Origin of the sequence: Sorangium sp. So ce281 (assembly GCF_051527395.1) — a bacterium.
Lineage (GTDB): Bacteria > Myxococcota_A > Polyangia > Polyangiales > Polyangiaceae > Sorangium > Sorangium cellulosum_B.
This window is the reverse complement of record NZ_CP150322.1, coordinates 1,960,329-2,191,014: the sequence shown is the minus strand read 5'-3', so window position 1 is coordinate 2,191,014 and position 230,686 is coordinate 1,960,329. Positions and strand designations below refer to the sequence as shown.

The following is a 230,686-nucleotide window of genomic DNA, read 5'->3' as shown; positions in this document are numbered from 1 at the left end:
TCGCCCTCGGCAGCGCCGAGCTCGAGGTACTCCGCGAGATCCTCGATCTCGCGGCCGAGCCGCTGCGCCACCTCGAGCTTCGACTCGACCAGGGCGCGCTTGCGGAGGACGGCTTGGGCCTTTTCCTGATCGTTCCAGAACCCCGACGACAGCGTCGTCTGGGTCAGATCCTGGAGCATCCGTTCGAGCTTGGGGACGTCAAAGATGCCCCCTTAGCGCCTCAAAGCGCCGTTTGATGTCGAGGACTTTCTCGCGGGTCTCGGAGAGCATGGCCGGGGATCTATTCGATCTGGACGGCGATCGCCAGGAGAGACGCCAGGCGGGACCGCCGCGCGCGGGCGGACCGAGGCGGCTCCACGCCGGCTCCACGTCGGCTCCGCGTCGGGCGCGCCGGCGACGCGCTCGTCAACGCGGCGCGCAGGCGGGAGAGGGTGCGGCGGATGACCCGGCGCCGCGGATTCCCTGGCCGTGGACCGCGTCACGAGCGCCGGGCGCCCCGAGGCCGCGCGAGCTCCGGGCTTCCCGTCCAGCGGGACAGGGCGCCTCAACCAGGAGTCGGCGCAGGGACGGATTCCCGGACGGCGCGGCGGATCCTGAACCACAACCGCTGAGCGCTCCGCGCTCGCCTTGGGCTCCGCAGGGCATCCCTGATCGCCCTGATGGAGACCGCGGGAGGCGGCGCCTCGCTGCTCAGCGCGGCGTCGAGGTAGCGGCCCAGGAACTCCGTCAAGGCGACGGCGGTGACCGCATTGGAGAAGAGACCGGCGACCGGGACGAGGCCGAGCGTGAAGTTGGCGAAGAGCCTTACGGCCGCACCACCCCAGATGATCTTGCTCACCTGCAGCCACGGAGCCCTGCGGAGCGGCACGCCCCGGCGCCGGGTCAGCGACACGGAGAAGGAGTAATGAATGGGAACCACGATCAACTCATCTGCGCCGGGAATGGGCTGAGTGACGAAGCTGATCACTGCAGCGATGGCAGAATACTTGTTGGTCATCCGGCGGATCGTCGGTTCCATGGGTCGTATATACGGCCTGGAGCCTGCCTCCGGGAGGCCGAGACAAGCACGTTGACGAGGGCGCGGCGCGCGCAGCCGAGGGCGGATCACGCTCGGCCTGGACGAAGCATGGGAGCCTCAGCGCCCGTCGGTGTCCTGGGGGCCCTGGAGATCTTTGCAGGACAGAGAGGGGGAGATCTCCAAAGCACGGTGGAGCGCCCCGCGAATTGGACCCCGGGCATGGGAAAGACCATTACCCACGCTCCGCGGCCCTCGCGAGGCGCCGGCGCTACGGATCGAGCCCTTCCCTGCACGCGACCCGGAGCTCACCGAGCGCGGCGACGAGCGCGCCGCGCTCGCCCTGCCACGCCGGCGACGGGTCCTCGGCGTCGCGCCGGCGGAGGTGCTCGCGGGCCTCGTCCCAGAGCGGACGCGGCGGCACGAGCGGCGGCACCCGCGCGCGCACGTCGTCCGTCAGGCGCAGCACGCGCTCGACGCGGGCCAGCGCCTCGCCGAGCGGCACCTCGCCCGCCTTGCAGCGCCGGAGCAGGCCGCACTCGTAGCTGCTGCACACGGAGAAGCGCATCTCGTAGACGGTGCACTTCCGGTCGAGGTGGCAGGGGCACGGCAGGCTGAAGGCGTCGTGGTACCGATTGCAAGCGAGCGGCAGGCGCAGCTTCTCGGCCCGCGGGAGCTCGTGCTCCTCGAGCGGCGCGACGTCGAAGAGCAGCCCCGTGCAGCAGAGGCCGCACGCGGTGCAGAGGTCCGAGCCATCCGGCCGCGCCTCGGGGGCTTCGTTCGCAGGGGGAGCGCTCACCCGCGTCGATTGGCACGCGCGTGGCCGCGCGTCGAGGCGCGAAGCGGGTGGGCGACGCGCGCGTGCCTGACGAGCGCGTGCCTGACGAGCGCTCAGGGCGCGGCGTCGTCGAGCACGATCTCGCGCAGGTGGTCGAGCCCGACGGACCCGGAGCCGATCACCCTGGCGTGAAACGCCTTCAGATCGAAGGCCTCGCCCTGGCGGCGCCGCAGCGTGTCGCGCAGCTCCAGGACGACGCGCTCGCCGACCTTGTAGGAGATCGCCTGCCCCGGCCAGCCCAGATAGCGCGTCGCCTCGCTGTGCGCGTGATCCAGCGGGAGGAAGGCCCGGCGCTGGAGGTACTCGACGGCGATCTCGTAGCGCCAGGGCTCGCCGGCGTGGAGCGGCGCGTCCCGGGGGATCGGCAGCTCCAGGTGCATGCCGATGTCGAGGACGACGCGGTAGGCGCGCGTCAGCTTGCCCGCGAGCATCCCGAGCACGTAATCGGGGCGCTCGAAATAACCGAGCTCGTACATGAGCTGCTCGGCGTAAAGGGCCCACCCCTCGGCGTGGCCGGAGTTCGTCACCAGGAAGCGGTGGAGCCGGCTCAGCCGGTCATCGAGGTGCACCTGGAGCGCGCACTGCAGGTGATGGCCAGGAAAGCCCTCGTGGTACGCCGTGGTGATCTCCTCGTAGAGCGGGAACGCCTGCTTCGCGCCGGGCGCATACCAGACGGTGCCGGGCCGCTTGAAGCCGTCGCTCGGGGGCACGTAGTAGGCGCCGAGCGCGCCGCCCGGCGGAGCGAGCTTCACCTCGATGTGACGGATGGGCGCCGGGATGTCGAAATGGACGCCGTCGAGATCGGCGAGCGCCTTTCGCTGGCGCTCGGACATGATGCGGAGGAACTCGTCGGCGCCCTGCGCGCACCGGGCGGGGTCGGTCATGAGCAGATCGATCACCTCGGGCAGCGACGCGCCGGGGAGGATCTCGGCGGCGAGGCGCGCCATCTGGGCCTCGATGGCGTGCACCTCGGACCACCCCCAGGCGTAGGTCTCGATCGGGTCGATGCTCGCGCCGAGGAAGCGGCGCGCGAGGCGCAGGTAGCGCTCCTCTCCCACGGCGTCCGCGGCGCGCGCGCTCGGCAGGTACGTCTGCTCCAGGTAGCCGGCGAGCGCGCCGAACGCGGCGCGCGCGCGCTCGACGCCGTCGGCGACGCGCGCGCGGCCGGCGCCCGCGCCGCAACCCGACGCCTCGTGAGCGGCCGGCAGGGTGAGGAAGAACGACGCGTCGCCCGCCTGGTAGCGCGCCTGCTCGATCACGGCGAACACCTGGCGACGCGCGACGACCTGGCCCGTCCGGCGCCCCTCCTCGAGCGAAGCGCGGTAGCTGTCGCACGCGCGCGGCAGGCCCTCCAGACGCGACGCGATGGCCTCCCAGCCGGCGGCGCTGTGGACATCCATGAGGTCGAAGACCATCCGGAGGTGCTGGAACGCCGACTCGATGTTGTTGAGATCGCGCAGGTGCTCGCCGTGACGGAAATCGTCGAGCCGCTCATCCAGGTGATCCGCCATGACACGGCGTGCGAGGCGACCCCACCGCGCCTCCGCCCCGGGGCGCGGCGGCGGCAGCGAGCGGAGCCGCTCCTGGAAAGACGCGACCGTGGAGGCCCAGGACGCGGCGCCGCTCGGGCTCCAGTCGTTCCAGGCGCCTTCGTCGCAGGGGATGCCCGCGAGGGTGGCATGGGCAGGACAGCGGGCAGCGAAGGCTTCGACGAACTCGTCGCTGAGGGCGAAGATAGGATCGCGCGCGTCGTGGTCTTGGCTCACCGCGACAGCATATGCGGCCACGACCGGATTTTCTCCGGGCGCGCGAGACGATCCGTCGGGTCTTCGTTACGCTTGCTGGAGGGAGGTCGCTCACGCGGCGGCCTCGGGGAGCGACATGAACCACCGCAGCCTGCCAGGCGAGCTCCATGACGACGACCGGCCCTCCTGCGCCGCTCCTCCATCGCGCCCCCGACCCCCGCAGCAGCCCGGCTGGCCGCTCGTCTCGGCGCTCGTCGCCGCGGCGGCGATCGCGGCGCTCGGCTGCACCGCGAGCTCGGCAAGCCAGCCGGCGATCTCCGCGTCACAGCCCGCGGCGATGACGCCAGCGCAGATCGCGGCGCGCGCCATGCCGGCGGTCGTCACGATCCGCGGCGACGGCTCGCTCGGGGCGGGCTTCCTCGTCCGCGAGGACGGCTGGATCGCGACGAATTTCCACGTCGTCGCCGGGATGCCGGACCTCAAGGTGGTCCTCTCCGATCAGAGCGAGCACCCGGTGCTCGAGGTGCTCGCGTTCGACGAGGCTCGGGATCTCGCGATCGTCCGGATCCACGCGCCTCGGAGGCTCCCGCTGCTCTCCCTCGGCAACAGCGGCGCGGTCCGCCCCGGCGATCCGGTCGTCGCGATCGGCCATCCGCTCGGCCTCGCGGACACCGTGTCGAACGGCCTCGTGAGCGCGGTCCGCGTCGTGGATCCGGAGCTGACGCTGCTGCAGATCTCCGCGCCGATCGCGCCTGGCTCCTCGGGCGGCCCGCTGTTCAACGAGCACGGCGAGGTGATCGGCGTCGCCGCGGCGGTCTCGACGCAGGGGCAGAACCTCAACTTCGGCGTGCCCGCCGACTACCTCAAGCGGCTGCTCGTGCGCCCCGATCCCGTCCCGCTCTCGACGTTCGCGGCCGAGACGGCCGACGAAGAGCAAGGGCTGCCGGCGGTCAAGCGATCGGTGCCTCACCACGCGCTCGCGATCCTCCGCGGCTGCACCGAGGGCGACCTGCTCGTGCTGGCGCGCACGATGGACGGCGCGATCCAGGTCGGCTCGCCCCTCTACAACCAGGGGGATTTCGCGTCCTGCTATCACGTCTACGCGGGCGCCTCGCTCGACATGGAGCGCCGGCTCGGCCCCGCGTGCAGGGGCCCGCGGAACGCGCTCGTCGAGGGGCGGCGCAAGGCGGCTGGCCTCGACGACGAGGCCGCCCAGGCCTGGGCGATGCGCGACGCGTTCGACGGGCTGCTCGAGGTGATCTTGCGCAAGGTCCACGGCGAAGCGCGGTGAGCGGCGCCGCGCCGCGGTGGCGAAGGGGCCGGGCGCGGCGCGCCGCGGCCCCGGAGCGCGGTCGGGGTGCTGCTAGTCGAGCTGCGCCGGCGCCGGCCGGCCCGCGTCGTGCGCGACGGCGGTGCGCGCCGCGGCGCCGCGGTGCCCCGCCGCGACGACCCCATCCCCCGCCGGAGCGACGCCGTCCTCCCCCGCCCCGCGCGGCTCGCCCTGGTCGTCGCTGCCCCGCATGAAGGGCAGGATCCGCTTGAGCCACGAGGAGACGTCGTCGAACAGCGAGTAGGCGACCGGGGTCGCGAGCAGCGTCAGGAGGAGCGCCAGCGTCTGCCCGCCGATGATCACGAAGCCGGTCGCGCGGTTCGTGCCCGAGCCCGCGCCGCTCGAGACGACGAGCGGGATCATGCCGGCGACGAACGCGAGCGTGGTCATCAGGATCGGCCGGAGCCTGTCGCGGTTCGCCTCCAGGATGGCCTGCGCCCGCGGCAAGCCGTGCTCGCGCAGCTTGATCGTATGATCGATCTGGAGGATCGAGTTCTTCTTCACGACGCCGAACAGCACGACGATGCCGAGCAGCGAGAAGATGTTGAGCGACTGCCGGAAGAGGATGACCGCGATGAACGCGAACGGCACCGTCAGCGGCAACGACAGCAGGATCGTGATCGGGTGCAGCCACGACTCGAACTGCGCCGCGAGCACGAGGTACATGAAGACCAGCGACAGGAGGAGGGCGACGAGGAAGCTCTTCATCATCTTGACGAGCTCCTTCGACGCGCCGACGGGGCCCGCGGAGTAGCCGGACGCGAGGTTCATCTCCGACACGGCCTTGTCGAGCTCCTGGATGACCGTCTGCTGCGAGTACCCCGCCTCGAGGTTGGCGGTCAGCATGACCTGCCGCTGGCGGTTGTACCGCTCGATGCGCGACGGGCCCGTCCCCTCGGAGAACGACACCACGTTGTCGAGCGTCACGGCGCCGAGCTTGGTCGACGGCACCGTGATCTTCGCGAGGCCTTCCTTGTCGGAGCGGAAGCTCGGCAGCGCGCGCGCGCGCACCTCGTACTGCTCCCCGCCTTCGTTGTAGGTCGACACCTTGTACCCGCCGACCAGGAGGCGCAGGGTGCTGGCGACGTCGCCGACCTGCACGCCGAGATCGGCGGCCTTCTTGCGGTCGATGACCACGCGGAGCTCCGGCTTGCCGACGAGCAGCGAGGTGTCCGGATCGACGACGCCCGGGATCGCCTTGAGCTTCTGCAGCAGCGCATCGGAGTACTGGCCGATCTTCTGGAGGTCGGGGCCCTGCACCTGATAGGCGATCTGGGCGCTCTGACCGCCGGAGAAGGCGGGCACGACGCCGATGTTCGCCCGGAGCTTCTCCGCATCGAACATCGGCTTGAGCTCGCGCCGGGCGCGATCGATGAGGTCCTGCTGCGACAGCGCGCGCTCCGCCGCCGGCTTCAGCTTCACGTAGATGGTGGCGAGGTTCGGCGTCTTCTGCGGATCGTCGCCGATCGTCGTCAGCGTGTAGGCCACGCCGGGGAGCTTCTCGATCTGCGACGCGACCCGCGTGGCGATGACGCGCGTCCCGTCGAGGCTCACGCCCTCGGGCGAGCGCATGCCGACCTGGAACTGCGACTCGTCCTCGACCGGGAGGAAGTTGAACTTGGCCATGCGCCCGAGCACCGGGATCGAAACCAGCGCCAGGAGCGAGGCGAGCACGATCACCCAGCGGTGCGCCATCGACCAGCGGAGGAGCGCCATGTAGCCGCGCTCGATCGGCCCGTAGAAGCGCGACTCCTTGGAGCTGGCGGCGTGGCTCTTCTCCGGCTTCTTCAGCCATCGCGCCGACAGCATGGGCGTCAGCGTGAAGCTCACGATCAGCGACACGAGGATCGAGAACGCCATGGTGAGGCCGAACGAGTTCAGGAAGCGGCCGACGATGCCGCTCATGAACGCGACAGGGAGGAACACGGCGATCAGCGAGAGCGTCGTCGCGAGCACCGCGGGCCCGATCTCCTTCGTGCCCTGGAGCGCCGCCTCCCACGGGCTGGCGCCCTTCTCCTCGATCCAGCGGTAGCAGTTCTCGAGGACGACGATCGCGTCGTCGATCACGATGCCGACCGCGAGCGTCAGCGCGAGGAGCGTGATCCCGTTGAGCGTGAAGCCCGCCACCCTCATCAGGGCGAACGTGGAGATGATGCTCGTCGGGATGGCGATCGCCGAGATGAGCGTGCTGCGGGCGTTCGCGAGGAAGATCGCGACGATGATCGCGGCGAGCAGCGCGCCGAGCACGAGGTGCTCCTTGACGGCGTGGACCGAGTTCTTGATGAACTCCGACTGATCGCGGGCGACGGCGATGGCGTACCCCTCGGGGAGGCGCTTCTCCACCTCGCTGATCCGCGCCTTCAGCCCCTCGATGACCTCGACGGTGTTCGTCCCGCTCTGCTTGCGGATGCTGAGGAGCACGGCAGGATCGGGGCCGCGGAAGCCGGCGGACTCCGGCTCCGCCATGCCGTCCTGGACCTCCGCGACGTCGCCGAGCCGGACGGAGTAGCCGTCGCGGTTCGCGAGCACGATGTCCGCCATCTGCTGGACCGACTGCACGCGGCCGCGCGTCCGCAGGGTGAGCGCCCTGCCCCCTTGCTCGATCCGGCCGGCCGGGATCTCGACGTTCTGGCTCGCCAGCGCCTGGGCCACCACGCCGCCGGTCAGGGCGTACTTCTCGAGCTTCTCCGGATCGATCCAGATGTTGATCTGCCGGCTCCGGCCGCCGATGAGCAGCACCTGTCCGACGCCGGCGAGCGACTCCAGCTCGCGCCGGAGCGTCTTGTCGGCGAACTCCGTCACCGCGCGGACGTCCGCCTTCGGAGACGAGACGGCGAGGGTGAGGATCGGCGCGGCGTCCGGATCCAGCTTGCCGACCACCGGCGGGTCGATCCCTTCCGGCAGATCCGCGAGGATGCCTTCGACCTTGTCGCGCACCTCCTGCGCGGCGACGTCGACGTCCTTCTCGAGCTGGAAGGAGATCATGACCTGGCTGAGCCCCTCGACCGAGGCCGAGCGCAGCTCGTCGATGCCGCTGATCGTGTTGACCGCCGACTCGATCTTGTCGGAGAGCTCCGTCTCTACTTCCTCGGGCGCGGCGCCGGGGAGGACGGTCGTCACGACGATGAACGGGAACTCGACCTTGGGAAACCGGTCCACGCCGAGGCCGAAGTAGGAGAACGCCCCGAGCACCGTCAGGAGCAGGACGATCACCGAGGCGAAAACCGGCCTACGGATGCAGATTGCCGCGAGCCATTGCATGGTCGCTACCTTTCTTCAGTAATGAGGCGCGCGGTGCGCTCGGCTCACTGCGCCGCCGCGACCTCGATGCCGTCCGCCAGCTCGCTCACCTTGTCGATCGCGACCTCCTCCCCCTCGGCAAGGGGACCGACGACCTCGATGAAGCCTTCGATCTTGCGGCCGGGCTTGACGAGCCGCTCCGTCACGCGATCGCCCGACTTCACGAACACGCGCGCGCTCGTCCCGGAGGTGCCGACCGCCGACTCGGGGACGAGGATCGCCGTTCTTGACTCGCCGGTCAGCGTCAGCTGCCCCTGCGCGAAGAGGCCGGGGCGGAGCTTGCCCTCGCTGTTGTCGAACTCGGCCTCCACGGGCAGGGTGCGCGACGTGGCCTTCAGGCTCGCGCCGATCCGCTTCACGACGCCCGGGAACAGGCGATCGGGGAAGGCGGCGACCGAGACGCTGACCGGCTTGCCCACATCGATGTGCGCGATGTCCGCCTCGGGCACGTCGATGCGCAGCCGCAGCGGGTTGTCGCGGACCACGACCGCCACGACGCGGCCCGGGCTGGCGTACTCGCCGACGCTGATCCGCTTCTCGGCGATCGCGCCGTCGAAGGGCGCCCGCACCGTCGTGTCGGACACCGCCTTCGAGGCGAGCCCCGCCTGCGCCTGCGCGGACGTGAGCGCCGCGACGGTCGCGCGGATGCCGTTGACCGCGGCCTCGTACTGCGCGGTCGCGTTCTGGGCCTGCGTGCGCGCCGCGTCCCAGGTCGACTGGGGGACGGCGCCCTGGTCGTAGAGCTGCTTCACGCGCTCGGCCTCGGACTTCGCGAGCTCCATGCTCTGCTTCGCGGCCCGGACCTCCGGCACCTGGTCGGGATCGATGCCCTTCGGCGACGCGCCGTCTTGCAGCGCGAGCTTGGCCCGCGCCTGCGCGACGGCCGCGGACGCGGCCTGCGACTGGAGCGCGACGTTGCGCGCGTCGAGCACGACGAGCGGATCGCCCTTCTTGACCCGTGAGCCCACGTCGACCGCGACGCTCACGACCAAGCCGCCGATCTGCGTCGCCGCCTCGCTCGTCTCGTCGGCGACCAGGGTGCCGCTGATGTCCAGCGTCTGCGCGAGCGGGCGCGCGGTCACCTTCCCGAAGTGCACCGCGGGCTTCTGGCGTGGCGCGGCGGTGTCGCGCGCCGGCGACGGCTGCGCGTCCGCCTCGGGGCGGCGACACCCGGTCAACGTGGGCACCGCGAGCGCAGCGAGCAGCGCCGCGACGACGGCGGCGCGGGAGTGATTCGATGTGGCGCTACGAGCGCCGAGAGCCCATCGAGCGAAACGGCGCTCGGGTCCGCAAGGAGGATGTGTCATGGGGAGTCCGACCGGTTCTTTGCCAGCGCCTGCCGGTGCGGTCCAGGAGCAAAGCTGGCGGGCAACACACTAGGGCGCTGACCGGCCGGTCATCAAGGGGGTGTTCCGGGCAAGGTCTCCGTCCCTCTCGCACTTCATGCCGCGATGACCGCGAAAAAACGTGCTGGGACATGGGCGCCGGGTCGCGCGGCCGGCGGCCGGCGATGAAAAGGGCGGGTGAATCGCGGGTCACCTTCCCGAAAAGAAGCGCCGAGGGCACCGCCGCGGGGCGCACACGCCCTCCCACGGAGTCGACCACCGCGACGCGGAGGGTAGGCGACCATGTGAATACCGTCGTAGAAATTTTTAACTTAATTTAATACTCCGTTGCCGGAAATTGATCTGCCCCCTGGAGCACGGGAGATCCGGAGGCGAGGGGCGCGGACGAACGCCGGCTCAGCGCCATGGGTCGAAGGCGCCTCGGAGCGCAGGACCCGAGAGCTCGACGAGGAACGGGTCGAGCGCGCACAGCGCATCGAGCCACGCCACGTCGGAGGGCGAAGCCGTGGGTTGCTGGGCCAGGGACGCGAGGCGGCGGGCGCGGGTCGCGTGGGCGTGGGCGCGCGCCTCGGCATAGGGAGCCATCTCCCCGGCCGACATCATGAAGGCCCAGTCGCTGGATTGAAGGAGGAGGAGCTCGCGGATCGCCTGGTCCAGCGCGCGGCCGGGCAGGCCGCCCGCGTGGCGGCGACTCGAGAGCGCGCCCAGCACGGCGCGCTCGGCGTGGTGCGCGTGGCGCCACAGGAAGGACGCGCTCGGGCCCGTCCAGAATGCGCCGAACCCGCCTTCACCCCACGTCGAGGCGGCAGGCTCCACGACCTCGACGGGCGGATGGCGCTCCAGGTACGCGCCGAGCGCGATCGGAACGGCGCGATCCGAGGCCGCGAGGCGGCGCAGGGCGTGCTCGAGGAACTCGGGCCCTTCGAGCCACCAGTGGCCAAAGAGCTCGGCGTCGTAGGGGGCCACCAGGATGGGCGGGGCGCTCACGCCGCGGATCGACGCGAGCGCGGCCTCGCGGCGGGCCACGAAGTCCGCGGCGTGCGCGCGCGCCTGCGCGGCGGCGCGGGCCGGGTCGTACGGGGCCTTGTCGGGGCCGGGCCCGGTCACGCGATGGAGCTTGAGGCCGGTCATGAGCCGGGTGCCGTCGGGACCGACCTCCCCTTCGAGCTCGCGCTCGGGCAGGTCGAGCCCGACGTCGCGGTAGAACTCGCGGTAAACCGGGTGACCCGGATAGCCGGCGTCGCGCGACCAGACCTCGCGCGCGCTGTCGCGATCGCGCCCGAAGCACGCGAGGCCGGCAGGCGAGAGCACCGGGACGGACGCGCCGGCGGACGCGGGCGGCGCGGCGAGCGTGAGCGCGTGGGCGTCGAGCACGGTGAAGCGGACGCCCGCCGCCGCGAGATCGGCGTCGAGGCCGGGCGCGTAAGCGCACTCGGGCAGCCAGAGGCCGCGAGGCTCGGGCGCGCCGGTGAAGGCGGTGAAGGCGCGGCGGCCGAGCCGCAGCTGCGCCCGGATCGACGCCGGCGTGGCGAGCAGCCCGGGCAGGTACGCGTGCGTCGCGGCCGTGGTGAGCAGCTCGACGCGGCCCGCCCCGGCGTGGCGCACCAGGGCGCCCGGGACATCGCCGCCGAGCGCCTCCCACGAGCTCGCCGCGTCCGCGAGCCGCGCGCGGTAGAACGCGGCGGCCTCGGCGAAGCCGCTCCCGGCGAAGCGGGCTTCGACCCGGGCCGCCAGCGCGGTGAGCCGGCGGAGGTGGTCCTCGAACCGGCGAAGGAGCAGCTCGTCGCGCAGCATCGCGAGGAGCGACGGCGAGACGGAGAGGGTCAGCGGGGCGACGACGCGGTCGGCGGCGAGGCGATCGAGGACCCCGAGCAGGGGGAGATAACACTCCCAGAGCGCCTCGAAGAGCCAGCGCTCCTCCAGGGAGCGGACGTGCTCGGGGTGACGCACGTACGGCAGGTGAGCGTGGAGGACGAGGGCGACGTAGCCCGGCATGGAGCGCTGGGGGAGCGCTGGGGGCGGGAAACCGCCGTTCATCCCGGCGTGGTACGGAGAGCCCTTGTCGATTCCATTCTAGATGTTCTGGACGTGGCAGCCTTCCAGTCGAGTTACCCGCCTCAACCCTTCTTGAGCTCGGCCCCGAGGTCCGCTCCGAGGCGCTCGGCTTCGTGCGTGTTTGCGGGCCACGACAGGCGCCTTTCCGCCCTTCGCAACCGGGAGCCGTCGGGCTCGGCGAGGAGCGCCCGAAGCCACAGCGCGTCGCCGTCCCGCACCGCATAGGCGGCCACCGGCGTCCGGCAACTGCCTTCCACCGCGGCCATCACGGCTCGCTCGGCAGAGACGCAGATCGTGATCTCGGCGTCCGCGAGCGTCGCCAGGACGCCACGCACGCCGTCGTCCGCCGTGCGGCACTCGATGCCGAGCGCGCCCTGTCCGATTGCGGGCAACGACACCTCGGGCGACAGCACCTCCGTGGCGCGGCCTTCGAGGCCGAGCCGCTTCAGGCCGGCGAGCGCCAGCACCACGGCGTCGAACACGCCGTCGAACACCTTGCGGAGCCGGGTGTCGACGTTGCCACGGACCGGCTCGATCACGAGATCCGGGCGCGCCTCGCGCAGCGCGACCGCCCGGCGGAGGCTCGAGGTCCCGACCCGGGCGCCCGCCGGCAGCTCCGCGAGCAAGGCGCCGCTCCGGGTGACGAGCGCGTCGCGAGGGTCCTCCCGCGCGGGGATGCAGGCGAGGCACAGCGCCGGGGCGATCTCGGCGGGGACGTCCTTGATCGAGTGGACCGCGAAGTCGGCGCGCCGGTCCAGGAGCGCCTCCTCGAGCTCCTTGATGAACAACCCTTTGCCGCCGATGTCCTGGAGCGAGCGATCCTGCGTCTTGTCGCCCGAGGTCACCACCTCGAGCTCGCGCAGGGAGAGATCGGGCACCGCCGCTTCGAGGGAACGAGCGAAGGCGCGGGACTGGGCGAGGGCGAGCGCCGAGCGGCGCGTGGCGAGGGTGAGCTCCGTGGGCATCACGCTCCCTTTAGCCCAGCTGCGCTCACGACCGCGGCTGGATTCGCGACGGCCATGACGCCCGCCTCGGCGGGGCGCCCGCTGGGCTGCCGCGCGTAAACGCCGTTGTCCTCTGCAGCCTGGGGGCGCGGATCGACGTGCCGGGGCGAGGCGCTGCCTCGATTGCCGGAGGCGGGAGGCGCCGCCCCGCGGGCGGAGCGAGGCGTGGGAGGCCCGTCCACCGCGCCGCGCAGCTCCCCCTCGGCGAGCGCCGAGGCGGCGGCGTTGTCGGACGGCGCGCCGTCGATGTCGAACAGCTCCCGGAGCGAGTCGACGTGCTCGGCGACGCGGGGATCGCTGGCCATCGCGCGGAGCCGGGTGGTGGGCACGTGGAGCAGCTTGTTCGTGGCGGCGTCGATCATCATCGCGAGGGCCTGGCGCTCGGCCACGCCGAGGTGCCGGAGCTTGCCAGAGAGGCTGCGCTCGACCTCGGCCACGAGGATGGATCGCGTGCGGGACCGCAAGCCGACGATCGTGGGCGTCAGGGCGCGCTCGAGCGTCCACGCCTCGAAGGCCTGCGCCTCGTCCGCGACGATCGCCTCGGCCCGCGCCGCCTCGGCGGCGCGCCCCTGGACGGACTCCGCCACGATCTGCGAGAGGTCGTCGACATCGTAGAGGTACACGCTGTCGAGCTTGTTGACGGCGGGGTCGATGTCACGCGGGACCGCGATGTCGATGAGAAACAGGCTCCTGCCCTTCCTGGCCTTGCGGGCTCGGCGGACGAGGTCGGGCGTGACCACGTAATTGGGGCTCGAGGTCGACGAGATCACGATGTCGGCGTCGATGACGGAGCGCTCGAGGTCGGCCCAGGGGCGAGGCTCGCCGCCGACATCGCGGGCGAGCGCGGCGGCGCGGTCCGGGCTCCGGTTGACCACGATGAGGCGGGTGCCGGCGCGGACGAGGAGCTTCGAGGCGGCCTCGGCCATGTCGCCGGCGCCGATGAGCAGCGCGGTGTGACCGGCGAGATCCGCGAAGATCTGGCGGGCGAGGTCGATGGCGACGCTGGAGACCGAGACCTGCCCGGCGCCTATCGCCGTCTCCGTGCGCACCCGCTTGCCGACCTTGATGGCGCGGTGAGCCGCGCGGCCGAGCCTCGCGCCGAGGGTCTTCGCCCCGCGGGCCACCTCGATGGCCGCCTTCATCTGTCCGAGGATCTGCGGCTCGCCGACGACCATCGAGTCGAGCGACGCGGCGACGCGGAAGAGGTGGAGGACGGCATCGCTCCCGACGCGGCCCGCGAGGTGGCCCCGGACGGCCTCTCCGCCGAGGCCGACGAGGATCGCGACGGCGGCGCGCAGCGCCTCGTCGTTGCGCGAGAGCGCCTCGTCCGACGGCGGCGGAGCGCTCCCGGGGCGGTACAGCGCGGGCGCCTGCTGCCGGGGTGAGGCGTAGATCTCGACGCGGTTGCAGGTGGAGAGGACGAGCGCCTCGCCGATGGCAGGGTGGGCCGTGAGGCGCGCGAGGACCTCGGGCAGCCGATCCCGCCCGATCGCGAGCCGCTCGCGCACGTCGATGGGCGCGGTCTTGTGGGAGAGCCCGACGAAGATCACCTGCGCTAGCCTCCGAGCCCCGCAGCGGGACGGACGAGATAGATGATGAGCACCGCCCCGGCGCAGGCGAGCCCCGCGATGGTGCCGTACGCCGCGCGGCGGCCGCGCCAGCCAGCGGCGGCGCGCAAGAGCAGCACGAGCGCGATGAGGAGCCATGTGGCGTAGCCGAAGATGGCGCGCATCACCTCCTCGGCGTTGCCCATCTCGAGCTGGTGCGCCCAGTACGTCCCCGTGACGATGCCGAGCGTCAGCAAGGGGAAGCCGGCGCTCAGGAAGCGATGGACGGCGCGGTCGAGCGTGTCGAGCGCCGGGAGGTTGCCCATACGCTCGAGATGCCGCTTCCGCTTGAGCCGCTTCTCCTGGACGAGGTAAAGCGCGGCAGAGGCGCCGGCGAGCAGAAAGAGGGCGATCCCGAGCAGGTTCGCCATGACATGCGCCGCGATGAACAGCGGGCTGAGCTTCGGCTCGGGGTGCGGCTTTCCGAGGAAGAACGTGCCGAGCAGGAAGGCGAGCCCGAGCGGCCCGATGAGGAGCCCGAGCGCGTCGATGCGAAAGCGATGGCGGGCGACGAGGTAAACGGCGATCGCGAGGAGGGACGCGACCGAGAGCATGAAATGAACGGAGTGCACCGGGCAGACCCGCGCGACGAAGCTGGCGAGCGTGACGTAGGTCGCGTGCCCGAGGGCGCCCAGGCCGAGCAGCAAGGGCGCGTGCCGCGAGGCGGACGCGGCGACCCCGGCGCTCGGCCGAGCGCCGGGGTCGTGGACGCGCGCCCTCGCGCCGAAGAGGCCCCCGAGGTCGCCCGCGGAGGGGAGCCGGGCGCGGCTGCGGGCGACGTCGAGGAAGAAGAGCGCGCTGGCAGCGCTGTAAAACAGCAGGGCGAGCGCGAAGCTGATCCCGGAGATGACCTCGGGCATGGCCCCGTTATAGCCTGCCTCACCGGGGATGGCCCGCCGGCCGCAGAGGCGGGAGCGTACTCTCGTAGGCCGAGGCCTGACAGCGCGGATCCGCCGGGAGAGGCGGGCGCGAGAGACCGTGTCGGCAGCGCCTCGCCGCCGCGGGTGTGGCGCGCCGGCGGGGGCGTCGAAGCAGCCGGGCGCGGCGCCCAAGCAACCGGGCGCGGCGCGCTACATCTTGCTGGTGAGGAACGCGGCCAGGAGTTCTTCGTCGCTCGTCGGGCTGCTGCTGGTCGCGGTCCCCGCCGGGGCGGCCTTGCGGTGCTCGGCGAACGTGCCCACCGGGGCGCCGATGAACCCCGGGATCACGTCGTAGGCGTTGTCGCCGATGATCATGGACCCCTCGAGGATCTCCGCCCCGAGCTCCCGCAGGAACGCCCGCGTCTTGACCCTGCCGAGGACCTCGTGGATGTCCGCCGAGCCTGTCACCTCGCGGAGCACGCGGATCGCCTCGATGATCTTGTAGCGGCGGCCCTCGGTCTTGATCAGAAGCTCGTCGTTGTTCAGATCGACGCGGTCGCTCGCGATCCAGTCGTCGAGCGCGGCCTGCGGAAAGAACACGCGGTTCTTCATCGCACGCAGTCTACTCAAAAATGAGCCGGAGCGGTTGGGTCGCGATGCCAGCCACCAGGGGTGAGCCCGAGCCGACGCGCCCCAGGCCGCAGGCGCCCCAGGCCGCAGGCGCCCCAGGCCGCAGGCGCCTCAGGCCGCAGGGGGCACCACCGGGGGCGGAGGCACCGAGTCCCGACGCAGGCCGCGGAGCCGCGCAGGCAGGTGCCAGAGCGACTCGAAGATCCCGAGCAGCACGTAGAAGCCGAGCAACCACACGAGCACGAACGCGGGCTGAAGCTGCGTCGAGATCACCGCGCTCGACCCGACAGCGAACGCCACGAAGAGCACCGTCCGGACGTTGAGCCGGAGATCCTTGAAAGAGCGGAACCGGATGGTCGAGACCATCAGCAGCGACAGGAGCGTCGTGGTGGCGAGGATCGCCGACGCGTAGCGCTCGCCGCCGATCTCGCCGGCGGCCGCGTGGTTCGCGACCACGATCGAGACGAGGATGCCCGCCGCGCCCGGGATGGGGAGGCCGACGATGTACTTCGAAGGCTTCGTGGGCTTGCCCGCCTCCCCCATGGAGAGGACGTTGAAGCGCGCCAGCCGGACCGCGCCGCAGGCCGTGAAGATGAACGACACGAGCAGCCCCGCGAGATCGAAGCGGTGCAGCGTCCACTGATACACGAGCATCGACGGCGCCACGCCGAACGAGACGATATCGGCCAGCGAGTCGATCTGCAGGCCGAAGGCGCTCTGGGTCTTCGTCATCCGCGCGACACGCCCGTCGAGGGTGTCGAAGAACATCGCGAAGACGATCAGCAGCGCGGCGCGGTAGAAATCATCTTCCGATTGCGCGGTCGCGGAGCGCCGGATCGAGTCGAAGCCACAGAAGATCGATGAGAGCGTGATCAGGTTCGGAAGCAGGAACAGCGTCTTCCTGAGCTCGAACCGCCGTCGCTTCCGGATCATGCCGCCTCCCGTTTAGGCAGGCCAGGCTATCGCCGCAGGGACCGCGAACGCAAGCGCCGAAGCGCACACGCGAGTCGCTAGAAGGTTACCGCGAGCCAGGATCCGGGATCGTTTCATCTCACCGTCAGCTTCGTTTCATTCGTCGTTTTTGCTTTTCCTCCGTCGCTCAACGCGCGGGCTGCGCCATGCCCGGCTCACCCCATACCGCCTCCGGGACCTCCGCGCCGGGCGCGAAGCGGCACACCATCGGGCGGAGCTCGACGGCCGGGCCGCTCGATCCGCCCGCAGCGACCGCCGGGCCCGCCGCGGCCCGGAACAACCACGCCTGGGCGAGATCGCCGGGGATGATCGCAGTGCGGGGCGCCCGCCCGATCGCTCGCGCCTCCCAGCCCGCAACACACGGCGCGGCAGGCGTACCGTGGAGCACCGTGGTGGAGGTCAGGAGCACCGTGACCTCGGGCGGGCTGGAGGGACCAGCGGCGTCCACGACGAGCACGGGGTGGCGTGTGCCCGGGAACAAGGCCGTGCTGCCGAGGAAGAGCGGCGCCTCCTGGCGCGCGGTCGCCGCGCGTTCGGCGGCAGAGCACGGGCGCGGCGCGTCTCCGAGGTCGAACGGCGTCGGCAGCGGCTGAGCGGGGCCGAGCGTGCCATCCCCGCGGAACGGCTGGAAGATCGACCACGCCGCCGCGTGCCCGGGGTGAGCGACCAGCGTCGCCACGCCGATCGACCGTCCAGCGTAGGTCCAGTCGGTGTGCACGATCCGATCGCGGTCCGCCGGCGGAGCGACCGAGACGGCGTCGATCGCCCATGCGGCGCCCGGGCCCGGCGCGGCGGACGCGCCGGCGGGAGGCGCCGGGCGGTGGGCGAGCAGCATCCCGATCATCGGGCCGTTCGACGCCTGCCGGACCATCCCCACGCCGACGGGCTGGCCGTCCGCCAGGACCGCATCGGTGCGCACGTCGAGGCTGCCGTGAAGGCCCGACGCGGGCCAGGACGGGAAGTCGAAGCGCTGGAGCTTCCCCGGCGGCTCGTAGAAGAACGTGAGCGCCGAGTGAGCGCTGCCGGAGTGCGGCCTGATGAAGAGCCCGCGCAGCGAGACCGACAGGAGCGCGGGATCGAAGAAGTCGTCGGGGGGCGGCGCGCGGCGCGAGGCCGCGCCTCCCGGGCCGGCCTGCGGCCGGGCGCCCGCGCGCGGCTTTCGCGCGGCGTCGGGGACGACCTTCACGTCGCCGAGCTCGAACGGGCCGGCGTCGGGGATCGTGCCGCGGCCCGAGGTGCCATCCATCCAGTTCTCCCAGGCGACCTCGACGTTGCGCATCGGGGCCCCCGGCGCCGCCGCGCCGCCCGGGATCCGCAGGCGCGCCACGGCGTAGCCCTCCATCTGGAAGGTGACGTTGGTCGCGACCCGCGCTCGCCCGAGCCCCGCCGGCACCGCGGGCAGCAGCGATCGCGTGACGACCCGCGCCTCCCCGGCGCCGGACTCGGGGAGCATCGCGGAGACGACGTCGACGGCGCCGCTCGGAGCGCGCGTGAGCAACGACCACACCGACCGGCCGCGCAGGAGCTCGTCGCCGTCGGGCAGGCCGAGGCCGCTCGAGTCGACATGGTCGACGCGCGTCCACTTCGAGGACGGCAGCGTCTCGCAGAGGATGGGCGTGCGCGCGGACGGCTGCGCGCGCGGGGCCGGCTCCGGCGCGCGCGGCAACGCGCCGCCGGCCTGGCCGCCCCAGCCGGCGCGGGTCGCCACGTCGCCGAAGAGGCAGCCGCTCCCACCGCATGCGATGGTGAGCTGGGCCTGGGAGGCCTCGCGCGAGAGCGCCGGCATCTCCGGGAGCTCCGCCCAGCTCACGCCGCCGTCGAGCGACTCCCAGAGCGCCGCGGCGTCATCGCCGCTGTCTCGCGCGCCCGGCGCGAGCGCGAGCACGCGCCGCCCGAAGCCGGCGAGCGCCGTGCTCTCCGCCGGCGGGGTCGTCGCCGTGAGCACCCGGCCGTCCTCGTCGGCGGTCAGGTACGTGAGCGAGCCGCGCTCCGAGAGCAGCAGGCCGACGGTGCCGTCTTCCGCCGGGCGCAGCGCGCTCTCCTCGACGACGTCGAACCCCTCCGGCGAGCGACCGTCGCCCGGCCCGCCTTCCTCGTCCTCGTCCTCGGCGCCGTCAGCCTGCGGGGCGGGCAGCGCGGCGGTCACGTCGAGCGGCCGCGGCGCGAAGGTCTCGCCCCCGTCGTGCGAGACGAACAGCGCGAGGCGGTCGTCCTTGCCGCGGAAGCCGAGGAAATACGCGGAGCGCCCGTCCGCCGAGAACGCGGGCAGCACGGCGGGCGTGCCGAGCGTGGGGGCCGCCGCGAGGGCGACCGCGGCGCGATCCTCGTCGTGGGCGCCGTCGTGGGACAGGAGGAGCGGCGCGGTCAGCTTGCAGCTGTCCGCGCCGCCGCTCGGCTTGCAGACGCCGGTCAGGAGCGCCGCGCCGTCGGGCGCCACCGCGACGCCGACCTGGTCGATGTCGGGCGTCTCCAGCGTGGCGGCCGGCGACCACGCGCCGCCGCCGTCGTCGCTGCGGAGCACCCGCGCCACGACGCGATCGCCGTCCGGCTCGGCGCACACCGCGACGACGCGCCGGCCGTTCGCGCCGAGCTTGATGCTCCCGCAGTCGCCCGTGCCCGGAATGGCCGCCTCCTTGAGCGGCCCCTCGATGGGGCCGCTCGCGAGGAGCCACGGCGCGCCGGCGTCTTCCGGGCGGACCGCCTCGACGTAGCGATCGCCGCTCATCGCGGCCCGTCCAACCGACACGGCGGAGGCGGACGGGGCGCGCGGGGTCGTCACGTCGAGCTCGACGTCGGCCGGCGGGAGCGTCGCCGCGCTGCGGGAGAACGCGGGCGTGCGCCGAGGATCCCAGGTCGCCGACGCGAGGAGCCCCTCGGCGAGGAGCTCGCCCCCGAGGGCGCCGACCCGCGAGAGGCCCATCGTCGGGAGCGGCGCGCGCGACCAGGTGGCCCCGCCGTCCTCGCTGGCGAACAGCGCCTCCGGCAGCGCGAGCACGAGCGCGCGGCCGCCGTCGACCATGGCGACACCGAAGGCGCGCGGCGGGGCCCCGCCCTGCCCCGCGGCGCCGTCGAGCAGCACCGGCTTCCAGCCGAGCTCCTCGCGCCACCGGAGCACCCCGCCGCCCCGGGTCACCCCGATCAGCGAGCCGCCGGCGCCCGCGACCTGCTGGAGCGGCTCGGGCGGAGAGAGCGCCCGCGTGAGCTGGCCGAGCGGCGAGGAGGCCTCGTAGATCGCGCCGCTCGCGCCGACGAACATCCAGGAGGCCGGCGAGCGCCGCACGATCGCGGTGAGCTCCTCGGGCGCAGGCGAGGCGCTCGTCCTACCCTGGCCGGCGCAGCGCGCGGCCTGCGCGGCGGGCCCGGCGGCGCTCGGCGGCGGCGCGGACGTCCGTGGATCGGGCGTCACCGTCCATCGCTGCCCTCCCTGGGCGACGACGACGCAGCCGGCGCCGGCGAACGGCGCCCACGCGACCGCGGCGTCGGGCGCCGCTGGATGGTAGCTCCAGCGCGCGGGCGAGGTGTAGGCCGCGCCCGCGACGTCCGCCGCCGGGAGGGTGGCCTCGGCGGGGCGGGGCGGCTGCGCCGGGGCGCCCGAGCAGCCCGCGAGCGCGCACGCCGACGCGAGCGCGATCGGCGCGCGGGTCCGCGACGGCGGCGCGGTCATTCGACCCAGCGGGCGACGAACAGGTTGGTCTCGCCAGGCTTCGCGCCGTACCGGTTCGAGGCGAAGACGACGTGCTCGCCGGTCGGAGAGAACATCGGGAAGCTGTCGAAGCCCTCGTAGAAGGTCACGCGCTCGACGGGCGGCACGCCGTCCGCCGCCAGGGGCGCGTCGGAGTCGACGAGGTAGAGGTCGAAGTTGGGCATGCCGCGGGCGCCCAGCGGGGTGCTGAAATCGGAGGCGAAGAGGATCCGCCGCGAGTCCGGGAGGAAGTAGGGCGCGAAGTTGGCGCGGCCGTTTTTCGTCACCGGGCGCGGGTTCTGCCCGTCGGCGCCCGCGACGAAGATCTCGAGCGCGCTGGGGCGCACGAGCCCCTTGGTGAGCAACGCGCGGTAGTCGTCGAGCGCCGGTCCGGTGGGGCGGCTCGCCCGCCAGACCAGCCTGGTCGCGTCGGGGGAGAAGAAGGCGCCGCCGTCGTAGCCGGGCGTGCTCGTGATGCGCTTGACGTCCGAGCCGTCGAGCTTCGCCGTGTAAAGGTCGATGTCCCCGTCCCGCGTGCTCGTGAACACGAGGCGCGAGCCGTCGAACGCGACGGTCGCCTCGGCGTCGTAGCCCTTGCCCTGGATGAGGGGGCGGAGCTCCGAGCCGTCGGCGTTCGCGGTGTAGATGTCGAACTCGTCGAGCGGCCAGACGTACCCCTGCGCGTGGTCGGGCTTCGGGGGGCACGCCTCGCCGGCGGCGTGCGTGGAGGCGAAGAGGACGCGCGCCTGGGCTGGGGCCGCGGGCGCGGGGAAGAGGAAGTAGCCGCAGGTGGTCTTGCCCTGGCCGTTCGAGACCCGGCGGACCTCGCCGCTCTCCAGGTCCATGATGTACTGCTGGTCGCACTTGTTCTCGTCGCGGGTCGACTGGAACACGAGCTTCCTGCCGTCGGGCGACCAGTAGGCCTCGGCGTTCTCGCCGCCGAAGGTGAGCTGCCGGAGCTCGGCGAAGTGCTTCTCGCGCGGATCGGCGGCGACGCTCTTGCCGGCGCGGATGCGGAAGGGAAGCCACTCCGGCTTCGCCGTGGTCGTCGCCTCCGGGATCTGACCGAGCGGCTCCTTCGGTCGGGGCTCCGAGGAGGCGCAGGCGGCGAGCAGCAGGCAGGCGAGCGGGGCGGGCAGCCTTCGTTTCATGGCGGCGCGACCATAGTACGAAAGCGGCGAGCCGTCGCGGGGAGGCGCACGCGACGGAAACCCGGCCCCGCTACTCCCGGAAGACGGTCACCGTCGTCGGCGTCGTATGGCCACCGCCAACGCAGTTGGGGAAGCTGCCGTCCGACGTCGGAGCGCCGCAGACATCGTCGCAGTCGCCGAGGACGTCGACGATGCAGCCCTGCGTGTCGACGCCCGTCCCGCCGCACACGCGGCTGATGAGCGTCGAGCCGGGCGACTTGCACGCGAACCGGCGCTGCTCCGGCGCGAAGAGGTCGCCGAAATAGGCCGCCTCCCGCCGAGGGAAGGCCTCCTGCTCCGCTTGATCCGAGTCAAGGGCATTGTGCTTGCCACGCATCGAGAGCGGCACGCTCTCCCCGACATGGTTGATCCTGGCCAGCATGCAGGCAGAGAGCCAACCCTGACAGCGCGCGTTGCACTGACCATGAGCTCGGCCCCACTCGGGGGAAAGACCGATGCTCCCCCCGAAGGTATAGGTCTCGCCGTCCAGCGAGACCTGCACGGATTGCCCCTCCGGGAGCGCGCAGCTCGCCACGTACGTCAAGAACTCGCGAGCCAGAGGATCGCGCAGCGCCCTCATGACATCGCTGCTGCTCGCGACTGCGTCGCTCGTCAGCGGGTTGCCCGTGAGCGCTTCCGTAGCAAGCGGGTCTGTCGCGAACGCACTCTCCACGAGCGCTTCCTTCGTGAACGCATTCCGCGTCACCATCTCTTGCTCCGCCGTGCCGCCGGCTGCCTCCAGGGGGTCAGCCTCGCCGCTACAGGCCGGGAGACCGACGCACGACAGGCCCAGGAACGAGATTGCGAGTTTGAAACGATGCTGCATAGCCCCCTCCTCACAAATGAAACACGCATCAGGAGTTTCCTCAACGACTTTTCCGGAGGAACCCTAAAATTCCGCGCCTGCGGTGACGTCGTGAGAACGGCGAGAAACCGGTCGTTCAGGCGCGCGCGTGGGCAACGCACGGCTCCTGGAAGAGCCGCGAGCAGGGAATCCCACGCGCGACGAAGCGCGAGTTCATGGAGCGTCTCTGTCGCCGAGCCAGCGCGCCGCGAGCGCGAGCGTCTCGCCGTTGTCGAGCGCAGACAGAAACCGATCCCGGTAGCGAGGATTCGAGATCTGCCCGGCACGGGACATCACGCTGCGGCGCGCCCGCGCGAGCGCGTCGAGCGCCTCGGCCTGCCGGCCGCTCGCGAAGAGCGCCTCGGCCCGCACGAGCCGGATCAGCGACTCGCCCTCCTCGACCGCGCCGAGCGACTCCAGGAGGGAGAGCGCGTCGCCGGAGAGGGCGAGCGCCTCCTCGGCGCAGCCCTTCCGGAGCAGGACCCGCGCGGAGAGCGCCCACGCCGCCGCGCGCATCGGCGGCGCGCTCCGCAGGAGCTCCGCGGCCGCGCGGGCCTCGGCCTCGGCGGCGCCGAGATCGCCGCCGAGCAGCGCCGCCTTCCCCAGGTAGGCGCGGGCGATCCCCTCGGCCCGCGGATCGCCCAGCCGCTGGAACGTCGCGATCGCCTCGGCCTGGACCCGCCGGGCCTCGTCGAGATTGCCGCGGGCGCTCATCACGTTGCCCAGGTTGGTGCGGGCGACCGCGGCCAGATCCGTGAGCTCCATCTGCTCCGCCGCGCGGAGCGCGGCGCGCAGCGCGGCCTCGGCCCCCTCGTAGTCCCCGAGCTCCATGGTGATGGCGCCCAGGTTCACCCGCAGCGAGCACGCGTTGCGGCGGTCGCCGCTCCGCTCGAACACCGCGAGCGCCTCCTCGATGCCGTCGAGGCAGGCGCCGAGATCGCCGGAGGTCATGGTGCGGATGGCGCGCGCCTCGTAGAGCCTGGCGAGCACCTCGACGTCGAGCGGCCGCTCCTCCTCCCCGCTGCGCTCGAGGGCCTCGATGATCCCGTCCGCCACCGCGTAGCGGCCGCCGAAGGCGAGCCAGTTGGCCCCCTCGACGAGGCAGATGTCCCTCCCGGTCAGCGCGCCCTCGCGGGGCGATGCGCCCCGCGCCGTCGCTACCCAGGACTCCACGCGATCGAAGGCCCCCTGCTTGCCAGCGGCCGTGACCACCCAGGTCACGGCGGAGTACCAGGACGGCGAGCCCGGCTCGAACAGCGCGACGGCGTCGAGCGCGCGCTGCTCGGCGACGGCGAAATCGCCACGCCACACGCGGGCCTCCGCGTCGACGAGGAGCAGCCCGCCCGCCCCTGCCTCGGTCGCGCCGCACGCGAGGCCGCGCTCGGCGTGGCGGATCGCGGCGAGGAGATCGTTGCCGCGCAGCGCCTGCTCCGCCGCGCGCCGGTACCACGCCGCCGCGCGCCCCGGCTCGGCGCCGCGCTCGAAGTGCTCCGCGAGCTCCGCCGCGTCGCCCTTCCCCTCCCCTTCGAGCCACTCGCCCACCAGCCGGTGGCCGAGCCGCCGGTCGTACTCCGTCAGCGCCCCGTACGCCGCCTCCCGCACAAGGCCGTGCCGGAAGCTGTACTCGGCGTCGTCCGCGCCCGCCTCGATCGGCGGGCCAGGCTCGGGCGCCCCGGCACGGCACGCCGGCGGGGCCTCGCGCCCGGGCCCGTCCCCGGGCCCCCCGCGCGCGGACGACATGGAGGAGAGGCTTTCACCAGGCGCGCCGCCCCGGCCAGGCGGCCGCCTCGGGACGATCACCTCGCGCTCGACGAGCTCGGCGAGCCGGACCGCCACCTCGGCGTCGGCGCCGCCGAGCAGCGCGGCGACGCCGGCGGGCCGGAAGCTCTGGCCGAAGACGCTCGCCGCCCGGAGGACGCGCCGCGCCTCGGGATCGAGCGCCTCCAGCCGCGCCTGCACCATCGCCAGCACCGTCTCCGGCAGCGCGGCCCCTCGCCCCTCGGCGGCAGCGCGGATCTGCTCCTCCAGGAAGAAGGCGTTGCCGTCGGCCCGCTCGACCAGCGTGCCGATGATCTCCTCCGTGACGGCGCCGCCGAGCGCCTGGCGCGCGAGCCGCTCGCTGGCGCGGCGCGAGAGCCCCGTGAGCTCGATCTCCTGGACGCCGCGGCCGGCCCACAGCTTCGGGAACACCTCGCGCACCTCGGGCCGGCCGAGCGCCAGCACCATGAGGGGCGCGTCGCGCAGGTTGCGGAGGGCGCTGTTGATCATGCCGACGGTGGGCAGGTCGCCCCAGTGCATGTCCTCGAGGACGAGCAGCACCGGCTGCGCCGCGCACTCGGCGCGCAGGAACTCCTCCCACGCGAGGTGCAGCTGATCGCCCATGAGCACGGAGCTCCGCCGCGCCGCCCTGAGCGCCTCGCTGGCCTCGTCCGGGAAGGGTGTCCCCACGAGCTCGCCGAGGAAGGGCGCGACGTGGGCGCCGCGCTCGCCGTGGCGATCGACGCGCTCGCGGATCCTGCGCTGCACCGCCGCGGCCGGCGCGCCGTCGGCGACGCCGAGCGCGCGGCGGAGCACCTGCGCCAGGAGGCCGAAGGCAGAGCCGGCGCTCATGGGGTCGCCGCGCGCGACCCAGACCGCCATGGGCTCGTCCCGCGCTCGGAGGCGCCGGAGCAGCTCGACGCGCAAGCGCGACTTGCCCATGCCGGCGGGGGCCGTCACCAGCACCGCGGACGGGGTCTGCTCCTCGATGCACTGGACGAACGTCGCCTCCAGGAGCGACAGCTCGCGGTCACGGCCCACGCATGGCGTCGGCTTGCCGAGGAGGCGCGGCACCGCCTCGAGGTCGTCGCACTCGCCGCGCAGGAGATGGCCCGCGTGATCCGACCCGACATCGAACCGCGCGCCGAGCAGGCCGGCCGTGACCTCGTCGATGCGGACCACGCCGAGCCGCGCCTCGTCGCCGGCGAGCAGCGCGGCGGCCTGATCGATGAGCTTGCCGATGGGCGAGCGGGCGGTGATCTCGGCGCGCCCCGAGACGAGCGCGACGGGCGCGCCGCCGAGCAGCACCTGCATCGCGAGCGCGCACCGCGCCGCCCGGGCGGCGAGATCGGTCGGCGCGACGAGGCCGGACAGCACCACGACGGGAGAGCGCGCCTCGATGATCTCGAGGCGGCCCTGGTGGCGCTCGGCCAGGGCGCTGAGCGCGCGCACGCGGAGCGCGTCCTCGCCCTCGGACCGGGTAGCGTCGCTGTCGAGCGCGCCGTCGCGGGCGACGAGGAGGCAGATCATCCGGCGCTCGCCGGTCGTCAGCTCGGGCGTGGGGCCGCCCATGGGCAGGGGGAGGCCGCGCCGCGAGGCCGGCGCGAGATCGCCGAGCGACCCGAGCTCGGCGGCCACGGCCGCGCCGTCGCGGGGGCGGTCGCGCGGGGCCTTGGCGAGCATGCGCGTCACGAGGTCGTCGAGCGCTGCCGGGACCTCGCCGCGGAGCTCCCGGAGCCGCGGCGGATCCTCGAGGAGGACCTTCACGAGCACGGAGAGGCCGTCGTTGCCGACGAACGGGGGCCGGCCGGTGAGGCAGCGGTAGAGGATGCAGCCGAGGGCGAAGACGTCGGCGCGGGCGTCGATGGCGACCTCGCCGCGCGCCTGCTCGGGGGCCATGTAGCCGGGGGTGCCGAGCATCACGCCGGGCATGGTGAGCTCCTGGCCTGCCTCCGCGACGCGCACGACGCCGAAGTCGAGCAGGGTGACCTCGTCGACGGAGCCGCCGACGAGCAGGAGGTTGCTCGGCTTGAGGTCGCGGTGGACGACGCCGAGCCGGTGGAGGGCGCCGAGCGTGGAGGCGACGCGCACGCCCAGCGAGAGGCTCTCGGGGACGGCGAGCGGCTCGCGGAGCAGGCGCTCGGCGAGGGTCTCGCCGGAGAGCCACTGCATGGCGAGGTAGAGCTCGCCCCCCTCGGTCGTGCCGTGGGCGACGTACCCGACGACCCCGGGGTGGCGGAGCGCGGCGAGCGCGTGAGCCTCCCGGCGGAAGCGGTGCGACTCCTGCGGGCCCGTGCGCTGGAGGATCTTCAGCGCGACCGGCTCGCCCGTGAGCCGATCACGGGCGCGGAAGATCTGCGCCATGCCGCCGGAGGTCGCGTGCCCTTCGATCTCGAAGCGGTCGGCGACGAGGTCACCAGCGCGCATCAGCGGTACCCCTGAGACGACTCAGAGAGCCGCAGCGCTCGCCTGTGGGGTGCTTCGGACGAGCTCATCGCAGTGACCGAGGATATCCAGAACTGCAGCGCTCCCCGTCAGCAAATTGTGCGGTAAGCAAGGCAACGTCAGGGACCGCGGCGCGGTGAGTTCGCGGCGAGGGCGGATCCGGGGTTGTGCGCCTCACCACATACGAACAGCGATGTGCCCGACGTCTGCCCGAGTCGATTGGCCCGACGCGTGTCCTCCGTCCTCGGCGCCGAGTCAACAGCGTCACCTCGTCGAGAAATCCATTCGAGTCACCGGACCGGATGGGGGTGTCCTCGTCGTCGTTCAGGAGGACCACCTTGCGGCCGTGATGGCGCGCGACGTGCTCGGACGGCTCTCTCGGTGAGCCACGGCAGTCTTCCTCCGAGATCTCTCCGAGGAGCATGTGCTCGTCGTGTCGCCGCTCATCCGGGAAGAGCGGTCGCTCTTCAGCAGCCGTTGATGCTGGCTGTCGAGGCGCTGCACCTCCGAAGCCCCGATCGCGCCCGTTCCCGGCGCCGCCGCAGCTCCGCGTGGCCCGCCGCGCACCGTCGATCTACCCTACCCGGGTGCGATCCCACGTTCTGGCCGGCTGCCTCGCGGTCCTGATCCCCGCGGCCGCGACGCTCGCGATCCCGCGCGCCGAGGCAGCGGACTTCGATCCGTCCGGCCGCGGCAAGCGGCCCAGGCCGAAGGCCCCGAAGCCCGGCGGCGGCAAGCCTGGCCCCGCGCGGCCGAAGCCCGCGAAGCCGCCGCAGGCCAAGCCGGAGCCGGCCGCGACCGGCGACGGGAAGCGGGGCGGCCCGTCGAGCGACGCGCTGATCGCGCGCTACACGGCCATCGTCATGAGCCAGCCGAGCGCGCCCTTCCCGCTCCAGCGCCTCGCCCAGCTCTACCGCGAGCGCGACGGGAACCTGAAGAAGCTCGTCGAGGAGTTCGAGCGCCGCGCCGCGCAGCCCGGGGCCGACGCCTGGGCCTCCAAGGTCGTGCTCGCCGGCGTCTACAAGCAGGACGGGCGCTACGACGACGCGATCAAGACCTACGAGGCCGCCATCGCGGACCGGCCCGGGGACCCGGCGGCGATGATGGCGCTCGCCCAGCTCGAGGCGGATCGCGGCGACAAGGCCCGCGCGCGCGCGCACTACGAGAAGGCGCTGCCGCTGCTCAAGGTCCCCGCGGACGTCGAGCAGACCCGGCGCACGCTGCTCGCGCTCTGCCTCGACCTCTCCGACTTCGAGGCGGCCAAGGCGCAGCACGACGCGCTCGTGAAGAACGCGCAGGGCTCGCTCTTCGTGAAGGCCGAGCTCGGGCGCGAGCTCTCGGCGCGCGGGCACCACGCGCGCGCCGAGGCCGAGTTCCGCGAGCTCGTGAAGGCCGCGGCCGGCGACAACCGGGCGCTCGCGCCGGCGCTGCGCGATCTCGGGCAGGCGCTCGCCAAGCAGAAGAAGATGGACGAGGCGCTCGCCGTGCTGAAGCGGGCGCTCGCCATCGCCGGCAGCGCCGCCGGGGTGCGGGCCGAGATCCTGCTCATCATGACCGACGCGTTCCGCGCCGAGGGCAAGCTCGCGGAGCTCATCGCGATCCTCGAGGCCGAGAAGGGGCAGGACTCCCAGCGGCTCGCGACCCTGGGCGCCCTGTACGAGGAGACCGGCGACGTCGACAAGGCGATCGGGATCTACAGGAAGGCCCTCGCGCTCGACGGCAAGCACATCGACACGCGGCTCCGGCTCGTCCACCTGCTCCAGACCGCCGGCGAGCTCGACGCCGCGATCCGCGAGTACGAGCTCCTGATCAAGGCGGCCCCGGGCAACGCGGACTTCGTCTTCGAGCTGTGCGAGACGCTCATCCAGCGGGGCGACCGGCCCAAGGCGCTCGCGCTGCTCACGCAGCTCGAGGGGCGCGTCGCGGACGAGGCCGAGACGCTCGCGGCCGTCGCCGATTTCTACGAGCGGGTGGAGGAGAAGGACCGGGCCCTCAAGGTGCTCCAGCGGCTCGCCGGGGCCGCGGGCGGCGATCCGAGCCACCTCGTCGACCTGGGGGACCGGTACTTCCAGGCCGGCGACAAGAAGAAGGCGCTGGAGACGTGGGCGCGCATCAAGCAGGTCGTGCCGAGCCGGGCGCGCGCCGCGGCCACACTCGGGGAGGTGTACCTCGACCACGACATGGTGGCGGAGGCGCTCGCCGCGCTCCGGGAGGCGGCGCAGCTCGAGCCCGCGAACAGCCGCTACAAGAAGGCGCTCGCGATCGCGCTGGAGCGCACCGCGAGCGCGCTCGGCAACGCGGGGCCGCGCTACGCGGAGGCGCGCGAGCTCTGGGAGCAGCTGCTCGCCGGGGCGGGCAACGACAAGCTGCTCGCGCGCGAGGCGCGCACCCACATCGTCAGCCTCTGGTCGCTCACCCACGAGCTGCCGAGCCGCGTCGCGCCGCTCGCCGCGCGCTTCAACGCGACCCCGCCCGACCTGGAGGCGGGGCGGCTGCTCGCGGAGGTGCAGCGCAAGCTGCACCGGCTGCCCGACGCCGAGGCCACGCTCCGGAGGCTGGTCCAGGCCGCGCCGGGCGACGAGGACTCGCTCCTCGCGCTGGAGCGCGTGCTCGTGCTCCAGCAGAACCTCCTCGGCGCGATCGACGTGCTGGCCAAGCTCGTCGAGGTGAACCCGAAGCGGGCCCGCGAGTTCTACCAGCGCATGGCGCAGTACGCCGCGGAGCTGTACCGCGACGACGACGCGATCCGGTACGCCGCGCGGGCCGTCGAGCTGTCGCCCGAGGACGCGAGCGGCCACCAGAAGCTCGGCGACATGTACCGCCGGCGGCAGGACTTCCCGCGCGCGATCGCCGAGTACCGGCAGGCGCTCGCGAAGAACGACCGGCTGTTCCCCGTGTACTTCGACCTCGCCGAGCTGCTGCTCACCGCGGGGCAGGCCGAGGAGGCCGACCGGCTCTTCCGCCGGGTGGTGCGGGCGTCGAACGACGAGGAGCTCGTCGCGCGCGCGGCGCGGATGTCGATGCAGGTGAACCTCGGCCGGGGCTCGCTCGAGGTGCTCGAGCGCGAGCTCCTGCCGGTCGCGGTCGGCAACCCGCAGAAGCCGCTCTACCGGCGGCTGCTCGTGGAGCTCTACGGCGCGATGACCTTCCCGCTGATGCAGAAGGTCCGCGGCGAGGGCCGCGCGGCGAGCGCGGCGGCGCGCGCGGAGCTGGCGAAGATCGGCGCCCGCGCCGTGAAGCCGCTGCTCGATGCGCTCGCGGACGAGAAGGAGTCGCAGCAGAAGGTCGCGATCGAGGTGCTGGCCTACGTCGAGAACAAGGGCGCCGGGCCGGCGCTCTACAACTTCGCGGTCGGCCAGGCCGACAAGGGCCTGCGCGCCCGCGCGATGATCGCGTGCGGCGCGCTGCGCGACCCGGCCATGCTGGAGCGCTACGAGCAGATGCTCGCGCCGCGCGACGCGGCGGCGAGCGTGCTGCCGAACGACGCGGTCGCGGTCGCCGCGACGTGGAGCGTGGCGCGGCTCGCCGCGGGCGGCGGTCGGCCGGCGGCGAAGGCGGTGGCGCTGCTCGCGCGGCTCCTGTCGTCGCCGGCGCCGGAGGTGCGGGCGCTCGCGGCGGTCGGCCTCGGGCTGACGCACGACCGCAAGCACGCCGCGGCCCTGTCCGCGGTCGCGAGGGCGCCCGAGGCCGGCTCCGTGCCGCGCGCCGCCGCGGTCCGCGCGCTGGGCGAGCTCGCGGGCGGCGGCGAGGGGCCCGCGCTGTTCATGTCGCTCGCCGACTCGAGCGAGCCGGAGCTCCGCCGCGCGGCGCTGTTCACGCTCGCGCGGCTCGACGGCGGCGGCAGCGCGGGACCCGGGGGCGCCGGCGAGGCCGAGGCGGTCGCCGCGGGCGGGGCCGCCCAGGCGATCGCGGCCGGCGCGTTCTCGTCGGACGAGGGGCTGCGCGCCGCGGCGGTGTCCGCGGCGGTCGCGCTCACGCGGCGCGCGTACCCGCGCACGCGCGAGCCGCTCCCGGTGCCGGACGGCGCGCTGACGGTGAAGGGCGTGCTCGCGGGGCTCGACCCCGATCCGCCGGGCCCGGAGGATCGCGCGGCCGCGCTCGTGGCGCTCGGCCCGGCGCTGCAGAAGGCCGCGGTCGCCGCGGTCGCGACGTCGCCCGAGCGGGCCCTGGTCGTCGCGGACGCGATCCTGTCGCGCGGCGCGGCCGTGTCGGGCGGGGCAGGCGGCGATCGCGGCGCCGGCGGGGGCGTCGCGGCGCTCGGGCTCGCGCCGTTCACGGACGGGCGCGCGGCGCTCGCACCGGAGCCGAGGCGGCAGGTGGAGGCCGCCGTCGAGGGGATCGCGGCGGCGGTCGTGAGCGGGTTCGTGGCGCTCGTGCGGCACCCGGCGATCGAGGTGCGCACGCGCGCGGTCGAGCTGCTCGCGACCCGGCCCGAGCCGGAGGCGCAGGCCGCGGTGGTCGACGCGCTCGGCGATCCCGAGGAGAGCGTGCGGCGCGCGGCGCTCTCGGCGCTCGGCGCGGTCCGGCACGGGCCGACGATCGCGGCCGTCTCGGAGCTCCTGCGGACCTCGTCGAGCTGGCCGCTGCGCGTGCGCGCGGCGGAGGCGCTGGGCCGGCTCGGCGCGCCGGGCGGGGGCGCGGGCGGCGGCAGGCCCGGTCAGGTCGCCGAGACGCTCGGCGAGGCGGCCCGCGCCGACGCGTACGCCCTGGTGCGCGAGGCGGCGGCCCGCGCCCTGGCCTCCGCGGACCGCGCGGCGGCGGCGCCGGTGCTCCGGCAGCTCGCGGCGAGCGATCCCGAGCCGCGCGTCCGCCAGACCGCGGCCGAGCTGATGCGGAGCGCCGCGCCTTGAGCCGCGCCGCTCCGCCCGGGCCGCGGCGCCGCGCGCTGCGGCTCGCGCCGCTCGCCCTCGCCGGCGCGATGAGCGCCGGCGGGGCGGCCGGCTGCGACGACCTGAGCCGGTTCTCGACGGTCGACGGGGAGGCGTACTGCGGCGCGATCACGCTGGGCGGCGCGTTCCGCGCCGGCCTGAGCCCGCGGGTGCAGATGCGGCTCACGCTCGACGCCGACGCGCTCGACGGGGCGGAGCCGCCGGGCGCGCTGTGGACCTACGAGGCGCCCGACGGGGCCTCGGCCGAGCGGCGCCTCCTCGACGGCGCGCCGCTGCGGCCGATCGGCGCGCTCGCCCACGATCCGCTGTCGCGGCTGGAGTTCGGGGAGGGCCGGGAGCGCAACGCGATCTACGCGGTCGACGCGTCGGAGCCGGGGGCGGAGCCGCTGCTCGCGGTGCTGTCGCTGCGCACGGACGCGTCGGTCGAGGTCCGCCTGCTCCGGCCTGGCCGGGCGCCGCTCGCGTCGGGCGAGGCGGCGGCGGCGGGGCAGCGGCAGGTGTTTGGCAATTTCAGGCTGACGCGACAGACAGGGACATGCGGGTTCTAGGGATCGAGACATCGTGTGATGAGACGGCGGCGGCGGTGGTCACCGAGGGCGGCGACGTCCTCTCCGACGTCGTGCGCAGCCAGGTGGCGCTGCACGCGCCTTACGGGGGCGTCGTGCCCGAGGTCGCGGCGCGCGATCACGCGCGCGCGGTGGTCCCGGTGGTGCGCGAGGCGCTCTCGCGCGCGGGCGTCTCGGCGGCGGATCTCGACGGCATCGCGGTGACGTCGCGGCCGGGGCTCGCCGGGGCGCTGCTCGTCGGCCTGCAGGCCGCGAAGGGGCTCGCGTGGGCCGCGGGCAAGCCGCTCGTGGGCGTCGATCACCTCGTGGGGCACCTGCTCGCGGTGTTCCTGCGGCGGGGCGGCGCGCCGCCCTCCGACGAGCGCGAGCGGCCGTCGTTCCCGTACGTGGCGCTGCTCGCCTCGGGCGGGCACACGGCGATCTACCGGGTGGATGGCCCGGCGATCGGCGCGATCCGGGAGCTCGGCGCGACGCGCGACGACGCGGCGGGCGAGGCGTTCGACAAGGTGGCGAAGCTGCTCGGCCTCGGCTATCCGGGCGGGCCGGTGGTCGATCGGCTCGCGGCCGGGGGCGACGCGGCGGCCGCGGCGGACGCGGTGCCGGCGCTGATGGCGCGCAAGGAGTCGCTGGAGTTCAGCTTCTCGGGCATCAAGAGCTCGGTCGCGCGGCACGTGGCGAAGCGGGGGCGGCCGGAGGGGCAGGCGCTCCGCGACCTGTGCGCGGCGTTCCAGGGGGCGGTGGTCGACGCGCTCGTGCAGAAGACCGTGCGGGCCGCGCGGGCCGAGGGGATCGGGCGGGTGGTCCTCGGCGGTGGGGTCGCGGCGAACCAGGGGCTCCGCGCGACGATGGCCGCGGCGTGCGAGCGGCGGGGCCTCGCGCTGTTCGTGCCGCCCCTCGCGAGCTGCACGGACAACGGGGCGATGATCGCGTATGCGGGCGCGCTGCGGCTCGCGGCCGGGGAGCGGGACACGCTGGATCTCGCGCCGGAGACGAGGACGGCGCTGCCGCGGGTGACCCGCAAGGGCGGTGGCGCGAGGTGATCGGGACAGGCCGGTAGCGTGAGCGCTGCGGGGAGCGGAGGGGGCGCGGGGCGCCTGTGTGTGGGGACATGGTGCCCGATGGCGGAGGATGAAGTAATGGCTCGTGCTAGGGATTACCTCGGACTTGTACGCTGCGGCGAGCCGTGGTCTGATGCGTTCTCAGGATTCAGGCCGGCCCGCGCTCGCCGTTCTTCCGGCCGCGCGGGACAGGACAGGGCGGGATAGCCTGCCCGGCGGGGCGCGAGGATTGTAAGCCATGCAGGTTGTTCTACCGATAGTGCTCGGGTTGATCGCGGTGGCGTGCGGCGCGGGCGCCGTGTTCCTGTTGATGCAGGCCACGCAGCTGAAGCGGCAGCTCCAGGACGCGAACCAGCATATCGAGGCGCTCCGGCAGGCCAAGGGCCAGCTGGATCAGCTGCGGGCGCAGTACGGGCAGCTCCAGCAGGCGCTCGAGATCTCGCGGGGCGAGGACCGGCAGAAGGTCGACTGGCTCGACGCCCAGCAGAAGGAGATCGACTGGTACAAGAGCGAGCTCGAGAGCCGGCCGAAGATCACGCAGAAGCGGTACAAGATCCTGACGCTCGGCATCAAGTGGACCGGCAAGACGTCGCTCACGCTCAAGTGGGCGAATCCCCTCGTGGATCTGGGCACGCTGCAGGGGACGAAGATCGAGCGTTACGAGCGGACCGTCAGCCACGTCCTCACGAAAGAGGTGTTGACGGAGCACGTGTTCGAGATCGGCGACTGGGGCGGCGAGCACATCGTGGATGCGCAGCAGGAGCTCATCATGGAGGAGATCCATGGGCTCTTGATGGTCGTGGATCTGGCGGGCAAGGACGGTCAGAAGATCGAGCCGTCGCGGATCCAGGAGCAGCTCCGGGAGTTTCAGCCCCAGTCGCTGCAGTTCTTCTTCAGCCCGAAGACGCTGGCCTCGTGCAAGGCGGTCGTGCTCTTCATCAACAAGTCCGATGTCCTGTCCGGGACGCCGGCCGATGTGGAGCGGGAGGCGCGCGGGTATTACAAGACGCTCATCGACAGCCTGGAGCGGTACAAGAACAACATCGACATTCGCGTGCTCGTCGGGTCGGCGAGCTACGGGCACAGCACGCATCACCTGTTCTCGCACTTCGTGGAGAAGATCCTCCCGAAGAACGCGTATGATCCGCAGCTCTTGCAGCGGATGAAGCAGGACATCAGCGGGCATTCGGCGCTGTCGCGGACCGCGGCGCTCCCTGCCCCGCCGGTGCCGCAGCAGGTCAGGCCCAATGTACGGTAGCGAGGGCGCGTCGGGGTATGTGATCCCGCGGTACCGCGCGCCGGCGGACGCGGCGTGGTATCACGTGCTGCACGGGAACATCCCGGGGCACCAGATCGACTTCATGTACTGCCCGGAGGTGCCGCAAGGGCCCCTCACGACGACGCAGTTCAGCCACCTTGCGCGGCTGATGAAGTACATCGAGCCTGCGACGGGGTCGACGCACGCGTTCGCGATTGGCAATCTGTCGAGGGATGACACGCAGCACGAGCCTGGCCACGGGGCGGTGGGGCTCATCTTCGGCTTCCGGATCGGCGGGGCGGTCGACCACGCCGGGCGGGGGAACCCGCCGTTCGCGCACGGCATCGTCGCGGTGGATCGGGACCTCGGGTATGCGACGCTGCTGGAGGCGTCGGCGACGTTTTACCGGCACGTGATGAACGCGACGGAGCTGAACTCGTCGGCGGGCATGTTCTACCGCGAGTACGTGAGTGCGGTGCGGGAGGCGCCGGAGCGGGTGGCGCACGTGCTGGAGCGGTATGTCGAGGAGTTCGGCGATCTGCCGTATCTCCGGCGGAGCGGCGCGACGTGGGACTGGGTGGCCGACGAGGGGGCGCAGCCGAAGCGGGTGGTGATCGTCCACAAGCCGGATGAGCCCTTCGGGTCGATCGCGCTCGCGGCGGCGAAGATCGCGACGGTGCTGTACCGGTCGAACATCAAGTGGACGTCGATCACGAGCGGGCGGGAGGCGGATATCCCGGGCGGGGTATCGGTGCGGTTCGTGCGGGAGCGGGACGTCACGATGGAGGACCGGCACGGGGTGCTGCTCCGGATCGAGGAGGTCTCGGAGGACGAGGGGGAGATCGCGCGGGGGATGTTCGGGGCGCGGCCGCTGGCCGAGGTGGAGGAGAAGCCGCAGTTCGGCGGCGGATGGCGCGAGCGGTTCGCGGCGCAGCAGGGCGGGACGGCGCCGGTGGGCGTGGCGGGCGCGATGCCGGGGGTGGCGCTGCAGGAGCGACGGGTGCCGGGGTCGATGCCGCCGTCGCAGAAGGGTGTGGGGGCGGGGCCGGCGGGGCCGGCGTCGCAGCAGGTTGGGCCGAAGGGGACGCTGGTCATCGACTCGGAGAAGCTGCTGGGGAGCGCGGCGCTGGCGGCGGGGGTCGAGGCCGGAGGCACGGGGCCCGTGCGGATGGGACAGGCGGCGGCGGGGAATGCCGTGCCGGCGCAGGCGGCGGGCGGCGTTGCGGGGCGGGCGGCGAGCGGCGGGGCGTGGAGCGCGCCGGCGGGGCCGATGCCGGCCGCCGGCTTGGAAGAGCGCGACGAGATCCCGGTCATTGTGGAGAAGCCGGCGTCGTCGCGGACGTGGATCTGGGCGGTCGCGGGGCTCGGCTTCGTTGCCGTGGCGGGCATGGTCGCGGTGCTGGTATCGCAGGGGACGCCCGGGGGCGGGACGGCGACGCCGGAAGCGACGGGGCCGGGCGTGGCGGCGCCCGCGGGGAGCGCGGCGGCGCCAAGGCCGAGCGCCGAGGCCGGCGCGACGTCGACGGCGGCGACAGGCTCGCCCGCCACGACCGCGCTGCCATCGCCGTGGGCGCCGCCGGATGTAACGGCGAAGCCGCAGGCGGATGTGCCTCCGCCGAAGACGCAGCCATCCGGGCGGACAAGGAACACCAAGGCAGGTGGGGCCGCGCCGGGGCGCTTGGACCCGAAGCCCAGAGGGGGTAAGGTGCCGCCGTCGAACGCTGCTGTGCCGCCTCTCCCCGAAGGGAAGCCCGAGTTTTGATGACTCCGACGATGAGGAAGCGACCGCTGCTGTGGAGCTTTGGCGTGGCCGTGGCGTTGATGACGCAGGCGGCGGGCGCGCAGCAGCCAGCCACCGCGGCCGCCGCCGGCGAGACCGACGCGCTGACGGACAAGGCGCGACAGCTCTACGAAGAGGGGAGACAGGCGGCGGCGGCGGGGAAATGGGCCGATGCGCACGCGTCGTTCCTCGCGGCGTGGGCGATCAAGCCACATTACCAGATCGCGTCGAATCTGGGGGTCGCGTGCCTCAAGCTGGGCAAGCACCGCGACGCAGCAGAGTACCTGACGCGGTATCTGCGCGAGGCGCCGGCCACCAAGGTGAACGAGCGGCAGAACGCCGAGGCGTCGCTGAAGGAGGCGCTCGCGAAGGTCGCCTCCGTGACGGTGCAGGTGACGCCGGCAGGGGCGGAGGTGACGGTCGACGGGGCGGTGGTGGGCAAGGCGCCGCTTCCGGATCGGGTGTTCTTGGCACCGGGCGAGCACGAGATCGGGGCGAAGCTCGATGGGTACGCGCCTGCGACGCGTCCCGTCGCGGCGGTGGCGGGCCGTGCGGAGACGGTGACGGTGCAGCTGGAGCGGGCGCCGGTCGCTGGCGTGGGAGCGCGTCCTTTCGTGGTGGAGCCGGTGGCGCCGGTGGCGCCGCGCAATGAACTGCGGACGCCGTTGCTCGTTGCGGGCGGGGTCGTGGCGGGCGCCGGCATCGTCACGGGCGTGGTCTTCGCGGTGCTCGCCGGCAATCGAGCCGATCACGCGGAAGAGGTCAGGAACGAGCTGAAAACCCGATGGGGCGACGAGAAGAGATGCCCCGAGGGGGACGTTCCCAGGTGTAGCGACCTCAAAGACGCAGTGTACGACGAGATCGACCTGGGCAACGTCGCATTCTGGAGTCTCGTGGCGGGGGGAACGGTCGGGGTGGGCACGCTGGTCTACGGGCTGGTGACGATGAACGCTGAGCCGCAGAAGACGGTCCCGGGCACACACGTGGCGCCGCTCCTCGGACCGGGCACTGCCGGGCTTTCGTTCAGCGGAAGGTTTTGAGCTTACGTACTTCGAAGGGAGAAGGCCGTACTATGCGTCGTCGCGCCCATCTTGCTGCTGCGATCTTCCTGGGGACGATGGCCATGGGAGCGATAGGGCCTCAATGCGGCCACCCCCCGTGCCTTGACTTGAGTGGTGAGCTGCTGGATGACTGCCAGTCGGACGGAACGGCAGGAGGGCCGCCGGATCCGCCGCCGCAGTGTGTGCCAGGAGAGGGCGAAGGGTGGAAGGCCGACGCGTTGTGTGGTGGGATCTTCGTGAGGCTCGACGGAGACGATGACAACGCCGGGACGCCGGACGCGCCGGTGAAGTCGCTGGGGAGAGCCATCGCCCTCGCGACCGCCCTCCCCGATGCCACGAAGAAGAACGTGTATGCGTGCGCCGAGACGTTCGAAGAGAAGGTCGAGATCCAGGCAGCTGTGACGCTGTTTGGTGGACTCGACTGCGCGAACGGCTGGGGATGGATAGGCGATCAGAAGCGGACGACGCTGACGGCCGAGGCCGGGACCATCCCTCTCACGATGCATGGGGGCGGATCAGTTCGGATGGAGGACGTGCATGTCCTTGCTGAATCGGTTCTGACATCCGGAGCGTCGTCGATCGCGGCCGTGGCCGATGGTGTCACGGTCTCGCTGGCGCGCTGCACGATTGAGGCAAGTGATGCTGCACCTGGCGCCGATCAACGCCAGGACACGAACAGCGCGACGCGCGGTGGCGATGGGAACCCAGGTGAAGGTGGGTGTACGGCTGCTGTTATCCCCGGCGGCGCCGAGCCGGTCAACAACTGCGAAGATGGGGGCGAGGTCTCCATCGGGGGCGCCGGCGGAGTAGGACAGCCGAACAACGGTGTCATCGGCAGTGATGGCACACCGGGTGGCTCGGCCAATGGCGGAGCCGGGCAGACGGCAGGAGGAACACTCTGCCGCCCCGGCGACGCTGGCGCAAATGGCACGCCCGGCGAGCCAGGCACCGGGGCCACGGCTCTCGGTACCCTCACACAAGGTGGCTACACCGGCCTATCCGGCGTTTCCGGCATGCCCGGAATCACGGCGCAAGGTGGCGGCGGCGGTGGCGGCGCTCGCGGTGTTCCCAACACTCCCAACCCCGGGCGTTCCTGTCCTGACCCCGACGCCAAAGGAGTTGGCGGCGCCAGCGGCGGCTCGGGCGGCGCGGGCGGCTGCGGTGGCAAGGGCGGCCTCGGGGGTTCCGCCGGCGGCGCGAGCATCGCGCTCATCAGCCTCGACGCCACCCTCCAGTTCCACGATGTCACCCTGAAGACAGGCCGCGGAGGCAAGGGCGGCGACGGCGCTCCAGGGCAGCGCGGCGGCGATGGCGGCGCCGGCGGCCCGGGCGGCAAGGCACTATCGGACTCCTCCGGCCTTAACGACGCCTGCGACGGGGGCCGCGGCGGTCAGGGTGGTCCGGGCGGTCGCGGCGGCGGCGGCCGCGGCGGTCACTCCATCGGCATCGCCTTTCGCGGCACACCGCCGCCCATGGACGCGAACGACCTCCATTTCGAGCTCGGCGAGCCCGGCCTCGGCGGCGAGGGAGACGGGAGCAACGGCGACGGCGCCTCCGGAGCCAAGGAGTCGACGCTCGATTTCGCCTCCCCGTGACGCCACCGTGCCCCGCGGTTGCCTGGTCTCGTGAACTCGCCGGCTCGCGTTCTTTCCCCGAGGACAATCCGTGAGTAAGAGTGCGGCGATGAACCACCGTTCTGCAGCGGCCAGCCTGCTCCTCGTCGGCCTGCTCTGCACGTCGCCTGCGGCGGCGCAGGACGGTCCTGTGTCGGCGCAGAGCAAAGCAGCCGCTGTCGCGCTCGCTGAGCTGGGATGGGCTCACTACGAGGCTGACCGGTACACCGAGGCGCTTCAGGCGTTTCGTGACGCGGAGGCGAAAGCGCACGCGCCCCCGTTCCTGCTCATGGTGGCGCGCTGTTACGTCAAGCTCGGCCGCTTTCTCGAGGCGCGCGATGTATATCGGCTCGTCGTGGACGAAAAGCTTGCGCGCGCCGCTCCACCCGCATTCGCCGACGCGAAAGCCAGCGCAACGCAGGACCTGGCCGAGCTAGAAGCGCGCACCCCGACCGTGGAAGTCAACGTCACGGGTACCGTTCCTGCCGGGCTGGAGATAACGCTCGATGGCCTGCCCATCCAGGGTTCTACCCCGGTGCAGCGCGATCCAGGCGCTCACACCTTGGTCGTTCGCTCGCCTGGGCGCCGCCCCTTGACCCGGGCCGTCCAGCTGGCCGAGGGATCGAGAGAACGCGTCAAGCTTGATCAGGCCGCGATCGATGCGCTGCCGGCCGTTGAGCAACCGGCAGCCGAACGCATGCCATCCTCAAGCGTGACTGAGCGCGCTGCCCCATCGATCTCCTCGGCACTGATAACGCCGCGAGATGACGTCCGGACGGCGGTGCTCGTCGGAGGCGGGATTGCGGCTGGCGCTGGCGTCGCGGCGGGCGCGATACTCACGGTGATGGCCAACGCGCGGGCGAGCGAGGCAGAGCACAAGAAGGATGCGTTGCTGGCCAACGGGTACAGCGAATCTTCCTGTCGTGGCATGAGCCAGACCGGCTGCAATGGCCTCAGGGATACGGTATATGCCAAGGTTGATCTCAGCAACGCGGCGTTCTGGAGCTTCGTGGCAGGCGGGGCGTTCGGGGCTGGCACGCTTGTGTATGGGCTCGTGACGAGGAAGCCGATTGAGGTGGCGCCAGGCGTGCGGGCAGCGCCGCTCCTGGGGCCGAGCGTCGCCGGACTCTCGCTCACCGGACAGCTCTGATCTCGCATTCCTGGACAGGAGGAGTTTGCACTATGCGTCGCCGCGCTCGTGTCGCCTCGGTGCTCTTTCTAGCGACGATGGCCGTGGCCGCCGGCGAGGCCGGGTGCGACTGGCCGTTCTCTCGTCCTCAGGAGGCCGACGAAGCGGGCTCCCAAGGAGAGGACACCACCGGCTGCGCGGACATCCTCGGCTGCCACGGGAGCGAGGGAGAAGGCGGAGCCGGAGGACAGCCGCGACCGCCGCCGCAGTGCGTGCCAGAAGAGGGCGAAGGGTGGAAGGCCGACGCGTTGTGTGGTGGTATCTTCGTGAGGCTCGACGGAGACGATGAGAACGCCGGGACGCCGGACGCGCCGGTGAAGTCGCTGAGGAAAGCCATCGCCCTCGCGACCGCCCTCCCCGATGCCACGAAGAAGAACGTGTATGCGTGCGCCGAGACGTTCGAAGAGAAGGTCGAGATCCGGACAGCTGTGACGCTGTTTGGTGGACTCGACTGCGAGAACGGCTGGGGATGGATAGGCGAGCAGACTCGAACGACGCTGACGGCCGATCCTGGAGCCATCCCGCTCACCATGCATGGGGGAGGAGAAGTTCGGATGGAGGACGTCGATGTCGTTGCGGCCCCCATTCCCCCGGAGGATCCGGCGATGTTCGGAGCGTCGTCCATCGCGGCGATGGCCGATGGTGTCACGGTCTCGCTGGCGCGCTGCACGATTGAGGCAAGTGATGCTGCGCCTGGCGCCGATCAACGCCAGGACACGAACAGCGCGACGCGCGGTGACGATGGGAACCCAGGTGAAGGTGGGTGTACGGCTGCTGTTATCTCCGGCGGCGCCGAGCCGGTCAACAACTGCGAAGATGGGGGCGAGGTCTCCATCGGCGGCGCCGGCGGAGTAGGACAGCCGAACAGCGGTGGCTACGGCGGAGATGGCACACCGGGTGACTCGGCCAATGGCGGAGCCGGGCAGCCGGCAGGGGGAACTCTCTGCGCCCCCGGCAAGGCCGGCGCAGATGGCATGCCCGGCGAGCCAGGCCGCGGGGCCACGGCTCTCGGCACCCTCTTACGAGGTGGCTACGACGGCGCAGGCGGCCTGCCCGGCCTGCCCGGAACCAAGGCGCAGGGTGGCGGCGGCGGTGGCGGCGCCCGCGGTGTTCCCAACACTCCCAGCCCCGGGCGTTCCTGCCCTGACCCCAGTGCCAAGGGAGTCGGCGGCGCCAGCGGCGGCTCGGGCGGCGCGGGCGGCTGCGGTGGCAAGGGCGGCCTCGGGGGCGGCGCGGGCGGCGCGAGCATCGCGCTCATCAGCCTCGACGCCACCCTCCAGTTCCACGATGTCACCCTGAAGACAGGCCGCGGAGGCAAGGGCGGCGACGGCGCTCCAGGGCAGCGCGGCGGCGATGGCGGCGCCGGCGGCCCGGGCGGCAAGGCACTATCGGACTCCTCCGGCCTTAACGACGCCTGCGACGGGGGCCGCGGCGGTCAGGGCGGTCAGGGCGGCCGCGGCGGCGGCGGCCGCGGCGGTCACTCCATCGGCATCGCCTTTCGCGGCACGCCGCCGCCCATGGACGCGAACGACCTCCATTTCGAGCTCGGCGAGCCCGGCCTCGGCGGCGAGGGAGACGGGAACGACGGCGACGGCGCCCCCGGAGCCAAGGCGCCGACGCTCGATTTCGCCTCCCCGTGACGCCATGGCCCCATCGATGGCCCCTCGTGCGTCTCGCGCTCCCCCGATGGCCCCGCGGTCACGCCAGCGGCGTCGCTCGGCGCGGCCCGCTTCCCGAGGTGTCATCGCTCCACTGAGAGGAGCACAGACACGCTGTCAGCACCCCTGACCTCAGCATCAGCCGCGCGCCGGAGCTTCCGTCCGCCATGCCCGCATCGGGAGAATCCCGGTCGCCACCGCATCGCCGCCTGCCCCGCGCCTCCCTCCGCCAGCCGCCGCCACCCGATCCTCCCTCGCTCGCCTTCATCCTCTTCCTCCCTCGCGTCCGGATCCGCTACCCTCTTCCCTCCTCCCGAACTCCCGCCCATGCACCTCGGCGCCGGCTCCGTCCTCATCGACAAGTACCGCCTCGAGCGCCCGCTCTCCCGCGGCGGCATGGGCTCGGTCTGGGTCGCGCACCACCTCCAGCTCGGCACGCCGGTCGCCGTCAAGTTCATGGACCCGGCCTACGCCAACTCGCCCGCGTTCCGCACCCGCTTCGAGCGCGAGGCGCGCGCGGCCGCCCAGCTCAGGACCCCGCACGTCGTGAAGGTGCAGGACTTCGGCATTCACGAGGGCGTCCCGTACCTCGTCATGGAGCTCCTCCAGGGCGAGGACCTCAACGCGCGCCTCCTGCGGCGCGGCCGCCTCCCGCTGCTGGAGGCGCATCGCATCCTCGCCCAGACCGGCAAGGCCCTGCGCAGCGCGCACGACGCCGGCCTCGTCCATCGCGACCTCAAGCCCGCCAACCTCTTCCTCGCGCGCGTCGACGGCGAGGACGAGGACATGGTGAAGCTCCTCGACTTCGGCATCGCCAAGGAGACCACCTCGAAGCTCGTCGCCGACGCCTCCACGACGGGCGAGGTCATGGGCTCGCCCCACTACATGAGCCCGGAGCAGCTCCGCGCCGAGCGCGACGTCGACGCGCGCAGCGACCTCTGGGCGCTCGGGGTCATCCTGTTCCGCATGGTCACGGGATACCTCCCCTTCCCCGGCGACGTGCTCGCGCAGGTCATGACCAGGATCCTCGTCGACCCGATCCCCTCCGCGACCCAGCTCGCTCCCGGCCTGCCCCCGGCCATCGACGCCTTCTTCCACCGGGCGCTGGCGCGCGATCGGGCCCACCGGTTCCAGACCGTCCGCGAGCTGGTCGACGAGTTCGCGCGCATCGCGGGCGCGCCGCGGTTCGCGTCGTCCGTCTCCGACGCGCACGGACCGTTCCCCCTGGCCCCCACCGGCTTCGTTCCAGGGGCGGCGACGCCCCTGCCCGGAATGATGCCACTGGGGCCAGGCGGCACGACCCCCGGCGGGCCGCTCGCTCCATCACCGGCACCGGCGCCGCTGGCGGGCGCTGTCTCGGCGGGCACGCTGACTGGCACGATCGATCCCGCCAGGCCGTCCGGTGGACGCCGCTCCGTCGCGTGGACGACGTGGCTCATCGCCGCGGGCGCCGCGGCTGCCGTCAGCGGGCTCGGCGTGATGCTCGGAGCGTACTATGGCGGGCAGGCCGAGCCTCCCTCTCCCGCAGACGCCCCGGCGACCGCCGAGCTCACGGCCTCCGGCCCGGAGATCACCCCCCGCGACGCCCCGCCCGCGCCCCCTGCGAGTCGCCTTGCTGCAGAGACGTCGACCGCTGCACCTCTCGTCGTGCCGTCTGTGCCGGCGACGGATGCGGGTTCGGACACCGCCTCCGAGCCATCAGCGCAAGATCCCACGCCGCCCAGCGAGCCGGCGGCCGTTCGCGCCGGCGCGCCGGCAGCGGGTCGCACGGGCGCGCCGAGCGACGATCGCGGCCCTGTTGCGCCAGCCGCCGGCACACAGGCCCCGAGCGGCCCCGCCCCCCACAGCACATCCCCTCGGCGACCGTCTCCGCCGACAACCCCCAGCCCGCCGCAGACGTCGAAGCAAGCGAAGCCGCGCTGGGGGATCTGAGGGAAGTCGAAGGGCGGGGAGCAGCGGTCTCCAGGGCTCCGAGAGCACGCTTTTCCTTCCGGGAAGCCCCTGGGCCGAGGCCGTCGCTGCGCAGCACGGCGGCAGGGCGGCGTGCTGCGGAGCCGCTGCACCGTCACGCCCTGCGTGGAACGGGTGGACAAAAGCTTCCGTCACGGCGCGGAAGAAGTACGGTTTGCGCTCCAGGGTGGGTAAAGTACGGCTGTACGCGTCTTCCGAACCGCAGCTCCCTGGAACACCGCTGGACTCATCATGACGACGAACCGCCCGCTGCTGTGGACCTTGAGCATCGCCGTCGCCTTGCTGGCACCTGCCGCCGGAGCACAGCAAGCGGCCCCTCGGGCCGAGGCGCAGGAGAGCGACGCGCTGACGGACAGGGCGCGCCAGCTCTTCGAAGACGGGGTGAAGGCGGCCAACGCGGGGAAGTGGGCCGACGCGCACGCTGCGTTCCTGGCGGCGTGGGGGCTCAAGCCGCACTACCAGATCGCCTCGAACCTGGGCGTGGCCTGCCTCCGGGTGGGCAAGCCCCGCGACGCGGCCGAGTACCTCACGCGCTACCTCCGCGAGGCCCCCGCGACGAAGGTCCAGGAGCGGCAGCGCGCGGAGGCGTCGCTGCAGGAGGCGCGGGCGCAGGTCGCGGAGGTCACGGTCCGCGTCGCGCCGGACGGGGCCGAGGTGACCGTCGACGGGGCGATCGTCGGGCGAGCGCCGCTCGCGGATCCCGTGTTCCTCGACCCGGGGCCGCATGAGGTCGGAGCGAAGCTCGACGGGTATGTCCTGCAGACGCGCTCGGTCGAGGCGACCGCGGGCGGGACGGAGGCGGTGGTCCTCGATCTGCAGCGCACCCCGGCGCCCGACGCGACGCGCGCCGGCGCGGAACAGATCGGCTTGCCGGCTCCCGAGGTGCCGCGGGGCAGCGGGAGGACGGCGGCGCTCGTCACGGGTGGGGTCGCGACCGGCGTTGGCGCCGCGGCGGGCGTGCTCTTCATGGTGCTCGCGAACAACAGGGCCGGAGATGCCGAGACGCAGAAGACCGCGCTGCTCGCCGGAGAACGGAACCCGTGCACCGCCCGGCCCGCTCCAGCGGCGTGTACAAAGCAAAGCCAAACGGTCGACGAGAGCGCGCTCTACAGCAACGTGGCGTTCTGGAGCTTCGCGGGGGCCGGCACGGTCGGCCTCGGAACGCTGATCTATGCCCTCGTGAGCGGCCCCGAGGCGCGCGTGCAGGTGACGCCCAGGGTGGGAATCAACGACGTGGGTCTCTCGGTGGGTGGGGCGTTCTGACGACCGGGACCTGAACTCAAGACGATGGAGAATGGCTGATGCCTCGGACTGCCCGTACCGCCGCGCTGCTCGTCCTCGGAACGACGGCCGCCGGCCTTGATCTGGCTGGCTGCTTCCCGTACTCGAACCACGACGATTGCAAGCACAAGCCCATGTTCTGCAGCGACAACGGGGGTGACGCAGGAGGAGCGGGAGGCGTGGGCGCCGGAGGGACCGGGGGCGCCGCGGGGAGCGGCGGCGCGGGCGCGGGCGGGAGCGGAGGAGCTGGGGGGAGCGGAGGAGCCGGGGGAGGGCCGCCGCCCCTGGTGTGCGTGCCCAGCGAGCAGGGCTGGACCGCGGATGCAAGCTGCGGCGTGTTCGTGTCGGCCACGGCGAGCGACGGCGGGAACGGGACGCCCGAGGCACCGGTGAAGACGCTCGCCGAGGCCATCGCGCTCGCCGCGCAGCTCGAGGACGAGCAGGCGCGACGCGTGTACGCGTGCGCCCAGGAGTTCGAGGAAACGCTCACCGTGACTTCGAGCGTGACCGTCTTTGGCGCGCTCGATTGCACCGCGAACTGGCGGTGGGGGGATCAACCGAAGACCACGCTGACGGCGACGCCCGGAGCCGTGCCGCTGACGATGCGCGTCGTCGGCGGGGCGGTGCACCTGGAGGATCTCCATATCATCGCTCCGCCGATCGTCGAGGAAGACGCGGGGACCTCCGCCATCGCAGCGATCGCCGATCACTCCAAGGTCGACCTGGTCCGGTGTGTGCTCGAGGCAGGGGATGCGGCGCCCGGAGCCTCGGGGGCCGCGCCTCCTGCTCCGCGCGAACAGGCACCCGACGGCACCGACGGCAATCCCGCTTGCTCGGCAGCTGCGGTGGCAACAGCGCCGCCGGAGACGAATGATTGCGGCACCGCCCTGGATACCACCGACGACTCGCGCGGCGGTCGGGGAGGAAATGGTCGGGATGATCGCGGGACGTCCGGTGACATTGGCTATCCAGACGAAAAGAGCAACGACAATGCCGGGGGATACAATAGTTCAACCGCGACGTGCAGCGCGGGCAGGAGGGGTAGCGACGGCGACCTTGGCATAGCTGGCGCAGGAGCACGCGGCGTCGGCCAGCTCTCCAGCACCGGCTACGCCGGTAAACCCGGCGGTGATGGCCAACGCGGGAAGACCGCCCAGGGCGGTGGAGGCGGCGGAGGCTCCCGCGGGAGCACCGAATGCCCTGATACCAACGATGGCGGCGCCAGCGGCGGCAACGGCGGCGCAGGCGGCTGCGGCGGTGCAGGCGGCAAGGGCGGCGCTCCAGGGGGGTCCAGCATCGCCCTGGTGAGCCTCAGCTCAAAACTCACGTTCCATGAGGTTCACCTGATCGCTGGCGATGGCGGCCGAGGCGGCAACGGCAACACCGGCCAGATCGGCGGGTTGGGTGGGAACGGCGGGGCGGGCGGGGTGGGCCAGTATTTTGGCCCCAACAATTCCATTCGTAATGCCTGCGCCGGCGAGAAGGGAGGCCAGGGAGGCACCGGCGGCAAGGGCGGCGGCGGTCAGGGCGGCCATTCCCTCGGCATCGCCTTCCTGGGCACGTCGGACACCATCCCGTCGCTCGACGGCGCCACAATCGAGTTCGGCGCGGCCGGCGCCGGCGGCGAAGGCAGCGCCGTCGCGCAGGACGGCGCCCCGGGGCTAGCGCTCCCGCTCCTGGACTTCGCGTCTCCACCGCCTGCGCCAGAGCCGTAAGGGCCCCTCAGCCTCTCCGCCTCGGTCTGCTCCTCACCCGCGCAGAGCTCCGGCGGCCCTCTGCGACACGCTGAAATTCAACTCGACCGCCCACGGCTCCCATACGCCACCCCGCCATGAGATTCCGCCGACGACTCAGCCTGGGTCTGCTCCTCGTGCTCGCGCTCCCGGCCGTGCCGGCTACTGCGGTTTCCCAGCCAGCCCCGTCGACCGCGCAGACCAGGGCGGCGGCCCGAGCTCTCGCCGACAAGGCCTGGGAGCACTTCGACGCCAGCCGCTACGAGGAGGCGCTCACAGCCTTCCGCGAGGCGGACGCGCAGGTCCACGCGCCGCCGTTCCTGCTCTTCGCGGCGCGCTCCTGTGAGCGGCTCGGCCGCCTGCTCGAGGCGCGCTCGCTCTACCAGCGTGTCGTGGACGAGCCGCTCGCGGCCAGCGCTCCACAGGAGTTCCAGCAGGCCCAGGCGGACGCCCGGGTCGAGCTCACCGCGCTCGCATCCCGCATCCCGACCCTGGAGATCGCGGTCGCGGGCGTGGCGCCGGGCGCGGTGGAAGTGACGCTGGACGGCGAGCGCGTCGTCCAGACCGGGCCGGTGGAGCGCGACCCCGGCGAGCACGCGGTGACCGCGACCGTGCGGGGCCAGCGCCCGGTGACGAAGACGATCCGGTTGAGCGAGGGGGGGAGAGAGCGCGTCACCTTCGATCTGGCGCCGCCCCCCGCGCCGGCGGTCGCGACGCCAGCCCCCTCGCGCCACGCGCGCGAAGACGCAGGGATGGATGTGCGCGGCGCCGCGCTCGTCGGCGGCGGGGTCGCGACGGGCGCGGGGGTGGTCGCGGGCGTCGTGTTCACGCTCGTCGCCAACGCCAAGGCGAGCGACGCGAAGCGGCAGTGGCGCGTGGTCGATGCCATGGAGGGCGAAGCCGTCGACTGCAGGTACCCCGCTGGCTTCAACCAGACGCAGGAGTGCGGCGAGCTGCGCTCGCTGGTCGACGATCAATATCTCTTCAGCAACCTGGCCCTGTGGAGCATCATCGGCGCAGGCGCCAGCGCGATCGGGACGCTCGGCTACGTCTGGCTCGCTGCGGCGCCGAGCGAGCCGGAGCACCAGGTGCGCCTCGCACCGCTCGTGCTGCCGGGCGGCGGCGGGCTCGTCGCCGGCGGCGCCTTCTGAGTCGAGGAATCCATGAATCGACCGTTCAAGAGGGGGATACGGCTGGCCGCACGCGGGGCCTCGACGCTGGTCCTGGCGTCGTTCGCGGTGGCGAGCCAGACAACGAGCTGCCTCGGCCCCGACTGCAGCGAGCTGCATCGATGTGGAGACGAAGGCGGGAGGGGTGGCGAGGCAGGCGACGGCGCAGGGGCGGGCGGCGCCGCTGGAACCGGCGGCGCAGGGGCGGGCGGCACCGCTGGAACCGGGGGTGCCGCAGGCGCAGGGGGGGCAGGGGGAGAGCCGATACCCGTGGGGTGCGTGCCCAGCGACCAGGGCTGGACCGCGGATGCGAGCTGCGGCGTGTTCGTGTCGGCCACGGCGAGCGACGGCGGGAACGGGACGCCCGAGGCACCGGTGAAGACGCTCGCCGAGGCCCTCGCGCTCGCCGCGCAGATCGAGGACGAGAGCGCGCGACGCGTGTACGCATGCGCCGAGGAGTTCGAGGAAACGCTCACGGTGACTTCGAGCGTGACCGTCTTTGGCGCGCTCGATTGCACCGCGAACTGGCGGTGGGGGGATCAACCGAAGACCACGCTGAGGGCGACGCCCGGAGCCGTGCCGCTGACGATGCGCGTCGTCGGCGGCGGGACGGTACACCTGGAGGATCTCCATATCATCGCGCCGACGATCGCCGAGAACGACGCGGGAACCTCCGCCATCGCAGCGATCGCCGATCACTCCAAGGTCGACCTGGTCCGGTGTGTGCTCCAGGCAGGGGATGCATCCTCCGGGGCCTCGGGGGCCGCACCTCCCCCTCCGCGCGAACAGGCGCCCGACGGCAGCGACGGCAATCCCGCTTGCTCCGCGACTACAGTGACAACACCACTGCCGGAGACGAATGATTGCGGCACCACCCTGGATACCACCGACGACTCGCGCGGCGGTCGGGGTGGAATTGGCCTGCAAAATCGCGGGACCTCCGGCGACATAGGCTATCCGGACCAGAAGAACAACGACAACGCCGGGGGATACAATAGTTCAACCGTGATGTGTGGCGCGGGCAAGAGGGGTAGCGACGGTGACCCTGGCGCACCTGGCGCAGGGGGAGACGCCGTCGGCCAGCTCTCAAGCACCGGCTACGCCGGTAAACCCGGCGGTGATGGCCAACGCGGGAAGACTGCACAGGGCGGCGGGGGTGGCGGAGGCTCCCGCGGGAACACCGAATGCCCTGGAACCAACGATGGTGGCGCCAGCGGCGGCAACGGCGGCGCTGGCGGCTGCGGCGGTGCAGGCGGCAAGGGCGGCTCTCCAGGTGGCTCCAGCATCGCCCTGGTGAGCCTCGACGCAAAGCTCACGTTCCATGAGGTCCGCCTGATCGCCGGCAAGGGGGGCCAAGGCGGCAACGGCAACGCCGGCCAGATCGGCGGGTTGGGTGGGAACGGCGGGTCAGGAGGGTTGGGTTCGAGCGCTACTTTCGTGAGTGATGCGTGTGCCGGTGGGGATGGAGGCAAGGGCGGCACCGGCGGCAAGGGTGGCGGCGGTCAGGGCGGCCATTCCCTCGGCATCGCCTTCCTGGGCACACCGGACAATATCCCGTCGCTCGACGGCGTCATGTACGAACTCGGCAACGGTGGCCCCGGCGGCGCAGGTAGCGACGTCGCTCACAATGGTGCCCCGGGGCTGGCGCTCCCACTGCTGGACTTCGCGTCTCCACCGCCTGCGCCAGAGCCGTGATGCCCCGCCGGCATCTCCGCCTCGGTCTGCTCCGGCAGACGTTCGACGGCCTCGCAGGGACATCGCACATCGTTCGACCGAAACCCGACCTCGTTCCAGGATGCACGCCATCGATAACTTCCGTCCGCTATCCCGCCTCGATTTCTGGCTGCGGGACCGCGATGGTTGGACGCCTCGCACCGGTCGTTCGAAGCCTCCGACCCACTTCCGAGGCCTTCCACTGATTTTTGAACGCTCGCACCGATCGTCCGAAGCCTTCGACCGCTTTTTCGAAGCCTAAGATGGCCGGCCAATAGCCAGGGATCGCCAAGCTCAGGTCTGCTGTCCTGCCGAAGGCGACATGCGCCCTCAGTTCCTCGGATGCCTGGCTCCCCCGCGCCCAACACCGCTCAGGGAGCGTAGGGGTCCTTCTTCTTCGCCTGGTCCCGCAGGCAGTTCGTCCGCATGAACCCTGTCTTGCCCGCACAGGGATCCACGGGTTGCCGCCGGACCGCCGGTGGCTGCGCAGACCTCGACGGCGCGGGCGCAGGCTGCACCGGAGGCTGGATCCTGGGCTGCGCCGCAACCACCGACCGCACCGGCGCGGGCGCCGCAGCAGCCGGCGGCGCCGTGACCACCGGCGCCGCCGCCGCTGGAGTCGGCGCCTCCACCGCCGGCAGGCTCCGCTCCACCGGCTCCGTGCCCGCCGGCCCCGCGTCCGGCGCGCTGTTCGCCCCGCCGGCATCCACCGGCTCATCCACCCTGGGCGGCTCAGCCGCCACCGAAGCCTGAGGCGCAGCGGTCGCAGGCGGGGGCGGCGGGTCCGGCGGCCTTGCAACGCTCGCCGCGCTCTCGATCCCGGCCTCCGGCAGCGCCTCGATCCCGGCTGCGCTCTCCGCGGGCGCTGGCGAGCGCAGCGCGACGAAGAGCGCTGCGCCCACCAGGCCAGCTGCGCCGGCGGCGAGCGCCGCGATAGCCGGGCCCGGAAGGCGCTTCCATCCTGCCTGCCGCCGCGGAGGCGTCCGCGGCGCCTGCAGAGGCACCGGCGTTGCGCGCGCTGCCCAGGGCGACGGCTGCGCGCCTCGGCCTGCCTCCGGGCCCGGCACGAGCGGCGCGGTCGTCGATTTCCCCGGCTCACCGTGGCCCCATGCGGGCGGCGCGCTCAGCGCCGCCTCGGCGCTCGCCATGGCCTCCGGCTCGAGTCTCTGGGTCAGCTCGGCGTTCCACTCCGGCGCAGACGCCCCGCTCGCCATCGGCGACACCGGCGCCCCACTCGCCGTCGGCGACACCACCGCCCCGCTCGCCATCGGCGACACCACCGCCCCGCTCGCCATCGGCGACACCACCGCCCCGCTCGCCGTCGGCGGCACCGCCGCCCCGCTCGCCATCGGCGACACCGCCGCCCCGCTCGCCGTCGGCGACACCGCCGCCCCTGCCGGCGCCCCGCCGGGAAACGCGGGCGCCTCCATCGCCGCCACCTGCCCGCCGCCCCCACCGCCCCCGCCCCCGACAGCGAAGCTCGCCCTCGCCCTCGCCCCCGCGGCCGTGTACCCATCGAGGAGGTCCGCCACCTCCGCCGCCGACCCGATCCGCTCGTCCCTGTGGCGCGCCATGCACCGCGCCACGAGCTCCACGAGCCCCGGGTCCACCCGCCGCACGTACCGGGAGACCTTCGGTATCTCGCCCGTCAGGATGCCGGTGAAGACCGCCCTCGCGTCCCCCTGGAACGGCCGCATGCCCGTCAGCATCTCGAACAGCACCACGCCGAGCGACCAGATATCGGCCCGGTGGTCGACGTTCGGCTCGGCTCTCACCTGCTCCGGGCTCATGTAGAGCGGCGATCCCACCGCGCCGCCCGTCGCCGTGCGGATGCCGTCGTTCACGGCGAGGTTCTTCGCGACCCCGAAATCGAGCACCTTCACCACCGGCTCGTCCATGTCCGGCTCGCGGTGCAGGAAGATGTTCGCCGGCTTCAGATCGCGGTGGACGATGTGCAGCGCGTGCACCGCCGCGAGCCCCCTCGCCACGTCGCGCCCGATCGACGCCGCCACATCCGCGTCGAGCCGCCGCCTGCGCACGAGCAGGTCCGCGAGCGTCTCTCCGGTGAGCAGCTGCATCACCAGGAAGGGCTCGCCGAACTCGGTCTCCCCCATGTCATACATGTCGATGACGTTGCGGTGCCGCAGCGCCCCGCCATTGCGCCCTTCGCGCTGCAGCCGCCTCCGGAGCTCGGCATCCGGGCGGTGAATCAGCTTCAGCGCCACCTCGCGCGACGTGGACAGGTTGAGCGCCGCCCACACGACGCCCATGGATCCCTCGCCCAGCCGCCGCACCAGCTTGTATTTCTCGGCGATCACCAGGCCGGCAGCTATCTGCGTGAAGGATGTCGACATCGAGCTCAGCTAGGGTGGGTCGAGGCGCGTCGCCGCGATGGGCGAGGTCGCTTTACCTATCGCAAACGAGAGGGCGGCGCGGAAGGTAGCACGCTCTCCGCCGGGGTCCCTCGGGCGCTCCACCTCGCCGCGCCGCAAGAGATACCCCGCGGCCATGCCGATCCCCAGGAGGAGCGCCGCCGCGACCACGGCCATCGCGATCCACACGACAGGCGAGCGGGCGGGCACAGGAGGCGGCCTCTTCGGCTCGGAGAGCGGATCGAGCGGCACCGTGCCGCCGAGCGACAGCGCCTGTCCGAGGGGAGCGGCCGGACGCGCCAGCGACGGGCTGGACGCGCTGGCCGCTGATCGATAGGCGGCCGCCTGCTCCGGTGACATCTTGATCGTCCCGCGGTCCCCCAGCAGGGGATGGCTCGCCATCCGCTCCCGATGCCCCGGTGCCGCCGCCCCGCCCGCCGCCGGCTGCTCCGGCCATGCGCCCGCCGCCGGCTGCCCCGGCCATGCGCCCGCCGCCGGCTGCCCCGGCCATGCGCCCGCCGCCGGCTGCCCCGGCGACGCGACCGCCCCGCGCGGCCCCGACACCGGCGTGTTCGGGTGTCCCTGCGGGGCCTGCAGATGCGCCACGGACGCCGGGAGCGGCGTCCCGGTCGCCGGCGTCGGCGTCCGCCCGGGAGCGGCCCCACCCCACGACCCGCGCCCGAGCTGCTGCGGGATCTCGTGCCGCAGCTCCGGCGACGACCCCGGCCTCGAGGGCACGCGCTGCGGCGCCGGCGGCGTGACGAACGGCTCGAGCGCCGCCGCGACCTCGGCCGCCGAGCGCGGTCGCTTCTCGCGATCGCGCTGGAGACACTGCGTCACCAGGGCATCGAGGCCGGGATCGATCTGCCAGACGGACTGGGACACCGCCGGGATGTCGCCGTGCAGCACGCTTCTCAGGAGCTCATGCGCATTGCCCTGGATCGGCCGCCTGCTCGTGAGCATCTCGAACATCACCACGCCGAGCGCCCAGAGGTCCGCGCGCGTGTCGATATCGCTCTGCGCCAGCACCTGCTCAGGGCTCATGTACGCCGGCGAGCCGATGAGGATGCCTGTCGCGGTCTTCACCTGTTGAGGACCCGCGAGGAACTTGCTCACGCCGAAGTCGAGTATCTTGACGATGGCGTCGCCCTCGCCAGGCTCGGTGTGGAGAAAGATGTTGGACGGCTTCAGGTCGCGGTGGATGATGCCCCGCTCGTGCGCGGCGGAGAGGCCGCGCGCGATGTCCCGAGCGATGCGCGAGGCATCGTGGATCTCCAGCTTGCGCTTGCGCTTGAGCAAGGACGCGAGCGTCTCGCCGGAGAGCAGCGGCATGACGAGGAACGGGTCGCCGTTCTCCGCCTCGGCCGCATCGTAGATGTCGACGATGTTCCGGTGGCTCACGGCGCCGCAAGCGCGCGCCTCCCGCAGCAGCCGGACGCGGAGCTCCGGGTCGGGCCGCACCAGCAGCTTGAGCGCGACCTCCCGAGAGGTAGCCTCGTTGTGCGCCGCCCAGACGACGCCCATCGCCCCTTCGCCGATCCGCCGGAGAAGGCGGTATTTGCCGCAAATGAGCGCACCCGGCGGCGGCGCGGCAGGAGCCGAAGGGGACTGCATGGGGTAGTCTCGCTGGAAGACGGACGTGGCAGCAGGTCGACGGTGCTTCGGAGAAGTGTCGCAGGTGAGGCAACGCACCGTCAAGAAAAGCTGCTGGCCGGGCTCGCGGAGCGCGAAGCCGGCTCCGGCGCTCCCGGTGCGGGCACGCGCTCAACGCGCGTGATCGTCGCCGCCGCCTCGCCGCTACCCAGGAGTCGCGTCGCGACCGTGGCGACATCTCCGAAGAAGCAGCGCGGGCCGCGGAGAGGCCGAGTCTATTTCTTGCGCTTCGCCTCGCACTTCTTCCTGTCCAAGAACCTGAGGTGCTCGCACGAGGCGGCGGATGGAGCAGCCTTCGCGGTCTGCGAGGTCGCCGGCTGCGAGGTCGCGGGAGGCACAGCGAGCGCCGACTTGCCCGGCTTCACGTCGCTCGCCGTCCGCGGCGCCGAGCCCGCGCCGCCGTCAGGCGCCGACGCACCTGCGCCGTCGCCCGCCGGCGACGCCCCCGCCGTGTTGCTCGCCGGAGGGGCGCTCGGCGCAGGCGGCACGGGCGGCGTCAACGCCGAGGAGCCCGGCGGCGCGTCCGCGGACGGCGCCGGGGGCTCCGCGTTCGGCGGCGGCGCTCCCCCGCGCTCCGGCGCGGCGACCGTGTCTCCTCCGGCGCGGTCCACCGACGGCATCGCGCTCCCGGACACTTCCGGCGCGGCCGACGACGTCTCCGGCGACCTCAGCGAGATGAGCATCCCCACGAGGATCAGCGACAGCGCGGCAGCCACGATCGCGAGCGTCGCGGCCGTACGCTTGCGCCTCGGTTCGCCGCCGTGCGGGGCCCGCTCCTGAGCGTCCTGGGCCTGGTGCACCCCGACCTGATGGACCGACGGATGGTTGGAGACGAGCGGGGTCGTCGACGAGCTCCCGGCCTGGCGCGGCGCGCCCGTCGCCGTGGTCGCGCCCGACCTGGAGTCCGAGGCGCTCGCGCCCGCTTCCGGGCCGGGCCACGCGGCCGGCGCCGAGTTCCAGCTCGGCTGCGCGGCGATGCCTCCCGGCGGCAGCGCGCCGGCAGGGCCGAGGCCACCTGGCCCCGCCCCTGCCTCGGGCATCGGCGGCGCGTTCATGCGCACCGTCATCGCCCAGGAGCCCTGCTGCGGCGCCGCCACGGGCGCAGGCTGCGCCGGAGCGGCTTGCACCGCGCTCGCCTGGGACGGCTCCGGCGCTGCAAACGCCGCCACCGACGACGACGGGGGCCGGGGCGCAGCGGCGGCAGGCCCCGCCGCCGGATAGGTCCCCGACCCGGCGCGCGGCCCAGCGGCCCCGGCCGCCTCCGCGTTCCGCCGCGTGAGGGGCAAGGTCGCCACGTCCTCGTCCCGCAGCGCGCGCACCACGGACGCCGCGGCCAGGTGCTGGCCCGAGCTGCCCGGACGCCGAGGAACCGCGCCCGCCGCATGGCCGGCGCCCGACGCTGGCCCCCCATCCGCCGCGCGGCTCATGCCCGACGCCGGCCCCGCAGCCCCCTGTCCCGGCCCCGGCGACCTGTGCGCCTCAGGCGACTCCTGCACCGGCACCGGGGCCCGCGGCCCCCCACCGAGCAGCGCCAGCGGCAGCGCTCCCGCGCCCCCCTCGACGCTCCCCGACCGGTTCGCCACCGACGCGGGGTACGCCACCGACGCAGGCTGCGCCGCGAACGCCGACCCGGGTTGCGCCATCGACCCAGGTTGCGCCGCGAGCGCCACCGTGCCGCCTTGCGACTCCTCCCAGCCGCCGTCCACGTCCTCGTCCGGGAGCGCCCCCCGCCCCTCCGGCGACGACTGCCGCTGCGCCGCGTCCCTGCCCGGACCCGCGCCGCGCTCCGCGTACCGATCGAGCAGCGCCGCGACCTCCGCCGCCGATCCGATCCGCTCCGCGCGATCCCTGCGCATGCAGCGGGCGATCAGGTCGACGAGCCCCTGGTCCACCCGCCTCAGGTACTTGGACACGGTGGGGATCTCGCCCGTCAAGATCCCCATGAACACCGCCTGCGCGTCCCCCTGGAACGGGCGCATGCCCGTCAACATCTCGAAGAGCACGACGCCGAGCGCCCAGATGTCGGCCCGGTGATCGACGTTCGGCTCGGCCCTCACCTGCTCCGGGCTCATGTAGAGCGGCGACCCGACCGCGCCGCCCTGCACCGTGTGCAGGCCGTCGTTGACCGAGAGGTTCTTGGCGACCCCGAAATCGAGCACCTTCACCACCGGCTCGTCCATGTCCGGCTCGCGGTGCAGGAAGATGTTCGCAGGCTTCAGATCGCGGTGGATGATGTGCATCGCGTGCGCCGCCGCGAGCCCCCTCGCCACGTCTCGCCCGATCGACGCCGCCATGGGCGGGTCGAGCCGGCGCCGCCGCGCGAGCAGCTCGGCCACGGTCTCCCCCGTGAGCAGCTGCATCACCAGGAACGGCTCCCCGGCCTCGGTCTCCCCCATGTCGTAGATGTCGATGACGTTCCGGTGCCGCAGCGCCCCGCAGTTGCGCGCCTCGCGCTGCAGCCGCAGCCGGAACTCGGTCTCGGGCCGGTGGATCAGCTTCAGCGCCACCTCGCGGGCCGTCGCCACGTTCACCGCCGCCCAGACCACGCCCATCGCCCCCTCGCCGATCTGGCGCAGGAGCCGGTACTTCTTGTCGATCAGCACACCGGACGCGAGCAGTGTCGAGCTCTTCGGCGAGGGCATCATCGGCTTTCCGGAAGCGCGGCGCGCCCCGCCGCCACGGAGCGCGCACCGACGGCCGCGACCAGCAGAGCGAGGCGAGCCACGGCGCCCCCACGGCGCCCCCGCCGCCCGGCGCTCACGCCGCGCGATCCGTCAACCACCTGCGCCCGCGCGACATGACATCCGGTCCCCAGGTCCACGGGACAGCCTCCTGTGCGGGCATCCTACAGCAGATCTCCCTGGCGCGATACGTTCCCAGCGAGGACGAACGCACGAAGAAAACCGACGAGGAAAGAGGGAGAAGCCCGATTCGCTCCAGCCAGGCGCGGACCCACGCTCGTCGCCAAACCCGGCAAATCACTCGTGGAGGAAAGCGAGGCGCGCATGAGCGACACAACCGTCATGAAGGTCTCCTCCGGCCGCTCTCCGACAGGCCAGATGGGACAAAAATACCTGGCCTCCGGGATCCAGGTCTCGATGCGGCTCTGGGAACGCGAGCCGCCAGGCGACGCCAAACAGCCGACCGCGCGGGATTACGAGACCGTAGGGTTCGTCATCGCTGGACGGGCCGAGCTGCTCATCGAGGGGCAGATGGTGCGCCTCGAGCCAGGCGACTCCTGGACGGTCCCCAGGGGGGCGTCGCACGCCTACAAGATCATCGAGCCGTTCACCGCCGTGGAGGCGACCAGCCCGCCCGCCGGCGTCCACGGGCGGGACGAGACCGGGGCGACGCCCTCTGGCAAGACCTGAGACCACGACGCGGCGGTCTCGCCCCCGGGAAGCCCGAGCTCACCCGGACCTCACAGCGCGGTGCCAGCGCCGGACGCGGACTTCTCCCTGTCCTGCGCCCCCTTGGCGCGCCCCGCCGGCTGCGGCTCGGCGGCGCTGCGCCCCGCGGACTTCTTGTCGTCCGCTCCGCCCGCCGCCGGCCTCTTCTCGCCCTCGGCGGCCTTCTTCTCCTCCCGCCTCGCTCCGGCCAGGTCGCCCGCGCCCGCCTCCCGCGCGCCGCCGGGCTTCCCCTCGCCCGCGCCCGCCTCGACGGGCGCCACGGGCGTCAGCAGCACCGCCGGCTTCACCGGCTCGGCCACCGCCTTGTCGCCGTCGTCCACCGCGCCCGCGGCCTGAGCCGACGCCACGCGGACCTCATCCTCGCGCGGCTCGACCGGCGCCGGTTCGTCCGGCCGCGAGGCCGGCACGTACACCACCAGCCGATCCCCGGGCATCAGCGGGCTCCGCCGCGAGCGCTGGTTGATCCGCTCCAGGCTGCCGACGCTGAGGCCGTACCGGCTCGCGATCTTGCTGAACGAATCCCCCTCTCGCACCGCGATCTCGATGCGCTTCCGCCCCTTCAGCCCCTCGAAGTGCGTGAAGAACTCCTCCGAGCCGACCTCGATGACGCGCGCGCCGCCCTCGTCGAGCAAGAACACGCCGTCGTGGCGCTGCGACCTCGGGACGAACAGCTGGAGCGTCATCCCCTCGTGGAGCGACGCCCCAGGCGCCAGCGTGTTCCAGCGGCAGATCTCGTCGGGCGTCACCGAGAGCACCGCCGCCAGATCCCGCAGCGCGTCGCCCGCGACCACCCGATAGAACACCCGCCGGCGCCCCTCGTAGGAGAAGCGCTGCGCCGGGACCACCACGACCGGCTTCCCCTCCGACGACAGCGGCGCGCCGCGCGCGAGCAGGTGCTCGGCCGCCGCCGCCCCGACGCCCTCCGCCGCCGGGACGAACAGCAGCGCCCCGGGGCGCACCGGCTCGCCGGCCCGCAGGCCGTTCAACGTCTGCAGCGTCCACCGCGTCGTCCGCCGGAACGTCGCGATGTCGTCGAGCGACTCGCCCCAGCGGACCAGGTAACGCTCGAGCTTCGGCTCGCGCTCCAGGAGCTTCGGCATCGACTTCGCCGCGCGCGCCCCCGCGCCCGCCGGCACCCGGACCTCCCAGCGCGCCTGCTCCTTCGCGTCCACCGGCGACGGCGGCGTGCGCTTCGCCACGAGCTGCGGGTTGAGCGCCTCGATCTCCGGCGCCGCCGCGCCCGAGGCCGCCGCCACCGCCTGCAGCGACACCCCGGAGCCCAGCGAGATCTTGTCGAACGTCACCGCCGGATCGAGCTCCACGTCGTCGCAGCCGAACACCGCCAGGTTCCGCGCCACGATCGCGATCGCGAGGATCTTCGGCACATAGAGCGCCGTCTCGAGCGGCATCCCCGCCTCGAGCCGCGACAGCTCCCAGAAGTCGTTCGTGTTGTACTTCCGGATCGACGCGAGCAGCCCCCCGTACCCCATGTTGTACGCCGCGAACGCGAGCTCCCAGCCGCCGAAACGCCGCCGCAGATCCGAGAGGTACCGCGCCGCCGCCAAGGTGGATCGTTCTGGATCCAGGCGCTCGTCGACCCAGCGGTCGACGGTGAGGCCATAGATGCGCGCGCCCTCCGGCATGAACTGCCAGAGGCCTGCCGCGCCGGCCGGGGAGTGGATGGTCGGGTCGAAGCCGCTCTCGACGAGCGAGAGCCAGAGCAGATCCTCCGGCAGCCCCTGCTCGCGGAGGACGCGGCGGATGGCGGCGCCGTAGCGGCCGCTCTTCCTGATCCACGTGACCACGGCGGAGCGGCCGCGCGGGTCGTCCTTGTAGTACTCGAGGTAGCGCACCACCCGGCCGTCCCAGCGGACCGGGATCTCGGGCAGCTCGAGCTGGCGCAGCCAGGAGATGTCGCGGGTCTCCTCCGCTTCCGCCGGCGGTGCGGGCAGGCCCGCGGGCGGCAGGCCGGAGACCTCGAGGCGCGGCTCGCCCGCGCCGAGCAGGAGCGTGCCGTCGACAGGCCACGCGGGCCCGGCGCTCGGGGCCGCGCCGGGAAACAGCGCCAGGTCGATCGCGCGCAGCGTGCGGAGCTCGGGCGACTCGCCGGTGCTCGCCCCCGCCGGCGTCGCTGTGCCCGCGATGACCCGCCGCGCCGCCTCGTCCGGCGCGCCGGGCTGCCCCGCCTTGCGCGTGATCTTCGCCGCGCCCTTCTTCGACGGCTTCGATCGCGCAGCGGCCTTCGCCGGCGCCTTGGCCGCGCTCTTCGCGCCGCCCTTCCCGACGGACACGGCCGCCACCCTGACCGGCGCCGGCTTCTCCGCCTTGCCCTCGGCCGACCCGTCCTTCTTCGCGTCGGCCTTCGCGGCCTCAGCCTTCGCGGGCTCCGCCTTCGCGGGCTCAGCCTTCGCGGGCTCGGCCTTCGCCGCGTCGGCCTTCGCCGATTCAGCTTTCGCCGGCTCCGCCTTCGCCGATTCAGCTTTCGCCGGCTCCGCCTTCGCCGCGTCGGCCTTCGCCGCACCGGCCGCAGGCGCCGCTGCCTCCGGAGGAGGCGCCGCAAGGCCGTCGAAAGCGACGCCCGAGAGGGCGGCCAACCAGCCAAGACATACAAGCCTGCGTGCGGCGCGTCGGATCCGCATGTCAGGGACCGACCTGTCTCACGATGCGCCCGAGGGGTCAACTTTGGCAGCCCGCCGGAACCCGGCCCACCGTGGAGCGCCGATCCCGTGGATCAACCGAGAAATGAACCGCCAAGGGCGCCAAGAGCGCCAAGGACGCCAAGATTTTGTGCTCTCTCTTGGCGTGCTCGGCGCTCTTGGCGGTTCAAAATTCTGCCCTGCGCAGGAGGTTTCAATCCGCCTGTTGCTCTGGAGCGGCGGTCACCCGCACAGGAGACGGGCCCAGATCGGCGTTTTCGGCGCGGAAGCGCACTCCTGTGCGCTGAGCACCGAAAACGCCGAGGTGGGCCCGTATCCGAAGCGGGTGACCGCCGCTAGGAGAGTAGCGCGATGAAATCGCCGATCGCCGTGAAGGGCAGGCTCTCGTTCACGACCCCGGCCCGCACCGCAGCCCCGGGCATGCCGTAGACCACCGCCGAGTCCTCGCTCTCGGCCACCACCGTGCCCCCGGCCGCGCGGACCGCCCGCGCGCCGTTCACCCCGTCGTCGCCCATCCCCGTCAGGATGATGCCCACCGCGCGGCTCCCGCCCACCTGCGCCACGCTCCGGAGCAGCCGGTCCGCGCTCGGAACGTACCGATCCCCAGGCGCCGGCGCCCCCACCCGGATCCGGATGTCGCCGCTCAACCCGACCCCGCTGCCCGGCGTCACCGCGATCTCCATGCACATCCTACCCGGGCACACATAGGCCTTGCGGGCCACCACCTGCTCGCCGTTCTGCGCCTCGACCACGCGGAGGCCGCCCTTCCGATCGAGCCGCTCCGCGAACGTGCGGGTGAACTTGTCCGGCATGTGCTGCGCGATGAAGATCGCGCCGGGGAAACGATCCGGGATCCGGTTGAAGATCTCGAGCAGCGCCGTGGGCCCGCCCGTCGACGAGCCGACCGCCACGAGGTGGCGCAGCGAGACGCCGAGCCGCGACGACTCCTGCACCACGCGCGGCGACGCAGGCTGCGCCGGCCGCGCCGGGGCCGGCGCGGCCGGCATCGGAGACCGGGGGCGGAGGTAGCGCACCAGCAGGACCTTCTGGATGATCTCCCGCCGGATCTGCGCGTCCGCCGTGAACTGCCGGTCCGGCTTCGCCACGAAGTCGACGGCGCCCAGCTCGAGCGCCTTGAAGACGTTCTCCTTGTGGCTGTAGCTCGAGACGATGATGACGGGCGTCGGCTGCCTCGCCATCAGGATGCGGAGGAAGGTGAAGCCGTCCATGCGCGGCATCTCGAGATCCAGCGTGATCGCGTCCGGCCGGAGCTGCGCGGCCTGACGGAGCGCGTCGTCGCCGTCACCGGCCTTGCCCACGACCTCGATCTCGTCGCTTCCGCTCAAGATCTCGGCGATGTTGCGCCGGTTGTACGCGGAGTCGTCGACGACGAGCACGCGCAGGGGAGCGAATGTCATGAGCGCAAAACCTTCCGCCGGAGGTTCATTCTACCCCACCCGGAGCGCCATGGGACCAACCGTCGCCTGCGCAGCCTCGACTTCGTTGGCAACTCATCCGCCCTCCTCCCCGCCGCCCCGCTCCGGGCCGCCCCGATCGGGCGAGATCTCCGGGATCCCCAGACGCAGCGTGGCCGCCGGCTTGCGGTACACGAGATCCTCCCGAAGGTGCACGAGCTCGAACGCGGTCGTGACGTTCAGGAGCGACTCGGAGTGGCCCAGCAGGAGGAACCCGCCGGACGAGAGGCGCTCGTAGAAGATGTCGATCACGCGGCGCCGCGACTCCTCGTCCAGGTAGATGAGGACGTTGCGGCAAAAGATGACGTCCACGCGCCCGACCACCGCCGCGCGCGACGAGTCGAGCAGGTTCAGGTGGCCGAACTGGCAGAGCGTCCGCAGCTCGTCCGACACGTGGAACCCGTCCGGGCGCTCCACGAAGTAGCGCCGCTTGAGCTCGGGCGGCGTCACGCGGAACGACGAGGCGCCGTACACCCCCCTGCGCGCCGCGATCACGCAGCGGCGGGAGATGTCGCTGCCGAAGATGCGGACCTCGCGGCGCTCCGCGGCGCCCGACTCCCGCGCGGCGATCGCGATCGAGTAGACCTCCTCGCCCGTCGAGCAGCCCGCGCTCCAGATGGACAGCCGGCCCCTGGCGCCCCCCGCCTTGACGATCATGGGCACGAGCTCGGTCATGAGCGCGCGCAGCTGGTAGTCCTCGCGGAAGAAGTACGTCTCGTTGACGGTGATGAGCTCGATCGCCTCGTCGAGCTCGGCGCGCCCGCGGCTGTGGAAGCGCAGGTACTCGTGGTACTGCGCGAACGACGAGAGCCCGAGCTCGACGACCCGCTCGCGCAGCCGGCGCTCCATCGACGTGCGCGCCTCGGGCCCGAACTGGAGCCCGCAGTGCTTGTTGAACAGGTCACGCAGCCTCTGGAACTCGTCAGGCAAGAGGCGGATCTCGTCGTCCCGCCGCCGGTTCACAGCACCTTCCCCGACGGCGGCCCCCCGGTCACCCCCGAGGGGGACGCCGGGCCCTCACCGCCGTCGATCGCCACGGGCGCGCTGTGCCGCTCCGCGGCGTCGCTCCAGGGAGGATCCGAGCGGAACGGCGCGCCCCCCTGCGCCGCGGCCGCGATGAGATCGGGCTCCCCCGACGCGCGCACCAGCCCGAGCAGCTCGCGCGCGCGCGCCCGCTCGTCGCTCGCGCGGTCCGAGAGCGACGCGTACAGGCGGCCCAGCGCGCGCGCCGCGGCGAGCCGGACCTCGCGCTCCTCGTCGGCCAGGGACAGGCTCAGCACGTCGAGCGCAGAGACGCCCGCCGCCGCCGCGATCGCGGTCACGGCCGCGCGGCGCGCGCGCACGTCCCCCGCCGACGCGGCGCTCGTGAGGAACGCGATCTCCTCCGGCTCCGCGTCGCCGAGCGCCTCGATCACGATCGCCGCCGCGAGCTGGGTGTCCTCCGCCAGCGCGAGCCCGCGCGCGAGCTCGCGCGCCGTCCCGGGGTAGCGCTCCGTGAGCCCCGCGAGCGCGCTCTCCGCCGCGCGCGCCACCGGCAGCGAGATCGCGCGCGTCTGCGACACGATGAGCGGGAAGTCGACCGCGGCCCCGATCTTCGCGAGCCCGTAGAGCGCGCTGGTCGCCACGAGCGTCGAGGGGCTCCGGACCGACCGCCGCACCGCGCCGAGCAGCTCGGCGAGCGTCGCGTCGATGGCGGGCCGCTCGCCCCCCAGCGCGCCCTCGCGCCCGCCCTGCTCCGCGATCGCCACGGCGCCGTCGAGGAGCGCGGCCGTCGCGTCGTCGACGCCCTCCCAGAGATCCGGGTCGGGATCGATGTGGCGCTCGAGGTAGGACAGCACCGAGGGCAGCGCCTCCGCGCCGAGCAGCCCCAGCGCGCGCTGCGCCGTCTCGACGAGCGCGGGCTCGATCATCGCCTGCACCGCGGCGTCGGCCGCGCCCGGGGCGCGCGCCATCGCCGCGAGCAAGAGCGCCTGGGCGCGCCCGCTCACCGGATCCGCGCCGAAGCCGCGCCACGACGGGGGCTCCGCGCCGCCCGAGCCCGGCGCGGCGGAGGCGGCCTGCACGAGGCGGGCGCCCACCTCGGGCGGCGCCGCCCGGAGCGCGTCCACCGCGTGCGACGCGAGCGGCCCCTCGGCGAGCCGCGCGAGCGCCCGGACGAGCTGCGCGAACGCGCCGCCCCGCGCCGTCGCGAGCGCCGCGCAGAGCGCCCGCGGCGCCTCCGGGCTCTCCGCGAGCGCCGCGGCGACCAGCGCCGCCGGCCGGAGGATCGGGTCGTCGATGAGCGACGAGAGCACCCGCCACGGCACCGGCGCCTCGAGCCCGTTCAGCCCGTTCAGCGAGGTCAGCCGCACGAAGCGATCCCGGTCGGCGAGCCGCTCGTACAGGATGTCCGTCACCCGCTCGCGCGCGATGAGCCCCATCCCGGCGATCGCCTCGATCGCGCTCTGGCGCAGGTTGTCGTCCTGCTCGGCGAGCGCCGCGTAGAGCGGGTCGAGCGCCGCCGGGTCGCGCGTGCGGCCGAGCGCGTCGACGACGAGCTTGCGCTCGTCCCCCGCGAGCGCGCCGAGCGCGTCGACGAGCGCCGGCGTGGCGTCGCGGCCGCAGTAGCCGAGCACCTCGATGGCCGCGTTCCTGAGGCCGACGTCCTCGCTCTTCTGAAGCGCGTCGAGCAGCGCCGCGACGAGGAGCTGCGGGGCGGACGGCCGCTCGCCCTCCGCGCCGGCGCCGGGTGAGGCCGGCCGCTCCCCCTCGCCGGCCTGCGCCGCCGCGGAGGCGGGCGCGGCCTGGATCAGCCGGTGGCAGGCGTAGGTCGCCTCCTTGCGGACGCGCCAGTCGGGATCCCCGAGCGCGCGGAGCAGGAGCGGCAACGCCTCGACGACGTCGGCCCTGCCGAGCCGCGCGGCCGCCTGGCGGCGCTCCTCGGCGTCGTCCGCCGAGAGCGCCGCGGCGATCGCCGCGATCGGCATCGGCGAGCTCCGCACGCTGGGCGAGATGGACTCGGGCTCGGCCGGCCAGGAGCCCGCGTCGCCCGCGCGCGAGGCCTCGAACGGACCCAGATCGTCGAACGCGCGGCTCACGGCGCCTCCAGGAGGGCGCCCGACGCGGCGAGCGCGAGGGCGAGCTCGATGAAGCGCCCGACGTCGAGCACGAAGATCATCCGCTCGTCGTGGGTCGTCACCCCCGTGATGCCGCGCAGATCGCTGCTGCCGCCCACCGGCGGCGTCGGCCGGTAATCGCCGCTCGTCCCGAAGACCTCCGTCACCGCGTCGACCACGAGCCCCACCGTGTGCGTCCCCACGTCGACAAGGATCCACTTGGTGGTGCGGGTCGGCTCGACCGGAGGCAGCCCGAAGCGCACGCGGAGCTCGATGACCGGCACCACCTCGCCGCGGTGGTTCGCGACGCCGGCGACCTCGGGGGGCGTGTGCGGCAGCGTGGTCACTTCGAGCGGATTCACGATTTCGCGGACCCGCGTGATGTCGATCGCGTAGTGGACGTCGCCGACCACAAAGCCGACGAGGCTCTTCTGCGGGTCGGGACGGCTGCGCTCTCCAGTCAACGGCATCTGAGCCTCCGAGCGCCCGGGCTCTACGAGCCGCCCGGGCGCGGACGAAATCGTCCGTTAGGACGCGAGTATGGCCTGCAGGTCGAGCAGGATGATGACGCGCGGCTGCGCCTCGCCCTGGGTGCCATCCGACGCGCTCGCCCCGTGCATGGGCCGGGCGATGCCGGCGATGTAGCCCGCCACGTCCCCCCCGAGCGCCGTCGCGGCGTGCTCGATCTCGGCGTCGGCGAGCCGGTAGACCTGCTGGACCTCGTCGACGAAGAGGCCGAGCGTCTCGCCGTTCGCCGCGTCGACGAGCAGGATGCGCGCCCGCCGCTGCGCCGCGCTCTCGTGCAGCCGCATCCGCCGCCGCAGATCGATGACGGTGACGAGCTGCCCGCGCACGCTGACGATGCCCATCGTCGAGTCCGGCGCGCGCGGCACCGGGGTGAGCGGGGGCGGCTTCAGGATCTCGCGCACGAGCGAGACGGGCGCGGCGTAGGTGTCGCCCGCGAGGGTGAACGCGAGGTACTCGGTCCGCGGGCCGCTCGCCTGCGCGCGCGAGTTCCGCTTCGAGACCGGTATCCGGGCGGGCCTTCGGGTGAGGTTAGCCATGGGTGCTCCGCGGATCGCTGCGCTGCCGGTCCCCGCCGTGGAGGATCTCCTCGATGAGCGCGGGAGCGTCGAGGACGAGCGCGATGCGCTGGTCGCCGAGCTCGGTGGCGCCGGAGAAGCCGCGCACCGAGGAGAGCGACGGGCCGAGCGCCTTGATCACGACGTCCTGCTGCCCGATGAGCGTGCTCACGACGAGGCCCAGCCTGCGCGCGCCGACCGACGCCACGACGATGTACTTGCGCTTGCTGCCCCCCTGGAGCCCGAGCGTCGCGCGGCCGTCGCCCCGGCGCCCGCCGCCGACCGCGGCGCGCGCCGCCGAGCCGCCGCGCGCGCCGCCGAGCAGGCCGGCGATGCGCGCGCTGAGCTCCTCCTCCTCGTTCAGGCCGAAGAGCCGCGCCAGGTAGCAGAGCTGGAGCGTGCTGTTGCGCAGCGTGATCATCTCGCGGCCGTCGATCTGGCGCACCGTGGCCTCGTCGAGCGCGACCGCCTCCTGCACGTTGGTCAGCGGGATCGCGAACAGCCGGTCGGCGACCCGGACGATGAGCGCGCTGATGATCGCGAGCGTGATCGGCAGCGTGACCGTCATCTTGGTGCCGATGCCGGGCTCGCTGTGCACGTCGATGACGCCGCCGAGCTTGCTGATGTTCGTCTTCACGACGTCCATCCCGACGCCGCGCCCCGAGATCTCGCTGACGTCGGTCTTGGTCGAGATGCCCGGCTGGAAGATGAGGTTCAGCACCTCGCGGTAGCTCGTGGTCCGCGCGTCCTCCTGGGTCATGACGCCGCGGCGCAGGGCGGCGTCGAGCAGCTTGTCGACGTCGATGCCCTTGCCGTCGTCCTCGATCTCGATGACGACGTGGTTGCCCTTCTGGAAGGCGTTCAGCGCGATCGTGCCGACCGCCGGCTTGCCCACCGCCTCGCGCATGCTCTTCGACTCGATGCCGTGGTCGATGGCGTTGCGCATCATGTGCATGAGCGGGTCGCTGAGCTCCTCGACGATGAGCTTGTCGACCTCGGTCTCGGCGCCCGTGATGACGAGGTTCACGAGCTTGTCGGCGTCGCGGCTGATCTGGCGGACGACGCGCGCGAGCTTGTCGAAGACCTGCCCGAGCGGGACCATCCGGACCTCGAGGATGCCCGCCTGCATCTGGGCGAGGTGCCGGTCGAACGTGCGCTGGAGCCTGTGGAGGTCGAGCGAGAGCTCGCGCTCGGTGGGCGCCGCGCGGAGCCGCTCGACGAGGCGGCCGAGCGCGGAGCGGACGAGGGCGAGCTCGCCGACGATGTTCATCAGCCGGTCGAGCTTGTGGATGTCGACCCGCACCGTCTGCGCGACGGAGCGGATGGAGCTGAGCTCCCCCTTGCGGTTGCCGCGCGCGCTCGACGGCGGGCTCGCCGCCGATATCGAGCCGGTCAGGTCGACGGCCCGCGACACGCCGGTCGGCGCGCCGCCCCGGAGCGCCGCGGACATCGACGGCATGCCCGGCGGGGCGACCCGCCCGTGGCCGTTGTTGTTGCGCCGCGGGATCTCCTCGACGGCGGCGCCGGCCTGGTGCAGCGCGCGCTGGAGCTCCTCGAGCGGCGCGCGCGAGGCCATCAGGATGTCGAGCTCGATCGAGTCCTGGTCCGCGCCCGCGCCGGTCGGCAGGTAGGTGATGATCTCGCCGTACGGCTTCGCGGTGATCTTCAGGTCGTCGAGGGCCTGATCGATCGTGGCGAGGTGGAACTGCACGCGGAGCCGGAACAGGGTCATCCCGCTCGCGATGTTCGTGCGCAGCCGGTGCTCCTCGTACTCGGTGAGCACGGAGAGCAGCCCCGGATCGAGGTCGTAGTTGTCGTCGGGGAGGCCTGCCGCGCTCGGGCCCGCGTCCTGGTGCAGCTGGCGCAGGAGGTCGTCGACCTCGGGCATCGGCGCGTCGCGCCCGTCCTTCTCGTTCTGGAGGATGCGCCCGTAGAGCTCGACGCTGCGGAACAGGAGATCGAGGACCGACGCGCTGACCTCGATGCGCCCGAGGCGGAGGTTGTCGAGCAGCTCCTCGAGCTCGTGCGAGAGGGTGGCCATCCGGGTCGCGCCGAAGAGCCCGGCGAGCCCCTTCAGGGTGTGCACGGCGCGGAAGACGTCGTTGATGACGTCGGGGTCGACCTTGTTGGTCCGCACCGCCTCGTCGAGCGCGAGGAGGTCGCGCCCGAGCCCCTCGACGATCTCCTGCGCCTCCGAGAAGAACTCTTCGCGCGCCCGATCGCCGCTGTCGACCATCAGCCGCCGCCTCCCTCGCCGGAGCCGGGCTGCTTGGTGCGGGCCGCGGGCTCCTCCGCGCGCGGGGAGGCAGCGGAAGCGCGATCGTCGGCGCCGGCGGCGCCGTCAGCGGACGGGGAGGCGCCGGCCTGCGGCGCCCCGGCCCGCGCCTCGAGGCTCGCGACCACCGCGTCGCGCAGGGCCTCGGGCGTGAACGGCTTCGGGAGGAAGCGGTCGGCGCCGAGGCGGAGCCCGCGCTGGATGTCTCGCTCGGTCGCCTGCGTGGAGATGATGAGGATCGCGACGTGCCGGTAGCGGTCGCTCTGCCGGACGAAGCGGATCACCTCGAGCCCGTTGATGTCGGGCATGTTGATGTCGGTGATCACGAGATCGAACGCGCCGCGCGGCAGGAGCCGGAGCGCGTCGAAGCCGTTCACGGCCTCCACGATGTCGACGTCGCCCGCGAGCCCCAGCACGCGGTCCTCCAGCGTCGAGCGGATGTACGCTCGCATTGCCGGCGAGTCCTCGACGATCAGGATGCGTGCCATGCGGCGACAGGGTAACGGAAATCGGCCCGGGGAGACCAACTCGCTGAGCGTCCGGAGGCGACGCGCGGGGTCTTCGAGGCGCGCGGGCCTATGTACGGCGGTCTCCCTCCCGGAGTAAACCAGCGCGAGCGCCTCCCTGCACGATCGGCGAGGCGGCCGCGCGGGCGGCGCTTCGTCCGGAGCCGCGCGCGGCGCGGCCAGCCACCAGGTGGGGGGGGCCGCCCCCCGGCCGGCGCGGCCGTGCCCGCCCGGCGGGGCGGCCGCGGGGAGGGGCCGCCTGCGGCAGCGAATTGACATCGCGGCGTCCGATGCGCGCTAATCGCGCGCGTGAAAATCCTCCTTTGTTCTCCAGCGTTCCGGATCCTGCTCGCTGCCCTGTTCGCTCTGTCGAGCGTGGCGTGCGGCGGCGGGCTGCGGGTGACCCGGATCAACTCCGCCCAGAAGAAGCCGAACAACGTCTGGGTGTTCTTCAGCGTCGACGCCGGCGAGGACGAGCCGGTGGGCGGCCTCACGGCCGAGGACTTCGAGATCTACGAGGACGACGAGATCGTCTCGAAGTTCGAGAGCAAGCAGACCATCCAGAACCCCGAGGTCGCGGCGGTCATGTACACGATGCTGCTCGTCGACATGAGCGGCAGCATCACCGAGTCGGGTCAGGCCGACGCCCTCGTCGACGCCGCGCAGTCGTTCAGCGATCGGGTGGGCAAGAGCCAGAAGGTCGGCGTCTACGCGTTCGACGGCGAGGTAAAAATCCACTCGGTGGTGCCGTTCACCGAGGCGCAGGGCTCGGTCGAGGGCGGGCTCGAGGGGCTCCGGAGCTACAAGCCGAAGGACACGTCGACGAACCTCCACGGCGGCGTGATGGAGGGCATCCGGGAGCTCAAGAAGCAGCTCGACAAGGACCGGCGTCCCCTCAAGTTCGGCACGCTCGTCGTCTTCTCGGACGGCACCGATCGCGCGAACCGCGTGAGCCGGGAGGACATGCTGAACGAGCTCAAGAAGGAAGAGTACGAGAACTACCAGATCTTCGTCGTCGGCGTCGGCGCCGAGATCGAGAAGGCGCGGCTCGACGAGATCGGGCGCGACGGGACCGAGCTCGCGGCGGACCAGGCGAAGGTCAAGGAGTCGTTCGACAAGATCGCGGCGAAGATCGAGGCGCACATGAAGCGCTTCTACCTGCTCTCGTACTGCACCCCGGCGCGCGCGGGGGAGCACGAGGTGGAGATCAAGGCGATCCGGAAGGATCCCTCGGCCTCGGGGTCGCTGTCGTGGAAGTTCAACGCCGACGGGTTCGGGCCGCCGCCGGAGTGCGATCCCAACACCCCGCCGTCGTTCGAGCTGAAGGCGACCGTGCCCGCGGACGACGACGGCGGCGGAGCGGGCGGGAAGGCGAGCTTCAAGGCGAACGCCAACGTGAAGGTCGAAGCGAAGTGAGGCGCGCCGCGGCCGCTCGAGGCGGCCGCGACGCCGTCCCAGCGGCTCGCCGCGCCCCGCGGCGGGCCTGCTCGAGTGGCTGATGCGCAGCAAAGCATTCCCCTGCTCCGCGATGCCGCCCCTCCGCCCCGCGCGGCTCCTCTCGCTCGCCGTGGCGGCGCTCGTCTCGGCGGCCGGGCCCGCGCCGATCGCGGCGCAGCCGAGCCCCGCCGAGCAGGCGAGCGAGGACCTCTCCGCGGCCCACGAGCGCTGGAGAGCGGCCGTGGAGAGGGACGATCTGGCCGGGGGCGCCGCCCTCGCCGACAGGTACTTTGCGCTGCTGGAGGGCACCTCCGAGGTCGACGACGAGCTCGCGCATTTCTACCTCGGCTACGGCGACTACGCGCGCGCCGAAGCGCTGCTGGTGCGGGGGCTGACGCGCGAGCAGCCCTCCTTCAACGACGAAGGGATGCTCTATACCCGGCTCGCCAACGTCTACCTGGACCTCGGGGACCTCCAGAGCGCCGAGGAGCTCCTGAAGCGAGCCCAGCCGCTCCTCCAGGGCTGGGGCGAGTTCTATGCCGTCGATTCGCTCGCGCGGCTGTACCTGGAGCAACGCGCGCTGCGCTCCTTCGCGGAGACGCTCGACACGATGCGCTCGTTCCTCCGCAAGGCCGGCGACGGCGCGCCGTGGGTCTACTCGCTCCCGGATCTGCGCGCCGCGCAGCTCTGCCTGCGGCGCGGGCAGGTCGAGGAGGCCGAGCGGCGCCTCCTCGACCTGCGCCCGCGGATCGAGCCCGGGCTCCCGGCGCAGAGCGCGGTGCGCGCCGATCTGCTGGAGGAGCTCGGCGTGCTCTTCACGCGCAAAGGCGATCCCGCGGCGGAGGCGCTGCTCCTCCAGGCGCTGGTGATCCGCGAGCGGGTCTTCGCGCCGGATCACCCGGCCATCGTCCGCGTGCTGGGGCACCTCGCGAACCTGTACGTCGCGCAGGGCCGGACCGCCGTCGCCGTGCGGACGCGCGAGCGGGCCGCCGGCCTCCAGGACCGGAGCGCCCGGGCCAACCTGGCGAGGGGCTCCGAGCGGCAGAAGCGCCTGTACATGGGCCTCGTCCAGCGCGACACCGACGCGACCCTCTCGCTGCACCTCCGGGATGCCCCGCGCGACCAGGCCGCGGCGCGGCTCGCCCTGCGGTCGATCCTCCGGCGCAAGGGGCTCGCGCTCGACGCCATCGCCGAGAGCTTCGCGGCGCTGCGGCAGAGCCTCGACGCCGAGGGCCGGGCGCTCCTCGGCGCCCTCACGCAGCTCGACGCCAGGCTGTCCACCGCGATCACCCGCGGCCCGATCGACGTCCCCGCCGAGGAGCACCAGCGCGAGGTGCAGCAGCTCGAGTCCGAGCGCCAGCGGCTCGAGTTCCAGCTCGCCGCGCGGACGCGCGCCGCGCGCCCGGCGGACGCGACGCGGCCGCCGATCACCGTCGAGGGCGTGCAGGCGGCGATCCCCGACGGGGCGGCGCTCGTCGAGATCGTCCAGTACCGGCCCCACGACCCGTTCGGGCCGCCGGTGAGGCCCACGTGGGGCAAGCCTCGCTACGCGGCCTATGTCGTCGGGCGGCGCGGGGACGTCACGGGGGTCGATCTCGGCGACGCCGCCGCCATCGACGCGGCCGCCGCGGAGCTCTCGCGGGACCTCTCGAACCCGGAGCGAGACCCCCGGGCGCGCGCGCGTCACCTGGATGCGCTCGTGATGCAGCCGATCCGGGGCGCCCTCGGCCCCGCGCGCTGGCTCCTCCTCAGCCCGGACGGCGCGCTGAACCTCGTGCCGTTCGCCGCCCTCGTCGACGAGGAGGGCCGCTATCTCATCGAGGGCGCGTCGTTCACCTACCTGACGAGCGGGCGCGATCTGCTGCGCGCCGCCGGCGCCGCGGCGCCGCGTGGAGGCGTGCTGGTCATCGCCGATCCCGCGTTCGGCAGCCTCTCGGAGCTCGCGCCGGACGACGGCGCCACGCGCGGCCTGCGCTCCGCCGAGCTGGCCGGGGCGCGCTTCCCGCCCCTGCCGGGCACGGAGCGCGAGGCGGAGGCGGTGCGCAGCGCGCTGGCCAGCGCGACGGTCCTGACCGGCCCGTCGGCCACCGAGGAGGCCCTCAAGCGGGCGCAGCGGCCGCGCGTGCTGCACATCGCGACGCACGGCTTCTTCCTGCCGGACCAGGGCTCCCTGGCCGATCCGGCGAACACCCGCGGCGCCGCGCTCGAGGGCCCCGCCTTTCGCGAGAACCCGCTCCTGCGCTCGGGCCTGGCGCTGGCCGGGGCCAACGCGCGGCGGAGCAGCTCGGACGAGGACGACGGCATCCTGACCGCGCTCGAGATCTCCTCGCTGGACCTCCACGGGACCCAGCTCGTCGTGCTCTCGGCCTGCGAGACCGGCCTCGGCGAGGTGCCGCGCGGCGACGGGGTCTACGGGCTCCGCCGCGCGCTGCTCCTCGCCGGGGCGGAGACGCAGGTGATGAGCCTGTGGAAGGTCGGCGATCTGGCGACGCGGGATCTCATGACGTCGTACTACGCGGCGCTCGCGCGCGGCGGAGGGCGCAGCGAGGCGCTGCGGTCGGCGCAGCTCCAGATCCGGCGCGAGCGCCCGCACCCGCACGCGTGGGCCGGCTTCATCACCTCCGGCGAGGGCGCCGCGCTCGACGGCAGGCAGGTCGCGCCGGCCTTTCCGCGCGCGGCGGCGAGCCCGCGCGGGTGCGCCTGCGTGGCCGGCGCGGGCGGCCCGGGCGCTCCGCCCGCGCTCGCCGCGCTCGCCGCGGCGCTCGTCCTGGCCGCGCGGAAGCGCTGGCCCCGCAGGGCTGGGAATTGGTAGACGTGTCGGCGCTGGAGCCCACCCATCGCGGGCTCGTGGAGGTCTGCATGCGTCGATCGGCGATCGTTCTGGTGCTCCCCGTCCTGACCTGGATGCTCTCTGCCTGCGGAGGCGCGCAGGCGCCCGAGCAGCCCGCCGCCAAGGAAGGCGAGGCCGAGATCTGCCCCACGGGCGATCCCAGCGCGCAGCCCTGCCCGGAGGGCTGCGTGTGGGACGAGAAGGTCCAGAAGTGCAACAAGGACCGCGGCATCATCGTGCACTACAACCCCGGCGCGGCGGCCCCCAAGCCGGCGAAGTGATCATCCCCCGTCGAGCCGCGCCGAGAGCTCCGGCAGGAGGCCTCGCAAGAGGCCGATGACGCGCGGGCTCGACGCGCGCACCTCCCCGACGAGCCGCCGGCGCGCCTGCGCGGCTCCGGCGCCCTCCTTCGCGGCCCCCGCAGCCCTGGTACGGACCGGTGGCCTGGGTAACGGTTCAGACCGGGAGCCTGGGTAGCACCCGGACGGACCGGGGGCTTCGGTGACACATGTCGTAGAGGACCGGCGACGGAGGAGCGCCGGTGCCCTGGAAAGAGACATGTTCAGTGGACGAGAGACTTCAGTTCATCGCGCAGGTCAACGAGTCGGACGAGACGTTTGCGGAGCTGTGCCGGCGGTTCGGCATCAGCCGGAAGACGGGGTACAAGTGGGTGGAGCGCTACGAGCAGGCCGGACCTCGCGGCCTGGAAGAGCGGCGGCCCGTGGCGCACACGTTCCCGCATGCGACGCCAGCGGCGCTCGTCAACGCGCTGATCGAGCTGCGGAAGGAGCGCCCCACGTGGGGGCCGAAGAAGCTGCGTGCACGGCTGGAGAGCCTGGGCGTCGAGGGGCTGCCAGCGACGAGCACCATCGGCGAGCTGCTCAAGAAGCACGGATTGATCCGGCCCCGTCGCCGCCGCGTGGTGACGCCGCCGTCAGCGATGCCGTCGACGCTGGCTCCGGCCGAGCAGCCTAATGACACGTGGTGCGCCGATTTCAAGGGCCACTTCGCGCTCGGCGACAAGACGCGCTGCCACCCGCTGACGTTGACGGACCAGGCATCGCGGTACTTGCTCAAGTGCGAGGGCGTGGCGAAGCCGGACGACGCCTCGGTGCGGCCGCACTTCGAGCGCGCGTTCCACGAGTTCGGGCTGCCGAACCGTATCCGCTCGGACAACGGCCCGCCGTTCGCCACGCTGGGTATCGGAGGGCTCTCGGCGCTGTCGGTGAGCTGGATCAAGCTCGGCGTGGTTCCCGAGCGCATCGAGCCCGGCAAACCGCAGCAGAACGGCCGTCACGAGCGCATGCACAAGACGCTGAAGGCGGAGGCGACCTCGCCGCCCGAAGCGACGCTTGCGGCGCAGCAGCGCGTCTTCGACCGCTTCCGGCACGAGTACAACGACCAGCGGCCCCACGAGGCACTCGGGCAGAGAACGCCGGCTTCGCGCTACACGCCCTCGCGACGGACGATGCCAAGCAAGCCCTCCTCGCCGGAGTATCCGGACACGATGGCCGTGCGACGTATCGGCGACACGGGACAGCTGCAGTTCGGGGGCGGGCAGAGCTTCGTTTCCAAGCTGATCGCGCGCGAGCCGGTAGGGCTGCTTCCGCTCGCAGACGATGTCTGGGAGCTGTACTACGGCCCGGTTCTGCTCGCGCAGGTCACCCTGAAGAACAAGGAGCTGCAGCTCGTCAAGGCACGGTGACCTGCGCGCTCGCACGCCAGACCGTGAGGAGAGGCTCGCGTGCACCGAGACCGCGGGGAGCGGTTCGTGTATAGATCCTGGCGATCCGAGAGAGCGAGGCAAGCCTGTCGCGTCGATGAGGATCCGGTCCCTGTTTCCAGCCCTCCCGGAGCAGGGGCCTGTAGCTCAGGAAAGTGTCACCGCGGCTCCCGGTCAGAAGTGTTACCAGGGCTCCGCTCGTACACCTCCTGCGCGGCCACGGCGGCCCTCCTGCGCGGCTCCGGCGCCCTCCTGCGCGGCCAAGGCGACCCTCCTGCGCGGCTCCGCTCGTACACTGCGCGGCCAAGGCGACCCTCCTGCACGGCCACGGCGACCCTCCTGCGCGGCTCCGGCGCCCTCCTGCGCGACCCCCGCGGCGCTCCTGCGCACCCACGGCGACCCTCCTGCGCGGCTCCGGCGCCCTCCTGCACGGCCGCGGCGGCCCTCCTGCGCGGCTCCGACGCCCTCCTGCGCGGCCGCGGCGGCCCTCCTTCGCACCCACATTGGCGTTCCATCGTACAATTTTTCAGCTCCTGTGCTTCTCCGCCGCCCTCCTGCGCAACTCAATTCGTGTCCCATCGTACAATCGCGCGACTCCTGCTCGGTGGGCGGCTGGAGCGAACGCGCGACGGTGATGTCTTTGTCCACGCTCTCAAGCCGCCTTGACGGAGGCGACCCGTTGATCTCTTCTGCTGTGTCAGCGAGATCTGCCACGAGAGTGCATGTATGCAACAACCGATGACCCGGGGCTCTCTGATTCTCAATGCGGCAGCCTACTCGGACGTGCTGTGTGACGAGGCTGGGGTCAGCCGGGTTCGTCACGGGCTCTCTCAGGAGCTCAGGAGGGCGCTGGCCACGATGTCCAGCAGCGCGTGGTACCCTCGCGCCTACTACGTCGAGGTGCTGCGCGGCATCGTCCAGGTCCACAACGAGCCATCGCAGAGCTACCTGGACGTCGTGAGGTGCGGCCGGACGGTCTTCGAGAAGGAAGCGAACACCTTGATGAAGCTGCTTCTCAGGGTGATGAACGCTCGGCTCTTCCTCCGAAAGTTCCCCGACTTCTGGGCGCAGGATATGGTCGGCGGGACGCTGCGGGTGGATTGCTCGCAGCTCGAGCGAAACGAGGCGACGCTGCTCGTCACCGAGGTCGCAGGGTTCGAGCACCTCGGACCGCTGTGCGTCGGCTTCGCCGGCCGCGCGCTGGAGCAGGTGACCGGCAAGCAGGTCGACGCGACCCAGACGGGCTGGTCGTTCGACGAGCCAGACGCGGATGAGGTCACGTTGCGCTTCTCGTGGTGAGCGCGCCGAGGCGCCGGAATGAGTTGGATGGCGTCGTCCAGCTCTCGTCGGAAGACGGCGCCAAGCCCAGACCGCTGCTCCTCGTATCAGCGGAAGGTCCCGAGGGCTTCGGCGCGGAGGACAACGCGGCTCACGGCTCGTCGGTGGTCATCTCGGCACGGACGTCGTCCCAGGGGACACCGATGGGGCCTTCGAGTTCGAGGCGATCAAGGCGGCGGCCAAGCTCAGCACGGAGCTCGGAGCTCAGAGGCAGGTCGTCCGAAGAAAGGCTTCGCCAGAGGTCATCGATCAAATCCAGCTTCTCGTCTGCGGTGAGCTTGGAGAGGTCGAGCGCGGGCTTGCCCATGGGCGTATCCTGCATCCGAAAGGGCTGGCAACGCCAGCACACGCGAGCATGGGCGGGCGTCGAGGGCTCCGCCGTCCGTCTTCCCGTTCCCGCGCGTGGCGCCGGCCCCTGAGCTCGGCGGGTGCGGGCCGCCGCTGCGGCCCAACGGCTATGCGATGTGCTGCTGGGCGCGGTGCCGAGGTACGAGGCACCGGGCACGGTCAGCACCATTGCATTGATGGGTCGCACGGTCTTGGCTCTTCGCCCGGCGTCTGCCCTGCACGGGCTTCGCTTTCAGTCCTGCCTGGCCGGGGCACCGTGCCGAGCGCCGCGAGGCACAGGCGCACCGTCGCACTACGCTCCAATGACGGCCCCACGGGCGCTCTGCGAAGGGTCCAGGACGCTCGATCATTCGATGAGAAGGAACTGCTGCCGCACCGACGCCATGTCGGGTTTGTCAAGGATCGCGGTAATCCTCTCCAGGTGATAGAGGTCGACGGGGACCGGAACTGCGCTCTGCCGGAGTTCCGCCTTCTCGGCGTTTGACAGTTCCTGGTTGGTGACAAACGCAAACCCGGCCGCGCCATTCTTGGCAACGCCGCCCAAGTCGTCCAAGAACTTCTTCTTGATGGTCGTGAACTTCTGCTGTCCCCTGGGAAAGTATACAGCCATAATCCAGCTCTCGCCATCCTTGGTGCAGGACGCGTCCATGCCGCCGTCCGGACCACCGAGCGGGTGGCTCGGATCGAGGTCGCGGTAGCCCTCGCTGAGAAGAATCTGCGCCGCAAGTCGCTCCGACGGCGCCTGCCCGTTCGTCCATTCTCTCAAGCGGTGCCAGGTCTCATCCCATCGCGCACGCGTCACCGCGGGAGGTGGAAACAGCTTCCTGCAGTGGTCCCGCATCCGCTTCTCGTACGCCGCAGCCCGTTCAATGGCGGTTGTTACGTGGCCGCGAAACAGTTCCACAAAGACCCAGCCCGCAGAGGCATTCTCCGGCTCATAAACTCCCTTAGAATGAACGTATCGCTGAACTGTGCTCAGGAACCGCTCAGCGTGGGGACGCACCATGTCATCCCATTCACTGTCGGCAACGGTTGAAGGATAAAGATCGGCAAAGAGCGGCTCAAACACATCTGGAAAATCTGCGAGATCCGGATGGTTCTTAAGTAAGTTTTCCAGGTTCTTTACGATTGAGATGTATGATGCATTCAGCTCCACGTCGAGCGCCGAGACCCAATTCGCCATGGAGACCACGGATTCGAGCATCTTGTAGTACGCTTGGGCGAACAACATGAGAACTATGAGACCGGAATTTCTCCGATCTCCTTCCGGCATCTGCGTGTAGCCGTCGGCCGTCATCTCTGGTTCGGGGGTCGTTGCTTCGGACTTCATCTCGCCGTCTTGGATCTGTTCAGTACGACGTAGGTTGATTGCAGGCTACAGGATCGCGCCCTCGGGTGCAAAGCAGAGCCAGCTCTATCAGCGCCCGCCGGCCGCAGCAGGGGCCACGGAGGAGGCCACGGTCGCGGCGCTCCCTTATGATCAGGCACGGGCACGGGCACCGTTGAAGCCATCCTCATGCAGCGACGTCTCTCGCCCGTGCCCAGGCCCCGCGGGCACGCGAAGGGGGCGCACGGGCGGCCTCAACCCCGAGGCCACGACGCCCGCGGACCCGCCGAGGGACTCGCGATTGGCCGGGTGCCCCTGGCTGGCATGACGGCTCGCGGGATCGGCGAGCGGCTTGCGGATAGCAGGGCGCCCCCTTCCACGACGCCGCGCCGGCCCAACGATCTGGGCTTGTGCTGCGGGGCGCCGTGCCGACGCGAGGAGGCTCGGCGTAGCGTCAGCACCAAGCCCTTGTTGGGCAGCAACAGCTCGGCTCGATCGCTGCGTCACGAGAGCGCCTTTCGGATGGCGTCCATCTGCCCCTGGTTGTAGAGCGCTCGAAGAGTCCGCTTTTTGTAGGCGTTGGGGTGTGGCAACCAGATCACCAGCCTGCGTCGTCCGCACCATTCTTTGGGGGTGACTGCCGGCGCTCGCGCTACGCGGAGCGCGTTCGCCGCCGTGTCGCCCAGTACCACGACTACGTCGGCGCGGGAGAGCCTCAGAATCGGCTCGAAGTGCCGCGTGATGCACTCTGTGGCGGCGTCGGGAACGCCGTACTCGCTATTCGATTTGCAGTGGACGACTTCGGTCAACGCGAAGGAGCGCCCCGGCACGATGGTGGGGGGCGCGACGCCGTAGCATTCGGCAGCCCTGTTGCGAATCTGCGACCAGAACTGCACTCGCTTGCCGCTGGTGCCGTCGCGGAGCAGATTCTTCGGAAATGCCGATGGAAACCCCTGGACGTAGTAGTCGATCACCTTCGCACCAGGCGCCGTGGCCGTAGGACAGTCGTCTGCGGGATTCAGCGCGGGGTTCGATGATACGAATAGCAGCCGGGCACTCTCGATGTCCCCTCTCCACGGCTCCGGAACTTGGAAGTCGGCAGAGGGGACGCCGCCTTGCGCAGACACGATCTTCGCGCACGTTGGGGCCGGAGCGCTCGGTGGATTGCCGACAGGACACCGAGCGACTTGCAGGAGAACCAGGTTTCTGCTGCTCATGATTTTTCGACGCCGCCTCGGCTTGGGCCCAGTTCAACTACGTTACGCTGCCCAACGCCCTGCGGCTCAACCGCCGCGCGGAGCGCGGTCGGTTGCAGCTGCTTGTTAGGCGCCTTGGCCATGCTCACTGGAAACCTACTACAAGCCCATACGCGCCTTCAATTGGTTCGCTAGCCGGAGGAACAATTCATCCGCCTCGGCGATCTTCTCGTAGTAGCCGGAGTTCACTCCCTGGCAATTTCGTAGGCCACCTATGGGCATACCGTAATCCTGCGCAAGCGGAGCCAGGCCATGAAATGCCGGAACTTCACCGAGCTTATTGGAAGGATAATTCGGTGCCAATGCCGGGTTGTCCACCCTCAAAGGACTGATCAAATCTCTCGTTACTCGCGGGGCAATACGAGCCTCCCATTCCGCAAAAGGCTTCGTAGATCTTCCGCGATAGATGTTAAAATGTTGCGTAACATACCCCACAAACGCGGGCGTTCCAGGAAGTAGTGTCACGTCATCAACATCCGTGACCAATCCGGCAATGGTGCTCCAGTCGCGAACCCACGACGATACCGTGCGTCCGACGGTCTTAAGCGCACGCAGCGAAAACAGATCGCAGCCGACGGGCACACAATAGTGATCACAGCCGAGCAAAACGGAGCGATTCAAGCTTCCAACGCTCGGCCCCACGTCGTACATGATGAGCTGTGCATCCACCGATTCAGCAGTCGCCTGAGCCGAGCGAAAGATCGCCGACATCAGATCAATGGCAGTAGCGTCGCGTGAAAAGGACTCTCTCCAAGCAGTCGAGAGCCGATCCTCAAAGCCACCGAGAAGGACATCGCCCGGCAGCAGCGCAACGTTAGGTCCGACGTCGTAGGTCGCAACAGCGCGCACTTCGCCACGTCCACGAACATACTTCGCGATCCCCGACCAGATGGTTCCACCTTCTTCCGGATCGACAGATTCATCAAGCAGGCTGTCCACGGCATCTTCCGGTAGATAGAATGCCGTTGCGTTGCACTGTGGATCCGCGTCTACTAGTAGTGTCTTTACGCCAAGCTGACCGAAAGCGCGAGCGATGTTGACGGTGAGGGTCGTCTTGCCGACTCCACCCTTGTGATTAAACAGCGCGATTGACGTCACCATGCCATATTCCTCCGTGCGTCGTGAGCCCTATTCGCCTACGCGAACCGTGTCACGATGTCAACGACTGGGGCGAATTCGTTGCGTGCTTATAGGAACGGATCGTGAACGACGTGGTCTTTCCGTCTTCCGAGACCACGGTCGGCCCAATCGATTGCGCAGCGGACGTAAATGAACTCACGTCAAAGCACGCGCCTAACGTCGCAATCAGCTGTGATGCGCGACATATCTACGCATTTCCCCATGTAGGCCGCGAACCATGGCACCCTATCTCCATATTCCCGAGGATACGTCGCGGCTCGTCATGGCCTATCTCCATGATCCTGCAGATAGGCTGTGACCTTCCGCGGCCTATCCCCGTCATCCCGCAGATCGGCCGCCGCTGCGTAACTACGTATTCCCGTTGCTAGATCTCGGACGGCGACGGCGCGTCGTCGCGCAAGATTCGCGCCGACGGCCGCGTACCCCGGGCGACCAGAGCCCGGTCGACCGTGGCGCGGCGGCACGAGAAGGAGCTCGCGGCTGGTCGCGGCGAGGTCGACCTGCCCCACGCTCTCCGAGCGAAAATGCCAGGAGCAGCCACCAGCCTCGCCTGGCGATACCTCTTCCCCGCCTCTCGCCCTTGCACCGATCCAGCGACCGGCCGACAGGTCCTCTACCACCTGCACGAATCGGCCGTGCAAAGGACCGTGCACGATGCCGGACGCGGACCGCCGCCTCAGCGTGGAGCGCCTTGAGCTCCGACCCCGCCCTGTCGTGCCGCCCCCACGCATCGTGGAAAGGTAGCGTACCTGACGGTTGCCCCGCCTTGTCAAGGAGGCCAACGGGAGATCGTGCGAGCTCCGCACCGGACGACGACGCTCGAGATCACCGCAGCGCTTGCGCTCCCAAGGCCGACGGTGGCCACGCGGATCCCCCTCACCGGCCGCCTCGTCGCCCGCTCCCTCCCCCGCCGGCGGAGGTGGCCGCGATGATCCGCGCCGAGCAGAGCGCCTCCGCGAAGGCGCTCGCGGAGCTCCCCGCCGGGGCGGCGGCGCGCCGCCCCGGGACGACACCACGGGGCTCGCGTCGAATCTGGACTACCGGCCCTCCGGGCCTCCGCGCTCTTCACCGAACGCGGCGAGTTCCTGCAGGGCGGCCGGATCGGCGCCGGACACGAAGAGCACCATCACGACGTCGAGCCGGAGGTCCGCGCCGTCCGCGTAGAACGGGACGGCGGCGAGCGCCGCAGGCGAGCCCCTGTCGCACGGGCATGACACCCGGCGTCGCGCCTCCATGACAGCGTCACGACGCCGTTCCACGCCGCTCGCTCCTGATGGGCTGAAATCCGGGCGATCCGCGCCGTTCGCGCGCAGGTACGGCCAATGCACTGCTCGGAATGCGCAGGGGACCTCACCAGAGATGGAGGCGAGTATGTCGAACGATAGGCGCGTTCCGGGTGTTTTCGTCGCAGCTACGCTGCTCGCGGCAGGCTGCGCGGTCGAGGCGGGCGATACGGGGCAGGCCTCCGAGGAGGCGTCCGCGAGCCAGGCCTCGCATGGCTTCGGGCGGGAGACGTCCGAGGAGAGCGCCGGCAACCAGCCCGCTCGGGCCATCCAGAGGATCGACAGCAAGGTGCTGAATCGATTCGTGGTTCCGCGTGTCGGGACGGTATCGCTGATCGACGAGGATCCGAGCAGCGCGGCGCCCCAGATCGGCGTCCTCGTCGTCTCTTCGCCCGAGGACGACAAGCTCATGCCGCTCGTCCACGAAGACGGGACCGAGATCACGCCGCTCGAGTATTTGCTGAGCGCCGACGCCGCGGCCGACGTCGCGCCGCGGCTCTTCGAACAGCACGTCTCGATCACCGGCGGGACACGGATGCTCTCCGTGGTCTACGACGCGGGGCCGGTGGTGACCGCCGGGAACTGCGCAGCGGCGTCGTGGCAGAGCTACTTCGACAATGCGGCGCTCTCGTTCGGCGGCGTGGACGATTCCGAGCACCTCTCGAGCATCACCACGTCGTTGCCGAGCTGGACGGCGAGCGGCTACCTGGGCAAATATTCGCGCATCGTCGCGGGGGCGTGCTTCGTCAGCCAGGGCGACGGCAACGACGACCTGACAGTGAAGATGGAAAGGCGCGTCAGCGGAAGCTGGCAGACCGTGAGTGGAACGCAGGTCACGCTCAATACGACGATCAACGGCGGCAAGGATCGCTATCTTTACCTGAGCGGCTCGTCTTGTTATGACCACGAACGCCGCATCACCGTCGCGGGCCGCCCCCCGGGTGGCATCTACGCGCCGGACAAGTTCCACCTCTCGGGCGCGTGGGGAGGGCAGGCGAACGGCTGCTGGATCGAGTCGGGCGGCTGACGCGCGCCCGCCCCGATGCCTTCCGCGGTCACCTCGCCCAGAGCACCGAGAGGTCGAGCTCGACGGCGTCGAACGGCTCGACGCGGACGCAGGCGGCATCGCGGTGGACCACCGCGGGTCCCCAGCGGCGATCCGCGCCGAGCACGTACACCTCCAGCCTCCGCTGGATGGGGTCGACCAGCCACGCGTGCCGCACGCCCTCGCGCGCGTAGATCGGCATCTTCTCGTCGCGGTCGACGTCCTCGGTGGAGGCGCTCAGGACCTCGCAGATCCAGTCCGGGGCGAGCGCGAAGTACGCCGTCTCGGGCAGCTCGGGCATGCGCTCGCGGCGCCAGCCGGCGATGTCCGGCACGAGCGCGTCGATCTCACCAGGCGCGTGCGGGTCGGGGAAGTGCAGCTCGGGCTCGTCCAGGATCCACCAGCCGCCGGGGCCCCCTCGCCCGCGCTGGAAGGCGCCGTGCAGGTCGGCCCCCAGCGACGACGCGGCGTTCGCATGTCGCGGCGCCGGCCGGGGCATGACGTGGAGCACGCCCCGGATGAGCTCCGCCACCTTGTGCGGCGGGACGGCCTCGAGGTCGGCGTACGTGGCGCGGCGCGGCTTCTCGGCGGGCTGACCCATGGCGGAAGCCTGCCCGTGCGCGGGCGGCGGGGCAAGGCGTCCAGGTCCGCCCGTCGCTCACCCTCGCCGCGGCCGCAGCGCCCTGATCAGCGCCTCGATCCCGCGGGAGCGCCACCTGTAAGCCGTGCTGACCGGCGCGTCTTGCTGCTCGGCCGCGTCCTCGATCGACATCTCGAAGATGTCGTGGGCAATGATCACGTCGCCCTCGTGCACGGGTAGCTGGTGCAGCGCCTCGAGGAAGGCGAGGCGCCGCTCCTCGCGCTCGATGGCCTGATCAGGAGTCGGCGCCTCGTGCTCGGCGCTCGGCGGGGTCGCGACGATCTCCTCGCGTCGCACCCGGGCACTTTCGAGGTGATGGCGGACGCGGTGATAGGCCAGCGCCCGTATCCAGACACGAAGCGCTTCTGCGGGCTGCACGTCCGGGTCGGGGCGGTAGCGGTCCTCTTCGCTGGCCTCCCACGCGGCGAGGAGCACGTCTTGCGCGAGGTCTTTGACGTCCTCGCGTGTCGCCCGGCGACCTCGGAGGTAGCGCGCGACGAGGGCGCTGACGACGCCTGCTTGCGCGACAAGCTCGGCAGACGTGAGGCGCCTTGGCGCGAAGCGCCGGTTGTGAACGACGATTGCGAGAAGGAAAACGACGAGCTGAGCGAGGGTAAACGCTACTGCGTCCGTCGCCATACCGCTACCCCCTGAACAGGAACGATCGTGACGTACAGCGCGATCAGCATCGACTGCGCGAGATCCCAAGCAGTGAAGACGCCGAAGCGGTAGGGGCCCGCGAGCATCGACAGCTCGGTGATGAGGATCAGGCCTGTCGCGACGTGGTGAACCTTCGCCCGCTCCCTCCCGGCGAACCACAGCAGCAGACAGCCGACGGACGTGCAAAGCGCCGCGAGCTGCAAGGCGAGGTAGGCCTTGCCGAGGAGCTCACCCCGGAAGGTGGGGTATCCGGCAGCGAGGCCCGCGACCGCCACGACGTACACCGCGAGCACACCCCACGGGCGCCGCCGTCTGAAGATCCACACCGCGAGCGCCGCCACCCCGGCCATCCAGCCGACGAACAAGGCGCTCTCGACGTGCCCGGCGACGCGAACCCAACCCGTGAAGGGGGCTCCCCCGAGCTCGGCCCGCGCCGGCTGCAAGACGTAGAGCCGGATGACCCGGCGCACGACGTCGGAGACCACCCCGTACCCGAGGAGCCATGCGATGGGGCAGTGCTCGGGGCGATACCGCGCGACGACCAAGGCCAGGGCCGCCGCCAGGACGGCGAGCCCGTACAGCGAGGGGATCACCCCGCCGACGGTACGCGGGGCTTCGTTTCGGGCCAAAAACGGCGCTCCTCCGGTGCAGGAGCACGGGAGGTGTCCGGGGCGAGCTCGCGCCTCCTACGGCTTCCGGTGGCGCCGGCGCGGTCGCTGGAGCGCTCGGGGGAGCACGGCGGTCCCGAGGCCGATGAAAACGAGGAAGTGCTGGAAGAAGCGGGCGAGATTCAGCGGGTCGGGCGGTTCGATCGGCATGGCCGGAAGGCTACCAGCGCCGGCTCGTGGACGTCGTCCGCTTTCTTGGCCCGGCGAGTCGACCTGTGGCACGCGCGTGCGCGCGCGATGAGCCCGTGCAGGGTCAAGGGGAAAGTCGCGCCCGAGCGCCGCCCTCGCCGCACGATCGCCTCGACGTCGCTGCAGGACGAGCAGCGCGCGGGAGGCTACCAGGGCTTCCGGCCGGTGGGTGTCGATTTCGTGAGAGAAGATCCGTGGCATCCGTAAGTGGCATCGGCGCGTCACGCGGGCCTTCCGATTTTTTTCTGTAACTCCGGGGCGGGTCCGGCCACATGGGGCTCGTGGCATCGCTCTCGGAGGTCTGGATGGCGGCCCCGGCGCTCGCGGTCCAGGAGGGGGAGGATCCGGTGAGCACGCCGGTGGAGGGGGCGGAGCCCGCCGCGCGGAGGCGCGCGCTGGAGGCGCTGTACGCGGCGCACGCGCGGGCCATCCACCGCTTCCTCTGCGATCTGCTCGGGGACACGGCGGCGGCGGCCGACGCGACGCAGGAGACGTTCGTGCGGGCCATGCACCGGCTGCACACGCTGGAGACGCCAGAGCGGCCCGCGCCGTGGCTGTTCGGCATCGCCCGGCACGTGTCGCTGGAGCACCGGAGGGCGCGGCGGCGGCGGCGGCAGGTGCTCGACGACGGGCCGCTCGACGCCTGGGAGGAGCGCCCGGCCGCGTGCGCGGCGCGGGCGCCGGGGGCGCCGCGCACGCCGGAGGACGAGCTGATGGGGCGCGAGGCGCTCACGGTGCTGGCCGGGGCGCTGGATCAGCTCGGCGAGGACCGGCGCGCGGCGCTCTTGCTCCGGCTGGATCACGGCCTCAGCTACGAGGAGATCGCGCGGCTCATGGAGTGGAGCCTGCCCAAGGTGAAGGTGGAGATCCACCGCGCGCGGCAGGAGCTGCGCGCGGAGCTCGTGCGGTACGACGGAGGTGGGCGATGAGCGGGTGCCGTCCCGAGGTGGTGGAGGCGTACGCGCTCGGCGAGCTTTCGGCGGCGGAGGCGGCCGAGGTGGAGGCGCACCTCGCCGGCTGCAGCGCGTGCGCCGAGGAGCTCGCGTGGGTGCGCCGCGAGCAGGCCCTGTTCGCGGCCCGCGGGGCGGAGATCCCGGAGCCGCCGCCCTTCGAATCCATCCTGGTGCGCGTGCTCGACGAGGGGCGCGAGGCGCGCGCCGAGGAGGCCGCGCCCGCGCGCGCGGCCGCGCCGACGGTCGACCACGCAGCAGCCCCGGCGCGCTGGCGCCGGCGCGCTGCGGGGCCCTCGGGGAGGCGGGGCGGCCGAGCGCACGCCATGAGCGCGCCGAGCACCCTGAAGAGGTGGCTCCCGCGCGCCGCGGCCGCCGTCGCGCTGGCGCTCGGGGCCGCGCTGCTCGGGCTGCCGCGCGACGCAGCGACGCCGCTCGCGCCGGAGCCGCGCGTGGCCGCGCCGAGCATCGCCCCGAGCGCGCCGCCTGCCCCGCCGGAGATCGTCTTCGAGGAAGAGCACGGCGCGGCCTGCGGGGAGGTCTGCGATGACACGCCCGGGGGGCACGACGTCGACGTCGATCCGTCCGAGCACCCGGGCAGTGATAGCCCGGGCGCCGGGGAGGCCTGCGACGACGAAATGGCGTGCGCTGATATGTCGTGTGTAACTCCCGAGCCGTAGCGGCAACAGGGGGAGTGAGGCCCGACGAAACGGCGACGCCGCAATGGCGACGCGAATCCCGCGCGCCGCGGGCCGAGGAGGAACAGACCATGCGCACTTCGACCCGCTCCCCGCTCGCCTTCCCTCTCCGCGCTGCCGCCACAGCCCTCGCCCTCGTGCTCACCGCCGCGTGCAGCAATGCGCCGGACGACACGGCCCCGATCGAGGAGGTCGCGCCGGCGGCCGCCGCGCTCCGCGCTGTATCCCAGAAGCCCGAGGCCCGGAAGCCCGAGGCCCGGAAGCCCGAGGCCCGGAAGCCCGCGGCCGCGAAGGCGACGGCACAGAAGCCCGCGGCCGCAAATGCGGCGGAGGTGCCCGCGATCCACGGGCCCGGGGGGGCCTGCGATTCCGATCCGGGCGGCGACTGCGGCTCGTGCGACGGGGCCGGGGATCACGGGCCGGAGCACCTGATCGGCGAGGAAGTCGAGCGGGTCGACATCCGCAATGCGCCGACCCGCGGCCCGGCCAATGCGCCGGTGACGCTGGTGGTCTTCTCCGATTTCCAGTGCCCGTTCTCCAGCAAGTTCGCGGGCGTGCTCGACCAGCTCGAGCAGGAGTACCCCGGCAAGCTCCGCCTCACCTTCAAGCACCGTCCCCTGCCCATCCACAAGCAGGCGCGCGTCGCGGCGAGGGCGTCCCTGGCGGCGCACGCGCAGGGCAAGTTCTGGGAGTACCAGGCGGCGCTGTTCGACAAGGCGCAGGGCGCGCTCGACCAGGCGGGCCTGGAGGAGCGCGCGGCGGATCTCGGGCTGGACGTGGCGCGGTTCGCGCGGGACATGCGGTCCCCCGGGCTGGAGGCCCAGGTGGCCGCCGACTTCGAGGAGGGCGAGCGGCTCGCGATCGAGGGCACGCCCACGCTGTTCGTGAATGGCCACCGCGTCATGGGTGCGCAGCCCATCGGCGTGCTGCGCACCGCCATCGCCCGCTCCCTGGCGGGGAAGTAGCTTCCTCCCGCCCGGAATAGCTCTGCCAGACCTGGATCTCCGCGCCTTCCCCGCGGTGACCGCCCGCGCGGTCGCCGGAGCTTCGTTCTCCGTCTGCTTTGGCGCCCTGGTGTGCTCGCGCTCCGGCGCTTTCTCGTCCGCCTTTGCGTCGTCACGCGCCTTTTCAAGCCGGCCGTGGCGCCCAGGCCGGCGACGCGCTCACCCCTCCTCGAGCCACGCCGCCATCTCCGGCAGCAGGCCCCGCAACAGGCCGATGACGCGCGGGCTCGACGCGCGCACCTCGCCGACGAGCCGCCGGCGCTCCGCCTCGAGCCTGCCGAGCTGCGCGCGGCGCAGCGCCGCCCAGACGCGCGCGCCGGCGGCGATGCTGTCGTCGCCGTGCTCCTCGGCCACGCGCCGGGCCTCCACCGCGTCCTCGAGGGCCTCCCCCACCCGCTCCTGCTCCCAGTGGATCTCGGCGCGCCGTAGCAGCGTCAGCGCGTGGTACCGGTCCCCCCGCGCCCGCTGGAGCTGCTCGGCCTGATCCGCGCTCTCCAGCGCGGCGGCGGGGTGGCCCGCCCGCGTGAGCGCCGCCGAAAGGAGCGAGAGCGCCGCCGCGCGGAGCGCGGGGTCCCCGTCCTGCGCCGCGAGCTCCGCGGTCCGCCGCGCGACCTCCGCCGCCTCCGCAAAGCGCCCCTCGCGCATCAGGAAGGCCGAGAGGTTCTGCAGGAGCAGCCGGAGCTGGCCCCGCATCCCCTGCTGCTCGGCCTCGGCGACGAGCCTGCGCAGCCGATCGATCGCCACGCCGGTCCGCCCGAGCTCGGCCTCGAGCACCGCGAGATCGCCCCCGATGTGGACCCTGTGCCACGCCGACGCCAGCGGCGCCGCGATGGCGAGCGCGCGCTGGAGATCGCGCTCCAGCAGCGCGTGATCGCGGCGGTTCTGCGCGTAGTTCAGCTCGCACCGGAGCACGCGGGCCGCGAGCTCGGCCGCGGGGCCCGCGCCCGCCGCGAGCTCCACCGCCTCGCCCGCGAGCGCCATCGCGCGATCCCCGGCGGCGACCCCCGCGAGCGCCATCCGCGCCTCGCAGCGGAGCGCGGCCTCGCCGAGCGCGTCCGCGTCGGCGAGCAGCCCCGGATCGTCGGCCCCCGCCTCGCTGAGCCCGCGCGCCACCTCGAGCCGCTGGATGCGCCGGCGCACGTCGAGCGGCCCGCCGCGCGCCACGACGGCGTGCTCCGAGAGGCGCGCGAGCCGCCGGCTCGCCTCCTCGAGCTTCCGCCCCTGGATGAGCGCCCGGACCGCGTCGATCTCGAGGCCGGCGCGCGCCTCGGGATCCGCCGCGAGCGCGGCGAGCCGATCCGCGAGCGCCGCCGCCTCCTCGAAGAGCCCCGCGGCGGCCGCCTCGGCCATCGCGCGGCCGAGCCAGCGGCGCGCCTCGGCCGCGGCGCCGAGCCGCTCGTAGCCCGCGCCGAGGAGCCCCGCGTCCACGCGCCCCTGCGCGCCCTCCGCGAGCGCGTCGAGCAGCGCCCGGTGCAGCCGCTGGAACCACGGCCGCCGCTGCGTCAGGCGGAGCGCCGCCTGCCGCAGCATCTCCTGCGGGAAGCTGTACTCCTGCGCGTCGCCGGAGGCCGCCAGCACGCCCGCCCCGCCGAGCGCCTCGAGCGCCGCCTCGGCGCGCTCGTCGTCCCCCACGACGCGCAGGAGCACGTCGACGCCGAGCCCGCCGCCGCAGAGCGCCACCGCGGCGAGGGTCCGCAGGGCGCTGCGCTCGGCGGCGCTGTCGGCGGCGAACGAGGCCACCCGGGCCTCGAGCAGATCGGCCACGCCGGGGACCTCCCCTCGCAGGGCCCGGTCGTCCGCGGCGCAGAGGATCCCGTCGCGGAGCGCCAGGGCGCCGCTCTCGTGCCACGCCATGAGCGCGTGCACGATGTAAAAGGGCACGCCTCCGGACGTCGCGACAACGGCCCGCTCCAGCGCGGGCGCGAGCGGGGCGAGCGGGGCGAGCGGGGCGAGCGCCGCGGCCCCGCCCTGCGCGGCCTCCGGATGCAGGCCGCGGCCCACCGCCTGCGCGAGCTCGGCGGCGGCCTCGGGATCGAGCGGCGCGAGGCCGAGGTAGGTCACGCCGGGGCACACCCGCGCGCGCACCTCGCCCAGCAGGGCGCGCAGGGGCGCCGGCCGGCTCGGCTCGCTGCGCGCGGCCGCCATCACGAGCAGCCGGCCCTGCCCCTCCGCGGCGGCGCGCCGCAGGAGCAGCTTGATCAGCTCCAGCGTCGCCGCGTCGGCCCACTGCAGATCGTCGACGAGGAGCAGCAGCGGCTCGCGGGCGCTCGCCCGCAGCAGCGCGTCCTCGATGGCCTCGACCGTGTGCGCGACCTCGTCCGCGGAGGGGAACAGCGCCGGAGACAGCGCCCGCTCCAGCGCCGCGGGGAGCGCGCGGAGCTCGGGGAGGTCGCTCTCGCCGAGCTCCTCGGCGGCGCGGCGCAGCGGATAGAACGGGCTCCGTCGCTCCGGCAGGCACCGGAGCCGGACGGTGTGGCGCAGGTCCCATCCGGTGCGCTCGACCGCGGCGTCGAGGAGCCGGCTGCGCCCGATCCCCTGGTGGCCGCCCACCACGATCCCGCGCACGCGGCCCTCCTGCGCGGCCTGCGCAGCGCGCGCGATCGCGTCGAGCTCGGCTCGCCGCCCGAGGAGCGGCGGCCGGCCGTCGGGCGGCGGCCGCGCGGGGCGGTCCTCCGGCAGCGGCCGCGCGGGGCGATCCTCCGGCGACGGCCGCGCGGGGCGATCCTCAAGCGGCGGCGGCGGCCGCGCGGATCGGTCGGACCCGCGAACTGGCGGCTGCGACCCTTCCTTGCTCCCTGGCGGGGCGAGCTCGGGATCGAGCGCGGCGAGGATGCGATCGAGCTCGCGCGCGACCTGATCGGCGTGCCGCGGGCGGCTCTGAGGGTCCAGGGCGACCAGCGTCGCCGTGAGGCGAGAGAGGAGGCCGGTCGCCGTCGTCGGATCGGGCACGAGCGCCTCGAGCGGGGGAGCCGGTCGCCGCGGCACGAGGAGCCAGGACGCGGGCTCCCCGCTGCGCTGCTCGAGCTCGGCGGGGAGGCTGCCGGTCCTCAGGCGGAAGATCAGGACGCCGAGCGCGTAGAGATCGCTGGCCGGCGTGGCGGACTGGCCGGCGACGGCGCACTCCGGCGCGATGTAGCCGGGCGTCCCCGCGAGCACGGAGCCCAGCTCCCGGACGGCGCCGGCGACCGCGGGCACGCTCAAGGTCACGGTCGCGCCCGCCGGCTCCTCGGCCAGCACCGTGCCGGAGTATCCGTCGACCGCCACGGTGGGCGGCGGCCCGGCGGGGGCGGCGAGCCCCCGCTCGACCCAGCTCCGCGCGTTTCCCCCGGAGATCCCGAAATCGATCAGCTTGTAGACGCCCGAGCCGCGGACGACGTTGGCGGGCTTGACGTCCCGATGGACGAGCCCGGCGGTGTGCACCGCGGAGAGCGCCCAGGCGACGGCGGACGCCGCTTCGAGGACGGCGCGCTCGGGGAGGCGGCCTGCCCCGCGAGCGAGCTCATCGAGGCTCGTGCCGGCCACGTACTCCATCACGAGGCCGACCACGCCGAGGGCGTCGTCGCGCTGGAACGAATAGAACCGCACGACGTTCGGGTGCTCGACCCGGCAGAGCGCCTGCGCCTCGTCGAGAATCGTGTCTCGCCACGCCGCCGTCGCGTCGGGGGAGCCCGCGAGCTGCTCGGGTACGAAGAAGAGCTTGATGGCGACGTCGCGGAGCTTCCTGCCTTCGTAGATCTCCTCGGCGAGCCAGACCGGCGCGAACCCGCCGCTGCCGAGCTGCCGGACGAGCCGGAAGGGACCGAGGCGGGCGCCCTGCCCGAGCGGGGTTCCGGAGGGATTTGGCGGCGAGCTGGGCATCCGCCGCCGAGCATATCCCAGCCACCCCGGCGCTCCCGCAGGAACCGGTCGCTCGCGCTCTCCATCCTCTCCATCGCGCGCTCGTGCGCGCATGCGTTCGTGCGCGGGCGCCGTCAGGGCACGATCTCGCGGACGCTGCCCTTCTTGTACAGGAGCCCGTCGGGGCCTACCCCGTCGCTCCGGAAATAGACGCTGATGTTGGGCTTGCCGGTCTCCGAGCCCTCCCGTGTCGGCTCCCGCGTGAGCTTCATTGCGGGATCGATGCCCGGCCGACAGGGCTCGCCTCCCACGCCGAAGTCGGTCCCCTGGTCGACGTGCTCGTGGATCTTCACCCAGGTGCCTCCGCTCGCGCCGTCGGTCTCGTCGATCCAGAGCTCCTGCTTCACATCACCGTTCGGCAGGTCGTAGACGAGCTGCTTGTACCCGATCCATACCTGCTCCGGCATGCCGCCTTCCCAGTACGTCTTGCGGAGGATGGCCGAGGAGGCGGGGTGATTCGTCTCCTTCTCGAAATCGACCTTGCCGTCGTAGCGCATGCGGGCGGCGATCCCGCGCGTGTCGCATTTGTTGACGTCCTCGTCGCCGATCGTGCCGTGGTTGGTGCGCGTCATGGCGACGAGGCCGCCATAAGGTGTCCCGTCGTCGGCTGCCCGCAGGAAGTACATCGTCACCTCGACGTCGCGCCACGGGTCGGCGAGCGCGGGGTCGTGCACGTACATCCGCGGGACGCGGCCGCTGATCTTGAGAATGCCCTGGCCGTCGGTGTCATAGGACGCATCGCCGTGGTCGGCGTCGAACCAGGCATCGGCCGGGTCGATCCCCGAAAAGGTGCGCGCGACGCCGTTGTCCCAGGTCGAGAACCACGTTTTGCCCGAAGGCAGCGTGGGCCGCAGCATCGCTATCCCGAACCTGTCGAGCCGTCCCTCCTCCCCTCCCCCGGCGCCGGCCGAGCTGGACGCCTCTGCGCTGCTTGCTGCGGACGACGCCTCCGCGCCGCCGCCGGGGCCGTTGCCACCGGGGCCGTTGCCACCGGGGCCGTTGCCGCCGGGGCCGTTGCCGCCGAGGCCGTTGCCACCGGAGCCGCTGCCACCGAGACCGTTGCCGCCGCCGGATTGACTTCCTGACGCAGGTACGTGTTTCTCCGCGCAACCGGCGCTGCTCAAGCTGACGGCAGCCGAGGTGACGGACATCGCGATCATGAAGAAGGCGCGCACGCCCATCTTCATAACATGATCTCAACAGTTCTGCGAGGCCCTTGAAGGCGAGATACTGGCGGCGACGCACCGACGAGGCGCATTACGGAAACAGCTCCGTTTCAGCTCGACAATTGGACCTTTCATCGTGCTTCGAGCGGGCAGCCGCTCGACGAGTTCGCCCGCTGGGTGGCGCCACGCCGGCCGCTTGAATGGGTGCTATCCATGCTACAGTACCTGCCCATGTCGACGACGGCCCGTGAGGAGCTCCTGTGGCGGTTCGCCAGGACCGGCGATCCCGAGATCGACGCGCGCCAGGACCGCATCCTGGAAGTCCTGCTCACGGCCAATCCCAAGATGAAGCAGCGTCTGGTCGACGAGGGCCGCCATGAAGGCCGCCTCGAGGGTCGCCTCGACGAGGCGCGCGCGGCCCTGCGCCGCGTGCTCGCGCACCGGCAGCTCGCGCTCGCCCCGGAGGATGCGGCGCGCATCGAGACGTGCACCGACCTCGCGACCTTGGAGAGGTGGCTCGGTCAGGCGCTCGCGGCGTCCAGCGCAGAGCAGGCCCTGCGCTGAGCGCCGCCGCCGGCGCTCCTCAGCACCGGAACGGCCGCGGCAGCATCAGCGGCCCTTCCGGAAAGGGCCCGCGCACCATCAGCCGCACCGCCCCCGCACCGCCCCCGGCGTCGTCCCCGTCCATGGAGACGTGCGGCTCCGCCGTCCCCACCATGCCGAGCGCATCCGGGCACGCGAAGAGCTCCACGCGCCGCACCGGCGCCGGCAGCCTGCGGAGGATCTCGTCGAGCGGCGGCAGCTCCGCAGCCACGACATCGTAAAGGCACAGGACGTCGCCGACGCTCTCCAGGGAGACGATGGCGTCGAGATCCTCGGCGTAGAACAGCGGCCGATCCAGCTCGTCGACCACGAACACCGCGGCCGGCCCGGTGACCCCCAGCTTCGTCGAGGCAGGCGCGTGGCGCGACCCTTGCCCCCTTCCATCCATCTCCACAGCGCGGCTCCATGATTCGAGGCAGCTCGACTCTCGCGGAAGACGACAGAGATTGAGCCACAGAGGACACAGAAGACAGAAAACAAAGGTTCGAGAAACACGGGACCGAGAAATACAGCCCTGATTCTCTCCATCCCTCTCTCCCCTCTGTGCCCCCTGTGGTCCGATTCTTCTCGTTACATCTCATCCCCTCGGAGTTCCAGCAGGATTGCGCCCCCGGTGTCCCCGCCCCATGACAACAGCAACGCATCGCCCCGCGAGGCGCTGCGCCAACGTGGAGGGAACCATGAAAAGCACGCTCGTTGCGATGATCCTCGGCGCGCTCTCGCTGTCCACCGTGATGTCCAGCAGCGGTCCCGCGCGAGCCCAGCACGGGGACCGGGACCACGCGCCACGCGGCTCCTATCTCAGGACGTGCAGGAACATCCGGATGGATCGCGGCACGCTGTACGCGCGCTGCGAGGACCGAAGGGGAAACTGGCACCCGACGCGCCTGGTGGACGCGAGGCGGTGCCGAGGAGACATCGAGAACAGGAACGGCCAGCTCCGCTGCGACCGCGGCCGCTGACGCGCGCCGCGGCGATGAGCAGGCGCGCATCGGCCTGCTACGTGCCCCAGCGGCGGCGCTCGTCCTCTTCGTCCGCCGCGTGCCGCTCATGGCTGCGCGTCAGGGACTCGATGAGTCGCTCGGCGAAGGCGTGGACGAGCGGGTCGGGGTCGGCGAGCCACGCGCGCGCGCGTTCGAGCTGCTCAGCGTCGTGCTCGGCCAGGCTCGCGACCAATCCATCCGTGCTGTGGGCACGGGCGATGATCTCGTCGGCGACCGAGCTCCGCGGCCCGAACCGCTGCACAAGGGCGCGCCAGATGGGATCGAGCTCGGGCGCGCTGGGGCGCACGATCGCTGCCGCCGTGCGACCACGGCGCGCGTCGTGCCCGACCCATGCGAGGACATCCTCCGCGGGCCAGGCGAACGAGGAGCGATGAAACATGAACGCCATCTGCAGGTGCCCCGCCGCGGCGTCGCGCCGGTCCAGGGCCGTCGCGACGGCCCGCCACGCTGTTCGGGCATCGCGCGCGGCGGCCGCATGCAATGCCTTCCATGCATGGTCCTTGGCGCCGCGAGGCTGCGATAGCGCGACGAGCGCGAGGTCCGCGACGCGCGCCGCCTCCCCCTGCTCGACGAGGAGCCGCGCCCCCAGCTCCCAGAAGTGGTCGGTCATGCCGTGCACGCGGTGGGGCGCCAGGCGTTCCAGCGCCCGGAGCAGGAGTGCTCTCAAGGGCGCCGCGCGCTCGGGTCGGTCCTGGATGCGCTCGACGAGTAGCTCCAGTGCCGCCGCGGCGTGCTCGATCGGCGTCCCTTCGACGAGCGCCCCCGCGAAGGCGGCGAACGCCGCCTCGCTCACCTGGAGCAGCCAGCGCCGGCGCCGGCCCAGCTCCAGCACACAGGCCTCGTCGAGGAGGCCACCCTGCACCGCCCGCTGAACCCAGGCGAGGCGCTCGTCCGTCGCGCCCAGCTCTATGACGGCCAGCGCGAACAGCGGCGCCTCGGCCGCGTCCAGCTTCAGATCGCTCAGGACCGCTTCCGCCGCGGCGCCTCGGCCCGCCTGCGCCCAGCCGCCCAGGTAGCGCGCGAAGACGGCTCGCTTCCTCCACGCCCGCACCCCGTGGCACGCCCTCGCCCGCTCGCGGAGCCCCGCGAGCAGGATCCCACGCTCGTCGCACCGACCTAGCGCGTAAGCGAACACATGCGCGCGTACGGCCTCATCGGACACAAGCAAGTCCATCTCGTTCAGCATGGGGACGTCACCCGCGAGCCCCTCGCGCACGAGCGCATCGTCGAGCGCGTCGTCGTCCTCGCGGAGCGCGGCCGGTCCCCACGCCCCGACGCGCTGGCGAAGGCGCTCCCTGAACGAGGACGGCGCGAGCAGCGCCTCGAGCCGCCCGGGGTACGCGCTGTCGGGCGCGAGCCAGTCCGCGTCGTAGGTTCGCACGGCCTCGAGAATATCGCGGAGCTGGACGCGCTCGGATTCCGTGAAATCGTCCAGGTGCGCGGCGAGGGTCGCCATGGCGTGGTCGCCCATCCCGGCCCGGACTGCGCCGCGCAGCTCATCGGCGACCGCTCGCTTCGCCTTGGCCGCCACGTACGGATGGGGATCACCGAAGCGCGCGCCGAGGAGCGTCCAGGCCTGGGCTCGGGCGAGGCGGGCCTCCTCGCCCGTGGGCGCCGTCCAGGCGCCGTCGGTCGCCTCGTGCGCGACGCGGAGCGCCCTCGTCGCCAGGACCGCCTGGACGCCCTTGAGGGCGACCGTGCGGACGGCGGGCTCGGGATCGTTCAGCCGATGTTCCAGGAGGGCCACGCGCTCGGCGAGCGACCGACGCGAGGCGTTCAGCTCGACGAGGAACAGGCCCGCCCAGGTCGCCGTGGCGTTGTTGGCGTACGACTCGTTCTCGGCCTGAGCGAGGCGGAGCAGCGCGGCCTCCGCATCCTCGAAGGCGTCCGCGCGGGTCGCGAGCTCCTCCAGGGCGAACACGATCCCGCGGCGCTCCTCGACGCGCGCGCGCAATTCGTCGATGCTCGACGCCTCGATCCGCCGGCGGAGCTCGCGCGCGGTCGCGCCGGGCGCATGCCGGGCGACGAACCGGAGGCGCGGCCCGAGCAGGCCGAGCGACCTGAGCTCCCCCCAGTCCGCCGGCGCCCGCTCGAGATCCTCGACGCCGGCCCGAGCCATACCGACCAGGAGCTCGCGGGAGAGCCCGAGCCGCAACAGGGTCTCGAAGAAGTCGTCCAGGTAGAGCTGGCCGTACCGAACCAGCGTCCGGCCTCCCGGATCGTGCCCTCCGTCCGGGTCGAGGAGCCACGCGATCACCTCCCGCTCGAGCACGAGCGGCGTCACGTACTTGTACTTCCAGCCCTGGTTGCGCCGGAGGATGCCGCGCTTCACGCACTGATCCGCGACATCGAACAGGTCCTGGCCACGCTCGAGACCCACGGCGCGGGCCACCTCCTCCCGCTGCGCCGGCGAGAGCTCGCCCCAGTCGATCCGTCGCGTGACGGACGCGGCGAGCAGACAGCGCGCGCGGCGGAGGCGGAGCGCCTCGAGCTCCGGACCTCGATCCGCCTCCCAGGACGCCGCGAGCGCCCACTGCGCCGCCTCGCGCACGTCGCGGGGCGGGCGCTCCTCGGCGAGGGACTCGCGCGCGAGCAGGTCGACGAACCACGGATAGCCCTCGCTCAACCGGGCGACGTCATGGACCCTCTCCGCGTCGGTCGGCCCTCCGAGCACGCGGGCTGCGAGCGTCCGGGTGGCGGTCGGGTCGAGCGGTTCGAGATACCAGCGCGGGGAGAGCCTCGGCTTGTCCAGCACCTGCCTGGGCGCCGGCGTCACGATCAGGAGCCGCGCCGACGTGTGTGTCCTCGTGGCGGCGAGGAAGCGCGCGGCGAGCGACTCCACCTGGTTCGGCGGGCAATCGTCGATGATCAAGACGACCGCGGGGTGGCGAACCAGCAGCCGTCCGCGGTCGAGCGCATCGAGCGCATCCTCGGGGGTCCGGGCGACCCGCACGCGCTGCTCGATGGCCGGGTCGCTCGCGAGCGCCTCCAGCACCAGGCGCGTCTTGCCGACGCCCGGGGGGCCAACGAGCCACGCCGCCAGCTCGCGGGGCGTGGACGGGGCGCATCGGATGAACCCGAGCAACGCGTCGCGCAACGCCCCTCGCGCCGCATCGTCGGTGAACTCCGGCTCGCTCCTGTCTTCCTGGTGGTGAGCGCGCCATGCGTCGAGGCCGTGCAGCAGCGGGACGAGACCAAAGCGGTCGACCCACGCGGCGATGCTCCCGCCCTCGGGTTGGCGCGCGCGCAGGAAACCGGTGAGCGCGTGGGCGTCCAGGATCTCGATGCGCGCGCTTGGATCCTCAGCGTCCGGCCGTTCCCGTTTCATGCGCTCCCAGAGCGCTGCGGCGAGATGCTTGTGGGGGGTTCGCTTGACGCCGCCCCTCTCGACCTCGTAATCACACTTTCCGATGGTGTTGATGAGCAGCTTGAAGTAGCCGCCCTCCAGGAGCACCTGGATCACCCGGCCAGGGCCCTTGCGATCGTTCACGTCCCGAAGCGCGAGGTTGAGCCATTTCTCTCCGCTCTTGCAGCCATAGGCCGTGCGAACCTGCCCGTCCTCCGTGAGCGGGGTCAGGAGGTGCTTTCGCTGATAATCGATCTTGGGGGTGACGGGCGACCGCCTCACGGTAAGCAGGATGTCGCGTCCGCCATCCGCAATGCTCCGTCCCGCTGGACCGTCGAGCTCCGGACCGTCGTGCCGCTCATAGGCCTCGAACCGGATCAGATCGAAGCAAAACTGCTCGAACTGGTCGGGTTCGAGTGCCTCCAGATGGTCGACCTTGAGGTCCGTCCAGCCGAGCGGGTCGCGGGTCACACTGGGACTATGGGCCGGCAGCGCCTCACGGGTCAACGAAGGCCCCCGCCGTCAGGAGGATAGCAACAGCGAACGCCGGACGTCGCCCGCTCAGGCGAGCGAGCCAGGCGGACGTCGGTTCCTCCCCCCATCGAGGCAGTCGCGCTCGGCACGCGCTCATCCGACCTCCCTGGCCCCTGCCTCTCCCAGCAGACGCGATCCGTCGCGCCCCCCCTCCGCCACCCCCTCGCGGCTCACTCGATCCGTCGCGCCACCCCCTCCGCCACCCCCTCGCGGCTCACTCGATCCGTCGCGCCCCCCCCTCCGCCACCCCCTCGCGGCTCACTCGATCCGTCGCGCCCCCCCCTCCGCCACCCCCTCGCGGCTCACTCGATCCGTCGCGCACCCCCTCCGCCACCCCCTCGCGGCTCACTCGATCCGTCGCGCACCCCCTCCGCCACCCCCCTCGCGACGGTTCGAGTCCGTCGCGCACCCCCTCCGCCACCCCCCTCGCGACGGATCGAGTCCGTCGCGCACCCTCCCGGGGCCGGGCGTCTCGGCACGACCTCTCTCTCGCAGCCAGGGAGGAGCTCCGTCAGGCGACGCGGTACCCGACCAGGTCCGGCGTCCGCGCGTGGATGCGCCTTCGCCGCTACCCCTTCCGCTCCTTCCACGGATCGTCCTGATACAGGTAGTTCGGCTTCAGGATCTTGTTCTCCATGTTGGTGTGGAACACCGCCATGGTCGACGCCGACATCGGCGGGACGATCCACGTCCAGTCCGCATACACCGGGCGCTCGCACTGACGCTCCTGCTGCTCGAATCTCTTGAAGTACTCCGAGAGCGTGTGGTGGTCCATCATCCGCACCTTGGCCTGCCGGAACGAGTGCAGCACCGCGACGTTCAGCTCGACCAGCGCGGCGTCCTGCCACAGCGTGTCGCTGCGCGTCCGGTCCAGCCCGAGGCGATCCGCGATGAGCGGCAGCTGGTCGTACCGCGTCACGTCGCTCAGGTTGCGCGCGCCGATCTCGGTGCCCATGTAAAAGCCGTTGAACGGCGCCGCCGTGTACTGGATCCCGCCGAGATCGAGGGCCAGGTTGGAGACCGCAGGCAGCGCGTGCCACTTCAGCCCGAGCTCGGCGAACCACGCATACCGCGGGTGCTCGATCGGCACCTCGAGCACCTTCTCCCGCGGCAGCTCGAACCACCTCGGCCGGCCGTCGCCGATCTGGAGGATCAGCGGCAGCAGATCGAAGCGCGTCCGCTCCCCGCCCGGCCAGCCCAGCGCGAGCGCCTGGTCCGTCAGCTCCACGTTCCCAGGATCGCCGAGGACGCCGCCCTCCGGCAGCCGGTAGCCCGCATAGCGGACCAGCTGGCCGTTCCAGATGCGGATCCGCGGCTCACCCGGCCTGAACACCGTCATGGTCGCCCGGATGTCGCCCCCGTTGGTCGCCAGATCGAGGTGCTCGACGAGCGCCTGGAAGATCTCCTCCTCCGTCTTCAGGTGCCGCAGATCGCGCACGTGGAGCGTCGACCAGAAGAAGCGCCCGATGCAGCGCGAGCTGTTGCGCCACGCGAGCCGGGCGCCGTAGGCGAGCTCGTCGGGCAGGTGCGTGTACGTCCCGTGCTTCTCCAGGCTCGCCCGCACCTCCTGCCAGCGCTCTTCCACCGCCGAGGGCACCCCGAGCTCCGCGTAGCACTGGCGCAGGAACGCCTCGGCCTCGGTCGGCACCGCCTCGGGCGCGGTGGGGGTCACGTGAAACGACCCGTGCTCGACCGGACACACGCCGCCAGCCGCCCGCGCCGCCCGCGCCGCGCCGGCGCGCCGGAGCGGCGTCGGGCGGACCTCGCCGGCGGTGTCGACGTTCGAGCTGAACAGCTCCCGCTGGATGGCGTCCGGCGGCCAGCCCACCGCGCGCAGGTGCTCCTGCGCGTCGCGCATGAAGGCATCGGGACCGCACACGAGCGCCCGCGATCCCGGCCGGTAAGGGTACAGCTCGGCCACCTGCTCCCTGGACAGCCGCCCCTCCGCCTTCGTCGCGCGCAGGCGGAACGCGACGCCGGGCGTACGGCCGGCGATCGCGCGCAGATCCTCCTCGAAATAGGCGAAATCCGCGGCGCGCGACGCCGACCAGTCGAGGAGGAAGGCCCGCGCGTCGGGGGGGCCGGCCCTGCCGTCGAGCGCCCGCAGCATCGCCATCGCCGGCGTGACGCCGATCCCGCCCGCGAGGAACACCACCCGCTCCACGGGCGGCGCCGGAAGGACGAAGCTGCCCTTCGGCGCCGACGCGCGCAGCAGCGAGGCCGCGGCGCGCTCGCACAGCCACCGCGAGAACACCCCGAGCTCCTCGCGCTTCACCGTGATCTCGTAGTCGCCGCCGGCGCGCGCCGGCGCCGAGAGCGTGTACGCGCGCGCCACCCAGCGCCGATCGAGGTAGCCCTGCACGAGCACGTGCTGCCCGGGCACCGACGCCGCCGGCGCGCCGCCGACCGGCGAGAGCGTGATCTGGAAGATCCCGGGGCAGAGCTCCCGCGCGGCCTTCACCTCGGCCTGCTGGAGGCTCGATCCGCCGAACATCTCGGCGAGCGCCGGGGCGCAGCCGCCGCAGATCTGGCCCGCCCGCGTCCGCTCCGACAGCTCGGCGGGCGTCGCGCACCCGGCCTCGATGAGGCTCGTGATCTGCCCGCGCTTGACCCCGGCGCAGTTGCACACGATCTCGTTCGGCTCGAACAGCGCCGCGGGCTGATCGATCTTCAGCTCGCCGAGCTCCCGGAACGTCGTGAGCTGCCAGCCGGGCAGCGGGCCGCGCGCCATGAGCAGCCGCATCGCCGAGGGGAGGTCGTTCCATTCCCCCTCGACGTGCAGCCCCGCGAGCTGCCCGCTCGACACGAGCAGCGCGCGGCGCTTGTCGCGATCCCCGCACGGCACCCACCGGAGGCCCTCCGTGGGCGCGTCGAGCCACCGCGCCGAGACGCCGCTCCCGTCGAGCGCGCGGGAGAGCGACAGGATGCGGCCGGCGCCGTCCACGATCTTCGAGATCGCGGCCTCCTTGCCGGCCAGCGCGCCCATCGCGGCGCCGCGCTCGACGACCCCCTCGCGCCGGGAGAGCAGCCCCTGCCCGGGCAGCAGATGGACGTTGACGAAATCGAGCGCGTGCCGCTCGGCCCAGGCATCGACGCTCGCGGGCGGCAACTCGAGCCAGGCCTCGTCGGACCCGCGGACGTCCGCGGGGATCCCCTCCCCGGCCAGGCTCGCCCAGCCCTCGACCAGCGCCTCGGCCGCCGCCTTCCGCAGGCCCGCCTGGACGAGCGCCGCCACGGCCTGCTCGGCCGGCGCGTCCACGTACCGGAGCTCGAACGAGTCCTCGCGCAGCAGCTGCTGGACCAGGTTGCCGAGCCGCCCCCGCAGCCCGGCGGTGAACTCCTCGAAGTCGACGGTCCCGTCCCCGGTCGTGTCCGCGGCCACGAGCAGCGCCTTCGCCTCGTCGGCCCGCATCCCGAGGCCGGTGAGGTACGGCAGGAGCTCGTCCTCGCTGAGCTTGCGGTTGTGGTCGCGATCGATCTCCTCGAACCGGCGCCAGGCGAAGCGCTCGCTCGTCAGGCCGGCGCGGAGACCGCGGGAGAGCGCGGCCGCCACCTCGACACCCGAGCACGCTGCGGGGCCGCAGACGACGGGCGCCGGCGCGCCGGGCTGCTCCAGCGCGCGGATCGCCCTGCGGGCCACGTCCGCGGGCGCCACCCAGGGCAACGCGCCGCCGCCCAGCGGCAGCGGCAGCGTGCGGCGGAGCCGGATGTCCTCGCGCCAGAGGTCGAGCGCGCTCAGCAGAGGTCCGTGCCAGACCGTGGTCACCGCCTGGCCGGAGGCGCGCACGGACGCCTCGGCGTCGCGGATCTGCTGCCCCACCCGGCTCGAGGGAGGAAAGTACGGCGCCACCCAGAGGAGGTGCGACGCGCCCACCTCCCGCGCCGACGCGAGGAAGGTCCGCGCGGCCACGAGCGGATAGGCGAGATCCGCGGTGCCCATCACGAGCGCGATGGCCGGCTTCGCGGGCTCGATCGGCAGCGACTGGAGGAAGGAGGCGAGGTCGTTTCTGGGCTCGGAACAGACGATCTTGAGGAAGCTCATGGTGCTCGACACGGGCAGCCGCGGAGGAGCGCAACCGCCCTCACGGCCGCCAGGCGGCGTCGAGGGCTGCGCGCAGGCGCGGAGCGCCCCGCGCCAGGATACGGCGCATCCCCCGGCCGGCCGAAACCCGAAAACGCCAGCGCGCCCCGGCACACACCGCCGCACCCGGATGACCAAGGTGTGCACGGCGTCGGGGGATTCCTTGTTTTGCCTCGAGGGGACCCGTCCGCGCGTCACAATCTGCCTCATGGGGCACTTTGGTGCGCCGGCCCGCGCTCTCGTCGCGCCGGGACACGACGTTGACGCGGGCACCGCTCGACGACGCCGCTGCTGGCAGCCGCGTGGCGCCACCGAAACCTCGCCCGCTCGCTCGGGGTGACGGGCGAGCGCCCTCCGCTTTATCCGCGGGAAATTCGGCGTGGAGGGGGACCGGGCGCACGAGCGTGCAACCCCCGCCGCGCGCGCTCGAGCCCCGCCCTGCGCGCGCGCCGTACAGCCTGTGGCTGTGTACGACTGCGGACCGGACATACAGGCACGATCCTTGAATTCGCTCGCTCAGCGCAGCCATGAAGACCCTTACTTCGGATCAACCCCTGGCGATGAGGAGCAAGCAGACGCGGTCAATGGCTGCGTCCCGTCCCGCGGCGTCCACCGCGCGTCATCCCGTCCTGCAGGGCGTGACGATGACGCCAGCGAACGTCTCCGAGGCGCTGATCGCGCTGGAGACGGTCGCCGCGCGGCTGCGCGAGAGGAACGACCCGCGGGCGGTGTTCCCCGACGTCTACGCCGTGATCACGCGCCGCGTGAAAGAGGCGGTCGTCGACGGACCGGACGGACGGTTCCTCGAGCCGGCGTGGATCTCGCGCCTGGCGGGGATCTTCTGCGAGTACTACCTGGCGGCCCTCGCGGCGTCGCTGGAAGCGCGGTCGACGGGCATCGCGGCGTGGGACGTCGCGTTCCAGTGCGCCAGCGCGGGCGGGCCGGCGGCGGCGGTGCACGGGCTGCTCGGCATCAACGCGCACATCAACTACGACCTGGCCCTCGGGCTCTACCGGAACATCGTCCAGCACGGCGCGGCGCAGGACGCCCGGCTTCTCGACCGCTACCGTCACGACCACGACCTTGTGAATGAAATTCTCGCGGCGGCGATGCCGGAAATTTTCGCGATCCTGCGCGCTCGTTATCGCTGCCCGCTCGCCCGGATCGCGACCTTCAGCCGGGGCGTCGAGCGCGCCGTCTCGAGCGTCGTGATGTTCCTGCTGAGGTGCTGGCGCGACCGGGTATGGACCGACCTGCTCTCCTTGCTCGCGACGCTCGGGGACACCGACGAGGCGGGCAAGCGCGCGGTGCTCGTCCGGATGGACCAGCGCTCGGGCAAGATCGCCCGTACGTTCGCGGCGGGCCATGGGGCGCTCCGCGTCGGGGCCCCGCTCGCCCGCGGCGCCGCCCTCACGCTGGCGCTGGCTGCCTGACGCGGGCCATCCCCGCGAGCTGACCGCAGGCGCCGCCCACGTCGCGCCCCCGCGGCCGTCGCACCAGCGTGGTCACGCCGTGGCCGGACAGCCGCGCCACGAAGGCGTCGAGCCGCGCGGCGGACGGCGGGCGCAGCGCCGGATCCGGGCCGGGGTTGCAGGGGATGACGTTCACCCTGCACCGGAGCCCGGCGACGTAGGCCGCGAGCAGATCCGCGTCCTCCGGGGCGTCGTTGACCCGATCGAAGAGCACGTACTCGAAGAGCACGCGCCGCCCCTGCGGCAGCGCCCGCGCGATCGCGTCCTTCAGCGCCGCCATCGAGAAGCGCGCGTTCACGGGCATGATCGCTCGCCTGCGGGCGTCGTCCGGGGCGTTGAGGCTGACGGCGAGCTCGGCGCGCGCCTCGCGGAAGAACGGCTCGATCTTGTCCGCCACCCCGACGGTGCTCACGGTGACGTGCGACGGCGCGAACCGGAAGGCCCGCGGATCGGTGAGCAGCCGGATGGCCTTCAGCACCTCGCCGAGGTTATCGAACGGCTCCCCCATCCCCATGAAGACGAGGTTCCTGAGGGGCGCGCCGCCGCGCTCGGCAGCGAGCGCCCTGGCGATCCGGACCTGGTCGACGATCTCGCCGGCGGCGAGCTGGCGCTCGAGCCCGAGGCGCCCCGTCTCGCAGAACGAGCAGGCCCGGGCGCAGCCGACCTGGCTCGAGACGCAGAGCGTCGTGCGGGCAGGCCCCGGGATGAGCACCGACTCGATGAGCGCGCCGTCGCGCGCGCGCAGGACGAGCCGGAGCGTGTCGTCCTGCGCCGGCGCCCGCTCGGCGATCTCGAGCGACGGCGCCGGATCGAGCGCGAGCAGCGCCTCGTGCGCCCAGGCCCCGACGCCCAGGGCGGCGAGCGCGCGCGCGTCCCAGGCCGGCGCAGGCGCGCCCGGCTCGGCGCCGAAGGCGTGGCGCACCACCTTGCCGGAGACCGCGCGCGCCGCCGACGCCGTGCCGCCGGCCCGGCGGAGCAGCTCCGCGAGCGAGGCCGCGTCGTGGTCGGCGAGCCGCGCGCGCCAACCCGGGACGCGCGCGCTCCTCCGGATCAGCGGGCGCCCTGCGACCTGCGCCGGCGGGTCGCCGGCGCGCGGGGGCGACGCCATCTCTTCGGGGATCTCCGGAACGCGCATGCGCACCCGCTAGCACGCCGGGCGCGGCGCCGCGCGGCCCAGCGACGCCGCGCGCAGCGAGCCGAGCCGTCCACCTCGCCCGGACGGCCGCCGGATGGACCGCTCGCCGGGCGCTCCGGCCGGCCCGGCCCCGGCGCCGGCGCGTCCGCCGGATGGACGCTCGCCGGGCGCTCCGGCCGAGGCCCCGGCGCCCGCTGCCTCCCCACCCAGGTCATCGCGAGCTTGTCAATCGCATGTCGATCGCCACCCGAAAGACAAGCGAGAACTCACCCGGCGCCCCCCATCCGACACGAAACCTGCGCGCCGTCTGGGGCCATCAGGTGGCCAATCTGTGGACAAGCATGTGGACTGTCAAACCGGGCTCGGGAGCGTGATTTTTGGGTTGCAGATTGGCTTCGAAGGAGGGAGTTTAGCGCCCGGAAGTTGGGAGGCGCGCCGGGGCACGGAGCGCCAGAAATCGCAGAAAAATCAGTTGCATCGGTGTGGGCGGCGCGTCCATGCCCGGGCTGGCTTCGGCTGGCACCGGGGCTTGGAGGGGCTGCCGCCCCGCGATCGGCGCAGGACCGGCACCTCCGCGGAGTTGCCAGGGTCCCACGGGATTTCCACAACCTGGGAACAACCTGTGGATTATTTGTCCCTCCTGCGCGTGGCGTGTTCCAGGATCGGGTGAGCGGGCTTCCCGTCCCCGAGCTTTTCTGGCGCTCGCGGACACACCGGTGGGCTACGTTGCGCGCCGATGTCCGCACGCAACGGCCCTGTTTCCTGCGCGCCGCGCGCGTCCCTCGCGATCGCGGGGGGCCTCGCCGGGTGGCTCGCTGCGGGCGCCGCGGCCGCGCAGGCTCCGCAGCGGAACGCGCAGGCGGAGGCGGCCCTCAAGGAGGCGATGGAGATCGACTACCTCGAGACGCGGTTCGCCGAGGCGGAGCGCAAGCTCCGGGCCGCGCTCGACGCCTGCGGCGAGTCGGGCTGCTCGCCCGCTGTCAAGGCGAGGCTGCTTGTCGCGCTGGGCACCGTGCTCGCTCAGAGCAGAGAGGGGCTGGAGGACGCGCGGGGCGCCTTCGCGGACGCCCTCCGCGCCGACCCCTCGGCGAAGCTGGACCCGGATCTGACGACCCAGGAGGTCTCCTCCGCGTTCGAGCAGGCGCGCGCGGCCACCGGCGCCGGGGCGGCCGGGTCGCCCGCGGCGGCCGGGGCGGCCGGGTCGCCCGCCGCGGCTGGAGCGGCCGGGTCGCCCGCCGCGGCTGGAGCGGACGGGTCGCCGGGGTCGCCCGGGGCGCACGAGGGGCCCGAGGCGGCAAAAGCGCAGCTCCAGATCGAGCAGTGCCTCGACGACCGGCAGTGCGACCGCGGGCTCGCGTGTGTCGGCGGCGCGTGCGTCGCGCGAGCCGCAACGGAGGCTGCGCCGGAGGTCCGGAGGAGCTGGGTCGCCCTCACCTTCTCGCCCGACGTCGCGCTGCTCTCCGGCCGGGACGTGTGCACGGTCGCGTCGCAGCGGAGCGACCATTTCGTGTGCCTGCGCGGCGACGGGACCCGGTACGACGGCACGCCGACGCCGGGCGTCGCGAACGACGTGAACCTCGGCTTCGCGCTCGCGACGTTGCGGGTGGCGATCGCCTACGATCGGCTGGTCCTCGACAACCTCACGGTCGGCGGCCGCGTCGGCTTCGCGGCCGGCGGCACGACGGAGGGCGGCGCCTCGTTCCTGCCGCTCCACCTCGAGGCGCGCGCGCAGTACTTCCTCGGCGCGCGGCCCTTCGAGCAGCTCGGCGCGCGCCCGTTCGTGCTCGCCGCGGCCGGGGTCGCGCAGGTCGACGCCGAGGTCGACGTGGAGGTCCTCGAGGACGCGACCGCTTGCGGGGCCGACCTTGCCGACAGGACGAGCCCCTGCACGAGGCCGGGAGCGAGCGGGAGGGTCGAGGCTCGGCGACAGACGCTCACCGCGACCCGGCAAGCGGGCCAGGGGTTCGCGTCGGTCGGCGCGGGCGTTGCGTATGCGCCGATCGAGGCCCTCTCGCTGAACCTCGCGCTCCGCGCGAGCCTCACCTTTCCTGCCATGACCACCGTCCTCTCCCCGGAGGTCGGTCTTTCCCTGGGGTTCTGAATGGCTGACACCTCGGATATGCGCCGGGGGGCGACTCCCCCAGGCGCGCTGCGCAACCCGAAGATCGACGCGGCGATCGAGCGCGCCGTGCAGCTCGGCGATCCGGCCGAGCTGCTCGCGCTGCTCGATCGGAGCTCCGGGCTGCCCGCCCGGCGCGGCGGGGTGCGCGCGCCCGGCCCCGACCTCGGGCCGAACGCCCCCTTGCCGCGCGTGAACCTGGATCTCGCGCGGGCGGTCGGCGCGGCGATCGCGGACCGCGGCGCGCCGGCCGAGCGGCTCGTGCGGGCGCTCTGCGCGACCACGGAGGAGTACGCGCTCATCGTGGCGGCGCAGGCGCTCGCGTCGCTCGCGGTGCAGGGCGCGGCGCGGGCGGGCGGAGCGGGGCAGGCGCCGCGCGCGGGCGGCGCGCGCCGCGGGAAGGGCGGGCTCGATCCGCTCGAGGCGCTCGAGGAGCTGGCCGAGGACCCGCGGCGCGTCGTGCGCGACGGGGTGGTGGCGGCGCTCCGCGCCGTCATCGCGGCGCGCGGCGACGCGGCGGTCGGCGAGCTCTCGTCGTGGACCGACGGCTACCTGCAGGCGTACGTCGCGCTCGAGGCGCTCGCCGAGCGCACGCTGCTCGCCAGGCTCTCGGCGGGCGCGGAGGTGGTCGAGCGCCTCGAGGAGGCGTTCGTGCTGTCGGATCGCTCCCCGCGCGCGGACGAGCGACTGCAGGGCCTGCGCGTCCTCCGGCAGGGGATGCCCGCGCAGATCGCGGCCCTCGCCGGCCGCTTCCCCGAGGTCGTGCGCTGGCTCGAGGAGAAGACGGGGGCGGAGCGCCCCGAGTCGCGCGACGTCGTGGCGGACGCGATCGCGGCGCTCCGGAAGGCGTCGTTCTCGGACGCGGAGGTCAGCCGCCTGTCCGCGGCGCTCGGCGCGACCGCCCCGACGCCGCGCTACGCGGCGCGCATCGTCCAGGGGACGCGCAAGCGGAGCAAGGGGCGGCGGTAGGGCGAGACCTGGGCCGCCGGTGTGAAGAGCGCCGAAACGCAGCAGATCAGGCGGCCTGCTGCGACCCCTCCGGCGCTCCGACGCCGCCCTGCTGCTCCCTGGCGGCCCCGGTGAACAGGAACTGCAGCGCTCCCGGCGCGCGCCAGCGCCACGCGTCCTCGGAGTGGGTCCCGTCCTCGTCCAGGCAGAACAGCAGGTTGTCCTCCCTGTAGCCCTGCTGGCGAAGTTGCTCGACCAGCCGCGCGGCGTCGCGCAGCACCGAGCCCCCGTCCTCCTGAGCGCCGGCGTCGACGTACAGCCTCGAGCTCGCCGGGACGGCCAGAGACGCGAGGACGTCGAAGATCTTGCGCTCGGCGAACCAGAGCGATGGCGACATGCAGAGCGCGGCCCCGAACACGCCGGGGCAACGCCAATGAGCATAGAGCGCCCCGAGGCCCCCCATGGATGAGCCGCCGATCGCCGTGCCGGCCGGGTCGCGGTCGGGCAGGTAGACACGCACGTTGCGCTCCCCGTGGAAGCCGGGAATTCGGCGCGGGCCGAGGAGATAGATGACATGTGTTTGCGCGGAGGTCTGCTGTTCCACCGTGCCGGTGTGAAGCAATCACCAGGCCGCCACCCGGCTGCTGCTCTCCGCTGCGGAGCGCGGCGCGGCCCAGGCCACCTCGGCTCCCGGGTCGCGCCGCGCCGCCATGGCAGAACGCCTCACGCGTGACAGGCTGCTGCGAACAGGCGGCCGCCGCCGCGGGTGCCTGGCCTAATTGCAGCTCGCCTCGGACTTGCCGCCGAACACCGTGGTCCAGTAGGACCCGTAGGTCCCGCCTCCCGTCGCCCGCCCGATGCCGATGACCTTGTAGGCGGAGCCGAGCATGTTCTTGTTGTGGCCGTCCGAGTTCTTCCACTGGGTGAACGTCGCCTGCGCCGTCGAGTTGCCAGCGGCGATGTTCTCGGCCATGGCCGTGCCCCCGCACCCGAGCTCGTAGCAGGCGTTGCACATGCGGGTCCAGGGCGTCCGGCCGTCGAGGCTCGTGTGCGAGAAATAGTTCTGATCGCGCATGTCCTCGCTGTGCCCCTGAGCAGCGCGGCTCATCGAGGTGCAGGCCGAGAGCGCCCCGAGGCCGTTCTGCGCGCGATACTGGTTGATGATGGTGAGGAACGCCTGCTCCTCGGTGTCGAGCGGAGTCGTGCTGGGCCCGGCGCCGCTGCACATCTGGCATGCGCCGCAGTCGCTCGAGCAGCTCGAGCAGTCCTCGCCCGCGCCGCAAACCCCATTGCCGCAGACCTCACCGCTCGTCGAGCCTCCCTCACCGCTCGTCGAGCCTCCCTCACCGCTCGTCGAGCCTCCCTCGCCGCCCGCGCCTCCGTTGCCGCCCGCCCCGCCCGCCCCGCCCGCGCCGCTCGTCGAGCCGCCCGCGCCGCTGCCCGGCGCCGCGGGGCCGCACGCCGCCTGCACGTAGAGCCGCTTCGCGGTCCTCCTGCACGGATCGCCGGAGAAGGTCGCGTTGCTCGCCCGCACGGTACAGCTCGCCTTTCCGAGGCACGCGCGCTCCACGACGGCCTTCGACGTCGGCGCGTTGCACGAGGTGGCCGCGTAGCCGCCGCAGAAGCCGCGCGGCCTGCCATAACTCGCGAACTGGATCGCCGTGATGACCTCGCCGGCAGGACAGGAGAGCTCCACATCCGAGCCCTCCGACGCGGTATCGCAGACCGCCCCCGCGAGCGGCGAGGACTGGTCCTCCGACAGCTCCGCCGGCGGCTCCTCGCCGACCTCGGTCGAGGCGAGGCAGCCGACTGCAGAACAGCCAGCGATGAAGGCGAGGACAAGCGTCCTGTGCAAAGCGCTCATATGCATGCTCCTTGGTTCTCTGAGCCCGTCCGAGCTCGGCCCGCCCCTGCGTCGCGGCTCGCGCCAGCACGTACGCCGGGGCACACGACACCTCGACGGGCCACCCCAGTACAGCGTTGTTCAGGGGGCGGAGTAGCGCACAGCGCGATCCCACGCAGCGCAGCGCCTCCCTTCGATTCGCTCACGACACGGTGTCACCTGGCCGCTGGCATGTCCAGATACGAAACACGCTGACACGCATGATTTGCCGCCGGATCACTGGATCTTTCCAAAACCCATGAAACCGAGCTTCCCGGAGCTCGACGACACAGGATTTCTTCACGCAAGGACGGTGTGAGATATGGAGCCACACAGGACACAACACCTCCCCTGGCCCGAAGGGTGGGTGTCCGTTTCCGACGACAGACCGCGATCAGAAGCCCGTGGGGGCGACGACTCCCTGCGAGCCTCCGCCTCCGCCCGCCGTGGATCGCGCGTCGATGCGCGTCGATGCGCGTCGATGCGCGTCGATGCGCGCCACGGGCCGCATGTCAGCAGCAGGTCAGTCGAGCGCCCATGAAATTCCGCGCGACTCCCCCGCTCATCGCCACGCCGCGCAGCTCGCCTGAGGGCCCTCGCCCGCTGACGTCCGCGGCAGAGCTCGCCCCTGCGCCACGCGCGAGGTGGTGGAGGTGGTGGTAGATGTGGCCTCCTGCCGCACGCGCGCGCCATCTCATCCTCATCCGCGCGGCACGCCGGCTGCCGCGCTCGTGGAAAGGTGGAAAGGCGGCCCGACGGCCTGACGGCCGACGCCCCGATGACCGCGCCGCGCGGCGGCCCCGCAGCACGGCCGCTCTCGACGATGAGCCGCGAGGCCGCCCCCGCGGCGGCTCCTGTGCTATGACCGCCGACCATGCGCCTCAAGGACCGCGTTGTCTTCATCACAGGAGCTTCCCGCGGGATCGGACGGGCCGTCGCCCTCGCCTGCGCGCGAGAAGGCGCGGATATCGTCGTCGCCGCGAAGACGGAGGTCGCCGAGAACCCGCGCCTTCCGGGCACGATCCACGACGTCGCCCGCGAGGTCGAGCAGCTCGGCCGCCGCGCGCTGCCCATCAAGCTCGACGTCCGCGACGACGAGGCCTGCAGGGGCGCCGTCGCCACGGCCGTCGAGCGCCTCGGGCGCATCGACGCGCTCATCAACAACGCGGGCGCGCTCTGGTGGGCCGACGTCGTGGACACACCCATGAAGAAGTTCGACCTCATCATGGGCATCAACGTGCGCGCGTCGTTCGCCCTCTCGCAGGCCGTCCTCCCCCAGATGATCGCGCAAAAATACGGCCACATCATCATGATGTCGCCCCCCGTCGACGCCGAGGCCTGCGCCCACCACGGGGCCTATGCGGTCTCCAAGTTCGGCATGACGATGATCGCCAACGCCATCGCCGGCGAGTACGCGGAGCACAACATCACGGCCCACGCCCTCTGGCCCGCGACCGCGATCGAGAGCTTCGCCACGATCAACTTCGGCCTCGGCGGCCCGGAGCTCTGGCGCAAGGCGGATATCCTCGCCGACGCGACGCTCGCGCTGCTCTCGCGCGAGCCGTCGGCCCGGCGCGGCAAGGCGTGGATCGACGAGGCCCTGCTCCGCGAGGAGGGCGTCACCGACTTCTCGAAGTACCAGTGCGTGCCCGGCGTGGAGCCGCCGCACTTCCCCTTCACCGCGATCCCCAAGGCGACGACCACCAAACACCCATGAGGCGCGACCCGTGACCCGCGAGGACGACAAGAAGACGCGCCCCGCCGCCGGCGGCGGCGTCGATCCCGGGCCAGAGCTCGCCGCGGTCTTCGACGACCTGGAGACGCTGCTCAAGAACGGCGACGTGATCGAGGCGCTCACGGCGCGCGGGATCAACGCGAGCCTCGCGCTGCTCGCCGCCGACGCGCTCCGCGCCTACCTTGCGGGCCGCAAGGCCGAGGCGGCGGAGGACTTCGCGACCGTCGCGGAGGAGATCCGCGGCCGGCTCGCCGCGAGCGCCGAGGCGCGGGGGCCGGACGACGGATCGCCAGGGGAGCCGTCACGCTCGAACGGGAGGCGCTGAATGGGCACGAGCTTCGAAGCAGAGCAGACACCGAGGCCAGGCGAGGGCGCGCGGCCGGCGCCGCCCTGGGAGCCGGCCGCGGCCCTCTCCGGGGCCGACTACTCGGCCGTCGAGCTGGCGCAGGGCGACGACCGCGTGTTCCTCCTCGAGCAGCGCGAGCTGCCCGAGCGCGAGCGCTACCTCACCGTGACCGACTCCGCCGGCGTCGCCGAGGCCATCCGGACCATGGTGGTCCGGGGCGCCCCGGCCATCGGCATCGCCGCAGCGTACGGGATGGCGCTCGCCGCGCGCGCCGCCCGTGACGAGGGCGCCTCCAGCTACGTCGCCGCCATGCGGGCGGCGGGGGAGCACCTCGCCTCCGCCCGGCCCACCGCCGTGAACCTCGGGTGGGCGGTGCGGCGCGCGATCGCCGCGGCCCTGCAGAACGCCGGGCGCCGCGGCGAGGAGCGCGCGCGGGAGCTCGCCGAGCTCGCCCGCGAGATCCACCGGGAAGACGTCGCCGCCTGCCGCCAGATGGGCCGCGCCGGCGCCGCGCGCCTGCCGGAGTCGGGCACGGTCCTCACCCACTGCAACGCGGGCGCGCTCGCGACCGGCGGCTACGGCACGGCGCTCGGCGTGATCCGCGCCGCCGTCGAGGAGGGCAAGGCGCTCCGCGTGCTCGCGTGCGAGACCCGCCCGTACCTCCAGGGCGCCCGCCTCACCGCCTGGGAGCTCCAGCGGGACGGCATCCCCGTCGAGGTGATCTCCGACTCGATGGCCGCGTGGTTCATGCAGAAGGGCGAGATCGGCGCCGTCGTCGTCGGGGCCGACCGCATCGCGCGGAACGGCGACGTCGCGAACAAGATCGGGACCTACGGCCTCGCCTGCCTCGCGCGCCACCACGGCATCCCGTTCTACGTGGCCGCCCCGTGGAGCACGATCGACCTCGCCACCGACAGCGGCGCGTCGATCCCGATCGAGGAGCGGAGCCGCGACGAGCTCGCCGTCGTCGGCGGCCGCCGCGTCGTCCCGCCCGGCGTGCCCGTCCGGCACCCGGCCTTCGACGTCACCCCCGCGGAGCTCGTCACGGCCGTCTTCACCGAGCGCGGCAAGCTGACGACGCGCGAGATCAGCCGCTCCGTGCCGCCGGCGCCGCCGGCCGGCTAGCGCACCTCCCCCCTCGCGCTCCCCCGCCGCATGGGCTAAGGACACCCCTGATGGCGCAGTTCTCGCCCAAACCTGAATGGCTCAAGGTCCGCGCTCCCGGGGGGGACACCTACCACCACCTCAAGGAGACGTTCCGCAAGCTCGATCTCCACACGGTCTGCGAGGAGGCGCGCTGCCCGAACGTCGGCGAGTGCTGGCGCGAGGGGACCGCGACGGTGATGCTCCTCGGTGACGTGTGCACGCGCGGCTGCCGCTTCTGCGCGGTCACGACGGGCGATCCGCGCGGCGCGGTCGACGTCCGCGAGCCGGAGCACGTGGCCCGCGCCATCGCCCGGCTCTCGCTCCAGTACGTCGTGATGACGATGGTCAACCGCGACGACCTGCTCGACGGCGGCGCCGAGCACGTCGCCCGCACGGTGAGCCGCCTGCACGCGCTCCGGCCCGACCTGCTCATCGAGACGCTGGTCGGCGACTTCCAGGGCCACATGAGCGCCGTCGACATGGTGGTCGACGCCGGGCCCGACGTCTTCGCCCACAACGTGGAGGTCGTCCGCCGCATCACGCGCGTCATCCGCGACGTCCGGTCGAGCTACGACCAGTCGCTCGCCGTGCTCCGGCGCGCGAAGGAGCGCCAGCGGCGCCTCGCCGCCGACGCCGCGGAGGCCGGCGCGCCCGCGCCGCGGCGGCTCACCAAGAGCTCGATCATGGTCGGCATCGGCGAGACCGACGACGAGGTCCTGGAGGCGCTCCGCGACCTGCGCGCGGCCGGGGTCGACATCGTGACGCTCGGCCAGTACCTCCGCCCCTCCTCGAAGCACGCGCCCGTGCAGCGCTTCGTCGAGCCCGAGACCTTCGCGGCGTTCGAGCGCGCGGCGCTCGAGATGGGCTTCCTCTACGCCGCCAGCGCGCCGCTCGTGCGGTCGAGCTACAAGGCGGCCGAGGTCTTCGTCCGCAGCCTGATGGACCGGGGCGGCGCGGCGCAGCCCGCCGGCGCCTCCCCGGCCGGGGAGGATCCCGCAGGCGCGGCAGCCATCGAGGCGCTCCTCGAGGAGCGCCTCGCCGTGGCGCGCCGCGAGGCCGCCCGCCTCACCGCAGAGCTCGACCCGGACGAGCCCCAGCCGCTCGACGGCCCGGCGGCCGCGTCGGCCAGCGCCGCGCGGCTCGTCCCGGCCGCCTCCCTCGTTCGCCGCTAGCGCGGCGCCCACCCGAGCGGCTTGACGCTCCCTGGCGTTTGGCCGAGCGTGTTGCTCGGCAGGAGGGTCCAACACCACGATGTCCGCTCCCATCAACAGGCGCCCCGGCGGCATCGCGCCAGGCGCCTCGCGCCTCGGCTCGGAGGCGCCCCGCGTGCGCGTGGCGTCGATCCTGGCCCAGGCAGCGAGGGCCTACAGCGCGCGCCCTCCCATCGAAGACATCACGATGCCCACCGGCTTCGATCCCGCCGCGGTGGCGCTCTTCGAGACGATCATCGAGGCCGCGTTCCTCGTCGCGAACGCCGACGGCCACTTCGACGACGAGGAGCGCGGACGCTTCCAGGCGATCGTCGCCGGCGCCTGCCAGAACCTCGTCCACGAGAAGCAGCTCGAGGCGCTCCTCGCCGACCTCGGCGAGATGCTGGCCGAGGACGGGCTGGAGAAGCGCATCAGCATGGTCGCCCGCACGATCGCGCGGACCGAGCACCAGCGCGAGGTGCTCCGCGTGGCGGCGTCCATGGCGCACGCCTCCGGCGGCGTGAGCGCGCATGAGCACGGCGTGCTCGAGCAGCTCGCGCGCGGCTTCAAGCTCGACGTGGCCGCCGTCGACGAGGCCCTCGCGCAGGCAGCCGAGCCCGTGAACGTCTAGCGTGGACATCCGCGCCGCCGCGTACGGCGGGAGACGCGCATCAGGGCGCGCGCGGGTTCGAGCTCGCCGCGGCGAGTCAAACCCCGAGCGCGATCGCTGCGACGAGTCAACGTCACGCGTAAAGCGAATGAGCGTACGCCGCGTCTGGGCACTGGTCTCGGGCAGCGCCTTTGGTTAGTGTCCCGCGAACCGATGAGCACCGCGACGTACTCCACCGACCGCCCGCCGAACGTCTCAGGGGCAAGCCTCGAGCCGCAGGCTGCCGTCGCGCGGCACCCGCTCGATACGTGTGCCGACGACGTGATCAAGGTCCTGCGCGACGACGGCTCGCTCGACCCCGCGCACGATCCGAAGCTCGAGCCATCGGAGGTGATCGCCCTCTACAAGGCCATGATGCGCACGCGCCTGCTCGACGAGCGGCTCGTGGCGCTGCAGCGCCAGGGGCGCATCGGGTTCCACATCGGCTCGCTCGGCGAGGAGGCGACGGTCCTCGGCAGCGTGTTTGCGACGCGGCCCCAGGACTGGGTGTTCCCCTGCTACCGCGAGTTCGGGGCGGCGCTCTGGCGAGGGCTGCCGCTCCAGCGGTACATCGACAACATGTTCGGCAACGCGAACGACACGGTGAAGGGGCGGCAGATGCCGGACCACTACACCTACCGCGAGGGCCACTTCGGCTCGGTGAGCTCGCCCATCGGCACGCAGATCACCCAGGCCGTGGGCTTCGCGTGGGCCGCCAGGCTGAAGCGCGACGAGCTCGTCACGCTGGCCTACTTCGGCGACGGCGCGACGAGCTCGTCGGATTTCCACAGCGGCCTGAACTTCGCCGGCGTGTTCAAGGTGCCGGTCATCTTCCTCTGCCGGAACAACGGCTGGGCGATCAGCGTGCCGACCGAGCGCCAGACGTCGAGCAACACGTTTGCGGGCAAGGGCGTCGCGTACGGCGTCCCCGGGGTGCGGGTCGACGGCAACGACGTGTTCGCCGTCGTGAAGGTGACGCGCGACGCGATCGCGCGCGCCTCGCGCGGCGAGGGCGCGACGCTCATCGAGGCGATGACGTACCGCCTGTCGGGCCACTCGACGAGCGACGACCCGAAGGCGTACCGCCCCGACGCGTGGCTCGACCCGTGGCGCCGGCTCGATCCGATCGCGCGGCTCCGGCGGCACGTCGAGCGCACCCAGGGCTGGACCGAGGCGCAGGATCGCGAGATCGAGGCGGCGGTCGACGCGGAGGTCAAGGCCTGCATCGCGGTCTCGGAGAAGGTCCCGCCGCCGCCGCTCGACTCGATGTTCGAGGACGTCTATGCGGAGCCGCCCTGGCACCTCGTGGAGCAGCGGGAGCAGCTCAAGGCGGGCCCGAGGCCCAAGGGCCACGGCGGCCACTAGGCCGCGCGGACGGCGGCGTCGGCGTGGCGGCTCGCCGGGCGGCGACGCGGTGGGGGTGGCGCCGCTGCCCGCGATCGGCGGGGACCCCCGGGGGGGCCGGGGCGCCGGTGAGGTTGTACCCCCACCTGTTGGCCGAGAGACGGAGACGAAGAGCATGCCTCAGATGAACATGGTCCAGGCGATCAACGACGCGCTACGCCACGAGATGCGGCGGGACTCGCGGGTCGTCGTGCTCGGCGAGGATGTCGGCAAGGTCGGCGGCGTGTTCCGCGTGACCCAGGGCCTGTTCGACGAGTTCGGGGACGACCGGGTGATCGACACGCCGCTCTCGGAGAACGGGATCGTGGGGACGGCCATCGGGATGGCGCTCTACGGGCTCGTGCCGATCCCGGAGATCCAGTTCGCCGATTTCATCTATCCCGCGTACGACCAGATCGTGTCCGAGCTGGCGAAGTACCGCTACCGCTCGGGGGGAGAGTACCCGTCCAAGCTGGTCATCCGGACGCCGTTCGGCGGCGGCATCCGCGGCGGGCACTACCACTCGCAGTCGCCCGAGGCGCAGTTCATCCACGTCGCGGGCCTGAAGGTCGTGTGCCCGTCGAACCCGGCCGACGCGAAGGGGCTCCTGCTCTCGTCGATCCGGGACCCGGATCCGGTGCTGTTCTTCGAGCCGAAGCGCATCTACCGCGCCGCCAAGGGCGACGTCCCCGAGGGCGAGTACACGGTCCCGCTCGGCCAGGCGAAGGTCGTCCGGCCGGGCTGGCACGTGACGCTCGTGGTCTGGGGCGCGATGCTCTACGAGGCGCTCGACGCGGCGAACCAGGCGGCCGCGCAGGGCGTCGAGTGCGAGGTGATCGACCTGCGCACGCTGTGGCCGCTCGACATCGACACGGTGATCGAATCGGTGAAGCGGACGGGCCGGTTCATCGTCGTGCACGAGGCGCCGAAGACCTGCGGCCTCGGGGGCGAGCTCGTCGCGCTGGTCAACGAGAAGGCGTTCCTCCACCTGGAGGCGCCGCCGCTCCGGGTCACGGGCTTCGACACCCCGTTCCCGTACACCCTCGAGAACGAGTATCTCCCTCTGTCCCATCGTATCCTTCCGGCGATCCTGGAGACGGCGAGGTACTGACGCATGGGCAAGTACGAGTTCAGGCTTCCGGACATCGGCGAGGGCGTCACCGAGGGCGAGATCGTGACCTGGCTGGTGTCGCCGGGCGACATGGTCGCCGAGGACCAGCCGATGGTCGAGGTGATGACCGACAAGGCGACGGTGACGATCACGTCGCCGCGCACCGGCCGGATCGTGGAGACGCGGGGCAAGGTGGGCGGGGTCGTCCCCGTCCACTCGGTGCTCGTCGTGTTCGACCTCGACGACCGGCCTGCGGCGGCGCCGCCCGCGTCGGGGGCGGGGGTGCGAAAGGACGCCGCGAAGGCCGGCCCGGCCGAGCCCGCGGCGGCGGCCGCGAAGTCCGGGGCCGCGGAGCCCGCGGCGACGGCGGTCGGCGACATCCGGGAGGACCTCCCGGGGATGAACCTGGTGGCGCCGGCGCGGTCGGCGTGGGCGAACGGCAGCATCGGCGCGGGCGCGCGCGCGGCGGCCTACTTCAACGAGAAGCCGCTCGCGACGCCCGCGACGCGCAAGCTGGCGCGCGACCTCGGGGTCGACCTGCGGCGCGTGCCGCCGACCGGCCCGGCGGGCCGCGTGACGAAGGACGACGTGCGGGCGCTCGAGGCGCCCGAGGAGGCGGCCACGGCGCTGCCCGAGCCGGCGCCCAGGCGGACGGCCCCGGCGCTGCCCGAGCCGGCGCCGAGGCCGGCGGCGGCGGGGCCCGGCCAGCTGGACGAGGAGCCGGAGCACGCGGCGGCGCGGCCCGAGGGGGAGCGCGGACGGGGGTTGCCCTCGGCGCCGGGCGACGAGCGCATCCCGCTGCGGGGCGTGCGCAAGCGGATCTTCGAGGCGATGTCGCGGTCGAAGCACACGGCGGCGCACTTCACCTTCGTCGAGGAGTGCGACGTCTCCGCGCTGAAGGAGCGCCGCGCGCGCCTGCGCCCGCTGGCCGAGAAGGCGGGCGTGAAGCTCACGTTCCTGCCCTTCTTCGTGAAGGCCGTCGTCGCGGCGCTGAAGAAGCACCCGACGCTGAACAGCACGTTCGACGAGGCGGCGCAGGAGCTCGTCGTCAAGAAGAGCTATCATATCGGCATCGCGTCCGCGACCGAGGCCGGGCTCATCGTGCCAGTCGTGCGCGACGCGGATCGGCGGAGCGTGCTGGAGATCGCGCAAAAGATCGCGCGGCTCGGCGAGGACACGAAGTCGGGGCGGGTGAAGCCGGAGGATCTCGGCGGCTCGACGTTCACGATCACGTCGCTCGGCCAGCAAGGGGGGCTGTTCGCGACGCCGATACTGAACTTCCCGGAGGTCGCGATCCTCGGGATCCACCAGATGAAGCAGAAGCCGGTGGTGCGCGACGGGCAGATCGTGATCGGCGAGGTGATGCTGGTGTCGCTGTCGTTCGACCACCGGATCATCGATGGTCACGTGGGGGCGGCGTTCGCCTACGAGATCATCGGGTATCTGGAGGATCCCGATCGGCTGTTCCTCGAAATGAGCTGAGCGGCGGCTGCGCGCGGCAGTCGCCTCTGTCGAGCCCGCTCCCTCCGAGCGTCAACGGGATCGTTGATGCGCGGGACCGGAGCGGTCCGGGGTCAGATTGAACGCGGAGCCGACGAGCGCAAGGTGGCTGAACGCCTGGGGGAAGTTGCCGAGCAGCCGCCCGCTCCCTGGGTCGTACTCCTCCGAGAGCAGGCCGACGTCGTTGCGCAGCGCGAGCAGCCGCTCGAACAGCGCCCGCGCCTCGCCGGCGCGGCCCATGAGGGCATAGCAGTCCGCGAGCCAGAAGCTGCACGCGAGGAACACCCCCTCGGCGCCGGGCAGGCCGTCGGGCGTCCTCCCGGGCGCGGTCGAGTAGCGGAGCACGAAGCCCCCGCGCACGAGCTCGCGCTCGACGGCGCGCACCGTGCCCGCGACGCGCGGGTCGCCGGGCGGCAAGAAGCCCACGAGCGGGATGAGCAGCGTGCTCGCGTCGAGCTCCTGGCTGCCGTACGACTGCGTGAACGTGCCGCGGCCCGGGTCGAACCCCTTCTCGCAGACCTCCGCGTGCACCGCGTCGCGCAGCGCGCGCCAGCGATCGACCGGGCCGTCCAGCCCGAGCTGCTCCACGGTCTTCACGGCGCGATCGAACGCGACCCAGGCCATCACCCGCGAGTAGGTGAAGGGGCGCGGCCCGCCCCGCACCTCCCAGATGCCCTCGTCGGGCCGGCGCCAGCTCGATTCGAGGAAGTCCATCAGCTTGCGCTGGAGGCGCCAGGCCTCCGGCTCCGGGGCGAGGCCGGATCGGCGCGCCTGGTACATCGTGTCCATCACCTCGCCGTAAACATCGAGCTGGAGCTGCTCGACCGCGGCGTTGCCGGCGCGCACCGGCCGCGAGCCCTCGTAACCCGGCAGCCAGGGGAGCTCGATCTCGCTGAGCCGCCGCTCGCCCGCGATGCCGTAGAGGATCTGGAGCTTCGAGGGGTCGCCCGCGATGGCGCGCAGGAGCCAGTCGCGCCAGGCCGCGGCCTCCTCGCTGTAGCCGCCGAGCAGCAGCGCGTAGAGCGTCAGGGTCGCGTCGCGCAGCCAGCAGTAGCGGTAGTCCCAGTTGCGCACGCCGCCGATCCACTCGGGGAGCGAGGTCGTCGGCGCCGCGACGAGCCCGCCCGTGGGGGCGTGGGTGAGCGCCTTGAGCGCGACGAGCGACGTGACGACCGCCTCCTTCCAGGGTCCGGCGTGGGCGCAGCGGCTCGACCAGGCGCGCCACCACCCCTCGGCGTGCTCCACCGCGCGCTCGGCGTCGATCGCCTCGGGCGGCGGCTCGTTCGACGGGTGCCACGTGAGCACGAAGGGGATGCGCTGGCCCTCGTGGACGTCGAACTCGGCGACCGTGGTGAGCCCTGCGCCGTGGACCGGCACCCCCGCGCGCAGGATCAGCGCGTCGGGCCCGGCCACCGCGCGCAGCGCGCCGCCGCTCGACCGCACCCAGGGCACGATCGAGCCGTAGTCGAAGCGAATGATGAGCTCCAGGGAGACCGGGACCCGGCCGCGCACGCCCTCGACGATGCGCACGACGTCCGGCGCCCTCCCGCGCAGCGGCATGCAGTCCACGAGCCGCACCGCGCCCTCGGCCGTGGTGAACTCGGTCTCGAGCACGAGCGTTCCCTCGCGGTAGCGGCGTGCGACGCGGGGCGACGGGTCCTTCGGCCCGATCCGGAAGCGGCCGTGCTCCGGCGTGCCGATCAGGGCGGCGAAGCAGGCGGCCGAGTCGAAGCGCGGCAGGCACAGCCAGTCGATGGAGCCATCGCGCCCGACCAGCGCCGCTGTCTGTGTGTCCCCCAGCAACGCATAGTCCTCGATCCGCAGCGGCATGCGAGCTCCTGGCCGACGCGGCGACGCGCCGGCGCCTCGGCGGCGGCGAAAGCACGAAGGATGCCACGCGCCGCGCCGCGGGTTCAGGCCGTGGCCCACGAGGGCGTGGACCTGCTCCGAGCGGTTGTTTCGAGAGACGAGCGCCGCCGCGCGGGGCCGACTGCGGAAGACCGGCCGGCGGGTGGAGCTCAGCGCACCATGGTGAAGAAGTTGAGCTTGTTGCCGTCCAGGTCGCGGAAATATCCCCCGTAGAAGCCCTGTCCGCGCGGCCCCGGCGCGCCCTCGTCCTTGCCGCCCAGCTCCAGGGCCTTGTTATGGAGCGCGTCCACCTTGGCCGGGCTATCGACGGCGAGCGCGACCATCACCCCGTTGCCGACCGTGGCCGGCTGGCGGTCAAAGGGCAGGGCGACGGCGAGCGCGGGCGCGTTCGGCTTCACCGCCCAGATGATCAACCGCTCGAGCTGCAAGAGCCGCGTCGCGCCCAGCTCGCCCAGCAAGGCATCGTAGAAACGGGCGGCGCGCTCCAGATCGTCCGTGCCCAGCGTGACATATCCGATCATCGAATTCTCCGTTCATTGGAATGGTTCGTCATCGTTGGCCCGCCGTACTCCTCCGCGCTCCAGTGACCGGAGCGGGTCTCGCTTCCAGGCGACCCACGACACTGCGCGCGGGCCGCTCTGGCCGGTGGGAAAGGCCGATCTCCTACGACCACGTCGGGCGGAGACGTCCCGGCCTGGACGCAAACGTAAGAGCACCACGAGCGTATCCTGGCCCAGGCGGCGTGGGAAGGCGTGCCTAGGGGCCAGGGAGCGGCAGGGGAACGGCCGGCCGGGGAGAGGCGGCGGCGGTGCGCCGGGCGGCCGGAGGCGCCTGCGGCGACGCTGCGCTGGGCGGTGCGTCAGGTCGCTCGGCGCCGGCGACGAGGGCTCCGGCGAGCGCCGGAGCGCCCCCCTCCCGCTGCCCGATCGGGAGCAGGGTAGCGCCGCGCTCCTCAGCGCGCGAGGAAGAGCTGTTCAGGGAGCGCGGTGTTGCAGGGTGCCTGAACGATGTGCGCATAGCCCCCGGTGCTGGCCCCCTCGACGCTCAGGCACTTCTGGCTGTTCACGTTCATGATCGACCGATACGCGCCCACCGGCCGCAGGATGAACTTCTGGTTGGGGTTGCCCGTGCAGGTGTATTGAATGAGCCCGACGCCGTCCTCGAGGCTCGAGTAAGGGATGTCGAAGCAGAGCCCGCTGTGCTTCGGCTTGATGAACACGCTCCCATCGGCGTCTCCCGTCGGGATGAGCTCGAAGCTCTGGTTGGGACCGCCGGTCGCAGGCCATTGAATGATCGGCGAGAGCGGCGTCGTCTCCGAGTAATAGACGTCCATGTTGAGGCCGCTGTTCTGGTTGGTGAAGGTCACCGCCGGGTTGGTGCTGCTCACGCTCCCGAAGTCCACGGTCGTGGCGAGCTCGGCGGCGACAGAGTAGCCTTGAGGATGCGCCTCTGCGTAAAAGAAGTACCAATCGACGTAGATCCCTTGGAGCACCTGGGTGTGCGTGACGGAGAGGGGCACCTTGCCGTTGAACGCGCTCGGCGCGGAATAGACGGTCTGATACGTCGGCTGGAGGGTCGAGACCGCGAGGAACGGCAGCGTGTGGAGCGTTCCGGTCCAATCGTCGACGAGGTCGACGGGGTTCCAGTACGGATAGCCCTGCGCCGAGGTCATCCGGTAGCTCCAGGCGGACGTCCGCCCCGTGCTCTGATCGATCGCGGTGAAGTCGGACAAGGACACGGTGGCGCTGTCCTGGAAGCTGCACGAGAAGCTGGCGCTGGCCGCGTCGGTGCCCCCCTGCGCGCCGACGCTGCAGCCGACGGAGCGCGTGAACGAGTTTTGCCCGTTCGGGGAGTTGGGCACGTGGGCGTACGGGCTCAGCGCCGTGCTGCCAGGCACGACCCGGACGTCCAGCTGCTGCTGGTAATAGCCCCGGTTGAACTGGTCGTTCGTGTTCAGCGGCCCCGGGTTCGCGCCCGCGCCCACGCCGGTGACGACCATGAATTTGTTGTCGGGCGTGGCCGAAGCGACGAGCTCGACCTCGTAGCTCAGATCCAGGGTCGCGCGTTGCGAGGTGCCGGGGACGGTCCACCCCGCGGAGCCGTTGACGATGAACTGGCGGTAGGTGCCCGGGGGGGCCGCGCTCGCGACGGAGAGAGCGAACGGCTGCACGACGGGCGCAGCGGCGAGCGTGCGGATGCGCGCCGCCACCTGCGTCGCGACGTCCTCTCGTGACGGAGCGGCCGTGGGCGCGGCGCCCTCCGCGGCCTCCCCGGCGTGCTCGCGGTCCGACGCGCGCGCCGCCAGCTCCTCGGCGGGCAAGGTAGCAGCCTCGTGGCTCACCTTGATCGTGGCGGAGGGGGACTTCACCGCCGTCGTCTCGATGTTCCCGTAGAGCTTGATGTCGAACTTCGTTCCCCCGCGCGATGGCTCCACGATCGCCACGTCGCCCGCGACGCCATAGCCGAACACCGCGGCCATGCGCGCCGAGTCGCGGACATTCTCGAAGACGAACGGGACCCCGGCCTCGCTCGCGGCCTCGACCAGCGACCGGTACGTCGCGAGGTCCGCCTCACCGAGCTCGTCCATGTCGGCGATCACCGCGCCCGTTCGGCGAAGGAGGTCGCTGCGCTCGGCGTCGCCGGAGCGGAGTGAATCCAGAGCGCGCTGCGCCGACGTCGCCTGGAGCTCGCCGGCGAGGTGATGGAGGACCGGTGTCCTGTCCGCGGAGATCCGGGTCAGGGCGATGAACCCGGTACGCGCGGCGGGCGCCTCGGACGTCGACGAAATGTCATCGAGCGGCTCGACGTCGGGGCTCCCGCAACCTGTTTGCACAGCTGCGAAGGCGAGCGTCGAGAGCGAGAACACCAGGCCGAATCTGGAACGGATCATGGATTCCTCCCTTGCGGCTTCCTTCGCCCAGGCGAGCGATCGCGCCGTCAGGTCCAGCTACGGCCGACACCGGCATCGGTTTCGCAACCTACTCGCGGCGGCTGCGGCCGGCGCGCGCCGGGTCGGTCGCCGGCAGCTCCCCGAGGAGGTGGTCGATGCATGTCCGGACGGCGGCCGTCAGGGCGCGATGCGCGCGATAGAGGAGGCTGACGCCGCCGGCCTCGGCCTCGTAGCCCTTGAGGACGCGGACGAGGCGCTTCGCGGCCACGTCCTCGGCGCAGAACACCTCCGGGAGCATCGCGATGCCGATGCCCGCGAGCGTCGCGCGGTAGGCGGCGGAGGACTCGCTCACATAGAAGCGGGGCTCGAAGGCGACGCGTCGCCTCCGGCGCCCCTGCCCGAGCGTCCATGTGGCCATTCCGTCCGTCGCGTGCACCGCGATGCAATCGTGACGCGCGAGGTCCTCGATCCGCTGGGGAACGCCCCGCGCCTCGAGGTAGCGAGGGCTCGCATACAGCAGCTTCCGCGTCGCCCGCCAGAGCTCTCGCGCCACGAAGTCGGTGGTGTCTTCCACGTGGCCCGGGACGATCGCGATGTCAAAGCCCCCGGCGAGCAGGTCGACCCGCCGTGAATCGATCTCGAGGTCGACCGACACGCGGGGATGCTTCGCGAGATAGGTGCAGACGACGCTCGCCACCGCGGCGCCGAGGGCGATCGGCGCCACGATCCGCACGCGTCCGCGCGGCTCACTCTGGAGCTCGCGGACGAGATGCGTGCCTTGCGTGAGGTCGTCGATCGCCCGCTCGGCGTGGCCGAAGTACGCGCGCCCGGCCTCGGTCAGGTCCAGCCGCCGCGTGGTTCGCTCGAGGAGCCGGACACCGAGCGCGGACTCGAGCCGCGCGATGCGCCGGCTCACCGTGGAGACCGGCACGCCGCGCTCGCGGGCGGCGGCCGAGAAGCTGCGCGTCCGGACGACGCGCACGAGGAGCGCGGCGTCGTTCAGATCCAGATCGATTCGTGCGTCCACGGCAACAGTCCCTTCCCTCCAGGCACACTAATGCGCTCCGGCGGCCGCCGCTAGGCTCGACGACGTGAAGAAGCCCATCGTCACCGGGCCACGCGGGGCACGGAGCGCCGCGCCCGCGTGATCTTTGGGATGACCGCGCAGGGTCGCTGCGCCGAACGCAGGAGGAGATTGTCATGATCATCGTCACTGGAGCCAACGGTCACCTCGGCCGAGCCATCATGGAGCGGCTCCTTCAGCGCGTGCCCGCCGCTCGGCTCGGCGTCAGCGTCCGCGACCCGGAGCAGGCCAGCGCGCTCGCCGAGCGCAGCGTCCGCGTGCGCCGGGGGGCCTTCGACGACGCCGCGAGCCTGCGCCACGCCTTCGAGGGCGCCTCGCATGTCCTGATCGTCTCCATCGACAGCGCGGGCGAGGCCGCGGTGCGCCAGCATGAAGCCGCGCTCGAAGCGGCGCGCGCGGCGGGCGCCCGCCGCGTGCTCTACACGAGCCACATGGGCTCGAGCCCGGCGTCCCGCTTCGAACCCATGCGCGACCACGCGGCCACCGAGGCCTCGCTGCAAAGGTCGGGGGTCGCTTTCACCTCGCTCCGCAACGGGTTCTATGCGGCGTCCGCGCTCATGCTCCTCGAGCGGGCGCTCGAGACGGGCAAGCTCGTCGCGCCAGAAGACGGCCCGGTCTCGTGGACAGAGCACGGCGACCTGGCCGACGCGGCGGTGATCGCGCTGACCGACGAGGCGCGCCTCGACGGGGTGACACCGCCGCTCACCGCCTCCGCGGCCCTCGATCTCGCGGACATCGCGGTGATCGCCTCGGAGCTCCTCGGGCGCTCGATCACGCGGGTGACCGTCAGCGATCAAGCGTTCAGGGCAGAGATGGTGTCTCACGGCACCCCCGAACACCGGGCGGACCTCTTCCTGGGCATGTTCGCCGCGAGCCGAGAGCGCGAGTTCGCCGCGGTGGATCCGACCCTGGAGCGCCTGCTCGGCCGAGCGCCGATGTCCATGCGTCACTACCTGGCGGCGCGCCTGTCACGCTGAGGCAGGGGGGCGCAATGCAGCGGGGCGCTCACGACCGCAATGGGTCCGGCGGATGGGGGAACACCGAGCACCGGCTCGCACACAGGGCTCCATCGGTCACCCGTAGATCACGGCGATCTTCGCCGGGAGATCTTTTGGTACCGTGGTCGCAGGCGCCTCGCCTGCTCGATGCGCGTTCGCTCGATCGAGCAGGGCGCACCGTGTCGGGCTTCGCGCGCCGGATGGGGTTCGAGGGAGGGGCATGCGAACAAAAGCCTTCATCGAGAGAGCGATCCTCCGTGCTGTCGCGCTGCTGGCGCTCCCGGCGCTCGGCGCGTGCGGCGCGGAGACACCGCCGTACGACGACCTGCCGCTGCGCGACGCGCTGAGCGCCGCGCCGGAGGTCCTCGCCGCCTTGCCGGACGAGGTCCTGCACGACCTCGCGGCGCGGCTGGAGGAGGCGCACGGCGAGCCGGGGGACGAGACGGCGATCGACGGCGCGGAGATCGCGAGCGTCCCCGCGCTGGTCCGCAGCGCGGACGCGGCGCGGGACGAGGCGGGGAAGGACGCGATCGTCCTCGGCGCGCTCGAGCCGTCCGAGGACGGGTTCGTGCTCCGCGCGGTGACGTCCGTTGCGGGAGGGCGCGGGCCCCAGGGGGCGCTCGATCGACCTGTGCCCACCCTCGCGGGGCCACCGGCGTCGCCGGAGTCCGCGCCGCTGGAGGACGCGGCGCTCGGCGGCCGGGCGGGCGAGATCCTGGCGGAGCTCGCGCGGCGCGCGGACGCGCAGGACCTCGTCCGCGTCACCGGCCTGCCCGCGGGCGTCATCGCCCAGGATCACACGGTGTACGTCAACGCCGCGTGGCTCGTCGCGCTGAGCGCCCTCTCGCCCAAGGACGCGCCCGCGCTCCCCGCCCCGTCGGATGGCGCCGCGATGCCCGCGTGGCCCCGGAGCGAGCCGCGATCCGTGCGCTTCAACCCCTATCACCTCCCCTCGTCCGTCGCGGAGTGCGCCGCCGAGGTGCGGGACGTCTGCACCTGCGCCGTGGCCGGGCAGTGCGAGCACGACCGCACCGACCCGACGTTCGCGGACGCCCAGGCGGAGTGTTCCTGGGTCAACGGCGGGGCGCTGAACGCCGAGGCGCTCTGCGTCCTCGCGCTGCTGAGCATCAACGGGGTCAAGGAGTGCGTCCTCTCCGCGGGCAGCGGCGCGTGCGCCGCGCTGCCGATCGCGGGGCGCGACGGCGCGCTGGCGTTCGCCGGGGACGAGGGCTGCATGGCCGTGCTCGACCGCTGCCTCCAGTACGGCAGCCCGACGGTCCCGGCCGTCACCCCGAGCGCGCCGAGCGGCACGTCGGGCGGGGACGACTGCGGCAGCTGCGGAGGCGGCTGCGACAGCTGCAACGAGGACGTCGCGGGTTGCAACCAGAACTGCAGCGAGTGCAACCAGAACTGCCACGACTGCAACCAGAACTGCCGCGACTGCGACCAGAACTGCAAGGACGGCGATCCATCCACCGGCAGCAACTCGAGCTGCAAGCTGAGCGCCGGCCGGCGCGATCCCGGAGGAGGCCGCCCGGGCGCGCCCGTGCCCCTCGGCGCCGCGTTCTGGCTGCTCCTGCCCGCGGGTTACATGCTGCTGCACATCCGGAGGCGGCCGTGAACCGGGCGGTGATGCTCTGGCTCGAGCGCCACGGCCTGCCGCCGTGGCTCGCGCCGTCCTACGCGGTGATGGTCGCCCTCGCGGGGCTCCTCGGGGCGACGGCGTTCTTCTGGCTCGTGCGCCGGGATCGGGGCGACGTGGCCGTGGAGGGCCGGGCGCTCCTCTCGGGCTACGTCGCGGCGCTCCTCGGCGGCTACGTCTTCGAGGCGCTGCGCGCCGCGCCCGAGGCGCTGGCGAGGGGCTCGTGGGGTCCGATGCTCCACGCCGGCCGCGCCGCCTACGGGGGCCTCATCGCCGGCGTCGCCGTGGCCGGCCTGGTCCTCTGCCGCCGCGGCGCGGCCGTGCTCCCGTTCCTCGACCGGCTCGTGCCGGGGCTCGGGATCACCTACGCCTGCGTGCGCACCGGGTGCTTCCTCGCGGGGTGCGACTACGGCCGCGTCACCGGGGGCGCGCTGGGCGTCCGGTTCCCCGCCGGCAGCCCCGCGGCGGCGGACCACGCGGCGGCCGGCTGGGTGCCCCTCGGCGCGCCGAGCCTGCCCGTGCACCCCACGCAGCTCTACGAGGCCGCGCTCGGGGCGATGGCGAGCGCGATCGCCGCCCTCTGGCTCGTCCGGGGGCACCGGGACGGGCGCGCGTTCGGGACATGGCTCGCGCTCTACGCGGCGGGCCGGTTCTTCATCGAGCTCCTCCGCGGGGACGCCGGGCGCGGCGTGTACGGGGGGCTCAGCACCGGCCAGCTCGTCTCGCTGGCGCTCCTGCTGGGGCTCGCGGCGGCCGTCGTGCTGGCGCGCCGGGCGCGCAGCGCGCGGCGCGCCGCCGCCGTGGCGCCCGCGCTGGTGGCGCTCGTCTTCCTGAGCCTCGCCGCGGGCGAGGCCGCGGCCCAGCCGGCTCGCCCCGCGCCGTCCGCGCCAGCAAGGCCCGAGGCAACGACGCCCGCGGCCACGAGCTCCGCGCCGGCTCCGAGGCCGTCGCCGACCCCGGCGCCCCCCCCGTACGCGCCGCCCCCCGCGGGCGGGCCCCCCGCGCCCTACCCGTACCCGCCGCCTTCGGGCGGATACCCCGCGCCCTACCCGTACCCGCCGCCCGCGGGCGGGTATCCCGCGCCCTACCCGTACCCGCCGCCTTCGGGCGGATACCCCGCGCCCTACCCGTACCCGCCGCCCGCGGGCGGGTATCCCGCGCCCTACCCGTACCCGCCGCCTTCGGGCGGATACCCCGCGCCCTACCCGTACCCGCCGCCCGCGGGCGGATACTCCGCGGCCCCCCCTCCCTCGCCCGCGGCTGCCGCACAGCCGCAGAGGCGCACCCCGGAGACGTCGCCGGGGCCCGCCGCGGAGCAGGGTCATCAGGCGGAGGCCAACGCGCGGCGGATGGCGCTCTCGCTCGGGATCTCCGGCTACTTCGTGCCGGGGCGCTTCGCGGTGAAGGACGGGACGTCCGTGGATCTCGACGTCCTCGCGCGCCTCCGCCTGAGCGAGACGCGCCGCTTCGAGGTCGGCGTCGAGCTCCGGACCGTCTCGACCACCGACGTCAACCAGCTCGCCGTCGGCGTGCCCCTCCGGCTCGTGATGGGGGTCGGGTCGCACGTCGAGATGTCGGTCGGGATCACGCCGGGCTACCACCGCATCTTCTTCGACTCCCCCTACTTCGAGAGCGTGGGCGCCTTCGGCGCTCGCTTCGGGTGGGGGATCCAGCTCCCGATCACCTCCCACCTGTTCCTCGGCTTCTCTCCGCTGAGCTTCCTCGTGCTCGCCTCGGACGACGTGGAGGCGCTCGTGGCGTACGAGCCCGGGCTCTGGGCCGGCGCAGGATTGCTGTGACAGCCGTCGGAGCTGCCGGCAAGCTCTCGACCTTGCGGGCGCGGCCGTGCTCTAGCCGCGACCGATCCTGGTCGCGATGATGAGCCCTGACGACCAGCAGAGCTTGGTCAGCACGAGATCCTGGCGTCGCTCGAGCGCGGCGATCAGCTCTGCCACCTTGGGGGCGTGGTCATCAGGCCAGTTGGGCTGAGGGAGCATGTCGTCGATGACATAGAGTCCGCCGGGCTTGATCAGGCTCAGCGCGTCGTCGAGGGCGTAGTACTTGCCCGGCCATGTATCGGCAAAGACGAGCTCGAATTGCCGCCCCCGGGCAGAGCGCAAGAAGGCTTCGCCATCCATGTTCTCGAGCGTGAGGCGGGGGTCGCCTCCGAGGTGCTGGCGCGCCACGGCCTGGACCTTCTCGTCGTGCTCCACGGAGACGAGCGTAGAAATGGCATTCATGCCATCGAGGATCCAGCACGTCGAGATGCCCGTGCCGGTCCCGAGCTCGAGGAAAGCGCCCGACTTGGCGGCGGCGAGCGTACGCAGCATCGAGCCCGTCTGCCTGTCGCTCGCCATGGCAAACCCGATCTCCGCGGTGGCCCGCTCGATCTCCGCGAGCACCGCAGGCGGTCTCAAATTCTCCAGATCCTTCATGACCCGATCCCTCATCACGCGCCCAACCGCGCGTCACTCTACAGCACCTCGATCTGGCGGCCCCCCCCGGAAAGAGCCAGCGGTGGAGGGCGTGCTGCGCGGGGGGGGCGGCGGGGCAGGCCCCCACAAACCCCGAGCGCCGGCCCGCAGCGCAGCCGCTCGCCCCCCGATCTCGCCTCCCGCACAGGAGGCAATAGCCCCCCAAAAGGCGCGAGTTTGTGGGACAGCCCCGCCGCCCCCCCGCGCAGCACGCCCTCCACCGCTGGCTCCGCTGCAGCCGTCCGAGCTCACTCCCCGAGCAACGCCCGCGCGAGCGTCAGCGTCCGTGCGTTCGCGGAGACGTTCTCGAGAAAGCTCCTCCGGAACGCCGGCTCCTCGATCCTGGCCGCGCGAGCGAGCAGCGCGCCGCGCTCCTCGCGGACGACCGCGCGCGCGGCCTCCGCGTCGCCCTTCGCGTGCAGCGCCTCGGCGTACAGCGCAGGGATCACCTCCTGCCGCAGCAGGAAGACCGTGCCTGCCTGCCGCTGGAGCGCGAGCGCCTCGCCGGCCATCGCGCAGGCCTCCTCCGTCCGCCCTTGCCGCAGCCGGATCTCGGCGAACAACGAGAGATGCACGGCCCCGAGGAAGGGCGCCATCACCGCCGGATCCCCCGCCGCGCAGAGCGCCTCCTCCGCCTGGGCGAGCTCGCCGAGGAGCAGCCGCCCCTCGGCGAGCAGCTGCCGCGGGATCACGCTCCGGCTGCGATCGCCGCGCGCGAGCATGTGCTGGAGCAGGCTGCCGGCCATCTCCAGCGCCTCGGTGATCCTGCGCCGCTCGAGCAGCGAGACGATCCGGCACGACACCGAGGTCGTGAACACGTAGTCGAGCAGGCCCTCGGTCGCGAGCACGCGATCGAGGCACCCATCGGCGGCGGCCATGTCGCCGAGCCTCGTGTAATCGATCGCCACCAGCATCCACGCCCAGGGGACGAACAGCCCGCTGCCGAGGGACTCGGCGCGCCGCGCGGCGGCGAGGTTCGCCTGGAGCGCTCCCCACAGGTCCCGCGCCGCATGGCAGCGCCAGAAGCCGCGGGTGAGCTCGATCCAGAGGGCGGCATGAAGATCGCCCTCGACGGCCGGCGCGATGACGTGCTCGATCCGGCGCACGATCCGCTCCGCCAGCGCCGTCCTCCCGTCCCAGAGCAGGCTGAAGACGATCCGGGTCGCGAGCTCCGGGCTCAGGACGTCGACGGGGAGCTCCTCGGCCAGGAGGCGCGGGATCAACACCTCCACGGCCCGCCGCTCGTCGCAGAGCGCGACGCAGTACATCGCGCCGCTCAGGGCACGCCAGGAAACGAGGCTCCCGGGCGCGGCGAGCTCGAGCGCCTGGAGCGCGCTCGCGTGGGCGCGCGCGGCGTCGTCGGTCCAGATGAGGGCGTTCATCCGGAGCAGGTGGAGCTCGGCCAGCCGCTCGCCCTCGGCCCCGCAGGCGATCCCCTTCTCCACCCGCGCGAGCGCCGCCTGCACGTCCGCCCCGTGGAGCGCCAGGGTGGCGGCGCGCAGGTAGAACCCCCCCGCGCGCGGCCCATCCCCGCCCCGCGCGAAGTGCTCGGCCAGCACCATCGGATCGTGCTCGCCGGCCGAGAGCAGCCACTCCCCGGCGAGCCTGTGCCCGACCGCCCGGTCGCGCTCGGTGAGCATCGCGTAAGCCCCCTCCCGCAGGAGCGCGTGACGGAACGCGATCTCCTCCTGCCCCGCGAAGCGCGAGATCGGGCGGCGCTCGAGGATCTCGCGATCGAAGAGCTCCGCCCAGGCGTCCGCGTCGCTCGGCCCCGACGCCAGGGTGCGCGCGCCGACGAGCGCGCTCACGCCGCCGATCCACGACACATCCCCGAATACGCTCGCCGCCCGGAGCAGCCGCCGCACCTCGGGATCGAGCGCCGCGAGGCGCGCCTCGACCATGCCCAGCACCGTCTCCGGCAACGCACCGCCGCGCCCCTCGGCCACGGCCCGGACGAGCTCCTCCAGGTAGAAGGCGTTTCCCGCCGCCCGATCGACGATCGCCGCCACGGTCTCCGGCGCGACCGACGCGCCCAGCGCGCCGCGCACGAGCTGCTCGGCGGCCCGCGCGGACAGCTCGCGCAGCCGGATCTGCGTGAGCCCTCGCTCGATCCAGAGCCGGGGGAAGAGCTCGTGGACCTCGGGCCTCGCGAACGCGAGCACCGCATAGGGGCGCTCGCAGAGGGCCCGCAGCGCGTGATCGAAAATTTTCACCGAAGGCGCATCTCCCCAGTGCAGATCCTCGAGGACGACGAGCATGGGCCGCGCGCTCGTCACGGCGCGCGCGTAGTCCACGTAGGCTTCCTGGATCCGGTCGGCCATGTGCGCCGGGTCCTGCCGCGCGGCCCGCACCATCGGCCCGCCGTCGGCGAGAGGAACGCCGAGCAGCTCGCCGAGGAAGCAGGCCACGCGCTGCTGCTGCTGCTCCCCCGCGAACAGCTGGCCCACGGCCCGCGCGAGCTTCTCCCGCTGCGCCTCGGGGGCCTCGCCGGCCGCGATCCCGAGCGCGCCCCGGAGCGACCCGGCCAGCACCGCGAACGCGGAGCCCGCGCCGATGGAGTCCCCGCTGCCGACGCCCAGCACGAGCTCGGGATGGCGCGGCCGCAGCGCCTGGACCAGCTCGTGACGCAGGCGCGATTTGCCCACCCCCGCGGCCGCGGTCACGAGCGCCACCGCGGCCCGCGGCTCGGTGAAGCTCTCCTCCACGAGATCGAGCAGGCTGCGCAGCTCCCGGGCGCGCCCGACATAGGGGCTCGGCTTGCCCAGCAGCCTGCGCGCGCCGTCGGCGACCTCGCGCTCCGCCTCCACCCAGGAGAGCCCGTCCTGCTCCGCGACCTCGAAGCGCGCGTCGAGCAGGGCCCGCGTCACGGCGTCGACCGCGACGCGGAGGCGGCCCGGGCGGCCCCGGGCCGCCGCGTCGTCGAGCAGCACGGCCGCCCTGTCCAGGACCTCGCCGAGCAGCGATCGTCCCGTCGAGTCGCCGCGCCCCGTCACCAGCACGACGTTGGCTCCGGGGACCGACGCGCGGATCCGCAGCGCGCAGCGGGCCGCGATCGCCGCCTGGTCGGTCGCGCTGCCCGCGCCAGCCCCCGCCGCCAGGATCGCCACCACCGCCCCGCTGGCCAGCTCCTGCACGACCGCGCCGAGGGGCGAGGTCTCGCGCCGGACGGCGGCGACAGCGCTCCGCTGCGATCGGCCGGCGGGCACGATCTCCGTCGATGCCGGCGCGCTGACGTCCGCCGGCCCGACGGCCACGATCGAGCAGAGCCACACCTCCGCGGCGGTCACGAGCTCGACGGCGGCCAGGCCGGAGCGAGCGCCGCCCGCCGTCGAGGCGCCGAGCGCGTCGAGGCAGCGCACCACGGCCGCGCCGTCGGCCGGGCGCCCCTCCGGGCGCTTGGCCAGCATCTGCGCCAGGAGCTCGTCGAGCGCCTGCGGCACCTCGGGCCGCAGCGCGCTCGCCCGCGGCGGCTCCTCCTGGAGGAGCTTGGTCAGGATGGTCATGAAGTGCCGCCCGTGAAACGCCGGGCGACCCGTCAGGCACTCGAAGAGCACGCACCCGAGCGAGAAGACGTCCGCGCGCGCGTCGAGCTGCGCGCGCTCCCCGCTGGCCTGCTCGGGGGCCATGTAGCCGATGGTGCCCACGAGGGCCCCCGTCCGCGTCAGCCGCGCCGAGGCGCCCGAGAGCCGGGCGATGCCGAAGTCGAGCACCTTCACCCGGTCGGCGGCCCCGCCCGGAAGGAACAGGTTGCTCGGCTTGATGTCGCGGTGGACGATCCCGCGCGCGTGCGCCGCGCCGAGCGCGTCCGCCACCGCGCGCACGAGCGCGACGCTCTCCTCCACGTCCAGCGGTCCCCGCGACAGCCGGGCCGAGAGGCTCTCCCCGGAGAGCCACTCCATCGCCAGATACGGCTCCCCGGTGGGCGCCACCCCGTGCGTCACGTAACGCACGACGTGCGGGTGATCGAGCGTGGCGAGCGCCCGCGCCTCGTGACCGAAGCGCGCCGCTGCCTGCGCGTCGAGATCGCCGAGCAGCTTCACGGCGACGACATCGCCGCTCGCGCGATCCACGGTCCGGTAGACAGTACCCATCCCTCCCGTTCCCGCGAGCTCGACCAACTCGAACCGGCCGGCGAGCAGTCTGCCGTGAAGCATGCGCGCCAAGGATGTCAGGGCGATCACTCACGCGCCAAGCGGAACGAGCCGCCGCCGGGCGAGCTACGGCGCGATGTCGTCGAAGCGCTCCGCGACGGCGTGGCGGCTCTCCGCGTCCCGCGCCGTCCCCGGCCTGAGCAGCTGCACCGTGCGCATCCCCGCCGCCGCCGCCGCGTCGAGCTCGGCCACGATGTCGGACAGGAACAGCACCTCTCCCGGCTGCAGCCCGAGCGCCTCTGCGATCCGCTGGTAAGCGCCCGCCTCTCGCTTCGGCCCGGTCGTCGTATCGAAGAACGCCGTGAACAGGCCGGTGAGATCGCCGGCCGTCGTGTGCCGGAAGAGGAGCTGCTGCGCCTCGACGGACCCGGAGCTGAAGACGGCGAGCGTCAGGCCGAGGTCGCGCCATCTCCGCAGCGCCGGCTCCACGTCTGCGTAGATGTGGCTCCGGAGCCCCCCCGACTCGTAGGCGCTGCGCCAGATCTTGCCCTGGAGCGCCTTCAGCGTCGTCTCCTTGCGATCCTGGTCGATCCACGCGAGCAGCGCCGCCGCGAGCTCGCCGCCGCTCACGGCCTGCTCGCTCTCGCCCCGCTCGCGCGCGACCGCGCGCCGGGCGGCCTCGACCTCCGGGCCCCCGGCGTGCGCCGAGACGTACGCGGCCAGATCCCGGCGCGCCACGGAGAACAGCGTGTCGTGCACGAAGCGCACGTCGGTCGTCGTCCCCTCGATGTCGACGAGCACCGCGCGCGCAGGGAGCGCCGCCACGCTCACGCCTCGAGCCGCGGGAAGCGCGACGCGATGTCCGACCCGGTGTGCTCGGCGACCCACCCCTTCGGGTCGGAGAACCACCGGATGCAGGTGAACGAGGGCTCCGGCCCCATGTCGAACCAGTGCCGCGTCCCGGCCGGTACGCTGATGAGATCGCCCTTCTCGACGAGGAACGAGAGCACGCGCTCGCCGTGATGAATGCAGAACAGCCCTCGCCCCTCGACGAAGAAGCGCGCCTCGTCCTCGGTGTGGATGTGCTCGTCCAGGAACTTCCGCCTGAGCTCGGCGTGGTTGGGCGTGCCCGGCGACACCGACACGACATCCGCCGTCACGAACCCGCACGCCTCGGAGAGCTGCTTCACCGGCCCCGCGTACGCCTCGAGCACCTGCTCCTGCGCCGTCCCCGGCGGCAGCGGGCGCTCGGCGGACCAGCGCTCGAAGCGGATCTGCGCCTCGGCGGCGACGCGGGCGATGTCCTCGAGCGTCGTGTATTCGTCGGCCCTCGTCGGGTCGCTCTCCCGGTAAACCCGCAATCGACTCATGATAGCCCCCCTTCCAGCAGCGCGCAGTCCAGCATGAACTCAATGGCCTCGATGTGGCGGATGGTGCTCGCGATGTCCGATCCCCACGTGTACAGCCCGTGACCTGCGATGAGGTAGCCGTACACGGGCGGATGCGCCGACATGAACGCATCGACGTCCTCCGCCAGCTTCCGGATGTCCTGCGTGTTGACGAAGACCGGGAGCAGCACCGTGGCGGTGTGCGTCGACATCCCGGAGAGCGCCTTCGCCACCTCGTAGCCCGAGAGGGTCACGTACCCCTCCTGCGCGCACCGGCGCGACAGCACCGTCGCCGCCCGCGAGTGGGTGTGCGCGACGGCGCCGATCTCGCTGGAGTGCCGGTAAAGCTGGCAGTGCAGCGCCGTCTCGGCCGACGGGCGGGCCGGCGAGGGCCCGGTCAGGCGGCCGTCCGCATTGACGACGACGATGTCCGACACGCCGAGCGCGCCCTTGGGCCGCCCGGACGCCGTGATCGCGAGGGTGCCGTCGCCGAGCCGGGCGGAGAAATTGCCGCTCGTGGCCGGCGTCCAGCCGCGCTCATGACAAAAGCGGGACAGCTCGACGAGCTCGGCCGCGACCGAGGAGAACGATGCAAACGACGTCCCGCGTACGCTCACGGCGCAAACATACCAAAGCGAGCGCGGGCGATCAACGCGCCGCGCCGCCGTTCGAGCCGCGCCCGAGCCGCTGAACCCGGGGATCACCCGCGCGGCTGGCGCTCACGGCGCCGGAAGGCGCTCGGCCTCGCGCCGGCCAGCGCCGTCCCGCGCGCCGCGGAGCAGGCCGGCCCAGAACCCGAGCCCGTGCGCGGCGTGCACCGCGGGGAAGATGGCGCAGAGCAGGGGGAAATCGCGCGGCGAGGCGCGCCGCGCGAGCCGGAGCGACTCCGCGATCACGAGCGCGGCATAGGCGAGCGAGGCGAGCGCCAGCGCCGGGCGGACCGCCGGCGCGAGCGCTGACGCGAGCGCGAGCCACGCTCCGGCCGTCACCATGCAGAACGGCAGCGCCGGCCGGAGCGACAGGAACCTGCGGCGGCACAGCAGCGTGCGCGCGCGCCCCTTGCCGTACGCGAAATACTGCCGAAAGAGCGCGGCGAACGACGACCGGGGGTAGTAATAGGCGACGATCTCCCGGGACAGGTAGACCGCGCCGCCAGCCTCGATGATGCGCTGGTTCAGCTCGGCGTCCTCGTTGGTGACGGCGGCCGGGTCGTAGAGGCCGGCGATCTCGAACGCCTCGCGACGGAAAGCCCCGTTGAACACCGACTCGACGAACCCCTCGCGCGACGGATCCCGGTACGCCGAGCCGCCCACGCCGAGGGGGCTCGAGAGCGCGGCGCAGAGCGCCCGCTGAAAGCCGTTCCGGTGGCGCGGCCGCGCCGCGCCGCCCGCGTTGAGGGCGCCGGTCCTCCGGAGCGCCGCGACCGACGCAGCCACGTAGTCGCCGGCGTAGTCGGCGTGGGCGTCCATCCGGACGATCACCTCACCTCGCGCCCGGCGAATGCCGATGTTCATCGCGGCGGCCTGGATCCGGTCGGGGTTGTGGAGGAGCACCACCCGTGGATCCTCCGCCGCGACGCGGCCGACGAGCTCTTGTGTCCTGTCGGTCGAGCCGCCGTCGACCACGAAGATCTCGAGGAGCTCTGGAGGATAACGCTGCTCGAGGGCGCAGCGGAGGACGTCCTCGATGTAGCGCTCCTCGTTGTAACAGGGAATGACGATGCTGCACCGCGGCCGCTCGGCGAGCGGGCGCAGAGAGAGACGCCCGCCTCGAGGCGCGCTCGCTGTTCGATCCATGGACTCCCCCGGTCTCTCGCGGGTCGAGTCGACCCGCAGCAGGACTGCGACAGCCGCGGATACAATCGCGGGGCCAGGCGATCTCGCCGGGTCGCCCGGAGCGAACTGCACTGCGCGACGCGGCCTGGACCCGGCCGGGGCAGGCCGCTGGGCTCGGGCTGCACACCGGCGGGCTCATGCGAGGGGCGCGCGGCGCGAGCGCGACCGGACGAGCGCCCGGCCTCATGCTGGCGGGGCAGCGGCTCGAAGGGCGCGGCCGCCGGGGCGCGAGCGCCACGGAGCCTGGATCGAGGGGCGCGCGGCCCGCGCGGAGCTCATGCTCCGCACCACGGCCATGCCCCGGTTCGGCGGGCTTCCCACGGCCCCGCGTGGCCGGCAAAAGAGCTTCTCGAGGAGGCGTGCAGATGGACTTCGATCTCATGATCTCGCGGGGGACGATCCTCGACGGCAGCGGCCAGCCTCGCTACGTGGCGGACCTGGGGATCCAGAACGGCAAGATCGCCGCGATCGCCGGGCCAGGCGCGCTCGCGGGAGGGCGGGCGCTCGACGCCAGCGGGCTCGCCGTCGCGCCCGGCTTCATCGACATCCACTCGCACGTCGACTGGCTCCTCGCGCTGCCCGACCACGAGGACGTCCTCGCGCCGATGGTCGCCCAGGGCATCACGACCGTGGTCGCGGGCAATTGCGGTCATTCCCCTGCCCCGGTCACCGAGGCGTCGATTCCGCTGGTGGAGCACTCCGCGGAGATCCTGAAGGACGGAGCGCTCGCCTACCGGTGGCGCTCGATGGGCGAGCTGCTGGCGGCCCTCGAGGCCGGCGGGCTGCTCGTCAATGCGGCGCTCCTGGTCGGCCACGGCACGCTCCGGCAGGCGGTCATGGGCAACAGCGCCGCTCCCCCGAGCCGCGTGAGCGACGGCAAGGCGCGCGTCCTCCTGAACACGTACTCGGGCGTCGATGCGCACGACGAGCCGCTCCGGGCCGTGCTCTCGCACCCGCTCTGCGCGTTCGAGACCGACGCGATCCTCACCCGGCGCGGCCAGCACAACCCGGCGTCGTTCGGCACGTTCCCGCGGGTGCTCGGCCACTACAGCCGCGACGTCGGCCTGTTCCGGCTCGAGGAGGCCGTGCGCCGGATGACCTCGCTGCCCGCCGAGCGGATCGGGCTCCGCGACGTGGGGCGCATCGTGCCCGGGCACTGGGCGGATCTCGTCGTGTTCGATCCGACCACGGTGGCGGACAACACGACGCCGCGGCGGGCCGGCGCGCCGCCGTCGGGGATCCGCGCCGTCCTGATCACCGGCGAGGTGGTGGCGCAGGACGGCGCGCTGACGAGCAAGACCCGGCAGGGGCGCCTCCTGCGCAGGTAGGCGGGGCCGCGGTGTCCTTCGCTGACGCTCAGGGACGTTCGGTTCCGACCGCTTCAACAGGATCGCGCCGGAGCGCGAGATGAGCGATGGCTCCATCGTTCCGCATGTCAGAAATCCCGCCAGAGAAACGGGTCGATAGCGAGTGGTCGCTGGAAACAGCAGCGATTTTCGTAGTTTCCGCCTGCTTCGCCGCCGAGGTCGGCTCCGGTGTGGCCGAGCGGGGCGCCCTCTTCCGCCGCATCGCCCGCGGTGAAGGGCCCGCGGCATCACCGGTCCCACCGTACGGCCACGCTGCACGCGTTGGTTGACATAGAGAAGCCTATGCGATCCGGCCTCCTGGGAAAACGACGCTATATCAATAATTTATCTATGCATCTAAGGGGCCGCTTTCACTCCACAGCCTGCGGGGCGCTGGCCATGGCGTATCTCTATGGCGAGCTCGGGCTCGATCCCGACGAGGCCGAGAACCGCCGGTATACGATGGCGGCCGAGCACGCCATCCAGCACCGGCAGGCTCCCCCGTGAGCGCCCGGGCGCCCACGCGGTCGCGACGTGTCAGCGCATCGCCCGAGGACCGAGGGTGAGCTGGTCCCTCGCCGGCAGCCAGCCGGGCGCGGCGCGTGCTAAAACGTCCGCATGGAGGCAATGAGGATCGAGGGAAGCGAGCGCGATCTCGAGACGTTCGCGGCGGGGATCCTCCAGGGCGCCGCACCCATCGAGACGCCCACCCCGTTCGAGCGCCAGGTGCGCTGGGACCTGCAGGGCAACACGGGCCTCATCAGCGCCTCCACGCTGCGCTCCGGCATCTCCCTCTCCGCCACCCGGTACCGGTGGGCGTGGGCGTCGGGGATGGTCATCGACCACGCGCCGACGGGGCTGGAGTTCGTCCTGTCGCGGGGACCGCACATGCGGGTGAGGAGCAGCGAGGGAGACGGCTTTCTCCTCGGGGGCGGGACATTCCGCATCGGCCAGGTGAAGAGGCCGCTGAAGCTCGTGTGCGAATGGGACGAGTCGACCCTCGGTCAGGATCAGGACAGCCTCTGCCTCACCATCGACGCATGGCGGCTCCGCGAGCTCCTGGGCTCGCAGGTCCTGCCTGCGCCCCTCGAGCGGATCGTGGCCCACACCGGGGGTTACCCGCGCGCGACGCACGCCATGTCGCCGACCCTGTACCGGCTGCTCGACGAGATCCTGGCCTGCGACGCCAGGGGTCTCTCCCGGCAACTCCACCTGGAGGCCAAGGGGCTCGAGCTGATGGCGGCCATGGTCGATCAGCTGGAGGAGAGCGAGAGCGCAGCGTCGCCGCTCCTCTCGCAGCACGACATCGCGCGGCTCGAGCGGGCGCGGCACGCCCTGCTGGCGCGCATGGTGGACCCGCCGACGCTCCCGGAGCTCGCCCGGCACGCCGGCCTGAACGAGGTGAAGCTCAAGGCGGGGTTCCGCGCGCTCTTCGGCGCGCCGGTCTTCGCGTACCTCCGGAACCACCGGCTGGAAGAGGCCCATCGCCTGTTGCGCCAGCGGGCGTGCAACGTGACCGAGGTGGCGCAGCGGGTGGGGTACGAGAACCCGAGCAAGTTCGCGGCCGCGTTCCGCAAGCGGTTCGGCGTGCCCCCGTCGACGGTGGGCTGAGCGCCCTGGGGGCGACGCTCGCTGCCGCGGACGGCGAGGGGCGCGCGGGGAGCATCGCCGCGAGGGGTAGGCGCTGCCAGGGGCCGGCTCGAGGCACGGTCCTCCCGCTGGGAGCTGAAAGGCTCCTGCGTGGAGCGGCGGCGTGCGGCGTCCGGAACCACCATCGCAGCGGGCGGCGAAGGGGCTCGCCCCGGGAGAATGCGATGAAGGCGATTGTTCAGTACGAATACGGTTCGGCGGACAACCTGCGGCTTGAGGAGATCCCCATGCCCGCGCTCAAGGACGACGGTGTGCTCGTGCGGATCGAGGCCGCGTCGGTGAACGCGGCCGACTGGCACATGATGCGGGCGGATCCGTTCTTCCTTCGGTTTCTCGGCTTCGGGCTCTTCGCGCCGAAGCACCGGGTGCCCGGCGCCGACATCGCCGGTCGGGTGGAGGCGGTGGGGAAGAACGTGACCCGGTTCCGGGTGGGCGACGAGGTGTTCGGGGATCTGTCCGCTCACGGGTGGGGAGGCTTTGCGGAATACGTCTGCACGTCGGAGCAGGCGCTGGCCCCGAAGCCGTCGAACGTGAGCTTCGAGGAAGCTGCGGCCGTCCCCTTGGCGGCGTTGGCTGCGCTCCAGGCGCTCCGCGACTGCGGGCGGGCTCGGGCCGGGCAGCGGGTGCTCGTCAACGGCGCTTCCGGAGGGGTGGGGACGTTCGCTGTCCAGATCGCGAAGGCCCTGAACGCGGAGGTGACAGGGGTGTGCAGCACCAGGAACCTCGATCTGGTGCGGTCGCTGGGCGCCGATCACGTCGTCGACTACACGCGCGCGGACGTCACCCGGAGCGGGCACGAGTACGACCTGATCGTGGACGCGGCGGCTTACCGATCCGTCTCGGACTACCGGCGCGTGCTCCGCGATGGCGGCACGTACGTGCTCGTCGGAGGAACCACCGGGGCGTTTCTGCGGGTCGCGCTCCTGGGGCGATGGTCCGGGTCGAAGGCGATGAAGGCGCACGCGTCGCGTCCGAGCGCCGCCGATCTCATCGCCCTGACGAAGCTGATCGAAGCGGGCACGGTCAGGCCGGTGCTCGATCGGCGTTATCCCTTGAGCCGGGTACCGGAGGCGGTCCGCTATCTGGAGAGCCGTCGCGCGCGGGGGAAGGTGGTGGTTACGCCCGCCACCGCCGTCGTCCCGCCGTCGTGACGCGGGGCCTCCCGCGTCACGTCTCCAGATCGCGCTTCAGCCGATCGAGGAGATCGACCGCGGCGGTGGCGTAGGGGCTGATCCACCGGTCGTGGATCCGCTTGATGAGGAGCACGTTCAGGTAGTTCCAGCGATGGCGTCCCTCCCGCTGGATGATCACGAGCTCGGCCTTCTCCAGCACGCCGAGGTGCTGCAGGCCGCGCCCGTACCCCGTGCGGCTCTTCGGCGATCGCCCCGCGTCAGACCCCCGTCGCCAGCACGGTGACGGGGGTGGTCGGGAAGACGCGCTTGCGAGCGCCATCGAAGCGCACGCGGACGACGTTGCCCGGCGAGAGCTTCCGGAGAGACTCCTCGCCGGCGAGGAGGGTCTCCTGGTCGACGAAGGCCGGACTGCCGTCGTCGGGGACGACCTCGAAGACGACCACGACGAGGAAGCCATTTTGTTTCACGAACTCCCGCACCACCGAGCAACGGAGGACGCGCCCGCGGCCGAGGGAGCCGAACGATGCGACCAGGGTGGAGGCGAGGTGCCGCAGGAACCGCGCGAGCTGTAGAATCGCGAAGAGGCCCCCCGCCGCGACGAGCGCCAGGTACGCCGGCGACTCGACTGCCTGTGTTGCGGCCCAGGCGGCGATCCCGGCGCCCCCGAAGACGAAGACCGCGTGGAGGAAGAAGCCGAAGCCGTTGATCGGCATGTGACGGACGAGCGTCCAGTAGGCCGAGAGGAACACGCTCTCCACGGCCCGCTCGGCTTCGTCTCTGGACACGGACGCTGCCCGCGCATAGTGGGCAATGGCCTCGTCGCGCTTGCCGTCGACGAGCAGCTGCTTGACGCGCTCGATGTCGTCCTTCGAGACGCTCTGCGCCCTGATTTGCGCGACGGCGGCGTCGGTGGCGGGCCGCTCGACGAAGAGACTCGTGTTGCAGAAGATGCAGATGACGTTGCGCAGCCCCGGCTCGACGGAGAGCGGCGCGCCGCAGTTGGGGCAAGAGGTCATCGAGAGCAGCAGGCTCATGAGCGGGGAAGCCTACCTCAGACCTCGCCTGGGCTCGAGGATCGCATCGTCGAGCCCGGGCACCTCGACCGGCTCGGCGTGCGAGGAGGAGCCATCGCTGCCCCAGCAGACGACCTTGCCCGTCGCGAGGCGGGCGCAGTCGTTGAGCTGCCACCCGAGGTGCCGTACGGGGCGATCTCGACGTAGCCGCAGGCGGCAAGGGCGGCGGGGAGAGCGACGACATAGAGGAAAGGAGCGACAATGGAGCGGGGCATGAGGTCCTCCGTTCGGCGGGCGCTTTCGCCGTACGGAGGAACTATGGGAGCGGGGTGCGAGGGCGCTCCTTAAACAGATCTCAAAGCGATGCCGGTCAGCCAGCTTGGGCGACGCGGTGGTGGCGCAGGACGGCGCGCTGACGAGCAAGACCCGGCAGGAACGTCCCCTGCGCAGGTAGACGGCGCGGCGGTGCCCTTCGCTCACCAGGCGCGTCGAGCGAACGCCCGCGCAGTTGCGCAGCCCCGCGCGCAACGGCGCGCCACGCCCCGGGTCAGGGGCACGTCGCCGAGTCGTCGTTGTTGATCACGGACGCTCGTGGAACGCCGGTCCGCTCACAAAGCTCTTCCGCTTCACAGGTGGGGAGCCTCGGGTTCGTCGTGATCTCGAGACCGTAGTGGATCCGCTCGAGCGAAGAAAGTCCATCGAGGCTCGTGAGCTCCCGGTTGTTCGAGATGGTGAGATTCTGCTCGATCGCCCGGAGCGCAGAGAGTCCATCGATGGACGTGAGGACGTCGTTGCTCCCGATGGTGAGATCTTGGTAGATCGTCTCGAGCGCCGAGAGCCCCTCGAGGCTCTCGAGCTTCGCGTTGCCGATGACGAGCAGGTTGGCGAGCTCACTCACGCCGTCGAGGCCCTGCAAGTTCCTGAGAGCCGGGTTGGATTTGAGCGCCACCGCGCCCGTGCCGGTCAGGTTGCGCAGCCCGGCGAGGCTCGCCAGGACGGGGTTGTTCTCGATCTGGATGCCATGGCGCACCGTCGTCAGACTCTCGAGTCCGCCCAGGTCAGCGAGGCGGAGGTTCGAATGGATGTTCAATGAGCCATCCACCACCTTCAGGCCTTCAAGCCCCGCCATGCTCGCGAGCGTATCGTTGTTCACGATCGTCAACCCCGCCGCGATGGACTCGAGCCGCTCGAGCCCCTCGAGCGTGGGCAGGTTACGCGTGTACCGGATGGTGAGCGTGCCCGTGACGTGCCGTAGACAGCCAAGGCGGTGCAGCCGGTTCACCCCTTCGCTGAGCGTCAGGTCCCCCTGGACCTCCGAGATGAGCGGCAATTCGTCGACGTCGACCTGGTACTTCAGATCGAGCGAGCTCGTGATGGGCCGCGCCGTGGCGCAGTCCAGCTCCGCGGGCGCCCCCGCGCTCCCGCCGGTCCCCTCCGGAGCCCCGCCGCCCATGCCGCCCGAGCTCGCTGCCGCGCCGCCGTCGCTCGCCCCGGTCGAGCCGAACGGGCCACCCGTGCCGGAGCCGTTGCCCGTGGTCCCGCCCGCGCCACTCGCTCCAACACCTCCTCCTGACGCCGTGTTCCCGGCCTCCCCGGAACCGCCGACCTCGGAGGAGCTTCCCCCTTCCCTGCCGCCCGCGGTGCCTGGATCGTCCAGAAGCACCCTACCGCAAGCCAATGGACCGCCTGCCGCGACGAGCGCTGCCGCCGTTATCGGCGCCAAGTACCAAACCCGCGTGCCACGCACCGGCATGACCGAACCTCCGCCACCCAGTATATGCCCAGGTGACGCCCTGCGGCGAGGGTTGGCGCCCGGCGAAGCCGCGCCGCTCGAGTCCACACCGTCACGCGCACAGAGGTTTGCGCCACCATTGATGTAAATGTGCCACGAGCGCGAAGCGCCGACCCGCCCGGCCCGACGTGGAGCTCCCGTCGTACCGCGCCTCCGCTCAGGCGGAAGGCACGACGGTGATCTCTCCGGTCGTGTACAGCGCGGAGGTATCCCAGGCGAGCCCGGGGGCGAGCGGCAGGGCGATGTGCACGTCAGCGAAGGTCCCTGTGAGCTCTCCGCTCCAGCCGAGCAGGGCGACGGTGTCCCCGGCCTGGAACGGCGCCGTGTCGTCCGCCGGGACCACCTCCAGCACACCATCGAGGCTCACGTCCCCGTCCACGACCAGGAGCGGCGCGGCGCCCGGGCCCGCGACGGTGGCGCTCAGCGTGGCGCTCGGGCCCTGGCTGTAATCGCCGGCCACGTCCGTCGAGGCATAGACCTCTCCCACGGAGAGCGCGCCGGCCTGCGTATTGGCGAGATCGCCGACGAAGCTGCCAGTGCTCAGGCGGCCGCCGGCGAAGTCGAAGTCACGTGCCTGGATCTCGATCGCACCCGCGGCGAGCGCCCCGCGCGTGAGGCGCACGATGGGCTCCGGGCCAGGCGTTCCGCCTTCGAACAAGGGCGTGATCCGGAGGAGGCCGCCAATGCTGACCTCGCCTCGCCCGTCGACGAGGAGCGACGGGGAAATCGAGAAGGTCGCGTAGATCGTCACATCGCCGCTGTTGCGCCATGACGCGTAGGGCTCGTTCACCCGGACGAACCCGTGGCCGTACGTGGAGCGGATCTCCGTGTCTTCCGTCACGAGGGTTCCATAAGCGCCGACCGTGAGCTCGCCATACCCGGCGGCCCCGACGCGCAGCAGCCCCTCGTTGGTCCAGGTGGCGTCCCAGCCCCTCACGGTCGCCGAGCTCGCGAAGTAGTTGGGCTCGCCGCGATAGGTCTCGATCTGCGCGTTCGCGGTGAAGACCTGGGCTCCCTGCTCGATGCGCAGCCTCGCGCCGCCGTTCGCGCCCACGACGAACTCGCCCGTGTTGACCCACCTCGTCGCGGAGCCCGTGACGGTCACGTCGCCCTGGCAGATCTGGCACGTCGCGATGAATACGTTGTTCGAGAAGAAGCTCCCTCCCTGCTTGATCTCGAGGACGCTGAGCTCCTCCGAGCGGCCGATGTACGCGTTCGTCTGGCTCGTCAGGGAGGCGTCGTACCCCTCGACGAGCACGTATCCGAAGGCCGAATAGCCGCGCACGCCGAGCACGAGGTCGTCGGTGGTCACCTGGGCGCCCCGTTTCACGAGGAGCGAGCCGGACGCCCCGGTGCGAAGCCCGAGCGCGAGCTGCCCATGGTTGATCCACCGCGAACCGTATCCGATGACCTGGACCCTGCCGCTCGAGTAGGGGACCGCCGCCACCGAGGCGCCGGCGCTGATCAACGTCCCCTGGTGGCTGACGATCACCTCTCCCATGGGCTCCTCAGCGTTGAGCGCGCTGCCGACCAGCAGCGCATTCGCCCCGAGATCCCACGGGTCGCCCGGGTCAGCGACAGCGGGCGTCACACTCCCCGAGACGGACACGCCGGCATAGGCCGGCCCGGCCGCGCCCATCGAAGCTGCCGCGAGCACTACCGAGAAAACGGTTCGAGCTTGTTGGTTCATGCGCTGTACCTCTCCATGAGAAAATTCTCGCTTCACTGGACACGCCTCGCCGCCAACGTGCCCTCGAAACGGAAATTTCGTGAATTGCATTACATACCCCCGTATCAGAGACGTTATCGCCCGTTCTGATCCGCTTGCAGGGGATCAGGTCATCGTTTTCGAGGTGCGAAGGCAGGTTTTGAGGTGAGAGAGTACACAGGATCATTCAAAAGAAAAATCCTCCCGAGGCTCCTCGCCTCAGGAGGACCGACCGCCCCTACGTTTGAGGCGAGAGCCCCTCAGGAGGACGTCCATCGGTGCGAGCACAGGGCGCCCTCTCGAACCAGGTCATCCCGGAGGCGCACCTCGCCCACGTCGAGAGCGTGAACACCTCTCACGGCGGATGACGCTCAACGCGTCCGAAGCATGAACTCCATCAAGTCGTCTCGGCGGGAAAATTCCATATCCATCCCAGGATGGGCCGCCCCCTCTGGACGAGCTGGAGAGGGATTTCGGCGGCCCTGACGGCGTGATGGATCTCTTTGAGAGCGTCAGCGAGGACGAGGCTGCCACCTTGCCGGAGCGAGCATTGCAGCGCGGCGCTCATGGCTTGAAGAACGAGGGGTCAAACACCTGCCCCAGCACCGATTCGTGGAGGCCGGATGAATACGTGGCTCATGTCGAGCAACGAAGCGGTCATGGCCGAACACATTGCGCGTCGTTGGCGCCTCACGGGTCGCACCCGAGCAGCATCCGCACTGACCATCACGGCCCTGGTTGGCCTCGCCGCGTGCGAGCCCATCGGACGCGGCGGCGGTAGCGGCGGTGCAGGAGGCACAGGCGGCAGCGGCGGCTCTCCGGGGGCGAGCAGCAGCAGCGTCACAGAGGGTGCGGGAGGATCAAACGACGGCGGCGCGCCTGGCACCGGCGGCGACGACGACACACCCGGCACCGGCGGCGACGGCGGCGCGCCTGGCACCGGCGGCGACGGCGGCTCGACCGGTGGCGGCGGCTCGCCGGGCACCTGTGTGCCGGGCTCGGTCGTCGCCTGCTACACCGGTCCTGCTGGGACGAAGGGCGTCGGGCGCTGCGCTTCCGGGACGCAGACCTGCCGCCCCGACGGCTTCGGCTACGGCGCGTGCGCAGGCGAGGTGACACCCGCTCGAGAGCGCTGCGCCACGCCGGCGGACGAGAGCTGCGACGGCGAGCCCCACTGCGCTCAGCCGCCGGCATGGGCGCGGGGCTTCGGCGGCCCTGGCGTCGACGAGGGCTTCTCCGTCGCGAGCGACGCCTCGGGCAACTACTACGTCTCGGGCACCTTCAGTGGAACCGTCGACTTCGGCACCGGCCCCGTGACCAGCGCCGGAGAGGCGGACATCATCTTTATCAAGTTCGATCCCTCGGGCGCGGTGCTCTGGAGCAAGCACATCGGGACCGAGCGCAACGAGCGGGGGGGCGCCGTGACCGTCGACGAGAACGGCAACGTCTTCCTCACCGGCGTGTACATGGACGCGTACGGGCACTCGAGCATCGATCTGGGCGGGTGTGCCCTCCCCATCTCAGACATCGCCCCGTTGATATCCTTCTTCGTGGCCCAATTCGATCCCGACGGCAATCACATCTGGAGCAATGGTCCCTACGATTTTCCGGCGGTGCACTCCGTCGAGCAGATCGCCGTCGATGCTCGCGGCGATATGTACGTCTTGTACCTCCAGTGGGAGCACGCCCAGCTCATCAAGATCGACGCCGCGAGCAAGGCCACCCTCTGGAGGGAGAGGTTGCCAGGAGAATATGTTCGCGACGCGCGGCTCGCGCTCGACAGCGCCGGCAACCCCGTGGCGGTGGTGACCCACGGCGTGAGCTTCGAGGGCATTGCAACCAGGTTCGTGGTCTCCAAGTACACGCCGACCGGCGAGCCGCTCTGGGTGCAACAGTTCGAATCCAGCGCGGACCCTGTGTTCGGCGGCGGCGTGACGGCGCACGCCGTGGCGATTGACGCGGCGGACGAGATCCTCGTGACGGGCACGACGGATGGATCCATCGACTTCGGCAGCGGGCCCCTCCCCGCCGGCTCCGTCCTCCTCAAGCTGGGTGCCGCGGGCGAGCCCATCTTCAGCCGCTCGGTCCGCTTCGGCGACAGGATCGCGCTGGATCGCGCCGGCGACATCGTCGTCGCCGGACGCGGCCTTGCGAAGCTCGACGCGAGCGGGACGGAGCTCTGGTCGATCGACTTCGATGCAGATGCGAAGGATATCTCCCTGTCCCCGAACGGCGCGATCGCCGTCACCGGTCTCGCGCGCGGCCCCGTGGACTTCGGGACCGGCCCGATTTCCTATGAAGGTTCCAACGACGCCTACGTCGCCGTCTTCAATCCGCCGGCAAGCGGCGGCGATGACGACAGCAGCGGCGGAGCAGGATCGAGCGGTGACGGCGGCGGCTCCGCCGGCGGCGACCCGCCAGCGACGTGCGTGCCAGGCTCGGTCGTCGCATGTTACACCGGCCCCGCCGGGACCCGGGGCGTCGGGCGCTGCGCTCCTGGCACGCAGACATGCCTCCCCGAGGGTGCTGGGTATGGGCCCTGCATCGGCGAGGTGACGCCCGCCGCAGAGGTCTGCGTGACACCGGAGGACGAGAGCTGCGACGGCGAGCCCCATTGCCCTCCGCAGCCACCATGGTCGCGGGGATACGGCGGCGCCGGCGCCGACGTCGGCTGGTCCATCGCGAGCGACGCCGCAGGCAACTACTACGTCATCGGCACCTTCGAAGGTACCGTCGACTTCGGCGCCGGCCCGCTGACCAGCGCAGGCGAGACGGACGTGTTCCTCCTCAAGCTCGATCCCGCCGGCGCGTTGCTCTGGAGCAAGCGCTTCGGCAGCGACTTGCCGGAGACCGGCCGCACCCTCGCCGTCGATGGAAGCGGCAATGTGTTGCTAGCCGGCAACTACTGGCAAGGGATGTCGGCCGTGAGCTTCGGCGGCTGCGCGCTCCAGGCGTCGGGCTGGGAAGAAGCGATCTTCGTCGCCAAGCTCGACCCCGAGGGGAATCACATCTGGAGCCAGAGATCCGTCGCGTCGGACTGGTTCGGTTACAAGCTCTTCGGGCGGCTCGCCGTCGACGCCCTCGGGAGTGCCTATGTGGCGTTTGCCCCGCTCTTGCCCCCGTCGACTCCCTCCCTGGCGAAGCTGGATCCCGCAGGAAACATCCTCTGGAGTCAACCGCTCGCGACGGCGATCCCGTCCCACAACGACTACCAGCACCAAAGCGACAACGTTCTTGTCGCGGTCGACAGCGCCGGCAATGTGATCACGACGAGCGCGTTCATCTCCGGTCAGCCGTCCTGCCCCTGCCCTCACGGGTTCACCGTCCAGAAGCGCACCCCGGCCGGCGGCGAGGTCTGGAGCCGCCAGTTCGGCCCCTCGGATCCCTCCGAGGCGGAACTCGGAGCGTCGGCCCTCGCGCTGGCGGTCACCGCCGAAGGCGAGATCCTCCTGACGGCCTACACCGACGGGACCGTCGACGTCGGCGGCGGCGTGCTCCCCGAGGGCCCGGTGCTCGTCAAGCTGGACGCCGCGGGCGAGCATGTCTTCAGCCGCTCGATCCCGTTCGGCAACGCGATCGCCCTGGATGGCTCCGGCGGCATCGTCATCGCCGGCGACGGGCTCTCCAGGCTCGACGCGGGCGGGACGGCGCTCTGGACGAGCAGCTTCGACGCGAGCGCGAACGACATCGCCGTCTCCCCGAACGGCACGATCGCCATCACCGGCGCTGCCGAGGGACCGACGGACTTCGGGACCGGGCCGATCCCCCACGCGGCCGGCGCCGATGTCTTCGTCGCCACGATGAGCCCCTGAGCGCCTCGGCGGCGTCCCCGGCGCTGGCCGTCGTCGTCCCGGCGGTGGCGGGCGCGGCGACAGCACCCAAGGAGACAACGGCTCCGGTGCACCGTCACGACGCCCACGGCTTCATCTATGTCCTCGAGGGCTCGATCGTGATGGGCGTGAAAGGCGGCAAGGAGGTGACGCTCACCCCGGGCCAGACCTTCTACGAGGGGCCCAACGACATCCACACCGTCGGCCGGAACGCGAGCACCAAGAAGCCCGCGAAGTTCCTGGTCGTGCTCGTGAAGAACCGGGGCGTGGCCCCGTTGCTGCCCGTCCAGTGATGCATCTCGTGGAGGGCCGGCAGCAAGCGGCCAATCGAGTCAGGTCCAATCCGGTCAAACGCGATCACACGGGAGAGCTCACCGCCTCCGCGCCCGCCGGGAAGCGACCGACTTCTCTGAAGCGCTAGGTCACCGGCGAGTGCTCGCCACGGGCTTGCCGCATCCGGACGCACGACCCATGGGACCCGGCGCCGGCGTGCCCTGCCTGGCACGCACGACGACGAGCGAGCAGGTGCTCGCGGGAAGAGGGGACGCGTGAAGTCGGTCGCTGCCTTGATGGCCGAGAGGGTTGTGTGTCTCGTCGAGGAGGAAGACCGACCGGATGCTCGGCGGCTGGCGAACGGGCACGCGCTGCTCCGCACCCTCGCGGTCGGACTGTGCGGGACCGACCGAGAGATCGCCGCGTTCACGTACGGGTCCGCCCCGGCAGGGACGGACCGGCTCGTGCTGGGACACGAGGCGCTCGCCGAGGTCGTGCAGACGGGTGAGGGCATGATTCGCCTTCGTCCCGGAGATCTCGTGGTGCCGACCGTGCGTCGACCCTGCACAAGCATCGAGTGCCCGGCCTGCCGCGTCGGGCACCAGGACTTCTGCGCGACGGGCGAGTTCATCGAGCGCGGTATCTCCGGGGCGGGCGGCTTCATGACCGAGCTCTTCGTCGAGGAGGAGCGCTACCTCGTCCCCGTCCCTCCGGGGGTCGGCGAGCTCGGCGTCCTCGTCGAGCCGCTGAGCGTCGTGGCCAAAGCGTTCGCCCAGCTGGACGCCGCCCTGACGCGCCTGCCCTGGGAGGACGACGCACCGCGGGGCCTGGTCCTCGGCGCCGGACCGATCGGCGTGCTCACGGCGATGGGGCTGGTCGCGAACGGATATCGAGCGGTCGTGTATTCGAGGGAGCCGACGGACGGCGATCGGGCGCTCTTCGTGCGCAGCATCGGCGCCGACTACGTATCGAGCGAGTCCACCGACGTCGCGGGGCTGGTGAGGCGCCACGGGCGGTTCGACGTGATCATCGAAGCGGTCGGCGTGCCGGCGTTCGCCTTCAAGGCCCTCCCCGCGCTGGCGGCGAACGGCGCGTTCATCCTCACCGGCATCCCTGCGCCGGGGCCCGCGATGGACTTCGACACATCCGGTCTGATGCGCGATTTCGTCCTCCAGAACCAGCTGATGTTCGGGACCGTGAACGCCGGCCGCAAGTCCTACGAGGCAGCCGTCCGGATGCTCGAGCAGTTCCTGATCCTGTTTCCCGACGCCGCGCGCCGGGTGATCGCGCGGCGGATCTCGCTCGACGAGGCGCCGGCCTTGCTGCGCGCAGGGGGGGGTGGAGCGAAGACGGTGATCCACATCGCAGAGGCCGGAACGGCGGCGCGCGATGAAGGGCTTCGGGCTGCCGGGTAGGCCGTGGCGCCCCCTCGCTCAGGAACCGGGAACCGGGAAGGACAGCGATGAACCAGAAGCGAAAGCTGAGGAGCCAGGCGTGGTGGGACGACGCGACCAATCCGGAGATGACGGCGCTGTACCTCGAGCGCTACCTGAACTTCGGGCTGACCCGTGAAGAGCTCCAGTCCGGCCGCCCCGTCATCGGGATCGCCCAGACGGGGAGCGACCTCGTGCCATGCAATCGCCATCATCTGAGCCTCGCCGTCCGGATCAAGGAGGGCGTGCGTGACGCCGGCGGGATCCCGCTGGAGTTCCCGGCGCACCCCCTCCAGGAGACAGGCAAGAGGCCCACCGCGGCCCTCGACCGGAACCTCGCGTACCTCGGGTTGGTGGAGGTGCTCCACGGATACCCGCTCGACGGCGTCGTCCTCACGACGGGCTGCGACAAGACCACGCCGTCCTGCCTGATGGCGGCGGCGACCGTCGACCTGCCCGCGATCGTGCTCTCGGGCGGGCCGATGTTGAACGGATATTACCGCGGGAGGCTCGCCGGCTCGGGGCTCGTGATCTGGGAGGCTCGCCGGCTCCTCGCGGCCGGCAGCATCGACTACACGGAGTTCATGGACATGGTCGCCGCGGCGGCGCCCAGCGTGGGACACTGCAACACGATGGGAACGGCCCTGTCGATGAACGTCCTCGCCGAGGCCGTCGGGATGTCGCTGCCCGGATGCGCGGCGATCCCGGCGCCCTACCGGGAGCGGGCGCAGATGGCCTACGCGACAGGGCGCCGGATCGTGGAGATGGTGCACGAGGACCTGACGCCGAGCGCGATCATGACCAAGGCGGCGTTCGAGAACGCGATCGCCGTCGCCTCGGCGATCGGCGCGTCGACCAACTGCCCCATCCACATGAACGCCATCGCGCGCCACGTCGGGGTCGACTTGACGAACGACGACTGGCAGAGGGTCGGGCAAGACGTCCACTTGCTCGTCGACTGCCAGCCCGCCGGGCGCTTCCTGGGAGAGGACTTCTATCGCGCGGGGGGGGCGCCCGCCGTCATGCACGAGCTGCTCCGCGCAGGCCGTCTCCACGGGGATGCGCTCACCGTGTCCGGACGAACCGTGGGGGAGAACGTGGCGAGCGCCGCCGTCGCCGACCGCGACGTGATCCGACCGTACGAAGATCCTCTGCTCCGCGCCGCCGGCCTGCTCGTCATGAGCGGGAACCTCTTCGACTCGGCCGTCATGAAGAGCAGCGTCATCGGAGAGATCTTCCGCGACCGCTACCTGTCGGACCCCGAGAATCCCGGTGTCTTCGTGGCGCGGGCCATCGTCTTCGAGGGGCCGGAGGATTACCACGCTCGCATCAACGATCCGTCGCTCGGGATCGACGAGCGCTGCATCCTCGTCATGCGCAACACGGGGCCCATCGCCTATCCGGGCTCCGCGGAGGTCGTGAACATGGATCCGCCCGACGCGCTGGTCCGAGAGGGAATATCCCTGCCGACGCTCGGCGATGGCCGCCAGAGCGGCACCTCGGACAGCCCCTCGATCCTGAACGCGTCGCCCGAGTCCGCGGTGGGCGGCGGCCTCGCGCTGATCCGGACGGGGGATCGCATCCAGGTCGATCTGCGCCGACGTCGCGTGGACGTGTTGCTCTCCGACGACGAGATCGAGCAGCGCCGCAGGTCCCTGAAGCTGCCGGAGCTCGAGAGCCAGACGCCATGGCAGGAGATCTACCGGAACACGGTCGGTCCCCTGTCCACCGGCGCGTGCTTCGAGCCGGCCGTCCGGTACCAGCACCTCGTTCAGCTTCGCGGGCTGCCTCGTCATTCACACTGAACGGCACGGGAACGGAGGTAAACACCATGAGCATGGAACGGACGGGCCAGGTCGTCGTGCTGGACTACGATTTCGGCGACGTCGACATCGAGCGCTCTCTCGTGGAGCCGGCCGGCTTCGAGCTGGTCGCCGCGCAGTGCAAGACCGAGGAGGACGTCGTGGCCGTCGCGCGCGACGCCGTCGGCGTGCTCACGCAGTACGCCGAGATCAAGGGGCGAGCCATCTCGGGGCTCCGGCGCTGCCAGGTCATCGCTCGGTACGGCACCGGGGTCGACACCGTCGACGTCGCGGCGGCGACCCGCCGTGGGATCCGCGTCACCAACGCGCCGAACGACTGGTGCGCCGACGAGGTCGCCGACCACGCCGTGGCGCTCTTGCTCACGCTCGCCCGCAAGCTGCCCGCGTACGATCGTGCCACGCGCGGCGGATCCTGGTCCTGGCAGGATGGCCGGCCGATCCACCGGATGCGGGGCGCGACCCTGGGGCTCCTGTCGTTCGGCGCGATCGCCCGAAACGTCGCCGCGAGGATGGCGGGCTTCGGTGTGCGCGTCACGGCGCACGACCCCTTTCTCGACACGGACGAGATCCGCGCCGCGGGCGCTGACCCCGTGTCCTTCGACGAGCTCCTGGAGCGCTCCGACTACCTCGTCATCCAGGCGCCGCTGACCCAGGGGACCCGTGGTCTCTTCGGGGAACGCGAGCTCCGGCGCATGAAGCCGACAGCGATCCTCGTCAACACCGCCCGTGGTCCGATCATCGACGACGGCGCTCTGTACCGGGCGCTCGAGGAGGGATGGATCGCGGGGGCCGGGCTCGACGACCTCGCCGAGGAGCCGGCGAAGCGCCGGGACTGGAGGCCGACGAGCCCGCTCTTCTCGCTCGAGAACGTCGTCATCTCTCCCCACGCTGCCTATTACTCGGAAGAGTCGATCGAGTTCGTCCGACGATTCGCGGCGAGCGAGGTCGTTCGCGTCCTGTCCGGACAGGAGCCGATGTCGCCCGTGAACCTCATGGCCGCTTGAGCGCGCCGCCTCGCCGGCGCCGGCGGGTACGGCGGATGCCTTGGAGCGGATGCCTTGGAGCGGATGCCTTGGAGCGGATGCCTTGGAGCGGATGCCTTGGAATGGAGTGGAGGGACGCGTCCATGCGACAATCAACCCCGAACCAGGTCGAGGAGCCGTGGGTCGACGTGAGCGTGCCGGCCACGAGCTGGCCGTCGCCATGGCGACTCACGCCGCCCTGAGCCCCGACTCCGGGCGCGCTCGACCGAAGGCGTCGCACCTGCCCCAGCGCCCGGGGATGTCGAGCAGCCGGATCTCTCCGAGCTCGGCGGGGACCGCCGGATCGACGAACAGGCGATTGCCCATCGGCTCCAGCCCGAGCACGACGCGCAGAAAGAGCAAGGGAGCCGCGGTGGCCCAGGCCTGGGGGCTGCACGCGGTCGGATACTCGACAGGGAAGCTGGTGAGCTCTCGCGGGTACCCGGCGAACGCCTCCGGCAAGCGGTAGTGGAAGAAGGGCGCCGCGGCCAGGTTGCCCGTCGCGACGCGCCCGGCCTCCACGCTGAAGCCGTAACGCCGGAGCCCGAGCGCGATCAGCGAGTTCTCGTGCGGCCAGACCGTGCCCACGTGATATCCGATGGGGTTGTACCCGCCCTCGTCGTCGGCCATGGTGCGCACCCCCCAGCCGCTGAACAGATGCGGTCCGAGGAGGTGCTCCACCACGCGTTCGGCCTTGGATGTCTCGACGATACCGCTCCAGAGCAAGTGGCCGATGTTCGAGGTCAAGGAGTCGACCCGGCGCTTCTGGCCGTCCAGCGCGAGCGCGAAGAACCCGCGGTCGTCGAGCCAGAAGTCCTGATTGAATCGACGCTTCAGCTCGGCCGCGTCTCGCTCCAGGCGCGCCGAAAGCTCGGGGTCCCGCCAGAACTCGCGCGCGAGCCGGGCGCCGCGCACCTTCGCGTCGTAGACGTAGCCCTGGATCTCGCAGCACGCGAGAGGCCGCCGCGCGAGCGATCCGTCATGAAAGACGATCGAGTCCCACGAGTCTTTCCAGCACTGGTTCTCCAGGCCGGTCTCGGGGTTACGCGTGTCGTACTCGACATACCCGTCCCCGTCGCGGTCGCCCCACTCGTCGATCCATCGAAGCGCGGCGCGCGCGGTGTGCTCCATCGACAGGACGAGCTCCGCGTCGCCGGTCCAGCGCTCGTACTCGTCGAGCAGGATCAGGAAGAGCGGCGTCGAGTCGGCAGAGCCGAAGTAGGGGGAGTGCGGCCGCTCCTCGAAGGCGGTCAGCTCGCCCCAGCGAACCTCGTGGAGGATCTTTCCCGGCTCCTCGTCGCGGAAGTCGTCCCGGCGGCTGCCCTGGCGGCGCGCGAGATAGCGGAGCGTGGAGCGCGAGAGCTCGGGGACGAACGGCAGCGCTTGCAGGCTCGTGATGATGCTGTCGCGGCCGAAGGCCGCCATGAACCACGGTAGACCGGCGGCCGGAATGGCGGCGTCCGGCATCAGCTTGGAGAAGAAGCGCAGCGCGGCCAGGTCGATGAGGCTCCGCTCGTACGTCCGGGCGAGCGTCTCGCTCGCGGTGACGAGCCGCGGCGCGTGGTCGATCCAGCTCTCGAGGCTGATGCCGATGTTCGGGCGCGCGTGGCTCTCGCCGTGGGCGTACTTCACCCGGGTGTGCCGCTCCTCGAGGCCGTCGATCGCCGCCACGACGTCGAGGCACGTGCTCCAGCGGCCGTGCGGCGCGATGCTCACCCGAAACGTCAAGCTGCTCGGATCGATCTGCGCGGGCTGCGAGGCGGAGATCCACGTCTCGCGCACGAAGCGCTCGCGTCGATAGCCGAGGACGAGCCGATTGTCCTCGATGCGGTGATAGCGCTCCCCTTTCTTCGGGAGCATGTCCTTGACCTCGAACAGGTCGGCGAAATCGGCGCCGGCCTGGATGCGGACCTCGAGCTCGACGGGAACCTTCCCGTGGTTCATGAGCAGGAGGTCCTCGTGGAAGCCGTCGCCCGCGAACCGGCTCCGGACGATCGAGAGGGTCGATTCGACGTACATCGCGGCGGGCCTCGGGACGAGGAAGAACTGGGCCTGGAAGTACTGCACGTCGTCGGTGGACAGCGCGGCCGGGACGACGCCGTCGATCGTCAGGATCCATTCGGAGAGAAAGCGCGTATCGAGGTGAAAGAGGCCGAGCGGCCGGCTGACGGAGTGCTCGATGTTGCCGCGCAGATCGCTGACGACGAACGTGCCGCCGTCCAGAATGCTCACTTGCCGTTCCATGGGCCCTCCGATGACGGTGGCTCAGCGCGTCGCTTCCGGAGCCTGTTGATCTCCCGGGGAGAAGACGCTCTGAAACATCTGGGCGACGCCCAGGTCTCCTCGCACGCCGACGCGGCCCTGCATGATCGCCGTGATCAGGTTCTGTTCACCGCGAAAGATCCGCAGGAAATCGTCGAGCGAGCAGGAGAGCTGGCAGTCCTCGATCGCGCCTTCGGGCGCGATTCCGAAGGACCCGTCGGCGATCTCCACGACGACGCGCTCGTCGTCGCTGAGCTGCACGGCGCACACCTTCCGTGTTCCTCGCAGGCGGGCGTCGTAGCGTCCTGCCGCGAGATCCTTGATGAGCTTCCTTGCTTGCGACATGATCAAAGAGTGTGTCCGGTTTGCCAACCTGGCCTTCGCGCTCCCCGCGCACCCCACCCCGAGCAAGGGGTGTGCCCTTCTGCACGGCGCGGAGGTCGCCTCTTCACGGTCGCGTGTGGAGCACGCGAGCGCCGCCCAGCGCGATCAGGATCATCGACATACCGCCGGTCATGAGGCTGATTCCGACGAGCAAACCGAGCACCCTCACGGCCGTGGTGGCGCCGCCCGTGAGGATCAGCATCCCGAGCCCCAGCGCCAGGAGGCCGTCGAACACGAGCCATCCCGAGCCCCGCAGCCCGCGGTGCTGATAGGCGCGGATGAGCTTGAGCGCGCCCTCGGAGACGAAGTACGCCGCGGCGATCACCATCAGCGCGAGCTTGCCGGTCATCGGGGCGAGCACAAGGAGAAGCCCGAACGCCACCTGCACCAGGGCGCTCACGAACTCCCAGCTGGCGCCGGCCCAGCCGCGGCTCTGGATGGCGTGGCAGCCCTCGGCCACGCCGGCGAGCACGATCAACCAGCCGAGGGCGATGGCGGTGACCCGGGAGGCGACGAAGGGCATCACGAACGCGAGCACCCCGAGCACCATCGAGGCCACGCCGATCGCGAGGAACCAACCGCGGTTCTCCCGCACGGTGTGAAAGTCGACCTGCGCAAAGCGAAGCGACCTCGGGGACGCGCCGAGCGGAGCAACCATGGGAGACCTCTCTGGTTCGTGGAGCACGCGTGTCCCGTCGGTCCCCCGCCGCGCGAGGACGAGGTGGCCGGGACCGCGTCCGCCTCGAGCATCGTCCGTGCCAGCGCGCCGGCGAGAACATTGTGCCTGGCGCTCGCGGGAGGCTTCGCGGCCGAGGGCGTCCAGCAGCGCACCGCCTGATCAGCGGGCGGCGGCCTTCGTGGCCCTGGCGCTCGGAGTGGTCGCCTGCTGGACCGCGCGCCGCTGGAGCTTCGAGCCCTGCTTCGCGCGATTGGCGCTCTTGCGCGTCGACTTGCGCGACGGGCGGTCCTGCGCCGAGTCTTCGAGCGTCGCGGTGGCCTTCCGTGCCCTCCGCATCGTGTTACGCCGCGCCGTCGAGCCGCCGCCCACCTTCCGGTCGGTCGCGCTCTGCCCCGGAGCGGCCGTGTCGACCGGAACGTCACGCCGCGACTTCTCCGGCCGCTCCAGCGCGCGCTCGACGTTCTCCTTGCTGCGCCCCACGCGCCGCCCGACGAAGCTGCCCTCGGGCGATGGATGACCGAGCCGCGCCGGGGCCGCCGCGCTGCGCTTCGCCGCTCGCGCCGTGGGCTTCGGGCCGCGCGCCGGCGCGCGCGATGCGGCGCGCGGCGCGCGCGATGCGGCGCGCGGCGCGCGCGCGAGGGCGCTCTGCACGGCCCGTACGATCCCCGGGACGGCTCTGTCGATCGTCTCGCGCGGCTCTCGACCTCGCATCTGGTAGACGACGCTCGGGTGCCCGCTCAGGACGACCTTCACGTCGCACGCGACGTCGACGCCGCCGCGCGGACCGTTCACGTCCGTGAAGCGCACCGTGAGCCGCTCGATGTCGGGCGCGAACCGCCCGAGCTTCGCCCCGAGGGTCTGGCGCACGTGCGCCCTCGTCGCCTCGTCGATGCCGACGCCGAAGGTCCGCAGCGCCAACGGGGTCCGCTCCGTCGGTGTGCGCCCGGCGCGCGCCCGGACCGGTCGTGGCACGGTGGAAGGGAACTGCGGACGTCGCCCGGTGGATGGTCGCCCCATGCGCGCAACATCGAGACCGGCCCCCCGTCGTCAAGCGTCGCGGCCGCCGGCGAGATCGTGTTCCTGTTCCCTCCTCCGCACCTCGGTCGGCTGCCAGTCCCCGCCCGCCCGGTCACCCGCGCGTCCGCCGTCGGCGTCGGAGTCCGTCGGCCAGGAGCTCGCGCTCGTGGAGCTCGAACACCGCGAACCTCGGCCGAGGCGGTCAGTCGGCGGGAGGGATGAAGAGGCCCGGGCAGGGCTCGTCGCCGAAGACCCTGGAGCCGAGCCGGTACATCGTGATCTTCGGGTTCGGCGCCCAGTTCCAGCTGCCCCCGGCGTGGGAGTAATCGTTCGACTGGTTGAACGCCTGCCAGCTCGACGCGTGGAACGCGATGTTGAACCGGTCGGTGGAGGACGAGGGATCGACCGAGAGGAACGGCAAGCGCACGTCGAGGTAATGCGTCGCGCCCGCGCAGCCGCCGCCGGGCACCTCGTGGAAGCTCATCTCGAGCTCGCTCGAGCAACCCCAGCAGGTCGCCTCGAGCGGGCCGGGCGGCTCCTGGCTGAAGTAGTACCGCACGGTCGAGCCCGCGAGGTACACGCTCTCGCTTCCCGTGTTGCGCACCTGGATCCCGGGCGTCACCCAGCTCGGCTGCGGCGCGTGGGAGTCGTACAGCACCTCCAGCTGGCAGTCCGCCGGGCACGACGTGGTGCTCTCGCCGCTGCTGCAGACGCCGTCGCCGCAGGAGCAGTCGCTCGCGCACGAGGCCGGGCTCTCGAGCGGGCCGCAGGCGCCGTCGCCGCAGGAGCACAGGTCGGAGACAGTGCGCTCGCACATGGCCTGGATGGCCCGGAAGGCATAGGTCACGTCCTCGCCTCGGCACGCGTCGTCGGCGCAGGTGAACGGACGCACGCAGTCGCCGTCCTGCACGAAGTCGCGCTCGCCGCGCACCAGGATGCCCACGAGCTCCTTCGTGTTCAGGTCGAACACCCCGGACCCGGAGTTGCCCACGAACGTGTCCAGGTTGCCGACGAAGAAGTCGAGGCTCGGCGCGTTGCTCCGGATCGCGGCCCCGTCGGCCAGCTTGAGCGGCAACCCGCGGGGGAAGCCGTGCACGACGAGCGGCGTGCCGACGGCCAGGGGATCGCTCGACACACGCACCGCGGCGGGCGTCCGCCCCACGACCGGCCGGTCGAGCCGCACGACCGTGTAGTCCGCTCCCCGCCGGTCCTGGTAATAGCTGACGAAATCCACGCAGCTGTAGACGTCATCGCTGGTGATCTGGCCGAGCTGGCCGGACGGCGTCATCGCATAATCGAAGACGAAGCGGCTATTGTTGCAGTTGTTGATGCAGTGCGCGGCCGTGAGCACCAGGTCGTCGTCGATCAGCGTTCCGCTGCAGTCGGCGAGCGCCGGCTGGGACGCGAAGCGCTCGTCGAGGCACACGCCGTCGCGCCCCGCCCACGTGGGCCCGGCGATCTGGATGTCGTTCGGGTCCGAGTCGTCGACGGCCGACGCGGGGATGAGCGCCACGGTGAAGTCGAGCGCCCGCGCGGCCCAGGCGGGATCCGCGTACGTGAAGGGCTCCTCTCGGTCATCCTGGCCATAGATGACCTCGGAGCGGGCCTCGCCGGCGGCCTCCTCCCCGGCAGGCGCCGGCGCCGCGCACCCCGCGGCGGCCCCCACGGACAAAAAGCCAGCAGCAATGATGAAGTGGTTCGCTCTCATGACAAGCTCCCAAGTGTTCGAGGCAGAGCGAGGATCACCGGGCGGGCCCGATGACGACGTGTCAATGCCTGGCCGGCGTCGAGCAAGGTTCTGACGCCCGACAAGCAAGGACCTCCGAGTGGCACGCTCGTCCTGTTCTCAGCGAGGGGGATCTACTTCCTCGTGAGGCGCGCACCAATTCATATGCGCCATGGACCTCATGCACACGCTGCATCGAGCCGGCGCGGCCCGGGGCGCGAGCGCCCGCGGGGGCGTGCCCCTGACGACGGATTGGCCATTGTCCAATGGATTGGCGCCGCCTCCAGCAGGCGGACATCCCGGGCTTACCCTCGTCGCATCGGGAGAACGTCCTCCTGGGGAGCACCACCATGAAGGTAGCCATCTTGACCGGCAGCGTGAGGAGCGGGAGACAGTCGCACAAGATCGCCCATCACCTGGAGCGGAAGCTCCGGGAACGGGGCGCCGAGGCCGATCGGATCGATCTGGCGGAGACGCCGTTGCCGATCCTGGAGGACCGGTCGGGTCGCCCCCCGCAGCTCCAGGCGACGGTTCAGGGGCTGAGCGCGCGCCTCCGCGGGGCGGACGCGCTCGTGTTCGTGACGCCGGAATACCACGGGAGCTTCTCGGGCGTGCTGAAGAACGCCCTCGACCATTTCTGGGAGGAGTTCAGAAAGAAGCCGATCGGCGTGGTCGCGGTCTCCGCGGGGAAGCTCGGGGGCATCAACGCCTCGACGCAGCTCCAGCACGTGATCCTGAGCCTGGGAGCATTCCCGCTGCCGCTCAAGCTGCTCGTCCCGGAGGTCCAGAACGTCTTTGACGAGTCGCTCCAGCTCAGGAGCGAGCAGGTCGCGAAGGCGGCCGACAGGTTCCTCGACGAGTACCTTTGGTTCGCTCAGGCCATCGTCCAGGCGAAGCAGGCCGGCGAGATCTCCCGGCCCCTGGTCGCATGAGACCCCGCGCCGGAGATCGTCCTCGCCGGCAGCGAGGGTCGGCGGGGTCGTCCTCCTACATCGACCTCCACGCCCACGCCGACGACAGGAGCGCGAACGCGCGTGCGGGCAAGCCGGCGAGGAGCGGGGCGTCTTGCGGTGTCGCGCGATGTTCGATATCGTCGGTCATCGGTGGAAGGAGCGCCTCAACCACCATCGGATATGGTTCAATACGTTTCTCCTCATCTCGGGCTCGAGGGCTCCGGGACCACCTTCGCGTCGGTCGCCACGGCTCTCGGGGCGCACGGAGACATCGGGAAGAAGGTGCTCTCGACGATGGGCGCGTCCGACCTGGTCGCGGGCGAGTGGTACCCTCTCCAGATGCTCCTCGACATGCTGAAGGGCGTGGCCCGGGCGACCGGGGACCATACGCTGCTCGCCATCGGGAAAGCGACCGTGGATCACGCCGTGTGGCCGGCCATGCCGCCGACCATGGTGGATGCCCTCCAGAGCATCGACGTGGCATACCACATGAATCACAGGCTCGACGGAGAGGTGATGTTCGATCCGGCGACCGGCGTCATGCGGGAGGGGATCGGCCACTACCGCTGTCATCCGGAGAAGCACCAGATCATCATGGTCTGCGATACGCCTTATCCCTCGGAGCTCGATCGTGGGATCCTGCTCGGCACGGCGCGGCGAGCGGCGTCGCGCGGGGTCAGGCCGCGCGTCGACGTCGTGCTCGACGAGTCCCGCCCGTCGCGGAAGCGCGGCGCCGACTCGTGTACCTACCGCATCACATGGTGAACCTGGGATGTTGATCATCGGCGGGCAGCGCACCTCGACCCTTCGCTGATCATCGAGGCCCGCACGAGCAGCGTGCGTCTCCTTCGTGGCTCCGCGCGCAGCGGGCAGCAGAGCCTCCGCCTCGTCGCGTCGTCGCGTCGCCTCGTTGGCCGGGCGCGGTCGACCTCGAGACCTCCGGCGGGCAGGAAGTCCAAGCGCCTTTGCGGATGTCAAGAAATTTTAGCCTCTCCCGCCTCCGGGTCGGTCGAGTGGACATGATCTGCCCTGTGAATCTCGCCCGTGTAATAATCCAATAAAATTAACATGTCAGCTGACTTGCTGTGAGCGAAATCACCACCGTGAGCTACCGTCGAGATGTCCCCGCGCGCCAGCTGCGCCGCACGCCCTCCGAACGCGGCGCTCCGAACGAGCCCTGACCCGGCGCGGCGCCTCGAGGGAGGCCCGCCCGCCTCGTCCTCCCTCGGCATCGAGCACAGCCGCGGCCGGTCGATTGGAATTGACATCGGGAATGTGAACGTTCACTTTCCCTCCTCGAGGGGCATCCTTCTGCTTCGACGATCGACGGCGTGCCGCCTTGGTCCGTGGGCGCCTGAAGACCCGTGTACACGTGCCCCGTCAGCACCGCCGGGCCGGGCGCTGCCGCATCCGAGCTGCGATAAAGATTTATAGCGTGGGTCGAGTCGAGGGCGACGCCTCGGAGGCACACCAGGCTACCAGCGATTCGAATCGCGGAGAGACGCGAGTGGAGTCCATTTCTTCGATCGCTCGAGGGAATACGGTGTTGTTATGAAGAACAAATCGACTTTGGCTTTCACCTTGGCTGCGCTGGGCATGATCGTCGGCGCTTGCGGCGGCTTGAACGACGACGGCGACCTCGAGGGGAGCGGCGGAGCCCCTGCGGGCGCTGGAGGGAGCGTGAGCGGCTCGGGCGGCGCGCAGGCGAGCACCACCGGAGGGCCTCTGCCTTCGGGCTCGAGTAGCTCGCAGAGCACGGCCGGAGGGTCTGACGCCTCCGGCTCGGCCACGAGCGGAGGAGCGCCTGCCAGCGGCGGCGGGGAGACGTCTGGCGGGAACGGAGGCTCGGGCGGCGACGGCGGCGGCGGCGGCCAGGTCAATCGGCCCGAAGTGGTGCTGGCGGGTGACAATGTGAACGCTAACGGACCGCTCGAGACGACGGTTCAGGACCTCTCGTTCAGCGGCGGTGGCCACATTCTCGTCAGGCCGACGACGCTCACCACCGAGCCCAACAAGAAGCACCCGGTGGCCATTTGGGGTCCGGGCGGAGGTACCCCTCCTCGCGACTACCTACAGCTGCTGACGCGCATGGCCTCGCACGGCTTCGTCGTCGTCGGTATTCGAGAGTCGACGGGCAACGCCGTGCTCATGTCGGCGGCGATCGATTGGCTGGAGGCTCAGGACGCCGATCAGAACAGCCCCATGTACGGCCGCTTGATCCTCGACCGCGTTGGTGTGTTCGGGCACTCGATGGGCGGGCTGTCGTCGGAAGCGGCTGCTCAAACCGATAAGCGCGTCTCCACCGCGTTGCTCAACAACAGCGGCTCCTTCGAGCACAACGCCCTCGTCAATCTCAAGATCCCTGTCGGCATCATCTACGGTGAAACGGGTCAAGAGGCGCCCAACGCCGAGGGTGACTTCAACAACGCCGGCAACAAGGGGCCAGTCTGGCTCGGCAAGATGAAGGGCGGTGGTCACGGCTCGGGGCCTTGGGACGGCGCCGGAGCGAACGTTGCTTGGATGCGTTGGCACCTCGGCGGGGAGAACTCCCGCAAGGACGCGTTCCTCAAAGACGGTGGCGACTACAACAACAAGGGCGTGTGGCAGACTCAGTCCAAGAATTGGAACGAGTGGAAGAACTGGAACGAGTGACAGGCGGTACACCGAGCAGACCTTCGTGCTCGGCAGCATCACGTTTCAGGACGGGCTCGTGACATGAGCCCGGCTGGCTGCGTCTGGCGCGCCCTGTTCTTCGAGGATGTCGCAACCTAGGACGACAAACATGTTGAAGATCGTCTAGTTTCGATAGGTTATGCCGCCTCCTGGATGAGCCGCTGGGCGGCCTCGAGATTCTGGATGGCGGCTGCGCGCCGGAGGTCGAATAGGTTTCTCCTGGCGCCGATGTAGCGCGCGCTGTGTCCTTTCCGCGCCGCGATATGGGCGAGCGCATGCTCCACAGCCGTGCGCTGCCGGAGCACGGCGCGTCCTGGCCCGGTCTGCTGCAGCTTCCGGAACTTGCGCTGCAGCGCCTCGTCCTCGGCGATGGACACGGTTCGGCCTCGTCCCGACGCGGCTTGAGTGCATTTGGCTCGGAGAGGGCACGCGCCGCACTCCTCAGGATCGAACTCGACCGTGTCGCCCGGTTCGAACACTTCGACCTGCCCTGCCGGACACGTAATCGTCTTGGTACGCAGGTCAATCTTGAAGTCGCGCTTGCTGAACAAGTCGGGGCTGCGAGCCCGCTGCCCCCAAGGCTTCGAGAACACCCGGCCCTTCGCGCGGAGCACGTCATCAACGACGGGACTGTTCACGTAGGCGCGATCGATGTGGAGTTCGACGATGCGCAGCCGCTGACGCTGAATGTCCTTGGCGATCGGCGAGGCTCCCTCTTCTTCGGGCCGATTCGCGAGCGTGACCGCGCAGGCGACAATGATGGGAAGGTCAAGGTCGCGTGCGATGTGCTCCTTGTAGCCGTCGAACCGCTTCGAGCGGCTCTTGCGGCCGTGGCGCATTTCAGCGTCTTCAATAGAGACACGGCGGTCAGGCGCAACGCCTTGCCGGATGCGTACGGTCCCATCCTCGACTGTTTCCAGGTCTTGGTCTCGAACCTGGGTGACCGCATCCAGATAGATGCGAAGCGGCTGCTCGACGACGTCGTCCATGTGGCGGTCGACCCACTGCTGCAACGACGAGACCTGCCGCTCCAGGATCTGAATCGCCGCCGCCTTCTGTTACGAGTCGCTCCAGTCCAGGTCGAGCCCGGCCTTGATGCTGGGAGCCAGAAGCAGCGGGATGCCCGCCTTGCGGCAGATCTCCTCGGGCGGACGCTCCGTGATCTTCGACACGACGCGGACGATGCTGCGTGCAGCGTGGCCGAGCAGGTTGATCGTGTCCTCAACCCGCCCGGCCCCCGCTAAAGAGCGGCTATCGATGGCCACGCGCAGCGCCTTGGACACCGCACGCCTCTCGCCCTCCGTCATCGCGCCGGACCGAACAAGCGCCACGGTCCGCTCCAGCAGCATCCGGTCCATCTCGTGCGCGACCATCCGCTCTCGGAACGCCTGCAGCGCGCCCTGCGAGAACGGCGGCGTCACCGCGCCCAGGCAGCCGAGCACCATCTGCCAGCGCAGGTCCACGACACACAACTCCACCGCCTCGGCATCCGATGCGCCGACGTAGCCTTGGAGCAGCGTGACCATGCACATCAGCGCCGGTGGATGCGGCGCCTCGCCTGCCCCCGTCGTCCGGTACATGCCCTCCAGCTGCTCCTGGAACGTCTCATCGAACAGCTCGTGCCGGTGCAGCCTGAGAAAGCCGAACAGTGCTCTCACGCGCGTCAGCCGCTTCATCAGCGCCTGCTCTTGCCGCGACAGCTCCACCGGCGGCAACCATCGTTCCATCCGTGCACCTCCGGACGCGGACGAGATCATGGCCCGACGAAACCGTCGAGCCTTGCATCGAAGCGACCGGAATTATCGCAAAATCAACCTGATCGGTCCTCTAGGGGTACGTGCCGAACGCCCACCATTCGGTCGCCATGTTGTCGTCGGTGATGATCGGGTCATCCTGCGTCCGCAGCAGGATCGACTCCCGGCCTTCCCAGGTGGGCCCGCCGCGCCAGTCCTGTTCTTTCAGCAGATCGAGCTGCGCGGCGCCGACTCGTGTACCTACCGCGTCACCTGGTGAACCGACGCTGCCGCCCCTCTCCTGCTGGACGCCACCGGCGGGCCGAGCAGGCGGCGTCTCCTCCGGGGCTCCGCGCGCAGCGCGCAGCGGGCAGCAGAGCCTCCGCCTCGTCGCGTCGCCTCGTTGGCCGGGCGCGGTCGACATCGAGACCTCCGGCGGGTAGGACGCCCCAGCGCATTCGTGGATGTCAAGAGATTTTAGCCTCTCCAGCCTCCAGCGCATTCCGTCCCGTTACACATTTGTGAACGCACACACATGCGGGCATGGCCACGTCGCCTCGGCGCCTGCCGAGCGGACCAGCGAAGATCGCGATCCTGCACCCACCCCTCCGAACGCGGCGCTCCGAAAGGGCCCTGACTCGACGCGGCGCTCCGAAGGAGCGCCCGCCAGCCTCGTCCTCCCCTCGGGATCGAGGACAGCCGCAGGCCGGTCGATTGGAATTGACATCGGGAATGTGAACGTTCACTTTCCTCCTCGAGGGGCATCCTTTTGCTTCGACGATCGACGGCGTGCCGCCAGGGTCCGTGGGGCGCCTGAAGACCCGTGTACACGTGCCCCGCCAGCACCACGGGAGGATGGCAAGGTCAGGTAAACATCGAATGTTCCATGACACCGGCCGATGGCGTGCACGACCTTTGCCTGCGGTTCGCGGGGAGCCGGTCCGATCGGCGGTTCAACCTGGACCATTTCGACTTCAAGCTGGGTATTCTGCCGTCGGCTCAGGCAGCCCCGCGCTCGCCCCGCGTCGTGATTGCATATCGCGACCTCGCCCGGCCGGCGCCGGGCCGGGCGCTGCCTCATCCGAGCTGCGATAAAGATTCATGGCGTGGGTCGAGTCGAGGGCGACGCCTCGGGGGCACACCAGGCCACCAGCGACTCGAATCGCGGAGAGACGCGAGTGGAGTCCATTTCTTCGATCGCTCGAGGGAATACGGTGTTGTTATGAAGAACAAATCTAGTTTGGCTTTCACCTTGGCCGCGCTGGGCATGATCGTCGGCGCTTGCGGCGGCTCCGACGGCGACGGCGACATCGGGGGGAGCGGCGGAGCCCCGGCGGGCGCAGGAGGGAGCGTGAGCGGCTCGGGCGGCGAGCAGGCGAGCACCACCGGGGGGCCTCTGCCTTCGGGCTCGAGCAGCTCGCAGAGCACGGCCGGAGGGTCCGACCCCTCCGGCTCGGGCGCGGGCACGGGCGGAGGAGCGTCTGCCGGCGGCGGGGAGATGGCGGGCGGGAGCGGGGGCTCGGGCGGCGACGGCGGCGACGGCGGCGGCTTCACCGGCACGTGCACCGGGTCACGACCGGCCGGTGGAAGCCGGTCGGGGAGCGGCCCTCACAAGGTGGTCGTCGAGACGAACTCAGACCCGGGCATCAACCAGGGCACCATCTTTCGCCCGGAGGATCTCGGAGGGAACGCCAAGTATCCGATCTTCGTCTGGGGGGAGGGCGCATGTTCGCGAGACGGGCTCGCGACCGAAGCGGCCATGGCCGAGATCGCCTCGCATGGCTACTTCGTGGTGGCGGACGGGACGCCGGGAGGCAAGGAGCCCAACCGCGAGCTCGGGGGCGGCGGCGACGTGCTGCTCGCCTACGTCGACTGGGTGATCGCCGAGAACCAGAAGCCTTGCAGCGCCTACTACCGGAAGATCGAGACCACGAAGGTCGCCGCGAACGGCTTCTCCTGCGGCGGCTTGATGGCCGCGGGGACGGCCGCAGATCCCAGGATGACGACCTGGGGACACACGAGCAGCGGCTCTTTCTCGGTGAATCAGGCCTTCTACAAGTCGATTCACACCCCCGTGTTGATCGTCACCGGCACCGAGGATAGCCTGGGCGCGAACGAGAACGGCGCGAGAGACTACGAGAACATCGCCGCCCGGGGTGACATCCCGGTCATGATGTTCGCCAAGGTCGGCGCGGACCATGGGGGCGACCTGTGGGCTCGCAACGGCGGCGAGTTCACCCAGGTCAACCTGGCGTGGCTCAACTGGTGGCTCAAGGGCGACGAATCGGCCACCGGCAAGGGCATGCTCGTCGGCGCGAGCTGCCGCTTCTGCACCGACAGAAGCTGGCAGATCTCTTCCGCCAATCTGCCCTGAGCAGCCGCTCAGGATCAGCGCATCGGCGGGGTCGCGCCGGCGGCGTCCCTGCGATACCTTCTCGCTACCGCGCATCACCGAGCGATTTTCCTGGCGCGCTCTCTGACACGCGGCGCTGGTACCTCGGGTCAGAGCTCCTGCCAGGTACCGGTGTCACGAGGGGAGAAAGATTTCAACGCAAAGGCGCAAAGGCGCAAAGGCGCAAACCTGCAAAGAATCTGTTCTCTTTTGCGGCTTTGCGCCTTTGCGCCTTTGCGTTGAAATCTCTCCCCAGATCGCTGGCCGGACTTCTGGCGGGCGGAACTAGCGCCCCCGGCGCACCACCCGCGCGATCTTGCGAGACAGCGCGTCCGGCGCGACCGGATAACGCGCCACGTCCGCGGCGCCCGCCGCCACGAGCGCGTTCATCCGGTCCGAGGAGAGCCCGGACGCGCACACGACGGCGCGCACGCCGGGCGCCGCGCGGCCGAGCGCCTCGAGCAGCGCGCACGCGGCCTCCACGTCGGCGCCGGCGTCGATCACCGCCACGCCGAGCCCCGCCTCGAGCAGCGCGGCGGCGTCCGGCACCTCGGCGAGGTGGATCCCCTGCGCGTCGAGCCCGATCTCGCACGCCTCGCTGAGCCCCTGCCCCGCCGGCGCGAGCCGGAGCAGCGCGACGGTGCGCTCCGGCACGGGCGCGAGCTGCGCGGTCTCGCCGTCCGGCCAGGCCTGCGCCCGCTCCGCCCGGTCGCCGCGCGGCGCGTCCGCCTTGCGCGCGGGCAGCCGCCGCGCCTCGGCCTCCCGCGACATCGCCTCGTCGAGCCGCGACCGCGCCGCCGCGGCGCTCTCCGGGCGCTTCTCCGGCAGCTTCGCCAGGAGGTCCAGCCGGAGCCGCTCCAGGAGCGGCGGGACCGGCGGAGCCCCCGGCGGCCGGCGCAGCGGCGGCGGGATCGAGAACATGTGCATCGCCATGAGCTCCACCGCAGGGAGGCCGACGAACGGCGGCGTTCCCTGCAACATCGCTGTAAGAATGCATCCACACGCGTACAGATCGGTGCTCGGGCCCACCGCGAGCGAGCGGCACTGCTCCGGGCTCATGTACTCCGGCGTGCCCGCGACCATGTCCTTCGAGGTGAGCGTCGGCCCGGCGTCGAGCGGGTCGTCGAGGTGCGCCAGGCCGAAGTCGACGACCTTGGCGACGCGTCCTCCGTCCTGCTCGGCGAGCAGCACGTTCTCCGGCTTGAGGTCGCGGTGGACGATGCCGCTCGCGTGCGCGGCGCCCACGCCGTCGAGGATGTCCGCGAACAGGGCCGCGACCTCGGCGAGCGGCAGCAGCTCGCGCGACGCCCGGAGCAGCGCGCCGAGCGACTGCCCCTTGAGCAGCTCCATCACGAGGTAGATCGAGCCGTCGCCGTCGTCCTCGTCGCCCCCGAGGTCGAGCACCTTGACCACGTTCCGGTGCACGAGCCGCGACGCGGCGCGCGCCTCGCGGAAGAACCTCCGCCGGCTCTCCGGGAGGATCGCGACGTGCGGGTGCATCGTCTTCACCGCGACCGGAACGCCGAGGAGCACGTGCTCCGCCTCGTAGACCTCCCCCATCCCGCCCGCGCCGAGCAGCCGCACGAGGTTGTACTTCCCGCCGAGGACCCGCCCGGCGCGCGCCCGCTGCGGCGCGCCCGCGCCGGGCTCGTCCGGGAGGAGCGTCTCCGCGGCCGCGAAGCGGTCGGCGCGCGGTCGAGGCGCGGGCGCCCGCCCGTCCGGCGCCCGCTGGCCCTTCAGCACGGTGCGGTCGGGGTCCCCGTCCGGCGGCGGGCGCTCGCCGTCGCCCGCGCTCACGGCGACGCCGCGCGGAAGCCCACCGCGATCTGCGCCGTCACCGGGCCCTCGCCCTCGTCGCGCCAGGGGCTCACCCGCACCGACAGCGCCCCGAAGAGCGCGCCGCCCGCCTCCACGCCCGCCGACAGCCCGCCGAGCACGTCGTCCGCCCTCACCTCCCGGTGGACGAGGTGCAGATCCAGCGCGCCGTGCAGCCGGAGCCACGGCGCCGGATCCGCCGTCGCCCCCGCCAGCAGGAAGCCCTGCACGTCCGGCGTGGCCGGCTCGCCGCCCGCCGCCTCGCCGTCGCCCCCCGCCGCGCCCTCGCCCGCGCCCACCGCCGCGCCGTCGCCCGAGGCGCGGATGCGGGCCCCGACATCGGCCACCCACGTGAGCCGGCCCGAGGCGCCGCCGAGCGCGATCCCGGGCTCGATGCGGAGAGGCGGGCTCCCGTCGGCCATGGGCACGCCCAGGCGGAGCGTGGGGCCGAGCTCGATCTCCGAGCGCCCGAGGCGCAGGACACGCGCGCGCGCGCCGAACCAGCCGGTGCTGCCCGCGCCCGCGCCATCCCCCTCACCGGCCGGGTTCGAGCGGAGCGCGACGTCGAGGCCCAGCGGGCCGATCGCGCCGCTCGCGCGCACCTGCCCCGCGGCGACCCAGCCGCCCCCGGAGCGCGCCGCGGCCGCGCCGACGGCGACGACCGAGGGCGGCGTCGGCGCGAGCCAGAGCCCGTCGGCCACCCCGGACATCGGGAGGAGCGGGAGGTACGCGCCCAGCACGGGCGCGGCCGGGGGCGCAGGCGGCGGCGCGGCGCTCGGCGCCTCCGGCGCGGCGGGCAGCTCGACGTCGCTCGTCCCGATCACGCCGCCGCGGCCGTCGGCGACGTCGAGCCGGACGCGCAGCGGCGCGCCGGGGCGCAGCGCCTCCCGGGGCAGCGGGATCCGCGCCGTCAGGGCGCCGCCGCGATCGCCGCCGGCGAGCGCGACGGAGCGCACCCCCCCCGGCAGGTGGGCGAAGAGCCGCGGCGCCACCCGCCGCGCGACGTCGACCCCGGCGAGCCCTTCGAGCTCGACCCGGGCCTCGAGCGCCGGCCCGCCCGGCGCCGTCGCCGCCGCGCGCGCGACCGAGACCGAGACCACCGCGCCCACCTTCGTGTACCGGACCGGGAGCGACGTCGCCGCGCCCGGAACCGCGCTGCCGCGCTCGCGCAGGCGGAGCGCGCGCGGGGCGCGCTGGAGCAGATCGATGCGCTCGGGGACGGGGCCGAACGGGCCGTCGTCGAGCGAGAGCTCGAGCGCGGGAGACGGCGTGAGCTCGACGATCCCGTAGGGGTTCGCGGTGATCTCCTGCGCCGCCGGGACGACGCCCCCGGCGGCCCGCGCGGCGACGAGGTGGAACCTGCGCACCGCCCCCACCCCCAGGTACTCCTCGCGATCGACGACCCGGACCCGGAGGAAATAGGCGCCGGCCGGCATCTTCTCCGCGCGGAACGACAGGACGTCCGGCTTCACCTCCTCGCGGGCGACGAGATCGTTGAACTCCGGGTCGCGCGCGATCTCGACGCGGTAGCCGGCCGCGGCGGGCGCCGGCTTCCACGACGCCGACAGGACGCCGAGCCCCTCCGGGGCGAGCGCGATCTGCGCGGCGTCCGCGGTCGTCCACTCGACCGGCGCCGGCAGCGGGCGCGGGCGCGCGGGCGGCGCTTTGCCCACGAACCGGGTGCCGTGGTCCTTCGGGACCACGACGGAGAGGCCGCCCGACGTGACGCCCGCCTTGCCGTCGAACACCGCGACCGTCGTCCGCTCCCCGCGCCGCTGCACCACCGTGTCCCGCGACGACGCGCTCACGCGGCCGCCCCCGCTCGCGGCGACCTCGACCGACTGGCCCCGCAGCGCGGCGAGCGCGGCCTTCACCTCGCCGTCCGCGAGCTCGACGGCCGCGGGCGGCGTCTTCGATACCCGCGCTCGGCTCGCCGTGCCGTAGATGACGACGAGCGTATTCGGCGCGAGGAGCACCCGAGTCCGATCCACAAACTCGATATCTGCCCTCCCCTCATCCAGCGTGTTGACGCTCGAGTTCGTGAGCAGGGGCATCCCCTGGGCCGCGGGCGACCAGGCGCCGCCGGCCGGGCGCGCGCGCACGTCCGGGTGCATCGACCGGAGCTTCGCGTCGGGGATCGACGTCACCTCGGCCGGGAGGACCAGCGTGAGCCCCTCGGCGAGCGTCGTGCCCGGGCCGCACGCGACGCGGTTGTACCGCTGGATCAGCCCTGCATGCTTGGATGAGCCGTAGAGGACCGCCGCGATGTCGTCGCAGGTCTCTCCCGCCTGCACGCCCCATTGAATGACCGCCTCCGGATATCCGGGCGTCGGCTCTCCGGCGCTCGCCAAGCCGGCGTATCCGACGTGGATCGCAGCATGGGTGGCGCAGCCGAGGAGCACCGCGATAGCGACGGACTGGCCATTTGACGGTGCCACGGCAGCGGCACGCTACCGGATCGAGATCGGCGTTGCAAGGGACCAGGCAATAGGATACGAGCAGACCGATGGCGTATTGGTCGGCGCGCGTCATCGCGCCCCTCCTGGCCTCCCCGCTGCTCGTCGCCGCGGCCACGGCCTCCATGCCGGCCGCAGCGCAGGAGGCCACAGCGCTCGACAGGCTCGCTCCCGCGCCCGCGGGCGACGGGCTATCCACTGTCCCTTCTGCCGGCGTATCGGGGGAGCTCCGGCCCGCGGTCGGACTTCTGTTCTCCTATTCTCATCAACCCCTCAGCCTGCGCGGGACTGCGCCTGCCGGGTCGGTCACGTGGGTGGGCCGGCAGGCGCTCCTCCACGCGCTCGCGAGCGTCGAGCTCCTGCGCCGGATCAAGCTCGATCTCGACGCGCCGCTCGTGCTGGATCAGGGCGGCGCGTCCGGCGCGCTCGGGGGCATCCGGGTCACGGCGCCCGCCGGCGGCGCCACGCTCGGCGATCTCCAGGCGGGAGGGAGGGTGATGCTCCTGCCCCAGGAGGGGCCCCGGCCGGCGGCGGCGCTCGGGCTCTCCGTCTGGCTGCCGACGGGAGACGAGGCGGCGTTCGCCGGCGCGGGCGCCGTGCGCTACGCGCCGCGGGTGATCGTGGGGGCCGAGCACCCGGGCTTCCGCTGGTCGGCCTCGGCGGGGGGCCGGTTCCAGAAGGCCTCGGCGGACAGCCTGACGGGCAGCGAGGTCCTCTTCTCCGCGGGCGCGGGCGTCCGCAAAGGCCCGCTGCAGCTCGGGTCGGAGCTCTCCGTCTGGGCCGCCGCCGGCGAGGGGTCGGCGCTCGCGGTCCCGGGCCGCGCGGGGGGCGAGCTCCTGCTCACCGCGCGCTGGTCGCTCGGCCCCCTCACGCTCGACGCGGGCGCGGGCCCTGGCTTCGGGCGGCTGCCCGGCACACCCAAGGCGCGCTTCTTCGCGGCGCTCGGCGTCGCCGCGGACGTCGTTCCGCCGGCGCCCCCCGCCGCCGCCCCCTCGGCCATCGCCGGCGCGTCCACCGGGACGACGGGCGCCCGCGGCGCGGCGCTGGCCGCGCCTCCGGCCGCCGACTTCGACGGGGACTCGGTCCCCGACGCGGAGGACGCCTGCCCCCGGGTCATCGGCGAGGCGCGCCCGCCGGCCGCGGCGGCGGGCGCCCGATCGGCGTTCCGCCGTGGCTGCCCGCCGGACCGGGACGACGACGGGATCTACGATGTCGACGATCGCTGCCCGGACGTGCCGGGGGTCAGCAGCGCGGCCGCCGGCGCGGGACCGGGCGGCGCGGGGTCCGGGGTCACGTCCGAGCCCTCCGCAAACGCGGGGTCCCAACCCACGCCCGAGGGACCCGCGAACGCGGGGTCCCAACCTGCGTCGAGGCACGGGTGCCCCGCGGACACGGACGGCGACGGCATCCCCAACGCTGCGGACGCCTGCCCCTACGAGCGCGGCAGGCCGAGCGAGGATCGCGCGACGCACGGCTGCCCGTTCGCCGTGCGCATCGAGGGCTCGCAGATCGTGATCCTGCAGCAGGTCCAGTTCCGGACCGGCCGGGCCGAGATCGAGCCGGAGAGCTTCGAGCTGCTCTCCGAGGTCGCGGCCGTCCTCGAGGAGCACCCCGAGATCGCCCGGGTCGCGGTCGACGGCCACACGGACAACCAGGGCGCCGCCCAGGCGAACCTGAGCCTCTCGCAGCGCCGCGCGCTCGCCGTCGTCGCGTGGCTGACCGCGCACGGCATCGACGCCCGCCGCCTCGAAGCGCGCGGCTTCGGCGCGCGCCGCCCCCTCGCCGACAACCGCACCCCGGACGGCCGGGCCAAGAACCGCAGGGTGGAGTTCCAGATCCGCAAGCGCACCGACGAGGGCGCGGCCGGCTGGAAGGACGGCCCTCTTGAGTGACGCGTCGCCCGCGGAGGCCTCCACGTGAGGGCGTTCTCGCTCAAGATGAAGGCGATCGCGCTCTTCACGGCGATCGCGCTCGTCCCCGTGGCCGTCGCCGTGACGCTCCTCATCGACGTGAACCAGCGCGCCGTGCGGACCTCCGAGGAGAGGATGCAGACGGCGATCCTCTCCGAGGTGGCCTCGACCTCGATGCAGCTCGTCCGGGACGTCGAGAGCGATGCCGTCGCGGCGGCGGCCATCTTCGGCCACGCCGCGGGCGGCGCCATCCGGGACGAGGACGCGGTCGCGTCGGTGCGCGCCCTCGTCGCGACGCGCGGGCTCGTCGGCGCGGTGCGGCTCGAGGTGCCCGGCGCGGGGATCAGCACCGTGATCCGCAAGGCGTCGTCCGACGCGGACGTCCCCGCCGCGCCGGCCGCGCTGCGCCAGCTCGCTGACGAGCGAGGCGTCGGCTTCGGCGTGATCGGCCCGGCCCGCGGCCTCCTCGTCGCCCGCGTGCGGCCCGCCGGCGACGCTGGCGCCGCGCCGGGCGCCGGCGCCGGCGCCGCGGCGCCGCCTCCCCCGGGCGGCCCGGCCGGCTACGTCGTCGCCGAGGTGCCGCTCGACATGCTCGGGCTCGACCTCGAGGTGATCGCCGGGCGCCGCCTCGGGAGCCGCTCGGTGCGCCTGCTCATCGCGGGCCACGACCGCCAGGCGATCGCGGCGTTCGGGGTGCCGGGCGTCGCGCCGGGCAGCGACGTCTCGTCCTTGCCGATCTGGCGCAACCTCCCCCCGGGCGCGGGGTTGAACGACAGGATCGGCGTGCTCGCCCCGCACGACGAGGCCGGCCAGCGGATGATCGGCGCCATCGAGACGGTGCCCGATCTCGGCTGGGCGGTCGCGATCTGGCGTCCCGAGCCGGAGGCCTTCGCCGCGCTCGACGAGATGCGGCGCCGCGGCGTCGCCGTCGCCGCGGGCGCGCTCGTCCTCGCGCTCGCCCTCGCGCTCGTCACCGCCCGCCACGTGACGCGCCCGATCCTGCACCTCGTCGCGCAGGCGCGGCTCATCGGCGCCCGGCGCTGGCGCGAGATCGCGCTCGGCGACGCGCTGAGGGGGCGGCGCGACGAGATCGGCGAGCTCACGACCTCCCTCGGCCGCATGGCCCAGGACCTCGAGCAGGGCGAGGCGGACATCGCCCGGGAGGCCAAGCTCCGCGGCGATCTCGGCCGGTTCATGGACAAGGCCGTCGTCGACGCGATCGTGCGGGGCGAGCACCCGCTCGCCCTCGGCGGCAAGCGTGCGGCCGTGTCGGTGCTCTTCGCCGACGTCGTCGGCTTCACGCCGCTCGCCGAGTCGCGCGACGCCGAGCGGATGGTCGCCCTCCTCAACGAGCTCTTCTCGATGCTCACCGAGATCGTGTTCCGGCACGGGGGCACGGTCGACAAGTTCATCGGCGATTGCGTCATGGCCGTCTGGGGCGCCCCGATCGCGCAGGAGGATCACGCGCGCCGCGCGCTCGCGGCCGCGGAGGACATGATGCGCTTCCTCGAGACGGCGAACGAGGAGTGGCGCGAGCGGTACGACGTCGAGGTCCGCCTCGGCGTGGGCGTGAACTCCGGCGAGGCGATCGTCGGCAACATCGGCTCTGACAAGCGGATGGAGTACACGGTGATCGGCGACGTGGTGAACGTCGCCTCGCGGCTCGAGGCGATCGCGGCGCCGAACCAGGTGCTGGTCTCCGCGGCGACGAGGGACCTCACCGGCGACGCCTTCCCCCTGCGCCCGCTGGGCGAGCGCAACCTCACGGGGCGAAAGACGACGACGGCCGTGTACGCGCTCGATCCGGACTGAAGCGGGCACAGCGCGCCCGCGTCCGCCAGCGGATGGTGGGAATTCCCCCGCCCTGCCGGAAGGATGCCACCGCCAAGACCCCATGAAACGCCGAGATTTCTGTGTTTGTAGCGTCTCATGACGCCTTGGCGGCTCAAAAAAGCCCCGCCTTCAGCCAAAGTACCCACCCATCGGTGTCAACCAAGCTCGTAATGACAGCACTACCCGCGCTTGGATAACGCCGATGCCCCCTTCGTCGAGCGCACCAGCGGAGGGGATGTCGCTCATCCGGACACTCGAACGACGTGCACACTCCATCCAGGTCGAAGCCAAAGGACATCGTTCCGCCATTTGTGAACGTTCACAATACCGGCATCAGCTCCGATCGACCAGCCCGAGGGAGGCCACGCCCCGGGAGATCTCCGGGCCGGCGGCGACGTCCCTCGCAGAGGGAGCGCCCCCCGCTCCATGGCGGGAACGCCGGCGTAACAACGTGGCTCGCGACCCAGGGCATGGGCATGGGCGAGGACGACGGGGATCCGAGCGAGGACATCGACGCCGCGCAGCAAGGCGCACCTCGCGCGATCGCGGCGGCCGGCGCCCGCCCTCTTGACGCAGCGATCCGGAGGAGCTCGCCAGCCCTGCTTTCCCTCGGCCTCGCGGAGTTGCGCGGACCGGTCGATTGGCGTTGACCTCGGCAATGTGATCGTTCACATTTGGTTGAAGGGGTATCCTTCAGCTTCGTGCATGGGCGGGTCGCCCTGCGCACCGCGCCCTTCGTCATCCGATCGATTTCTTGTCGATTCCAGCGCGCCGTTCGCCCGACCGCCGCGAGAGCGATGGCCGAGCGATGGTGCTTGGTGTTCTTGCCGAGGGTGAGCCACCGGAGGACACCACAGACCTCGTCGTTTCGACGGAGGTCGAGAAATCCTGGGCACGGACCGCCGTGTCACCGCGTTGCATCATCGGAGAGCAAGATGAAGAAGCCGTCGTGGCACGAGCTCCATTTCTCGAGAGAAGTCGCCGCCGTTTGCGCGCTCGCGTTCGTGGCCGCGTGCACGGGCGCGCTGGGTGACACGACGGAGGGCGCTGGGTCATCCTCTGTCGGAGGCGATGTCGGAGGCGATGTCGGAGGCGGTGTCGGAGGTGACGGATCACCGACGGGCTCGGACCCGCCGGCGTTCCAACCCGCGGCCGGGATGCTGCGCCGCCTGACGAGGACGCAGTTCCGCAACGCCGTGCGCGACATGCTGGGCGTCGAGGTCGATATCCATCAGCTCGACGCCGACAGCTGGAACGGGAACTTTGCGGTCATCGGCGCCGCGACCGTCGTGACCTCGGAGCGAGGCGTCGAGCAGTACCACGCGGCGATCGAGGGCGCCGTCGACGCGGTGTTCGCGGATCCCGCGAGGCGAGACCGGTTCATCGGCTGCGCGCCCAGCGGAGCGGAGGACGACGCTTGCGTGCGCGGCTTCATCGAGGCGCAGGGGCGCCGTGCGTGGCGGCGCCCGCTCGAGGCCGCCGAGGTCGACCGGCTGGCGGCCGTCGCCGCGAAGGCCGCGGCCGAGCTCGAGAGCGCCGTCGAGGGGGCCCGCTGGGCGACGGTGGCCCTCTTCACGTCTCCGAACTTCCTGTATCGCCCGGAGCTCGGCGCTCCGAGCGCCGACGGCTCGCTCCGCTTGACGGGCTACGAGACGGCGTCCCGGCTCGCGTTCCTCTTGTGGAACAGCCTGCCGGACCAGGAGCTGCTCGACGAGGCCGCGAGCGGGGCGCTCGGAACGGTGGAGGGGATCCGCGCGGCGGCGACGCGGCTGCTCGAGGCGCCTGCCGGGCGCGAGGCGGTCGGCGCCTTCGCCGAGGAGTACATGCGGCTCGATCGGATCAGCACGCAGGCAAAAGACGCGGCGCTCTTTCCGGAGTACAGCCCCGCGCTGCAAGCGGCGATGGTCCGCGACATGCGAGGCACCTGGGAGGTCCTCGCGTTCGACGATCGCGCGAGCGCGCTCGACCTGTTCTCGACCACGAAGGTCGTCGTCAATAGCGAGCTCGCCCAGGTCTACGGTCTCGACACGGCCGGCCTCGGCTCGAGTGCCTTCGAGGTCCGCTCGCTGCCCGCGGACGGCCCGCGCGTCGGGATCCTCAGCAAAGCGGGCTTCCTCTCGCAGTTCGCGAACCAGAAGGAGGGCTCTCCCACCTTGCGCGGCAAGTTCATGCGCGACGCCCTCATGTGCACGCCCATCCCGCCGCCCCCCGGCAACGTCGCCCTCGAGCTGCCGGAGCCGCCCGCGGACAAGCCCCTGACGAAGCGTCAGCGCCTCGAGATCCACCGGACCGAGCCCGCCTGCGCCGGCTGCCACTCGTTCATGGACCCGCTGGGCCTGCCGCTCGAGAGCTTCGACGCGATTGGCCGCTTCCGCACGACCGACCACGGCCTGCCGATCGACCCGAGCGGCGAGTTCGACGGGGTGCCGGTCGCCGACGCGCGCGCGCTCGGTATGACCCTCAGCGCGGACGCCTCGGTCGCGGAGTGCCTCGTCCGCAAGTACTACATGTACGCAGCGGGGCACGAGGAGAGAAAGGTGGACAAGCGCGTGCTGAACGCGCTGACCGCCTCGTTCGAAGGGTCGGGGTACCAGCTGCGCGAGCTGGTCCTCGACGTCGTGACCAACGACGCGTTCTCGTCCGTCGCCCCCCAACCCTGATCGCAGGTCCCCCCAATGACGAACAAAGCTTTGAGCCGACGAACTGTTCTCCGGGGCATTCTGGCGACGGGCGCCGCCGTCACCATCCCGCTCCCGCTGCTCGAGATCATGCTGAACGAGAGCGGCACGGCGCACGCTCAGACGAAGACCCCGGTGTCGCCGCTCTACGTCACGTGGTTCTTCGGGAACGGCACGCTGCCCGGTCTCTGGAAGCCGACGCGCACGGGCTCCGGTCAGGCCTGGGACCTCAGCCCCCAGCTCCAGCCGCTCGCGGACCTCAAGTCGTATCTCACGGTGATCAGCGGCCTCGAGAACAAGACCGTGGTCTCGGGCGTCGAGCACCCCACGGGGTCGGCGGGGGCCACGACCGGCGCGCCGCTCAGCGGGAACGCCGTGCGGGCCGCGTCCATCGATCAGGTCGTCGCGAACGCCATCTCGGACGGGGCGCCGTACCGCTCCCTCGAGGTGGGGGTGACGCCGGCGACGCCGAACGGCCCTCCGGACTCGCTGCATACGGTCTCGCACAGGGGGCCGAACGCGCGCAACAACCCGGAGTTCGATCCGAAGGCCGTGTTCAACCGGTTGTTCATGGGCGGCCTGCCCGAGCCCAGCGACGACGGCGCGGATCAGGCCACGAAGCTCGCGAACGTCCGGAAGAGCGTGCTCGACTCCGTCCTGCAGGACGGCGCGAGCCTGAAGCAGCGGCTCGGGGCGGCCGACAGGCATCGTATCGAGCAGCACCTCGAGTCGATCCGCGCCATCGAGCAGCGCCTCGAGACCACGCCGTCCGGCGGCGGTCCGACGGCGGCGTGCAAGAGCCCGACGGCCCCCACTGCCGGCAAGGATGCGCAGAGCGAGGCGCCCCCTGCGGTGAACACCGCCATGGTCGAGCTCTCAGCGCTCGCGCTCGCCTGCGAGAGGACCCGCGTGCTCTCGTTCATGTTCTCGCTGCCCGCCGCGCACGTCTACTACCGGCACCTCGCGCAGGACATGAACGACGACTTTCACGACACCATCTGCCACGGAGATGCCGGGGATCAATCGAGTCAGCCTCGCGTCGACAAGGGCGTGATGTACACGATGCGCTGCCTGAACGAGTTCTTGACGAAGCTCAAGGACACGCCGCACGGCAGCTCGAACCTGCTCGACAGCTCGCTCGTGTACGTCACCTCCGACACCGCGTGGGGCAAGGTGCACACGAGGACGGAATGGCCGGTGCTCTTCGCGGGGAAGGCCGGAGGCCGGCTGCGCGGCGACGAGCATCGCAACTTCCCCGGCGACAACCTGAGCAAGGCGCTCCTGACGATCGCCCAGATCATGGGCTTGAACGTGACGGAGATCGGCATCGACGCGGGGCGGGTCACGTCGCCGCTCGCGGGCATCCAGGTCTGACCGCGCCAGCACGCGCCGCGATCCCGCGGCGGATGGAGTCCCATGCACCGCATGCTTTCTCGACACGCTCCCTTCTTGCACGCCACCCTGGTCCTCCTCGCATCTGCCACCTTCCTCGCCTGCGGCGGCGGCACCTCCTCTGCTGACAGCGGCGGCGCCGGCCCTTCCGGCAGCGGCGCTGGCGCCTCTGGCGGCGGCGCCGGCACGGCCAGCAGCGGCGCTGGCGCCTCTGGCGGCAGCGCCAGCGCCTCTAGCAGCGGCGCCGGCGCTTCTGGCGGCGGCACCGGCACGGCCAGCAGCGGTCAGGGCGGGTCCGGCGGCCATCCTCCCGCGAACCTCGTCGAGCCCGGCGATCCCGGGGCGGGTGATGTCACCTTCGCCGTGCGCGCCGATCGGGACGTGCGCCCCATCAGCCGGCTCATCTACGGCGCCAACTGGGCCGAAGACCTGGACGGCGAGCAGCGCGGCACCACCGTCGTGCGCATGGGGGGCAACCGCATGACCGCGTACAACTGGGAGAACAACGCCTCCAACGCCGGCTCGGACTACATGCACCAGAACGACGCGTACCTCGTCGGGAACAGCGCCCGCGGCGACGTCCCCGGCGAGGCGGTGCGCGTGCACACCGAGGCCGCGCTGTCGCACGGCGCCGCCTTCATCGCGACCACCCCGATCTGCGGGTATGTCGCGGCCGACAAGAAAGGCGACGGCGACGTCAACAAGACACCGAATTACCTCCAGACCCGCTTCCACCCCACGATCGCGCGCAAGAACGCCCCCTTCTCGTCGTCTCCCGATCTCAACGATCGCGCCGTGTACCAGGACGAGTTCGTCGCTTGGATGAAGCAGACCTTCCCCGACGCGTTCAAGGGCGATGTCGCGCGCGTCCTGTTCTCCCTCGACAACGAGCCCGATCTCTGGAACCACAGCCACGAGCGCATCCACCCGGAGCCGGTGCGCTACGCCGAGCTCGTCGACAAGAACATCGAGTTCGCGTCCGCGATCAAGGACGTCGCGCCGAACGCGCTCGTCACCGGCTTCGTCTCGTACGGGTATTCGGGCTATGTCAGCCTGCAGGGCGCGCCCGACGCGGACGGAAACTTCATCGAGTACTGGCTCGACGCCATGAAGGACGCGGAGATGAGCGAGGGGCGCCGCCTGGTCGACGTGCTCGATCTGCACTGGTACACGGAGATCTACGCGAACGGCGAGCGCATCATCGGCGCCGATGCGTCCCCCCAGTCGGTCGAGGCCCGCGTCCAGGCGCCGCGCTCGCTCTGGGATCCCTCCTTCGTCGAGGACAGCTGGATCGCGAAGGACGTCGTGAAGGGCCCGATCAAGCTCATCCCCTGGGTCCAGGGCCTCATCGACGCCCATTACCCGGGCACCGCCATCGGTATCACCGAGTACAATTACGGCGGCGGCAACCACATCTCCGGCGCGATCGCGCAGGCCGACGCCCTGGGCGTCTTCGGCCGCGAGGGCGTGTTCCTCGCGACGATCTGGGATCCGGGCGAAGAGGTCTCGATGCTCCGGGCCGGCGTGCGCGCCTTCACGAGCTACGACGGGCAGGGCGCGCGCTTCGGCGATACGTCCGTCCGCGCCGAGACGAGCGACGTCGCCAAGGCCACCGTGTACGCGAGCATCGACGAGGCCGATCCGAGCCGCATGGTCCTCGTCGCCATCAACAAGACCACGGCCCCGCTCACGGCCGCGGTGACCCTCGCCGCCCACGAGAGCTACACGGCCATCGACGCGTGGCAACTCACGTCCGCCAAGGCCGATCTCGTGCCTGCGGATCCGATTGCGCCGCGCGCCACGAACGCCTTCACCTACGCGATGCCGGCCCACAGCGTGTCGGTGCTGGTCCCCCGGTAGTCGCGTCCCCCCCTCGTCCGGAGCGTCGTCGAGATAAGCCCCGTCGAGAAATGCGGAGACCCGACACGGGTTGGGCTGGGGCCCGCGGAGGCCCCCCGGACCGACAAGGCAGAACGGACCGAGCTCCCGTCAGATCATCGGCGCTCTGTAGCCGCCGAGCTCCCGCTCGATGTGGCCGGCAAGGGCGAGGACGACATCCTCGCGGAAGGGGCGGCCGATGATCTGGACGCCGACCGGCGTTCCTCGCGACGAGGTGCCCGCGCGCACGACGACCGCCGGCCACCCTGTCATGTTGTAAGCGAACGAGTAGCTGAATCCTGCGTAGACCCCGTGCTCGACCCACGCATCGTGGGGCAGCGCCTCTAGGACACACGGCGGGCAGACGATGGCGTCGACATCCTTCATGAAGCCGAGCATCCGCCCCCGCCAGGCGTCCAGGCGCTCGACCGCCGCGGTCAGCTCCCCGCTCGACAGCGGCTCGCTCGCGAGCGCGGCGTCCACCTCGGCGCCGGGGTCCGTGGTCCCGGCCAGGTCCAGGAGCCGCTTCAGCCAGGCGCTGCCGTCCGCCCGGAAGATATCCGCGTCGATCGTGAGCACGTCGCTCAGCGCGTCCGGCTTCTTCGACTCCACCCGCGCGCCGCCCGCCTCCAGCGCCGCCGCCGCGTCCACCACCGCCTGGCGCACCGCCGCGTCCGGCGCCGCGATCCCGTTGTCGGTGTGCATCGCGATCCGCAGCTCCCTGAGCCGCACGTGCTTCGGATCGCCGAGCGGCGCCGGGATCAGCGCCGCGTCGCGCCAGTCGGGCCCCGCCAGGACGCTGAAGAGCAGCCAGAGATCGTCGACCGAGCGGGCCATCGGCCCGAGCACGGTGAACGATTGGAGCAGCCCCTCCGCCGGAACGATATGGCCCGTCCGCGAGATGCGGCCGGAGGTCGGCTTGAGCCCGGCGATCCCGCAAAAATGCGACGGCACGCGGATGCTCCCGCCGGTGTCGCTGCCCACGTCGAACGGCGAGCCGCCCGCGGCCACGATCGCGCCCGCCCCCCCGCTGGAGCCGCCCGGCGACAGGTCGAGGCCATACGGATTGTTGGTGCGCCCGTACACTGCATTGTTCGTCTCGTAAGACCACGTCATCTCGGGCGTATTGCTCTTGCCCAGCAGGATCGCGCCCGCTTCCTTGAGGCGCCGGACCACGGTGGCGTCCTCCGCCGGAACGAAATTCGTGCGCCCGGTCGTCCCGCCGGTCGTCACCACGCCGGCGGTATCGATGGAATCCTTGATCGTCATCGGCACGCCGTGCAGCGGGCCGAGGTGCTTGCCTCTCGCCAGGGCCTTGTCCGCCGCCCGCGCCTCGGCTCTCGCCTCGTCGGCGCGGAGCTTCACCACGGCGTTCAGCCGCGGATTGATCTGCGCGATGCGCGCGAGGTGCGCCTCCACGACCTCGAGCGACGACACCCGCTTCCGGCGGATGAGATCCGCCAGCTGCCCCCCGGTCGCCCGCGTGAGCTCCGACAGCGCCTCCGCCGCAGGCGCATCGACGGGCGTCATCCCATCGCATGCGCCCGACAGGGCCGCCACGCCCCCGGCGAACGCCCGCAAGAAGAAGCGGCGCGAGATCTCCCCTGTGTGCGCGGCAGCGCCCGGGTCATCGATGTTTGCTGATTCGCTCATGCTCTCCTCCCCACGGGAGCGTCGTGAGCCAGCGTCGCACGGCTCGCGAAACGCACACCGTGATTCTTCGGGTTCAGATGATGCCTTTACAGGAAACGAGCCATTGCACAGCAGGATACCGGTAATATCGAAGGGCCGCCATCGCCCCGCGGCCGACGACCCATCTACGGCGCTCGCCGCGCGCGGTTGCGGCGCCGACCACAGGTTCGACCGGAGGCGCGAACGGCGCCGCAGGCGCCGACGAGGCGCACGTCTCATCACCAGGCTGGAGGTGAAGCTGCCGCAGCCACACGCACATTTCGCCGCTCGGTAGGACGGTGTAAAGCGTCCGCGGGAGGTCTACACACGTCGTCAGACGTCCGAGAAGGGACGAGGCGCGCTCAGGCGCGCGGCGACAGGCGCATGCCGCCGTGAAGGTCGCTCGGGCCGGCTGCAGCGAAAGGAGTAGCGTCGTTCGTGCCGCCTCGACAGGGCGGGGCTCTCTGTCGCGCCCCCGGCCTTCGGGCAGCCCGGCGCAGGTCCCGCGGTCGATGCTTGACATTTTGAGTCGGCTTGGATTTCCTTCTCCCTCGGGAAACTTTGACGTGCAACTTTTTATCCGGACGTCGCCGCGCCTCGCTCGCGCCGGCGCGCGTCCGTCTGTAAGCCTGGGAGCATGGATCTATTCCAAGTCTCGGCAGCGCTGCTCTCGCTCGCTGCGATCTTCAGCTTCTTCAACCATCGGGTCCTCAAGCTGCCGACCACGATCGGGTTGATGCTGATCGCGATGACGACGTCCCTCGTCATGGTGGCCATCGGAGAGCTGTTTCCGCGGGTGGAGGCCGAGGCGAAGGAGCACCTCCATGGCATCGACTTCAACAAGACGTTGATGCAGGGGATGCTCGGCTTTCTCCTGTTTGCCGCCGCGTTGCACGTCAACCTGGCGGAGCTGAAGAAGCAGCGGGTCGTCATCGGCATCCTGGCCACCGGGGGTGTGCTCATGTCCACCGTGCTGGTGGGCGGCATGACCTACGCCCTGATGACGCTGATGGGCGTGCACATCCGGCCGGTCTACTGCTTGCTCTTCGGCGCGCTCATCTCCCCCACCGATCCCATCGCGGTGCTCGGGGTCCTCAAGCACGTGGGGGCGCCCAAGGAGCTCGAGATGAAGATCGCCGGAGAGTCGCTCTTCAACGACGGCGTGGCGGTGGTGGCGTTCATCGGGCTCCTGGAGATCGCGTCGGGGACGTCGGGCCTCGATCTGCAGCGGCTCTCGCTGCTGTTCGTCCAGGAGGCGATCGGCGGCGTGCTGTACGGCCTCGCGCTCGGCTTCGTGACGCTCGCCATGCTCCGGCAGGTCGACGACTACAAGGTCGAGGTCTTGCTCTCGCTGGCGACCGCGGCGGGCGGCTATGCCCTGGCGTACGCGATCCATGTCTCCGGCCCCATCGCCATGGTGGTGGCCGGGCTCTTCATCGGGAACGAGGCGCGCGCCGGCGCCATGAGCGAGAAGACCCGCGAGCACCTGGACGACTTCTGGGAGCTGATGGACGAGATCCTGAACGCGGTGCTGTTCGTCTTGATCGGCCTCGAGCTCTTGATCGTCGCCTTCGACGCCCAGTCGCTGCTCGCAGGGCTCCTCGCGTTTCCGGTCGTGCTGCTCGCGCGGTTCATCGCGGTCGCGCTGCCGGTGAGCCTCATGAAGAGGCGCAGGGTCTTCACCCCGGGGGCGATCCGCATCCTCACCTGGGGCGGCCTGCGCGGCGGCGTCTCGGTGGCCCTCGCGCTCTCCATCCCCGGAAAGCTCGCGGACGGTACGCTCGTTCCGGAGCGCGAGATGGTGCTGACCATCACCTATGTCGTGGTGGTCGTCTCCATCGTGGTGCAGGGCCTGACCATCGGCCCCTTGCTGCGCCGGACGCTCGCCGCCGCCGCCGCCGTCGAGCAGGAGGAGCCGCTCCCCGTGGAAGCCGCCTGAACGACCTGGAGAGGTGACATTCGCCCGGGATCCTCGTCCCTCGCGGCGCCGCTCGCCCGCGACGACGCTCAGCGGTGCACGGCGTTGATGATGCCGTCGAAGAACTCGGTGCAACCGACGTCGTCGAGCATACGGTTCCAGCCGAGCTCGTCGAACGGCTGCGGCAGCCCGTGGTTGGTCAGGAGGACGCCGATGATCTCGAGATCCGGATCGACCCACATGAACGTGCCGGCGCCGCCCGCCTTGCCGAAGGCGCGCGGCGACAGGCGCATGCCGCAGTTCGAGAAGCGCCGCGTCCGCAGCTCCCACCCGAGGCCCTTCGGCGCGAGGAGCAGGTTGTTGATGGGCGATGTGTCGGTCTCCGCCTCCGTCACGTAAGGCGTGTTGTTCTTCTTCATCTGCCGGACCAGATCGGGCCGCAGGACCTCGGCGCCGCCATAGGCGCCGCCGTTCAAGATCATCTGGCAGAAGACCGCGACGTCGAGCGCCGTGGTGAACACGCCGTCACAGCCGGCGATGCCGCCCAGCGCGAAGTCCTGCTCGTCCTGCACCTGCCCCCGCACAAGGCAGCCCCGGCGGGCGGAGTACCCCGTGGCCGCGACGCGCTCGACGAGCTCCGGGGGCGGGTTGTACATCGTGTCGCTCATGCCGAGAGGACGCCAGATGCACTCTCTCGCGATGGCGTCGAGATCTTCCCCCGCGGCGGCCTCGATCATGCGGCCGAGGAGGCGGTAGGTGAGATCGCTGTACAGCACCGATCTGCCCGTCGCGTATTCGAGCGGCGTCTCGGCCATGATGCTCCAGGCCGTCTCGACGTCCTCATCCAAGCACTGGTTGTCCAGCGGCAGACCGGACGAGTAACGGAGCATGTCGTAGACGGTGACGGCCGCCTTTCCGTTGGCGGCGAACTCCGGCAGGTACCTGGCGACCGGCGCGTCCAGCCGAATCACGCGCTCCTGCGCGAGCGCGAGGGCCGCCGCCGCCGTCGAGAGCACCTTGCTCATCGACTCGACGTCGAAGATCGTGTCGAGCGTCACCGGCTCGTCGGCGCCGGCGACCTTGCTGCCGAAGGCCCGGTGACCCACGATGACACTGCGCCGCGCGACCAGCGCGGTGGCGCCGGGAAACAGGCCGTCGTTCACGCGGCGCTGGATCCGCGCGAAGACGTCTTCCAGCCGCTCCGAGCTCATGCCCACGTCCTCGGGCCGCCCCGCGGTGAGCGTCGTCGAGCAGGCGCCTCTCCATGGGTCCGAACCGAGCGCGGGCGCCGCGGCGGCCACCGAGGCGAACTGGGTCATCCCTTGCAAGAACATCCTGCGGTTGACCGCTCGTCGTTGATCGATCATGGCTCTTCCCAACCTTGCTTTCGTGAAGAACGAATCCTTCCACGGCGTTTGCCCCCCCGGAGGGCCGGAGGCGCATTCAGCGTGGGCGTCTGGCGTGAAGGCTCGCAATTTGTACGCCAGCGTGACCTGCCGTCTCCCCTTCGAGCTGCACCGCCAAAAAGAGCTGCTACCTGCCCGCTGGTCTCAGCCGAGAGGTCCGGCGCGTCCCCTTCAATGGAGTTGGCACGACTGGAATGGATGCGCAATCGATTGCGGGATGACGCAAGCAGATGACATCCTGGACGACCGTGGACGACCGCGGACGAATGAACGCGCTGCTCCCGAGAGGCCACGGGCCCTCATGGCCTGACGTCTCCCCCGCTGCCTCTCTCGCCGTCTCTCCCCCCGTCACCCGCGCTCTTGCGCGCCAGCGGACGAGACGGTGAGCGTTCCGCTCATGGCCGAGCTCGTGAGCTCAACCTGCGCGCGGGCCGGAACGCCCAGGCTGCGACCCGCCACGCCGCTGCCATCGGGTTCTTCCCTCGCGCGACGTCAACCCACCCGCGAGCGGCCGGGAGGCGCGGCGGCGGCGGCGGCGCATCGAGCAGCGACGAGCGCGTTGACAGCGGGCGCGCCGGCGCTACCCTGGGCATACCGGTCAGGAACAGGATCCGTCATTCCACCGACCGACGAGTCATGACGGGCCGCGCTCGCGCCTGGCGACGATGGACCTGAGAGTGTCCCTGATCCCCCATGGGGTCTCGGGTGATGAGGTCGCGCCATGCGAAAGGCGGAGATTGAGGCCCTGGTGCGCGCGCACCGGGGCCGTGCCCGTCCCGTCGCGTTCTTTCATGTGCTCCGTCAGCCGTCGCTGGAGCCAGACGATCATGCCTTCCTGTCCGAGCACATCGACGAGCTCGGGACATCCGATCTCCTGCGCTGGAGGGCGCGCTGCGAGAGCGGCTTCAGCGGGCCGGTGATCCGGCAGCTCGCGCGGCTCGCGATCCAGGATCCCGCGCACTTCCAGCACGAGGTGCTGGGCGTGCCGCGCCTCGTGCTCGACGAGGAGGAGTGGATCGAGCTCTCGGATCTCGTGCGCGGCAAGGTCCCGGCGGGGATCTACGAGCGCGTGCTCGAGCGTTGCCGGCGCGAGCCTGTCCAGTGGCCCTCGGGGTTCATCCTCGCGCCCAAGGTCCACAAGGGGCTGCCGCCGCTGCTCGACGGGGACGAGCTCGACGGCCTGAACGGGGAGCGCCCCGCGCTGCGCGATCTGCCGGTCCCGAAGATCCTCGCGGCGAGGCGGGCCGGGGCGCTCTCGCTCGACGACGACGCGCTGGCCGCGCTGGCGATGGAGCGCGCGCGCGGCTCGGACGAGGACTGGAGCGTCGATATCCCCCATTTTCCCCCGGCGCTCCGGGACGCGATCCTCGAGAAGGCGCGCCGGACGCCGCGGGGCGCGGAGCGGGCGAACCTGCTCGGCTGGCTCGAGGCGCACGGCGTGGCGCGGGCCGCGCTGATGGACATCGCGCTCGGCGCGATCCGGGCGGGGGGCGACGCGTATGCCATGCTCTCCTGGCTCGCGCGCCAGCTGACGACGCGGGCGGCGTGGGACAAACACGGCCTGGAGACGCTCTCCACGCTGATGTCGGCGCGCGCCTTCTCGGAGATAGGCGAGCTCGTGACGCTCGCGTGGAGCGAGGCCAGCCAGGGCGGCAAGGAGGTCTCCCGCGGCTTCCTGGAGGCGATCCAGGTCGCCTTCGCGCTGGTGCTGCTCGGGATGGCGCGGGAGGCGCTCGCGGCGGGCCGCGAGGCGGGCGCGACGGCGGCGCTGTCGGCGCTCGCGTGCCTCGACCCGCCGTCGCGGGTGAGCCGCGCTGTGCACGAGCTCCGGCGGGTCCCGGGCGCGAGCCCGGACGTGGTGGAGCTCATCGCCGTGAACGAGCGGCTGGTGAAGCACAGCGACGCGCGCGACGCCTCCCTGGAGGGCTTCGTGGCGGCCCTCCACGCGATCGCCGACGCGTCCTCGTGATCGCCGCCGGCGCGGCGCCGCTCGCGGCGGCAGCAGCGGCGCGTCCGCTCGCCGCCGGCCGCGCGTGACGTAGCGCCGGGGGGCGGGCAGCGCGACGCGCCGGGTGACGTGCTGGGCGCGCGGCGCGCCCCCAGCGCGGCGCAGGACGCCGGGACGCGTGGGCGGCGCGGCCGAGCGCCTCGCCTCCCAGCGCGGGATCGACCACGGACGCCGCTTCCAGCGCGGGCGGCGGGACCGCCTTCGTTTCCATTGCGCTGGACGACCGTAGCCATCGTTTCCAATGCGATGGCCTCCGGTCGATTTCAATTTCAATGCGGGGACCGGCCTTGCCTCCCCCTCGAACGTCGACTCTGGAGGAGCACGCCGATGGCGTTCATCAACTATGCGAGCCGGGAGATCTACTGCAAGATCGTCTATTACGGGCCCGGCCTCTGCGGCAAGACGACGAACCTTCAATACGTCTACGATCGGACGGTGCCGAGCGCCAAGGGGCGGCTCATCTCGCTCAAGACCGAGAGCGATCGCACGCTGTTCTTCGACTTCCTTCCGCTCGATCTCGGGGGCCTGTCGGGCTTCCGGACGCGCCTTCAGCTCTACACGGTGCCGGGCCAGATCTTCTACAGGGCGAGCCGGAAGCTGATCCTGAAGGGGCTGGATGGCGTCGTGTTCGTGGCGGACTCCCAGCGCGCCCGGGTCGACGCGAACGTCGAGTCGATGGCCGATCTGTGGGACAACCTCGCCGAGGAGGGCCGCTCGCCCGGGCGGCTGCCGTTCGTCGTCCAGTACAACAAGCGGGATCTCGACGGGATCGCCGACATTGAGGAGCTCCGGGAGCTCCTCAACCCGGGCGGAGCGCCCGAGTTCGAGGCCGCGGCGGCGAGCGGGCGCGGCGTGTTCGATACCCTGAGGGCGATCTCGAAGCTCGCCCTCAAGGAGGTGCAGCGCCGCCAGCGGTAGGGCCTCCGCGAGCGCCGATCTGTTGCGGCCGGCGCGCGCCGGGCTCACCCTGCCGGAGGGAGGACACGCCATGACACAGAGATTCGCCTACCACGTCATGCCGGACCCCGACGGCTGGGGCTGGGTGGTCGCGGCCGAGGGATACGTCACCCGCTCGCTCCCGTACGGCACGGTGCAGGAAGCGATCGAGTCCACGGAGGACCTCGTCCGCCAGCACCCGGGGAGCACGCTCGTCGTCGACGAGCAGCCGCCGCGGCTCACGCCGATCGAGATAGAGCACCGGCTCGCGGCGTGACCGCGGCCAGCTCGCCCCGCCGGGCCACGCAGGCATCTGAACGTTTGTCCACACCGTGTGGATTATCTGTGGGTAGCGGTCGGGCCAGCTCACGCTCTCGTACGCCGCAGGCACCCGGAAGTGCTCGACGGCGCTCGGGCACGGCGGCGCGCTGCACGTCAGCGGCTTCGTCCGCTCACGCCCGGGGCTCGATGTGGATCGCCCCTGTCGAGCGCTCGCGACCCCGCGCGCTCGACGAGGGGGTCGGTCCCGTCACTTCCGGTACTTCGCGAGCCTCAGGCCGGCGCCCTCCGTGCCGTCGGCCACCAGGCCCGCCATGACCCGGGCGCCGGTCTCGTTGAAATGGGTGCCGTCGACCGAGCCGTCCGCCCGGACGAGGAAGAAGTCCTCGCCCGCCGCCACGCATCCGATCGAGTTCAGGTGGGCGAGCGTCTTCGCGTTGAGATCGATGACGGCCACGTCCAGCTCGTCTCCGAGCTCCCGCATCGCCTTCGCATAGGCGCTCAGGCCGTTGCCGAATTCGTGGCTGTCCCCGGAGCACGATCGCCGCGGGGGCGGGGTGACCAGCACCGGCGTCGCGGCGCGCCTCTGCGCGCCCGTGATGTACTGCTCGAGGTACGATTTGAAGTCCGTCGCGGGGTCCAGGTAATAGGGAATGGTCGCGCCGTCGTGCTCGTATGTCGCGGTCTTGTTGCTGTCGTTCGTGCCGAACTGCACAAGGAAGTAGTCTCCGCTCTGGATGTCCTCGAGGACGTCGTCGAGGCGGCCCTCGTCGATGTACCGGCGCGCGGTCCGGCCGCCGATGGCCCGGTTGTCGACGCGCACCCGCTCGTCGAAGAACTCTCCCAGCATCTGGCCCCAGCCCGCCTGGTGAAGGGCGCTGTTCACGTAGGTCTGAACGGTCGAGTCGCCGGCGATGTACACCGTGACATCCGGCAGCTCGGCGCTCCCGCCGCCGCCTTCCGAGCCGCCTGAAGCGCTCGTCGTCGCTCCGGCCGCACCGCCGCCGCCACCGCCCCCCTCGCCCGCGCCGCCCACACCCGTGGCGCCGGGGCCGGAAGCGCTGCTCGCGCCGCCCGCGCCGCTGCCGGCGCTCGTGCTGGTGCTGCCACCGCCACCGCCGCCACCGCCGCTGCCTGTGGTCTGCGTGGCAGGGTGATCGTCGGGGTCTCCCGAGCTGCACCCCCCGGACGCGAGGCCGATGCCGGCGACGAAAGAATGAAGCACGACGGTCATGAAGATAGGCCGAATTCGCATGACGAGCTCCTGAAGGAAAACAGTGTGTGACGAGCACGCGTCGGGTGCGTGCCCGGAGGGACGTACGTGGCCAACGAAGTTCAGCGCGAGCGCCCGGCTCATCCGGCACGACGCGCAGGTGCCGAGGTGGGCGTCGAGGGCGAGCCGATCCGGCTTTGTCGCGACGCCGCGGCGCACCCGCGTGAGGAGCTCGCTCCGACAGTCGGCGGCCACGTCTCCCTCCCCCGGAAGAGCTCGGCCAGCTTCGCGTTGTTGGCGAGCGCGCGCCGCAGCGCCTCCTTGCCGAGCCGGAGCCGACTCCAGACCGTGTTCGGAGAGACGCGGGCGAGCGCGGCGATCTCGTCGACCGTGTAGCCAAGCACGAAATGGAGGGCCAGCGCCTCCGCGGTCGCCTCGGGCATCCCGTCGAGCACTTCGAGCACCATCTTGCGCCGCCGGCTCGAGACCGCCTCGGCGAACGGCGACGCGCCGCGCTCGTCCGGCGCCACGTCGATCGGCGCGCCCGGCTCGTCAAAGCGCGCGCGCGCTGAGGCGCCGGCGCGCGCCGAGCGCTGTCATCACGGCGATCCGGTTGGCGAAGTGGAGCACGGTGCACTCCGCGCGAAAGGACGGCAGCGCCTGGAGCAGGGCGAGCACGGCCTCCTGGGTCACGTCCTCGACGTCGGGGTGATGCGGGCCGAGCACCTTCCGCACGCTCCGCAGCATGGCGCCGCCGAGCTCGGTGATGAGCGTGCGGATCGCCGCCGGATCGCGCGCCGCGGCGGCGCGCGCGAGCCCGAGCAGCTCGTCCGCCCGCGGAGGCGCTCCCTCCGGCGGCGCATGGAGGTCAGTCACGGGCTTTCGCATTCTGGCGACGAGGGTGGAGTCCATGAGTCCCGATCATCAGGGCGCGCAGCGCGGAGCCCGGCGACGGCGGCGCGACCAGCACGACTGCGGGAAGTCGGAGAGGGGGAAGCGAACCGCCATGGCGCCAAGGGCGCCAAGAAACCAGGGGAATGGGAGGGAAAAATGCCGGGACGGCGCTTCTTCTTCTCCCTTGGCGACCTTGGCGCCATGGCGGCTTTTCTGCCGATCCGGGGCAACTTCCCGCCGTCGTGCTAGGGCCCCCCGGAGCGCGGAAAGCCGTCGGTGTCCCACGCCAGCTCGGAGATCCGCAGCGTGGGGGCGCCGTTCGATTGCGCGTCGTAGGCGTGATAGACGTTGTAAGAGCGATCGCCGGAGAACAGCACGGCGTTGTGCCCGGGCCCTCGCCAGCGGGAGCCTCCTTCCACGACGATGCTGCCGCCGCCGGACATCATCGGTGTCCCCTCCTTGTCGACGTACGGGCCTGTGATGCTCTTCGAACGACCGACGGCGATCTTGTAGGTGCTGTCGGTCCCGCGGCAGCAGGCGTCGAACGAGACGAACAGGTAATAGAAGCCGCAGCGCCGGACGATGAAGGGCGCCTCGAGCGCCCCACGGGCGTCGGGGCGGGCGGCGAGGGCGTGGAGCTCCGCGTCGGCCCGCTCCCCCGACGGGGCGAGCTTCACCATCTTGATACCGCTCCAGAAGCTCCCGAACACGAGCCACGGCGTCCCCTCCTCATCCATCGCGACGTTGGGATCGATCGCGTTCCAGTCGTCCCGCGCCACGCCGTCGTTGGAGCAGATGGCGGCGCCGCGGTCCGTCCAGGGACCTGCCGAGTCGAGCGATGCCTTCGTCGCGTGCCCGATGCACGACCGGTTGCTGCCGAAGGTGGAGGCGGAGTAGTAGAGATGGTAGGTGTCCCCGAAGCGCGAGATATCGGGCGCCCACAGGTCGCCCACGCCCGGGACCTTCTCTTCCAGCCAGGCGGGCTTCGCGTCGAACACCCGACCGGCGGCCTGCCACGCGGTGAGGTTCGACGAGCTCTTCATCGGGAGCCTGTCCCCCGTCTGGAACAGGTAGTAGCGGTCGCCGGCCTGGAGGATGGCCGGGTCGTGGGTCCCCAGGTTCCCGGACAGGGGCAGCGCCTCTGGCGGGCTCGCCGGATCGTAGAGGGCATCGGCGCACCTGTCCGCGGCCCCTCCCGCGCCGCCGCTGCTGCCCGCGCCGCCGCTGCCGCCCGCGCCGCCGCTCCCGCCAGCGCCGCCGCCGCTCCCGCCAGCGCCGCCGCTGCCGTCCGCGCCGCCCACCCCGACCGTCGCGCTCGGATGGCCTCCCGCGCCGCTGCTCGCCGTGGTGGAGGAAGCGGTGCTCGTGCCGCCGGCCCCGGCGGCGCCGCTGTCCTGGCCGCCTGAGCCGGAGCCTTGCACCGAGGAGATGTCCGTGCTGCAGCCCGCGAGCGTTGCGACGACGCCGATCAGGAGGCTCCACGTGGGCGCGGACACCTGTCGTCGCCGCGACCGGCAAAGCGTGAGACGCATCTTGAACTCCTGAGGATCCATGGGCGGATCATCCGTCGAGGTGCTGGCCATGGGGTCGGCTCGATGTCCTCCGGGACGAGTCGTCCCGCTCTCCCACGTGGGCCGGAGCGCCCACGATCCACCATCGGTAGCCCGAGCTTCTCGTGGAGCGCCAAAAACCGTCTTCGAAGAAATTTTACACCGGGACGGCGATGCAACGAATCATCGCGCGCTGTGCGCTGGATCGAGCCCCGTCCCTGGCGACGCGGGCAGGTCGCCTCACCCGATGCCGGCCTCGCCCGGCGGCGCGACGTCGGCGTCGCCCCCGGCGGCCTGGAGCGGCACGCGGGGGAACCACAGCGCCGCGATGAAGCCGGTGACCCCCATCGCCGCGATGATCCAGAACACCGTCGTGAGGCCGGACGTGAGCGCCTCCCCGAGGTGCTGGAGGATCGACGGATCGAGGTCGCGCGCCCCCTCCGCCGTCAGGAGCCGGCTCGCGGCGTCCGCGGGGATCGACGGGTCCTTCGCGAGCTGGGCCGTCAGCACGCCGCCCATGATGCCCACCGCCACGACGCCGCCGAGCAGCCGGGAGAACATCGTGCTCGCGGTGGCGATCCCCCGCTGCTCCCACGCGACGCTGCTCTGCACCGCGATGAGCAGCGCGACGTTGGACAGCCCCATGCCCACGCCGAAGACCAGCGTCGTCGCGCGGAGCGCCAGGGGCGTGTCGTGCGCCCCGCCGAGCGCGAGCGCGAGCCCCGCCGTCGCCGTGACGCCGAGGCCGATCCAGATGAGCGGGCGGAACCCGACCCGGGGGATGAGCCGCCCGCCGATCGCGCTCGCGACCGGCCAGCCGATGAGCATCGGCGCGATGGCGCTGCCGGCGTCGGTGGGGGTGCCGCGGAGCACGCCCTGCACGAAGAGCGGCACGAACGTGATCGTGCCCACCATCGCGCCGCCGAGGATCGCGCCGGCCACGTTGGAGATGAGCATCACCGGCCGCCGGAAGAGCGGCAGCGGGATCATCGGCTCGGGGGCCCGGCGCTCGACCGCGAAGAACACGGCGAACAGCGCCGCCGACGCGACCGCCGCGAGCAGCGTCGTCCCTCCGCCCAGCCTCCCCGTGGCGAGCAGCAGCGCGACCACGCCGGCGGACAGGAGCGCCGCGCCGAGGAAATCGAGCTCGTGAGGCCGCCTGTCGATGCGCTCGTGGAACGAGGTCGCCACGAGCGCGACGGACGCCGCGCCGAACGGGATATTGACGTAGAAGACCCAGCGCCAGGAGAAGTAGTGCACGATGAGCCCGCCCACCATCGGGCCGATGATGCCGAACAGCCCCCAGGCGGCCCCGAAGACGCCCTGGATCCGCGCGCGCTCGTTGAGATCGAAGATGTCGCCCGAGATGGTCATCGCCATCGGCTGCATCGCCCCGGCGCCGGCCCCCTGGAGGGCGCGGAAGGCGATGAGCTGCGGCATCGTTTGCGCCGCGCCGCTCGCGATCGAGCCGAGCAGGAAGACGGCGATGCCGAAGAGCATGATCGGCTTGCGGCCGTAGATGTCCGACAGCTTGCCGCAGATGGGCACCAGCACCGACGACGTGAGCAGGTAGGCGGTGGTGACCCAGGCGTACTGTTGAATCCCGCCGAGATCGCCGATCACGGTGGGCATGGCGGTGGCGACGACGGTCGATTCGAGGGCGGCCATGGCGAGGGCCAGGATCAGCCCGGCGACGGTGAGGGCGCGGTGCGTCTTGCGTTCGGAGGCCATGCGGGTCGTGGGGATGTGGTGTGGATGAAGCGGCGCGGCAAGCAGGATGCCGCGCCGCGCGCCGGGGCGGAAGGCCCGGCGAGCGCGCCGTCGGGCCGCCCGCCGCCGGGAGGTGACCTTCGCGGATCCGCGCCGCGTTGGCCGATGGCCGAGCGCGAGACGAGAACAGGTGGGGATACCGCCGCTCGCGCGGTCGGCGACCGCGCTCGGGGCAAGATGCGCGTCAACGTCTTGTGAGCAGAGATCGTCGCATGACGAGCGCCCGGGGGTGGGTCCCGCAGAGGGGGCGGTGCGACCGGAGAGGCTTCAACCGCGCTGCTTCACGCGGCGAGCACCGACGACCGGGTCATCACCTGGCTCACGCCGTCCGTCTCGGGGTCGGCCACGGGGGCGCTCACGGGGTGCGCGAGGGCATAGCGCAAGAGCTCGTGTGTCCACGGCTCGAATATCGTGAACACCTCGTCCGCGAGCGCGATGTACCGCGCGCGCGTCTCGGCGTCGAGCGGGATGCGCGCGAGCTCGGCGTGGTCGGCGTTCACCGCGTGGCCCGACTCGCGCTCGAAATGGAACGAGCCGCAGTAGCGCAGCTGCGTGTCGAGGCGCTTCTCCAGGGCCTCCGCCAGGGGAAGCATCGCCCCGAAGAGCACGTTGCCGGTCTCTTCGATCGCCTCGATGATGACGAGCCGCTCGAGGCCCGTCGTGCCCTTGATGAGCGCGGTGAGCCGCGCGGTGAGGATCCGATTCTGTATCGTCTCCTCACCCCAGAGGAAGTTCAGCAGGTCCGTGCTCCGGCCCTCGACGTCGTAGCCGAGCTTGGACAGATCCTCCAGGTACCAGGGCCAGTGATGGTCGTCCTCGCGGGTGTGGGCGTTGACCATCTCTTGGTATTTGTCCGCGGCGTGCTCCTCCCGTAATACGAATTTGTTCAGATCACCGAAGCTCAGGATGAAGTACGCCATGCATGGATAGAACGCGAGCCGCTCGCTCGGATCGAGCAGTTCGTTACGCATGTGCTCGAACAGGGGTAGACGAGCGTATGCCTGCTTCTTCTCGAAGATGTGCCGCAAGACCTGCCGCATGAGCGATCTCCTTTTCGGCCGTGGGGTGTCAGTTGGTTGAACAATCCCTCTGTTTACATGAACCAAGCGCCGCGAGCGCCTCGAGAGGCCTCAAGACGAGATCACGGCGCACCGAACATGGACGCTGCTGATGGACCTCACCTCGGTTGAAATCCTGCGCTCTCCCCTCGCGCTGCATTCCGAGCTTGATTACTGGAATTTTCCACCAACCACCTCAGGCGTTTCTGCAACGCTGCGGGGTGCGTCCAGCCGGTGCATCCACTGTAGCGCAAGCCCAACGTAAGTTGCACCCACAATCTTGAGATCACCATTCAAATTTGAAACGGCGGCCGGTGGGCGAACCGGCGCTGGGGTGCGACATGGCGAGCGACGTTCGAGATTGGCTGACGGTTGATCCTGCGGGACGCCCGAGAGCACGTGGCGACTCGATGGACCGAATGTGGAAGCGGGCCGCGGTCATTGCCTCGTCCCATGTCTCCCCGTCCTTCCCATGGGGCGCATGTCGCGGCTCCCAGTGTTCTGGTGAGGTGCTGGCTGGTCCCACACGCGCGTACCTGTAACGATGGCGCGCCGGTGTCGACGGCGCCGACCGAGGACGGCCGCCGCGAAGGTGCAGCCAAACAGCTTGAATGCCGGCGGTCGAGGCATGTAGCTTGCCGGTTGTGCCGTGAAAGACCAAATCGACTCAGCTCTGATCGTGGAACCCGAGAGCCGCGCGCTCCCGAAGAGCGGCCCCATGCGGGCGGAGATCGTGCGGCTGGTCCGTGAGAAGCGCTACGAGGAGGCGCTGGCGGTGCTGTACCGGGCGCGCGCGGAGTCGCCCGGCGATCGCGAGCTGCAGGCGAGCATCGAGCGGATCAAGGAGTTCCTCGCGGGCGCCTACGCCAAGCGGCTCGGCGGCCTGGATCAGGTGGCGGGGCCCATCCCCGTCTCGGCGGGTCGCTCACCCGACGCGCTCCTGGTGGCGCGGTACATCGACGGCTCCTCGACGTTCGACGACGTCATTCATATGTGCCCGCTCGGGCGGCTCCGCACGCTGCAGGTGCTGGTCGGCCTCTACACGGGGAGCGAGGTGGCGTCGCCGTTCAGCGACCGGCCGTCGGTCTCCTTCCGGCCGCAGCTGGACACGCTGCCCTCCGAGGCCGGCGCCGATCCGGGGCCGCCGACCATGCCGGAGCGCGGCCTGGCGCGGCGATCGCCGGAAGCTCCCCCCGCGAGCGGGCCGATGCCCCCCGCGAGCGCGCCGTTCACGCCACGGGTGTACGAGACCGAGGAGGATCGGCTCTACCGCGAAGCGTTCGCCCGCGGCACCGCCGCGTTCGTGCAGCGCCGCTACGACGCTGCGATCGAGGCGTTCGAGGCGTGCGCGCGCATGCGCCCGGGTGATACGGCGTCGTCCGTCATGCTGCGCCGGGTGCGGCGCGACACCGGAGGCTGATGGCCATCGTCGTGATCGCCGTTCCCGATCTGCGCGAGCGCATGCGGTGCATCCGCGTCATCGCCGGGCAAGCGCCGGTGAGCGCCCTCGGCGCCGCGACCTGGGAGGAGCTCGAGCAAGCCCTCGATGGCGTGCAGAGCGCGGAGCTGATCATCTATGCGCCGTCGCTCCCGGGCGGGCCGGAGGACGCCGTCGCGCAGCTCCTCCGCCGCACGGCGCGGCTGGTGCTCGCCGTCAACGATGGCGTGGAGGTCCCGGGCGCGGCGAGCACCACGCGGGTGACGTGGCCCATCGCCGAGGAGACGCTCATCCTCATGGCGCACGCCGCGGGCGCCCAGTCGGCGCCGATCGGGATGAACTTCGTGCCCGTCGACTTCTTGCAGATGATCTGCATGTCCGGCGAGTCGCACGTCCTCGTGGTCAGCAACGCGAGCGCCGACGTGGGTCTGATCGAGGTGCGGCGCGGCCAGGTGTGGACGGCGTTCGACGGCCTCGGCGTGGGCGAGGAGGCGTTCGCGCGGCTCATCCGCCCCGAGATGCGGGTGCGCGTCACCCCGGCCGTCGGCTCGACGAAGGAGCGCACCATCTTCAAGGACCTGTCGGAGCTGGTGCTCGACTCGCTGCGCCGGATCGACGAAGGCAGCGTGGAGGCGCCGCCGCCGATCTCGTCGAGGCGGATCGAGATCGCGCTCATCTCGCCGGAGCAGCGCGCGGCCCGCATCAAGCAGCTCAACGCCGACGCGCGGCGCCTCTTGATGGAACGCAGCTACAGCGAGGCGGCCTGCGTCCTCATCGACCTCTCGACGCTCGACCCCGCGTCCAGCCTCGTGCGCGCTAACCTGGAACAGCTACGCAAGCTCGGATACCCAAGATGACCCGATCCATCGCATTCGCCAGCCTCAAGGGCGGAGTCGGAAAGACCACCGTGGCGCTCAACTGCGCCTTCGCCTTCGCGCGCCGAGGCGCGCGTACCTTGCTCGTCGACACGGATCTGCAGGGCGCCATCGGCATGTCGCTCGACGGCGTCAGCGACCGGCCCGGCCTGGCCGCGAACCTCGCGCGAGGCGGCCCCCCGCTCGAGGGTCTGGTGAAGACCCGGCTCCCGGAGCTCTGCCTCTTGCCCATGGGTCCCGTCGACGCGCTCGATGAGGATCGCTTCGCCATCAACGCGCGCGAGGCCAACATCGTGGGGCGCATCCTGGAGCACAGCCAGCGCGACTTCGACCTCGTCCTCTTCGACACGCCGGCCGGGCTCGGCGGGATGTCGCGCATCGCGCTGGAAGAGGTGGACAGCGTCATCGCCGTCGCGCAGTGCGAGCCGCTCGCGCTGCGGGCCATGCCCCGGCTGCTCGAGCTCCTGGCGCGGCTCCGCGACATCGGCTCCGCCTGCTCCCTGCTCGGCGTGGTCGGCACCATGAGCTCGTTCCGCGATCCGGTGCTCTTGGCCTCGCTGGAGGAGCTGTGGTCCCTCTACCGCGACCAGGTCTTCGACACCGCGGTCCCGCGCGACGGCACGTTCCTCCAGGCGAGCCGCGCGGGCGTGCCGCTCGGCCTGCTCAGCCGCCGCCCTCCGGCGGTCTCCGCGGTGTTCGACAAGCTGGTGGCCGAGATCGAGGAGCGCCTGGGCTCCAGTGCAGGAGGCGAGGATGACGGTCCGATCCGTCTCGTGGACTGACGCGCAGCGGGTGACCTCGCTCCTCGCGCGGGTGACCGCGACGCGGTCGCGGGAGCCCGCGACGCTCGTGACCGCCATGGGGGCAGCGCGCGCCGGCGCGCCGGGGAAGGCGGCGCCCGTGCCGGCGAAGGCGGCGCCCAAGGAGGTGAAGCAGGTGAAGGAGGTGCCGCGCCTCGTTCAGACCTCCGACAACCCGGCCGATCGGCTCGACACGCTCGTCGCCTGGACGCTCGATCACCATCCGTGCGTGGGCGCCTTCGTGGCCGACGACAACGGCCTCACGCTGGCGGCGCACGGCATCTCCGAGGCGCACGTGTCCCTCGTGGGGCCGCTGCTCTCGGCGCTGGTCGGCGTCCGCTCCATCCCCGGCGTCGACGCCACGGCGGGCGCGCTCTGGCTGGGCGCGCAGATGATGTCCTGGGTCGAGGCGCGCACGGCGCGCGGCGGCTTCTGCCTCGGCACCGTGGGCGACGAGGCTCTCTCCACGCGGTCGTTCGAGCAGCTGAAGGAGGCGCTCGCGACGACCTTGCGCGGGCTGTAGTACATCCGGGTTTTCAATGCGGGCGCGCGCGCCCAGGAGCGACGGAAGCACGATGATTGACACCAAAGTCCTCGAGGCCGCAGTCCATGATCTCCGCAGCATCCTCCGCGACGGGCTGCTGGCCACCGACATCTGGGAACGTACGGCGGGCCTGTCGCTCGCCGGCTTCAACCAGCAACCGGTGGCGGTGGCCCTCTTCACGCGCATCACCGAGGAGCTGGACAGCTCGCTGCGCGACTCGAACTTCCCTCCGCTAGGGCGGTATTACCTGCTCGACATGGCGGGCAACCACACCGTGGTGGTGCTCAACCACGGGAACCTGCTCCAGGGCATGCTGGTGGACAACAAGCGGGCGAACCTGGGGATCCTCATCTCCGTCGCCATCCCGCGCATGATCGAGACCATCGCGCACGCGAGCGAGCGCTGAGCTGCGCGGCACCCCTCACCGGCCACGATGGTCATTGCGGCCCCATTCTTCGGGCGAAGTCCTCCATGTTCTCCCGAGATCCGATGACGTCGCGCAGCGCGCCGATCGCCTTGGTGCGCCGCTTGTAAATCACCGAGAGAGGTAGCCCTGCGTCTTCGGCGATCTGGGCCATCGAGACTCCGTCCAGATCGTGTGCCACGAGGACGAATCGCAGCTTCGGATCGAGCTCGTTCACCGCGTCGAGGGTGCCCGTCCTGATGCTGTCGGATTCCATCGTAGCAGCGGCATCCGGCGCTGGATCGGCCACCTCGATCAAGTCGACGAGCTCCTCCCTGCGGTGCTGCAACCGCTCGTGGTAGTGCGCGGCGACGTGTACGGCGATCGCGTTCAACCAGCGTTCCGGCCTGCCGCGCTTCGGATCGAACCTGGGCCAGCTCTCCCAGGCGTTGAGCCAGACTTCGCCTGCGACGTCGGCACGGTGCGACAGCGGGACCCCCAGCCTCGCCAGCCAGCGCGGTACGGCACGAACCAGCGCCGGGCAAAACAAGCGCGCGTGCGCGGCGGCACGCTCGTCTTCATCCGACGGACGACCCATGGCTTCACCCTCCCTCGCGGAAAATCGCCCTTCATCCGATGATGCCGCGTGCCCGCACTCCTGCGGCACCGATCCGCGGCCTTCCCCGCAGGCGTCTGCGCCCCAAGGAAGACGCCAGCCGTCATCGCGAGCCCGAGCGGCGAAATGAGCCACATCGCGCCAAGTAAATCCTCCATCCCATCCATCGCGTTTCGTCTCCTGGACGTGAACGTCCTTGTCAGAACGCCAGACAGATCTCGGCCTTGCGCTGTCCGAAGACAGCACCGGCATCACCGCCTGCCAGCTGTCGGCGGGGTGCCGGGGACTCAGCGAATTTGCATGAGGAGCGCTTCACGCTCTGCGGCGAGCTGCCCTTGCGGGAACTCCCGCGCGTGCGTCTCAAGCGATCGGCGCGCCTCTGCATCCGCGAACGCGTTATGGTCCGCGATGGCCCTTCGGGCCTCATCGATGAGGCTCTGCTCGCGCTCGCCGACGGCTGGGACCTCGGCGCGAACCGGGAGCGAGGGCCGACCGACCGGCGCGGCTGCCGGAGCAGGCAACCGCGCGCCTCGGTCCTGCGCCGCCTGCGCGATCTCCGGCGCGGCCGTCGCGCGCACGGGGAGGTGCGCCGGCGGCGGCGCGATCTCCTCCACCGCCGGTGCGGGTGCAGGAGCGCGCACCACCGCCGCCCGCAACCACGAACCCGGGCTGAACGCGTCCGGCAACGTCGCGATGACCGCGCCGGTCAGCACGACGACCGCTCCCTGCACCAGGATCTTGATACCCAGGCGGCCTAGCTTGCTCAGCCACCCCTCCCGGCCACGCAGATCGAAGGCGAACGGGACGCACGCAGCGTCGTCCCATCCGCGCGAGCGTTGCCGCGCCTTCCGGCGTTCCACGGCCGCGGAGAGGTCCTCGAGCGCTCGGAGGTAGTGTGTGCTCACCGTCTTCGGGTTGAGCCCCAGCTCGGCGGCGATCTCGATGAGCGGCACCTCCTCGAGCGCGTGCTTGATCAAGACGTCGCGGTACTTGGGCTCGACCTGGTTGATCAGGTCACGGAGGAGCGCCTCCCGCTGCTGGCGGCGCAGCATCTCTTCCGGGGTCGGGCACTCCGCCTGAAGCTCGTGATCGTCGAACGACGTCAGGACCTCCCCCCGACGGCGTGCGTTCCGGAGGTGGTTCCGCGCCTGATTCAGGACGATGGTGGCGCCGTAGGCCGCCCGAGCCTCCCCGAGCTCGACCCGCTGATTCGCTTCCAGCTCCCGCAGCAAGGCGTCCTGCGCGAGGTCCTCTGCGTGTCGCGCGGGGACACCGAGGCGCCGCGCGAGGCGCCGGAAGAACTCGAAGCCGGTAGGGGTGCTGCCTGGCTCTCCCATCACCGGTAGAACACCTGAGTCCCCTCCAGGGCTTCAAAAAAGCGCAGGGCTGCCCCAACGTCGGTCGGACAATGTGCGACATGCGACCTTCGGGTCACCTGGCTGCATGATCAGTGATCAGGGGTCGCCGCATTCCCCGATCGGGCAGGAATTTCTCATCCGATCATTCAGGTCATGACACTTTCCTTGGTCGTTGACGCGTCACGGCTGGCGTCAGTACTGTCCACGCATGCGTTTATTGGCGCGGTCGCTGTGGAGTTGCCTGATGCTTGGCGTCGCGATCGGCACTGCGCATTCGGTCCGTGCGGAAGACCGGAATCCAGCCTCCGCACGAAGCGACGGTGCGATCGTAAAGGACCATCTTCGCCGCGCCCGGCGAGCTCGGGCATCTGGCCAGCGGGCCGAGGCACACGCCGCTTACATGGCGGCGTTCGAGGCGATCGACGCGACGTCTGTCACAGAGAGAGAGTCCGCCGAGATCGCCGGCGAGCTGGGCCTCTACGAGCTCGAGCTGCGCAAACCCCGTGACGCGGCGGAGCACCTGGCCTGGAGCCTTGAGCGGCGGAAGGCGCTCTCTCCTGCGCAGCTAAGAAGATTCACGGACGGACTGGTCACGGCGATGTCCTTCGTCCACACGCTCCATCTGTCGGTGGACCCGCCGGATGCCGAGGTGCTCATCGACGGTACGCCCATCGGCGCGCCGAGACGGACCTACACGCTGTACTTCGAGCCTGGCAAGCACCTGGTGCGGGCCCGAGCGCGGGGCCGCGCGGAAGGATCGCAGGGGCTGGACGCGATGGCGAAAGCGGAGACGACCATGACCCTCAATCTGTCGAACGTGGCGGCGACCAGCGCCGAGGAGGGCGCGGTGGCGAGCCCGCCGAAGGAGGCAGCCAAGGGGTCAGCGGCGGTGGCGAGCGCCGCGCGAGCGCCGGGGCCGCCGGCTTCCTGGCCGGGAACGGTGCGGATCGGCGGCATCGCCGTGGCGACGGCGACGGCGGCGGCAGGCGCGCTCTTTCTCCTGCGGGCCCATGTCGTGCACGGCGATCTTCGCGAGGGGGACGTCCGGCGCCGCGCGCAGGGCTGGACGTCGTCGACGTGCCGGGACGCGAACGCGCCCGCGGCCTGCGCGGACATCCATGGCCAGATCGAGGAGCGGAATCTGTTCGCCACCCTCGGCAAGGGTTCGCTGGCGACGAGCGCCCTGTTCGGGGTGGCGACGGCCGCCTCGTTCTTCACCGAGGCCGCGCTCTTCGGGACCGCGCCGGCCGCCGGGGGCCTCCGCGCCGCGCCGGTGGCGACCGCCGAGCAAGCGGGGCTGATCGTTTCGGGCGCGTGGTGAGGCGGAGGGAGGGAGAGCGGCTCATGGGTCGTGGTCTTGAGGATCGAGCTCGCAGGATGGCTCGTTGCCTCGCGCTCCTTGCGCTGGGCTCGACGGGCGCCGCCGGCGTCTCCGGCTGCTATTCCGACAGCTGTGCAGAGGGCTACCTGTGCGAGAGTCCTCCTCCCCAGCCGTCGCCCTGTGACGGCGACCCGGCGAGGGCGCCGGCCCTGGATGAATGCGGGGTGTTCGTCAGCGAGCAAGGCGACGACAACAGCCCCGGTACCCAGGGAGCACCGGTGAAGACCCTGCACCACGCGATCGGGCTCGCCGCGCACGGGCGAGGCCACGGCGAGGAAGCGACCCGGCGCGTGTACGCGTGCGGCGGGGAGTTCGCGGAGACGATCACGCTGCCCTCGGGGGTCGACCTCTGGGGCGGGCGCCTGTGTGACGGCGGGGATTGGTCGTATGACGGGTCGTTCGGCGGGCCTGATCACCCGACGATCATCGCTCCGCCGGGGGGGATCCCGCTGCGGGTCCTCCGGGAGGAGGGGAAGGCGGTCGCGGGGGACGACACGACGTCGGTGATCGCCGGCGTGCGCGTCGTGGCGGCGGACGCCTCGGCGCCGGATGGCAAGTCGTCGATCGCGGTGATCTTGAGCACGGGGGCCACGGCGATCGTGCAGGACAGCGTGATCGTCGCGGGCAACGGCAAGGACGGGGAGCCGGGAGAGGACGCAGACACCGAGCGGGCGCCGGACGGCGTCGTAGGGAACAACGGCACGAACGCATGTACTGTAGACGCTGCGGTGGGCGCCCTTCCGGTGGTCACCGTGTGCGGCGACGGCATCGAGTCGACGGGCGGCTACGGCGGTGACGGCGGACTCGACGTGGGCGGCGATGGCGCACCGGGACAGCCGGCGCTCGCGGAGATTTCGGAGCGCGATGGCCGCGGAGGGCTCGGCGCAGATCTCACGAGATGCGAGGACGGGAACGATGGCGCAGACGGCGCCGACGCCGGTCGCGCCGATGGCGCCTTCGGCCCAGGCATTCTCAGCGACGATGGATGGACCGGTGTCCGTGGCAAGGACGGGACGAACGGCGGCGTCGGCTACGGGGGCGGCGGCGGAGGCGGCAGCAAGTCGCGCGGGGAGATGTTTGCGTGCCCCGCACGTCTCCCCCAGGGTGGTGCGGCTGGCGGCTCGGGGGGAAGCGGGGGCTGCGGCGGCAAGGGAGGCAAGGGCGGCGACTATGGCGGCGCGAGCATCGGTATCGTCGCGCTGGAGGGCACGGAGCTGACTGTCGCGAACACCGACGTGTTCACAGACAAAGGCGGCAACGGCGGGATCGGCGGAACGGGCCAACCGGGCGGCGTTGCGCAGAGCGGCGGTCACGGCGGGCTCGGTTATGCTGGAGCCGATATGTGGGACGCGTGCAAGGGCGGCAAGGGAGGCAAGGGCGGCCGCGGCGGCGATGCCGGCGGCGGGCTCGGCGGCGCATCCGTCGGCATCGCCTACGTGGTGCCCAACTTCTCCATTCGACCCGGGACCACCATGGTTATCGGGGACCCCGGTACCGGCGGATCCGCGGGGAACGCCGGCACGGAGGACGAGGTGGGCAAAGGGGAAAGCGGCCCACGAGGTCAAATGGTCGCCTTCCCCGCGGCAGGCGAGCCGATCCATTGAATCGCGCCGCGCGACACGCGGCCATCGAGGGATGCCCATGAACCTGAATTCCGCGATCCTCCTCGTCGTTGCGCTGCCGCTCGCCTCGGCCGGCTGCGGGACCGCACCGGGGGTGGACGACCCGAACGGTGCGCCGCCGTGCGACGGACCCTCGACGTGTGGAGGCGATCCGGTCCCCGAGTCCGTCTGCCTGGAGCAGCTTGCGAAGGGTCAGCTGGTCGACGGCTGCGGCGTGTTCGTCAACCATCCGTTTTTCGGCGGTGACGACGCGAACCCCGGCACGAAGGACAGGCCGGTTCGTTCCCTCCAGCGCGGCATCGAGCTTGCGCGCACCGAACGCGGTCGCGTGTTCGCCGCGAGCGATAGCTTCGAGGAGTCCATCACGCTCCCCTCCGGGGTGGATATCTACGGAGGCTTCAATGTCGTCGATTGGGAACCCCTGAAGGACACTCCACTCCCGTCGCAGGGCATGAGCCATATCCTTCCCTCGGTCGGGCAGATCGCGCTGATCGTCGAGCCGGCCCGCGCCGGCGACACGGGGGCAGCGGACGGGGTCTCGATCATCGATCACATGTTCATCCGCAGCCAAATACATATCGGGATGATCGTTCGGTCGGGCGCCGCGGTGGAGATCGTCGGAAGCTGGATCGACGCCGACTACGGATTGGGGGGCCACGATGGGGACAAGTGGCCGGGCCGGGCAGCGGACGGACCGGACGGGCAGTATGGGGGAGACGCGTGCTCCGCAGCGACGGTCCCGGGTGGGGCTCGGGCGGTGAACTCCTGCGAGGGAGGGATCCCGAGCGCCGGTGGCAAGGGGGGCGACGGGCTCGCCGACGGCGCCGGAGATGGGGAGGACGGCGAGCCCGTACCCGAGCCGAACCCACGGCACCAGGGAAGTGGAGGACGTGGCAGCCGGGCAGACGGTGGTTGTTACAGCGGCGCCACCGGAAGAAGCGGCATGTGGGGCGCCGTCGGCGCACCGGGCAAGGGCCGCGGGCGGCTCGATGAGACCGGATGGCACGGCGATTGGGCCGGCGACGGCGCCCGGGGGATGCCGGGCCAAGGCGGCGGCGGGGGCGGCGGGCGTCGCGGTGGGCTCGCGGTGTGCGGCGTGGCCACCCAGGGCGGCGCCGGCGGCGGCTCCGGAGGCGCGGGCGGTTGCGGGGGGCGGGGCGGCCGAGCAGGCGGGAACGCCCAACCGAGCATCGGGATCCTGGCGCTCCACGCGAAGGTGACGGTGCGCGATAGCTTCATCATCAGCGACGACGGGGGCCAAGGCGGCGACGGCGGGGAGCCGGAGGAGGGCGGCAAGGCCGGCCGAGGCGCTCCAGGAGGCGCCTTGGGGGACGGCATGTGGTCCTGCCAGGGGGGCAGCGGCGGCCCCGGAGGCGACGGCGGCTACGGCGGCCCCGGGCGCGGTGGGGACTCGATCGGCATCGCCTACCTCGACGAGGGCCAGCTCACGCTGGAGGACGTCACCTTCGAGATCGGGCTGCCGGGCCCGGGCGGCACGAGCTGGGATTGGTCCGGCGACGTGCTCGCGGGGGAGGACGGCATCGCCGTCGAGACGCAGCGCTTCCCTGAATAGGATCACGACACCTCAGGCGAACTCTGTAAACGGTGTGACCGGCGTACGCCTCGGGCGATCCGCCATAGCGTGATCGCGGGAACCATCGCCGCGCTCCAGCCGATTGCGGCGACGGCACTGCCGACCGGAAGGACGAGGGAGCGGGCCCCCTCCGGGGTGCGGGCGGTCTACCGCTTCAGCGACGGCGCCTGAAGCCGAGGACGAGCGCGGCGCCCATGCCGACGAGCACGAGCAGGGCCACGGCGACCCACACCCAATCCCGGGGATCCGAGCTGAAGGAGACAGCCACCACGCCGCACCCGGGAGAACACGCTCGTTTCATCAGGCACCCATCCTTTTCATCAACCACCGCCGCCGGTCCGCCGGAAGGTGCGGACCACGCCGCGGTATTCCTTGACGCCGCGGCCCCGCTATCTGCTCCGGCGCCATGTGCGACGCCAGCGTCATCGCGCGCCCGCGGGCGTCGACCTCGACGCGCGCAGCCGCTCCGCAAACCGTGGCGCTGAACCCGGCCACGGGACGGCTGTCGCCAGGGAATGGCTACGGATCCACCCAAGTCCAGACGCGCGAGAAGAGGCACACGTAGAACGTCGCCTCGCCCATCATCAACCCGTCCATGTCCACATCCGGCACCACCTCGTTCCCGAGCTCCGGCGGGATCGGTCGGTAGCCGGGGTACGTGGCCTCGATCTCCCGGGCGACCTCGTGCGCCACCGGCTCCTCCTCGCGGATGCCGGGGAGGTGGATCCCGTAGTATGGGCCGAGCAGGGACACGTGGAAGCTGAGCGCCGATTCTTCAGTGAGCCAGATGCGGGCCGAGTACGCCGGGTCGCTCCCCCCTGCCACAAGGCTGAGCGACTCGTTCTGAAGGCCGTATCGATCCCCTAGGCGGTGGATCATCGCTTCCCACGCTGGGTACTCCGCTCGCCCACGGTTTGCGGCTTCCACCAGGCGGCGGTGCTCCTCCGTGTCCTCCCAGACGGGCTCGCCCGGAGGCACATAGATGCGCTGGATTTTATGCACGCCCCGCGGGTAGAAGCGGTAGACCACGTCGAGCAGCTCGGAGCGAGTCGTCTTCATGGATTCGTCACCTTGGCGCCGAGCCCCTTGTACTTGGACTTAAACGCAGCGTCCGCCTGGATAGCAAACCTCTTGCAAAAGATCCCCGGCGGCAGGTCATAGTCCATGACGTTGGCGACATCCTCCATGATCTCTTCACTGAGGCTGGCCGCACGACCCGGATCGATTAGCCCCATCTTCTCAGTCCGGATCGGCATGTTGATGGTGAAATCACAGTTCCAGCTTCTGACCGGATGCGGGACAGTGAGTCTCCTAAAATTCAGGGTTGGCTTGGCCTCTTGCCAACCTCCGCCCTTGCCCCGACCGTCGTCCGCAACAATGGTGACAAAATTGAAATCCGACGGATCGAAACCTCCGAATACCCATGGGGCCATTCCAGGTGGACACTTCGATCTACATTCATCGCTACAGCTCAAGAAGGTCGCTCCGTCTCCGGCGATGTCGCCGATTTCGGGGCACGGGCCTGGCGGGCTCGTCGGGCTAGCTGTCGGCCTCTCCGAGCTGTCGCTCGGGCTTTCCTCTTCTTCGTCTTCGCTGTCCGTTTTGTTGCACTGGATCTTGCGCTCGCCGCCCCCCTGCGGGTCGGCCCCGAAGTCCCCCGACGCGACGGAGGAGAAGACAGGAACGGGCGGCCCGACGGGTCCGCCTGCACCTGCGCCCCCCTCCCACTCCTCGAGGGGATAGCAGTCTCCTACCGTCAAGTTGCAGGCCGGCAGCGTGCAGATGGCGACAGCCAGGATCGGAAACAGAATTCCTTTTGCGTTCATTTTATACTCCATCGAAGCACGGGACCGGCGACGACAAGCACCGACACGTAACCTGGAAGCACGAGGCTGCTCCCGCCGACCCAATCCACGTTGGCGGTCACCGACACGCCCAGCGCTCCGGCGACGTACACGTTGGTTTGCGCATGCGCGCCTGCCGCCAGCCCGGCGACCTGCCCACATAGCGCGCTCCCGCAGGCTGGCATGAAGTACATCGCGACCGATGGACCGGCACTGAAATCGCCACTCTTCCAACCAACTCCGAGGGCGACGGCGGTGCTGTTGTACACGCCGGCGCCACCGATCTGGATTGGGGGCACGACGCTGAGCAGATCGTGAACCTTGAGCGTGATATCGCTCTTGATGCGCCACGAGATTCCCGCATGCGGGCCCACCGCGAGACGCGTCGCGGTACCAGCCCGGATCCCCCCGAGGCTTATCCCGGCGCTCAGCTCGGATGCGTCTGCCGGCGTCGGGACGATACTGAGAACGAGAGCGATCCCTGTCGCCGGGCAGATCTGCCGGCCTGTCGTCCTCATCCTCTCTCTCCCTGTCTTCCGAAACATCCGAGCAACGTGGCGACGCGGGCCATTCTTCTGATCACAGGGTCGACGTCAAACGGAATCGAGACGAGAACACGACACGGACCAGGGCTCGTACCGTCCAGAGCGTGCGCCAGTGCGTAGCTGCCTGCGCGGCTCGCGTGTTCGTCAACCTGCCGGCACCGGAAGCCCGTCCACGTCGCGTCAGAGCGCACGGACGGCCTTGCGCCCCGGGGTTGCACGACGTCGCGACGTCGCCCGCGTGCCACGGCCACGACCCACCGCGACAGCCTGGGCGGGCCGCCGCCGCGGTTGGCGGTGCGATGCGGCGGCCGCGGCGAGATGTGGCCCAGCCTGAATCAGGCACCCGACGGGGCGCACGGCAAGTACGGCGGGGACGCGTGCTCGGCAGCCACCGTCGCCGGCGGCCCCGCGGTGGTGAACCCGTGCTAGCGCGGCGGGCGTCGCGGGGGGCTCGCGGTGTGCGGCGTGGAGCCGGAGGAGGGCGGCAAGGCCGGCCGAGGAGCTCCAGGAGCACGACTCCAGGCCGCGGCGAGCTCGAGCACGGCCCGAACAGGTTGGAGCCCCACGCGGCCTGCCTGCCTCGACCAGAAAAGTGGGCTCGCCATGGGTCTGGGCCGACGTACGCCTCAGCGCGCCACGCCACGCCCTACGTGGCGCGCTTTTCAAGTAGCTTCATGCGCCTGTGATCTGTGCCGTCGTCCACCACGACCCAAGGATCCAGCGGATCGTACGCCGTGACACCCCACACCGGCACCGGCGGTCCTTGAGCGATTTCAGCAAGACCGTGTCGCTTTATTTCATCGCCGGCAGCCGTCAACCTGTAGCGAGCCTCCAGCATGGGTCGTCTGTCCGTCCTATCGGGCACACTCTCCAGCGCCGCCTCGGCCCCACGGTGATCTGCCCACTGGCGCAGCCGCATGGCGATAAAGACGTCGCCGATGCGTTCCCCCCAACCACTGCGCAGCTCTTCGCCAGCCGATGAGCGGTGCATGAATACGTCAGCGGGCGTCAACCAGTTTTTTCCTAGACACGCGAACAAGAGCTGGTCAACCCAAGACAGGGTGAGCGCGTTGCCGTCCACCCGAGGAAAGAATGCAGCTTGGTGGGTGCCCAGCTCTACGAGTTCCTTCCGTGCTCGATCTGCGCGCCCACCCTCGGTGGACAGGATCGGAGACCGACCGGATAGCTTTCGCCAAGAGCGCGCCATGTGCTGGACGCGCGTCCGAGATTGAGCGCGCGCGTCGTCCTGACCGCGGCGTGCGTCGGCCGGCTTCACGCGGACGAATCCACGGCTAAACCCATCCTCCGGCGCATCTCCCAGGACGACCATGTCGAGGTCAGGGTGCTCGGGCCGATAGCGGAGCCTCCACGCGCAGAGCGCCCACAGCATCAGCCTATCCCTCCACAACCCGGACGTCCACACGACGATTCTATGCCGCGATCTCAACGCATCGATAACATCGTGAAACCGCGAACGAAATTGTGCCCTTTCCCGCCCTTGGAGGTTCCAATAATCGCACCGCTGCTCACAATGGCCTTCGGGATCGGACGCGCACGGCCCCTCCAGCACGTTATCGCGCATGAACCGCACAGGAAGGCGAGACCCGCGTCGGACCGCGCTCCGAATGTCCTCATTTGTAGTGACGTGAATAGCCATTGGAACCTCAGAACAAACACTTTTTGCACTCCGGCGATGTAGGATCCCCGGACTTGCACCGTCCATAGCAGGTTCGACACATCGTCTGGCCTGCGTCTCCAGAATTTGGCCTTGCACAAGACCGCCATGGAGCGCGGTCCATGCAATCCTGATACTTCTCGTCACAGCTCTTATTGCTTGTCAGCTCGCAACCTTCTCGACAGCTCTTATATCTAGCGTATGCGCCATCCCGACACGCTGTCCGCTGCGCTTCGTCCTCGATCTTTCCACACTGTACCGGCATCGAGTAGAGCGACAGGGATGGACCAAGGCTGACGTTGCCCGTCTTCGTGACGTATCCAACGGTAACCGCCGTTCGATCGTAGACCCCTACGCGTGCCCCCGGAATGATGCTGAGCATGTTGTGGACTTCGATCCGGAAGTCCCTCTCTTTTCGCCAGAGCCAGCCGGCGAAGGGGCTCACGGCCAGCTTGGGTTCAGTCCCGACCTGGATCCCGCCCACGCTCACGCCACTGCTGAACTCGAGTGCCTGCGCCGACGCCGGAACAAGGACGAGCGCACATGCGCAAAGCAGGCAGACGTTGCCTTGTGAGCGCATCGACATGGTGGTGACGGTCCCCCGACCGAACCCCGACACGCGCAGTGTGGGGACGCGAACAGTTTTTCCGGGTGTGATTCGGGCGTCAATGAAAACTTGAGAATTTTAGCTAGTCGATGGAAGGGCGGTTCGACCGTCCCAGGCGCATCTTGTGCGCACGCGGCTGTGCGGCCGGAGTGTCAGTCAACCAGCTGGCCGACGAACGGCCAGTCACCAGCGCCCGGCGTCGCCTTCGACCTGCGTGGCCCGCCGCACGCCCGGCCAGGGCAGAACCGGCATACGCCACGTCGGAGGCGTCGGCCGGCCGAGCCAGCGAGCGACGTCGCGGCCCCTGCTGCTCCGCGCTCGCCGCTCCGGCCCGTTCACCCCCTCACTCGCTCACCATCTCCGCCGCGGCCCCGGCGCCGTCGGCCTGCGGCGCCGGCGCGCCGGCCGTCGCCGGAGCGCCCAGCGCGACCGCCGAGCGGAGCGCGGGCAGGAGCTCGTCCGCCTTGCGCTTGCCGAGCGCGACGGCCGCGAGCACCTGCAGCCGGTCGTAGCGGTCGGCGACGAGCGACGCGAGCTGGTCGCGCAGGATCGACTCGGAGGTGCGCTTCGCCACCGTCGCGGCGGCGTTGCCGGGGCGCACCTGCTGCACGAGCGCGCCACCCAGCGTGGCGAGCAGATCGAGCTTGTCGGCGGGGAACGGGTGCTTGCCGGCGAGCGCCTCGGAGAACTCGGCGAAGAGCCCTGGAAGGGCGACGAAATCGCGCGCCTTGTCGAGCTTGCCGGAGCCCGCGCGCACCGCCGCGACGCGCTCCCGCGGCAGGAAGCCGAGCAGAGGATGCGACGCGACCTCGAGGAAGGTCAGCATCAGCTCGCGCCACGGGGCCCCCTCCGCGAGCATCTTCTCGATATCCCCCGCGCTGAGCTTCGCGACAGGCACGCGCGCCGCGGCGAAATCCAACGCCATGACCAGCGACGGCAGCTCGAAGACCTCTTTGAGCCTCGGCTCGCGGAGCGCGCTCACCGCCGCGGGCAGGTGCGGCTCCACGGCGTCGAGCGCAGCCTTGACGTTCGCGCGCATGAGGAGCGGCTGGCCCGTGAAGATGGGTAGGTCCGCCGCGGGCACCTGCTCCGCGAGCGCCCGGAAGTGCGCGAAGGCGCGCGCGGGCGCCTCGTCGGCGAAGGCGTCCGCCCGCGCAGCCGCGATGAGCGCCGCCGGATCGGCGCCGCTGGACTTGCCATCGCGCGAGCGCCGCGCCCCCTTCTTTTCGGCCTTGTCCGACTTCTTTCCCTTGTTGCCGCCCATGGGTCTCCCTTCCCTCACGTCACATCGATACGACGCGTTCCGCGGACCCTGCCATGAAAGCAGCGGCTGGTTCAATTCGCTCGGCCGGCCGGCCAGCCGTCGGCCGGCGGATCAGCACCGGCGAGATCGTGCCGCCAGGGCCGCGGCGGCGATGCGGGCGGGTCGCTCACGTCATCGGACCGAGGCGGGAGGTCAACCCGTTACAGGTCTTACAAACCCCTGGTCCGCTCAACGGGGGCCTCGTTGCGGGGCTTACAAAACAGCCTCTGTCATGGCGGGTGCCCCGTCGATGGGCGGGGAGATCCGCATCCCATCCGGCGGTGGGACCGCTCGGCCCGAGCAGGTCGCCCTCGATGTCGAGCGGTGGCGGGCGCCTCCGGCTCGGCTACACCGCGCGGGATGCTCCGCCGGCTCCGCGCATGGCTCGACCGCGCGCTCTCGCCCCGCGCGCCCGCGCCCCCCGGTCTCGCCGGGCTCGACGCGCCCGGGGCCGGGCCGCCCGAGGAGGCGCCCGAGGAGGCGCCCGAGCCGCCCGGCGGCGACGACGTCGTGGTCATGCCGATCGAGGACGCGATCGACCTGCACACGTTCGCCCCGCGCGACGTCGCCTCCGTGGTCGAGGAGTACCTCCACGAGGCGCAGCTGCGCGGGTTCCGCGAGGTGCGCATCATCCACGGCCGCGGCAAGGGCGTGCAGCGCCGCGTCGTCCGGGCCGTCCTCTCGCGCCACCCGGCCGTCGACGGCTTCCGCGACGCCCCGGCCTCCCGCGGCGGGTGGGGGGCCACCGTCGTGTGGCTCAAGCCGGCGGGCGGCGGCCTCTCGCCCTGAGCCGCCGGCAGGGCCGCCTCTGGACGAGCACAGGCTCGCGCGTAAGATGGCGCGCATGCCGCGCCCTCCCGCCACGCCCGACGACCCCGGCCCGCCGAGCCTCGCGGCCTCCACGGAGCCCCGCATGGCGAAGGGCGAGGTGCTCGCGGTGCCCCGGCTCGAGCTGTGCGTCGAGCGCGAGGCGGGCAAGCCCGCGAGCCGGGTCATGGTGCTCGACGGCGATTTCATCCGCATCGGCTCCCACCAGAGCAACGACCTGGTGCTCGCCGACCGCGCCGTGTCCCGCTTCCACTGCATCCTCGAGCGCGTGAAGTCCACGTTCCGGCTGACGGACGTCGGCTCGCTCAACGGGACGACCATCGCCGGCGTCCGCGTGCGGGACGCCGACGCCATCCTGCCGGAGTGCCGCATCGAGCTCGGCGAGTCGGTCGTGCGCATCCGCGACGCCGACGCCGTCGCCGAGACCGAGCTCGCGCGCGCGGTCAGCTTCGGGGCGCTCCAGGGCGTGTCGGTCCCCATGCGGCGCCTCTTCCCCGTCCTCGATCGCGTGGCGAAGAGCGCGCCCGACGTGCTGATCGAGGGCGAGAACGGCACGGGCAAGGAGGTCATCGCCACCGAGCTCGTCCAGCGCGGCGCCCGCGCCGACAAGCCGCTCGTCATCGTCGACTGCGGCGCCATCTCGCCGAGCCTCATCGAAAGCGAGCTGTTCGGCCACGTGCGCGGCTCCTTCACGGGCGCCACGCGCGACCGCGCCGGCGCCTTCGAGGAGGCCGACGGCGGCACCGTCTTCCTCGACGAGATCGGCGAGCTGCCGCTGGAGATGCAGCCGAAGCTCCTCCGCGCCCTCGCCTCGCGCGAGGTGCGCAGGCTCGGCGAGAGCCGGGTGCGCAAGGTCGATATCCGGGTGATCGCCGCCACGAACCGGCGCCTGGAGCGCGAGGTGAACAGCGGCAGGTTCCGCGAGGACCTCTACTACCGTCTCTCGGTGCTCACCGTGCGCGTCCCGCCGCTCCGGGAGCGCAAGGAGGACATCGGCCTCCTCGTCCACTGCTTCCTGAACGAGCTCGGCGCCGTCGACAAGGTGCACCTCTTCTCCCCCGAGGTCATCGAGGACATGAAGCGTTACGACTGGCCCGGCAACGTGCGAGAGCTGAGGAACTACGTCGAGCGCCGCGTCGTGCTCGGCGAGGGCGCCGCCATGGGGGCGGCGGCGCCCGAGCGCAGCGCAGCGCCGCCGGGCGCCGCGCCCGAGGAGCCCGCCGCGAACCTCGAGATGCCCTTCAAGGAGGCGAAGGACGCGATCATCGACCAGTTCGAGCGGCGCTACCTCGCCGCCCTGCTGGCGTGGTCGAACGGCAACGTGAGCCGCGCCGCGCGCAAAGCAGGGCTCGACCGGATGTACCTCCACCGCCTCCTCCAGCGCCACGGGCTGCGCCGCGCCGCCGCCCTCGACTGAGCCGCGCGCGAACGGGCCGCCGCCCGCGCCGGGCCGCATCGGTGCAAGAGACCACCATCCCCTGCGATAGAAAAGGGCGCAGCGGTGCTGCACATGTCACAGTCGCGTCGCAATGGCGCGATCCGTCCGTGTGCGCAACCTCGCAAAATCTCTGAATATTTCAGAAACCGATCTGCTCCTCTGGCTCGCGGAGCATGCGCCAGCGACGGAGCTCCGCCACCCCGCGGACTTCCTCCCGGCGGAGCTCGCGGGCCAGGCGCAGCAGGCGCTCGGTCGCCCCCCGCCGCCGGCGCCGGCGGAGGAGCGGGTCGAGCGCCGCTGCGCCGAGTGCGCGAAGCTGCCGCCGAAGGCCGGGCTCCGCGTGGTCGAGGTCGGCGCCGACGCCGTCTGCGACCTCTGCGGCAGCTCCGCGAACAAGCGGGCAGCGCTCGCGATGATCGGCGCGTTCCACGCGCGCGGGCTGCGGAGGCTGCTCGTGGTCGGCGGCGGGCCAGGCACGTCCGAGGACCTGCGGCAGCTGCTCGCGGGCGAGGTCGAGATCCGCATCGTGGACGGAGAGGGCCACCGCAATGCGACGAAGGCCGACGCCGATCTCCGCTGGGCCGACGTGGTCGCGGTCTGGAGCTCGACGATCCTCTCGCACAAGGTGTCGAAGCTCTACACCGATCAGCGCGCCAGCTTCCGCGACAAGCTCGTCACCGTCCCGCGGCGCGGCGTGGCCGCGCTGTGCATGGCCGTCACCGAGAAGGTGAGCGCGCCCGCGGGATGAGACGACCGGCGCCCCGCCCGCCCTCCGCGGGGCGGCGCTTCACCCTCGCTCGGGGCGGTCGATCAGCGAGCGCTCACGCGGGGCGGCTGCTCAGCCGCACCCGGCGGAAGGTGCGCCGCGCGTGGGGCACCCAGCCGTGGAAGTGCCAGCGCGCGGCCATGACCAGCCCGCGGACCCACTCGTCGGCGGCGTAGGCGACCCAGATGCCGACGAGCCCCCAGCCGAGGTGGACGCCGAGCAGCCAGGACAGCCCGACGGCCACGGCGAACATCGAGAAGACGCCGAACCCGACCGGGAAGCGGGCGTCGCCGGTGGCGCGGAGCCCGTTGATGACGACCAGGTTGAGCGTGCGGCCCGGCTCGACCAGGAGGGTCAGCCACAGCAGCCGGGAGCCGGTGGCGATCACCTCGGGATCGCGCGAGAAGAGGCCGAGCAGGCGGGGGCCGAGCAGCGCGGTGGCGATCACCAGGCTCACGCACACGCAGAGCCCGATCGCCAGGCCGCCGCGCACCAGGCGATCGGCGCCCTGCAGATCGCCGGCGCCGATGTGGTGCCCGACCACGATCTCGGTCCCGAAGCCGATCGCCATGCCGAACAGGAGCAGGAAGTGCATGATCTGCATCGTGTACGTATGGGTGGTGAGCGCCGTCTGCCCCATGTTGGCGACCATCGCGAGGATGATCATGAAGCTGATGCGATAGACCACGTTCTCGCCCGCCCCCGGCAGGCCGATGTGCAGCATCTCGCGGAGGCGATCGGGGCGAATGCGCCAGAAATCCTCGAAGGTCGGGCGGATGCCGAGGCGCGAGATCCAGAGCTGCCGGTGCATCCAGAACGAGAGCGCGCGCCCGACCACCGCGGCGAGCGCGAGCCCCATCATGCCGAGCCCCGGCGCCCCGCCGACACCGAACATGAGCGGCAGGCTGAGCGCGAGCTGCACGGCGTACATGACGATGATGAGGCGCAGCGTGTCGCGGGTGTAGGTGTGCGCGCGCAGCACAGCGCCCATCGAGAAATTCACCGCGTCGAACGCCAGCATCACGCCGACCGCGATCAGGTAAGGCTCCGCGATCGGGAACAGGGAAGGCGGCAGGCGCATCAGCTCGAGCAGCGGCCTCGCGCCGACCGCGATGACGGCGAAGCTGAAGACGCCGAGCCACAGATTGGCCGCGAGCGACGCCCGCGCGACCTGCTCCGCCCCGGCGCGGTCCCGCGCGCCGAGAACCTGGGTGACCACCACGCTCGCGCCGACGCTGACGAAGCGAAAGGTGATCATGAAGGTCAACATGATCTGGTTGGACAGCCCGTACGCGGCGGCGGCCTCGTCCGAGAGGCGGCTGACCAGCCATACGCCGAACATGCCGACGAGCATGTGCAGCAGGTTCTCGCTGAAGATGGGCCAGGTGATCTCCAGCAAACGAGGGCGAGGGAGAGCGGGGGCAGGGTTGACCGATTGCAAAGCGCCGCATCCTACTCTGCCGAAGGGCATCTCGCCATGAAGGAGCACGGCCGCGCGGGCAGGGTTGTCCCTTCCCGTATCCCCGCGTATCGATGCCTCTTGGAGAAGCGCAGTGCGGCAGGTTCGTGTACACGGACATCCACGTGGCGGCGAGCGACGTCGCCGGGGCGCTCGCTCGCGATTTCCTGAGCGATAGGGACGCCCTGCGCATGGATGGGCGGTTGCCCAGGGGGGGCCCCCGACCCCCGAGGGGAACAACGTGGCCTGGAGACCACCGGCCGCACGTGGGACCTGCGCGCACCGACACTGTATTTTTCCATGCACACAGCGTGGATTTTATCCCTTGATCAGAGGCGCGCAGAGGGCTTGCCATGGCGCTGAACTGCCCTTTTAATGCCGCGCCATCCGGATACTTCTCTTGGAGGACATGATGAAAAGCGTTTTGCTTCGCGGTGTGCTTGGCAGGTCGAGGTGGTCATTCGGCCTTGCAGTGGTTGCGTTGCAAGCCACCGTGCTGCTCGGCTGCGGTGACGCGGGGACGGAGGACGGCGCGGGCGGCGCGGGCGGCGCGGGCGGCGGCGGGGCGACCTCCGCGAGCGCGACGACCTCGAGCGCCTCGACGACGTCGGCGAGCGCGACGACCTCGAGCGCCTCGACGACGTCGGCGAGCGCGACGACCTCGAGCGCCTCGACGACGTCGGCGAGCGCGACGACATCGGCCTCGTCCACGACGAGCGCGAGCACCGGGGGGGTGCCCACGGACGGCACGCCGGTCGAGCGCCATGGCCGGCTCCGGGTCATGAACGGCAACATCGTCGGCGAGCACGGGTCCCCGGTCCAGCTCAAAGGCATGAGCCTGTTCTGGAGCCAGTGGAGCAACTACTACAACGGCAATGTCGTCAACTCGCTCGCGGACAACTGGGAGTCGACCGTCGTCCGCGCCGCCATGGGCATCGAGGGCGAAGACGGGTACCTCCAGGACGCGGGCGCCCAGAAGGCCAAGGCGAAGACCATCGCCGACGCGGCGATCGCGAAGGGCATCTACGTCATCCTCGACTGGCACGATCACAACGCGCACCAGCACATGGACCAGGCGAGGAGCTACTTCCGCGAGGTGGCGCAGGCCTACAAGAACACGCCCAACGTCATCTTCGAGGTCTTCAACGAGCCCCTCAACACGAACACCTGGCCCGCGGTGAAGTCCTACGCCGAGGCGGTGATCTCCGAGATCCGCGGCCAGGGCGCGAACAACCTGATCATCGTCGGCTCGCCGAACTGGTCGCAGGACGTCGACATCGCCGCGGACAATCCCCTCAGCGATCAGAACGTGGCGTACACCCTCCACTTCTACGCCAACACGCACAAGGCGTCGCTGCGCGAGAAGGCCCAGAAGGCCATCAACAAGAAGCTGGCGCTCTTCGTGACCGAGTGGGGGACCTGCTCCGCCGACGGCAACGGCCAGCTCAACCTCGGCGAGTCGCAGACCTGGCTCGACTTCCTGGACTCGCACAACATCAGCTGGGCCAACTGGTCGCTGGGCGACAAGGCCGAGGCGTGCTCCGCGCTCAGGCCCAACGCAAACCAGATGGGCAACTGGAACGACAACGACCTCACCGAGTCGGGCAAGTGGGTGAAGGGGAAGATCGCAGAGTGATCCCCGTGCGGGTCACCGGCCGCTCGCGCCGGTGACCCGGCCCCGACCGAGGGCGCCGCTCACCCGTGCGCTCGTTTGCTCTCCACGGACAGGGGCCGCCCGGCACAGAAGGGGCATTGATCGTCCGAGCACCAGTCGTCGTCCTCGAGGCCGAGCGCCCGGAGCTGCTCCAGCTCCCACGCGCGCGCCTCGGGCGAAAGCGGGGCGGGACAGGTGGACTTGGGGTCTCGCAGGCTGCTCAACATGGACGGTCCCGTTCGGTTGTGCTCCGGAGAGCGATTCCGGGATCTATCGCGCACAGCCCTGCAGCGCCCGCGAAATCGGCCGAGCCGCGCCGCGTCTGTCCGTGGTTGAGACGAACGGAAAAGACCTCTGAAGGACGGTCCCCTGGCAAACGGCAGTTCCGTCAGTTCCCCCGAAACCACGTCTCTGCGCTGCCGCAGCGTCCAACCGTAGTCCCGTGGAGGGAGCTCGTCGCGCGCTTCAGCGAAGCCCTCCCGCGCGCAGCCGCTCGGCGACCTCCCGGCGTCGCAGCTTGCCGCTCGTCGTCTTGGGCAGCTCGCCCGGCGGGACCAGGACGACCTGGTCGACCGTGACGCCGTTCGCCCGCAGCGCCTCGCGCACGCGCTCCGCGAGGCCGGCGTGCTCGGACGCCTCGGCGCGCGTCTCGGCCACCACATAGACCGACTCGGTCTGGCGCTCCTCGACGAACAGCCCGACCGCGACCACGCACCCGGCCCGGATCCCGTCGACCCGGGCGGCGATCTCCTCGATCACGGCGGGGATCATCGTGTGACCGCCCTTGATGATCACCTCCTTCTTCCGGCCGGTGACGAACAGCGTCCCGCGATCGATGAACCCGAGATCGCCCGTGCGCAGCCACCCGCCCACGAGCGCCTCGGCGGTCGCCTCGGGCTCGTTGAAATAGCCCTCCATCACCGTCTCCGAGCGCACCTCGATCTCCCCCACCGTGCGCTCCGGGACGGGGCTGCGCTGGGCGTCCACGATCCGGATCTCCGTGCGCGGGATCGGCCTGCCGACGCCGGTGAGCTCCAGCGAGAGGGGGCCAGGCGCAGCCGCCTCGACGCGGCCCTCGCGCTCCAGGAGGCCGCGGTCCACCGTGAGGGCGCGCGGCTCGGCGTAGAGGTCGGGGAAGGTCACGGCGACCGTCGCCTCGGCCAGCCCGTAGACGGGGAAGAACGCCTCGACGCGGAAGCCGCAGGGCGCGAACGCCTCGGCGAAGCGGCGGAGCAAGGCGGGGGAGATCGGCTCGGCGCCGATCATCGCGCACCGCCACGCGCCGAGATCGAGGCCCGCCTCGGCGGCGCGGCGGGCGAGGCCGATGCAGATGGCATAGGCGCTCGGCGGCCCGAGCGAGATGACGCCCCGGATGCTCGACATCTCCGCGAGCCACGAGAACGGCCGCGTCCGGAACTCGAGCGGCGAGAGCATGTGAACGGGGAAGTCGTTGAAGAGCGGGAAGAGCAGCCCGCCGACGAGGCCCATGTCGTGGTGGAGCGGCAGCCACGAGACGCCCCCCGCGCCCTCGCCGCGCACCGGGAGCCGCTGGCTCATCGCGTCGAGGTGCAGCATCAGCCGCTCGTGCGGGATCACCACGCCGCGCGGGTGCCCGGTGCTGCCGCTCGTGAGCTGGATGAGCGCGGGCCCGGGCGCGCGCTCCGGATCGGGCAGCGAGCCCGCGAGGGGCGCGTCGAGCAGCGGCTCGGCGGCGAGCTGGACGAGGCCGTCCGCCCCCCCTTCGCCCTGCGCGAAGCCGAGCAGCGCGGACGAGACCACGAGCGCGCGCGCGCCGACGCGGGCGGCCGTCCTCCGGAGCTCGCCGAGGAACGCCGGCACGTCCGTGAGCCGATAGGGCACCCCGACCTGGATCGGCACCGCGCCGAGCACCCAGACGCCGAAGAGGCACGGCACCGCCACCTCCACGTCCGTCACGAGCAGGAGCACGCGATCGCCCGGGCGCACCCCCGCCGCGAGCAGGCCCGACGCCGCCGCGCACGCGCGGCGCCAGTACTCCGCCCACGACCAGCCGACGAACTCGCCTTGCTGCTTGTGATAGAACCCGAATCGATCCGGCGTCGCCTCGGCGCGCGCCCTGAGCAGGCCCGCGACCGTGCGCGCAGAGGGCCCGCGGCTCACGGCGCGCGCCCCGGCTCGGGCGAGGGCGCGACGCCGAGGCGCTCGCGGCCGCCGCCCTTCGTCGCCACGATCATGTACTCGAGCGCGGTGCGGCGCGCGAAGGAGAGCCGGCCCACGGTCATGTACGTCTGGAGCAGCCGCGAGAAGCCGGGCGCGCGGGCGTCGATCCGGGCGCGGTTCGCGCGCACGTTGTCGATCCACCGGGCGACCGTGTGCACGTACGAGCTCGTGAGGTCCTCGACGCGCCGGACGTCGAGGCCGGCCTGCTCGATCATCCCGAGCTCCTCGGCCAGCGAGATCAGGCGGCAATAGCCGAGCGCCTCGACGAAGATGTACTGGGTCGCGGAGCTCTCCCGGTCCCCGCGGGCGCGCGCCGGGAAATAGCAGTCGGAGATGAGCAGCCTGCCGCCCGGGCGCAGCGCGGCGGCGATCTTCTGGTGGATCCGCTCGCGGTTGTGCATGTGCACGATGCTGCCCACGAAGAGCACGGCGTCGAGCGACTCGGGCGCGAGGTCGATGTCCTCGATATGAGCGAGGTCGATGCGGACGCGCGAGGCGACGCCCGCCCTGTCGGCACGGCGGAGCGCCTCCTGCCGCTGCTTGTCGCTCAGCGTGACGCCCTGGAAGCTCCCGCCGGTGCGCTCGGCGAGATAGAGGAGGTTCGAGCCCCAGCCGCACCCGACGTCGAGGACGCGCTCTCCGGGGTGGATGTCGAGCTCGCGGCGGACCCAGTCGTACTTGCGCTCTTGCGCCGCCTCCAGGCTCTCGGCAGGATCGAGGAAGATGCCTGTCGCGTAGGCCAGGCGGCTGTCGAGGACCATGGAGAATATCTCCGGGTCGTTCTGGTAATGAGCGGCGACCTCCCGCCGCTCGTGCTCCCGCTGCTCCTCGGGCGTCCGGACGGCGGCCTCGCGCTCGGCGCGCGTGCGCGGGGCGGTCAAGGCGCCCCTCCCCGGCCGCCCCGCGCCGCGAGCTGCGCCTCGACAAAGGCGATGACGTCGCCGACCGTGCTGATCTGCGCCTGATCGGGCGCCGCGAAGTCGGGCGCCACGATCTGGAATCGCTCCTCGAGCGCGACGTTGACCTCGATGAGCGCCAGTGAATCCACGCCGAGGCCGCCCTCGAGCGACAGGTCGGGAGTCACCGCATCGACGCTCATCCCACATCGCTCTGCAATGATGGTACGGACCTCTCTGGCGATCTCCGGATCTCCGCCGCCCGCCGCCTGCGGCTGCTTCCGAAGCGCCGCCTCGCTCTTGTTCATCGCGCTCTCCAGTCCAGGGTTCGGCGCGCGACCATCAGCACGCCAGCGCGATAGATGCTCATGCCAGCGCCGGTCACGGCCGTAGCGCGACGTACCATGATCGCCAGTCGTCGTCCATGGCCGGACGAGCCCGCTCGGCCGCGAGGTCAGCGCGTCGCGGGCGCGCTCGCGCGCTGCGCGCCGGAGCCCACGCGCGACAGGCGCGCGAGGCCCGGCCGCGGCGCCTCGCCGCGGCCCGGCGCGCCGGGGCGAGCGGCTCAGTCGTCGAAATCGCCGTCGAACCCGCCGCCGTCATCGAACCCGCCGCCGTCATCGACCCCGCCGCCGTCATCACCCCACGGATCGCCGTCATCCGCCCCGTCCCCCTCGCCGCCCGCCGAGAGGTCGTCGCCGCCGCCGCGATCCGCGCCGTTCAAGAGGTCAGGATTCTCGGCGGCCTCCTGCGCTGTGCCGAGCATCGTGCCCGCCGGGTTCACGAAGAGGACGTGTGGAGGCGTGAGCATGTGCATGAACGAGGTGATGAGCATCACGTCCAGCACCATCCCCAGCGGGCTGGGTGGGTAATAGACGACGAACGGGTCATAGCCCGGGTGCGTGGGGCCCACGGGAGGCCGCTCGGCGCCCGCGCCGTCACCCGCGCCGTCACCCGCCGGAGCGTGCACGAGGCGCGCGTCGGCGTGGTGATGCTCCACGCGCGCCTCCGGCATCGTGGCCTTGAGGGCGCCCTCGACCCGCCCGACGAAGGACTCGAACTGCAGCCGCGCCGCCTCGAACAGCGCCGGATCCTTCGCCAGGGGCTCGACGCGGCGGCGGTAGTCCTCGGCGGACTCGCCGGCTCGCGGCTCGAGATCCCGCAGGCGCCCGCCGATGGAGACGAGCCCCGCCGGCTCGTCGTCGGCGTGCTCGGTGCGCGCCCGCGTCTCGATGACCAGGTGCAGCCCCGCCTCCTCGTGCTCGGCGGCGAACCTGAGCTCGCTGAACCCGCGCCCGAACACGGCGGAATGCTCGGACAGCGCGAGCACGAGGTCGGGAAGGTCGTCCGGCTTCCCGTCGGTGTCCTGGAAGATGACCGTGTCGTCGATCACGAGCGAGAGGGCGTTCGTGACCCCGAGCTGGACGAGCGCCCCCCGCACCTGATCGACCACGGCGGTGGCCTCGAGCTCGACGCGCACGCGATCGGTGTCGAGATCCACCGTGGCGCCGAAGCTGCGCTTCAGCTTCTCCCAGACGGTGGGGTTGCGCTGGATGATGCTGCCCTTGAGCGAAACGTGGATCTGTCCGATGAGCCGCATACGCGCTACTTAGCACCGCGGCGGCGCGCCATCGTCGACGATGCTCGCTAGCCGAACGTGAAGCGCTGCGCCACGCGCTTGTACGCCTGCTCGACGACGCGGCGGGCGTGGTGGATCGCGCTGGAGTGGGGGAACTGCAGCGAGGGCGGCGCGCCCTCGTCGACGCCGCCGTGCGCGGAAGGCGCCGCGTCCGAGAGCCGGCGCGCGAGGGCGCCCACGGTGTCGACCTCGAAGTCCTTCGAGTTCTCGTCGAGGAAGCGGCAGAGCCCGCGGAGCCGCTCGACGTTGAGCCGGTTCGGGAAGCCGCGGCGCGCCTCCGCCGAGTCGAGGAAATAGAACTCGAACGAGTGGGTCACCAGCGTGACCTCCTTCACCCCGAGGGCGCGGTAGCGGAGGAGACAGTGCTTGATCTCGTCGAGCGTCACCGCCGTGATCTGAAGGTGCCTGAAGCGCTTCGTGGGCTCGATGAAGTTCGTGACCGGCAGCTCGTACACCCCCGGCTCGGGCGTCTCGAAGAGGCCGAGGCGCGCGCCCGGATACTGCATCTTGCAGTTCTTGCTGAAGTAGCAGGGGTTGTAGTTGCTGCTCAGCACGAGCCCCGCCCGCTTCATCGCCCGCCAGGTGTCGTTGCTCGCGCCGAAATTGCCGGCGCGGTAGCCGAGCAGCTCGCTCGCCGGGACGCCCGCGCGCACGAGCAGGTCGCGCCCCTCGAGGAGGAGCCGCGTCTGCTCCTCGACCGGGTAGTCGGCGATGTCGTCGGAGACGCGGGGCTCGCCCCGGGTGTGCCAGTCCGCGCGCCGCTGCACGGGGTGCACGTGCAGCTGCACGTCGTGGCCGCGGCTGTGCAGCGCCTGGCACACGCTCGTCAGCCCGTCCATCCCGAAGCTGTACGAGCCGATGGCCTCGACGAAGAACGTCCCGCGCTGGCCGTACGCCTCGAGCTCGCGCATGATGAGCTCGATGCCGAGGGGCTCGCGCTGGTTGACGAAGCGGCCCCAGATCCGGAGATCGTAGCCCATCGCGGGAGACTTGGTATCGCCCAGGATGCGCTCCTCGGCGCACTCGACGTCCACGGTGATGTATACCCGCGTCCTCCCGTCAGCCATCGCCAGCTCCTCCCTCACCGCGCTTCTGAAGAACCATCGTGATCGTCGGGGACACGAAGCCCACGTGCATCCCGAGCGGGCCGAGCAGCCGGTTCGCCGCCGAGAAGGCCATGAGCCGCGGCCCGGACAGCCCCATCTTGGCCTTCAGGTCGACGATCAGCCGGCCCCGATCCTGCTGCGAGATGTCGACATAGTCGCCGAACCCGCGCCGGAGCTCCCAGGGGAATACGCTGTAGATCGACCTGCCCGGGAACAGCGGGCGCAGCAGCCGAGGCACGTAGTTCATCAGGATACGGCGGCTGTGGCACTCGACCGGCCAGAGGCGGTTGCTCGTGCCCAGGATGACGATGAACCCCCACGGCGCGAGCACCCGATCGATCTCGCGCTGGACGGCCGGCAGGCGCTCGGGCGGGATGTACTCGAGCACGCTGTTGCAGGAGACGAGCTCGAACTCCCGATCGGCGAACGGCATCGCGGTCGTGTCGGGGACGTGATGAACACGGATCCGGTCCGACAGCCCGTGGCGCTCGGCGTTCAGCTGCGCCAGCTCGACGTACATGGGGTCGACGTCGAGCGCGGTCACGTCGGCGCCCAGGGTCGCGAGCACGACCGACGTCCCGCCGAAGTGGCAGCCGAACTCGAGCACCTTCTTGCCGCGGACCGACGTGAAGAGGTCGTCGTAGGCGTAGCGGCTGCGCCGCCACTCCAGCGCGGCATACCCCCCGACCCACGGGTCGTCGGGATCCCAGCCGTGGCGCCGCGCGCTCTCGCGGAAGCGGTGATCGGCGTCTGCGTCGCGGACAGCCGGCGGGGTGGCGGCGCTCTGGCTCGGCTCGCTCATCGGGGAAAAGCTCAAGCGTCGGCTGTCCCTGCGGGCAGCAGCGGCGCCCGGTAGATGGCGAACAGGAAGGGCGAGAACCAGGGGTTCGTCTCGCCGGGGACCACCCGGCGCGCGATCGCCTTGAGGGGCGGGACGACCTTCCAGACGACACGCCGCGCCAGGAGCGGCGCCTCGTCGTCCAGCCAGAAATCGAAGTGGCCCCCGGTGTATCGGGCCTGGACGATCTCGGCGCCGTTGCGGCGGGCGGCGGCCTCGAGGAACGGCAGGTTCATGATGCGGGTGTTGTGGCCGTTCAGGTTCTTGCGATCGAGCAGCCAGTGGAGCGCCTTCTGCCCGCCGGCGAAGTTCGGCATGCCCACGACCACGGTGCCACCCGGCTTCACCAGCTCGAAGTGCCGATCCATCACCGCCCCGGCGTCATCGAAGTGCTCGATGAACCCGAAGGAAGCGACGACATCGAACTTCTGCTGGGGCCTCCAGCTGAAGAAGTCCCCCTTCTCGATCTTGCCGACCTTGATGCCGCGCTTCCGGATCTCCTGCTCGACGACCTCCGGGTCGCAGGCGTAATCTAGGCCGTACGCCGTGAACCCCAGGCGCCCGCAGAAGTCGACGAGGATGCGGCCTGGTGCGCAGCCGATCTCGAAGAACGACAACCCCTCCCCGCGCGGCAGGAAGGGCGCGACGTCGTCGTAGATCTCGCAGCCGCCCCCCAGATCGTCGGTGCCGACGTAGCCCTTCCAGTGGTTCTCCCAGTACTCCTGTGACGTGAGCTTCAACGTCGCCTCCTCGATGCCATCGCGAAAAGGGCGGCTCCATGAGGAGCCTCCCGGAGAACCGCAGTCGACCACGCGCGGCGCGGGCGATCGAATGCTGCCCGAGACTCGTTTAGTTTGACGAATCCTAGAGGACGGGGAGGCTCACATGCAAGCCGGCCCTCCGCCTTCTTCCCGCGCCTCCGTTCTTCAACGCAAGCGCATCCTCATCCTCAACGCTGGCGCGGCGCGCGGCGCGCGGCGCGCGGGGCGCGGGGCGCCCGGGCCCGCTCCCCGGAGCGCCGCCGCGCGGCGCGTCGCGCGTCGCCAGCGCTAGGAGGCGGCCCCCTGCTGGAGGCGCTCGCGGAGCAGGACCTCGAGCGTGGCGAGCGCCTTCGCGAAGCCGTCGATGCCCTCGCTCAGCTTGTCGCTCGCCATCCGGTCGGCGGCGTGCATCGCGCGGAACGCCGCCTCATCCATCGGGATCTTCGCGATCTGCAGGGCGCGCGCCGCGTCGGGGTCGAGCTTCCTCGGCAGGTCGCCGCGCGCGGAGGCGAGCTCCGAGAGCAGCTTCGGCGAGATCGTCAGGAGGTCGCAGCCGGCGAGCTCCTTGATCTCGTCGATGTTGCGGAAGCTCGCGCCCATCACCTCGGTCTTGTAGCCGTGCTTCTTGTAGTAGTTGTAGATCTTCGTAACCGAGACGACGCCGGGGTCCTCGGCGGGCGCGTAGCTCGTGCGGCCGGTGTCCTTCAGGTACCAGTCGAGGATGCGCCCGACGAACGGCGAGATGAGCGTCACGCCTGCCTCGGCGCACGCGATCGCCTGGTGCAGCCCGAAGAGCAGCGTGAGGTTGCAGTGGATGCCCTCCTTCTCGAGGACCTCCGCCGCGCGGATGCCCTCCCACGTCGAGGCGATCTTGATGAGGACGCGCTCGCGCGAGACGCCGGCCTCCTCGTAGAGGCGCACGATGCTCCGGCCCTTCTCGATGGTCGCCTGGGTGTCGAAGGAGAGGCGCGCGTCGACCTCGGTCGAGACGCGGCCGGGGATGATCTTCAGGATGCGCAGGCCGAAGTCGACGGCGAGCCGGTCGAACGCGAGGCTCACGACGTCGCCCGGCTCCTTGCCCCGGCCCACCTCCTTCTGGCCCCAGGCGAGCGCGCCGCTCACGATGTCGGCGTACTCGGGCATCTGGGCCGCCGCCGTGATGAGCGACGGGTTCGTCGTCGCGTCCTGGGGGCGGAATTTCTCGATCGAGTTGATGTCGCCGGTGTCCGCGACGACGACGGTGTACGCCTTGAGGCGCTCCAGCAGGTTCTGGTCCATGGGCGGCATTGTACGAGCAGCCGGCCAGGACGCTTCAAAGCTTTCGTGGCCTTCGTGTGAGGACCCCCTCCGGCTGGATGCACGGCCGGCGGTGGCCTATGGAGAGGGCCCCGTGGAGCCGCCCCCCAACGCCGTCGCGCAGCACGTCCTGTCCACCTACGATGATCGCCTCTCGGTCCTGCGCGCCGAGGCCGGCGCGCTCGATCGCCGCTCGAAGACGTTCTCGCTGCTGCGCGGCGTCTCGTTCCTGGCGGCGGCCGTGGCCGGGGGGTACGCGCTCTTCGGCGACGTGCCGCGGTGGGTCACGTACGCCGCCGGGGCGGTGACCGCGGTGTTCCTCGGGCTGCTCGTCGCGCACGCGCGCCTCGTCACCCGGATGACGGAGCTCGAGCAGCGCATCGGCCTCTACGTGCGCGGCAAGCGGCGGGTCGCCGGCGATTTCGCCGATTTCCCGGAGCGCGGCGACCGGTTCGCCGCGCCGGACCACGATTACGCGGGCGATCTCGACGTGTTCGGGCAGGCGTCGCTGTTCCAGCTGCTCAACGTGGCGCAGACGGGCGAGGGCGAGGCCACGCTCGCGGCCTTCCTCGCGGAGCCCGCCCCGGCGCCCGCCGTGGCGGCGCGGCAGGAGGCGGTGCGGGAGCTCGCCGGCCTCGGGGCGTTCCGGGAGGATCTCGCGGTGGTGGGCATGCAGGCGGGGGCGCGCGGGCGCGAGGCCGGCCCGCTCATCGCGTGGGCCGAGGCGCCCCCGGCGCTGCTCGGCCCGGAGGCCCGCGTCGGCGGCCTGCCGGTGAGCGCGCTCCTGACCGCTGCGAAGGTGCTCGTGCCGCTGACGCTGGCGCTGCTCGCGGCGCCGCGGTTCATCCCGGCGGAGCAGCTCGGGCTGCTCCGCCACGCGTACCTCCTGCCGCTGGCCGCCCAGATCCTCGTGCTGGTCCTGCTGCGGCCCGCGGTCGAGCCGATCGTCGCCGCGGCCTCGTCGCGCGAGGCGCCGTTCGCCCGGTACCGGCCGATCCTGGCCCGCGTCGAGGAGCAGGCGTTCTCGTCGGCGCTGCTCCGCGAGCTCAAGGCCGAGCTCGCGGGGCCCTCGGGCGTGCTCGCCTCGCGGGAGATGACGGCGCTCGAGAGCCGGGTCGGCTACTCGGACCTGCGCCACAGCGGGCTCGTCCACATCGTCGCCAACCTGTTCCTGCTCTGGGACGTGTGGTGCGCGCTCGCGCTGGAGCGGTGGAAGCTGCGCGCGGGCCGGCACGTGAAGGCGTGGATGCGGACGCTCGGGCACATGGAGGCGCTCGCGAGCCTCGCGACGTTCGCGCACGAGAACCCCGACTACGCGTACCCCGACGTGAAGGACGGCGAGCCGCGCTTCGCGGCGGCAGGGCTCGGCCACCCGCTCCTCCCGCGCGACCGGCGGGTGACGAACGACGTCTCGCTGGAGGGCGCGGGCGCCGCGCTGCTCGTCACGGGGTCCAACATGTCCGGCAAGAGCACGCTGCTGCGCGCCGTCGGCGTGAACGCCGCCCTCGCCCTCGCGGGCGCGCCGGTCTGCGCGTCGTCGCTGTCGCTCTCGCCGGTCCGCGTGCGGACGAGCATGCGGATCAAGGACTCGCTCGAGCACGGCGTCTCGCACTTCTACGCCGAGCTGACCCGCCTGAAGCGCGTCGTCGACGGGGCGAACGGCGGCGAGCGGGTGCTGTTCCTGCTCGACGAGATCCTCCACGGCACGAACGCGCGGGAGCGCCAGATCGGGGCGAGGGCGGTCGTGCGGCACCTCGTCGCGCAGGGGGCCATCGGCGCGGTGTCGTCCCACGACATGGGGCTCGCCGTGCTGGAGCAGGAGACCGCGGGACGGGTGCGCAACATGCACTTCGAGGAGCTCGTGGTCGAGGACAGGATGACCTTCGACTACAAGCTGAAGCCCGGCGTGGTGACGAGCGCGAACGCGCTGCGGCTCATGAAGATCATCGGGATCGACCTCGACTTCTCGGAGGGTGAGCGGACGGCGACCGCGGCGGCAATGGCGGCGACAACCGCGGCGGCGGCGCGGGAATGAGCGACGGCGACGGCGGTGACGACCGCGGCGATGGCTCGGGAATACGCGCGCCCCCCGGCGGCGTTGAGGGCGCCATGCTTTCTCCGCTCCCCGGGTGTCTCTCGCGCCGCGCCCTGGCCTCGGCGCGTCCCCTGCTCTCCTGCGCGCTCCTCGCGATCGTGACGACAGCGAGCGCCTGCGCCACCGCGCCGCCGCCGCCGTCAGCTCCCCCGGCGGCGAGCGGCGGGGCGGCCCCGCCGGGCGCGAGCGCGCCAGGCGAATCCGCGCCGGCCGCGGCGCGGACCGAGATCGACGAGGGCGGGGCGGCGCTCCTCCGCGCGGAGGGCGTGGACGGCGCGTTCGTCCTGTTCGACGCCGCGCGAGGCGTCACCCGCGTCGTGAACCCCGACCGCGCGGCGGCGCGGTACGTGCCCGCCTCGACCTTCAAGATCCCGAACACGATCATCGGCCTGGAGACCGGGGTCATCCCGGACGAGCGCTTCACGCTGCGGTGGGACGGGACGCAGCGCAGCGTGCCCGACTGGAACCGCGATCACGATCTCGCGTCGGCGATGAAGCACTCGGTCGTCTGGTTCTACCAGGAGGTCGCGCGCCGGATCGGGCCCGAGCGCATGCAGGCGCACCTCGACGCGCTCGGCTACGGCAACCGCGACATCTCGGGGGGCATCGACCAGTTCTGGCTGAGCGGGGGGCTCCGCATCTCCCCGCACGAGCAGATCGATTTCCTGCGGCGGCTCCGCGCCGGCGCGCTCCCCTGCTCCGCGCGGAGCGTGGACATCGTGAAGCGGATCCTCGTGCTGGAGCAGACGCCGGCCTACACGCTGCGCGGCAAGACGGGGATGGAGATGGACGAGCGATCGAGCACCGGCTGGCTGGTCGGCTACGTCGAGCGCGGGGCAGACACCTACTTCTTCGCGACCGTGCTCCTCGGGGCAGGCAGCGACGGCGAGCGCATCATGCCGCTGCGCCGCAGCCTGACCCGCGCCCTGCTCAAGCGGCACGGCGCGCTCCCCGAGGACGCCTGACACCGGCGCCTCTCCCGGCGCCGGCGCCGCCCCCTACGCCGCCGGCGCCGCGCTCGCGGGCGACGGCGCCGCGCCCGGCGACGCCGTCGAGCGCGCCGCCCACGCGAACGCGGCGATCCGCTCGGCGAAGCGGCGCGGGTCGTCGACCTGCGGGCAGTGCCCGATGCCTTCTGGCTCCTCGATCTCCGCGTGCGGAGGGAGGTGCCGCCGGTAGTACTCGAGGTTGGCGCTCGGCATCAGGCGGTCCGAGCGGCCCCAGATCAGCAGGATCGGCATCGAGAGCGCGCCCAGCTGCTCGGGCGTGAACGCGTGGTCGCACCGGGCCGAGCGCCTGAAGGAGAGGATGGTCTCGCGCGAGAACGTCCGCACGACGTCGCCGGCGATGAGCGGGGTGAACCACGGGACGCGGTGGTAGAGGCGCGCGAAGAACGCGTGGGCATCGGCCCGCGACCGCAGGTTGAACACCGCGAGCAGCTCGGCGAGCTCGGCCTGCTC

The 230,686-nt window shown here is 71.7% G+C and carries 170 protein-coding genes and 1 pseudogene (2 of these 171 only partly in view); 77 read left to right on the top strand and 94 right to left on the bottom strand.

Annotated features, from left to right (window positions below; genetic code table 11):
• The 4 genes from prfB to WMF27_RS08255 all read right to left on the bottom strand — a co-directional run.
• Positions 1–270, bottom strand: a protein-coding gene (prfB, locus tag WMF27_RS08270; protein ID WP_437769883.1) for a peptide chain release factor 2 whose coding sequence is annotated in 2 segments (ribosomal slippage) — positions 1–200 and positions 202–270 — 1,143 coding nt in all (it extends 874 nt beyond the left edge of the window). Because the reading frame shifts where the segments join, the coding sequence is not laid out codon by codon here.
• Between the two features lie 274 nt (positions 271–544).
• Positions 545–1,018: a hypothetical protein gene (locus tag WMF27_RS08265; protein WP_437769460.1), complete on the bottom strand. Its 474-nt coding sequence runs from the start codon at positions 1,016–1,018 to the stop codon at positions 545–547.
• Positions 1,019–1,286: 268 nt separating this feature from the next.
• Positions 1,287–1,814: a hypothetical protein gene (locus WMF27_RS08260; protein WP_437769461.1), complete on the bottom strand. Its 528-nt coding sequence runs from the start codon at positions 1,812–1,814 to the stop codon at positions 1,287–1,289.
• Positions 1,815–1,906: 92 nt separating this feature from the next.
• The gene (locus tag WMF27_RS08255; RefSeq protein ID WP_437769462.1) at positions 1,907–3,619 is read right to left on the bottom strand and encodes a DUF885 domain-containing protein; all 1,713 of its coding nucleotides are present in this window, start codon (positions 3,617–3,619) and stop codon (positions 1,907–1,909) included.
• 115 nt (positions 3,620–3,734) lie between these two features.
• On the opposite strand from WMF27_RS08255, the gene WMF27_RS08250 reads away from it, so the two are divergent.
• Positions 3,735–4,889 carry a S1C family serine protease gene (locus tag WMF27_RS08250; protein WP_437769463.1) on the top strand — a complete coding sequence of 385 codons (1,155 nt, stop codon included), beginning with the start codon at positions 3,735–3,737 and terminating at the stop codon, positions 4,887–4,889.
• A 72-nt stretch (positions 4,890–4,961) separates the two neighbouring features.
• Here WMF27_RS08250 and WMF27_RS08245 read toward each other — a convergent pair whose 3' ends face one another.
• The 12 genes from WMF27_RS08245 to WMF27_RS08190 all read right to left on the bottom strand — a co-directional run bounded on the left by WMF27_RS08245 (position 4,962) and on the right by WMF27_RS08190 (position 26,603).
• Positions 4,962–8,189, bottom strand: coding sequence for an efflux RND transporter permease subunit (locus WMF27_RS08245; protein WP_437769464.1), 3,228 nt, complete (start codon positions 8,187–8,189; stop codon positions 4,962–4,964).
• 44 nt (positions 8,190–8,233) lie between these two features.
• Positions 8,234–9,415 (bottom strand): efflux RND transporter periplasmic adaptor subunit, encoded by a 1,182-nt coding sequence (locus tag WMF27_RS08240; protein WP_437769465.1) that lies wholly within the window; start codon positions 9,413–9,415, stop codon positions 8,234–8,236.
• A gap of 555 nt (positions 9,416–9,970) precedes the next feature.
• Complete coding sequence (locus tag WMF27_RS08235; protein WP_437769466.1) at positions 9,971–11,611, bottom strand: glycoside hydrolase family 57 protein; 1,641 nt, start codon at positions 11,609–11,611, stop codon at positions 9,971–9,973.
• A gap of 80 nt (positions 11,612–11,691) precedes the next feature.
• Positions 11,692–12,597 carry a hydroxymethylbilane synthase gene (gene hemC / locus WMF27_RS08230; RefSeq protein WP_437769467.1) on the bottom strand — a complete coding sequence of 302 codons (906 nt, stop codon included), beginning with the start codon at positions 12,595–12,597 and terminating at the stop codon, positions 11,692–11,694.
• Positions 12,594–14,183 carry a glutamyl-tRNA reductase gene (hemA, locus tag WMF27_RS08225; RefSeq protein ID WP_437769468.1) on the bottom strand — a complete coding sequence of 530 codons (1,590 nt, stop codon included), beginning with the start codon at positions 14,181–14,183 and terminating at the stop codon, positions 12,594–12,596. The genes hemC and hemA overlap by 4 nt, the downstream gene beginning before the upstream one ends.
• A 5-nt stretch (positions 14,184–14,188) precedes the next feature.
• Positions 14,189–15,100: a cytochrome C assembly family protein gene (locus WMF27_RS08220; RefSeq protein WP_437769469.1), complete on the bottom strand. Its 912-nt coding sequence runs from the start codon at positions 15,098–15,100 to the stop codon at positions 14,189–14,191.
• A 210-nt stretch (positions 15,101–15,310) separates the two neighbouring features.
• Positions 15,311–15,712 (bottom strand): hypothetical protein, encoded by a 402-nt coding sequence (locus WMF27_RS08215; RefSeq protein ID WP_012234257.1) that lies wholly within the window; start codon positions 15,710–15,712, stop codon positions 15,311–15,313.
• A gap of 129 nt (positions 15,713–15,841) precedes the next feature.
• Entirely contained in the window at positions 15,842–16,663 is an 822-nt protein-coding gene (pssA, locus tag WMF27_RS08210) for a CDP-diacylglycerol--serine O-phosphatidyltransferase (RefSeq protein ID WP_437769470.1), read from the bottom strand.
• Between the two features lie 166 nt (positions 16,664–16,829).
• Positions 16,830–20,366, bottom strand: a complete 3,537-nt coding sequence (locus tag WMF27_RS08205) for a hypothetical protein (RefSeq protein ID WP_437769471.1) — start codon at positions 20,364–20,366, stop codon at positions 16,830–16,832.
• Positions 20,363–21,535, bottom strand: coding sequence for a hypothetical protein (locus WMF27_RS08200; protein WP_437769472.1), 1,173 nt, complete (start codon positions 21,533–21,535; stop codon positions 20,363–20,365). The genes WMF27_RS08205 and WMF27_RS08200 overlap by 4 nt, the downstream gene beginning before the upstream one ends.
• 70 nt (positions 21,536–21,605) lie before the next feature.
• Positions 21,606–22,283, bottom strand: coding sequence for a hypothetical protein (locus WMF27_RS08195; protein ID WP_437769473.1), 678 nt, complete (start codon positions 22,281–22,283; stop codon positions 21,606–21,608).
• 309 nt (positions 22,284–22,592) lie between these two features.
• Positions 22,593–26,603 (bottom strand): serine/threonine-protein kinase, encoded by a 4,011-nt coding sequence (locus WMF27_RS08190; RefSeq protein ID WP_437769474.1) that lies wholly within the window; start codon positions 26,601–26,603, stop codon positions 22,593–22,595.
• A 605-nt stretch (positions 26,604–27,208) separates the two neighbouring features.
• On the opposite strand from WMF27_RS08190, the gene WMF27_RS08185 reads away from it, so the two are divergent.
• From WMF27_RS08185 to WMF27_RS08120, 14 genes are all read left to right on the top strand, one after another.
• Positions 27,209–31,471: a HEAT repeat domain-containing protein gene (locus tag WMF27_RS08185; RefSeq protein WP_437769475.1), complete on the top strand. Its 4,263-nt coding sequence runs from the start codon at positions 27,209–27,211 to the stop codon at positions 31,469–31,471.
• Positions 31,468–32,058 carry a hypothetical protein gene (locus tag WMF27_RS08180; protein ID WP_437769476.1) on the top strand — a complete coding sequence of 197 codons (591 nt, stop codon included), beginning with the start codon at positions 31,468–31,470 and terminating at the stop codon, positions 32,056–32,058. Before WMF27_RS08185 ends, WMF27_RS08180 begins: the two co-directional genes overlap by 4 nt.
• Positions 32,046–33,116 (top strand): tRNA (adenosine(37)-N6)-threonylcarbamoyltransferase complex transferase subunit TsaD, encoded by a 1,071-nt coding sequence (gene tsaD / locus WMF27_RS08175; protein WP_437769477.1) that lies wholly within the window; start codon positions 32,046–32,048, stop codon positions 33,114–33,116. Before WMF27_RS08180 ends, tsaD begins: the two co-directional genes overlap by 13 nt.
• 256 nt (positions 33,117–33,372) lie before the next feature.
• On the top strand, positions 33,373–34,392 hold the full coding sequence (locus WMF27_RS08170) for a hypothetical protein (RefSeq protein ID WP_437769478.1): 1,020 nt from the start codon (positions 33,373–33,375) through the stop codon (positions 34,390–34,392).
• Positions 34,382–36,154, top strand: a complete 1,773-nt coding sequence (locus WMF27_RS08165; RefSeq protein ID WP_437769479.1) for a hypothetical protein — start codon at positions 34,382–34,384, stop codon at positions 36,152–36,154. Before WMF27_RS08170 ends, WMF27_RS08165 begins: the two co-directional genes overlap by 11 nt.
• 11 nt (positions 36,155–36,165) lie before the next feature.
• Positions 36,166–37,212 (top strand): PEGA domain-containing protein, encoded by a 1,047-nt coding sequence (locus WMF27_RS08160; RefSeq protein ID WP_437769480.1) that lies wholly within the window; start codon positions 36,166–36,168, stop codon positions 37,210–37,212.
• Positions 37,213–37,469: 257 nt separating this feature from the next.
• On the top strand, positions 37,470–38,828 hold the full coding sequence (locus WMF27_RS08155; protein ID WP_437769481.1) for a PGRS family protein: 1,359 nt from the start codon (positions 37,470–37,472) through the stop codon (positions 38,826–38,828).
• 88 nt (positions 38,829–38,916) lie between these two features.
• A complete protein-coding gene (locus tag WMF27_RS08150; protein ID WP_437769482.1) occupies positions 38,917–39,996 on the top strand; it encodes a tetratricopeptide repeat protein in 1,080 nt (359 codons plus the stop codon).
• A gap of 32 nt (positions 39,997–40,028) precedes the next feature.
• Positions 40,029–41,675, top strand: coding sequence for a hypothetical protein (locus WMF27_RS08145; RefSeq protein ID WP_437769483.1), 1,647 nt, complete (start codon positions 40,029–40,031; stop codon positions 41,673–41,675).
• A gap of 345 nt (positions 41,676–42,020) precedes the next feature.
• The gene (locus tag WMF27_RS08140; RefSeq protein ID WP_437769484.1) at positions 42,021–43,625 is read left to right on the top strand and encodes a serine/threonine-protein kinase; all 1,605 of its coding nucleotides are present in this window, start codon (positions 42,021–42,023) and stop codon (positions 43,623–43,625) included.
• 270 nt (positions 43,626–43,895) lie between these two features.
• A complete protein-coding gene (locus WMF27_RS08135) occupies positions 43,896–44,927 on the top strand; it encodes a PEGA domain-containing protein (RefSeq protein ID WP_437769485.1) in 1,032 nt (343 codons plus the stop codon).
• A gap of 38 nt (positions 44,928–44,965) precedes the next feature.
• Positions 44,966–46,660: a hypothetical protein gene (locus WMF27_RS08130; protein WP_437944060.1), complete on the top strand. Its 1,695-nt coding sequence runs from the start codon at positions 44,966–44,968 to the stop codon at positions 46,658–46,660.
• Positions 46,661–46,776: 116 nt separating this feature from the next.
• Positions 46,777–47,829 carry a hypothetical protein gene (locus WMF27_RS08125; RefSeq protein ID WP_437769487.1) on the top strand — a complete coding sequence of 351 codons (1,053 nt, stop codon included), beginning with the start codon at positions 46,777–46,779 and terminating at the stop codon, positions 47,827–47,829.
• A 297-nt stretch (positions 47,830–48,126) separates the two neighbouring features.
• The gene (locus tag WMF27_RS08120) at positions 48,127–49,542 is read left to right on the top strand and encodes a hypothetical protein (RefSeq protein WP_437769488.1); all 1,416 of its coding nucleotides are present in this window, start codon (positions 48,127–48,129) and stop codon (positions 49,540–49,542) included.
• Positions 49,543–49,931: 389 nt separating this feature from the next.
• Here WMF27_RS08120 and WMF27_RS08115 read toward each other — a convergent pair whose 3' ends face one another.
• The 3 genes from WMF27_RS08115 to WMF27_RS08105 form a co-directional block, all read right to left on the bottom strand.
• On the bottom strand, positions 49,932–51,914 hold the full coding sequence (locus WMF27_RS08115) for a protein kinase domain-containing protein (protein ID WP_437769489.1): 1,983 nt from the start codon (positions 51,912–51,914) through the stop codon (positions 49,932–49,934).
• A gap of 9 nt (positions 51,915–51,923) precedes the next feature.
• Positions 51,924–53,546 (bottom strand): protein kinase domain-containing protein, encoded by a 1,623-nt coding sequence (locus tag WMF27_RS08110; protein ID WP_437769490.1) that lies wholly within the window; start codon positions 53,544–53,546, stop codon positions 51,924–51,926.
• 254 nt (positions 53,547–53,800) lie between these two features.
• A complete protein-coding gene (locus WMF27_RS08105) occupies positions 53,801–56,230 on the bottom strand; it encodes a protein kinase domain-containing protein (protein ID WP_437769491.1) in 2,430 nt (809 codons plus the stop codon).
• A gap of 360 nt (positions 56,231–56,590) precedes the next feature.
• Here WMF27_RS08105 and WMF27_RS08100 point away from each other — a divergent pair, with 360 nt between their 5' ends.
• Complete coding sequence (locus WMF27_RS08100) at positions 56,591–56,956, top strand: cupin domain-containing protein (protein WP_437769492.1); 366 nt, start codon at positions 56,591–56,593, stop codon at positions 56,954–56,956.
• A gap of 50 nt (positions 56,957–57,006) precedes the next feature.
• Here WMF27_RS08100 and WMF27_RS08095 read toward each other — a convergent pair whose 3' ends face one another.
• The 8 genes from WMF27_RS08095 to WMF27_RS08060 all read right to left on the bottom strand — a co-directional run bounded on the left by WMF27_RS08095 (position 57,007) and on the right by WMF27_RS08060 (position 68,067).
• Positions 57,007–59,589, bottom strand: coding sequence for a transglycosylase SLT domain-containing protein (locus WMF27_RS08095; protein ID WP_437769493.1), 2,583 nt, complete (start codon positions 59,587–59,589; stop codon positions 57,007–57,009).
• Positions 59,590–59,987: 398 nt separating this feature from the next.
• Positions 59,988–61,070 (bottom strand): chemotaxis-specific protein-glutamate methyltransferase CheB, encoded by a 1,083-nt coding sequence (gene cheB, locus WMF27_RS08090; protein WP_437769494.1) that lies wholly within the window; start codon positions 61,068–61,070, stop codon positions 59,988–59,990.
• A gap of 93 nt (positions 61,071–61,163) precedes the next feature.
• Entirely contained in the window at positions 61,164–62,090 is a 927-nt protein-coding gene (locus WMF27_RS08085; protein ID WP_437769495.1) for a CheR family methyltransferase, read from the bottom strand.
• Positions 62,087–64,204, bottom strand: a complete 2,118-nt coding sequence (locus tag WMF27_RS08080) for a HEAT repeat domain-containing protein (RefSeq protein WP_437769496.1) — start codon at positions 64,202–64,204, stop codon at positions 62,087–62,089. The genes WMF27_RS08085 and WMF27_RS08080 overlap by 4 nt, the downstream gene beginning before the upstream one ends.
• Positions 64,201–64,692 (bottom strand): chemotaxis protein CheW, encoded by a 492-nt coding sequence (locus WMF27_RS08075; protein ID WP_437769497.1) that lies wholly within the window; start codon positions 64,690–64,692, stop codon positions 64,201–64,203. Before WMF27_RS08075 ends, WMF27_RS08080 begins: the two co-directional genes overlap by 4 nt.
• Before the next feature lie 57 nt (positions 64,693–64,749).
• A complete protein-coding gene (locus WMF27_RS08070; RefSeq protein ID WP_012234230.1) occupies positions 64,750–65,286 on the bottom strand; it encodes a chemotaxis protein CheW in 537 nt (178 codons plus the stop codon).
• A complete protein-coding gene (locus WMF27_RS08065) occupies positions 65,279–67,540 on the bottom strand; it encodes a chemotaxis protein CheA (RefSeq protein WP_437769498.1) in 2,262 nt (753 codons plus the stop codon). The genes WMF27_RS08070 and WMF27_RS08065 overlap by 8 nt, the downstream gene beginning before the upstream one ends.
• On the bottom strand, positions 67,540–68,067 hold the full coding sequence (locus tag WMF27_RS08060; protein WP_437769499.1) for a response regulator: 528 nt from the start codon (positions 68,065–68,067) through the stop codon (positions 67,540–67,542). Before WMF27_RS08060 ends, WMF27_RS08065 begins: the two co-directional genes overlap by 1 nt.
• A 327-nt stretch (positions 68,068–68,394) precedes the next feature.
• Between WMF27_RS08060 and WMF27_RS08055 the strand changes: the two genes are divergently transcribed.
• From WMF27_RS08055 to WMF27_RS08035, 5 genes are all read left to right on the top strand, one after another.
• Positions 68,395–69,501 (top strand): VWA domain-containing protein, encoded by a 1,107-nt coding sequence (locus WMF27_RS08055; protein ID WP_437769500.1) that lies wholly within the window; start codon positions 68,395–68,397, stop codon positions 69,499–69,501.
• An 82-nt stretch (positions 69,502–69,583) separates the two neighbouring features.
• Positions 69,584–72,334, top strand: coding sequence for a CHAT domain-containing protein (locus WMF27_RS08050; protein ID WP_437769501.1), 2,751 nt, complete (start codon positions 69,584–69,586; stop codon positions 72,332–72,334).
• Positions 72,335–72,381: 47 nt separating this feature from the next.
• The gene (locus WMF27_RS08045) at positions 72,382–72,633 is read left to right on the top strand and encodes a hypothetical protein (RefSeq protein WP_437769502.1); all 252 of its coding nucleotides are present in this window, start codon (positions 72,382–72,384) and stop codon (positions 72,631–72,633) included.
• Positions 72,634–72,893: 260 nt separating this feature from the next.
• Positions 72,894–74,057, top strand: coding sequence for an integrase core domain-containing protein (locus WMF27_RS08040; protein WP_437764580.1), 1,164 nt, complete (start codon positions 72,894–72,896; stop codon positions 74,055–74,057).
• Between the two features lie 876 nt (positions 74,058–74,933).
• Positions 74,934–75,374, top strand: a complete 441-nt coding sequence (locus WMF27_RS08035) for a hypothetical protein (RefSeq protein WP_437769503.1) — start codon at positions 74,934–74,936, stop codon at positions 75,372–75,374.
• A 130-nt stretch (positions 75,375–75,504) separates the two neighbouring features.
• On the opposite strand, the gene WMF27_RS08030 is transcribed toward WMF27_RS08035, so the two are convergent.
• From WMF27_RS08030 to WMF27_RS08010, 5 genes are all read right to left on the bottom strand, one after another.
• On the bottom strand, positions 75,505–75,720 hold the full coding sequence (locus tag WMF27_RS08030) for an addiction module protein (protein ID WP_437769504.1): 216 nt from the start codon (positions 75,718–75,720) through the stop codon (positions 75,505–75,507).
• Positions 75,721–76,107: 387 nt separating this feature from the next.
• Positions 76,108–77,091, bottom strand: coding sequence for a hypothetical protein (locus WMF27_RS08025; RefSeq protein ID WP_437769505.1), 984 nt, complete (start codon positions 77,089–77,091; stop codon positions 76,108–76,110).
• Positions 77,092–77,591: 500 nt separating this feature from the next.
• Positions 77,592–78,062 (bottom strand): hypothetical protein, encoded by a 471-nt coding sequence (locus tag WMF27_RS08020; protein ID WP_437769506.1) that lies wholly within the window; start codon positions 78,060–78,062, stop codon positions 77,592–77,594.
• A gap of 381 nt (positions 78,063–78,443) precedes the next feature.
• Complete coding sequence (locus WMF27_RS08015) at positions 78,444–79,445, bottom strand: ParA family protein (protein WP_437769507.1); 1,002 nt, start codon at positions 79,443–79,445, stop codon at positions 78,444–78,446.
• A gap of 1,076 nt (positions 79,446–80,521) precedes the next feature.
• A complete protein-coding gene (locus tag WMF27_RS08010) occupies positions 80,522–80,743 on the bottom strand; it encodes a hypothetical protein (protein WP_437769508.1) in 222 nt (73 codons plus the stop codon).
• Positions 80,744–80,855: 112 nt separating this feature from the next.
• Here WMF27_RS08010 and WMF27_RS08005 point away from each other — a divergent pair, with 112 nt between their 5' ends.
• Positions 80,856–81,794 (top strand): hypothetical protein, encoded by a 939-nt coding sequence (locus tag WMF27_RS08005; RefSeq protein WP_437769509.1) that lies wholly within the window; start codon positions 80,856–80,858, stop codon positions 81,792–81,794.
• Between the two features lie 28 nt (positions 81,795–81,822).
• Here WMF27_RS08005 and WMF27_RS08000 read toward each other — a convergent pair whose 3' ends face one another.
• Genes WMF27_RS08000 through WMF27_RS07990 form a run of 3 tightly spaced genes read right to left on the bottom strand, consistent with a single transcriptional unit; the run spans position 81,823 to position 83,741 of the window.
• Positions 81,823–82,413: a Uma2 family endonuclease gene (locus tag WMF27_RS08000; protein ID WP_437769510.1), complete on the bottom strand. Its 591-nt coding sequence runs from the start codon at positions 82,411–82,413 to the stop codon at positions 81,823–81,825.
• Between the two features lie 57 nt (positions 82,414–82,470).
• On the bottom strand, positions 82,471–83,091 hold the full coding sequence (locus WMF27_RS07995; protein WP_437769511.1) for an RNA polymerase sigma factor: 621 nt from the start codon (positions 83,089–83,091) through the stop codon (positions 82,471–82,473).
• On the bottom strand, positions 83,073–83,741 hold the full coding sequence (locus WMF27_RS07990) for a hypothetical protein (RefSeq protein ID WP_437769512.1): 669 nt from the start codon (positions 83,739–83,741) through the stop codon (positions 83,073–83,075). The genes WMF27_RS07995 and WMF27_RS07990 overlap by 19 nt, the downstream gene beginning before the upstream one ends.
• Before the next feature lie 69 nt (positions 83,742–83,810).
• Between WMF27_RS07990 and WMF27_RS07985 the strand changes: the two genes are divergently transcribed.
• The 4 genes from WMF27_RS07985 (at position 83,811) to WMF27_RS07970 (ending at position 86,582) form a co-directional block, all read left to right on the top strand.
• Positions 83,811–84,176, top strand: coding sequence for a hypothetical protein (locus tag WMF27_RS07985; RefSeq protein ID WP_437944059.1), 366 nt, complete (start codon positions 83,811–83,813; stop codon positions 84,174–84,176).
• Positions 84,177–84,241: 65 nt separating this feature from the next.
• On the top strand, positions 84,242–84,898 hold the full coding sequence (locus WMF27_RS07980) for an RNA polymerase sigma factor (protein WP_437769514.1): 657 nt from the start codon (positions 84,242–84,244) through the stop codon (positions 84,896–84,898).
• Positions 84,895–85,599, top strand: a complete 705-nt coding sequence (locus WMF27_RS07975) for a zf-HC2 domain-containing protein (RefSeq protein WP_437769515.1) — start codon at positions 84,895–84,897, stop codon at positions 85,597–85,599. Before WMF27_RS07980 ends, WMF27_RS07975 begins: the two co-directional genes overlap by 4 nt.
• A gap of 89 nt (positions 85,600–85,688) precedes the next feature.
• Positions 85,689–86,582, top strand: coding sequence for a DsbA family protein (locus WMF27_RS07970; RefSeq protein ID WP_437769516.1), 894 nt, complete (start codon positions 85,689–85,691; stop codon positions 86,580–86,582).
• A 198-nt stretch (positions 86,583–86,780) separates the two neighbouring features.
• On the opposite strand, the gene WMF27_RS07965 is transcribed toward WMF27_RS07970, so the two are convergent.
• Together WMF27_RS07965 and WMF27_RS07960 are read right to left on the bottom strand one after the other, a co-directional pair.
• Positions 86,781–90,479, bottom strand: a complete 3,699-nt coding sequence (locus tag WMF27_RS07965) for a serine/threonine-protein kinase (RefSeq protein WP_437769517.1) — start codon at positions 90,477–90,479, stop codon at positions 86,781–86,783.
• 113 nt (positions 90,480–90,592) lie between these two features.
• The gene (locus WMF27_RS07960) at positions 90,593–91,705 is read right to left on the bottom strand and encodes a hypothetical protein (protein WP_437769518.1); all 1,113 of its coding nucleotides are present in this window, start codon (positions 91,703–91,705) and stop codon (positions 90,593–90,595) included.
• Between the two features lie 210 nt (positions 91,706–91,915).
• On the opposite strand from WMF27_RS07960, the gene WMF27_RS07955 reads away from it, so the two are divergent.
• Positions 91,916–92,248, top strand: a complete 333-nt coding sequence (locus WMF27_RS07955; RefSeq protein WP_437769519.1) for a hypothetical protein — start codon at positions 91,916–91,918, stop codon at positions 92,246–92,248.
• 19 nt (positions 92,249–92,267) lie between these two features.
• Here the strand turns inward: WMF27_RS07955 and WMF27_RS07950 are convergent, their stop codons facing one another.
• The gene (locus WMF27_RS07950) at positions 92,268–92,681 is read right to left on the bottom strand and encodes a hypothetical protein (protein ID WP_437769520.1); all 414 of its coding nucleotides are present in this window, start codon (positions 92,679–92,681) and stop codon (positions 92,268–92,270) included.
• Positions 92,682–92,967: 286 nt separating this feature from the next.
• Here WMF27_RS07950 and WMF27_RS07945 point away from each other — a divergent pair, with 286 nt between their 5' ends.
• Positions 92,968–93,249: a hypothetical protein gene (locus WMF27_RS07945; RefSeq protein WP_437769521.1), complete on the top strand. Its 282-nt coding sequence runs from the start codon at positions 92,968–92,970 to the stop codon at positions 93,247–93,249.
• A 37-nt stretch (positions 93,250–93,286) separates the two neighbouring features.
• On the opposite strand, the gene WMF27_RS07940 is transcribed toward WMF27_RS07945, so the two are convergent.
• Both WMF27_RS07940 and WMF27_RS07935 read right to left on the bottom strand, forming a co-directional pair.
• Complete coding sequence (locus tag WMF27_RS07940; RefSeq protein WP_437769522.1) at positions 93,287–97,108, bottom strand: hypothetical protein; 3,822 nt, start codon at positions 97,106–97,108, stop codon at positions 93,287–93,289.
• Between the two features lie 631 nt (positions 97,109–97,739).
• Entirely contained in the window at positions 97,740–101,213 is a 3,474-nt protein-coding gene (locus tag WMF27_RS07935; RefSeq protein ID WP_437769523.1) for a nitric oxide synthase oxygenase, read from the bottom strand.
• 683 nt (positions 101,214–101,896) lie between these two features.
• Between WMF27_RS07935 and WMF27_RS07930 the strand changes: the two genes are divergently transcribed.
• Complete coding sequence (locus tag WMF27_RS07930; protein WP_437769524.1) at positions 101,897–102,685, top strand: DUF5995 family protein; 789 nt, start codon at positions 101,897–101,899, stop codon at positions 102,683–102,685.
• Here the strand turns inward: WMF27_RS07930 and rlmN are convergent.
• Positions 102,663–103,859 carry a 23S rRNA (adenine(2503)-C(2))-methyltransferase RlmN gene (gene rlmN, locus WMF27_RS07925; RefSeq protein WP_437769525.1) on the bottom strand — a complete coding sequence of 399 codons (1,197 nt, stop codon included), beginning with the start codon at positions 103,857–103,859 and terminating at the stop codon, positions 102,663–102,665. The two genes, WMF27_RS07930 and rlmN, sit on opposite strands and share 23 nt — an antisense overlap.
• 736 nt (positions 103,860–104,595) lie before the next feature.
• Between rlmN and WMF27_RS07920 the strand changes: the two genes are divergently transcribed.
• The gene (locus tag WMF27_RS07920; RefSeq protein ID WP_437769526.1) at positions 104,596–105,960 is read left to right on the top strand and encodes a hypothetical protein; all 1,365 of its coding nucleotides are present in this window, start codon (positions 104,596–104,598) and stop codon (positions 105,958–105,960) included.
• Positions 105,961–106,947, top strand: coding sequence for a hypothetical protein (locus WMF27_RS07915; protein WP_437769527.1), 987 nt, complete (start codon positions 105,961–105,963; stop codon positions 106,945–106,947).
• A 46-nt stretch (positions 106,948–106,993) separates the two neighbouring features.
• Here the strand turns inward: WMF27_RS07915 and WMF27_RS07910 are convergent, their stop codons facing one another.
• Positions 106,994–107,446, bottom strand: coding sequence for an alpha/beta hydrolase (locus tag WMF27_RS07910; protein ID WP_437769528.1), 453 nt, complete (start codon positions 107,444–107,446; stop codon positions 106,994–106,996).
• 255 nt (positions 107,447–107,701) lie between these two features.
• Positions 107,702–108,790: a CAP domain-containing protein gene (locus tag WMF27_RS07905; RefSeq protein ID WP_437769529.1), complete on the bottom strand. Its 1,089-nt coding sequence runs from the start codon at positions 108,788–108,790 to the stop codon at positions 107,702–107,704.
• A gap of 892 nt (positions 108,791–109,682) precedes the next feature.
• On the opposite strand from WMF27_RS07905, the gene WMF27_RS07900 reads away from it, so the two are divergent.
• The 8 genes from WMF27_RS07900 to WMF27_RS07865 all read left to right on the top strand — a co-directional run bounded on the left by WMF27_RS07900 (position 109,683) and on the right by WMF27_RS07865 (position 117,850).
• Positions 109,683–110,525, top strand: coding sequence for an SDR family oxidoreductase (locus WMF27_RS07900; protein WP_437769530.1), 843 nt, complete (start codon positions 109,683–109,685; stop codon positions 110,523–110,525).
• 10 nt (positions 110,526–110,535) lie between these two features.
• Positions 110,536–110,868, top strand: a complete 333-nt coding sequence (locus WMF27_RS07895; RefSeq protein ID WP_437769531.1) for a hypothetical protein — start codon at positions 110,536–110,538, stop codon at positions 110,866–110,868.
• Positions 110,869–112,014 carry an S-methyl-5-thioribose-1-phosphate isomerase gene (mtnA, locus tag WMF27_RS07890; RefSeq protein ID WP_437769532.1) on the top strand — a complete coding sequence of 382 codons (1,146 nt, stop codon included), beginning with the start codon at positions 110,869–110,871 and terminating at the stop codon, positions 112,012–112,014.
• A 50-nt stretch (positions 112,015–112,064) separates the two neighbouring features.
• Positions 112,065–113,207, top strand: a complete 1,143-nt coding sequence (gene lipA / locus WMF27_RS07885) for a lipoyl synthase (RefSeq protein ID WP_437769533.1) — start codon at positions 112,065–112,067, stop codon at positions 113,205–113,207.
• A 79-nt stretch (positions 113,208–113,286) separates the two neighbouring features.
• A complete protein-coding gene (locus WMF27_RS07880) occupies positions 113,287–113,856 on the top strand; it encodes a tellurite resistance TerB family protein (RefSeq protein WP_437769534.1) in 570 nt (189 codons plus the stop codon).
• A 192-nt stretch (positions 113,857–114,048) separates the two neighbouring features.
• Positions 114,049–115,239 (top strand): thiamine pyrophosphate-dependent dehydrogenase E1 component subunit alpha, encoded by a 1,191-nt coding sequence (locus WMF27_RS07875; RefSeq protein ID WP_437769535.1) that lies wholly within the window; start codon positions 114,049–114,051, stop codon positions 115,237–115,239.
• A gap of 154 nt (positions 115,240–115,393) precedes the next feature.
• Complete coding sequence (locus WMF27_RS07870; protein ID WP_437769536.1) at positions 115,394–116,368, top strand: alpha-ketoacid dehydrogenase subunit beta; 975 nt, start codon at positions 115,394–115,396, stop codon at positions 116,366–116,368.
• A 3-nt stretch (positions 116,369–116,371) separates the two neighbouring features.
• Positions 116,372–117,850: a dihydrolipoamide acetyltransferase family protein gene (locus tag WMF27_RS07865; protein ID WP_437769537.1), complete on the top strand. Its 1,479-nt coding sequence runs from the start codon at positions 116,372–116,374 to the stop codon at positions 117,848–117,850.
• Positions 117,851–117,901: 51 nt separating this feature from the next.
• On the opposite strand, the gene WMF27_RS07860 is transcribed toward WMF27_RS07865, so the two are convergent.
• The 4 genes from WMF27_RS07860 to WMF27_RS07845 all read right to left on the bottom strand — a co-directional run bounded on the left by WMF27_RS07860 (position 117,902) and on the right by WMF27_RS07845 (position 123,654).
• The gene (locus tag WMF27_RS07860; RefSeq protein ID WP_437769538.1) at positions 117,902–119,698 is read right to left on the bottom strand and encodes a glycoside hydrolase family 15 protein; all 1,797 of its coding nucleotides are present in this window, start codon (positions 119,696–119,698) and stop codon (positions 117,902–117,904) included.
• A gap of 188 nt (positions 119,699–119,886) precedes the next feature.
• Positions 119,887–120,258, bottom strand: coding sequence for a VOC family protein (locus WMF27_RS07855; protein ID WP_437769539.1), 372 nt, complete (start codon positions 120,256–120,258; stop codon positions 119,887–119,889).
• A 431-nt stretch (positions 120,259–120,689) separates the two neighbouring features.
• The gene (locus WMF27_RS07850) at positions 120,690–122,627 is read right to left on the bottom strand and encodes an RICIN domain-containing protein (RefSeq protein ID WP_437769540.1); all 1,938 of its coding nucleotides are present in this window, start codon (positions 122,625–122,627) and stop codon (positions 120,690–120,692) included.
• An 88-nt stretch (positions 122,628–122,715) separates the two neighbouring features.
• Positions 122,716–123,654, bottom strand: a complete 939-nt coding sequence (locus WMF27_RS07845; protein WP_437769541.1) for a LysR substrate-binding domain-containing protein — start codon at positions 123,652–123,654, stop codon at positions 122,716–122,718.
• Positions 123,655–123,827: 173 nt separating this feature from the next.
• Here WMF27_RS07845 and WMF27_RS07840 point away from each other — a divergent pair, with 173 nt between their 5' ends.
• The 3 genes from WMF27_RS07840 to WMF27_RS07830 all read left to right on the top strand — a co-directional run bounded on the left by WMF27_RS07840 (position 123,828) and on the right by WMF27_RS07830 (position 128,150).
• Positions 123,828–124,688 carry an NAD(P)H-binding protein gene (locus WMF27_RS07840; RefSeq protein ID WP_437769542.1) on the top strand — a complete coding sequence of 287 codons (861 nt, stop codon included), beginning with the start codon at positions 123,828–123,830 and terminating at the stop codon, positions 124,686–124,688.
• Positions 124,689–124,929: 241 nt separating this feature from the next.
• Positions 124,930–126,330 (top strand): hypothetical protein, encoded by a 1,401-nt coding sequence (locus WMF27_RS07835; protein WP_437769543.1) that lies wholly within the window; start codon positions 124,930–124,932, stop codon positions 126,328–126,330.
• Positions 126,327–128,150 (top strand): prolipoprotein diacylglyceryl transferase, encoded by a 1,824-nt coding sequence (locus WMF27_RS07830; RefSeq protein WP_437769544.1) that lies wholly within the window; start codon positions 126,327–126,329, stop codon positions 128,148–128,150. The genes WMF27_RS07835 and WMF27_RS07830 overlap by 4 nt, the downstream gene beginning before the upstream one ends.
• Before the next feature lie 51 nt (positions 128,151–128,201).
• Here WMF27_RS07830 and WMF27_RS07825 read toward each other — a convergent pair whose 3' ends face one another.
• The 6 genes from WMF27_RS07825 to WMF27_RS07800 all read right to left on the bottom strand — a co-directional run bounded on the left by WMF27_RS07825 (position 128,202) and on the right by WMF27_RS07800 (position 136,100).
• Positions 128,202–128,786, bottom strand: a complete 585-nt coding sequence (locus tag WMF27_RS07825) for an O-methyltransferase (protein WP_437769545.1) — start codon at positions 128,784–128,786, stop codon at positions 128,202–128,204.
• A 287-nt stretch (positions 128,787–129,073) separates the two neighbouring features.
• Positions 129,074–132,979, bottom strand: a complete 3,906-nt coding sequence (locus WMF27_RS07820; protein ID WP_437769546.1) for a protein kinase domain-containing protein — start codon at positions 132,977–132,979, stop codon at positions 129,074–129,076.
• Positions 132,980–133,042: 63 nt separating this feature from the next.
• A complete protein-coding gene (mtnC, locus tag WMF27_RS07815; protein ID WP_437769547.1) occupies positions 133,043–133,741 on the bottom strand; it encodes an acireductone synthase in 699 nt (232 codons plus the stop codon).
• A 2-nt stretch (positions 133,742–133,743) separates the two neighbouring features.
• Positions 133,744–134,286, bottom strand: a complete 543-nt coding sequence (locus tag WMF27_RS07810; RefSeq protein WP_437769548.1) for a 1,2-dihydroxy-3-keto-5-methylthiopentene dioxygenase — start codon at positions 134,284–134,286, stop codon at positions 133,744–133,746.
• Positions 134,283–134,921 (bottom strand): methylthioribulose 1-phosphate dehydratase, encoded by a 639-nt coding sequence (locus WMF27_RS07805; RefSeq protein WP_437769549.1) that lies wholly within the window; start codon positions 134,919–134,921, stop codon positions 134,283–134,285. The genes WMF27_RS07810 and WMF27_RS07805 overlap by 4 nt, the downstream gene beginning before the upstream one ends.
• Before the next feature lie 102 nt (positions 134,922–135,023).
• Positions 135,024–136,100, bottom strand: coding sequence for a glycosyltransferase family 2 protein (locus WMF27_RS07800; RefSeq protein ID WP_437769550.1), 1,077 nt, complete (start codon positions 136,098–136,100; stop codon positions 135,024–135,026).
• A 404-nt stretch (positions 136,101–136,504) separates the two neighbouring features.
• Between WMF27_RS07800 and WMF27_RS07795 the strand changes: the two genes are divergently transcribed.
• The 3 genes from WMF27_RS07795 to WMF27_RS07785 all read left to right on the top strand — a co-directional run bounded on the left by WMF27_RS07795 (position 136,505) and on the right by WMF27_RS07785 (position 140,286).
• Positions 136,505–137,467: an amidohydrolase family protein gene (locus tag WMF27_RS07795; RefSeq protein WP_437769551.1), complete on the top strand. Its 963-nt coding sequence runs from the start codon at positions 136,505–136,507 to the stop codon at positions 137,465–137,467.
• Positions 137,468–138,103: 636 nt separating this feature from the next.
• Positions 138,104–139,096: a helix-turn-helix transcriptional regulator gene (locus tag WMF27_RS07790; RefSeq protein WP_437944058.1), complete on the top strand. Its 993-nt coding sequence runs from the start codon at positions 138,104–138,106 to the stop codon at positions 139,094–139,096.
• Positions 139,097–139,299: 203 nt separating this feature from the next.
• Complete coding sequence (locus WMF27_RS07785; RefSeq protein WP_437769553.1) at positions 139,300–140,286, top strand: NAD(P)-dependent alcohol dehydrogenase; 987 nt, start codon at positions 139,300–139,302, stop codon at positions 140,284–140,286.
• A gap of 16 nt (positions 140,287–140,302) precedes the next feature.
• On the opposite strand, the gene WMF27_RS07780 is transcribed toward WMF27_RS07785, so the two are convergent.
• The 4 genes from WMF27_RS07780 to WMF27_RS07765 all read right to left on the bottom strand — a co-directional run bounded on the left by WMF27_RS07780 (position 140,303) and on the right by WMF27_RS07765 (position 144,763).
• Complete coding sequence (locus WMF27_RS07780) at positions 140,303–140,467, bottom strand: ArsR family transcriptional regulator (RefSeq protein ID WP_437769554.1); 165 nt, start codon at positions 140,465–140,467, stop codon at positions 140,303–140,305.
• Positions 140,468–140,525: 58 nt separating this feature from the next.
• Complete coding sequence (locus WMF27_RS07775; RefSeq protein WP_437944057.1) at positions 140,526–141,302, bottom strand: hypothetical protein; 777 nt, start codon at positions 141,300–141,302, stop codon at positions 140,526–140,528.
• A 526-nt stretch (positions 141,303–141,828) separates the two neighbouring features.
• Positions 141,829–142,944, bottom strand: coding sequence for a hypothetical protein (locus WMF27_RS07770; RefSeq protein ID WP_437769556.1), 1,116 nt, complete (start codon positions 142,942–142,944; stop codon positions 141,829–141,831).
• A gap of 286 nt (positions 142,945–143,230) precedes the next feature.
• Positions 143,231–144,763: a hypothetical protein gene (locus WMF27_RS07765; protein ID WP_437769557.1), complete on the bottom strand. Its 1,533-nt coding sequence runs from the start codon at positions 144,761–144,763 to the stop codon at positions 143,231–143,233.
• A 677-nt stretch (positions 144,764–145,440) separates the two neighbouring features.
• On the opposite strand from WMF27_RS07765, the gene WMF27_RS07760 reads away from it, so the two are divergent.
• The 5 genes from WMF27_RS07760 (at position 145,441) to WMF27_RS07740 (ending at position 153,144) form a co-directional block, all read left to right on the top strand.
• On the top strand, positions 145,441–148,593 hold the full coding sequence (locus tag WMF27_RS07760; protein ID WP_437769558.1) for an outer membrane protein assembly factor BamB family protein: 3,153 nt from the start codon (positions 145,441–145,443) through the stop codon (positions 148,591–148,593).
• Positions 148,590–148,904, top strand: a complete 315-nt coding sequence (locus WMF27_RS07755; protein WP_437769884.1) for a cupin domain-containing protein — start codon at positions 148,590–148,592, stop codon at positions 148,902–148,904. Before WMF27_RS07760 ends, WMF27_RS07755 begins: the two co-directional genes overlap by 4 nt.
• A 255-nt stretch (positions 148,905–149,159) precedes the next feature.
• A complete protein-coding gene (locus tag WMF27_RS07750) occupies positions 149,160–150,299 on the top strand; it encodes a glucose 1-dehydrogenase (protein WP_437769559.1) in 1,140 nt (379 codons plus the stop codon).
• 47 nt (positions 150,300–150,346) lie between these two features.
• Entirely contained in the window at positions 150,347–152,122 is a 1,776-nt protein-coding gene (locus tag WMF27_RS07745) for an IlvD/Edd family dehydratase (RefSeq protein WP_437769560.1), read from the top strand.
• Between the two features lie 26 nt (positions 152,123–152,148).
• Complete coding sequence (locus WMF27_RS07740) at positions 152,149–153,144, top strand: C-terminal binding protein (protein ID WP_437769561.1); 996 nt, start codon at positions 152,149–152,151, stop codon at positions 153,142–153,144.
• Positions 153,145–153,351: 207 nt separating this feature from the next.
• On the opposite strand, the gene WMF27_RS07735 is transcribed toward WMF27_RS07740, so the two are convergent.
• The 5 genes from WMF27_RS07735 to WMF27_RS07715 form a co-directional block, all read right to left on the bottom strand.
• Positions 153,352–155,406 carry an amylo-alpha-1,6-glucosidase gene (locus WMF27_RS07735; protein ID WP_437769562.1) on the bottom strand — a complete coding sequence of 685 codons (2,055 nt, stop codon included), beginning with the start codon at positions 155,404–155,406 and terminating at the stop codon, positions 153,352–153,354.
• A gap of 21 nt (positions 155,407–155,427) precedes the next feature.
• Complete coding sequence (locus WMF27_RS07730; protein ID WP_437769563.1) at positions 155,428–155,769, bottom strand: SCP2 sterol-binding domain-containing protein; 342 nt, start codon at positions 155,767–155,769, stop codon at positions 155,428–155,430.
• Positions 155,770–155,872: 103 nt separating this feature from the next.
• Positions 155,873–156,466, bottom strand: coding sequence for an HdeD family acid-resistance protein (locus tag WMF27_RS07725; protein ID WP_437769564.1), 594 nt, complete (start codon positions 156,464–156,466; stop codon positions 155,873–155,875).
• Between the two features lie 180 nt (positions 156,467–156,646).
• Positions 156,647–157,405: a hypothetical protein gene (locus tag WMF27_RS07720; protein ID WP_437769565.1), complete on the bottom strand. Its 759-nt coding sequence runs from the start codon at positions 157,403–157,405 to the stop codon at positions 156,647–156,649.
• 301 nt (positions 157,406–157,706) lie between these two features.
• On the bottom strand, positions 157,707–159,212 hold the full coding sequence (locus WMF27_RS07715; RefSeq protein ID WP_437769566.1) for a trypsin-like peptidase domain-containing protein: 1,506 nt from the start codon (positions 159,210–159,212) through the stop codon (positions 157,707–157,709).
• Between the two features lie 368 nt (positions 159,213–159,580).
• Here WMF27_RS07715 and WMF27_RS07710 point away from each other — a divergent pair, with 368 nt between their 5' ends.
• The 3 genes from WMF27_RS07710 (at position 159,581) to WMF27_RS07700 (ending at position 162,835) form a co-directional block, all read left to right on the top strand.
• Positions 159,581–160,162, top strand: a complete 582-nt coding sequence (locus WMF27_RS07710; RefSeq protein WP_437769567.1) for an NADPH-dependent FMN reductase — start codon at positions 159,581–159,583, stop codon at positions 160,160–160,162.
• A gap of 201 nt (positions 160,163–160,363) precedes the next feature.
• Entirely contained in the window at positions 160,364–160,948 is a 585-nt protein-coding gene (locus WMF27_RS07705) for a hypothetical protein (RefSeq protein ID WP_437769568.1), read from the top strand.
• A 786-nt stretch (positions 160,949–161,734) separates the two neighbouring features.
• Complete coding sequence (locus WMF27_RS07700; RefSeq protein WP_437769569.1) at positions 161,735–162,835, top strand: poly(ethylene terephthalate) hydrolase family protein; 1,101 nt, start codon at positions 161,735–161,737, stop codon at positions 162,833–162,835.
• A gap of 158 nt (positions 162,836–162,993) precedes the next feature.
• On the opposite strand, the pseudogene WMF27_RS07695 reads toward WMF27_RS07700, so the two are convergent.
• Both WMF27_RS07695 and WMF27_RS07690 read right to left on the bottom strand, forming a co-directional pair.
• Positions 162,994–164,583 (bottom strand): annotated as a pseudogene (locus tag WMF27_RS07695) (IS1182 family transposase).
• Positions 164,584–164,683: 100 nt separating this feature from the next.
• Positions 164,684–165,013: a hypothetical protein gene (locus WMF27_RS07690; protein ID WP_437769570.1), complete on the bottom strand. Its 330-nt coding sequence runs from the start codon at positions 165,011–165,013 to the stop codon at positions 164,684–164,686.
• Positions 165,014–165,829: 816 nt separating this feature from the next.
• Between WMF27_RS07690 and WMF27_RS07685 the strand changes: the two genes are divergently transcribed.
• Positions 165,830–166,963, top strand: coding sequence for an alpha/beta hydrolase family protein (locus WMF27_RS07685; protein ID WP_437769571.1), 1,134 nt, complete (start codon positions 165,830–165,832; stop codon positions 166,961–166,963).
• Positions 166,964–167,266: 303 nt separating this feature from the next.
• On the opposite strand, the gene WMF27_RS07680 is transcribed toward WMF27_RS07685, so the two are convergent.
• Positions 167,267–168,778 carry a serine/threonine-protein kinase gene (locus WMF27_RS07680; protein WP_437769572.1) on the bottom strand — a complete coding sequence of 504 codons (1,512 nt, stop codon included), beginning with the start codon at positions 168,776–168,778 and terminating at the stop codon, positions 167,267–167,269.
• A complete protein-coding gene (locus WMF27_RS07675) occupies positions 168,775–171,234 on the bottom strand; it encodes a FecR domain-containing protein (RefSeq protein ID WP_437769573.1) in 2,460 nt (819 codons plus the stop codon). Before WMF27_RS07675 ends, WMF27_RS07680 begins: the two co-directional genes overlap by 4 nt.
• A 68-nt stretch (positions 171,235–171,302) precedes the next feature.
• On the opposite strand from WMF27_RS07675, the gene WMF27_RS07670 reads away from it, so the two are divergent.
• The 5 genes from WMF27_RS07670 (at position 171,303) to WMF27_RS07650 (ending at position 180,925) form a co-directional block, all read left to right on the top strand.
• Positions 171,303–173,144: an OmpA family protein gene (locus WMF27_RS07670; RefSeq protein ID WP_437769574.1), complete on the top strand. Its 1,842-nt coding sequence runs from the start codon at positions 171,303–171,305 to the stop codon at positions 173,142–173,144.
• Positions 173,145–173,168: 24 nt separating this feature from the next.
• Positions 173,169–174,974, top strand: a complete 1,806-nt coding sequence (locus tag WMF27_RS07665) for an adenylate/guanylate cyclase domain-containing protein (protein ID WP_437769575.1) — start codon at positions 173,169–173,171, stop codon at positions 174,972–174,974.
• A 956-nt stretch (positions 174,975–175,930) separates the two neighbouring features.
• Positions 175,931–177,655 (top strand): DUF1592 domain-containing protein, encoded by a 1,725-nt coding sequence (locus tag WMF27_RS07660; protein WP_437769576.1) that lies wholly within the window; start codon positions 175,931–175,933, stop codon positions 177,653–177,655.
• A gap of 30 nt (positions 177,656–177,685) precedes the next feature.
• Positions 177,686–179,047 carry a DUF1552 domain-containing protein gene (locus WMF27_RS07655; protein ID WP_437944056.1) on the top strand — a complete coding sequence of 454 codons (1,362 nt, stop codon included), beginning with the start codon at positions 177,686–177,688 and terminating at the stop codon, positions 179,045–179,047.
• A 51-nt stretch (positions 179,048–179,098) separates the two neighbouring features.
• Complete coding sequence (locus WMF27_RS07650; protein ID WP_437769578.1) at positions 179,099–180,925, top strand: glycoside hydrolase family 44 protein; 1,827 nt, start codon at positions 179,099–179,101, stop codon at positions 180,923–180,925.
• 129 nt (positions 180,926–181,054) lie between these two features.
• On the opposite strand, the gene WMF27_RS07645 is transcribed toward WMF27_RS07650, so the two are convergent.
• Positions 181,055–182,596 (bottom strand): amidase, encoded by a 1,542-nt coding sequence (locus WMF27_RS07645; RefSeq protein WP_437769579.1) that lies wholly within the window; start codon positions 182,594–182,596, stop codon positions 181,055–181,057.
• A gap of 655 nt (positions 182,597–183,251) precedes the next feature.
• Between WMF27_RS07645 and WMF27_RS07640 the strand changes: the two genes are divergently transcribed.
• Positions 183,252–184,553: a cation:proton antiporter gene (locus WMF27_RS07640; RefSeq protein ID WP_437944055.1), complete on the top strand. Its 1,302-nt coding sequence runs from the start codon at positions 183,252–183,254 to the stop codon at positions 184,551–184,553.
• A gap of 68 nt (positions 184,554–184,621) precedes the next feature.
• On the opposite strand, the gene WMF27_RS07635 is transcribed toward WMF27_RS07640, so the two are convergent.
• A complete protein-coding gene (locus tag WMF27_RS07635; protein WP_437944054.1) occupies positions 184,622–185,899 on the bottom strand; it encodes a serine hydrolase domain-containing protein in 1,278 nt (425 codons plus the stop codon).
• Between the two features lie 760 nt (positions 185,900–186,659).
• On the opposite strand from WMF27_RS07635, the gene WMF27_RS07630 reads away from it, so the two are divergent.
• From WMF27_RS07630 to WMF27_RS07620, 3 genes are all read left to right on the top strand, one after another.
• Entirely contained in the window at positions 186,660–187,907 is a 1,248-nt protein-coding gene (locus WMF27_RS07630) for a hypothetical protein (protein WP_437944053.1), read from the top strand.
• A 366-nt stretch (positions 187,908–188,273) separates the two neighbouring features.
• On the top strand, positions 188,274–188,864 hold the full coding sequence (locus WMF27_RS07625) for a GTP-binding protein (RefSeq protein WP_437769583.1): 591 nt from the start codon (positions 188,274–188,276) through the stop codon (positions 188,862–188,864).
• A gap of 70 nt (positions 188,865–188,934) precedes the next feature.
• Complete coding sequence (locus tag WMF27_RS07620) at positions 188,935–189,159, top strand: DUF2188 domain-containing protein (RefSeq protein WP_437769584.1); 225 nt, start codon at positions 188,935–188,937, stop codon at positions 189,157–189,159.
• A 252-nt stretch (positions 189,160–189,411) separates the two neighbouring features.
• Here the strand turns inward: WMF27_RS07620 and WMF27_RS07615 are convergent, their stop codons facing one another.
• The 6 genes from WMF27_RS07615 to WMF27_RS07590 form a co-directional block, all read right to left on the bottom strand.
• Positions 189,412–190,416: a rhamnogalacturonan acetylesterase gene (locus WMF27_RS07615; protein ID WP_437944052.1), complete on the bottom strand. Its 1,005-nt coding sequence runs from the start codon at positions 190,414–190,416 to the stop codon at positions 189,412–189,414.
• Positions 190,417–190,514: 98 nt separating this feature from the next.
• Positions 190,515–190,904, bottom strand: coding sequence for an RNA polymerase sigma factor (locus WMF27_RS07610; RefSeq protein WP_437944051.1), 390 nt, complete (start codon positions 190,902–190,904; stop codon positions 190,515–190,517).
• A gap of 22 nt (positions 190,905–190,926) precedes the next feature.
• Entirely contained in the window at positions 190,927–191,250 is a 324-nt protein-coding gene (locus WMF27_RS07605) for an RNA polymerase sigma factor (protein WP_437944050.1), read from the bottom strand.
• Between the two features lie 263 nt (positions 191,251–191,513).
• Positions 191,514–192,821: an arabinan endo-1,5-alpha-L-arabinosidase gene (locus WMF27_RS07600; protein WP_437944049.1), complete on the bottom strand. Its 1,308-nt coding sequence runs from the start codon at positions 192,819–192,821 to the stop codon at positions 191,514–191,516.
• A 237-nt stretch (positions 192,822–193,058) separates the two neighbouring features.
• Positions 193,059–194,549 carry an MDR family MFS transporter gene (locus tag WMF27_RS07595; protein ID WP_437944048.1) on the bottom strand — a complete coding sequence of 497 codons (1,491 nt, stop codon included), beginning with the start codon at positions 194,547–194,549 and terminating at the stop codon, positions 193,059–193,061.
• Positions 194,550–194,869: 320 nt separating this feature from the next.
• Positions 194,870–195,628: a hypothetical protein gene (locus WMF27_RS07590; RefSeq protein WP_437550773.1), complete on the bottom strand. Its 759-nt coding sequence runs from the start codon at positions 195,626–195,628 to the stop codon at positions 194,870–194,872.
• A gap of 697 nt (positions 195,629–196,325) precedes the next feature.
• On the opposite strand from WMF27_RS07590, the gene WMF27_RS07585 reads away from it, so the two are divergent.
• Genes WMF27_RS07585 through WMF27_RS07565 form a run of 5 tightly spaced genes read left to right on the top strand, consistent with a single transcriptional unit; the run spans position 196,326 to position 199,709 of the window.
• Positions 196,326–197,066 (top strand): TRP-like protein, encoded by a 741-nt coding sequence (locus tag WMF27_RS07585; protein ID WP_437769589.1) that lies wholly within the window; start codon positions 196,326–196,328, stop codon positions 197,064–197,066.
• Positions 197,066–197,941: a DUF4388 domain-containing protein gene (locus WMF27_RS07580; protein ID WP_437944047.1), complete on the top strand. Its 876-nt coding sequence runs from the start codon at positions 197,066–197,068 to the stop codon at positions 197,939–197,941. The genes WMF27_RS07585 and WMF27_RS07580 overlap by 1 nt, the downstream gene beginning before the upstream one ends.
• Positions 197,938–198,741 (top strand): ParA family protein, encoded by an 804-nt coding sequence (locus tag WMF27_RS07575; RefSeq protein WP_437944046.1) that lies wholly within the window; start codon positions 197,938–197,940, stop codon positions 198,739–198,741. The genes WMF27_RS07580 and WMF27_RS07575 overlap by 4 nt, the downstream gene beginning before the upstream one ends.
• The gene (locus WMF27_RS07570) at positions 198,713–199,282 is read left to right on the top strand and encodes a hypothetical protein (RefSeq protein ID WP_437769592.1); all 570 of its coding nucleotides are present in this window, start codon (positions 198,713–198,715) and stop codon (positions 199,280–199,282) included. Before WMF27_RS07575 ends, WMF27_RS07570 begins: the two co-directional genes overlap by 29 nt.
• Before the next feature lie 52 nt (positions 199,283–199,334).
• Positions 199,335–199,709 carry a hypothetical protein gene (locus tag WMF27_RS07565; RefSeq protein ID WP_437769593.1) on the top strand — a complete coding sequence of 125 codons (375 nt, stop codon included), beginning with the start codon at positions 199,335–199,337 and terminating at the stop codon, positions 199,707–199,709.
• 31 nt (positions 199,710–199,740) lie between these two features.
• Here WMF27_RS07565 and WMF27_RS07560 read toward each other — a convergent pair whose 3' ends face one another.
• Both WMF27_RS07560 and WMF27_RS07555 read right to left on the bottom strand, forming a co-directional pair.
• On the bottom strand, positions 199,741–200,304 hold the full coding sequence (locus WMF27_RS07560) for a sigma-70 family RNA polymerase sigma factor (protein ID WP_437944045.1): 564 nt from the start codon (positions 200,302–200,304) through the stop codon (positions 199,741–199,743).
• A gap of 305 nt (positions 200,305–200,609) precedes the next feature.
• Positions 200,610–201,659: an RNA polymerase sigma factor gene (locus WMF27_RS07555; protein WP_437944524.1), complete on the bottom strand. Its 1,050-nt coding sequence runs from the start codon at positions 201,657–201,659 to the stop codon at positions 200,610–200,612.
• Positions 201,660–202,080: 421 nt separating this feature from the next.
• Here WMF27_RS07555 and WMF27_RS07550 point away from each other — a divergent pair, with 421 nt between their 5' ends.
• Genes WMF27_RS07550 through WMF27_RS07540 form a run of 3 tightly spaced genes read left to right on the top strand, consistent with a single transcriptional unit; the run spans position 202,081 to position 206,256 of the window.
• Entirely contained in the window at positions 202,081–203,001 is a 921-nt protein-coding gene (locus tag WMF27_RS07550) for a hypothetical protein (RefSeq protein ID WP_437944044.1), read from the top strand.
• Positions 203,002–203,057: 56 nt separating this feature from the next.
• Positions 203,058–204,665 carry a hypothetical protein gene (locus WMF27_RS07545; RefSeq protein WP_437944043.1) on the top strand — a complete coding sequence of 536 codons (1,608 nt, stop codon included), beginning with the start codon at positions 203,058–203,060 and terminating at the stop codon, positions 204,663–204,665.
• A 37-nt stretch (positions 204,666–204,702) separates the two neighbouring features.
• Positions 204,703–206,256, top strand: a complete 1,554-nt coding sequence (locus WMF27_RS07540; protein ID WP_437944042.1) for a hypothetical protein — start codon at positions 204,703–204,705, stop codon at positions 206,254–206,256.
• A 175-nt stretch (positions 206,257–206,431) separates the two neighbouring features.
• Here the strand turns inward: WMF27_RS07540 and WMF27_RS07535 are convergent, their stop codons facing one another.
• The 6 genes from WMF27_RS07535 to WMF27_RS07510 form a co-directional block, all read right to left on the bottom strand.
• Entirely contained in the window at positions 206,432–206,578 is a 147-nt protein-coding gene (locus WMF27_RS07535) for a hypothetical protein (RefSeq protein ID WP_272098690.1), read from the bottom strand.
• A gap of 218 nt (positions 206,579–206,796) precedes the next feature.
• A complete protein-coding gene (locus WMF27_RS07530; protein WP_437944041.1) occupies positions 206,797–207,336 on the bottom strand; it encodes a hypothetical protein in 540 nt (179 codons plus the stop codon).
• Positions 207,333–208,103, bottom strand: coding sequence for a hypothetical protein (locus tag WMF27_RS07525; protein WP_437944040.1), 771 nt, complete (start codon positions 208,101–208,103; stop codon positions 207,333–207,335). The genes WMF27_RS07530 and WMF27_RS07525 overlap by 4 nt, the downstream gene beginning before the upstream one ends.
• Positions 208,100–208,639, bottom strand: a complete 540-nt coding sequence (locus WMF27_RS07520; protein ID WP_437944039.1) for a hypothetical protein — start codon at positions 208,637–208,639, stop codon at positions 208,100–208,102. Before WMF27_RS07520 ends, WMF27_RS07525 begins: the two co-directional genes overlap by 4 nt.
• 673 nt (positions 208,640–209,312) lie before the next feature.
• Complete coding sequence (locus WMF27_RS07515; RefSeq protein ID WP_437944038.1) at positions 209,313–209,747, bottom strand: hypothetical protein; 435 nt, start codon at positions 209,745–209,747, stop codon at positions 209,313–209,315.
• Positions 209,748–211,291: 1,544 nt separating this feature from the next.
• Positions 211,292–212,212, bottom strand: coding sequence for a hypothetical protein (locus WMF27_RS07510; protein WP_437944037.1), 921 nt, complete (start codon positions 212,210–212,212; stop codon positions 211,292–211,294).
• Positions 212,213–212,611: 399 nt separating this feature from the next.
• Between WMF27_RS07510 and WMF27_RS07505 the strand changes: the two genes are divergently transcribed.
• The 3 genes from WMF27_RS07505 (at position 212,612) to WMF27_RS07495 (ending at position 215,265) form a co-directional block, all read left to right on the top strand.
• Positions 212,612–213,040, top strand: coding sequence for a Smr/MutS family protein (locus tag WMF27_RS07505; protein ID WP_437769600.1), 429 nt, complete (start codon positions 212,612–212,614; stop codon positions 213,038–213,040).
• Between the two features lie 55 nt (positions 213,041–213,095).
• The gene (locus WMF27_RS07500) at positions 213,096–214,496 is read left to right on the top strand and encodes a sigma 54-interacting transcriptional regulator (RefSeq protein WP_437944036.1); all 1,401 of its coding nucleotides are present in this window, start codon (positions 213,096–213,098) and stop codon (positions 214,494–214,496) included.
• A 130-nt stretch (positions 214,497–214,626) separates the two neighbouring features.
• A complete protein-coding gene (locus WMF27_RS07495) occupies positions 214,627–215,265 on the top strand; it encodes a hypothetical protein (RefSeq protein WP_437769602.1) in 639 nt (212 codons plus the stop codon).
• A 73-nt stretch (positions 215,266–215,338) separates the two neighbouring features.
• Here WMF27_RS07495 and WMF27_RS07490 read toward each other — a convergent pair whose 3' ends face one another.
• Both WMF27_RS07490 and WMF27_RS07485 read right to left on the bottom strand, forming a co-directional pair.
• Positions 215,339–216,724, bottom strand: a complete 1,386-nt coding sequence (locus WMF27_RS07490; RefSeq protein ID WP_437944035.1) for an MATE family efflux transporter — start codon at positions 216,722–216,724, stop codon at positions 215,339–215,341.
• A gap of 390 nt (positions 216,725–217,114) precedes the next feature.
• A complete protein-coding gene (locus tag WMF27_RS07485) occupies positions 217,115–217,468 on the bottom strand; it encodes a hypothetical protein (protein WP_437944034.1) in 354 nt (117 codons plus the stop codon).
• A 7-nt stretch (positions 217,469–217,475) separates the two neighbouring features.
• Between WMF27_RS07485 and WMF27_RS07480 the strand changes: the two genes are divergently transcribed.
• On the top strand, positions 217,476–218,378 hold the full coding sequence (locus WMF27_RS07480) for a glycoside hydrolase family 5 protein (protein WP_437769605.1): 903 nt from the start codon (positions 217,476–217,478) through the stop codon (positions 218,376–218,378).
• 59 nt (positions 218,379–218,437) lie between these two features.
• Here WMF27_RS07480 and WMF27_RS07475 read toward each other — a convergent pair whose 3' ends face one another.
• The 9 genes from WMF27_RS07475 to WMF27_RS07435 form a co-directional block, all read right to left on the bottom strand.
• Positions 218,438–218,623 (bottom strand): hypothetical protein, encoded by a 186-nt coding sequence (locus tag WMF27_RS07475; RefSeq protein ID WP_437944033.1) that lies wholly within the window; start codon positions 218,621–218,623, stop codon positions 218,438–218,440.
• 238 nt (positions 218,624–218,861) lie between these two features.
• Positions 218,862–220,535, bottom strand: a complete 1,674-nt coding sequence (locus WMF27_RS07470) for an AMP-binding protein (protein WP_437944032.1) — start codon at positions 220,533–220,535, stop codon at positions 218,862–218,864.
• The gene (locus tag WMF27_RS07465; RefSeq protein WP_437769608.1) at positions 220,532–221,476 is read right to left on the bottom strand and encodes an SAM-dependent methyltransferase; all 945 of its coding nucleotides are present in this window, start codon (positions 221,474–221,476) and stop codon (positions 220,532–220,534) included. Before WMF27_RS07465 ends, WMF27_RS07470 begins: the two co-directional genes overlap by 4 nt.
• The gene (locus tag WMF27_RS07460; RefSeq protein WP_437944031.1) at positions 221,473–221,799 is read right to left on the bottom strand and encodes an acyl carrier protein; all 327 of its coding nucleotides are present in this window, start codon (positions 221,797–221,799) and stop codon (positions 221,473–221,475) included. Before WMF27_RS07460 ends, WMF27_RS07465 begins: the two co-directional genes overlap by 4 nt.
• Before the next feature lie 257 nt (positions 221,800–222,056).
• Positions 222,057–223,091: a hypothetical protein gene (locus WMF27_RS07455; protein WP_437944030.1), complete on the bottom strand. Its 1,035-nt coding sequence runs from the start codon at positions 223,089–223,091 to the stop codon at positions 222,057–222,059.
• 47 nt (positions 223,092–223,138) lie between these two features.
• Positions 223,139–224,197, bottom strand: coding sequence for a polysaccharide deacetylase family protein (locus WMF27_RS07450; RefSeq protein ID WP_437769611.1), 1,059 nt, complete (start codon positions 224,195–224,197; stop codon positions 223,139–223,141).
• Positions 224,190–225,038, bottom strand: coding sequence for a methyltransferase domain-containing protein (locus WMF27_RS07445; protein ID WP_437769612.1), 849 nt, complete (start codon positions 225,036–225,038; stop codon positions 224,190–224,192). Before WMF27_RS07445 ends, WMF27_RS07450 begins: the two co-directional genes overlap by 8 nt.
• Positions 225,039–225,049: 11 nt before the next feature.
• Positions 225,050–225,814, bottom strand: coding sequence for a class I SAM-dependent methyltransferase (locus WMF27_RS07440; protein WP_437769613.1), 765 nt, complete (start codon positions 225,812–225,814; stop codon positions 225,050–225,052).
• A gap of 309 nt (positions 225,815–226,123) precedes the next feature.
• Complete coding sequence (locus tag WMF27_RS07435) at positions 226,124–227,113, bottom strand: transaldolase (protein WP_437769614.1); 990 nt, start codon at positions 227,111–227,113, stop codon at positions 226,124–226,126.
• A 112-nt stretch (positions 227,114–227,225) separates the two neighbouring features.
• Between WMF27_RS07435 and WMF27_RS07430 the strand changes: the two genes are divergently transcribed.
• Together WMF27_RS07430 and blaOXA are read left to right on the top strand one after the other, a co-directional pair.
• Entirely contained in the window at positions 227,226–229,166 is a 1,941-nt protein-coding gene (locus WMF27_RS07430; protein WP_437769615.1) for a MutS family DNA mismatch repair protein, read from the top strand.
• Between the two features lie 74 nt (positions 229,167–229,240).
• Positions 229,241–230,191: a class D beta-lactamase gene (blaOXA, locus tag WMF27_RS07425; RefSeq protein ID WP_437769616.1), complete on the top strand. Its 951-nt coding sequence runs from the start codon at positions 229,241–229,243 to the stop codon at positions 230,189–230,191.
• 33 nt (positions 230,192–230,224) lie between these two features.
• Here blaOXA and WMF27_RS07420 read toward each other — a convergent pair whose 3' ends face one another.
• Positions 230,225–230,686: the 3' portion of an alpha/beta fold hydrolase gene (locus WMF27_RS07420; protein WP_437769617.1), read on the bottom strand. It continues 444 nt past the right edge of the window; 462 of the gene's 906 nt are visible here — the last part of the coding sequence; its start codon lies off the right edge, out of view; the stop codon is at positions 230,225–230,227.

What these genes read in the sequence shown, in the direction of transcription:
- WMF27_RS07510 (WP_437944037.1), bottom strand. Translation starts at nt 212,212, where the DNA reads ATGGGCGGCAACAAGGGAAAGAAGTCGGACAAGGCCGAAAAGAAGGGG.
- WMF27_RS07835 (WP_437769543.1), top strand. Translation starts at nt 124,930, where the DNA reads ATGCGAACAAAAGCCTTCATCGAGAGAGCGATCCTCCGTGCTGTCGCG.
- blaOXA (WP_437769616.1), top strand. Translation starts at nt 229,241, where the DNA reads ATGCTTTCTCCGCTCCCCGGGTGTCTCTCGCGCCGCGCCCTGGCCTCG.
- WMF27_RS08165 (WP_437769479.1), top strand. Translation starts at nt 34,382, where the DNA reads ATGTACGGTAGCGAGGGCGCGTCGGGGTATGTGATCCCGCGGTACCGC.
- WMF27_RS07765 (WP_437769557.1), bottom strand. Translation starts at nt 144,763, where the DNA reads ATGAACCAACAAGCTCGAACCGTTTTCTCGGTAGTGCTCGCGGCAGCT.
- WMF27_RS07865 (WP_437769537.1), top strand. Translation starts at nt 116,372, where the DNA reads ATGGGCAAGTACGAGTTCAGGCTTCCGGACATCGGCGAGGGCGTCACC.
- WMF27_RS07715 (WP_437769566.1), bottom strand. Translation starts at nt 159,212, where the DNA reads ATGAGAGCGAACCACTTCATCATTGCTGCTGGCTTTTTGTCCGTGGGG.
- WMF27_RS07760 (WP_437769558.1), top strand. Translation starts at nt 145,441, where the DNA reads ATGGCCGAACACATTGCGCGTCGTTGGCGCCTCACGGGTCGCACCCGA.
- WMF27_RS07855 (WP_437769539.1), bottom strand. Translation starts at nt 120,258, where the DNA reads ATGATCGGATATGTCACGCTGGGCACGGACGATCTGGAGCGCGCCGCC.
- WMF27_RS08005 (WP_437769509.1), top strand. Translation starts at nt 80,856, where the DNA reads ATGTCGAACGATAGGCGCGTTCCGGGTGTTTTCGTCGCAGCTACGCTG.
- WMF27_RS08190 (WP_437769474.1), bottom strand. Translation starts at nt 26,603, where the DNA reads ATGCGCGCTGGTGACCTCGTCGCCGACCGCTTCGAGATCGAAGGGCAC.
- WMF27_RS07800 (WP_437769550.1), bottom strand. Translation starts at nt 136,100, where the DNA reads ATGGATCGAACAGCGAGCGCGCCTCGAGGCGGGCGTCTCTCTCTGCGC.
- WMF27_RS07795 (WP_437769551.1), top strand. Translation starts at nt 136,505, where the DNA reads ATGGACTTCGATCTCATGATCTCGCGGGGGACGATCCTCGACGGCAGC.
- WMF27_RS07900 (WP_437769530.1), top strand. Translation starts at nt 109,683, where the DNA reads ATGCGCCTCAAGGACCGCGTTGTCTTCATCACAGGAGCTTCCCGCGGG.
- WMF27_RS07935 (WP_437769523.1), bottom strand. Translation starts at nt 101,213, where the DNA reads ATGAGCTTCCTCAAGATCGTCTGTTCCGAGCCCAGAAACGACCTCGCC.
- WMF27_RS08015 (WP_437769507.1), bottom strand. Translation starts at nt 79,445, where the DNA reads ATGGTGACGTCAATCGCGCTGTTTAATCACAAGGGTGGAGTCGGCAAG.
- WMF27_RS07955 (WP_437769519.1), top strand. Translation starts at nt 91,916, where the DNA reads ATGTCGACGACGGCCCGTGAGGAGCTCCTGTGGCGGTTCGCCAGGACC.
- WMF27_RS07870 (WP_437769536.1), top strand. Translation starts at nt 115,394, where the DNA reads ATGCCTCAGATGAACATGGTCCAGGCGATCAACGACGCGCTACGCCAC.
- WMF27_RS07640 (WP_437944055.1), top strand. Translation starts at nt 183,252, where the DNA reads ATGGATCTATTCCAAGTCTCGGCAGCGCTGCTCTCGCTCGCTGCGATC.
- WMF27_RS07455 (WP_437944030.1), bottom strand. Translation starts at nt 223,091, where the DNA reads ATGCGGCTCATCGGACAGATCCACGTTTCGCTCAAGGGCAGCATCATC.
- WMF27_RS07435 (WP_437769614.1), bottom strand. Translation starts at nt 227,113, where the DNA reads ATGGACCAGAACCTGCTGGAGCGCCTCAAGGCGTACACCGTCGTCGTC.
- WMF27_RS08245 (WP_437769464.1), bottom strand. Translation starts at nt 8,189, where the DNA reads ATGCAATGGCTCGCGGCAATCTGCATCCGTAGGCCGGTTTTCGCCTCG.
- WMF27_RS08060 (WP_437769499.1), bottom strand. Translation starts at nt 68,067, where the DNA reads ATGGCACGCATCCTGATCGTCGAGGACTCGCCGGCAATGCGAGCGTAC.
- WMF27_RS08235 (WP_437769466.1), bottom strand. Translation starts at nt 11,611, where the DNA reads ATGAACGGCGGTTTCCCGCCCCCAGCGCTCCCCCAGCGCTCCATGCCG.
- WMF27_RS07575 (WP_437944046.1), top strand. Translation starts at nt 197,938, where the DNA reads ATGACCCGATCCATCGCATTCGCCAGCCTCAAGGGCGGAGTCGGAAAG.
- WMF27_RS07850 (WP_437769540.1), bottom strand. Translation starts at nt 122,627, where the DNA reads ATGATCCGTTCCAGATTCGGCCTGGTGTTCTCGCTCTCGACGCTCGCC.
- pssA (WP_437769470.1), bottom strand. Translation starts at nt 16,663, where the DNA reads ATGATCCGGAAGCGACGGCGGTTCGAGCTCAGGAAGACGCTGTTCCTG.
- WMF27_RS07600 (WP_437944049.1), bottom strand. Translation starts at nt 192,821, where the DNA reads ATGGATCCTCAGGAGTTCAAGATGCGTCTCACGCTTTGCCGGTCGCGG.
- WMF27_RS07570 (WP_437769592.1), top strand. Translation starts at nt 198,713, where the DNA reads ATGACGGTCCGATCCGTCTCGTGGACTGACGCGCAGCGGGTGACCTCG.
- WMF27_RS08115 (WP_437769489.1), bottom strand. Translation starts at nt 51,914, where the DNA reads ATGTCGACATCCTTCACGCAGATAGCTGCCGGCCTGGTGATCGCCGAG.
- WMF27_RS07875 (WP_437769535.1), top strand. Translation starts at nt 114,049, where the DNA reads ATGAGCACCGCGACGTACTCCACCGACCGCCCGCCGAACGTCTCAGGG.
- WMF27_RS08030 (WP_437769504.1), bottom strand. Translation starts at nt 75,720, where the DNA reads ATGGGCAAGCCCGCGCTCGACCTCTCCAAGCTCACCGCAGACGAGAAG.
- WMF27_RS08045 (WP_437769502.1), top strand. Translation starts at nt 72,382, where the DNA reads ATGCGTCGATCGGCGATCGTTCTGGTGCTCCCCGTCCTGACCTGGATG.
- WMF27_RS07650 (WP_437769578.1), top strand. Translation starts at nt 179,099, where the DNA reads ATGCTTTCTCGACACGCTCCCTTCTTGCACGCCACCCTGGTCCTCCTC.
- cheB (WP_437769494.1), bottom strand. Translation starts at nt 61,070, where the DNA reads ATGACATTCGCTCCCCTGCGCGTGCTCGTCGTCGACGACTCCGCGTAC.
- WMF27_RS07615 (WP_437944052.1), bottom strand. Translation starts at nt 190,416, where the DNA reads ATGCGAATTCGGCCTATCTTCATGACCGTCGTGCTTCATTCTTTCGTC.
- WMF27_RS07460 (WP_437944031.1), bottom strand. Translation starts at nt 221,799, where the DNA reads ATGAACAAGAGCGAGGCGGCGCTTCGGAAGCAGCCGCAGGCGGCGGGC.
- WMF27_RS08135 (WP_437769485.1), top strand. Translation starts at nt 43,896, where the DNA reads ATGACGACGAACCGCCCGCTGCTGTGGACCTTGAGCATCGCCGTCGCC.
- WMF27_RS07550 (WP_437944044.1), top strand. Translation starts at nt 202,081, where the DNA reads ATGGCGGCGTTCGAGGCGATCGACGCGACGTCTGTCACAGAGAGAGAG.
- WMF27_RS08075 (WP_437769497.1), bottom strand. Translation starts at nt 64,692, where the DNA reads ATGCCGTTGACTGGAGAGCGCAGCCGTCCCGACCCGCAGAAGAGCCTC.
- WMF27_RS07980 (WP_437769514.1), top strand. Translation starts at nt 84,242, where the DNA reads ATGGGGCTCGTGGCATCGCTCTCGGAGGTCTGGATGGCGGCCCCGGCG.
- WMF27_RS08170 (WP_437769478.1), top strand. Translation starts at nt 33,373, where the DNA reads ATGCAGGTTGTTCTACCGATAGTGCTCGGGTTGATCGCGGTGGCGTGC.
- WMF27_RS08145 (WP_437769483.1), top strand. Translation starts at nt 40,029, where the DNA reads ATGCGTCGCCGCGCTCGTGTCGCCTCGGTGCTCTTTCTAGCGACGATG.
- WMF27_RS07960 (WP_437769518.1), bottom strand. Translation starts at nt 91,705, where the DNA reads ATGAAGATGGGCGTGCGCGCCTTCTTCATGATCGCGATGTCCGTCACC.
- WMF27_RS07475 (WP_437944033.1), bottom strand. Translation starts at nt 218,623, where the DNA reads ATGTTGAGCAGCCTGCGAGACCCCAAGTCCACCTGTCCCGCCCCGCTT.
- WMF27_RS08205 (WP_437769471.1), bottom strand. Translation starts at nt 20,366, where the DNA reads ATGACCGCGCCGCCGTCGCGGACCCGCGCGCCGATCGCGCTCGCGTCG.
- tsaD (WP_437769477.1), top strand. Translation starts at nt 32,046, where the DNA reads ATGCGGGTTCTAGGGATCGAGACATCGTGTGATGAGACGGCGGCGGCG.
- WMF27_RS08140 (WP_437769484.1), top strand. Translation starts at nt 42,021, where the DNA reads ATGCACCTCGGCGCCGGCTCCGTCCTCATCGACAAGTACCGCCTCGAG.
- WMF27_RS07840 (WP_437769542.1), top strand. Translation starts at nt 123,828, where the DNA reads ATGATCATCGTCACTGGAGCCAACGGTCACCTCGGCCGAGCCATCATG.
- WMF27_RS07660 (WP_437769576.1), top strand. Translation starts at nt 175,931, where the DNA reads ATGAAGAAGCCGTCGTGGCACGAGCTCCATTTCTCGAGAGAAGTCGCC.
- WMF27_RS08070 (WP_012234230.1), bottom strand. Translation starts at nt 65,286, where the DNA reads ATGGCTAACCTCACCCGAAGGCCCGCCCGGATACCGGTCTCGAAGCGG.
- WMF27_RS07775 (WP_437944057.1), bottom strand. Translation starts at nt 141,302, where the DNA reads ATGAGCCTGCTGCTCTCGATGACCTCTTGCCCCAACTGCGGCGCGCCG.
- WMF27_RS08100 (WP_437769492.1), top strand. Translation starts at nt 56,591, where the DNA reads ATGAGCGACACAACCGTCATGAAGGTCTCCTCCGGCCGCTCTCCGACA.
- WMF27_RS07595 (WP_437944048.1), bottom strand. Translation starts at nt 194,549, where the DNA reads ATGGCCTCCGAACGCAAGACGCACCGCGCCCTCACCGTCGCCGGGCTG.
- WMF27_RS08160 (WP_437769480.1), top strand. Translation starts at nt 36,166, where the DNA reads ATGAGGAAGCGACCGCTGCTGTGGAGCTTTGGCGTGGCCGTGGCGTTG.
- WMF27_RS07555 (WP_437944524.1), bottom strand. Translation starts at nt 201,659, where the DNA reads ATGGGAGAGCCAGGCAGCACCCCTACCGGCTTCGAGTTCTTCCGGCGC.
- WMF27_RS07565 (WP_437769593.1), top strand. Translation starts at nt 199,335, where the DNA reads ATGATTGACACCAAAGTCCTCGAGGCCGCAGTCCATGATCTCCGCAGC.
- WMF27_RS07735 (WP_437769562.1), bottom strand. Translation starts at nt 155,406, where the DNA reads ATGGAACGGCAAGTGAGCATTCTGGACGGCGGCACGTTCGTCGTCAGC.
- WMF27_RS07745 (WP_437769560.1), top strand. Translation starts at nt 150,347, where the DNA reads ATGAACCAGAAGCGAAAGCTGAGGAGCCAGGCGTGGTGGGACGACGCG.
- WMF27_RS07670 (WP_437769574.1), top strand. Translation starts at nt 171,303, where the DNA reads ATGGCGTATTGGTCGGCGCGCGTCATCGCGCCCCTCCTGGCCTCCCCG.
- WMF27_RS07530 (WP_437944041.1), bottom strand. Translation starts at nt 207,336, where the DNA reads ATGAAGACGACTCGCTCCGAGCTGCTCGACGTGGTCTACCGCTTCTAC.
- WMF27_RS07905 (WP_437769529.1), bottom strand. Translation starts at nt 108,790, where the DNA reads ATGAGCGCTTTGCACAGGACGCTTGTCCTCGCCTTCATCGCTGGCTGT.
- WMF27_RS07540 (WP_437944042.1), top strand. Translation starts at nt 204,703, where the DNA reads ATGAACCTGAATTCCGCGATCCTCCTCGTCGTTGCGCTGCCGCTCGCC.
- WMF27_RS07560 (WP_437944045.1), bottom strand. Translation starts at nt 200,304, where the DNA reads ATGGGTCGTCCGTCGGATGAAGACGAGCGTGCCGCCGCGCACGCGCGC.
- WMF27_RS08025 (WP_437769505.1), bottom strand. Translation starts at nt 77,091, where the DNA reads ATGAAGTCCGAAGCAACGACCCCCGAACCAGAGATGACGGCCGACGGC.
- WMF27_RS07520 (WP_437944039.1), bottom strand. Translation starts at nt 208,639, where the DNA reads ATGAGGACGACAGGCCGGCAGATCTGCCCGGCGACAGGGATCGCTCTC.
- WMF27_RS07635 (WP_437944054.1), bottom strand. Translation starts at nt 185,899, where the DNA reads ATGATCGATCAACGACGAGCGGTCAACCGCAGGATGTTCTTGCAAGGG.
- WMF27_RS07450 (WP_437769611.1), bottom strand. Translation starts at nt 224,197, where the DNA reads ATGGCTGACGGGAGGACGCGGGTATACATCACCGTGGACGTCGAGTGC.
- WMF27_RS07630 (WP_437944053.1), top strand. Translation starts at nt 186,660, where the DNA reads ATGCGAAAGGCGGAGATTGAGGCCCTGGTGCGCGCGCACCGGGGCCGT.
- WMF27_RS07525 (WP_437944040.1), bottom strand. Translation starts at nt 208,103, where the DNA reads ATGAACGCAAAAGGAATTCTGTTTCCGATCCTGGCTGTCGCCATCTGC.
- WMF27_RS08200 (WP_437769472.1), bottom strand. Translation starts at nt 21,535, where the DNA reads ATGAAACGAAGGCTGCCCGCCCCGCTCGCCTGCCTGCTGCTCGCCGCC.
- WMF27_RS07505 (WP_437769600.1), top strand. Translation starts at nt 212,612, where the DNA reads ATGCTCCGCCGGCTCCGCGCATGGCTCGACCGCGCGCTCTCGCCCCGC.
- WMF27_RS07790 (WP_437944058.1), top strand. Translation starts at nt 138,104, where the DNA reads ATGGAGGCAATGAGGATCGAGGGAAGCGAGCGCGATCTCGAGACGTTC.
- WMF27_RS07880 (WP_437769534.1), top strand. Translation starts at nt 113,287, where the DNA reads ATGTCCGCTCCCATCAACAGGCGCCCCGGCGGCATCGCGCCAGGCGCC.
- WMF27_RS07975 (WP_437769515.1), top strand. Translation starts at nt 84,895, where the DNA reads ATGAGCGGGTGCCGTCCCGAGGTGGTGGAGGCGTACGCGCTCGGCGAG.
- WMF27_RS07730 (WP_437769563.1), bottom strand. Translation starts at nt 155,769, where the DNA reads ATGTCGCAAGCAAGGAAGCTCATCAAGGATCTCGCGGCAGGACGCTAC.
- WMF27_RS07810 (WP_437769548.1), bottom strand. Translation starts at nt 134,286, where the DNA reads ATGAGTCGATTGCGGGTTTACCGGGAGAGCGACCCGACGAGGGCCGAC.
- lipA (WP_437769533.1), top strand. Translation starts at nt 112,065, where the DNA reads ATGGCGCAGTTCTCGCCCAAACCTGAATGGCTCAAGGTCCGCGCTCCC.
- WMF27_RS07965 (WP_437769517.1), bottom strand. Translation starts at nt 90,479, where the DNA reads ATGCCCAGCTCGCCGCCAAATCCCTCCGGAACCCCGCTCGGGCAGGGC.
- WMF27_RS08220 (WP_437769469.1), bottom strand. Translation starts at nt 15,100, where the DNA reads ATGCCCGAGGTCATCTCCGGGATCAGCTTCGCGCTCGCCCTGCTGTTT.
- WMF27_RS07445 (WP_437769612.1), bottom strand. Translation starts at nt 225,038, where the DNA reads ATGAGCGAGCCGAGCCAGAGCGCCGCCACCCCGCCGGCTGTCCGCGAC.
- WMF27_RS07995 (WP_437769511.1), bottom strand. Translation starts at nt 83,091, where the DNA reads ATGGCGACGGACGCAGTAGCGTTTACCCTCGCTCAGCTCGTCGTTTTC.
- WMF27_RS07625 (WP_437769583.1), top strand. Translation starts at nt 188,274, where the DNA reads ATGGCGTTCATCAACTATGCGAGCCGGGAGATCTACTGCAAGATCGTC.
- WMF27_RS08050 (WP_437769501.1), top strand. Translation starts at nt 69,584, where the DNA reads ATGCGCAGCAAAGCATTCCCCTGCTCCGCGATGCCGCCCCTCCGCCCC.
- WMF27_RS08125 (WP_437769487.1), top strand. Translation starts at nt 46,777, where the DNA reads ATGAGATTCCGCCGACGACTCAGCCTGGGTCTGCTCCTCGTGCTCGCG.
- WMF27_RS07970 (WP_437769516.1), top strand. Translation starts at nt 85,689, where the DNA reads ATGCGCACTTCGACCCGCTCCCCGCTCGCCTTCCCTCTCCGCGCTGCC.
- WMF27_RS07945 (WP_437769521.1), top strand. Translation starts at nt 92,968, where the DNA reads ATGAAAAGCACGCTCGTTGCGATGATCCTCGGCGCGCTCTCGCTGTCC.
- WMF27_RS07740 (WP_437769561.1), top strand. Translation starts at nt 152,149, where the DNA reads ATGAGCATGGAACGGACGGGCCAGGTCGTCGTGCTGGACTACGATTTC.
- WMF27_RS08105 (WP_437769491.1), bottom strand. Translation starts at nt 56,230, where the DNA reads ATGATGCCCTCGCCGAAGAGCTCGACACTGCTCGCGTCCGGTGTGCTG.
- WMF27_RS07580 (WP_437944047.1), top strand. Translation starts at nt 197,066, where the DNA reads ATGGCCATCGTCGTGATCGCCGTTCCCGATCTGCGCGAGCGCATGCGG.
- WMF27_RS07920 (WP_437769526.1), top strand. Translation starts at nt 104,596, where the DNA reads ATGTCCGCACGCAACGGCCCTGTTTCCTGCGCGCCGCGCGCGTCCCTC.
- WMF27_RS08250 (WP_437769463.1), top strand. Translation starts at nt 3,735, where the DNA reads ATGAACCACCGCAGCCTGCCAGGCGAGCTCCATGACGACGACCGGCCC.
- WMF27_RS07785 (WP_437769553.1), top strand. Translation starts at nt 139,300, where the DNA reads ATGAAGGCGATTGTTCAGTACGAATACGGTTCGGCGGACAACCTGCGG.
- WMF27_RS07915 (WP_437769527.1), top strand. Translation starts at nt 105,961, where the DNA reads ATGGCTGACACCTCGGATATGCGCCGGGGGGCGACTCCCCCAGGCGCG.
- rlmN (WP_437769525.1), bottom strand. Translation starts at nt 103,859, where the DNA reads ATGCGCGTTCCGGAGATCCCCGAAGAGATGGCGTCGCCCCCGCGCGCC.
- WMF27_RS08130 (WP_437944060.1), top strand. Translation starts at nt 44,966, where the DNA reads ATGCCTCGGACTGCCCGTACCGCCGCGCTGCTCGTCCTCGGAACGACG.
- WMF27_RS07930 (WP_437769524.1), top strand. Translation starts at nt 101,897, where the DNA reads ATGACGCCAGCGAACGTCTCCGAGGCGCTGATCGCGCTGGAGACGGTC.
- WMF27_RS07690 (WP_437769570.1), bottom strand. Translation starts at nt 165,013, where the DNA reads ATGTCGACCGCGCCCGGCCAACGAGGCGACGCGACGAGGCGGAGGCTC.
- WMF27_RS08195 (WP_437769473.1), bottom strand. Translation starts at nt 22,283, where the DNA reads ATGGTGACGCGGAATGCGTTCACGAAGGAAGCGCTCGTGGAGAGTGCG.
- WMF27_RS07645 (WP_437769579.1), bottom strand. Translation starts at nt 182,596, where the DNA reads ATGAGCGAATCAGCAAACATCGATGACCCGGGCGCTGCCGCGCACACA.
- WMF27_RS07535 (WP_272098690.1), bottom strand. Translation starts at nt 206,578, where the DNA reads ATGAAACGAGCGTGTTCTCCCGGGTGCGGCGTGGTGGCTGTCTCCTTC.
- WMF27_RS07545 (WP_437944043.1), top strand. Translation starts at nt 203,058, where the DNA reads ATGGCTCGTTGCCTCGCGCTCCTTGCGCTGGGCTCGACGGGCGCCGCC.
- WMF27_RS07500 (WP_437944036.1), top strand. Translation starts at nt 213,096, where the DNA reads ATGCCGCGCCCTCCCGCCACGCCCGACGACCCCGGCCCGCCGAGCCTC.
- WMF27_RS08215 (WP_012234257.1), bottom strand. Translation starts at nt 15,712, where the DNA reads ATGAAGAACCGCGTGTTCTTTCCGCAGGCCGCGCTCGACGACTGGATC.
- WMF27_RS08110 (WP_437769490.1), bottom strand. Translation starts at nt 53,546, where the DNA reads ATGCAGTCCCCTTCGGCTCCTGCCGCGCCGCCGCCGGGTGCGCTCATT.
- WMF27_RS07590 (WP_437550773.1), bottom strand. Translation starts at nt 195,628, where the DNA reads ATGCGGCAGGTCTTGCGGCACATCTTCGAGAAGAAGCAGGCATACGCT.
- WMF27_RS07710 (WP_437769567.1), top strand. Translation starts at nt 159,581, where the DNA reads ATGAAGGTAGCCATCTTGACCGGCAGCGTGAGGAGCGGGAGACAGTCG.
- WMF27_RS07705 (WP_437769568.1), top strand. Translation starts at nt 160,364, where the DNA reads ATGGTTCAATACGTTTCTCCTCATCTCGGGCTCGAGGGCTCCGGGACC.
- WMF27_RS07700 (WP_437769569.1), top strand. Translation starts at nt 161,735, where the DNA reads ATGAAGAACAAATCGACTTTGGCTTTCACCTTGGCTGCGCTGGGCATG.
- mtnA (WP_437769532.1), top strand. Translation starts at nt 110,869, where the DNA reads ATGGGCACGAGCTTCGAAGCAGAGCAGACACCGAGGCCAGGCGAGGGC.
- WMF27_RS07820 (WP_437769546.1), bottom strand. Translation starts at nt 132,979, where the DNA reads ATGCTTCACGGCAGACTGCTCGCCGGCCGGTTCGAGTTGGTCGAGCTC.
- WMF27_RS07725 (WP_437769564.1), bottom strand. Translation starts at nt 156,466, where the DNA reads ATGGTTGCTCCGCTCGGCGCGTCCCCGAGGTCGCTTCGCTTTGCGCAG.
- WMF27_RS08150 (WP_437769482.1), top strand. Translation starts at nt 38,917, where the DNA reads ATGAACCACCGTTCTGCAGCGGCCAGCCTGCTCCTCGTCGGCCTGCTC.
- WMF27_RS07860 (WP_437769538.1), bottom strand. Translation starts at nt 119,698, where the DNA reads ATGCCGCTGCGGATCGAGGACTATGCGTTGCTGGGGGACACACAGACA.
- WMF27_RS08265 (WP_437769460.1), bottom strand. Translation starts at nt 1,018, where the DNA reads ATGGAACCGACGATCCGCCGGATGACCAACAAGTATTCTGCCATCGCT.
- WMF27_RS08000 (WP_437769510.1), bottom strand. Translation starts at nt 82,413, where the DNA reads ATGGGTCAGCCCGCCGAGAAGCCGCGCCGCGCCACGTACGCCGACCTC.
- WMF27_RS07825 (WP_437769545.1), bottom strand. Translation starts at nt 128,786, where the DNA reads ATGAAGGATCTGGAGAATTTGAGACCGCCTGCGGTGCTCGCGGAGATC.
- WMF27_RS07620 (WP_437769584.1), top strand. Translation starts at nt 188,935, where the DNA reads ATGACACAGAGATTCGCCTACCACGTCATGCCGGACCCCGACGGCTGG.
- WMF27_RS08035 (WP_437769503.1), top strand. Translation starts at nt 74,934, where the DNA reads ATGTCCAGCAGCGCGTGGTACCCTCGCGCCTACTACGTCGAGGTGCTG.
- WMF27_RS08065 (WP_437769498.1), bottom strand. Translation starts at nt 67,540, where the DNA reads ATGGTCGACAGCGGCGATCGGGCGCGCGAAGAGTTCTTCTCGGAGGCG.